Genomic DNA, 174,088 nt, shown 5'->3' on the forward strand with positions numbered 1-174,088 from the left:
AAAACATGCCAGGATTGCGCTGGCCAATACCGGCGGTATTGTTCCTGTGGACAATCCGGACAGGATTCAGTCCGCGTCCGCAACACGCTGGGGCAGATATGACATCTCCAAGATGGACCGCTTAGAGAGCGGCGAGTTTAAGACAATCCACGCCGGCTTTGACCCGGCTGCTGCCAATGCAGACCCCAATGTCATCATGCCTGTGGATGTTATGAAAGAATTCCTGAATGAAGGCAAATATGGTTCTCTCCACGACTATTTCTATTCAACCGTAGGAACCGGAACCACACAGGGAGAAGCCAGAAGAATGGCTAAGGAAATCATACCGCTTCTAAAGGAGGACCATGTGGATGCCGTTATCATGGTCTCCACCTGAGGGACCTGTACTCGTTGCGGGTCAACGATGGTAAAAGAATTTGAGCGCGCAGGATTCCCTGTTGTACTTATGTGTAACCTTCTTCCGGTTGCCCAGACGGTTGGCGTAAACCGTATGGTTCCAACCATATCCATTCCATATCCTCTTGGAAATCCGTCAACCTCCAAGGAGGAACAGCATCTGCTCCGCCGCTCCAGAGTGGAAGCAGCACTGGATGCGCTGGCTACGGATATTAAAAAGCAGACCATTTTCAAAGTAGGAATCTAGGATACAGGCCGGTACGAAATAGGGTTCTGTATGCCATGAGTGATGAGTGGCTTTGTGTGCCGCCTGACAGGGGGGCCTGTCAGGCGGCAATTTGTTTGCTTGAAGCTTTTGTCTGGCTGTCCAGAATCATTTTGCCGGCTGTCCGCATGCTTTTAGGAGAAGGAGAGGGCCTATATGAAAGACAAAAATCAGGTATTCGTGGTTTCATTAGCGATAACCATTATCATGGCAATATGGGCGGTTGCCTTTAATGCCAATTTTACAGTTGTATCAAATGCTGCATATTCATTTCTGACCAATAACTTTGGCTGGCTTTATCTCATGGCCATGACCGCATTTGTTATTTTCTCCATTGCCATTGCGTTCAGCAAATGGGGAAAGATTAAACTTGGACCAGATGATTCCAAGCCTGAATATTCCACCATATCCTGGTTTGCCATGTTGTTTGGCGCCGGTATGGGTGTGGGACTGGTATTCTGGGGAATCTCTGAACCGCTGGCACATTTTTCAAATCCCATTCCGGGAATAGAGGCTGGTACGGAAGCAGCCGCAAATTTTGCCATACGGTCCAGCTACATGCACTGGGGGCTGCATCCGTGGGCTAACTATTGTATCATCGGACTGGGTCTTGCCTATTTCCAGTTCCGCAAGGGAAAACCAGGACTTATCAGCTCCATTTTTGAACCCCTTATCGGTGAAAAGGGAATCAACGGATGGGTCGGAAAGACCATCGACGTACTGGCAGTGTTCGCCACGGTAGCAGGCGTTGTTACCTCCCTTGGACTGGGCGTTATGCAGATTAATGCAGGCCTTAATTACCTGTTCGGCATTCCTACGACCCTGGTGATTCAAATCATTATCATAGCGGTAATAAGCGTTATCTATATATGGTCTGCTGTTGACGGCATCAGCCGCGGCATCAAGATTATTTCCGACGCTAACTTATATATAGCCATTGGCCTGATTATTGTTACATTCCTGGTAGGGCCAAAGCTTGAGATTCTTAACAACCTGACAAACGGGCTGGGACAGTATCTGCAGAACTTCTTTGGAGACAGCCTTATGATTAACAATTACGGCGACAATACCTGGGTGGGAGCATGGAGAGTGTTCTACTGGGCATGGTGGATTGCATGGGCTCCATTTGTGGGTTCCTTCATTGCACGTATCTCCAAGGGCAGGACCATTCGGGAATTCATCGCAGGCGTGGTGCTGGCACCGGCCCTGGGTTCCATTCTCTGGTTTGCCATTATGGGAAGCCTGGGACTGCATCTGGGTATGGACGGCACACTTTCCGTTGCACAGATTGCGGATATCGCAAGCAAGCCAGAGACAGGACTGTTCATTGTTATGGGCAAGTACCCTCTGGGAATGATTCTGTGCGTGGTATCTCTAGTGCTGTTATGTACATTTTTCATTACCTCGGCAAACTCCGGTACCTTTGTGCTTGCCATGTTCTCATCCAAGGGTGACCTGAATCCGAAGAATGGAAGAAAGGTGCTGTGGGGCGTGGTGCAGTCTCTTCTGGCTGTAGGCCTTCTGATTGCAGGAGGTTTGAAACCCCTTCAGACTATTTCCCTTGCAGCGGCATTCCCCTTTATATTCATCATGCTGTTTGCAGGGGCTGCCCTTGTAAAGGCCCTGATGAAAGAAAAATAGTCAGAAAACAGTTATGTGTTAGGAAAAACAGATAAGGAATATGCGGGTGCAGAGCCCGAAGAGTAAAATTGGATGTCCTGAAAGCAGCCTTATAATAAAAGGCAGGCTTTCAGGGCATTTTTGTTTTCGGGGGTGAAGGACTTCAGAAGCATTGGTAGAATATTAAATAAGGAAGGAATTGACATTTTGGTTAGTGGATGCTAATCTTATCATATAAACAGATAAATGGGTACAATGGTAATAATGCAGATGAGTAAAAGGGAGATGAAATTATGTCAACAGCCATTATATGTACAGTCCTGATTGTCATTGCAATCATCGGAATCAAGAGCTACACCAAAAAACTTACCTCCGGGTGCTGCGGCTCTTCTTCCCAGCCATCGGTGAAAAAAATCAAGGTAAAGGATAAGGATAAATCCCACTATCCTTATACCCGGATTCTCAAGGTGGACGGTATGTCCTGCGGCAATTGCGCCAGCCATGTGGAAAATGCCCTCAACAGCCTGGAGGGAGTATGGGCCCAGGCGGACCTGGAAAAAGGCGAGGCCCTGGTGCGGATGAAGCAGGAATATGAAAACAATGAGCTTAAACAGGCTGTTAAGGACGCGGGATATGTGGTCTATAAAATAGAAGAAAGTCCTGTGTGTTCAAACAGGTAAATGAAGAAGGTAAGGGCCAGCAGGTCGGCGCTGCCTCCGGGGCTTATGTTGGATTTTATAAATTCCGCATCCAGTGATTCGATATAAGGAATCGGGTCTGCGTCTGCAAATGCCGGGTCGTTTAGCTTGCCGCGAAGGGCGGCCTGTATTTCCTTCATGGCCTCATAGGAGGAACGGTTGACAATATTGGTGTCCTCAGAATAGGCCATGATGTACAACAGGGTCATGGCTCCAGCATCGTTGAGGGAGAGTCCCCTGCCCACATGGTGCTTCAGTACGGGAAGCGCTACCTTAAGTACGGTATGGTAACCGGACAGGGCCTCGCCCCTTGCGCCTTTCATACCGTACAGGGCGTATAGCCGTTCTCCGTTTGTACGGGCGTTTTCAGCAGTCACATGATTAAAATCCTCAAGCACGTCCGCCACCAGCTTCTGGTTTATCTCCAGAAGGGCATCCGGGGAGTATGGAATATGGTTGGCATACATGTATCCCAGGGAGCCGTTCATGATGGCCAGGGAAAATATAAGTCCCTTATGTGTGTTTACCTGGTTGGTGGCCCGGAACATGGTTTCCTCGGCCTGGATTCCCAGGGAACGGAGTCTGGAAAAGATGCGGGAAAATGGTTCGTGTCCGTTTTCAATGCCGCACAGGGCAAATTTTTCAAAGTAGTGATTCAGAGAAACAGCGCTGGCCTCAAAGGTAAAGATGTCCATATCCTTATGGGCTCCCGTATTGTTCCGGTCCACCAGCCCTGGCTTGGGAGTGACACTGACTTCATATAAAAGAGCCTGCATGGACAGGGAGGACAGCCTCTTGGCATGCTGTTCAGCAAAATAGCTGCTCATAATCCTGCATTCCTGTTCCAGAAGCTCCTTTACGGAGTGGGTTCTGGCACGGCTGCACACAAATGCATCCTGGTTGCAGATAAGACATTTCCGGCCGGAAAAACCCAGGTCTGTCCTGGATATTTTCATACCGTCTGTCCGAATCACATCAATGTCAAACAGCCTGCCAAAAGCAACAGAGTCTTCTAACAAACAGAGGATTTCTTTCACAAACCGTACATCCCCGTCTACCACCCAGAAATACTCATGCCCTGTATGGGATGTGACGGTATGGGTTGCAAGGATGGGGATTTTCCATGCATGGCACTGGGTTTCTATGAGACGGATGCCCTCATGAAAGGTCCGCAGAGCCAGGGGAAAAACCTTGACGGGTCCTACTATGTTCAGGGTAAAGGAGATTACAGGCAGGTGATATTGGGACAGAAGCATTCTCTGGATATCCTGCCGGTGTTCCCTGGCGTCCAGCATGTCTTCAAGTGAAACCTCCCTGCCTGTGACCAGGGTTGAAAGATTGATGTTCATGTGCAGCCTCCTGTGATTGGTATGTCGGTTTGATACCATTGTATCCGGTAATAGGAAAAAACACAAGGCAGGGAGGACGGTTGTTTCCCGGGACGTTTTTCAGGCTGTTTTCCGGGCAGCGGCTTTCATGGTGGTTGTCTTAACATCCGGGGAAGTGTATAATGGGGGAAATAATGACAATGAAGGATATAATGGCATTGAGGGATATAATGGCAATGAGGAAAATAACGACAGGGAGGGGAAACATCCATGGCTTCAGAAGCGTTTAAAACACCGGAGGACCAGAAGAAAGCACTGCGTCATGAAATAAAAGAGGCGGTTGCAGCACTGGATGAGGGTTATACAAGGGAGGCGGACACCAGGATATTCCGGTATGTGACCGGTCTGCCGGAATTTGAGCAGGCGGGAACCCTGTTCTGCTTTGTGGGAACCAGCGGGGAGATAGATACAGCCCCCATATTGGAGGAGGCTTTAAGACTGGGGAAACGGGTGGGTGTTCCACGGTGCATTGCCAGAGGCGTCATGGAGGTGGGGGAAATCAGAAGCCTTCAGGATTTGGAGCCGGGAAAGTACGGCATCCTGGAACCGGGGGTCCATGCCCCGGTCATACAGCCGGAGGAAATCAGCCTGGCTATTGTGCCGTGCATGTCATGCAGCCATGACGGCAGGCGTCTGGGGTACGGCGGCGGTTACTATGACCGCTATCTGGACAGGACCCGGGCCGCGAAGGCTGTCATATGCAGGGAACGGGTCATGCGCCACGATATACCGGTGGAGCCCCACGACCAGATAATGGATATGGTGATATCGGAAGATGGAGTCAGGCGCCTGGGGTCAGATGCCTGCCGGACCCTGACAGAGTCATAGGCGTATCTGCCGGATGCCGGAAAACATGACATGCAGATGTCATGTTATAGATGGTATAATCCTGGAATGACAGTTGTGTGATACAGCGGTATACCGCACCGGGCAGGCAGAGGCGCGGGCGTGATGAAAAGGAGGTACGGCAATGACGTGGATGGAGGTGTACCCGGCTCACAGGCAGCCGGATATGGAGCAAATCGGAGAGTATATAGCCAATCCCTGCTGGCAGCAGCTTTTGGACTGGCTGGAGGAAACCTTTCATCTCTCCCCCAGGATTGAATACAGCAGATGTTCCATGCAGGGCGGATGGAATGTAAAGTATAAGAAGGGGTCCAGGGCGGTTTGTACATTGTATCCGGAAGAAGGGTATTTTATCTGCATGGTTTCCATTGGGGCAAAGGAAGCCCCGGAGGCGGAGCTGGCGCTGAATGGCTGTACTGCGTATGTCCGTCAGTTGTATCATGATACCACTCCGTTTAATGGGGGAAGGTGGCTGATGATTGAGGTAAGGGACAGGGATGTGCTGGAGGATGTGAAGGAACTGATTGGAATCCGGATGAGGAAGAAGCGGGCTGTTTAAAAATCATCTGCAGCAGCAACGGCTGCAACAGCAGGAAGAGGAGGGACATAAATCCCCCCTCTTCCTTATTTTTGTCTTGACAATCCGTTCATTGCAACGTATGATGAATATATTAATTGGATTAATTCATTAAAATCAATTAATGAATAGGGAGAGTGTATGAACAGAAGCATAAGGGGTTTTAATCAGGAGAATATACAGGACATGAACCGGACGCTGCTCCTTAACCTTCTCAGGAAGGAAGGAATTTGTGCAAGAGCCCATCTGGCCAATCTGTCCCAGTTAAAACAGGCAACAGTGACTAACATTGTCAGCGATTTTATTGACTGGGGACTGGTGAAGGAGGTCGGCTTTTTAGTTGGGAATAAGGGACGCAGGTCCATAGGCATTTCCATTAATAACGATGATTTTGGGGTTTTGGCCATAAGGCTGGCCAGAAAAAATTATACGGTAGGAATTTTCAACCTGTCCGGGAATCTGCTGGATAAGAAGCGGGTGGAGCTGGATGTGAACCAGCCTCCAAGGATAACCTTTGAGGCCATAATCGATGCAGCCGGAAAGCTCATCAGGTCGTCTGAACCAAGGAAAATCATAGCCATAGGCATGGCCATACCAGGCCCTTACAGTGAGAAAAGAGGGCGTATTGAACTGATGACAGGCGTCCTTGGATGGAATGAGATTCCGATTCAGGAAAAGCTTCGGGACATTTTCAGAATACCGGTATTTCTGGAGCAGGATGCAAATGCAGGCGCCCTGGCCCAGTACTGGCATAATGATGAGGACTATAAAAACGGAGTTGTGGTATATATTGCAGTCGGCCAGGGCGTGGGCGCCGGTATCATCAACAACGGTGAACTGCTCAAGGGCTGCATCGGCGTTGCAGGGGAGGTGGGGCACACCTCGGTCTGCTACAATGGTCCCAGATGCGCATGCGGCAACTACGGGTGTCTGGAGAATTACTGCTCTTCCATTGCCTTTACCAAGGAGGTTAACCGCGTACTAAAGCCTGAGACGGAATATAATTTCCGACAGGTGTCCCAGCTCTTAAAGGACGGCAGCCAGGAGGTTATGGAGATTTTCCTGGATGCCTGTGATAAACTTTCCGTTGGAATCGTAAATATTATCAACAGTTTCAATCCATCGGTCATTGTAATAGGAGATGAGATGTCCCATATCCTTCCGTCGGTTATGCTGGAAAGGGTTAAAAGCAGGGTAAAGGAGAGGGTGCTGCCGGAGATTTATGCCAACATGGATATAACCATGAGTGTGGTGAGCAATGATTCCATGGCTCATGGGGCGGCCATTGTGGCGATAAATGATATTTTCAATCATCCCTTAACCTATTTTGAGAGCAGAGAAAAGAACGATTGAGACAGGTATAAGAAGGCAATACAAAAGAAAGTCATATTTACAAGGCTGTGGTTTGTCAAAGTGCACAAACCACAGCCTTGTTTTTGTGCAAAATATCAAATAATGAAAATGAAATACTGCATTTTTAAAAACTTATTGACAAAACATTCAATTTGTTGTAATATAAAGTCAACTTATTAATTAATCCAATTAATGAATATATTCAAAAAATGATTATCTTGGAGGAGGAAAAGTCATGAAGAAAACATTAGCAGTTGTTCTTGCAGCCATGATGGCAGCCAGCCTGACAGCATGCGGAGGTTCTGCAGCCAAGGATACCACGGCTGCCGCCGCAGAAGCTCCGGCAGCAGAAAGCACAGCAGAAAAAACCAGTGAGGACGCAGGGGCGGCCGAAACGGAAAAAACAGCAGAAAAGGCAGAGAAAAAGCAATATAAATTTGGCTTTACGGAGATGAGCGCCGGTTCTTTCTTTGATGCCTGTTACGGCGGTGTTGAGGAAGTGGTCAAGGCCAACGGGGACGAGGTTGTCCATGTGGAAGGAAAAGCCGACAGTGCTTACCAGCTGGGCGTAATCGAAGATTTTATTTCGCAGGGATGCGACCTGGTGTTCTACAACCCGTCAGATGCAGCGGCATCGGCAGCAGCAGTGAAGGCCCTTAATGATGCGGGTATTCCCATTGTAAACTTCGACTCAGCTGTCAGCGACCTTTCCAAGGTGAACTGCTTTGTGGTAAGCGACAGCTATTCCTGCGGTCAGATTGCAGGCGAGGAATTGGTTAAGAATCATCCTGAAGGCGGAAAAGTGGCTGTATTGGATTTCCCTGCATCGGCAGCAGCAGCGGACAGGGCCAAGGGATTTGTGGACACAGTGACAGCCGACGGTTTATTCGAGGTAGTGGCCCAGATGGATGCAGGGGCAAAGCCTGAGAAAGGCCTGACCGTGATGCAGGATTTACTGCAGGCCCACAGTGACCTGACGGCCGTGTTCTGTATTAATGACGAGTGTGCCCAGGGCGCCTATTCTGCCATCACAACAGCAGGCGACAAGATTGAGATTTATAGTGTCAATGCAGGACCTGAGGCAAAGGCAGCCATGACAAAAGACGGCGTGGACGGCATTTGGAAGTGTACTGCTGCCCAGAGCCCAATCGGCATAGGACAAAAGAGTGCAGAGGTTGCGTATCAGATTTTAAATGGCGAATCTTATGAGTCTGAGATTAAGATTCCATCCTTTGCTGTAACACCTGAGAATATTGAGCAGTATAACAAGACGGACTGGCAGTAAGCAGGAGGAGGCATTAGATGCTGTATTGGCAGGAACGTGACAGTACAGCATCGGCCCGGAGCGTTCTGAGGAGCGCTTCGGGCCGGCCTCCCTTTATTTTATAGTACGAAGAGAGCGGGGTGCCAATGGTGAGCGCGGTTTTGGAAATGAAACACATAGCAAAGAGTTTTTCCGGCAACAAGGTGCTGCTGGACGTGGACCTGACGGTAGAGGAAGGGGAGGTCCATGCTCTTCTGGGAGAGAACGGTGCCGGAAAGTCAACTCTCATGAAAATTCTTGGCGGAATTTACACCAAGGATGCCGGCAGTATTTTCATAAATGGCAGGGAAGTCCAGATACACAGCGTGGCAGATGCCCGTGATAATGGCATCAGTATCATCCACCAGGAGCTGATGCTGGCCAGACATATGACCATAGCGGAAAATATATTCATGGGCAGGGAACAGAAAAAAGCCGGAGGGTTTGTGGACCTGGCCAGGCAGGAAACTGAGACTCAGAGATTCCTGGACCAGTACGGCATAAAGTTAAAGGCTGATACAAGGCTGGACCGTCTGACCATTGCCCAGCAGCAGATGGTGGAAATCATACGGGCCGTGTCCTTCGGTTCAAGGATAATCGTGATGGATGAGCCCACTTCCTCGCTGTCAGACGCAGAGGTGGATATTCTCTACGGTATGATTGGCATATTAAAGGAACAAAAGGTATCTATCATATACATATCCCACAGGCTGAATGAACTCTATGACATTGCTGACAGGACCACGGTGCTCCGGGACGGGGAACATGTGGGAACAGTCAGGATGAAGGATACGGAGAGGTCTGAGCTTATCGCCATGATGGTGGGACGGGATTTGGCCAGCTATTATACGAAGAATGACAATGCAGAGGATGAGGTGGTCCTGGAGGTAAAGGATTTGTCTGACGGCAAACGGGTGAAAAAGGTAAGCTTTGACCTGCACAAGGGCGAAATCCTGGGAGTGTCCGGCCTGGTGGGGGCGGGAAGAAGCGAGACAGTGGAATGCCTCTTCGGAATCAGAAGAAAGGTCCGGGGGACCGTCCGGTTTAAAGGCAGGGAAGTGGATTTCAGGAATCCCAGGGAGGCCATGGCCAATGGATTCGGACTGGTTCCGGAGAGCAGGAAGGAACAGGGGTTATTCCTGCAGTCCGGTGTCAGGTTTAACACCACCATCAACGTTATTCCCAGATTCCTCAAGCATTTTATCTGGAACAGGCAGGCGGAAGACGACATCGTTGAAGGCAAAATAAATGACATGCACATTCGGGTCACTGGGCCGGAACAGGTAGTGGGTAAGCTCAGCGGCGGTAACCAGCAAAAGGTTTTAATCGGAAGATGGCTGTGCTCCACCAAGTCCGTGCTTATACTGGATGAACCTACCAGAGGTGTTGACGTAAAGACAAAATCTGAGATATATGCACTTATCGACCAGCTGGCTGCCGGCGGAATGTCAATTATCATGGTATCCTCGGAGCTCCCGGAGATTATCAATATGAGCGACAGGGTACTGGTCATGTGCAACGGATACAGTACAGGCATACTAAACAGGGATGAACTGACTCAGGAGCGGATTATGACTCTGGCTACCACAGAAATAGGCGCTTAAGTTCGAAACAGGAGGATAAAATGGAAGCAAAGAAAAATGACAGCATTTTGCCTGGCTTTGGCAGGAATGTGGTTTCAACAGTTAAATATAACGGCGGAATTATTATTGGCCTTTTCATCATTTGTCTGTTGCTCAGTGTTATGACGGACTCATTTTGTACGGTGAGGAACCTTTCCAATATCATGCGGCAGATATCCATCAATGTGATTCTGGCATGCGGAATGACCATGGTAATTATACTGGGCGGAATCGACCTTTCGGTTGGGTCGGTCATAGCAGTATCCGGGTGCCTTTGCTGCGGACTGATTACCAATGTGGGCATTCCATCCATCATAGCCATCCCTGTTTCCATCTGCGCAGGGACCCTGGTGGGCGTGTTTAACGGATTTGTTATATCCAGAACCACCATTCCTCCCTTTATTGTGACCCTGGCCATGATGAACATAGGAAGGGGGTTTGCCCGTATATATACCAAGGCAACCACAATATTAGTGGATGACCCATTGTTTACTTTTATTGGAAGTGGTAAAATTCTGGGAGGGGTGCCTATCCAGTTTGTGTATATGCTGGTAGTAATTGTCATTTCAGGTCTTATACTCAACCGGACAAAATTCGGAAGGAATATCTATGCAGTAGGGGATAACCGGCAGGCAGCCTCCTATTCAGGCATTAATTCCAGAAGAGTAACCATGATGGTATTTGTGATTATGGGAATCTTTGCGTCCTGTGCGGGAATCCTGAGTTCCGCCCGTACTTTTTCCGCACAGTTCAATGTGGGAGAAGGCTCGGAGATGGATGCCATATCAGCCGTTGTATTGGGAGGCACCAGCATGAGCGGAGGCGTTGGCCGCCTTAGCGGGACCATTATCGGCTGTATTGTAATCGGAGTATTGAACAACGGTATGAATATCCTGGGAATCGATTCCTCCTGGCAGTATGTGGTAAAAGGTGTGGTGGTCCTCATAGCTGTATTTATTGACTATATCAAGAAGATGAAAGATTAATGTTTCACCGGAAAGGATGAAGTATGTCAGTTATTCTGGGAATTGATTTGGGGACATCAAGTATAAAGGCAATGCTCCTGGACAGCGGCAGGGGTGTAATATCAGTGGAGAGCAGCCCTTATGAGGTATCCATACCATTGGAGGGATATGCGGAGCAGAATCCGGAGACATGGTGGCTGGAGACAAAGCGGGTCCTGGGACGTCTGAGGGATAAAAACAGACAGGAATTCAATGAGATTCAGGCAGTGGGTTTTTCAGGCCAGATGCATGGAATCGTTGTGGTGGACCGTAACGGGCAGCCCCTCCGCCCTGCCATCCTCTGGCTGGACCAGCGTTCCAGGAAAGAGCTGGAGTCCATTAATCATGTGCTGGGCTTCAGGGAGATGGGAGAGGTATTCAGGAACAGGGCATTTACCGGTTTTGCGTTCCCCTCCCTTATGTGGCTGAAGGAGCATGAGCCGGATGTGCTTTTAAAAGCCGGGGCAGTGCTGATGCCAAAGGATTATATCCGTTTCAGGATGACCGGCAGGCTTGCTTCGGATGTGACGGATGCTTCGGCCACTGCTTTGTTTGATACAGCTAACAGAAACTGGGCCTTTGGCATCATTGAGAAATTCGGACTTCCCAGGGAGATATTTCCGGCCTGCGGGGAGTCCATGGAGGTGGCCGGGACAGTCACCGGGCATTGCCATGAGGAATGCGGGCTTAAGGAAGGCATTCCGGTTGTATACGGCAGCGGGGACCAGATGGCGCAGAGCATTGGCAATGGCGTGTTCAGGGAAGGGGAGGTCATTTCCAACATAGGTACCGGCGGTCAGATTTCAGCCTATATAAAGGAACCAAAGTATGACAGGGAGCTGAGGACCCATACCTTTTGCCATGCTCTGGATAAGGCATATACCATATACGGGGCCACCCTGTGCAGCGGTATGTCCTTAAACTGGCTGAAGAATAAAATCCTGGATATAGAGGACTTCAACCGCATGAGCTATATGGCCCGGGAGATAGAACCAGGCTGCAAGGGCCTGATATTCCTCCCGTACCTGTCCGGGGAAAGGACTCCGCATATGAATCCCAGCGCAAAAGGAATGTTCTTTGGGCTGAGCTTATGCCAGGACAGACGCTATCTGACCCGGGCCGTCATGGAGGGAGTAACCTTTAGTCTCAGGGATTCGCTGACTATTTTTGAGGAACTGGGAATTCAGTGCGAAACAGTCATTGCCTCGGGCGGAGGCTCCCACAGCGATGTGTGGCTGCAGATTCAGGCGGATGTATTCAACAAAAAAGTAAAAGTATGCGAGGTGGACGAGCAGGCCTGCCTGGGCGCATGTATTCTGGCAGGCACGGGATGCGGGATATTCGGCAGTGTGGAGGAGGCGGCCCGCAGGTTTGTCAGTTTCCGTGAAAAGGTATATGCGCCAATTCCGGAACATGTGGATATTTATGAAAAACAGTACAGGATATTCCGGGAACTGTATATAGCCAATAAGCGGTTCATGATTTGATACATGCGGGTTCGGGAAGCATAAGGAGAATACATATGGGAAGAGAAAAGATATTACTGGACACGGATATCGGCACGGAGGTGGATGATGCCATTACTCTGGCATATCTTCTGGCCAATCCGGATGCGGAAATCATGGGAATCACCACGGTTACCGGAGAAGCGGCGGAGCGGGCAAGGCTGGCAAGCGTATTGTGCCGCATAGCAGGGAGGGCGGATATACCCATTTATCCGGGATGTGAAACGCCTGTTTTTGTTCCCCAGATTGAGCTGTATGCGCCTCAGAAAAAGGTACTCAGCAGATGGGAGCATCAAAAAGAGTTTCCGGCCAACCGGGCGGTTGCATTCATGCAGGATGTAATACGGAGAAATCCAGGGGAGATTACGCTGGTATGCATTGCACCCCTCACCAATGTGGGATTGCTTTTTGCAATGGACCCTGAAGCTGCACTGCTGCTTAAGCGTATTGTGCTTATGTGCGGCTCGCCTACGTATACCAGATACGACAATACAGGAGAAACAATGAGCGCAATGGAAAAAAGCGATGTCATTGTTTTGGGAAGCAAGGGCGTAATTGAAAATAATGCGCTGATTGACCCCCATGCGACAAAAATTGTCTATGGGGCGGATGTCCGGGAACATATTACATGCGGTTTAAATGTAACCAGTCAGCTGATAATGAAACCTGAGGAGGCGGAAGGGCTGTTCCGCCACCCCCTTCTGGAACCTGTATTGGATATAGCCAGGGAGTGGTTTAAGGACGAAGAGAGGGTGACATTCCACGACCCATTGGCAGCCGTTTCGCTGTTTCACGATGATGTGTGCGTGTTTGAGCAGGGAGACTTGTCCATAGAGACAGACAGTCCTTTGCTCTCCGGATTTACGTACTGGAAGAAAAATGCCGGCGGGCGCCATAAGGTGGCCATGAAGGTTGATAAAGAGATGTTTTTTAAACATTTGTTTGAGGTATTTTAAAGAGGAGGTAATGGGATGAAATACGGTATTTATTTTGCTTATTGGACAAGAGAATGGTTTGCTGACTATAAGAAGTACATGGATAAGGTATCTGCATTGGGGTTTGATGTGCTGGAAATCTCCTGCGCAGCGCTCAGGGATGTATACACAACCAGGGAGCAGCTGATTGAACTGCGGGAATATGCCAGGGAAAAGGGGCTGATTCTCACGGCCGGCTACGGACCTACCAAAGCGGAAAACCTGTGTTCTGAAGATCCTGAGGCAGTGAGGCGCGCCATGACATTTTTTAAGGACCTGCTTCCAAAGCTGCAGCTGATGGATATCCATATTCTGGGAGGCGGACTGTACTCCTACTGGCCGGTGGATTTTACCATCAATAATGACAAGCAGGGAGACCGGGCAAGGGCTGTCAGAAATCTGAAGGAACTGGCTAAGACAGCAGAGGAATGTGATGTGGTTCTCGGCATGGAGGTGCTGAACCGCTACGAGGGTTATATTCTCAATACATGTGAAGAGGCGGTTGACTTCGTGGATGAGATTGGAAGCAGCCATGTAAAGATTATGCTGGATACCTTCCATATGAATATCGAAGAGACCAATATGGCCGATGCAATCCGCAGAGCAGGAGACAGGCTGGGACATCTTCATCTGGGAGAACAGAACCGTCTGGTGCCGGGGAAAGGCAGCCTGCCATGGGCGGAGATAGGACAGGCGCTCCGGGATATAAATTATCAGGGAGCTGCTGTTATGGAGCCGTTTGTTATGCAGGGAGGAACCATTGGCTCTGAGATAAAGGTATGGAGAGATATGGTACCGGACCTTTCAGAGGAAGCACTGGACAGGGATGCAAAGGGTGCGCTGGAATTTTGCAGACATGTATTCGGCATTTAGTACTGTACCGGGACGGGGCTGAATGAACGGGTAAACCATTTGGTGAAAGAAGGCGGACAAACATGAAGTTAAGAAAATACCGCAGTTTTGACTGCCCGGAAATGGCCCGGCTGTTTTACGATACAATCCACTCAGTAAACAGTCGGGACTACACGCAAGCACAGTTAAACGCCTGGGCAGACGGAAATGTGGACATAGAGGCCTGGAACCGGTCGTTTACGGAGCATGAGACCATTGTGGCTGTGGACGGAGAGAGAATCGTGGGTTTCGGCGATATGGACGGAAACGGCTACCTGGACCGTCTGTATGTGCACCGGGATTACCAGGGGCAGGGAGTGGCCACCGCCATATGTGATTGTCTGGAACAGTGGGAGAAGGACCAATGGATGCAAAACCAGAAGCATATGGCTGGCGGCGGGGAACCGTTTCCTTCCCCGCTGCGGTTCACAGTCCACGCCTCCATCACGGCCCGTCCCTTTTTTGAGAAAAGGGGATATAAGGCAGTGAGGGAGCAGCAGGCGGAGCGGAAGGGACAGAAACTTGTAAACTATGTGATGGTAAAGACTGTGGAGAACAGCTATGATTGAATTGCCGCAGCCTGTTTCCTGTGGAGATACTCCTTCAGAAGTTCTGTAAAGAGAGTCATGTTTTCCAGCGATATTCTGGAAGGAGAATTGTGTTTCAGCATATAGAGCGTGCGCCGGGGCGGCGCAGGTGACAGAGGCAGTATCCGTATGGGATACTGCCTTTTTAATCCGATGGCAGTGGTGGAGGGCATGATGGTCCAATAATCCTCTGCCTCCAGAAAATCATTGAGAATGGAAATACTGGTGGCTGTCACAAGGGGACGGCTGCCGGGCCTGATATACCGGTCATGCCACAGCTTGAACTGGGGGCCCCATCCAATGTTGCTGTTGGCGGGAGAACCGGTCAGCAGCTCTCTGTGGGGCGGAAGTGAGGAAGGGTGAACCGGTGATGCAGGGGAAATATCCGGAGGCACCAGCCCGGAGCTTTCTGGAATGACCAGCACCATGTCATCCTCTGACAGAGGCGCTGCATTTACATGAGGGGTGCTGATGTCATAGAGGGCAAATCCCACGTCGGCCTGTTTGCTGCTGACAAGGGAATAAATCATATCCGCGGGATAACACTTAATATCCAGTGAAAAGCCGTGGAGGGAAATAAGTTCCCTGTAAAATGGCGTCAGGTTGTAGTCCAGGAAGCTGTCTACCGTGGCAATGGTCAGGCAGGGGGAATCGCTCATGCCTCCTATCTGGTCCGCTTCATTCCAAAGGGCCAGCATCTGGGCTGCAACATGGGAAAAGGCCAGCCCCCTGGATGTGGGAAGGGCGGACCTGACTCCCTTTCTGCGTTCAAAAAGCGGGTAGCCAAGCTCCTCCTCCATGGCCCTCAGCCTGGACCCGGCTGTAGAGGGAGAGAGATAGAGCTGCTCCGCTGCCTTTATAAGGTTATTTTCTTCCAATATGGTCATAAAAAGCTGCAAATCATCCCGGTTCAAAGCAAAATATCCCCCTTTATCAGATATCCAGCATGGAAATGTACTGCGCATGTTCCAGAATGAAATTTTTCCGGGGCTCCACTTCATCGCCCATAAGGATGGAGAAGGTCTGGCAGGTTTCATCGTACATATCCATGTCATCAATGGTGACACGCAGGAGCGTACGCCTGGAAGGGTCCATGGTGGTTTCCCATAGCTGTCCGGCATCCATTTCACCCAGGCCTTTGTAGCGCTGTATTTTGCAGGTGCCGTCCCGCTGGATGTCGTTTAAGGTCTGCGCCAGCTCGCTGTCACTATAAGCATACCAGAGTTTCTTTCCTTTTTCTACCCGGTAAAGAGGGGGCCTGGCCAAAAATACGTGTCCCTCCTCAATAAGCTTTGGCATGAAACGGAAGAGGAATGTCAGCAAAAGGGTGGTGATATGGGCTCCGTCCACATCTGCATCCGTCATAAGGATGATTTTGCTGTACCGCAGGTTTTCAAGGGAGAAGGTGTCCAGCACGCCTGTGCCGAAGGCGGAAATCATGGCCTTGATTTCTGCATTGGTACTGATTCTGTCCAGGGATGCCTTCTCCACGTTGAGTATCTTGCCCCGGAGAGGGAGCACTGCCTGGTTTTCGCGGCATCTGGCCAGCTTGGCGGAACCGCCGGCTGAGTCGCCTTCCACAATGAACAGCTCGCATTCACCGGGATTTTTGCTGGAACAGTCCGCCAGCTTGCCGGGAAGGGAGAGTCCGGACAATGCGGTTTTACGGCGGGCCATCTCCCTGGCAGTCCTGGCAGCGGTTCTGGCCTTCCTGGCTAAAAGCGCCTTGTCACAGATGGCTTTGGCCGCTGCGGGATTCTGTTCCAGGAACAGGGTGAGGCGCGTATACACCATTTGCTCCACCACCGGGCGTACATGGCTGCTTCCCAGCTTTTGTTTTGTCTGGCCTTCAAACTGGGCGTCCTGAAGGCGGACGCTTAGGACAGCGGTCAGCCCCTCGGAGAGCTCATCACGGCTCAGGGAAGAATCCGTGTCTTTCAGAAGCTTTGCATTCCTGGCATAGTCATTGACCGCCCTGGACAGTGCCTGGCGGAATCCTGTTACGTGGGTGCCGCCTTCGGGTGTGGAAATGTTATTGGCAAAGCTTAAGAGCTGTTCCCCGTAAGAGGAATTGTGTACCAGGGCAAATTCTGCCTGCACGCTGTCTGTCTCATGATGGCCGGAAATGATTCCCGTATAAAGGGGGTCATCATCCTGGCTCAGCCAGGATACAAAGTCCTTAAGTCCGTTCTGGAAGCAGAAGGTGCAGGACCAGGGGGATTTTGGATTTGATGCCCCGCTGCCGGAATCCGGCCGCAAATCATACAGGGATATTTCCAGGCCCTGGGTCAGGAAGGCAGTTTCGCGCAGCCTTTCCTCCAGAACATCCCTGTCCCAGGCAATGGATGGGAAAATATCCTGGTCCGGCATAAATGTCACCGTGGTGCCATGACTCCGGGGACTGCACGGGCCCAGTTGTTTTACCGGGGTTACGGGTATGCCCTGTTCATAAGACTGGGAGTATGAGAAACCATCCTGGTCCACCTGTACATGCAGCTGGGAAGAAAGCGCATTGACCACAGAAGCACCGACACCGTGAAGGCCGCCTGATACCTTATAGCTGCTGTCATCAAATTTTCCGCCGGCATGGAGAACCGTGAATACCACCTGGATGGCGGAAAGACCGGTTTTGGTCTGGATTCCTGCCGGAATACCCCGTCCATTGTCACGGACGGTTACGGAACCGTCCGCGTTCAGGTACACCTGGATGGAGGTACAGTGGCCTGCCAGGGCCTCATCAACGGCATTGTCCACGATTTCGTAAACCATGTGGTGAAGCCCCTGGGAAGAGGTGCTGCCGATGTACATGCTGGGGCGTTTGCGCACTGCCTCCAGCCCCTCCAGTATCTGTATCTGGGCAGCGCCATAGTCTTCTGTTACCGGGGAAAGGGATGATGTCTGATTCATAAGGCAATTCTCCTGAACTTAATTAGAGTATCAGTAACATTCTGCCATTATATCAGAAAGAGACGGGGAAACATTGGTTGATTTCCTGGGATTATATGGCGGGAAAACCGGCATTGCCTGCATCCACCGCAAACTGCATACGCTGTACTGGCTAGGTAAGCTGAAACTGCATATTGAAAAAATCTTGAATAACTTTCTGGAATCTGCTATGATATAAATATAAAAGGGAACAACCGCCCATAAGTGGTTTGACCTGTGAAGGAAGTAGAAAACACCACCCTGACACCTGCCAAAGTTTAAGGGTGGTTTTTCTATGCGCTACTAATGACTAATCTGGGCATCTATTTTCATAGCGGCAGAAGCCGCCCCATTATTTATCCTTCGCCGCCTCCAGCCATTCCATGGCCATCCCATACTGTTCCCTGGTAAAGGTTATCTTCCCCTTGCACAATGAAAAAAATCCCTCCTCCTTCAGCTGCCGTATGGTCCGGTTCAGGGTCTTTACGTTGACGCCGATTTCTTCCTGCAGCATCTGGCGGGTGCGCAGCACGGTGATGGTCTTTGGGGGCCGGGATGACTCCATGCCGCTCTGGCGGCCGTACTTCACCATATAATCCAGCAGAAGATAAGAGGGCGGGTAAAACAGCTTGGCCCCGTTGTTATAAGAAGAACGGTAGAGCTTGAATGCGGTGTGGCGGGCAGTCAGGTGCAGTATGTTCATGTCGGAGGCCAGCCAGCGCTCGGCGTCCTTGCGGCTTATGTAGGCCACAACGTTGTCGGTTACGGCCTCTATGGTTACGGAGGTGCGGCTCATTCCGGCCAGAATCGTGACCTCACCGATGAAATCAATGGCCTTGTTGCTCTCAATCATATAGACATTTCCATTTTCAAATTCATTGATGACGCGGTTTTCACCCTTTGCCACAATTCCAAAATACTCCAATTCCATATTTTTCTGGTGGATAATGGAGCCTGCTGCATGGGTCCTTACGGTACAGCGGCTCCGGATATCCTCCGGCATATTCTTTGTATATTCTTTCAGAGCGGGCACGGCCGCTTCCAGTTCTGTCAGTGTCATTTGTATTCTCCGCTTCAATCAGTCTTATTTTATCAATTGTAAGTATATCATCTTACATTTCTTAAAATCAATGGATTTTCTTGTTAAAAGTGCTCATTTGTCCTTTTTTAATCATAAGATTTTGTCTAAAATATTCAATACAAGGTGATTGTAACAGCCGGCTGGGGTAAAAATAAATGAAAATAAAGCCGGCTGGAAAGGAGGGGCTCTTATGAGCGGCAAGAAAGAAACATATGTGTATGGTTCCCTTAGGGAACGGTTTGCGCTGGAATGGAAGATTTACGCCCTGGCATTTGGATTTATCCTCATAGCGGATAATATCGGGCAGATTAAGATTCCGGTGGGGAAAGGAATGTTTATCCTGTTCCCGATTTTCTATGCAATTATTCTGGGGGTATTAAGCGGGCCGCAGGTACTTAAAATCGTGGATAACAGACACGTAAAGGCGGCTTCAAAACTGGTGGTGGTGGGTATATGCCCCTTTATCGCCAAACTGGGGATTACGGCAGGTGCGAACATCGACACCATTCTTCAGTCCGGTCCGGTTCTTCTGCTCCATGGGTTTGGGAATCTCCTGGGGCCGCTCCTGGCACTGCCCGTTGCAATCCTTCTGGGCATGAAGCGGGAAGCCATCGGCTCCTGTCATTCCATCAACAGGGAGTACCACATGGCATTGATTAACAACATCTACGGCCCTGATTCGGCAGAGGCGAGAGGAAGCCTTTCCATCTACATCGTGGGCGGTATGGTGGGCACCATCTACTTTGGGCTTATGGCCTCGGTGGTGGGAATGACGGGGTGGTTCCATCCGCAGGCATTGGGACTGGGGTCCGGCGTGGGCGCCGGCATTATGATGGCCAGCTCAAGCGCCAGCCTGTGCGCCATTTACCCGGAATGGACCGATACCATTTCAGCCATGGCCAGTGTGGGTGAAACCATTGCCGGAATCACAGGTATGTATATCACCATGTTTATAGCAATACCAATGACAGACAAATTATATACGATTCTGGAACCAAAGCTGGGACGTTTTGCCCTAAAGAACAAAGAGGGCAGGGATATTAAGGAGGAGACGGTATGAGATACATAGAATGGCTTGTATTGTTTGTATTGGCGGCATGCGGAACGGGCCTTGCCAATCTGATTGGCTACGGGGTAGGAATCACGGATTCCCTTCCCGGACTGGCGGTACTGATTGCAATATCCATGGTGGCGGTGTTCCTTACAAAGGTGCTCCCCCTGAAGCTTCCCATTGTGGCTTACTGCTCCATCATAGGACTGCTGTCCGCGTCCCCCATTTCACCGGTCAGGGACTTTGTGATTCAGGCAGCCTCCAACATCAATTTTACAGCTCCTTTTACCATGGTTGGAGCATTTGCCGGCCTGGCCATCAGCGACCAGTTAAAGACATTTATCAGCCAGGGCTGGAAGATACTGATAGTGGGTATTTTCGTCATGACAGGTACGTTTCTTGGCTCCTGCCTCTGGGACCAGATGCTTCTTAGCCTGGCAGGCGTTATCTGACAGCATGAAGAGACGGCGGGTTTTGATACCCGGCAGGCCGTCCAATTGAAAAGGAGAAGATAAGATGCAGACATGTGATTTGTTAATAAAAGACGGTTCCCTGTTGATAAAGCATGACCAATTGGAGGAGCATGTGGATATGGCGGTTTCAGGGGGAAGGATACTGGAAACCGGCAGGGAGCTGTGGAAAAAGTATCAGGCCGCCGAGACAATCAGCGGAAAAGGCAAGCTGTTCATGCCGGGTCTGATTGACAGCCATATGCATACAGGACAGCAGCTGTTAAAGGGGCTGGTGCTGGATGCAAAGCCCATTATCTGGACCAGAATCATGCTGCCCTTTGAGAGTACGCTGACCCCGGATAAGATGCGTCTCTGCGCCCAGGCAGCTGCCCTGGAGATGATAAAATGCGGTACCGCGGGATTCGTTGACGCAGGCAGCTACCATATGGAGACAGCGGCGTCCGTCTATGAGGAAAGCGGCCTTCGCGGGGCCCTGTCCTACTCCACCATGGATGAGGAGGGACTTCCCCAGTCCATTGCCATGGATGCAGAGGAGGCGGTAAAACGCACGGATTCCCTCTACGACAGGTTTCATGGAAAGGGAAACCTTAAGGTCTACTATTCCCTCCGCGCACTGAATTCCTGTTCCGGCCGGCTGGTAGAGCTGGAAGCAGAGAGGGCCAGGGAGCGGGGAACCATGCTTCAGGCCCATATGAACGAGTACATGGGCGAAATCAACGGTATTGTGGACCGTGAGGGAATGCGCCCCTATGAATATCTGGAAAAAATGCATGTGCTGGGAAGCAACTTCCTGGGGGCACACAGCCTGATACTTTCTGAGCAGGAAAAATCCCTGGTAATGGAGCGGGGCGTAAAGACCTGCCACTGTCCTTTCAGCAACTGCGGCAAGGCAGTGCCGGATACACCCCAGCTTCTGGAAATGGGAATCCCGGTGGGCCTGGGCTCGGACGGAGCAGCCCACGGTGGCTTAAGCCTTTGGAATGAGATGAAGATATTCCGCTCTGTCATGAATATATACCACGGTGTTCCCAATGGAAATCCCAAGGTGATGCCGGCTGAGACAATCCTTAAAATTGTTCTGGAAGGCGGGGCGGCAGCTCTGAATGAGGAAGGAAACCTGGGCCGTCTGGAGGCCGGATACAAGGCTGATATCATCAGCATCAATATGGACCAGCCCCATCTGTGCCCAACCGGAAACAAGCTTCACACACTGTTTGAATGTGTAAATGCCGGTGATGTGGAGGATATGATTGTAGGCGGCCGGATTCTCATGAAGGACAGGGAGGTCCTGTCACTGGATGAGGAGCGGATTATGTACGAGTCCAGGAAGTATATGGAAGACAATGCAGTCACATTATAAATGATTATATAAAGATATTTCAAGGAGGAAAACTGGTTCATGGTATTCTGGATGATTGTTATGGCAGCGAACCTGGTAGTTGGCGCGTTTGTAGGACTTACGGGGGTGGCGGGTTTCCTGCTTCCCATTGTGTATACAGGTCCCCTGGGAATGGGTGTGACGGAGGGGCTGGCCCTGAGCTTTGCGGCATTCATTGTGTCAGGAGCGCTGGGCTCTGTGAATTATAACAAGGCGGGAAACCTGGATGTCCCATTCGGCATCCGTCTCAGCCTGGGGAGCCTTGCAGGCGCTGTCCTGGGAGTGAAGTTAAACCTCATCATTCCGGAATCCACTGTAAAGATTATCCTGTATGTGGTGGTCCTCCTGTCCGGTATTTCCATTCTGCTTCGCAAGGATAAGAGCCAGGAGGCAGGGAATAAGGGATATGTTATCTCAGAGCATCTGGCAGCCACCCTGATTCTTGGATTTGCAACCGGTGCAGTGTGCTCCCTGTCAGGAGCAGGAGGGCCGGTGCTGGTCATGCCCCTTTTGGTGGTCCTGGGTATCGGTATCAGGACCGCGGTGGGGGTGGCCCTCTTTAACTCGGTGTTTATCGGCATACCTGCCTGCATCGGATACATGATGCAGTGTTCCATAACCGACATCCTGCCTGTGATGGGGGCGGCCCTTGTGTTCCACGGCATAGGAGTTGTATTCGGAAGCAGGAATGCGGTTAAGATTAATCAGATTCTTCTGAAAAAAGGCATTGCTGTATTTTCTATATTGATAGCTATATGGAAGCTGGCCCTCTAAAGAGGCAGGAAAATGGAAAAGAGGACGGATTTGTGATGAATAATATAGTAGGAAAAGGCGTTGCCCGTGTTGACGCCTATGGAAAGGTCACAGGAGAGGCAAAGTATACATCGGATTTGGAACCCAGGGACTGCCTGTGCGCCAGGGTGGTCCATTCCACCATTGCCAATGGACTGGTTAAGAGGTTTGACCTTGAGGACGCCCTTAAGGTGCCGGGAGTCGTTAAGATAGTCACCTGTTTTGATGTGCCGGATTACCAGTTTCCCACAGCAGGCCATCCGTGGAGCGTGGAGGCTGCCCACCAGGATATCGGGGACAGAAAGCTTCTGAACCAGCGGGTCAGGCTCTATGGGGATGATATTGCGGCGGTTATTGCCATAGATGATGTGGCCTGCCAGCAGGCGGTCCGTCTCATCAAAGTGGAATACGAGGAATACAGGCCAATGGTCACAGTGGAGCAGGCCATGGCAGAGGATGCCACGCCCCTGCACCCTGACCTGAGAAAGGATAATGTAATTGTCCATTCCCACCTCACCATGGGACCAAAGGATTTTACCTTTGAGGAAGGACTCCGGGCGGCGGAGGAAACGTACGGAAAGGAGAATCTGGTGGTCCTGGACCGGGAGTACCACACTCCGCGCATTTCCCACTGCCACATTGAACTGCCCGTATCCTGGGCATACCAGGAGCCGGGCGGCAAGGTAACAGTCACATCCTCCACCCAGATTCCCCATATTGTCCGCAGGGTTATTTCCCAGGCCCTGGGTATGCCCATTGGAAAGATAAGGGTTATCAAGCCCTATATCGGCGGCGGCTTCGGCAATAAGCAGGATGTGCTTTATGAGCCCTTAAATGCCTATCTGACCACCGTGGTGGGAGGACGTCCGGTCCGCCTGGAAATCAGCAGGGAGGAAACCATCTACGGGACCAGGACCCGCCATGCCATTGACGGAAAGTGCAGGGCCCTTGCCACAAAGGACGGGAGGATGCTTGCCAGGAAGCTGGAGGCCTATGCCAATAACGGCGGCTATGCTTCCCATGGCCACGCCATTTGTGCCAACTGCGGCAATGTTTTCAAGGATATTTACCAGGACCTGCTGGGAGCGGAAATTGACTGCTACACGGTATGGACTTCCACTGCCACCGCCGGGGCCATGAGGGGATACGGCATTCCGCAGGCAGCCTTTTTATCGGAATGCCTGACCGATGATGTGTGCCGGGCTATCGGCGCAGACCCTCTGGACTTCCGCATGAAGAACTGCATGGGAGAAGGATTCGTGGACCCGGCCAATGGCATTACCTTCCATTCCTACGGGCTTAAGAAGTGTATGGAGGAAGGAGCGAAGTACATTGGCTGGGAGGAGAAGCGCAGGGCTTATGCCAACCAGACAGGTCCCGTGAGACGGGGAGTGGGAATGGCAATCTTCTGTTATAAGACAGGCGTATACCCCATTTCCCTGGAGACTGCCTCCGCAAGGATGATACTGAACCAGGACGGTTCCATGCAGCTGCAGCTGGGGGCCACGGAAATAGGGCAGGGCGCAGACACTGTGTTCAGCCAGATGGCGGCAGAGACAACGGGAATCTCCTTTGAGAAGGTATATATTGTATCCACCCAGGATACGGATACAGCGCCCTTTGACACAGGCGCATATGCATCCCGCCAGACCTATGTGACCGGCATGGCTGTTAAAAAGTGTGCCCGGCAGCTGAAGGCCCGGATTCTGGATTATGCCAGCTTTATGCTGGAGGGCCGCCCTGCAAAAGAACTGGATGTGGTCCGCGACCATATAGTGGAAAAAGCCACGGGAAAAGAGCTTCTGGACATGGAGACTCTGGCGCTTACCGCCTTTTACTCCCTGGAGCGCTCTGAGCATATTACAGCAGAGGTTACAAACCAGTGCAGGGACAACTCATTTTCATCCGGCTGCTGCTTTGTGGAGGTGGAAGTGGATATGCCCTTGGGACAGGTGACGGTAAAGGACATTGTGAATGTCCATGATTCCGGTATGCTGATTAATCCTAAATTGGCGGAAGCGCAGGTACACGGCGGCATGTCCATGGGCCTGGGATACGGCCTGTCGGAGGAATTCCTATATAATGACGCAGGCAGGCCCCTGAACGACAACCTGCTGGATTATAAGATTCCCACAGCCATGGATACGCCGGACCTGCATGTGAAGTTCATCCAGCTGGAGGACCCAACCGGCCCTTATGGAAATAAGTCCCTGGGCGAACCGCCGGCCATCCCGGTGGCGCCTGCCCTGCGCAATGCAGTGCTCCATGCCACGGGAGCTGCCATGGATACCATTCCCATGACGCCTCAGAGGCTCATAGAGGCATTTCAGGCAAAGGGCCTGATATAGAGCTGGCTTGGACAGCGGCTGATATAGTACGGCAGGTAAGGATAAAGGAGAGTCATCATGTTTGATATCAAGTCATTTTACGAAGCAAATTCAGTGGAGGATGCCATTGCTGCCCTCACTGCGGACCCCCAGTCCCAGGTTATCAGCGGCGGAACGGATGTGCTCATACGGGTCAGAGAGGGAAAGGATGCGGGCAGGAGTCTGGTATCCATCCACAATATACCGGAATTAAAGGGCGTCAGCCTGGAGGAGGACGGGACCATCATCATCCGGCCGGCAACCTCCTTTTCACATCTGACCAATGACCCCATTATAAAGAAGCACCTGAACATGCTGGGAGAGGCGGTAGACCAGGTGGGCGGTCCGCAGGTAAGGAATACGGCCACCATTGGAGGGAATATCTGCAACGGAGCCACCTCTGCGGACTCTGCCTCCACCATGTGCGCCCTCAATGCCATGGTGGTGTTAAAGGGGCCCAAGGGGGTACGGGAGCTGCCGGTGACGGAATTTTATACAGGTCCCGGACGTACGGTCAGGAAACAGAATGAAATCTGCACTGCATTTAAGATAACCAGGGAAAATTATGAGGGATGGGAAGGTCATTATATTAAATACGGCAAGCGCAAAGCCATGGAAATCGCAACCCTTGGATGTGCGGTAAGGGTGAAGCTGTCCCCTGACAAAACAGTTCTGGAGGATGTGCGGCTGGCTTACGGCGTGGCGGCCCCCACTCCGGTGCGCTGCCATGAGGCGGAGGAGGCCCTTCGGGGTAAACAGGTGTCAGATGCATCCATCTATGACCTGTTTGCTGAAAAGGCCCTGGCCCAGGTAAATCCGCGTACATCCTGGAGGGCCAGCAGGGAGTTCCGTCTTCAGCTTATAGGAGAGCTGGCCAGGCGCGCCCTTAAGACATCCATCACACTGGCAGGAGGTAAGACAGATGCTTAAAGTAATCAGGCTTAAGATTAATGGAAAAGAACAGGAGACAGCTGTGGACGACAGGGAATCCCTTCTGGATACCCTTCGCCGCCTTGGCTTTACATCCGTAAAAAAGGGATGTGAGGTAGGTGAATGCGGGGCATGCACGGTCCTTGTAAACGGGGAAGCCATTGATTCCTGTATTTATTTGTCCATGTGGGCGGACGGCAAGAGCATTATGACCGTGGAAGGCCTGAAGGGGCCGGACGGCGAACTGAGTCCCATCCAGAAAGCCTTCATAGAGGAGGCAGCCGTGCAGTGCGGATTCTGTACTCCCGGACTTATCATGTCCGCGGTGGAGATTGTGGGTACGGGCAGGAAGTACAACCGGGAGGAACTGAAAAAGCTGATATCCGGACACCTCTGCCGCTGTACCGGCTATGAGAATATTCTCAATGCCATGGAGCGCATTGTGGAGGAGACTTACAGGGTAGTGGGAGAGTAGGATGCAGAAAGCGGTTGACGGATAGTGTATAGATTTATCAAACTGTCATGAAAAAACTAAAAATTTATACAATATATACGAAATAAACTATTAAAATCAAAATAAATTCAAAAAAGTATTGACAAATGACCTCCTTTTGAGTATACTAAAACTATCAAAAAGAACGAAATACAAAGAAGGAGGTACAGACCACCAGAAAGTGTTTTTTAGTTTTCATATAATCAGATGATTATATAGAAAACAAAGAATAAGTAATCTGCCTGATGAAATGTTCATAAAGGAAACTGATACAATACGAATCCGGTTATATTTTCAAATACCAAGTAGATTATCAAGGAACGGGAACATTTATAATGATATGACGAGAAAGTATCATTAAAATGTACTTGATAATGAAAGGTGAAAATAAACAGAACGTATATGTAAAGGAAATCCAAAAGAACAGAGTAAAGAGAGCAGAAAAACAAAAAGCAGGTATCGGGGAAGAGAAATATGAACCGGTACCTGTTTTTTGTCTGTATGGACATTACATATATTCCATCAGCCGGCCGGATGGTTCTCAATGGATGAGAACCATCCGGTTTTCTGCGTTGTGCAGCATAAAAAGCTAAAAAGTAAGAAACAGGAAAAACATATAGGAGATATAGACAGAAACAATCAGTTGATTTTGGCAAAATCTAACGATTCTATAGGCAAACATAAAATTGGGATTTACAAATATAATAAAACATGCTACATTTTAGATAACTTGTTAAACAAGTTAAGAAACATATATATACTAAAATAAAACAGGTATAAAAGTGGAGGGGAACATGATGAAGAAAAGAATCAGACAGTGGGCAGCATTATGTGTGGCAGCGGGAATTGCAGGCAGTACAGTGATGGGGTGCGGTTCATCTGCTGAAACGTCAGACGCAGGAAAGAAACAGACTTCCCAGGAGGCCAAAGCAGCAGATGGCGCTGGAAATGCTTCCGGAGGAGGCGCCCACATAGGAATCATTTTCACGGAAGCGGGACTGGGCGGAAACTCATTTAACGACCTGGCCCTGGAAGGTGTAAAGAAGGCTGCCGCGGATTACGGAATCACCTACGACGAAGTGGAGCCAAAGTCTGTGTCAGATGAGGAAATCATCCAGGATGAGATGGCTGCATCCGGGGATTACGATTTAATCATCTGTGTGGGAGCGGAGCAGGTGGACGCCCTGACCAATGTGGCCTCCACATATCCGGAGCAGCGGTTTGCCCTGTTAGACGCCACGTCCGACCTCTCCAATGTGGCCTCCTATTCCTGTAAGGAGCAGGAGGGAGCATTTCTTGCAGGCGCCCTGGCAGCCCTGGCAAAACAGGAAAAGACAGACGGCAAGGTGGGGGACGGAAAGACCATCGGATTCATCGGCGGCGTGGATAATCCCCTTATCAACCGCTTCGCAGCAGGCTACAAGGCAGGAGCCGAGTATGTTGAACCGGAGATGAAGGTACTTGTGGATTATGCAGGCGGCTTCAATGACCCCACCACCGCCAAGACCATTGCCAATACCTTTGTGGAGAAGGGGGCCGACGTTATCTTCCACGCAGCCGGCGCTTCGGGAATGGGCATGTTCCAGGCTGCTGAGGAAAAAGGATTTGTTGCCATGGGCGTGAATTTAAACCAGAACAGCATTGCACCGGACTACATCATGGCAAGCATGCTTAAGAAGCTGGATTCCTGTGCATACCATGCAATTACCAGTATTGTGGAGGATACCTACACAGGAGAGAACCAGATGCTGGGACTCAGCGACGGAGGCGTGGACGTGACGGTGGAGGGCAGCAATATCAAGGTCTCAGACGATATCCTGGCGCAGCTTGATGAGCTGAAGCAGAAAGTCATATCAGGAGAGATTCAGGTTCCCTCTGAGCTTAACTAATCTGGACCGGGCTAATCTGAGCTGAATGAATATAGGAGGAAGATATGGACGCAATCAGAATGATTGGAATCGTCAAATGTTTTGGGCCGGTACGGGCCAATGACGGGATTGACCTCATTGTGGGGCAGCAGGAAATCCACTGTCTCCTGGGAGAGAACGGAACTGGAAAGAGCACACTGATGAACATTCTCTTCGGCCTGTACCATCCGGATGCAGGAGAGATATTCATCAATGAGAAAAAGGCAGCCATAGCCAATCCAAATGATGCCTATGCCCTGGGAATCGGAATGGTCCACCAGCACTTCATGCTGGTGAACCAGCTGACGGTCCTTGAGAACATCATTTTGGGAAAGGAGTCCGGCGGCTTGTTCCTCAACCGGAAGGAAAGCCGGAAAAAGGTGGAGGAACTGGTGGAACGGTTCGGATTCAGGATTGACCTTGAGGAGAAGGTGGTGAACCTGTCCGTGGGCATGAAGCAGCGGGTGGAAATACTTAAGACTCTGTACCGGGGAGCTGACATCATCATACTGGATGAACCAACCGCAGTTCTTACGCCCCAGGAGGTGGATGAGCTGTTCAAGATACTGCGCCAGTTAAGGGCAAACGGCAAGACCATCATATTCATCACCCATAAGCTGAACGAGACCATGTCCCTGTCTGACCGGATTACTGTTATCAGGAAGGGAAAGGTGGTGTTCCGGTGCGACACCGGCTCCACCAGCGAAAAAGAACTGGCCACCCAGATGGTGGGCAGGCAGGTGGAGAGCATTGTGGCAAAGAGAGGGCAGCAGACCGGTGAGGCCGTGCTGGAGCTGAAAGGCGTGCGGCTTCACGAGAGAGCAGGGGAAACCGTCAGTCTGAAGGTCCGGGCCGGAGAAATCCTGGGCATTGCCGGGGTGGATGGAAACGGGCAGCAGGAGCTGGAGGAAATGATTGTGGGAAACCGCAGGGTAAAGGAAGGCGAGATTCTTATCAATGGAATTCCGGTCAGGAACATGGCTGTCAAGGACAGGAAGGCCATGGGCCTGGGATACATCCCGTCGGACCGTCACAAGAATGCAATGATACCCAGCTTTTCCATTACAGAGAATTTTCTTCTGGGTTATCAGGAAACGCCTGAGTATTGCAGGAAGGGATTTATTGATTATGAGAAACTGAGGCAGGATGCCAGGAAACAGGTGGAGGAGTTTGAAATCAAGGTAGCGGGCGTGGACCAGGAGATTGGACAGCTTTCAGGCGGCAACCAGCAGAAGGTAATCCTGGGAAGGGAAATCAGCCATGACCCCAGTCTTGTGCTGGTGGCCCAGCCTGTAAGGGGACTGGATATCGGAGCCATTGAGCGGGTACATAAGACACTGCTGCAGTTGAAGGAGCAGGGGAAGGCAATCCTGCTTATATCGGCAGAGCTTTCAGAGGTCATGAACCTGAGCGACCGCATTGCCGTCTTCTACGAGGGAGAGGTCAGCGCCCAGTTTGACAACGGGGAATATACAAAAGAAGAAATCGGACTGTTCATGGCAGGAAAAAAACAGGAGGTGCGGGCTCATGAAATGGAACAGCAGTAAAAAAGCCCAGGCAGACGGAAACGCCCAGGCAGGCAAAACGGCCGGGGCAGATGAAAAAAGCCGCAGCAGCAGACACACGGCGGAAATAGGCAAATCCCTGGCATCCATAGGGCTTGCGCTTCTTATAGGAGCCCTTTTCATCCTCCTGGCAGGTGAATCGCCTGTTAAAGCCTATGGTTCCCTGATTCAAGGGGCACTGGGAACACCGCAGTCCCTGGCCAATACAATCAGCAAGAGCATTCCCCTGGCCTTCACGGGCCTGGCCGTGGCAATGGGGTCCAGGTGCGGCATGTTAAACATCGGAGCAGAGGGACAGCTCCATGCGGGCGCCATGGCCAGCGTCATCACGGCCCTTTGCTTCCGTTCCCTTCCCGCGCCCCTGCTGCTTGTAATCAGTATTCTGGCAGGAATCGCGGCAGGCATGATTGTGGGCAGTGTGCCCGGCATTTTTAAGGCCAGGTTCAGCACCAATGAAGTAATCGTGGCCATTATGCTCAACTATATCTGCACACTTTTTACATCCTGGCTGGTAAACGGGCCCTTTAAGACAGAGGGCTCCACGGCCCAGACAGAGCTTATAGCCGAAGGAATCTGGTTCGGCAAGCTGCTGCCCAGGACCCAGCTCACCTATGCCCTGTTCCTGCTGCTCTTTGTGGCGGCAGCCATGTACATATTCCTGTGGAAGACTTCGGTAGGGTATCAGCTGAGGGCGGTGGGAGCCAATCCCTTTGCCTCCGGAACAGCCGGCATCCGTGTCAATATGTTCCTCATTATGTCCATGACCATCAGCGGCGGAATCGCTGCCCTTGCAGGCATCACAGAGGTGTTTGGGAAATACCACCGCTTTATAGAGGGATTTTCCCCGTCCTTTGGCTTTACGGGAATCGCCGTGGCCATATTGGGAAGGAACCATCCGGCGGGCGTGCTTTTGACTGCGCTGCTTTTTGGAATCATGGATATGGGGTCGCTGCGTATGAGCCGTGAAACCATGGTAAGCACCAACATGGTGACGGTGATACAGAGCCTGGTGATACTTCTGGTAGCAGCTCCGGAACTGATTAAGTGGAGCAGAAAGAGAGGATGACATATGGACATGATTAATAATTTTATCGGACTAACCCTGCAGCTTTCAGTACCCATCATACTGGGCGCCCTGTGCGGCACCATTGCCGAGCGCGGAGGCATCATACTCCTGGGCGTGGAGGGAATCATGCTGATAGGCGCATTTGCCGGGGCAGCCGGGTCCTACGCCGCAGGCTCAGCCATGGCAGGGGTGCTTCTGTCCGTGGTCCTGGGCGGTATGATTGGCTGGTTCTATGCCCTCTTCTGCCTGAAATGGAAGGCTCACCAGTCCGTGGTGGGCGTGGGCATCAATCTCTTTGCCAGCGGCATCACGGCCGTGATGCTGAAGGCAATCTGGCAGACGGAAGGAATGTCGGAATCCGTTCCATCCATTTCCAATCTGACCATACCCGGCCTTTCCGGTATTCCGGTTATTGGAGCCCTGTTTAAGGACCAGTCCCCCTATCTCTATGCCATGTTCCTGATTGTGGCCGGGGTGTGGATTGTGTTTTATAAGACCAAGTTCGGCCTCAGGTACCGGGCCATCGGGGACCAGCCCTATGCGGTACAGACAGCCGGTGTGCAGGTGAACCGCTACCGTTACATTGCCATGATAGCGGCGGGAAGCATCGCCGGGCTGGCCGGTTCCTACCTGTCCATATCCCAGAACAACCTGTTTGTGTCGGATATGACGGCCGGAAGGGGATTTATGGGACTGGCGGCCAATATCTTCGGCGGCTGGCAGCCTCTGGGGTCCATGGGAGCCGGAATGATATTTGCAGTGGCCCAGGCCGCCAGGTTCTATCTGACGGACGCATCCATCCCATCCCAGTTTGTCCAGATGCTCCCCTATGGGGTGACGCTGCTGGTACTGCTGTTTGTGGGAAAGCGGGTGAAAGGTCCGGAGGCACTTGGCAAATTGGTGGATTAGTTCTATACTAATCTATAGTGAGCTATAGTGAGAGCAGCCCGCCGGGCGCACGAAAGGAGCAAGCAGACCTGTGAAGGACAATGTGATAAATGAGAAGAATGTAAAAATACCGTTGTATGTGACTGCCTATGAGACCATCAGCCAATGGCTGAAAGAGGGAAAGTACAAGGCTGGGGATAAGCTGCCCGGAGAGAACATCCTGGCAGAACAGCTTGCAGTCAGCAGAGGCACATTGCGGCAGGCCATGCTGCTTCTTCAGGAAGATGGTTTAATCATAAATCATCAGGGAAAGGGCAATATTGTGCTTTCCAACCAGGATATGAGCAAAAGCGGGCTGGAGAAGGTGGGAAACCCCATTGTGGATTTCTGCAGCCGGCCCATTGATAAAGTAGTGACCACCATAGGGTTTCAGCCGGCAACACAAAAGCACCAGCAGGTGCTTAAGCTGCGGCCCTCCAGTGTGGTGGCAGTTATTGACATAACCTATTACTGCGGCGATACGCCGGCTGGATTTGCCATGGTGTATATGCCCCATGAGGTGCTGGACAACAGCGATGTGGACCTGGAGAATACGGATACAGTATACCAGTACTATACCGGACTGCTGTCCGAGGGCGGCCTTTACAGCGATACTAAAATCCGCCTGGGGCAGGCCAGGGAGCGCCTGGCCAATATACTGAACATGCAGGAGGGGGACCCGATTCTGATACTGGAAGAGGTGCTGTACTCCGAGTATGATACGCCGGTGCTGTCACAGAAGCTGTTCTTTGGTTCCGAGCAGCATGAGCTGAGCATACGCAGGAAGAATGACAGGAATATAATAAAGAAAACGGAGTAATCAAATATGAAAACCTTCCATAATGAAGCGGGACCAGGGCAGATTGGCAAGGCTGTCCTGATGCCGGGTGACCCTTTGCGCGCAAAATACATTGCAGAGACCTATCTGACCGATGTATTCTGCTACAACCGGGTAAGGGGCATGAACGGATATACGGGTTATTATAAAGGCAGTAAGATATCGGTCCAGGGCAGCGGAATGGGTATTCCCTCCATGGGTATCTATGCGTACGAGCTTTACCACAATTATGATGTGGATACAATCATCCGGGTGGGGACTGCCGGCGCGGTTCACCGCGATGTGGAGGTGGGAGAACTGGTGCTGGCCATGGGATGCTGCACCAACTCGAATTTTCCGTCCCAGTACCATCTTCCGGGAACCTTTGCGCCCATAGCGGATTTCGGGCTTCTGGAAGCAGCAGCAGCCCAGGCCAGGAGCAGCCGTACGCCCTTCCGGGTAGGCAATGTATACAGCTCGGATGTGTTCTATGAGGACAGCCTGGGAGAAAAGGGGCAGTGGGAAAAAATGGGAGTGCTGGTCCAGGAGATGGAGACATTGTCCCTTTATTGTACGGCTGCCAGGGCAGGCAGAAGAGCCCTTGGCATGCTGACCGTGGGAAGCAGCATCCACCATGACAGGGCCCTTACCAATGAGGAAAGGGAGCAGAGCCTGGACAGCATGATACGGTGCGCCCTGGAACTGGCGGCAGAGTGCGCCGGGGAAGGGGGAACAGCCGGGAGGGCAGAGGATGAATGCCCGGCGCAGGAGCAGGGATGTTCTGCATGATGCATTGGAAAAGGAGAGACAGATGAAGGTTTTACTGGATGTGGATACAGGGGTGGATGATTCCATCGCCCTTCTGTACGCGCTTTTTAATCCTGAAATAGACATAGTGGGCATATCAACGGTGTGCGGCAATGTGGAAGCGTGGCTGGCAGCGGAGAATACCATGAAGATACTGGACCTGGCAGGCGCGCCTGACATACCGGTGGCAGTGGGGGAGGAGAAGCCCTCATGCCGGGAGTGGGACGGCCGGGTTGCCTTTATACACGGCGCCAACGGGCTGGGGAATGTGGAACTGCCTCCCAGCCGCCGCAGGACAAGGGATGTGGACGTGAGCCGGTTCCACATGGAGCTGGCAGAACAGTATGAGGGAGAGCTGGTGGTCATCCCCCTTGGGCCGCTGACCAACATAGCCCGTACGCTCAGGGAATATCCCGGATTTGCCAAAAAGGTAAAAAGACTTGTAATGATGGGCGGAACCCTGAACATGGGCGGAAATGTATCTCCTGTGTCAGAGGCCAATGTGGCCTGCGATCCCCGGGCCTGCGATGAAGTGTTTGTCTCAGGCATGGATATTACGGCAGTGGGGCTGGATGTCACCATGAGGACCAGGCTTAAGATGGAGCATCTGGACTGGCTGGCCGGCTGCTGCAGGCCCGCCTGCCGTCCGGCAGTGGATTATATGAGGCAGGCCATGGTCCATTATCTTAAGGGGAACCAAACCCAGAATTACTGTATGGGTGACTGTCCTCTCCATGACCCTCTGGCCGTGATGTGCGCTGTGGTGCCCAGTCTGGTCCGGACCGAGAGCAGGAAGGCCAGGGTGGAGTGCGGCGGCACCTACTGCCGCGGCATGATTGTGACGGACCTGAGGGAACATCCTTTCCAGGCAGAGTATGTGCGCTTTGCAGTGGAAGTGGACAGCGGAAGGGCTGTCAGGGAGCTTATGTCCGTGTTTTGGGAGTCACAGAGTCTGTGATACCGCTGTATAACGGTTGGAAAAGTCATAGTATGAATACCCCTGTCTTTGGAGATTCTCCGGGGACAGGGGTATTCTTTTTGTGATTCTGCCAGCCTTAATACTATTTTTATACCGGACCGCCAGCTCTTATATAGAATCTTTATTACCATATGTGATACCATACCCCTATCTTGAAAAGAGGAGGAAAATAATCCATGCTGTTGCTGTTAGGTATCATAGGAATAACCGCAGTTGTCATACTGGCTTACCTGGTAATCATTCTATTGAGAGGTGACAAACAATGATGAATGTAGCATTGCAGATGATTGTTTACTGTGTCATACTGGTAGTATTGGCAATACCCCTTGGGGCCTACATGGGAAAGGTGATGAACGGGGAGAGGGTGTTCCTTTCAAGGCTTCTGCTTCCCGTGGAAAACCTGATATACAGGGTTCTGAGGATTGATAAAGAGGAGGAGATGGACTGGAAAAAGTATTCCGTGTGCACGGCCGTGTTCAGTGTGCTGAGCCTGGCGGTGCTCTGGTCCATCCTCTGTTTCCAGAACCTGCTTCCCCTTAATCCACAGGGAATGGACGGAATGAGCTGGCATCTGGGCTTTAATACGGCATCCAGCTTTGCCACCAACACAAACTGGCAGGCATATTCAGGAGAGTCAAGTTTGAGTTATTTCAGCCAGATGATTGGACTGAATTTCCAGAACTTCGTGTCTGCTGCGGTGGGAATTGTGGTATTGTTCGCATTAATCCGCGGATTCGTCCGCGTGAAGGAGAGGGGACTGGGAAACTTCTACGCCGACATGACAAGGACGGTTCTTTACATACTGCTGCCGTTGTCTGTGGTGGTATCTCTTGCCATCGCCTCCCAGGGCGTTCCGCAGACCTTCAGGCAGTATGACGAAGTTCAGCTGGTGGAACCGCTGGTCGTGGAACAGGAGGACGGAACTGCCGCAGAGGTCACAAAGGGAGTCGTTCCTCTGGGGCCGGCTGCCAGCCAGATTGCCATTAAGCAGCTGGGAACCAACGGCGGCGGTTTCTGGGGCAACAACTCGGCGCATCCATTTGAGAATCCCACTCCGTTATCCAACTTATTTGAAATGATTTCCCTGCTTCTCATACCGGCGGGCCTGTGCTTTACCTTTGGAAGGAATGTGAAGGACAGGAGACAGGGCATTGCGGTGTTCCTGGCCATGTTCATCATGCTGGCGGCAGCGCTGGCCATCGTGGGCTGCAGTGAGCAGGCCGGTACTCCGCAGATGGCCCAGGACGGCGCAGTCTATATGGGGACTGAGGGGCAGGCAGGCGGTAATATGGAAGGCAAGGAAACCAGATTCGGCATAGCCACATCCGGTACATGGGCCGTATTTACCACGGCTGCTTCCAATGGCTCGGTCAATTCCATGCACGACAGCTACACTCCTTTTGGCGGCCTTGTGCCCATGCTGCTGATGCAGCTGGGAGAGGTGGTATTCGGCGGTACGGGCTGCGGGCTCTACGGCATGATTGGGTTCGCCATCCTTACTGTGTTTATAGCGGGACTGATGGTGGGGCGTACGCCGGAGTACCTGTGCAAAAAGATAGAACCCTTTGAGATGAAAATGGCTGTTTTGGTCTGCCTGGCAACCCCTGTGGCTATCCTGGTGGGCAGCGGTATCGCCGCACTGCTTCCTTCCACCCATGACAGCCTGAATAATCCGGGAGCCCACGGACTTTCAGAAGTCCTGTACGCCTATTCATCCGCAGGCGGCAACAATGGCTCCGCATTTGCAGGATTTAACGCAAATACGCCATTCCTGAATGTGAGCATCGGACTGGTTATGCTGTTTGTAAGGTTCCTGCCCATGTTTGCCACACTGGCCATTGCAGGCAGTCTGGCGGCAAAGAAAAAGGTAGCGGTCAGCTCCGGCACCCTTCCCACCCATAATGCCATGTTCATCTTCCTTTTGATTTTCGTGGTACTGCTGGTAGGGGCTCTCAGCTTTTTCCCGGCCCTGTCCCTTGGACCGGTGGCTGAGTTTTTCCAGATGATAGCATAGGGAGGTCAATGAGACATGAATGAACCAAAAAAGAATATATTTTCCAATCAAGAGATTATGAGCAGGGCCCTTAAGGATTCCTTCATTAAACTGAATCCGGGGACCCAGATAAAGAATCCGGTCATGTTCATGGTTTTTGTATCCGCAATACTGACCTTTGTGATGTTTCTGTTTTCCCTGGCAGGCGTCAGGGACGCGCAGCCGGGCTACATACTGGCCATATCCGTTATCCTCTGGTTTACGGTTCTGTTCGGCAACTTTGCAGAGGCCATAGCGGAGGGCAGGGGAAAGGCCCAGGCAGATGCCCTGCGCGCAGGCAGAAAGGATACCATGGCGTCCAGGATTCCATCGGCTGACCGCAAGAGCGAGGTCACAAGAGTGAAATCCACTGAATTAAAAAAAGGCGACCTTGTTTACATTGAGGCGGGGGAGCAGATACCGGCAGACGGCGATGTGGTGGAGGGCGCTGCGTCAGTGGATGAGAGCGCCATTACCGGCGAGTCCGCCCCTGTAATCCGGGAAAGCGGCGGCGACAGAAGCGCTGTCACCGGAGGCACCACGGTCATATCCGACTGGATGGTGGTGAGGGTCAGCAGCAATCCGGGCGAGGGCTTTATGGATAAGATGATTGCAATGGTGGAAGGGGCTTCCCGAAAAAAGACGCCAAACGAGCTGGCACTGCAGATTTTCCTGGTAGCATTGTCCATTATATTTGTCCTCGTGACCATGTCGCTGTACTCCTACTCCGTGTTCTCCTCCGTGGAAGCAGGGACAGCCAACCCCACATCCGTCACCAACCTGGTGGCCCTCTTAATCTGTCTGGCACCCACCACCATTGGCGCCCTCCTGTCCGCCATTGGCATTGCGGGAATGAGCAGGCTGAACCAGGCCAATGTGCTGGCCATGAGCGGCAGGGCCATTGAGGCAGCCGGGGATGTGGATACCCTTTTGCTGGATAAGACAGGTACCATAACACTGGGAAACCGCCAGGCAGACGCGTTTATTCCGGTGGACGGCAACAAGGAAATGGAGCTGGCTGATGCGGCCCAGCTGTCATCCCTGGCGGACGAAACGCCTGAGGGGCGCAGCATCGTGGTCCTGGCAAAGGAGCGTTTCGGCATACGCGGAAGAAATATGGAGGAGCTTCAGGCAACCTTCGTGCCCTTCACTGCCAAGACAAGGATGAGCGGCATTGACTACAAGGGAAATGAGATTAGAAAGGGCGCGGCAGACGCCATTAAAGCTTATGTGGCCCAGCGTGGAGGCACGTTCAGCAGGGAATGCGGGGACATCGTAAAGAGGATTGCAAACCAGGGCGGAACGCCTCTGGTAGTGGCAAAGAACGGCCGTGTCATGGGTGTGGTGGAGCTTAAGGACATTGTGAAGCAGGGCGTGAAGGAAAAGTTTGCGGATTTAAGGAAAATGGGAATCAGGACCATTATGATTACGGGCGATAATCCGCTGACAGCCGCCTCCATTGCAGCGGAGGCCGGTGTGGACGATTTCCTGGCAGAGGCAACCCCGGAGGCAAAGTTAGATATGATACGGGATTACCAGGCCAGAGGCCATCTGGTAGCCATGACAGGAGACGGTACCAATGATGCGCCGGCCCTGGCCCAGGCAGATGTGGCGGTGGCCATGAATACAGGCACACAGGCAGCCAAGGAAGCCGGCAACATGGTGGACCTGGATTCCTCGCCCACCAAGCTGATTGAGATAGTGAAAATAGGCAAGCAGCTTCTCATGACAAGAGGGTCCCTGACCACCTTCAGCATTGCCAATGACGTTGCCAAGTATTTTGCAATTATTCCGGCACTTTTCATGGGACTCTATCCCGGTCTGTCGGCTCTCAACATCATGGGACTTCACAGCGCAAACAGCGCCGTGTTTTCAGCCATCCTATACAACGCCCTGATTATCGTGGCCCTGATTCCCCTGGCGTTAAAGGGGGTCAGATACAGGGAGGTTTCCGCGGCCAGAATGCTTTCCGGGAATCTGCTGGTCTATGGTCTGGGAGGAATCATTATCCCGTTCATAGCAATCAAGGCAATCGACGTGCTGATTACAGCCACAGGGCTGGTGGCGTAATGTGTGAAGGAAACCGGGACAGGCGGCACAATCAGTCAAAGTGAGGAGAATGTTCATGAATACAGTAAAAGCAGTATTACCAAAAATGGTTGGTTTTTTCCTGGTCATGTTAATCATAACCAGCGTGATTTACCCGGCAGCCATCACGGCTGCCGCCAATGTGGCATTTGGCTATGAGGCCAATGGTTCGGTCATTGTGGGCAGGGACGGCACAAAATACGGAAGCGCCCTGCTGGCCCAGGAGTTTACCGGAAACCAGTATCTGTGGGGCAGAATCATGAATGTGGATACAGGAACATTTACAGATGAACATGGAGAGCCTCTGGCATATGCCGGGGCCTCCAATAAAACACCGGCAGGCAGCGAGCTTGAAGCCATGATAGCTGACCGGGTGGAGAAAATCAGGGCAGCCCATCCGGAAAAGGGGGAGGAGCCCATTCCTGTGGACCTTGTAACCTGTTCGGGAAGCGGGCTGGACCCGGAAATCTCTCCGGCGGCAGCTGCTTACCAGGCGGAACGGATTGCCAGGGAACGGAATATGACAACGGAGGATGTGGAGGCAGTCATAAACAGATATACCACGGGCAGGTTCATGGGAATCCTGGGAGAGCCAAGGGTAAATGTGCTGAAGGTGAATCTGGCGCTGGATGGGTTGATTTGAAAATGATTGGAACCAGGACTGCATTGTATACAGGGTTGCCGCATTTTGCGGCAGCTCTACCGTTGTTTTCAGGACCGGGATATATGGAAAGGAGGAATGGCTTATGGGCGGGGAAAGGGACGAGAGGCCGGACCCGGAGCAGCTTTTAAAACAGAATTTCCCCAGGGACAATGACAATGGAAGGGGAAAGCTGAAGATATTTTTCGGCTATGCGGCCGGAGTGGGGAAAACATACGCCATGCTGGAGGCTGCCCGCCAGGAAATGGCAGCGGGCCGGGATGTGGTGGCCGGATACATAGAGCCCCACGACAGGCCGGAGACAATGGAGCTCCTGGCCGGAATGGAGCTGCTGACCCCGATGTCGGTAAAATATAAGGGAATCACCCTGAAGGAATTTGACCTGGATGCCGCCCTTATGAGGAATCCGGACCTGGTGCTGGTGGATGAGCTGGCCCACACCAATGCCCAGGGCTGCCGCCATAGGAAGCGCTACCAGGACGTGATTGAGTTGCTGGATGGGGGAATCAATGTGTACACCACGGTTAATGTGCAGCATCTGGAGAGCCTTCATGACATCGTTGCTTCTATCACCCATGTGCGGGTCAATGAGCGCATTCCGGATGATATATTTGATGATGCCAGCCAGGTGGAACTGGTGGACATTGCCCCGGAGGAATTGAGGCAGCGGCTGGAGGACGGCAAGATTTACCATAAGGACCAGGCGGATAAGGCGTGTGTCCGTTTTTTCACAGCGGAAAACCTGTCCGCCCTTCGTGAGATTGCCTTAAGGCGCACCGCGGACCGGGTCAACCGGGAGGTGGTCAGGGAACGGGATGCGGCGGGCAAGGACTATTATACGGGTGAGCACGTGCTGGTCTGCCTGTCCCCATCCCCCACCAATGCAAGGGTAATCAGGACAGCAGCCAGGATGGCGGGGGCGTTCCACGCGGATTTCACGGCTGTTCTGGTGGAGACAGCGGACATGAAAAGGAACCATGCAAAAATCAGCAGGAGCATGGAGGCCAATATTAATCTGGCCAAGCAGTTCAGGGCCAATGTAATTACCCTTTACGGGGATGACATTGTACAGCAGATTGCAGGCTATGCCAGAAGGAACGGCATTTCCAAGATAGTCATAGGCAGGACCGTGAGGCAACACAGTGTCCTGCACGTAAAGCCCACCATCATTGACCGTCTCATCAAGGCAGTCCCCAATATGGATGTTTATGTGATACCGGACGCAGGAGCCAGGGAGAGCAGGAAGGGCAGGAAACCGGAAAACAGAAGAAAATACGGCATGGATATCCTGAAGACAGCCCTTATCATGGCCGGATGCACCCTGCTTTCCCTGGCACTGGACCATTACAGCCTGGGCATTATCAATGTGGCCATGATTTATATGCTGGGGACCATGCTGGCAGCCTATGTTACCAGGGCCGGGCTATACGGTTTTCTGGCCTCCGTGGCCTCGGTGCTTCTGTTTAACTTCTTTTTTACGGCTCCCCGCTATACCTTCCAGGCGGACGGCAGGATTTATCCCTTTACCTTTGCAGCCATGCTGGCCTGCGCTCTGGTTACCAGCTCCATGGCAGCCAGGCTGAAGCGGGAGGCAGAGAAAAGCGAGGCAGAGTCAGGGTATATGCAGATACTGTTCAATATCAACCGGAATCTGAGAAAGGGAGGCACCGGGGAAGAGATACTGGATATATGCGGAAGGCTGGTGCAGAGCCTTTTAAAACGCAACATTGTTATCTATGACATGCTGGATGGGAAAATGGACCGGATGAAGATATATCCTGCCTCGGAGGCAGAGGATGCATCCCGGCTTACGGCCCTGTTTAAGAGCCCTGACGAGATGGCTGTGGCGGCCTGGGTCTATAAGAACCGTCATAAGGCCGGGGCTTCTACGGATACACTGCCGGGGGCCAGGGCCAGGTACACGCCGGTATATAAGGACGATACGGTTTATGCGGTCATAGGCGTGGAGATGAAGGGAGGGGATATCATTAAGCCCAATGACAAGAATGTCCTGAATATCATTGCCGAGGAGACATCCTACCGTTTAAAGGATATGGGAGGAAGGGCGGTGACATAAGCCCCCCTTAACCATGTATTTGCAAATAATTTATACAATTGCCCCAACCATGGATGGAATCTTTACGGCAGCAGGCAGTATCCTTTAAGCAGGAAGAGAGGGAACTGTCATGATGGCTAAAATAATAGTCAGGTTAAAAAGTCCGGTGGGACAGAAAATAGATGATGCGTGTGAACGTTTTCCGCTGATTTCCAGCGTGGTTCTGCAGCTGGCGGCGGCCATATTCATGGTGGGGGTGGTAACCTCCGTGGGACTCATAGGCGGGACTGTCATATGGCTCTTTTATAAGGCATTTGGAGTCATGTAGGAAAAATGAACGGATATCATGACTGGGAGCAGCCCTGCAGGTTTGGTTTGACACAGCCCCCATTCATGGTATAGTATTTAGTATAAAGAGGGGGATGAAGATATCTTTATAGAATCTTTATGCCCTCTTTATACATTTTCTCTAGTTTCTTTATATGGTTCTCTTTTACAATAGAATTGGGAACATATAGATGGAAGGAGGAGATAGTATGTTATTCCATAAGAACAATCGTATTGTAATCGCAGGCTGCGGGCCTTTAGGGGCAGCGCTGGCAAAGTCATTATATCATAAAGGCCACAGAGTCGTTGTGCTGGATAAGGACAGGGAGAGTTTCCGTTATCTGCCGGAGGAGTTTAGGGGGTATGAGATGGAAGGGGACCCAACGGACCCCCAGGTGCTGAAGGCGGCGGGGATTGAGGATGCCGGCCTGTTCATCGCATCTACCCAGGATGACAATACCAACCTCCTGCTGGCCCAGATTGCCAGCTGTATTTTCCATGTGGGCCAGGTATATGCCCGTCTGGATGACACAGGAAGGCATCAGCTGGTCACGGACCTGCCTGTCAAACCCATCAGTCTCTATGATTTGTCGGCAGATGACTACGGACGCCTGGCAGAGACTGTAAGTCAGGAGGTGGCTGTGTGAGCATGAAGATAGCAGTGGCGCGGGGAGGGGAGTATGCGGATTTCCTTATCAGCCTGCTGATGGATAAAAAGTATAAGGTAACTGTGATAGACCCGGATGAGGCGTTTTGCGAACATCTCTCTGCTTCCTACAATGTGAATGCAGTGCTGGGAGACCCGTGCAGCCAGTTTATCCTGGAGGAAGCGGGCATCCGCAATTACGATGTAATCATGGCCCTGGGCCGGGAGGACACGGATAATTTTGAGATATGCCAGATGGGCAGGAAGGTGCTGGGAATCAAACGCTCCGTGTGCCTGGTGCACAACCCCAGGAACGCGGCTCTGTTTGAGGAGCTGGGAGTGGACCGGGCGGTAAACCTGCCCATGATACTTGCACAGGCCATTTAGAGTGTGCTGCTGGTCCGTGTGCAGACAGCACAGAGACAGGAAGAGGGAGCGTAAGAGGATTTATGTCATATAGTTGGGACTGGGTGCTGGATTTTGTAAAGGCCTGCGCAAAGATGGCTGTCATATGGGTGATATCCACCATACTGGCCATTGTTCTGGACAGCTGCGGAATCAGGGCGGAGAACCTGCTTTTGGTATATTTGCTGGGAGTGCTCATCAGCATACTGGCCACCAGCAGCCTGGCATGGGCCCTGTGCGCTGCCATTGTTTTTACATTTACATTCAATTATCTGTTTACGGAGCCAAAGCTTACGTTCCATATGGATGATGTGAACTACGTGGTGTCGTCCATTATCTTTGTGGCAGCGGCTTCCATTGTGGCCACCCTGGTGGTGAAGCTGCAGAAACAGATGCAGATTGCCAACAAGAAGAGAGAGATTACAGCCAGGATGAATGAGATAGGAAGCGGATTCCTGAACCTGTCCGGCTACCAGCAGATTAAGGAGTACAGCGAGGAAAGCCTGTCTAATCTGACGGGGAAGCCGGTGAGCGTCCTTTTGAAGGAGGACGAGAAGGAAGAATTTTCTGATTATATGGCTGAGTGGTGCTGCCGCCAGTCCATTCCGTGCGGCCATGGTGAATGCCAGTTTCCGGATGACAATGGACTGTACGTCCCCATCCGCAACCGGGAAAAGACCTACGGCGTGATTATATTTGACTGTGAGGGCTGGACCCTGAGCGAGGAAGAAAAAATATATGTGGATACGGTCATTTCCCAGCTTACGCTGGTCATTGAGCGGGAACTGCTCAGCCGTGAGAAGGAAAACACCAGGATTCAGGTGGAGCGGGAACGGTTAAAGAGCACTCTTTTAAGAAGTATTTCCCACGACCTGCGCACGCCCCTTACGGGAATCACTGGCAGCGCCGGCTTCCTTTTGGATAATCTGGGAATCATGGATGAGGCCACCATTAAAAGCATGCTGAAGGATATATGCTCGGACTCCGAATGGCTCAGCACCATGGTGGAAAACCTGCTGAACCTGACGCGAATCCAGGAGGGACGTCTGGATATCAATAAGAAGAAGGAAGTGGTGGATGACCTTGTGTCCTCCGCCGTGCGGCTGGTGTCCAACCGGGTGGGAAACCACACCCTGAGGATGGAGACGCCGGAGGACATCTTGCTGGTAGCGGTGGACGGAAGACTGTTTATCCAGGTTCTGGTCAATCTCCTGGACAATGCGTTCCGCCATTCCGGGGCCAATACCACAGTGACCCTCAGCGTGAGGCAGGATGGAAATTGTCTTAAGTTTGTGGTGGCGGATAATGGGATAGGACTTCCGGACGGTAAGATAGATAAGATTTTTGATAATTTTTTTACCACGGCCTATGAAAACGGCGATAAGCAGCGGGGCGTGGGACTGGGGCTTACCATATGCAAGGCCATGGTGGAGGCCCAGGGCGGGACCATCCGGGCTTACAACAGCCCCAAGGGGGGCGCTGTATTCGAGGTATCAATGCCAATGGAGGACAAGAAGGATGAATGAGACAACAATCCTTGTCATTGAGGATGACAAGAGCATACAGAATTTTATGAAAATATCCCTGAAAACAAGGGGATACTCCTATATACTGGCTGATAACGGACTGTCCGGCATATCCCTCTTTTATGCGGACCATCCGGACCTGATACTTCTGGATTTGGGATTGCCGGATATTGACGGCATGGAGGTGCTGCGGCAAATCCGGCAGAAGTCCGATGTGCCTGTTATCGTGGTTTCCGCCAGAGGGCAGGAACGGGAGAAAATCAATGCCCTGGACCAGGGAGCGGACGACTATGTGACCAAGCCCTTCAGTGCGGAGGAGCTGCTGGCCAGAATCCGCGTGGGGCTGCGCCATAAGAGTTCCTCGGTAAACCGCCAGGAACAGGAATTCTGTCTGGATTATTTCCGGCTGGATTTTGAAAAGCGCAAACTGTACGTCCATGACCAGGAGGTGCATCTGACTCCCCTGGAATACAAGATGGTGGTCCTTCTGGTAAACAACAGCGGCAAGGTGCTGACCCACCACTATATCCAGCAGGAGGTGTGGGGATATGACACAACGGACGATTACCAGTCGCTGCGGGTGTTTATGGCCAATATACGGAGAAAGATTGAGGATAACACAGCCAATCCCAGGTTCATACTCACAGAGGTGGGCGTGGGGTACCGGTTTGTGGATGAATAGGAGGGCCCGAATGGGACGAATCGGGCCGGGCATGGCGGAATACTGTTTCCGTACATGTTCCGGGATATACCGGGAAGCAGGCATCGGAAGAGGCAGGCGTCCCGGTATATTTTTTGGAATATTTTTTCTGGAAGTAAAATAGTCTTGAAAAAATCCCCTAAACTGATTAAACTGATACCATGAGATTATTATATGAAAAGACGCTGGACGGGGTCTGCCTCCAGCGTTGTTATGGTTTGGACAAGATTCTGGAGATTCCGGACACCGCGGGAGGACTGCCGGTGACAGAGCTGGCAGGGTACATTTTTTCGGATACGGTCCGCAGGCGGGAACCGCCGCCCGGTGAGTACCGGGGAGAGCCGGAGCTTTGCGGCAGCCAGGTAGAGGAAATCAGCCTGCCGGATACCGTCAGGAAGGTGGGGGCTTATGGCTTCTACAACTGCTGCGGGCTCAGGAAGCTATCCTGCAGCAGTGCGGTGGAGGACTGGGGAGCCGGGGTATTTACAGGCTGTACGGGCCTGGAATACCTGGATATCCGCATTGCAGAGGACCGGAAGTCCTGCTTTAAGGACATTCTGTCGGAGCTTCACCAGACCCTGATTGTGAATTACAGGGACAGTTCCGGGACGCTTCTGGCAAAGCTTATATTTCCGGAATTTTTTGAGGAGTCGGTGGAAAATACGCCGGCCCGCATCATTATGAGGGAGATGCACGGCTGCGGCCACATGTACCGGTACTGTTTTGAGGGAGGGGATTTCCGCTTCGATGAGTATGACAGGCTGTTTCCCCATGTAAAGGTCCAGGAAAAGCCGGAGCTGTCCGTGCGCCTGGCCCTGTACCGCCTGTACTGGCCCTATGGTTTAAGGGAACATGCAGAGAATGAGTACTGGGAGTATGTGAGGCTTCATGCCGGGGAAGGCGCAGAGGGACTGATTCAGCGCGGGGAGCGGGATATTCTGGGCTTCATGGCCCGGTCGTCCCGGCTGGGAGACGCTGAGATGAAGAAAATGGTAGACGCGGCTGCCAGGGCCGGGGACGCCCAGTCCTCCGCCCTTTTGCTGGATGCGAGGCACGGCGGCAGTCCGGGCCGGGGCCCAGGGCGCAGGCGCACATTTGAGTTATAGACAGAGGAAGGGTCATAATATAAGTCAGCAAAGCATCAGATTATATAAATAAAGTATACCAGGAGGATAATAATGGCTAAGAAGACAAAAGGACAGGAATTACAGGAACAGCTATCATGGGCGTTCCCTCATATTGGAAAGGATAAACCGGAGCAGACGGAAAAGGCGTTTAAATACTGCGAGGGTTATAAGGCGTTTCTGGATGCAGGAAAGACAGAGCGGGAGTGTGTAAAGGAAGCGGTAAAAATGCTTAAGAAGGCTGGCTATAAGCCCTTTGACTCCGGTGAATCCTATGAGCCGGGAGACAAGGTGTATTATGTGAACCGCGGCAAGTCTCTGATTGCCACCACATTTGGCAAAAAACCTCTGGACCAGGGGCTGAGAATCAACGGAGCCCATATTGATTCCCCCAGACTGGATTTAAAGCCCAATCCCCTTTATGAAAAGGAGGATATTGCGTTTTTTAAGACCCATTATTACGGCGGCATCCGCAAATACCAGTGGGGAACCATTCCGCTGGCTATGCACGGCGTGGTGGTGAAGAAAAACGGAGAGATTCAAGAGGTTTCCATAGGAGAGGATGAGAAGGAGCCTGTGTTCTGCGTAACGGACCTGCTTCCCCATCTGGCCGCCAAGCAGAACGAGCGCCCGTTAAAAGACGGGCTTAAGGGCGAGGAGCTGAATATTGTGGTTGGCTCTCTGCCGTTCCAGGATGAGGAGGTAAAGGAGCCCGTGAAGCTGATGGCCTTAAGCCTTCTGAATGAGAAATACGGCATCACGGAAAAGGACTTTTTCCGGGCTGAGATTGAAATGGTTCCCGCTGTAAAGGCCAGGGACGTTGGGTTCGATACCAGCATGATAGGCGCTTACGGCCAGGACGACAGGGTATGCGCGTACACGGCCCTGACAGCTGAGATAGATGCAAAGAAGCCGGCCCATACGACAGTGACCATTCTGGCTGACAAGGAGGAAATCGGCTCCACCGGCAACACGGGCCTGAATTCGGATTTTGTGCTTCATTACATAGAGGATTTGGCGGAACAGGCAGGCGTCAGCCCAAGGGAGGTGCTGCGCAAATCCCTGTGCCTTTCCTCGGATGTGAACGCTGCGTTTGACCCCGGTTTCCCGGATGTGTACGAAGGCCGCAATACCAGCTATATCAACAAAGGCTGTGTGCTGACCAAGTATACGGGGGCCAGGGGAAAATCCGGTTCCAACGACGCCAGCGCCGAGACCATGGCAAAGGTTATTGCCATTATGGAGGAGGAGGGCGTGTACTGGCAGGCCGGTGAGCTGGGAGCCGTGGATGTGGGCGGCGGCGGAACCATTGCCCAGTTCGTGGCCCATATGGATGTGGATACCGTGGATTTGGGAGTGCCCATCCTGTCCATGCATTCTCCGTTTGAGCTGGCTTCCAAACTGGATGTCTATAATACGTATAAGGCCTTTAGGGCGTTCTATAAATAGCCTTCATAAAGCGGTACTTAAATTTTCATGAAATTGGTGGAAAGTCTTTTTTTTCACGGACAGGTATGATATAACTATGTACAGCGCACGCTTTTTGGGGATGACTGGAAAAATAAGGATAATTTGACGCCCTGCGTGTGAAATCAGGATAGAAAAGGGATATGTAAAATGAAAAAATTAGCACTCATATGTTTATGCGGACTGGTTGCAGCCTCCATCATGACAGGCTGCGGGGCCGGCCAGACAGAAGGAAAGGAAAACCTGGGCACAGTCGAGCTGGCAGAGTATAAGGGCGTGAAAGTCAATGTACCGGCTGTCATGGTAACCGATGCAGAGGTGGAGTCAAGAATCAACCAGGTGCTCAGCCAGAATCCGAACATTGTGGAAGTGGACAGGCCGGCGGCGGAAGGCGACATTGTCAATATTGATTATGTGGGAAAACAGGACGGAGTGGAATTTGCAGGCGGCACCGGCCAGGGACAGGACCTGACTCTTGGCTCCGGCAGGATGATTGCCGGATTTGAGGACGGACTGGTTGGCACAAAGAAGGGCGATAAGAAGGAACTGAACCTGACATTCCCGGAGGATTACAGTGAGAAAGCCCTGGCAGGCCAGGCTGTTGTATTTGAGGTTACTGTGAATTCAGTGAAGGAAAAGCAGTCAGCTGTACTGGATGATGCATTTGTACAGAGTGTATCTGATTTTAAGACCGTGGACGAGTACAGGGCCAGCATTAAGGAAGACCTCTTAAAGCAGAAGCAGCAGTCCGCAGACCTTCAGATTCAGCAGTTTGTACTTAAGAACGTGGTTGAAAATTCCAAGTTCAAGCTGAACAAGAATACTCTTTCCAGACGCTATAATGACCGTATTAAGCAGTATGAAGAGCAGGCCAAGATGTATGGAACCAACCTGGCCGGTATGGCTAAGGCCAACGGCATGGATGTGCCGGGATTACAGGAAGCTGTCTATGCATCCGTGAAAGACGATGTGAAAAACCAGCTGGTCATCCTTAAGGTTGCCGAGCTGGAGGGCATCACCCTGGAGGATGCGGACCGTCAGGCGTTTGCTGAGATGAACGGACAGACCCTGGAGTCAGCTGTGGAATATTTCGGCCAGGAGACCCTGGATGAGATGGCCCTGAACCAGAAGGTTATGAAGTTCATGGCAGACAACGCGGTCAATGAAGCCCAGGATACATCTGCGCCCGCAGAGGAGACAGCTGCCGCAGAGGAAACCACTGCCGCAGAGGAGACAACGGCTCCGGAAGAAACAACAGCTGCAGAGACATCTGCCGCACAGTAAAGAAGGATTGCCAAAAGAAGAAGGAGGACTCGTACATGCAGATTTTAAAGGACAGGATACGCAGGGATGGCAAGATAAAAGCCGGAAACGTTCTGAAGGTGGACAGTTTCTTGAACCATCAGATGGATATTAAGCTTTTTGGAGAGATTGGAAAAGAATTTAAGCGCAGGTTTGCTGATGTGGAGGTCACGAAGATTCTTACCATCGAGGCCTCCGGAATCGGAATTGCATGTATTGTGGCCCAGTATTTTGATGTACCGGTTGTATTTGCCAAGAAGACCCAGACCAAGAATATTGCAGGTGAAGTTTATACCACCAAGGTGGAGTCCTACACCCACGGCAGGGTCTATGACATCATCGTGTCAAGGGAGTTTCTGGGAGCCGGCGACAAGGTGCTGCTTATCGATGACTTCCTTGCCAATGGAAAGGCCCTGGAAGGCCTGGCTGCCCTGGTACGGGATTCCGGCGCAGAGCTGGTGGGAGCGGGCATTGTGATTGAGAAGGGATTCCAGGTAGGCGGAGATTTGCTCCGTTCAGAGGGTATCCGGCTGGAGTCACTGGCAATCGTGGAAAGCATGGATGAGGAGAAACAGACCATTGTGTTCAGAGATGATGAATAAAAGAACAAAGGCTTTATTTTACGATATTGACGGAACCCTCCTGTCTGAGAAGACGCGGAGGGTTCCTGAGAGTGCGGTACAGGCGCTGAAGGAGGCACGGAGACAGGGACATCTGGTGTTTATCAATACGGGCCGCGTATATGCCCACCTGGGCGATATTAAGGACCTGGTGGAGGCGGATGGTTATCTGTGCGGCTGCGGGACCTATATACTTGCAGAGGGCCGGGTGATGTACAGCTACCACATTCCCCATGAGAGAGGGCTGGAAATCAAGAGGCATATTGATGAATGCGGACTGGACGGAGCCCTTGAGGCATGGGATGGAATTCATGTCCACAGGTCCCTGTCGCCCATTCCAAGGGTGGAGGAGCTGAAGAACGCTCTCAGGAAATCGGACTGTCTGTCCGAATATGACTGGGAAGACGATGGTTATGACTTTGATAAATTCTATCTTCTTTCAGGTGAAAACAGCAGGCCCAAGGAACTGTTTGGACGGCTCAGGGATATGGAAATCATAGACCGCGGCGGCGGGGAATATGAATGTGTGCCCAGAGGACATTCCAAGGCAACGGCCATTGATTTGGTATTAAAACATTACGGCATCTCCCTGGATGACGCGTATGTGTTCGGTGACAGCGGCAATGACCTTGCCATGTTCCGCTACGCCCGGAACTGTATCCTGATGGGAAAGCATGACGAAGTGCTGGAGCCCTACGCAACGTTTGAGACAAAGGATGTGGATGAGGACGGAATCGCGTATGCCATGAAGGAACTGGGCATAATATAACACAGCAAGACTTGATACGGAAAGAGCAGACTGCATGAAGAGAAAGACCTGGATGATAAGTGCCCTGATGTATGCCATGGTATTCATGGCATGCTTCGGGGTACTGCACGTTTTAAAGACATTAATGGAGCCTTCGGGGCCTGTACCGGTTGAGAGCAGGGAACGCGCAGAGGTGTCTGAGAGCACCGGAGGAGGGGGAAACGGAGAGGAACAGGGGGAACAGGCTGGAACGGCAGTTGCTACGGATTCCCAGGCCCGGGAACCCCAGGATGAGGTAATCAGGCAGGAGGGCTATAAAGAGTGGAAGAGGACATTCCCCGGCATGTGGACTCCGCCGGAGGCGCCGGAGGAACCCTACATACCGCCCAGGCTAATCCTGGCAACAGACTTACACTACCAAAGTGCCTCGGCGGGAGACGGCGGGGAAGCCTTCCGGCTGTTTGTGGAGCGGAGTGACGGAAAGGTGGTGCAGTATCTGCCCGAGCTTCTGGAAGCATTTCTGGATGAGGTCATCCGGGAGCAGCCGTCCGCCCTGGTTCTCAGCGGGGACATTACCATGAACGGGGAGCGCATAAACCATGAGGAACTGGCGGCAAGGCTTAAGAGGGTCCAGGATGCCGGCATACAGGTCCTGGTGATTCCGGGAAACCATGATATCAATAACCATAATGCCGCGGTTTACTACGGCGCCCAGAAGGAGCCTGCTCCCTATATTGACGGACCTGAATTTTACGAGATTTACCATGAATACGGTTATGACCAGGCGCTGAGCCGGGACAGCGGTTCGCTGAGCTACGTCTATGCCCTGGATGACAGGAACTGGCTCCTGATGCTGGACTCCTGCCAGTATGAGCCGGATAACAAGGTGGAGGGAAGGCTGAAGGACAGCACCATGGCATGGGCCGATGAACAGCTGGACAGAGCAGAGGAGGAGGGCGTGTTTGTGATACCCATTGCCCATCATAACCTGCTGGCCCAGAGCAGGATGTATACCACCCAGTGTGCCATGGACAACAACGCGGAGGTGATTTCCCTCCTCCAAAAGCACCGGCTTCCCCTGTTTTTCAGCGGACATCTGCATGTGCAGCGTATCCGCAAGCATAAGAGCGAACCAGGAGTGCCGGATGGGGATTACGGCATACAGGAAATAGTGACGGACGCCCTCAGCATACCTCCCTGCCAGTACGGAGAGGTGTTATGGGAGGAGGACGGAAGCATTTCGTATGCAACCAGGTCCGTGGATGTATCGGCATGGGCCGGGAAAAACGGAAGCGCTAATCCGGACCTGCTGGATTTTGAGGACTGGTCCTACCGGTACATACAGAAGCTCATTAGCGACCAGATAAGGGGCGTTGTGAAGAACCTTGGTGCGGATGTGGAACATTCCATGGCAGCCACCTATGCGGGTGTGTACATTGATTACTATGCTGGGCGGGAGATTGACACCAGGGGTATAAAGAGCACTAAGGGATACCGGTTCTGGGAGAGGAACATGCCGGACAGCTACCTGATTCGGGAACTGGATGCCATGATTGCCGACTCGGACAGGGATAACAACTATTTCCTGCTTCCTGAGGAGGAAGGCTGGCTGACCGGGGATTAGGCGGCTGTAATGAATGGCCAAACATACTTATATTCACCTGGCGGTAAAGCGCCCGGGATGTTACAATAGACATATACCATAATATGTAAGGAGGGCCTGCTGTGAGTAAAGAGAAGTGGAAACGGAATATAAGGCGCTGGCCAGCACTGGCCCTGACATTGGTGATGACACTGTCCATTGCCGCCTGTGGCGCTGCCCGGGGAAGTCTGGCAGGTCAGGCAGCCGGCCGCCGCTCAGACAATCTCTATGGCCCGGCAGCTTCTTTTGGAGACGGCGGGAAGGTCCATGAAGGTGTTCCCTATTCCGAAAGGCCGTATGAGCACTATGACCCGGCTGTGATGGAACAGGCCATGGCTGATTTTGAACAGGCCTGCGCCGTGGACGGGCAGGACGAGGAGGTGCTGAGGCTCTATGATGCCATTGTGGATGAGTACGACCGTCTGGCTACCCTGACCTATATGGCCCAGCTGAAATACGACAGGGATGTATCGGATGAAGCTGCCGCTGCAGAGCAGGCATATACCACGGACATTTACTCAGAGATGGGGGATAAGGCCGCGGCCTGCCTTAAGAAGGGAATGAACTCCTCCTATAAGAAAATCCTGGCGGATAGGATGGGGATTGAAAATGCGCCTTACATCGAATATTACAGGGAAAATTCCGGTGAACTGACTGAGCTGAACCGGAAGGAGCAGGAGCTTCTAAGGGAGTATGACAAACTGGCTGCCGGTGACTTTACAGTGGAGCTTGAGGACGGACAATGGAGCTACAGCCGTCTGGAACGGGAAACAGACCTGGACACCAGCCGGTACTCAGAGGTGGAGGATGCGCTGGTCAGGGAAAAGAACCGGGTGCTGGGCACCAAGTTCAGGGAGCTGGTTCAGGTGCGCCGCCAGATAGCCGGGCTTAAGGGCTATGATAACTATGCCCAGTATTCTTTTGAGGCTGTCTATGGAAGAGACTATACCCTGCAGGATGCGGAAGGGCTTTGTTCAGATGTGAAGACCAGTATTGTCCCGCTGAATAATGACATCTGGTATAAGGATGTGGCCCAGGAATCCTATGATTCCCTGGACCTTCTGGAAGAGAGCTCTGCGGAGGACATACTCAATGCAGTTGGCACGGCTATGGGGTCCGTGAGTCCTGAACTGGGTGATATTTTTCAGTACATGAAGGAAAATGAGCTGTATGACATCCAGTCCGGGGAAGACGGCCAGGACCGGGTGGACAATAATTATACCGTAGGGCTTCCAAGCTATGGTGACGCATTTATTTTCATTAACAGAACCCATACATTTACGGATTACCAGTCCCTGATTCATGAGTTCGGGCACTTCAGCGCCTATTATTATAATTCGGTGCCTGAATTGTTCCAGGGATACAGTGTGGATGTGTGCGAGGTCCAGTCCCAGGGGCTGGAAATGCTGGCCAACCAGTATGCAGCGGATATGCTGGGGCAGGGGGTGGAGGCTTTTGAGTTTGAGTCCGTTACGGATATGCTGTATGTGACAATCATGTCCTGTATGCTGCAGGAATTTGAGGAAGCTGTTTACAGGGAGCCGGACATGAGTCTGGAGGACATGAACCGCACCTTTAAGGAGATACAGGACTCCTATCATGGATGGTATTATGATGTCTACGATGATGGTGTGTGCTATGACTGGGTGGATGTGTCTCATCTGTTTTACAGTCCCCTGTACTATATGGGATATGGAACCTCGGCCCTGTCAGCCCTTGACCTGTGGTCCATGTCCCGGAGGGACTGGGATAGCGCTGTGGACACCTACATGGCACTGTTGAATGAAGGACTGGATGCCTCCTACCGCGATACCATGTACCGCTCGGGGCTGCGGGATGTGTTTGACAGCAGGGACCTGGAATCCCTGGCAGGGGACGTGCGCAGGCTCCAGGGACTGGAGCAGGACGGCCAGGGCGCCGATGCCCTGCCGCAGGGGGAGACGGGCCGGGAAGAGAGGAAGCCCGGGGAGAGCTCTGACAGCGGTTTAAGGGCGGTGGGTCTTCTGGTACTGGGAGGCATTTGTGTCATCCTTGTTGTTCAGGTCATGATTTTATGTACCGGGTTTGTAATTATCTGGCTGATTGTCAGGAAGAAGAAAGAAGAGTGAAGAGAATAACAGAGGACCGGAAGGCAGCCGCCTTCCGGTCAGTGATATTTATGGGTGTATTTACGGGAATATCTGCAGGTACATTTACAGGCATATGGACAGGCCCATAAAATTTTCCTACCAGATGTGAGGCCGGTCCTCCGGCCTGCGGTACATGCCGTCACCCTCCTTTACGCCAAAGGCAGCATAAAAGCCGTCGGTGGCGGACAGCACGGCGTTTACCCTGGTGATGCCCGGTGAATGGGTATCGTTGGTCATGATATAGGAAAGGTATTCATCCCTGTATTTGGTGGCCCATATGACACCGTAGGCGTGATACAGCTCCTTCAGGTCATAGCCCTTTTCCCGGGCTATTTCAGTGATGCAGGAAACGCCGCCCAGGTCAGCGATATTCTCCGTGACGCTCAGGGAGCCGTTTACTTTGATGCCGTTTACTTCCATGGTATCATAGTAGTCAATGACCTTTTGGGCCAGCTCCCTGAAACGCTGTTTATCCTGGGCGGTCCACCAATCCCGCAGGTTGCCCTTTTCATCATACTGGGAACCGCTTGTGTCAAAGGCATGGGTTATTTCATGGCCGATAACAGCTCCGATGCCTCCCAGATTAGTGACCGGCGCAGCCTCCGGGTCATAAAACGGGGCCTGAAGGATTCCGGCCGGAAATACGATTTCGTTGTTTCCGGGGTTGTAATAGGCGTTGACTGTCTGGGGAGTCATGCCCCATTCTTCCCGGTCCACCGGGTCATGCCGGGTCTTAAAGGCGTAATCCTGGGATGCCTTTAAAATATCCATGATATTGTCAATGTAGACCCCGCCCTCATCCGGTGTTTTCAGAGCAAGGCTGTACTTGTCCTGGGGCCATTCGTCGGGATACCCCACCTTGACCGTGATGGCCCTCAGCTTCTTCCTTGCCTCCTGGCGGGTGGATTCGGTCATCCAATCCATATGGGCAAGGCGGTTGTCATATACATCTATGATTTGCCGGATGATGGAGGCCGCATCCTGTTTGGCCTCCTCGTTAAAATAGGCATCACAAAATACACGGCCGCACTGGAAACCCAGTTTTTCCTGGACTGTTTCAGACACTGTCCGCTCAAACCCCTTTTTCTTTTTAATGCCTCCTGCTGCGGTCTGGTACTCCTGGGCAGCGGCCAGAGAGGCGGTGTCTGTTATCATGGACAGGTCTGAATAGAGACAGGTTTTCACATATTCTTTCAGCAGGGGAAGATTTTCTTCCCTGAGATAGCTTCCAAGCTTTATGCAGGCATCCGGCTGGGACACAACTGTTTTTTCATCTTCCTGTATGCCGAATATACTGTCCAGCAGGCTGAAGGGAAGGGCGCCGGAATACAGGTCCGCCGCCTGGGCGGCTGTGTACACATTGTATGTTTTTTCCGCATCATAGACTTCTTCTATTTTAAGGGCGGAGGATGCCAGCTCCTTCATCATATCCGTTACCCGGGCAACGGTTTCCTTTGCCTCATCAGGGCTCAGGCCGTTGATTTCATGGAGCTTTGCCAGATATTTTTTGTATTCCTCCACCCGCTTCTGGTTGGATGCATCTTCGGAAAACCAGACTTCCCTCCTGAGACCGGAATCCGGCTGTGCAAGACAGAGAACCTTTACTGCGGAGTCCCCGCTGTCACCGCCATAATACCAGCCCATAAGACTGGACAGACCCGTATCCCTCTGGAACCGGAGGCATGCGTTCAGAAGCTCCGCCACAGAGCCCGCTGCATCCACTTCCTTTCGAAAGGCTCCGGCCGTCCGGCCGTATCCCTCCCTGTCCCTGGTTTCCCTGTCAAGGCCGGTCAGGTTCAGAGCGCGTATGTTGTACAGGTCGCTGCCTGTCTCCTGCCCTGCCTGCCCTGCTGTGGATGAGGCCTGGCTTATCAGGTCATTTACCTTTATATAATTGTCCTCCCGCGCTTTCCTGAACCAGCTCATATCAGCCTGTTCATCCGGTATTTCCCAGCTTTCCAGGGTGGTATGGTTTACCGCGTCATAGAAATTATCCGTATAGTCTGCCGGACCTTCAGAGATTTGGCCGCTGTCAGGCTGCTTCTGGTTTTCCTGCTGATGGCCGGCCGGGCCGGCCGTGATTTGGGCCGGGCTTTCCGTCTCTGTTTGTGTCTGTCCCGGGCCGGAGCATCCGGTGATGGTTACGGCGGATGCCAAAGTAAGGGCCGTTAAGGCTATGGCTGTGCGGCATTTTCCTCTTCTCTTCATAAATTCCTCCTTGCTTGTTTGCGTTTCATACACAGCATTTAATATACCCCGGTATGTGCAATGATATAAAATATCGTTTTCAACGTCTTCCGGCAGGAATGGCTGGGCCTGTGAATATGGGATTGACATTTTGCCGGGTTACGATTATAGTATAATACAGAATACGGGGGAAGCAAATCCTTCATAAGAAAAGGAGTGGTTGTTATGTTGGCAGAGCGTAATGGCAGAACAGAGGTAAAAACAGTATAACAGAACCATAGGACAGGAAGCGGCATACTATGTTTTTTTGATGCGCACGGCTTGTTGTCGTGTTTTTTTGTACCCTTTTTTAGGGAAAATGACAGACGTATAAGGCCGCGCTGTCAGCTTATGAAGGAGAATTTAATTTGGAAAAAGAAAAATGCATATTAATCAGCAGCAGCAGGAATTGGGTGGAGCAGGCGGCAAAGGACCAGCTTTTGGCGGTGAGCCGGCTTCCGGGCGTGGTGAAGGCAGTGGGACTTCCGGACCTGCACCCCGGACGGATACCTGTGGGAACCGCTGTCCTGACCAGGGGAATCTTATATCCCCATCTCCTGGGAAATGATATTGGCTGCGGTATGAGTCTCTTTGACACAGGGATAAAGGAAAAGAAGTTCAGACAGGAAAAATGGGTATCCAGACTGGAGGCCATCCGGGAGCTGGAGGACATTCCATTTCCCAATCCATATGGGGAGGAGTGCCCCATACGGGATTTAGGGACCCTGGGCGGAGGAAATCACTTTGCAGAGTTTCAATGTGTGGAGCGGATTTATGATAAAGACGCGGCAGGGGACCTGGGACTTTGCACAGGCCGGATTCTGCTGCTAATCCATTGCGGCTCCAGGGGATACGGCCAGGATATCCTGTCGCGTTTCTTTGAGCCCGCGGGGCTGGAGGATGGCTCTGTTCGGGCGGAGGAGTATATGGCAGAGCATGACCGGGCTTTCATGTGGGCAGAGCGGAACCGGATGTCAGTGGCGGAAAAGCTGCTGACATGGCTGGGAAGCTCCTCTGAGCCGGGTCTGCTTATGGACAGCTGCCACAATTATCTGGAAAGGACGGAGGCCGGTCTTCTGCACAGGAAGGGCAGTGTATCGGCCCGTAAGGGGGCTGTGGTGATTCCGGGGTCCAGGGGGAGCCTGGCTTATGTATGTATCCCAAGGGAGGACACGGCTGTGTCATTAGATTCCTTATCCCATGGCGCAGGAAGAAAATGGGCCAGGAGTATCTGTAAAAGCCGTATAGACCAAAAGTACGACCGGTATTCCATCCGCTGCACAGGACTTAAGAGCCGGGTGGTCTGCCACGATACCAATCTGCTGTTTGCGGAGGCGCCGGAGGCATATAAAAATGTGGAACAGGTTATGGGAGTATTGCAGGAGTACGGACTGATAGATATAGCAGCCACCCTGCGCCCCCTGATTACCTTTAAGGGATAGGAGGGTGCCCATGAGAGTACAGATTAGTTCCGGCCAGGGGCCGGCGGAATGCGAGCTGGCCCCTGCCATGCTCTATGAAGAACTGAGAAGGGAAGCAGGGGATGTGCGCCTTGTGAGCTGTGTGCCCGGTAAGAAACCAGGATGCATGGCCTCTGTGGTGTTTGAGACGGACCGGGATTTAAGGGGGCTGGCGGGCAGCATGTAAATAAGGTGGAGACAGGGGTTCGGGCCATACACATACCCACGGGCACGGCCGTGGTGTCAACCCAGGCCAGGAGCCAGCATATGAATAAACAGATTGCCATGAACCGGCTGTGCTGCATACTGGCGGAGATGAACGCCCGGAACCGGCAGAAGGAAAAAAGCCTTGCGCGGATGGAACACGCAAGGCTGGAACGGGGGAATCCGGTCCGTGTCTATGAGGGGATGCGGTTTGTGAGGCGGTTTGAACATAGCCGGAACAATTAATTCTCCGGGGTTCCCCCTGTATGGATTCCCATTCCTTCCCGGATTTGCACCAGGCCGTCCAGGGCTTCCCCGGAGAGATACGGAACTTCGCGGCCCGTGATATGGGCCAGGATAAGAGAGCGGAACAGGATGCCGGCCTGGTGTTCCAGGGCCTCCATGCGGTAAAGGGCCTGGTAAAGGTCCTTTCCCCAGCTCAGGGCGCCGTGGTTGGCCAGCAGGACAGCGTTGTAGCGGCTGATAAAAGGCGCGATGCTGTCTGGTACGCCGTAGGTTCCGGGCTTGGCGTAAGGTGCAATCAGGATGTTGCCTGTTACCAGCACGGCTTCTGCCACAACCGGCTTTTTCATCTCCATTCCCATGACGGAAAAGCTGGTGGCAGCTGCCGGGTGAGCGTGGACCACGCCTGTTATATCGGGATTTTCCTGATAGACCCGCAGATGCATCTTTACTTCTGAGGATGGCTTTCCTCCGTCCAGGACCGTTCCGTCCAGATTCATTTTTACCAGTGCATCCGGATGCATGAACCCTTTGGAAACACCTGTGGGCGTCACCAGGATAGTGTTGTCATTGATTCTGCAGCTGATATTGCCGTCATTGGCAGCCACATAGCCTCTGTCATAGATACGTTTTCCCACATCCAGGACAGCCCTTCGGGCCTCCTGTTCAGATAAATAGTTATTCATTGTCATTTCCTCCGGATACGGTCTAACATCTCAGGCCCAGTGTTGCCAGCGCCACGATGACCAGTGCGGTGGCAATGGGAATAATCACGGAGGTCACAAACATATCCAGGTATCCCTCTTTATGGGTAATGCCGCACAGGGACAGGGTGGTCACAGTGGCCCCGTTGTGGGGAAGTGAGTCCAGGCCGCCGGAAGAGATGGAGGCAATCCTGTGCAGTACCTGGGGCCCGATTCCTATGCGGGCGCCCTGTTCCAGGAATGTGGGGGCAAGGGCTTCCAGGGTGGCGCCCAGTCCGCCGGAGGCAGATGCCGTCATGCCGCATAGCAGATTCACTGCCAGAACCTCAGTAATCAGAGGATTGGCTGATATGGAGAGAATGAAGGCCTGTACAATGGCAAAGATGGCCAGTCCCTTGATTACAGAGCCAAAGCCCACAACGGCACAGGAGTTAATAAGCGGCATCAGGGAATTGCCGGCAGCTGATTTCAGGTTGTCCTTCAATGCCTTAAAGCGGGGCAGGCCGGTTATAACCAGGTAAATAATGGCCACAAGCAGGGCGATGAGGACAGACCAGTTGCCGGAAACAGCACTGATTTTCGTGTTGTACTGCTCCAGATAAGCTGTGTTCACCCGGGGGTATATGACTTTGGAGCATAATAGGTTAACCGCTACAATCAGGAGGAAGGCAATGACCGGGTGGACAATGCCGGGAAGGTCGGATTCCGATATCTCCTTTTTCTCATCGTTATGGTCCCCGTAGCCCTCTTTTGCCTGTTTCGCCTTTTTGGCCCTGTAGTTAAGCCAGACCATGCCAAGAGAGAACATCATGACGGCTGCGATAATGCCCAGAACAGGGGCTGCAAACGCATCTGTACCAAAGTAGGTCATGGGGATGGTATTCTGCACCTGCGGAGACCCGGGAAGGGCTGTCATGGTAAAGGTAAATGCCCCAAGGGCAATGGAGCCGGGAATCAGCCGCTTGGGAATGTCGGCTGCCCTGAAAAGGGAGATGGCTATGGGAAGGACCACGAAGGTCACTACAAAGAGGGAAACGCCTCCGTATGTAAGCACTGCGCAGCAAAGCACAACTGCCAGTATGGCCCTGTCCTTTCCAAGTTTGCTGGCGATAAGGTGGGAGATGGCGTCTGCATATCCGCTGACCTCCATTAATTTTGCAAAGACTGCCCCGAATAAATACAAGGGAAAATAATTCCTTGCGTAGTTCGCGAAACCTGTCATGTAAACTTCGGTATAATTTGCCATGAGATGGGAATCAAAGCCGGCAGAAAAAATTACAGCTACCATGGCAACAATTGGTGCGATGATTATTACACTGTGTCCCTTAAAGGCCAGGTATACCAGCAGGAACAGAGCAAGGAACAAGCCGGCAACGCTTATGGTTGTAGTCATAAATCCACCCTCCTAAACAAGATTCATTATAGCTGCGGCAACCGCGCTCTGGCAGTTGTCTGAATTGATATTGCCCTCCACATCAATGATTGTTATATGCTGGTCCAGCAATGGTTTTATGGTGCTTATAAACGCCTTATCCACCTCCGGGTCATACATGGGGCCGCCCCTGGCTGCTGCCTCGCAGAAGCCTTCATCCGGCAGTATAAGGGTTACCGGGGCAGTGGTCCTGTTCAGGCGTTCAGCCAGAATACGGGCCAGCCTTACCGCCTCGTCCCTGTAAATCTTAGTGTGGGCAATACTTGAATTGTGATAGACCTTCTTTCGCCGGTCAATGTCATCCGGCAGTCCCCGCCCGTCCTCATCAATGAAGAAGTCAAGCATATCCAGGGCGCCGGGTACAACAACCATGGGAATATGGTGCTCAATGGCTGCCTGCAGCCGGTTATTTGCCCCGGTGCAGTATCCGCCCAGGACCTCGCAGGTCAGCTCATGAAGCGTCATGTCTGCAATCAGGTCAAAAGCGCCTTCCGCAATCAGCTTTTCCATGCAGCGTCCCCCTACGCCGTTTGCATGGAAGCAGGTTTTCTCATAGGTGTCGTCAGGCAGCAGGCGCAGCGCGCCCTCCACGCCTTTGGATGTGATGCCCAGCATTGTGGCGGCAATCTTTTTCCGGGTGTCGGGGACCACCTGCTTCTGATAATGAAGCATGCCCAGGGCGGCGTGGCAGACATTGTGAATCACGGTTTTGGTGGTATAATTGAGTCCGGAAATATCGGCAACCGTGTGGACAACCATGATATCCTTGTCCCCCACATACTGTTCCATGGTCCGTTTGCCGCAGGCCAGCGAGGAGGCTACGATTTTAGGAACCCCAAAGGGCAGGGATTTCATGGCGGCAGCGGCCATCCGGGCATTCTGGCCGCCTCCGATGGAGATGACGGCATCAAACAGCCCTTCCTCATACAAAGCCGGCATGGCGGCTGTCAGTGCCCTGGACATGGTTTCGATGCTCTGGGCCTTATCCAGGGGCCCGAATTCTTCCCAGGTCATCCCGCAGCGGGCCAGGATATCGGCAGGCCCCACCGCAGCGCCTGCATCCACCAGGGTTTTGGTGCTGATGTCAATTATGATTCCGCGGCCGCCCCATGACTCAATTTCATGTTTGGCATATAAGGTTTCCGGCAGCTTGGTGTCAAGGGAGGCGATGAGGGCAATTCTGTTATGTTCCATGGGACCTCCTTTATCTGCCGTACACTCTGTTGGATTCCACGATTTCAATCATCTCAGGAGCGTGTGTGGGAAGGATGAACTCCTGGCTTTTCGCCCGTTTCTTCAGTTCCACAATGCTGTTCCATTCATCCACAATATCTAAGAAACGTCCTGGCGGTGTGATGTCATAATGCATTTCCGGTACAGGCTTCAGGTTGTCATAGGTGAAGATAAGGTCGCCGCAGCAGTGGTACTGTCCCTCGCTGGTATTGACAACAACAGTCTGGTGGCCCACGGAATGGCCAGGCGTGGGATATACGCTGATACCGTCGAAAATCTCAGCCTCCCCGTCATAAAGTTTAAAATTCCTGCCGTCAAACTGGGGTTTGAGTCCCAGCACAGGATACTCATAGGATTTATAGTAGAGGGGAATGGGATTAACGGCAAACTCATATTCGGTTCTCTGGACATGAAGGGAGGCATTTACAAAACGGTCCAGATAATAGACATGGTCCCAGTGGAGATGGGTAAAGATAATGTCTGTTATCCCGCTGCACCTGACACCCAGCCGTTCCAGCTGTTCATAAACAGCATGGCCTTCGGGCTGTACGGAACCGGGATGATGGTATTTTCCTGCAATCTCCGTGTCAGACATTCCTGTGTCAATCATGATGTTTCTCCCCCCGCCCTGCACCAGGAAAACGGTGACGGGAAGCTTTACAAAGCCCTCCACATCATAAAATTTGTGTACGCTGTGGTGATATAAATACTGTCCCTTGCTTGTATTGGTGAATCCTGTATTAATGGGTGTAATGGTATAGTTTGTCATAGCGGTTCTCCTTTATTTTCTGAGTTTTTTCTGCTCCCACGCAATCATGGCGGTTTCTTCAATCAGCTCTGCAATCTGCCCTGCCTTCACTGCGCTGGAGGATATGGCAACAATGCCGTGTCCCTTTAAGATAATGGCCGCTGTCTCCGGTTCTGAATCCAGCACCTTAAATACCTTGGGAAGCTCCTCCCGGGTTACGGCCTGTGTGGCAACGTCCACTATCCTGACCGGTTTTTTCAGCTTGAGCTGGGAATGGAGGGTGATTAACTCCAGCTGTCTGTCATTCAGTGATATAAGGATGGAATAGGGGCTGTGGGTATGGACAATGCCCCCTATTTTAGGGTATCTGGCATACAGACTGCCGTGAAGGGTGGACTCCCTGGTGGGTTTATACAGACCCTCCTGCAGGTCGCCCTGGAAGTCGGTTATGGTTATGTTTCCCTCGCTGCACTGCCCGTAGGAAAAACCGCTGGGCTTGACAATCATCAGGTCAGTGCCCGGAATCCTGACACTCAGGTTTCCGCCGGTTCCGGTTTGAATCCCGCTCTCATAGGTGCGGGAAGCGGCAGCTAGGAAATCATCTTTTGCTTTTAAAAATTCCCTGTACATCGTATCTCCTTTTCATATGGTTTCGCGCGCTTTTTATACCAAAAGCATATATATTTTTGTATAAAAAATCAATATAATAAAGATAAAAAGACCATAAGATATATAAGTTATACAAAATAAAACGAAATATTGGTATAAAATTTAAAAATTGGTATGAAAATTAGGGAAGGGGTGGTATAATATATACCAAAATACACCGATGCGGGATGGAGAACATACCGGGAGGGGAGGAAAAGATGGCAAGACAAAAACTGAGTGAGGTTATATTAGAGGATTTAAAGAAGAAAATATTGACTGGAGAGTACCGGACGAATCAGAAGCTGCCCACGGAGCGGGAGCTGGCAGAATATTATGATACCAGCCGTATTCCGGTGAGGGAAGCCTTAAGGCAGCTGGCAGATGCCGGGATTGTGAGGACATCAGCGGGTTCCGGGACAGTGGTGATATCCTCCGGCAGCACCCTGTCCGATACTTCCTATGGAACGCCCTTTATGGAAAATGTTACGGTATTAAAGGAGACTATAATTTTAAGAAGACTGATTGAGTCCCAGGCGGCCAGAGAGGCGGCCCTGAACCGGTCGGCGGATGACATAAAAGAGCTGCAGAATGCACTGTTTGACAGCATTAACCAGATACGCAAGCTGAAGGCAAAGGAGAACAATTCATTTTTTGAGGCAGACGCCTGGTTTCATAAGGCCATAGCAAAGGCATCCCACAACCGGTTTCTTGTGGAATGCCTGGACGCCATTCCCTATATCACCGCCAACCATCAGTTTCTTTCCCTTAAATACACGACTCCCAGGGATGAGGTGGTGTCATACCATACACAGATATATGAGAATATTCTGGATATGAATGGAGAGCGCGCCTATGAATCCATGTACAACCATCTGTACCGGGTGGAGACGCTGATGATGAACCATAAAGAGGAGGTGGGGGAGGATTTGTCCTAATCCTCCCTTAGCTGTTCCTTGTAATATGCCAGCATCAGGTCCACCATCCGCCCATAGCTGCGAACGCCGTCCTCCTGGCTGTGGGCCTTAAGATACCTGTCATTCATCTGTGTGGAGGCCTGGGCCACCGGGCCTTCAAAGCGCTCCCAGAACTGGTTGTTCCAATCCAGGTCCCGGACTGCCTGGGGTGACAGCTTTGTATAGAGGTCATAATAGCTGTCCGGGTCCACCCTGGCCAGAGCATTGCCGGCATAGACCCAGCCGGTCAGGTAGCCGCTGTAGCGGAAGTCCGGGGAATCGGAGCCGATACATGCCAGATATCCGATGAAGTTGGCCTCATCCTCACGCATAAAGCCTTTCAGATGGGACAGCTCATGGCAGATGGTATGCGGGATGTTATAGTAGGGCATTTCCCTGTTGTAGTTCGCCTCTATGGTAAAGGGAGAGTAAATGCCGCAGAGCTGCTGTACGGACAGCAGTCTGGAATTGATAAGGGGCTTGGGATAGGGATAATATCCAGCCAGCTGGGGATAGGAATCACCCAGCCGAATCATGGCCGCCCTGCCGTCCTTTCCCAGTCTGGAAAGCTCTCTGGCCGAAGGGGCGGGGGTAGCCTCTGTCTGCCCCGGATACAGGCCGTCCAGGTAATCCCCGGAATGGTCTGTTTCCGGCAGGGTGCGGTTGATTTGGTTTGTAAGATAACGGCACAGCGCCAGCAGCTCTTCTGTGGAGGATTTTTCCGGGGCAATTCCCGCCTCATAGGAAAAGGGGGTGCGGTAATAGTTGATTCCGCAGTTTACCGTGAAGATACATAACAGGGCGGAGCAGAGAAAAAAGGCACGGGAAAGCAGCACAAGAGGCTGTCTGATATGGAGAACCAGATAATAGAGGCAGAACAGGCAGAGGGAATACAGCCCGGCTTCGGACAGGGAAAATGGAAACAGGCTGCAGAACCGTCCAATGGTACCGGCCAGAATGGGGTACACGGTGACGGAATAAAACTGGGCAAAGCCGGGCACTGTCCGGGCACAAAGTCCCAGCAGACCGGAGACAGCGGCCAGAACCAGGCCGGCTGTGAAGGCCCGAAGGGGGCGGCATTCTGAAGCGGCATTTTTAGGGGCAGGGGGCCCCGGACTTTGTGCTTTCTCTGCGGTTTCGGAGGAAACCGCCGGTGAAAACCTGGCTGTAAGGTTATGGAAGAACTTCATATACATCACCTGCCTTTGGGGTATGGTTGTGTTCCTGCCTGGAGGGACGCTGCGGCTGGGGATAGTACGGCTTAGGAAAGCGCCGGGTTAAGCTTGTTCCCGGGAGGGATGGGCAGTGCCGCTGCGCAGTTCTGCCAGAATGGCGGCGGCTATGGGAAACAGGAAGATACCGGTCAGGCCCAGCAGTTTGCCGCCTGCAAATATGCACAGCAGGGTGGCTGCAGGGGAAAGGCCCATCTGAAGGCCGATGAGTTTCGGCTCCAGGGTCTGGCGGACCACTGCTATGAGCAGATACAGGCACACAAGACCCAGGGCCAGGCTTTTGGAACCGGTCATCCAGGCTATGAACGCCCAGGGAAGAAGCACGGTGCCCGTGCCCAGCACCGGCAGAATATCCACCAGCGAGGTGATGCAGGCCAGGGTGAAGCCTGCCGGAATGCCAAGGACCAGGAATCCGATATAAAGTTCCGTAAATGTCAGAAGCATCAAAAGCGCATAAGCCCTCAGAAGCCGGCAGGCAACATCCCTTACATGGAGGAATATCTGCAGGAGCATCTGCCGTCTGCCGTCCGGAATCTGGCACAGCAGGAAATCCAGTGTCTCCCTGTAGCTGCCTGTCAGGAAAAATGAGGCTATTACGGCGATGATGAAATCAAGGAACAGGGAGGGAATGCCGCTTATGGCAGAGGCGCCCCAGCCAAGCAGTGCGGAGGAGATGCCCATGGAGGCGTTCTCCATGAAATGCTCCAGGCTTTGCCCCAGGGCGGATATGTGGATGCTGTGGCCTGGGAAGCTGTTCTCCAGTAAGGAAAAGAAATGGGACAGGCCTGGCTCAATGGTCTGGCTGTAGATGCCGGGCAGTTTTTTTGCCTGCTCCTGGATGGAGGCCAGAACGTGGCTGCCGGACACGCACATGATTGTCAGGATGGAACCATAAAAAACCACCAGCACCGCGGCGGCGGCCGCTCCCTTTCCGCCCCTCATGCGTCTGTCCAGAAAGCACACTGCCGGTTCCAGCATGGCTGCAATGGCCATGGCTGCCATGAAGGGAATCAGTATGGGAAGGAGTTTTTTTAACCCTATATAGCAGAGCACACCTATGATTCCAAAGTAAATAAAACTGATGATGAACGTCCTGCGTTTTTGAATGTCCATGATATGTATCCTGTTGTTTGCTTAGTTCCATTATAGGCTCAGGAAACCGGTCAGTCAAGAAAGAATCCCCAGAAAATGGGGGACATGCACTGGAATATATTTCCGGGGCAGGGCCATGTTCCGGGGAAGGGCTTACAGGAGGAATAGAGATTGCCGGGAAGTGCCGAAAACGCGGGTGTCAGCCGGATATCCTTCCCGTCAGAGCTATGAGTACGCACAGAATGATGCCAAAAATAAAGATCAGCAGCCTCCCCATAAACAGGGCAGGAATAGGACCGGACCTTCTGCGCAGCATCAGACAGGCAGCGAGGCTTGGAAAGCGGGTCAGGGCCATGAGACAGGTGCACAGGACTGTGCGCCAGGTCCAGCCATGATTTGCCAGCATCTGTCCAAGCATGAATGGGGATGGGTGGGAAGGGATATTTCCTGTGCTTAGATACATCATCATCATGGTGGGAATTGTCATTCCATGGGAAAAAATCCCCAGGATAAAGGCGGCCAGTATGGTGCCGTCCAGGCCAAGGAGCCGGGCCGGATTGTCAAGAAGATGTATAATACCCTCTAACAGGCTCCTGCCGTACATGCCCGGGGACAGGAATACAGGATAAGAGGTTTCCGGTCCCCCGTATGCCATGCTGCCGAGAAACCAAATAAGTATACCGGCCGGGACAGCCGCGGTTATGGCCCTGTCAAGAATGGGAATGGTATGGTCCGCGGTACAGGAGAGGATGGTGGAACATATGCTGTATGGTTTATAATGACTGGCGGTATCACAGGATGTTTCATTAAAAAGTTCTGTCACCAGGTCTGACAGGTATGCGGCCCAGGGAAACCATCCGGTCCTGCCCAATAATCCCAGCAGGGGAAACAGCAGAAAAAGAGGGGCAAGCAGCAACAGTATGGTGCATGACACTGCGCGGAATGCACCATGGATGATGGGTCCGGTCAGCCAGGACGGTATTGCGGACCATTCAGCCCATGCGGCCAGAATGGTTTCTGCATCAAAAAATAGCGGCCAGAAACAGTCCATGAGCTGGACAGACAGACAGGCTGTAAATCCAAACAAGCACAAAAGCAGAAATGCTCCGCCTATTCTTCCGGCCCATTGTGTTCCCGGACTTATATTACATGGCCTTCCATAGGATGGTTCCTTTCCGGCTGCCATACACTCATGGGCAAGGCGGCAGGGGGAAAAGTCCAGGCAGTCATAGAGAAAGTCGTGTTTGCGATGAGGCTGAAGGGCATAGTGAAGGGCTGCTTTTAGGTCATCCATTTGTTCCCTTCCGTATCCGTGGAGGGGGACTACCGGAATCTGGAGTACATCGTGAAGCAGGGAGAAATCAATACGGATACCCTGCCGTCTGGCTTCTTCGCAGCGGCTGACGCACAGTACTACCGGAATGGAGGAATCCCTGACCGGGCCCAGACTCAGGATTTCTTTTAAAAGCCCAAGAAGTATTTCCAGATGAAGCGCATGGCCTGTTACCAGGATGGCATCCGGATTTCCGGAGCAGAGGTAGGTGGCAGTGCGGTTGGCTGCCTCTGACGGGGAACTGAGGGACGGGATGCCGGGAAGGTTCACCGCCTTATAGCAGCGGCTGTCATATAGAAAGTCACCGCAGGGGCAGGACATGTCCCGCGTACAGGAATGTTTAACGGAGCCTCTTTGGGCGGTGAGCTTTTTAAATAGGACCTCCTTGCCTGCCTGTTCATTACCGGTAAAAGCGATGATAAAATGTGGGTGTTCCATCCAGTCACTCCTGAAATATAAAATCTGCCTAGGGGCGGGCAGATTGGGTCTTAGGATAGCGTATGTGCCGTAAAACCTTTGGTGCATGGCAGCCAGGTCCCTATCTGCTGCTGGTTCATTATTGTGGCAACAGACTGCTTGACGGAGGAAAGGTTATCAACTATACTAAGTTTAAATGTGCAAAAAACAGAAACCTTCAGGGAATCAGCGGATATATGCCGGGGTTGGGGCAAGGTTTCCGGACATAAACTAAATTCAGGAGATGAAGCGATATGGGATATCAGGACGATTACGTTATGAGGACAATCAGCGATTTGGTGAGGGCCATTGCCAGGCTGGTTCTTGGTAAGAACGACATTGATTATGACCTTCCGGAGGATGAGGACAAGTACACGGACCTTGACCGGGTATACAGAAGGCTTAAGGACCTGGTGGATGAGGGGAACATCAATGATGCGGAGAACCTTCTTACCGATGAGCTGGATACGGACAGTCTGGATTGTCTGGAGATGGCCCTTACATTTTATATGTACCTTAACCAGCTGAATGATGAGGAACTCTACACCGCCAATTATTCACGGGAAGAAATCGTGGATGGAATCAACAGTGTGTGCGCAGAATATGGTATATCGGGATTTGAGCATTTTGTAGACACAACCATGGTATAATGTGCTGCCAGACGGATATGGAATCATATGCGTCTGGCTGCTTTTGCGAATATTTGGAAGAAAGAGGAAAACCATGGAGATAAAAAAGGAGTGCGAGCAGTATCTGGCGGAATATTACCAGGACCTGTTTTTTGGAAATGCAAACAAACGCTACCGGGCCATGACAGGCGCCGAACTCAGGAAACGCCTGATGCGGTTGACCGAGGCCAACCTGAAGCCGCTGGTGAAGTCCAATGAACTCAGTGATGTCCACGCCATGCTGTCAAAGGTATGCGCCTATCTCATGCGCAAGGAGGGGCATCTGACAGGGCCTGCCCTGGAGCAGTGGGAGTCCAGCTGCCGCCAGATGAATGAATTCTGCGAGGCTCTGGCAAGAAAGGACCTGGAATACGTCAACGGCCTGTCCCTTGAGGATTTGGAGCAGGTGCTTAGGATGCAGGGAATCCGCCGTTACCTTCTGACAAATTCACTGGAGAGGGCGTATCAGTTGTTTTATATTCCCAAAACCATTAAGCGGGGAATCCTGGAGTCCGTGAAACAGAAGCCGGAGCAGGAATATCCGGGAGCCAGGGAGATGAAGCGCAAATTCATTCTTCATGTGGGTCCCACCAACAGCGGAAAGACCCATGACGCCCTGGAACGGCTGAAGGAGTGCAGGCACGGTGCTTACTTCGGCCCCTTAAGGCTGCTGGCCCTGGAGGTCTATGACAAGCTCAATACAGAGGGCCTGTCCTGTTCCATGGTCACGGGCGAGGAGACATTGGAGGTGCCGGGAGCTGTCTGCCAGTCCTGCACCGTGGAGATGTTAAATGACCATGAATATTTCGATATTGTGGTGGTGGATGAATGCCAGATGATAGCCGACCCCTACCGCGGGCATAACTGGACCAGGGCAGTGCTGGGGCTCAGGGCAGAGGAAATCCACCTGTGCATGGCCCCGGAGGCAGAGGATATTGTGGTGCAGATGATTAAGCGGTGCGGCGACCAGTACAGGGTTGTGCGCCACAAGAGAAATACCCGCCTTACCATGGAGAAAAAGCCATATAATTTGAAGCGTGATTTAAAAAAGGGAGACGCCCTTATTGTGTTCTCCAAGAAATCAGTGCTGGCCCTGGCAGCCCATCTGGAGAACCAGGGCGTCCACTGCAGCGTTATATACGGAAGCCTGCCCCCTGCCACCCGCCGTGAGCAGGTGCGCAGGTTCCTGGCCAGGGAGACGGAGGTGGTGGTCAGCACCGACGCCATCGGCATGGGATTAAACCTGCCCATACGCAGAATCGTGTTCGTGGAAACGCGCAAGTTTGACGGGGTCAACAAGCGGACCCTGAACCCGGAGGAGATAAAGCAGATTGCGGGGCGGGCCGGAAGATACGGTCTTTATGACGAGGGATTCGTGGCTGCCATCGACGAGGCAGAGGTCATTGAGGACGGGCTCTCCAGGATGCCCATGCCTATTATGAAGGCATATGTGGGATTTCCGGAGCAGCTCCTTAACCTGCCTGCTGAGATTGATACCCTGGTTAAGATATGGGCCGGCATGGATACGCCTTCCATCTATGAGAAGATGGAGGTGGACGAGCTGCTGGCTCTGTATATGAGTTTTGAGCATGTACACCGGGATGATATGGGGGAATTCACCCGGCAGGAAATATATAAGCTCATTACCTGCTCCATTGACATAGACAATAAGATGGTTATGGACCTGTGGAAGGATTACTGCAGGGAGTACCGGGATGTGGCGGAACTGGAATTCCCTTACAGTCCCGGAGATGACCTGTATGATTTGGAGAGCTACTATAAGATGCTGGACCTTTATTTCCAGTTTTCCAGAAAGGTGGGTCTTCCTGTACAGGCTGAAAACCTGGCTGAGGAGAGGCGTAGGACAGAGGAGGAAATCAGCCGCATTTTAAAGACAGAATGTGCCAGCTACACCCGCAAATGTTCAGCCTGCGGCAAGGAGCTGTCATGGGATTACCCGTTCTCTGTCTGCGAACGGTGTTTTGAGAGGGGTAAGATAAGCCGGGGGCACGGCCGTCCAGGCCGGAGGCCCACGGCAGGAAACAGAGTGTGAAACAAGTGAACAACAAAGGAGGAAGACAATGGAAAATCAACGTATCATTCAAGTAGAGGACAAGGTACCCTTTAACCTGCTGGTGCCTCTCAGCATCCAGCACATGTTCGCCATGTTCGGCGCATCCATCCTGGTGCCGTTCATATTCGGCATAAACCCGGCTGTGGTGCTGTTTATGAACGGCGTGGGCACCCTGCTCTTTATCGGAGTGACAAAGGGGAAGGCACCTGCCTACCTGGGCTCCAGCTTTGCTTTTTTGGCCCCGGCAGGCGTGGTCATCAGTAATTTCGGTTATGAATATGCCCTGGGAGGGTTCGTGGCAGTGGGATTCTGCGGATGCATCCTGGCGTTCATTGTGTATAAATTCGGGACGGAGTGGATTGACGTGGTCCTCCCTCCGGCAGCCATGGGTCCGGTGGTGGCGCTCATCGGACTGGAACTCTCCGGTTCGGCGGCCAGCAATGCAGGGCTTCTGGACGAGGTGCTGGACCCCAGGAAGACAATCGTGTTTGTGCTTACCCTGGGAACCGCTGTATTCGGCTCCATTCTGTTCAGAAAGTTTTTCTCGGTCATTCCCATCCTCATAGCGGTTATTGTGGGCTATGCGTCGGCCCTGGCCTGCGGTATCGTGGATTTTGCCGAGGTGGCGGCGGCCCCCGTATTTGCCCTGCCCAATTTCAGCACACCTAAATTCAACCTGGAAGCCATCATGATTATCCTTCCTGTGCTTCTGGTCATTACTTCTGAGCACATAGGACATCAGGTGGTCACCAGCAAGATTGTGGGCAGGGACCTGTTGAAGGACCCCGGTCTTCACCGTTCCCTGTTCGGAGATAATTTCTCCACCATGATATCCGGTCTGATTGGCTCCGTGCCAACCACCACCTATGGGGAGAACATCGGCGTCATGGCAATCACCCGCGTATACAGCGTGCGCGTGATTGCGGGAGCAGCCGTGCTGTCCATTGTGTGCTCCTTTATCGGCAAGTTCTCCACCCTTATCAGCACCATACCGGGTCCTGTCATCGGTGGCATTTCCTTCCTGCTCTACGGTATGATTGGAACCTCGGGACTGCGCATCCTGGTGGATTCCAGGGTTGATTACGGAAATTCCAGAAATCTGGCCCTGACTTCCGTCATATTTGTCACGGGCTTGTCGGGAATCGCCGTGAAGTTCGGCAATGTGCAGCTCACCGGAATGGTGCTGGCCTGTGTGGTCGGCATGATTCTGAGTCTGGTATTCTATATTCTGGATTACTTTAAGCTGACCAATGACCAGTAGATGACCGGTGTGGTTCTGCAGATGTTTCAGGCTAAAAAATGTTTGACATCTGATGGAAAACTTGTATAATATCTAGTATGCTGAATCTTTGCCGGCAGCCAGGCTGCCGGGATATTCTGAGCTGTCGTATGCTTGGAATGAGGATTGCAATTAATAAACCGATGAGGCGGAAATCAAACCGTAGAGGGCGTTTACAGAGAGCAGGGGATGGTGGAATCCCTGTAACAGGCCGGCCGGCAAATGGACCGCTGAGGGAAAGGGGAAAGGCCGTCAGCTGACAGCTTACGCGCCGAGTATCTGGACCGCAGGCCTGCGTTAAGGGCAGAGCATGTACAGTACCGGATGTACGGTGCATGTTTGAGAGAGCAGTAAAAGTTAAGGTGGTACCGCAGGCATTTTGGGATTCAGGCCTGTCCTTTCTTGAAAGGACAGGCCTTTTTGCATATAATGGTATCAAATCACATCTCAGACAAAACGCAGTTGGGAAGGAGAATGGGAATGTCCAAATCATTTTTAATGGGTAATGAGGCTATCGGCCTGGGAGCGGTCCGGGCAGGCGTACAGGTGGTTTCCGGTTATCCGGGAACGCCGTCCACAGAGGTACTGGAAACGGTTGCCAAGCATAATCCCGGAGATATCTATGTAGAGTGGTCTGTCAATGAAAAGGCAGGTATGGAGGTGGCGGCCGCCGCAGCCTATACCGGAGCCAGGACCATGGTTACCATGAAGCAGGTGGGGCTCAACGTGGCCTCAGACCCTCTGATGAGCCTGGCTTACGTGGGGGTAAAGGGAGGCATGGTGGTTGTTGTGGCTGACGACCCGGGTCCCATATCGTCCCAGACAGAGCAGGACACACGCCGGTTCGGCCAGTTTTCCAAGCTGCCGGTATTTGACCCCAGTTCGCCGGAAGAGGCATATGAGATGATAAAGGATGCCTTTGAATATTCTGAGAAATACCATACTCCGGTTTTGTTCCGCCCCACCACAAGACTCTGCCACGGATGTGCCAGCGTGGAGCTTAAGGAGAGGATTAAGCTTCCGGCGCCTGAGGGATTTGTAAAGGACTCCGGCAAATGGGTTATTTTCCCCAGGCTGTCCCATGCAAACCACAGGATGATAGAGGCCCGGAATCCCATTATAGGGGAGGATTTTTCGGGTTACAGATTCAACCTGTTACATAGGGAAGAGGGGAATACGGTCAGAGGCATCATCACCCATGGCATCAGCTATGAGTTTGTCATGGAAGCCCTGAACGGATACAAGGGAGCAAGAGTGCTCAAGGTATCCACCCCCAATCCCATGCCGGAGCGTCTGCTTCTGGAGTTTGCAGAAGGGCTGGATGAGGTGATGGCCGTGGAGGAGCTGGACCCTGTACTGGAACAGGAGATGCTTCTTCTCAGCGGCAGACACCATCTGCCTCTGGAAGTCAAGGGCAAGCTCACCGGGGAGGTCCAGCCGGCCGGTGAGAATTCCGTGGAGTCTGTCAGAAAGGTTCTGGAGGAGTATCTGGGAGAACCGTATGTTCAGTACCTGAAGGAACTGGAGGGCTGCCCGGTCCGGCCGGATAACTCCCTGCCCGTACCGCCGCTTCCTGTCCGTCCGCCGGTCCTGTGCGCTGGATGTCCCCACCGGGCATCCTTCTACGCGGTAAAGCGGGCCATGGAGAAGCTGAACGAGGGCCTGGAGGAAGGCGGGGAGCCGGCAGAGGGAGTTTACTGCGGCGATATCGGGTGCTATACCCTGGGGAACGCAAAGCCTCTGGATATGGTGGACACCTGTCTGTGTATGGGGGCCGGGATTACCATGGCCCAGGGGATGCAGCGCGTGGAGCCTGATAAACGGTATTTTTCCTTTGTGGGGGATTCCACCTTTTTTGCCTCCGGCCTGACAGGCATTGTCAATGCGGTATACAATGAGGCCAGTCTGACCCTGTGTATTCTGGACAACTCCACCACGGCCATGACAGGACACCAGCCCCATCCGGGTACAGGCCATACAATGATGGGCAATGTAGTGGATAAGGTGGACATAACAAAGGTGCTGGAGGGCATTGGCGTGAAGCATATTGTCACCGTGGATGCCCTGGATTTAAATGCATGTGTGGACGCTGTGCTTAAGCTGTCCGCCATGAAGGGCGTGAAAGCAGTCATCTTCAAGTCTCCCTGCGCAGCCATCATAAAGAGCTCCCGCAAATGCAGGATTGTGGAGGACAGCTGCGTGAACTGCAGGACCTGCATTAATGAGATTGGATGTCCGGCGCTGGTGCTGGACGGGGATATGGTGCGCATCGACAGCGGCCTGTGTACCGGATGCGGCCTTTGCAGCCAGATTTGTTCTGTGAATGCCATTGAAACGGTTAAATAGTCCTGTTCCTGACAAAGGGGACCCGGAAGATGCTTGGAGAGCGAGGTAATTAAGATGACAAAAAATGTATTATTGTGCGGAGTGGGCGGCCAGGGCACTGTCCTTGCATCACGCCTCATAGCTCTGGCAGCCATGGAAAAGGGAATGGAAGCCAGGGGAGCTGAGACCATAGGCATGGCCCAGAGAGGCGGGAGCGTGGTGAGCCATGTGCGCATCGGCGGGGAGATATATTCTCCGCTGATACCACACTGCGGGGCTGATGTGCTCATTGGCTTTGAACCGGCGGAGGCTGTACGGTGTCTGCCGTACCTGAAAAAAGACGGCTGCGTGGTGGTATCCCCGGCCCCCATACGGCCGGTGACAGCCTCCCTGACCGGAGGAGCCTACACGGGCCGGGAGATGATGGAATATCTGGAGCGCGCTGCAGAGAATCTGGTGGTGGTGGATGCGGCATCCATCGGCAGGGAGTGCGGTTCCTCCAAGGTGATGAATGTGGCCCTGCTGGGAGCAGCCATTGCCAGCGGACTGATAGGCATTTCCCTGGAGGAGATGGAGGCAGCCATTGAAAAGAGGGTGCCAAAGAAGTTTAAGGACATGAATATGAAGGCCCTGAAGCTGGGCGCAGAAGCCAGCGCCATGAAAAGATAAACGGAGGATTAACCAGATGAAGATGAAAGAATCCCAGTTCCTTCTCATTAAGGAACAGCTCAAGAAACTGACGGCCAAGGAGTGCTTTTATAAACATAAGCTGGAAGGCGTCAATGTGAATCAGATACAGTCCCAGGAGGACTTTGAAAAGCTTCCTTTTACCTGGAAGGGTGATTTAAGGGAAGCATATCCGCTGGGACTGATGGCTGCTCCGGAGGAGGAAATTGTGCGCATCCATTCTTCCTCAGGTACCACGGGAACGCCGGTTATCATCCCTTATACCCAGAAGGATGTGGATGACTGGGCGCTGATGTTTGCGCGCTGCTATGAGATGGCGGGCATCACCAATCTGGACCGTATCCAGATTACGCCGGGATACGGACTGTGGACAGCCGGAATCGGTTTCCAGCTGGGAGCCGAGCGCCTGGGCGCCATGACCGTTCCCATGGGGCCGGGCAACACGGATAAACAGCTGCGCATGATGATGGATATGAAGTCCACGGTTCTGTGCGCCACTTCCTCCTACGCTCTTTTGCTGGCCGAGGAGATTGCCAAGAGAGGGATTGGGGAGCGCATCCATCTGAGGAAGGGCGTTATTGGTTCCGAGCGCTGGGGCGAGAAGATGAGGAACAGGATAGCGTCAGAGCTGGGAGTGGACCTGTTTGACATCTATGGCCTTACGGAAGTATACGGGCCGGGAATTGCCATTAACTGCGAGAAGCAGGGAGCCATGCACTACTGGGATGATTATATTTACATCGAGATAGTGGACCCAAAGACAGGCGAGGTGCTGCCTGACGGGGAGGTGGGGGAAATCGTCATCACCACCCTGAAAAAGGAGGGGGCACCCCTGATTCGCTACCGCACCCATGACCTGTCCAGAATCGTGCCGGGGGATTGTCCCTGCGGTTCCCCTTATCCGAGAATCGGAACCCTGATTGGACGCACCGACGATATGGTCAAGGTCAAGGGCGTAAACATATTCCCAAGCCAGATAGAGGAATTGTTAAGCTCCATAGAAGGTGCTTCCAGCGAATACCAGGTCATGGTGGACCATCTGATGGGCAAGGATGTGCTGACCCTTTTCGTGGAGACAAATCCCTCAATCAACAAATATGCACTGGAAATCGAAATCCAGAATCAGTTCAAGGGGCGGATTGGCCTGACTCCGGTGGTAAAGCTGGTGGAACTGGGCGAGCTTCCAAGAAGCGAAAAGAAGTCCACCCGCGTATTTGACAACCGGTATTAAGGCGGATTGTTTTTCAAATCCGTTCCAGAGGCCGCACCAGTACCTCCCTGGCATTCTGGGGTCTGAGGGCAATGACCGTGCCCTGTATCTGGTAGGCGGACATGCGGTCCCGGCGGCCCTTCATGACACAGGTTACCTGGGCCGCTGCGGTAAATCCCAGCTCTTCCAGCCGCAGGGACATGGGCGGTTCGCTGATGACCCAGACGATTTCCGCCCGTTCTCCCGGATTCAGTTCATGTAGGGGATAGACCATAGTGAATCACCGTTCAGGGTTGTTATGATATTATATGCAAAGTACGTATCTATGGGAATAAAACAGGGTTGTCACACTTTTGGCCCGGCCCCGTATAATAAAGTACAACCTAGATGAAAGGAGATTAACACTATGAATTATAATGATTGTAATGGTTGGAATGGATATGCAGGAACGTATGAGGGAACTTATTATGCAGGGGACGCAGGATTCGCCAGAACGGCAGCTGCCAGCGGGAACTGCGCCGCCGCAGCGACGGCAGCCGGGTCAGGCAGCGGCTCCGGCCGGAACTGCGATTTATACTGGCAGGGATATATGGCGGGATTCTATGCCAACAACAACTGCAATCAGTCTGCTGAGGCAAGGACGGCTGCCCAGGCGGCAGGCAGGACTGCTGCTGCTTCAAACTGCCGCTGCTCCTGTAATAATTGCTGCAATTGGAACAATTGCAATTCCTGCAATTCCTGCAGCCTGCGGTTATAATAATTAAAATAAATGCTGAAACAGCCAGGGCCTCCCTTGTGGAGGCCCTGGCCTGAATTGCCTGAAGCGTATCGTATTGCCCTAATCCAGCATAACCCTTACCGGCAAATCCACAGCCATGGTATCAGGGGTAATGAGACAGTCGTATGCCAGCACATGGACGCCGGCCTTATGAGCCTGTCTGAGCGCCTCCCCGAAGGCCGGATGGGTGATATCATTGGGGGTAAAACCCTGAACACCTTTCATCTGGATGACAAACAGGACATAGGCTTCATAACCCTCTTCACGGGCCCTTATAAGGCCTTTCAGGTGCTTGATGCCCCGTTCCGTGGGCGCATCAGGAAACATGGCCAGGCCATGTTCCTCCAGGGTTACGCCCTTGACTTCCATAAAGGCCGGTGATACAGCGTCTGTTTCCCGGTGCCTAAGGGAGAAGGCCAGGTCAAACCGGGAGTCTCCATGGGTGACTTCCCGCCGTATGTCAAAGGGTACATAAGAACCAGGAGGCAGGCAGGACGTTTCCGGGGGCCGGTTTTCCCCCAGTGCGGTAAGCCATTCCCAGGCAGCCTTGTTGGGGGCCTGGGAATCCATGTTGATGAGCAGTTCCCCTTTATACACGCCAATCAGGTCATACTCCGTCTTTCTGCCTGCAAGGGCGGCGCCCGGATGGAATTCCAGTATGACCGTGGCTCCCGCAAGCAGAAGCTCCCTGCACCGTCCGGTGTTTTTTACATGGCAGACAACCCTCCTGCCCCCTGTTTCCACATGGGCGATGAAGCGGTTGGGCCGGCTTATGAAGGTTCCCGTAACAATATGTTCATAGGTCATGATGATGTCCCTCCCGGGTGTATTGGGCCGTCTCTGGATACGGCGGCGGGTAAGGACCCGGCAGTATCAGGACAGGCTGTATCAGTATACCAGATAAAGGACGGAAAAGGAAGGTATCCGTGTTTACAGTTGCGTCTGACCGGGAAATATGTTAATATTTTGGTAACATTACGAATTGAGAAATGGTAAAGCGAGGAAAAAGAGTATGGGATTAACCTATCAGAGTACAAGAGGCGGTGAAAAGGAAGTGACGGCTTCCATGGCCATCTTACAGGGCCTTGCAAAGGACGGCGGCCTGTTTATGCCGTCCGGTATTCCGGAACTGGATGTACCCCTTGAGAAGCTGGCATCCATGACATACCAGGAAACGGCGTATGAGGTCATGAAGCTGTTTCTGACAGATTATACGCAGGAGGAGCTTAAGAGCTGTATTGCCAGGGCTTATGACAGCAAGTTTGATACAGAAGAGATTGCGCCCCTTGCAAAGGCTGACGGAGCATATTACCTTGAGCTGTATCACGGAAGCACCATTGCATTTAAGGACATGGCTCTGTCCATCCTGCCGCATCTCATGACCACAGCTGCTAAGAAAAACAATGTGGACCGGGAAATCGTGATTCTCACAGCCACATCCGGGGATACGGGCAAAGCGGCCATGGCCGGGTTTGCAGATGTGCCCGGTACCCGTATCATTGTATTCTATCCCAAGGACGGAGTCAGCAAGGTCCAGGAGCTGCAGATGCGTACCCAGAAAGGGGACAACACCTCTGTGGTGGCCATCCACGGCAATTTTGACGATGCCCAGACCGGCGTGAAAAAAATCTTTGGGGACAAGGCCCTGGAGGCAGAGCTTGCAGGGAAAGGTTTCCAGTTTTCCTCGGCAAACTCCATTAACATCGGCCGTCTGGTTCCGCAGATTGTATACTATGTATATGCTTATGCCAAACTGTTAGAGGCGGGAGAGATAGAAAAGGGCGAAAAAATCAATGTGGTGGTGCCCACCGGCAATTTCGGCAACATCCTTGCAGCCTATTTTGCCAAACGCATGGGACTTCCTGTGAAGACGCTGGTATGCGCTTCCAATGACAACAAAGTCCTCTACGACTTTTTCACCACGGGAACCTATGACAGGAGGAGGGAGTTCATACTCACCAATTCACCGTCCATGGATATCCTTATTTCCAGCAACCTGGAGCGCCTTATCTACCTGAGCGCAGGATGCGACGCCCTTGCGAATAAAAGCCTGATGCAGAGACTTTCTGAGGAAGGAAGATATGAGGTGACGCCTGAGATGCGGGCCTTTATGTCCGATTTTGCGGGAGGTTTTGCCACCCAGGAGCAGAATGCTGTCACCATCAGGAAGCTGTTTGATGACACGGGCTATCTCATCGACACCCACACAGGCGTTGCAGCCACTGTGTACGGAAATTACAGGAAAGAAAGCGGGGATGACACAAAGACCGTCATAGCATCCACGGCCAGCCCCTATAAATTCTCCCACAGCGTAATGGAAGCCATTGCAGGCAGAGAGGGACTGGAAGGCAGGGATGAGTTTGAAATTGTGGATGCCCTCAGCGCCCTGTCCGGCGTGGCTGTTCCCCAGGCAGTGGAGGAAATCCGCCATGCAGCCATCCGCCACAGCAGGGAATGCGGCGCGGATGATATGAAGGCCGAGGTAAAGGACATCCTGGGCATCAGCTGATTAAATGAAAAACATCTTCCTTTTTGTTCGCGTATGCGATATAATGGGTGAGATAGTTAATAAAATAACAAAGTTATAAGGAGGTATAATATGTTAGTTTCAGCAAAAGACATGCTTGAGAAAGCAAGGGAAGGCAAGTACGCAGTTGGCCAGTTCAACATCAACAACCTGGAGTGGACAAAGTCCGTACTGCTGACAGCAGAAGAACTGAAATCTCCGGTTATCCTGGGCGTATCCGAGGGCGCAGGAAAGTATATGACAGGATTTAAGACAGTTGCTGCCATGGTTGAAGCCATGATGGAAGAACTGAACATCACGGTTCCGGTTGCCCTGCATCTGGACCATGGTACTTACGATGGCTGCTATAAATGTATCAAAGCAGGATTTTCCTCCATCATGTTTGATGGTTCCCATTATCCGATTGAGGAGAACATCGAGAAGACAAAGGAGCTGGTTAAGGTAGCACATGCCATGGGCCTGTCTCTGGAGGCAGAGGTTGGCTCCATCGGCGGCGAGGAAGACGGCGTGGTAGGCTTAGGCGAGTGCGCTGACCCTCAGGAGTGTAAGGCTATCGCTGACCTGGGAATTGATTTCCTGGCAGCAGGTATCGGCAATATCCACGGTAAATATCCTGAGAACTGGCCAGGTCTGCGTTTCGACGTATTAGAGCAGGTAAAGGCAGCTGTAGGAGATATGCCCCTGGTTCTTCACGGCGGCACAGGTATCCCTGAGGATATGATTCAGAAGGCCATCAGCCTGGGCGTTGCCAAAATCAATGTAAACACAGAGTGCCAGCTGTCCTTTGCAGCAGCCACCAGGGAATACATTGAGGCAGGCAAGGACCAGAAGGGCAAGGGCTTTGACCCAAGAAAGCTTCTGGCTCCGGGCGCTGATGCAATCAGGGCAACGGTTAAGGAAAAGATGGAGCTGTTTGGTTCCGTTGGCAAGGCATAATATCCGGTATACCGGCTTATTTATAACTCACAGTGTTATATTCGACATCAGTTATTAATATAACTTAATAATCCTTATTAGAATAAAAATGTGTTTTTATTTAAAAACCACTTGCAATTTCAGTGGAAATGGTTTATTTTAATAAAGAACAAAGGTGTTCTCTCTCAAAGGGAGAGCACCTTTTTATTATATATCCGCGCGGACTTAATATAATTACGTGAAAAGAAGGATTTTGGAAAAGGAAGATAAAAAAGAGAGGATGGAAAATTCTATGAGCGATGTATTGAATGTATCGGAGATGTTCGGTAAAAATGTATTCAATGACGCGGTGATGAGGGACCGTCTGCCAAAGAGCGTGTACAGGAAGTTAAAGAAGACCATCGAAGACGGGGCGGAGCTGGACCCCAGTATTGCAGATGTGGTTGCCCACGCCATGAAGGACTGGGCAATTGAGAGAGGGGCCACACACTATACCCACTGGTTCCAGCCTCTGACAGGAGTGACTGCGGAGAAGCATGATTCCTTTATCTCTGCTCCCTCCGACGGAAAGGTAATCATGGAATTTTCCGGCAAGGAGCTGATTAAGGGCGAGCCGGACGCATCTTCCTTCCCATCCGGCGGTCTGCGCGCCACCTTTGAGGCCAGAGGATATACGGTGTGGGATTGTACTTCTCCGGCCTTTCTGCGGGAAGACGCCATTGGCGTGACTTTGTGCATTCCGACCTCCTTCTGTTCCTATAAGGGAGAGGCCCTGGATAAGAAGACGCCTCTGCTGCGCTCCATGCAGGCGGTTAACGAGCAGGCGTTAAGGATACTCCGTCTCTTTGGAAACACCACGGCCAGGCGGGTGGCTCCGTCTGTTGGCGCTGAGCAGGAATACTTTCTGGTGGACAGGGAGAAATATTTACAGCGCAAGGACCTGATTTACACAGGCCGCACCTTATTCGGCGCAATGCCTCCCAAGGGGCAGGAGCTGGAGGACCATTACTTTGGCGCCATCCGTGAGAGAATCGGCTCTTACATGAACGATGTAAATAAAGAGCTGTGGAAATTAGGAGTGCCTGCCAAGACACAGCACAACGAGGTGGCTCCGGCCCAGCATGAGCTTGCGCCCATCTACGAGGGCGTGAACCAGGCGGTTGACCATAACCAGATTGTTATGGAGACGCTTAAGAAGGTGGCCGGGCGCCACGGCATGGCCTGCCTTCTGCATGAGAAGCCGTTTGCAGGCGTCAATGGCTCCGGTAAGCACGACAACTGGTCCCTGACAGCGGATGACGGCACCAATCTCCTGAATCCGGGCGACACGCCTCATGAAAACATCCAGTTTCTCCTGGTACTGGCATGTATCATCAAGGCAGTGGATATCCATGCAGACCTGCTCAGGGAATCCGCCTCTGACGTGGGAAATGACCACAGACTGGGAGCCAACGAAGCTCCTCCTGCCATCATATCCATTTTCCTGGGAGAGCAGCTTGAGGATGTAATCGACCAGCTGTGCAGCACCGGCGAGGCGACCCACTCCAAGCAGGGCGGCACCTTAAAGACCGGCGTTGACATTCTTCCTGACCTGGATAAGGATGCCACGGACAGGAACCGTACATCACCCTTTGCCTTTACCGGCAATAAATTTGAGTTCCGCATGGTGGGGTCCTCGGACTCCATTGCTTCTCCCAATACCGTGCTGAACACCATTGTGGCGGAAGGCTTTAAGGAAGCAGCCGACATGCTGGAGAAGGCAGAGGACTTTGATATGGCTGTACATGATTTCATCAAGGAAACCCTGGCCGCGCATAAGAGAATCATTTTCAATGGAAATGGATATTCAGACGAGTGGGTGGCGGAGGCTGAGAGGAGAGGACTTCCAAACATCCGCTCCATGGTGGAGGCAATCCCGGCCCTGACAACAGATAAGGCAGTGAAGCTCTTCGAGGCGTTCGGGGTATTCACAAGGGCTGAGCTGGAGTCCAGGTCCGAGGTGGAATATGAGAACTATTCCAAGGCCATTAATATTGAGGCCAGAACCATGTATGACATGGCCAGCAAGTCCATTATCCCTGCAGTCATCAAGTATACCACGCAGCTGGCCGCATCCATCGGCGCTGTAAAGGGCGTATGCCAGGAAGCGGATGTGAGCACCCAGACAGAGCTGCTCTTGGAGACTTCCAGGCTGCTTGCAGAGACAAAGACAGCTCTTGCCCGTCTCTTAGAGGCAACGGAAAAGGCTTCCGCCGCTGAAGGCGGCAAGGTCCAGGCCATTGCATTCCACAGAGAGGTAGTGCCTGCCATGGAGGCTCTCCGGGCTCCGGTGGATAGGCTGGAGATGATTGTGGATAAGGAACTGTGGCCGATGCCCAGTTATGGGGATTTGATATTTGAGGTGTAAGTCCGGAAAAACAGATATCAGGGTATCATAAAAATGGATATCAGGGTATCAAGTGATATCACAGATAAACGGAAAAGAGTCTGCCGGTCAATGGGCAGGCTTTTTTCGTATTCCGGATAGTTTTGGCTGGATGATATTTTCATTTACCGTTTACTTGCATTTTTTAAATTGTGTGATATAATGTTCATATATTTTTATAAAAAGATAAATTTGAACATAAACAGGCGGGGAAGCGAGGATTTCACAATGGACAGACATGGACTTGTATGCAGGGCAGTACTGGAGCAGCCGGATATCACCCAGAGGGAGCTGGCCGGAAAGCTGGATGTCTCCCTGGGCACGGCCAATGGCTTAATTAAGGAATGCCTGGCAAAGGGATATATAGGGGAGGAAAACAGCCCAAAGGGCAAGGCCAGGTGGCGGCTTATGCCGGAGGGGCAGAAGCTGTTAGACCCATATAAGGTGGACGGCGCCCTTATTATAGCAGCCGGATTTGGCTCCCGCTTTGTACCCCTGACCTTTGAGACACCCAAAGGGCTTCTTGAGGTCTTTGGGGAGCGTATGATAGAGCGCCAGATTAAGCAGCTTCACGAAGCGGGCATCAGGAACATAACCATAGCCGTGGGATATCTGAAGGAGAAATTCGAATACCTTATTGATAAATACGACGTGGAGCTTCTGTACAATCCTGAATATACCAGCAAGAATACCCTGACCACCATTTACCGGGCCAGGAAGGTGCTGGAAGGACGCAACATGTACGTCCTGTCGTCGGACAACTGGATGCGGGAGAACATGTACCACGCCTATGAGTGCGGGGCCTGGTACAGCTCGGTTTTCCAGAAGGGAGAAACAAAGGAGTGGTGCCTTTGCTTCAACAAGAAGGGAAGGATAACGGATGTAAAGGTAGGAGGGCGGGACCAGTGGGTCATGTACGGTCCGGCTTATTTTTCGCGGGAATTTTCCAGGCAGTTCCTGCCTGTGCTGGAAGCCTACTATAAGACTCCGGGAACAGAACAGTTTTATTGGGAACAGGTCTATGTGGATATGCTGGAGGGGGAGGCCAGGCGGCGGCTGGAGGAGGAAAACAGCGGATTGCTGGAAGCAGCCCAGGCAGCCAGTGGTCTGGCGGCATCCGTATGGGATGAGATAGAAATGGATGTGAACCGCCAGCCGGATGACCAGGTATATGAGTTTGAGAACCTGGAGGAGCTGCGTCTGTTCGACCCACGCTATCAGAATCATTCTGACAATGCAGCCATGAGGCTGGTTGCAGAGGTGTTTAAGGTGCCGGAATCCCATATTAAGGACATACGCTGCCTGAAGGCAGGCATGACCAATAAGTCATTTCTTTTTAAGGTGGAGGACCGTCACTGTATCTGCCGCATACCCGGGCCGGGAACCGGGCTTCTGATTAACAGGAAACAGGAAAAAACCGTCTATGATGCCATAGCCCCGCTGAAAATCACGGAGCATGTATTGTACATGAACGAAAAGACAGGTTATAAAATAGCAGATTACTATGAAGGAGCCAGAAATGCGGATTCAGCTGACTGGTCGGATATGGAAAAATGCATGTCCATGGTGCGCTTCCTTCACCAGTCAGGCATTACAGTGGCCCATTCCTTTGATATCCGGGAGAGAATCAGCTTTTATGAAAAGCTGTGCAGGAGCCACGGGGCCCTTTTGTTTGAAGACTATGAGGAAGTGAAGGGGTGGATGGACTGGCTCATGGATACCCTTGACAAGATGGAACGCCCAAAATGCCTGTGTCATATTGACGCAAATGTGGATAACTTCCTTTTTTTTGAAGACGGCAGTGTAAAACTACTGGATTGGGAGTATGCAGGCATGTGTGACCCTGTGATGGATGTATCTATGTGCGCTATTTATTCCTATTACAATGAGGAGGACATGGAACGGCTTTTCAGGATGTATCTTCAGAGGGAGCCCTCTGGGGACGAGCTGTTTGCCCTTTATGCCAATGCCGCCCTGGGAGGATTCCTGTGGTGTCTGTGGGCTGTGTACAAAAGCATTCTGGGGGATGAGTTCGGGGAATACACCATCATCATGTACCGGTATGCAAAAAAATATTATAGGAAATTACGGAAATTGTAATAAATTTGTTACCAAATGAATATGGGATTGTGCTATAATCGGAGATATGTAAAAGGTTGGGGACAACTGTGTCCCTGACCGGATATACCAGGCGAGGAGGATGACAAATGGGATATAAAAAGTACTGGGCAGCAATCGCGGCAGCCGGTATGATTGGGGCCATGTCATTGGGGTCTGTATTTACCAGCTATGCAGCAGACGGATGGAGCAAATCCAATGATAATTGGACGTATATCTATAATGGACAGACACATACAGGATGGCTTCAGACCAGCGAGGGCTGGTATTATATGGATTTATCCACGGGATATATGTCTACAGGTTTTAAGCAGATTGACGGAAAATGGTATTTCTTCAGGCCAAACGGCCTTATGGCCATGGGATGGATTAATCCGGAGTACGGCAAGTGGTATTATCTGCTGAATGACGGCAGCATGGTAACGGGCTGGCTGAAGATTGGCAATGATTTCTACTTTATGCGGGGCAACGGAACCATGGCAACGGGCTGGCGTGAGATGGACGGCGCCTGGTATTATTTCCAGAGCAACGGAAAGTGCGTGGTTAATTCCTGGGCACAGATTAAGGACAACTGGTACCTCTTTGGCACGGACGGTAAGATGATGACTGGCTGGGCTAAAGTGGATAACGACTATTTCTACCTGAATACGGACGGCCGGATGCTGATTGGCTGGCTGAGCGACAGCGAAGGCAACAAATATTATATGGATACAAGCAACGGCAAGATGTCCACGGGCTGGAAGCAGATTGATAATTCCTGGCATTACTTCAACAGCAACGGACATATGATGACGGGATGGATTCAGCTGGACGGCAAGTACTACTATCTGAACCCTGCCAACGAGGGTAAGATGATTGCAGGCACAACGGCTACCATTAACGGCGTGCAGTATAACTTTGACGGCAGCGGCGTATGCCAGAATGCCAACGGCGTATCAGCCCAGACACCTGGAACTGTGAACAACAGCAGTACCGGCAGCTCCGGCAGCAGCGGCGGACCTGGTGTATCCGGTTCTTCCGGCTCCGGCATCAGCAGCGGTACTCCGGGCGGTACCGGAAACAGTACCAGCGGCCCTACCAGCAGCAATTCCAATAACAGCCCATCCGGCTCATCAACTGCGCTTGAACCTGGACGGACAGACGGACCAGGTTGATTTACAGCAGTTTAATAAGGGGGGATGTGACAGCGGATGGCTGGACATCCCTTCTTTTTTTGAAAAATACAAAGGTATGAGGAGAAGACTATGAAAAATACGACGCAGCTTATGAAACGCTGCCACGCGCTTGCCCTGGCAGGGCTTATCGGAGCAGGGATTATCATGCCCGCAGGTACATCCCTGGCCGTGGGACCGGGGGAAACCCAGTCCCCCACGGTCATATCTCCCGTGGGACCGGGACAGAGCTCCACCGGCAGTACGGGAACAGCCTCCGGGACAGGAAGCACCTCGGGCCAGGCTGCTGCTAATCCCAATGCATGGAAGAAGGTAAACGGCGTATACCAGATGCCGGACGGGTCCTCCATCAATAATGTACTGTTTCGCGGAATCGACGTATCCAGGTGGCAGGGGGATATTAACTGGGGCCAGGTGGCTGCGGATGACGTGTCTTTCGTCATGCTGGGCACCCGGTCAAAGGGGGCGGTGGACCCATATTTCCACAGGAATATCCAGCAGGCCAGCGCGGCAGGCGTCAAGGTGGGCGTCTATATCTATTCCCTGGCCATGACGCCGGAGATGGCAGTGGAGGAGGCGAATTTTGTCCTCAACCTGATTCACGATTACCCGGTCTCTTATCCGGTGGCGTTTGACATGGAGGATTCCACCCAGGGAACCCTGTCAAAGGATGAGCTGGCGGCCATTGCCAATGCATTCTGCGGGCGGATTTCAGAGGCAGGCTATTATCCGGTTATCTATGCAAATGACAACTGGCTTGCCAACAAGCTGGACATGAGCAAGATGAATTATCCTGTGTGGGTGGCGCGGTATTCTGCTAAACCGGCTTACCAGAATCCGGTAATGTGGCAGGCGACCAGTACAGGCGCTGTAAACGGCATAAGCGGAAATGTGGATATTGATTTCCAGTTCAGGGATTTCACCTCTGTGATTCCGGCTAATACATGGAGGACCATCAACGGCCAGACTTACTATTACCAGAACTACGTAAAGCAGAAAAATAACTGGATTCAGGATGACGGTACATGGTATTATATGAACGGGGACGGCCTGGTGTCCAGGGGCTGGCTCTCCCAGTCCGGCAAGTCCTATTATCTGGACGATACCACCGGTAAGATGGTAACCGGCTGGAAATCCGACAGCGGGAAGTGGTATTACTTCGGCAGTTCAGGCGCGCTTTCCAAGGGCTGGATTAATGATGGCGGAACCTGGTACTACAGCAACCAGGAGGGCGTGATGCAGACCGGGTGGCTGGATGACGGCGGCCGCAGATACTTCCTGGAAGGCAATGGCGCCATGGCCAGAGGATGGACCAGCCAGAATGGAAAGTGGTATTATCTGGACAGCTCAGGAGCGCTTTCCAGGGGCTGGATTAATGATAACGGAACCTGGTATTACAGCAGCCAGGAAGGTGTGATGCAGACCGGATGGCTGGATGATGGCGGGGAGCGGTATTATCTTAAGGGTTCCGGTGCCATGGCTACGGGCTGGCGCGAGATGGACGGGGCATGGTATTACTTTGAAGGCTCCGGGCGTATGGCCAAAGGCGTTATCGAGGTGGGCGGCCTTCACTACTATATGGACCCGTCCACAGGCCGTATGGCAACAGGCACTACGGTGGATATAGGAGGCGTTGCTTACAATGCCGATGGAAGCGGAGTGCTCAGCCAGGTTGTCCGGGAAACGGGCAATGAGGCAGGGGACGGCCAGAATGGGAATGTCCAGAACCAGGCGCCCCAGTCTTCACAGAACGGCGGGGTATCCACCCAGGCTCCGGGTTCAGGACAGGCTGTCACAGGCTCCTCCGGAGGACCGGGCGTGGTGGTAACACCCGTGGGACCGGGACAGTAGGAAGCAGGCTTTAAAGATGATATAACAATTACCATATAAAATAAGTCCGATATAACATATGTACAGCAGTGCGGCGCCGGGAGCAGTCCCGGCGCTGTTTCCTTCTTAATTATTCATTTTCAGGGACTGCGGCATGGAGTAAAAGGTAAAAGCATTTTTACATTGTCCCCGCACATATACTGGATAGATAAGGATGTGAAATAAGAGAGGGAAACAGGGTGAAGCTGATAAATAAGAAAAAACTCCTGGCGGCTGTATGCATAGCGGACCTTCTGCTGCTGGGCGGCCTTATCCATGCGGTAAGAGGGGGGACGCCGGCCCATGTGTCGGCTGACGAGGGCTCCTGGGTCAGGGAGGGAGGGGACACTCTGGACCGGGCCAAGGGACTGGAAGGAAAATGCGTGGCTCTGACCTTTGACGACGGACCCAATGGGGATTACACGGAAAAACTGCTGGACGGGCTGAAAGAAAGGAATGTGAGAGCCACCTTTTTCCTTATGGGGCAGAATATAGAGGGAAATGAGGAAATTGTAAAGCGCATGAAGGCGGAGGGACATCTGATTGGAAATCACAGCTACAGCCATATACAGCTCACAAAGGCTGGTTCGGATGCGGTCTGCCAGGCCGTGGACAGGACCAGCCGGATGATTGAGGGTATTATAGGAGAACGGCCCCAGTACATGCGGCCGCCCTATGGGGACTGGAATGAGGAGCTGGAGTGCAGGGTCGGCATGACCACCGTACTTTGGTCCGTGGATTCTCTGGACTGGAAACTGCGCAATACCAACCGCATTGTGAAACGCGTGGTGAAGGATGTGGAGGACGGGGATATCATACTGATGCATGATATTTTTCCCACTTCCGTGGAAGCTGCCCTGGAAATCGTTGACACGCTCACGAAGCGGGGCTATACTTTTGTTACGGTGGATGAACTGCTGATTGACTGAGGAGAAGACGGATATGGATTTATTTGATTATATGAGAGAAAAGGATATGGAGAAGGAGTCGCCCCTGGCGTCCAGGCTCCGTCCGAGAACCCTGGATGAGGTGGTGGGGCAGCAGCATATTGTGGGAAAGGATAAGCTGCTGTACCGGGCCATACAGGCGGATAAGCTGGGGTCCGTTATTTTTTACGGACCTCCTGGAACCGGTAAGACTACCCTGGCCAAGGTCATTGCCAATACCACAAGTGCGGATTTCAGGCAGATTAATGCAACGGTGGCAGGGAAAAAGGACATGGAGGAAGTGGTGAAGGAGGCCAAGGACAACATCGGCATGTATGGAAGGAAGACCATACTGTTTGTGGATGAGATTCACCGCTTTAATAAAGGACAGCAGGATTACCTTCTTCCCTTTGTGGAGGACGGGACGCTGATACTGATTGGCGCCACCACGGAGAACCCCTATTTTGAAGTAAACGGAGCCCTTCTATCCAGGTCCAGGATATTTGAACTCAAGCCCCTGGAAAAGGACGATGTAAAGGAGCTGATTCGCAGGGCGGTTTATGACAAGGAACGGGGCATGGGTATCTACGACGCAGACATTGACGAGGATGCAGCTGATTTTCTGGCAGACACAGCCAATGGGGATGCAAGGGCTGCCCTAAATGCCGTGGAGCTGGGGGTGCTGACCACTGCAAAGGGGCCGGACGGGCGTATTCACATTGATATGGCCGTGGCCCAGGAATGCATTCAGAAAAGGGCTGTCCGGTATGACAAGAACGGGGACAACCACTATGATACCATATCCGCATTCATCAAGAGCATGCGGGGGTCAGACCCGGACGCAGCCGTATATTATCTGGCGCGGATGCTGTATGCGGGAGAAGATATCAAGTTCATAGCCAGGAGGATTATGATATGCGCTGCAGAGGATGTGGGGAACGCAGACCCTCAGGCCCTTGTGGTGGCTGTAAACGCAGCCCTGGCAGCGGAGCGTATCGGACTTCCCGAGGCCAACATTATCCTTTCCCAGGCAGTGACCTATGTGGCCACTGCGCCCAAGAGCAATGCCGCCTGTATGGCGGTCCAGGAGGCCATGGAAGCAGTTAGGAATGAGCGGACCATGCCTGTGCCGGTCCACCTCCAGGATAAGCATTATAAGGGGGCGGCAAAGCTGGGCCATGGCGCAGGCTACCTGTATGCCCATGACTATCCCAAGCACTATGTGGAACAGCAGTATCTGCCCGGCGGAATGGAGGGAACGGTATTTTACAAACCTTCTGACAATGGATACGAGAAACAGATAAATGCGCACATGAAATGGCTTAAAAGCTGATTTTCTCAAATTTTAACTTTACAATTTCTGATATTCGTGTATATAATAGGGCTATACATAGATTAGCTGGCAGTTTTCTTAATACTGCCAGCAGTCTGTTAGTCCCTGAGCAATTCCCAAATCTGGAATAAACCCCGAATTTGAATGAACAGAAGATAATGTAAACATAGACAGAAGGTGTACACCGGCTTTTTTTGCGGGTGAAGAATTGATTTTAATAAGGAGAGATACTATGCGTGAAAAACTGCAGACCCTGCCTCTTTCAGAGTTAAAGGAAATGGCCAAGAGCCGTGGAATTAAGGGCATTAGTTCATTGAGAAAGGCAGAAATCATTGATTTGCTCTGCGATGAGGCGGAGAAAAACCCGGAGGTAAAGCCGGCAGAGATAAAACGGGAGGAGAGGACGGAAACAGCCCGCAGCCAGGAGACGCCCCGGGGTGCGGAAGGGTCCCGCAGCCAGGAACCATACCGTTCCCAGGACCAGTCCCATGCCCCTGAACGCAGCCAGTTAAGGAGCCAGGATTATCAGGAAAACCGCAATGACAGCAGAGGAACAGATAACCGACGCCCTATTTCAAGAGGGTATGACAACAAGTACGCACAGAACAGAACCCAGTCACCCAAACCCCATGGAAATAACAGCCAGAACAGCAGCATGAGCCAGAACAGCACCCCTTCGCAGAACGAGGGAGAGCGCTTTTCCAGGGCGGACCAGAGAAATGATGCAATTGGACTTTCCGGCCAGGATATGGCCGAGCTGGACAGCGGGATTGAGGCAAACGGCATACTGGAAGTTATGCCGGACGGATTCGGATTCATCCGCTGTGAAAATTTCCTTCCCGGTGAAAACGACGTCTACGTGGCTCCGTCCCAAATCCGCCGATTTAATCTGAAGACAGGGGATATTATAGTGGGAAACCGCAGGGTGAAGTCTGCAACAGAGAAGTTTGCAGCCCTGCTCTATATCAAGACCGTAAATGGATATTCGTTAAGCGCTACGGAGACAAGGCCCAACTTTGAGGACCTGACCCCTATTTTTCCCAACAGGCGCCTCCATATGGAAACGCCTGGCGAGAAGAATACAGTGGCCATGCGTGTCCTGGACCTTCTGGCTCCCATAGGCAAGGGCCAGCGTGGTATGATTGTATCACCGCCCAAAGCAGGTAAGACGACTCTGCTGAAGCAGGTTGCCAAGGCTGTCACCACCAATAATCCGGACATGCATCTGATGATTCTTCTGATAGATGAGCGCCCTGAGGAGGTTACGGACATAAGGGAGGCCATTGTGGGCCCCAATGTGGAAGTTATCTATTCTACCTTTGACGAGCTGCCGGACCGTCATAAGAGGGTATCCGAGATGGTAATTGAACGGGCCAAACGTCTGGTGGAGCACGGACGTGACGTCATTATTCTGCTGGACAGCATTACCAGGCTGGCTAGGGCATACAACCTGACCGTTGCACCCAGCGGCCGTACATTATCCGGCGGTCTGGACCCGGCGGCCCTGCATATGCCAAAGCGTTTCTTCGGTGCAGCCAGGAACATGCGCGAAGGCGGAAGCCTGACCGTTCTGGCCACGGCGCTGGTGGATACCGGAAGCCGTATGGATGATGTTGTGTATGAGGAATTTAAGGGCACCGGCAACATGGAGCTGGTGCTTGACAGGAAACTGTCTGAGAAACGAATCTTCCCGGCCATCGACATATTAAAGTCCGGTACCAGAAGGGATGACCTTCTGCTGACCAGGGAGGAAGCAGAGGCAGTGGATGTCATCCGCAAAGCCACCAATTCCCTGAAACCCGAGGATGCAGTGGAAAAGATACTTGACCTTTTCGCAAGGACCAGGAATAACAGGGAATTTGTGGAGAATGCCAAGCGGATTCGGTTTTACTAGGATTATCAGGCCATGTCCCTGCGTTCCTTTAGCAGGTCGCGGATTTCAGCCAGAAGCTCTTCCTGTGTGGGACCGGCCGGGGCAGGAGCCTCCTCCTTTGCCTCTTCTTCATGGCGCAGACGGCTGCTGATAACTGCAACTGTCTTAATCATGAAAAACATGCATACGCCGATAATGAGAAAATCCAATATATTTTGTAGGAAGCTGCCATAGAGAATGGCGGCTTCTTCCACTTCTGCCCCGTTTACCGTGGCCGCGGGATGGATGACGTATTTGAGTGTGTTGAAGCTGGCTCCGCCTGTCAGGGCGCCCAGTATGGGCATCAGAATGTCATTGACAAGAGAGGTCACAATCTTACTGAAAGCGCCGCCGATAATGACGCCCACAGCCATGTCGATGATGTTGCCCTTGAGGATGAATGCCTTGAATTCTTTCATTACGTTGTTAATATTGCTCATTGGTAAAGCCTCCAATCATTTGTAATAACTTAAGTTTACACGAAATGCCCGCAATCTTCAAGAGAGGGGAGCCGGTTAAAGGGGATTTCCCGGCTTTACATTGGCTGTAGCGGGTGCTAAAATAGACTGGACATAGAGCAGACGCCATTTAACAATCGAGGTATGAATCATGGAAACAAAAAGAATTACGATAGAAGACAGGAATCATATAAAGGATGAGGAGCTGAAGGAGGCGGCCGGCATACTGCGTTCAGGGGGCCTGGTGGCATTTCCCACGGAAACCGTATACGGCCTGGGCGGCAATGCCCTGGATGAGGATGCAGCAAGAAAAATCTATGCGGCAAAAGGAAGACCTTCCGATAATCCCCTCATTGCCCATGTATCATGCATGGAGGAAGTGGCCCCCCTTGTAAAGGAGATACCTGAGGCAGGGCGGAAGCTGATGGAGGCTTTCTGGCCAGGTCCTCTGACCATGATATTTCCCAAGAGCGACAGGGTGCCCTACGGAACAACCGGAGGACTGGATACAGTGGCAATCCGTATGCCGGACGACCCGGTGGCGAACCGGCTTATTGCCCTGGCCGGAGTGCCTGTGGCTGCGCCCAGCGCCAATACATCCGGCCGTCCAAGCCCCACTACGGCCGACCACGTATGGCAGGATATGAACGGCAGGATTGAGATGATTATTGACGGGGGACCGGTGGGAATCGGGGTGGAGTCCACCATCGTGGATGTATCATCTGCGGTGCCGGCCGTTCTCAGGCCGGGAGCCATTACCATGGAAATGCTGCAGGAGGTTCTGGGGGAAGTGAGCGTGGACCCGGCTATCCTGGGTCCTCTTTCCGCAGATGTAAGGCCAAAGGCACCGGGGATGAAGTATAAGCACTATGCTCCTAAGGCAGACCTTACACTGGTGGAGCCGGAAGGCCCGGCCCGGACGGCTGGCCCGGCCCGGATGGCTGATTCCGTGCGGACGGCTGATTCCGTGCGGATGGACGGTGCAGACCGGAATACGGCCGCCGACCAGGCAAATGGTTTAAATGAGAAGCAGCTCCAGGCCATGATTTGCAAGGTGCAGGAGCTTGCCCGTGAGAAGCTTGAGGCAGGATACAACGTGGGAGTTATCTGTACAGATGAGTCCAGGCATTGTTACACAGATGGAATCGTCCGCAGCATAGGCGCAAGAAAAAGCCAGGCATCTGTGGCTCATAATCTTTACGCCCTGCTCAGGGAATTTGATGATTTGGATGTGGATTACATATTTTCGGAGAGTTTCCCGCAGGACCATCTGGGGCAGGCCATAATGAACCGGCTGTCCAAGGCGGCAGGATATAAGATTGTAAAGGTATAATATAATACCGGGCAGGAGGAGACATGGAAAAACAGACCTTGGGGGAGGTTGCATCCCGGAAGCTTCTGGAGATGATACATAGGGACGGCTATGCGGCCGGGGACAAGCTTCCCACGGAAGCAGAACTGGTGGAACTTCTGGGGGTTGGCCGCAATACGGTGCGGGAAGCACTGAGAATCCTTATGTCCAGAAATATCGTTACCATACGCCAGGGTTCAGGCACTTTTATTTCAGATAAGAACGGGGTGTCCGATGACCCCCTGGGGTTTGCCATGATAGAAGACCGGAGAAAACTGACAGAGGACCTGATTCAGGTGCGTGTTATGCTGGAACCCCCCATTGCAGCCCTGGCAGCTCAGAATGCCACTGCGGAGGACATCCGTGAGCTGGAGGACATACTTCTGGGGCTGGAGGAACGGATGATACGGAGAAAAGACTATTCAGACAAGGATTCGCAGTTTCACGCCCAGATTGCAAATTGTTCCCACAATCTGGTCATGACCAATCTGGTGCCGGTAATTACAGACGGCGTCCGTGTCTTTGCTGGCGCTGTCCAGGAAACAGAGTATGAACAGACACTTAAATCCCACCGCAGGATATTTGAGGCCATCCGGGATAGGAAACCCGTGGAAGCACAGCAGGCCATGTACTTTCATCTGATGTATAATGATAACCGGTATAAGGGTGAAATGGGGGATGGGGAGCAGGAAAGATGAAGTAAGGAATTCAGGAGACTGGTTGTGTTCTTTGTTTTGTACAGAGAACACAGCCGGCCTTTTTTATTGCCGAATGATGGATTTAGATAAGCGGTGGATTATATTTAAAATGTTAGGATAATCCCTTTTGGATATATTCATCCTATAAATATTCCTGTTTTGAGCAATTACATATTGACTACACCTGGCAAATGTGGTAAAAATAAACTATATTCATGGGATGAATTTTGCCATTAATCCTTTAGGAGGAAAAGCAGGATGAAACAACTGTATGACGTAATTATTATTGGCGGCGGCGTGGTGGGCAGCGCCATTGCCAGGGAGATGTCCAGGTACCGTCTTAAAATAGGCGTATTGGAAAAGAACCTGGACGTGTGCTATGAGACCAGCGGCAGAAATTCCGGCGTGGTCCATGGCGGGTTTGCCTATGACACCGGCTCATTGAAAGCACGGCTCTGCGTGGAGGGCAATCAATTCATGGGACAACTGGCAGAGGAGCTGGATTTTAAGTTCATCCGCTGCGGCAAGGTGCTGGTGGGCAATACGGTGGAGGATATGGAAACCCTGAAGCGGACCATACGGCAGGGAGAAGAAAATGGTGCCTCAGGGCTGGAACTGATTGGAAAGGAGCGGCTTCATCAACTGGTACCGGCTGTGGTGGGGGAATTTGCCATGTTTTCCGCTGGCAGCGGAATCGTGGACCCATTTGGCTACACCATAGCTCTGGCTGAGAATGCCCATGCCAACGGGGTTTCCTATTATTTCGGCCATGAGGTGACAGATATACAGAGGGACAGCGAAGGCAGCTATATTATCACAACCCCAAAGGGGCAGTTTTACACTAGGTGGGTTGTGAACAGCGCAGGGCTGGGATGCGGAAAAATATCTGATATGCTGGGAATCCGCGGGTATAAGGTGATTGGCTCCAAGGGTGATTATATCATTCTGGACAAGCGCACAGGCCCCCTTCTTCCCATGCCTGTATATCCTGTTCCCAGTAATACATACATGGGAATCCATGTGACCAACACTACGGACGGCAATGTCATCATTGGTCCCAATGCAGAGCTGGTAACGGATTTTACATACTATGGAGTGCCCCGGGAAAATATGGATTACCTGGCCAGGAGCGCTTCCGGCCTGTGGCCCTGCATCCATAAAAAGGACTATATCCGCAATTATTCAGGGATTCTGCCCAAATGGGTGGACGAGGACGGGGTTATCCAGGACTTTAAGATAGAAATAAGGGATGACATTGCTCCGCACGCCATTAACCTGGTGGGCATTGAGTCGCCCGGACTCACGGCGGCAGTACCCATTGCCCGTCATGCAATCAGTCTTATGAAAGAAAGAGAGAAGCTGGCATTGAATCCGGAATTTAATCCTGTGCGCAAAGGAATTCCCCGTTTCGCAGAGATGACAAAGGAAGAGCAGGAACAGATGATCAGGCAGAATCCTGATTACGGCCAGGTGGTGTGCCGCTGCGAAAAGGTAACCAGGGCGGAAATCCTGGCAGCCATCCATAATCCATTGGGAGTGGATACCATGGCAGGAGTCAAATACAGGACGCGTTCCATGATGGGACGGTGCCAGGGCGGGTATTGCCAGATGCGTATTGCACAGATGCTGGAAGAGGAGCTGGGAAAAAAGGAAACAGAAGTAAGGTATGCCAGAAAAGATTCACAGATGTTTTTCGGCAAAGTACGGGAGGAGGCGTAGGGAATGGAGATAGATGTTATCGTTGTTGGAGGCGGACCTGCCGGACTGGCTGCAGCCGTCCGGTTATACAGGAAAGGAATCCGTAACATCTTGATTGTGGAGCGGGAAAAGCAGCTGGGGGGAATCCTCCGGCAGTGCATCCATGACGGTTTTGGGCTGACCCGTTTTAAAACCACGCTGAGCGGACCGGAATACGCCCAGAGGTTCATTGATGAGGTGGAGGAATTAGGGATTCCCTATATCACCGATGCAACTGTGCTGGAGGTGGCGGAAAATAAGACTGTGACAGCTGCCACACGTCAGGGGCTCAAGGTTTGGAAGGCAAAATCCGTCATTCTCACCATGGGATGCAGGGAACGCACCAGAGGCGCTTTGGGAATCCCGGGTGAGCGGCCTGCCGGTGTATTTACGGCAGGGGTTGCCCAGGCTTATATTAATCTGTACAATGTGATGCCTGCAAAGGAGGTGGTAATCCTGGGGTCCGGAGACATCGGCATGATTATGGCCCGAAGGCTAACTTTAGAAGGCGCCCATGTCCAGGCCGTGTTTGAGATTCAGCCCTATCCCAGCGGCCTGCCACGTAATGTGGAGCAATGTCTGAACGATTACGCAGTTCCGCTGTACCTGAGCCATACGGTTACGGCTGTCCACGGGGACAACCGTCTGACAGGCGTCACGGTGTCCCGGGTGGACGAGCATTTAAGACCTATTCCGGGAACTGAAAGGGAGTATAAGTGCGATACACTGATACTTTCCGTGGGCCTGATTCCGGAAAACGAATTATCGCTGGACGCCGGCATAACCCTGGATGACAGGACAAAAGGCGCTGTGGTGGATGAGCATTTCCAGACAGATGTGGAGGGGATTTTTGCTGCCGGAAACGTGCTTCATGTCCATGATTTAGTGGATTTCGTTTCCATGGAAGCAGAGAGTCTGGCAGATTCTGCGGCAGAGTATGTGCAGAAGGGGAGCCTGCCCCCCTGCCCTATTGAGATAGGTACGGACAGCCATATTAACCATACGGTTCCGCAGCGGGTGAGCGGCACCAGGGACTTTAAGCTGTCCCTGCGGGTAAACAGCCCTTTGAAGGAATGCCGTATTGAGGTAAGACAGGACGGAGCAGTGGTGGCATCAAAGAAAATGAAGAAGGCGATACCGGCTGAAATGATTGAACTGACTGTTAAGGCAGATAAACTGATGTCCCGGAACCGGCTGGAGGTGAGTGTTGAATGTTGAGAGAATATACATGCATTATCTGTCCCAACGGATGTGATATAAGGGCGCAGATTGAAGAACAGGAAGACGGAACCAGGCAGATTTGCTCTGTGGAAGGCGCTGCATGTCCAAAGGGAAGGGCATATGTGGAGCAGGAGGTGACGGACCCGCAGAGGAACATTGCCACATCCGTATTGGTAAGAGGAGGCATCCTTCCGCTGGCCAGTGTGAGGCTGACAAATCCCATTCCACGGGACCGTATTTTTGATGCAATGCAGGAGATAAAGAAATGTACGCTGACTGCCCCTGTGAAAGCGGGGACCGTTGTCATCTCCCGTTTGCTGGGATATGACACGGATGTGATTGTGACTAAGTCAGTGCCTGAGACTGGATGCAGGTAAGGTTAGCGCTGAGGCTGTAAAAGTAAACCGCCCCGCGGCAGCTGAGGCACCGCCATATTCACCTAACTTTGTTGATTAAATAAGCGCGGAATGTTATAATCCATTCACAGACAGAGGAAAAAAGATAAAGGAGGAAAAAGATGACAGGAAAACGCGCTGATTATATAACATGGGACGAATATTTCATGGGGGTGGCCCTGCTGTCGGGCAGACGTTCCAAGGACCCCAGTACCCAGGTGGGAGCCTGTATTGTCAGCCAGGACAATAAGATTCTGTCCATGGGCTACAATGGTTTTCCAAAGGGGTGTTCGGACGACGAATTTCCCTGGGGCAAGGAAAACGAGAAAGAGGACCCTTATAATTCCAAATATTTCTACTCCACACACAGTGAGTTAAATGCTATCCTTAATTACAGAGGCGGAAGCCTGGAGGGAAGCAAGCTCTACGTAACCCTGTTCCCCTGCAATGAGTGCGCCAAGGCCATTATCCAGGCCGGAATCAAGACCATTGTATTCAGGGAGGATAAATATGCGGACACGCCAGCGGTAAAGGCGTCCAAGCGCATGCTGAACGCAGCAGGCGTGCGCTATTATCAATACCAGTCAACAGGCCATAAAATTGAGCTAGAGGTATAGTCCCATGAAAATACTGCTGGCGGCTGTCAATGCTAAATATATACATTCCAATCTGGGGATTTACAGCCTGAAGGCCTATGCAGACCAGGCTTTTGGAGCAGGAGGAGAGGGCTTTGCCGCCCCGTCTGTTGAATTGGCTGAATATACCATCAACCATCAATTGGATTTGATTCTCCAGGATATATACAGAAGGGAACCGGACGTAATCGCCTTTTCCTGCTATATCTGGAATATAGAATATATCCGATATCTGGCTGCGGACTTAGGAAAAATACTGCCGGATGTCCCCATATGGCTGGGAGGGCCGGAGGTATCCTTTGACGCAGAAGGGGTGCTTCGCAGTATGCCGGAGGTAACCGGCATCATGAAGGGGGAGGGAGAGGAAACCTTTGCACAGCTGACCGGATATTATGTGGATAAGTGGGCCGGAAAAGAGGGCGGCAGTGGAAAACGCCGGGTAAACGGACAAGCCGGCCTGGAGAATATACCAGGACTTGCCTTCCGTCTTCCAGAGGGTTCGCTGGCAGACACCGGCATCCGTCCGGCCATGGATATGAGCCGGATTCCCTTTCCTTATAAGCATATGGACATAAAGGAATTGGAGCACCGCATTATTTACTATGAGAGCAGCCGGGGCTGTCCCTTTTCCTGCAGCTACTGTCTGTCCTCCATTGATAAAAGCGTACGGTTCAGAAGCCTGGAGCTGGTGTTTGATGAGCTGTCCTGTTTTCTGGAGGCCAGGGTGCCCCAGGTAAAATTTGTGGACAGGACCTTTAACTGCAATAAAAAACATGCCATGGCCATATGGCAGTTTATCCGCAGGCAGGATAACGGGGTGACTAATTTCCATTTTGAGATTGCAGCTGACCTTCTGGATGAGGAGGAAATAGAACTTCTGGGACAGATGCGCCCCGGCCTGGTACAGTTGGAGATTGGCGTCCAGTCCGCGAATCCGGCCACACTTAAGACCATACGCCGCAAGACTGATATCGGCGGGATACGCCGTATTACCGGTACAATCAACAGGGGACATAATGTCCACCAGCATCTGGACCTGATTGCAGGTCTGCCCCATGAGAACCTGGAATGTTTCCGGCATTCATTCAACCAGGTATATTCCATGGAGCCGGAACAGCTCCAGCTGGGATTTTTGAAGGTGCTGAAGGGCTCTTATATGGAAGAAATGGCATCCTCCTATGAGCTGAGATACTCCTCCAGGCCGCCCTATGAGGTCCTTTCCACCAGATGGCTGTCTTACCGCGACATTCTGGAACTGAAGGGCGTGGAGGACATGGTGGAGGTGTATTATAACAGCAGACAGTTTGTCCATACCCTGACTGCGCTTGCGGCAAGATACGGCTCACCCTATGAGATGTTTCTGGATATGGCTGCATTTTACCGTGAAAACCGTCTTGCCGGCATCAGTCACAGCCGGATAGCCAGATACGAGATACTTTACAGTATCATAGCCAGGCATGAGGCAGCGCAGAGGGATGCTTCTGTTATGGAAATGTTCAGGGACCTCCTTATGTATGACCTGTATCTCAGGGAAAATGTGAAAAGCCGTCCCTCCTTTGCACGCGACCAGAGTCCCTATAAACAGGCTGTCCGGGCGTTTTTCCAGAGGGAGGAGGAATCGCCCCGGTACCTTACGGATTATGAAGGGTATGATTCCAGGCAGATGAGTAAAATGGCCCATATTGAGGCCATGGGCGACGGAAGCCTGGTGCTGTTTGATTACAGGCACAGGGACCCGCTGACCTATAATGCAAGGGCAGACAGGGTACAGTGACAGAGATTTAGATGTTGTAAATACAACGAAAATGTTGCCATGAAAGGATTGGATATATGCAGCAAGACACCATTACAGATAAACCAGGGAACGGAAAAAAAGCTGGCAGGGAGACAAAAGCAGAACAGGCAGCCCGCATTGAACGTATTCTGGCTGCACTGGACCGGGAATACGGTACGGAATACCGGTGTTACCTGAATCATGAGACTCCCTGGCAGCTGCTGATTGCGGTCATCATGAGCGCACAGTGCACAGATGCCAGGGTGAATATCGTCACAGCTGATTTATTCCGGAAATACGATACCCTGGAGAAGTTTGCCGCGGCGGATTTAAAGGAACTGGAGCAGGATATCCATTCCATTGGGTTTTATCACATGAAAGCGAAGAATATCATCGCCTGCTGCCGGGACCTGGTGGAACGGTTTGGGGGAGAGGTGCCCGGGACCATAGAGGAACTGACCTCCCTGGCCGGCGTTGGACGCAAGACAGCCAATGTCATACGGGGGAACATATACAATGAACCAAGTATTGTGGTGGACACCCACGTGAAGCGCATATCCAGGAAGCTGGGCCTTACAAAAGAGCAGGAGCCGGAAAAGATTGAATACGACCTGATGAAGGTGCTGCCAAAGGACCACTGGATTCTGTGGAATATACATATCATAACCCTGGGCCGCACCATCTGCATTGCGAGACGCCCTAAATGCCGGGATTGTTTCCTGCGGGAGGAATGTCCGGGCAGGGAAGACTAGAGCAATCCCCTTACCTCCGGCTTTGGAACTCCGAAGGCGACTTTCCATAATATCGTTTGAATGCGGCGCTGAAATAGGCCGCATTTTCATATCCCACCCTGGATGAAATCTCATACATTTTCATATTGGTATTTTCCAGCAGTCCCCTGGCCTTTTCCATCCGTATCTTTATCAGATAATCTGTAAATGTGATGCCTGTTTCGCTCTTAAACACCGTGCTGAAATAGGAGGTGCTTAAACAGACCGCCCCGGCCACCTCCTCAATGGAAAAGGAGGAGGACATGTAGTGGTTCTGGATGTACAGGAGGGCCTGGTCTATGAGCCTTCCGTAACGGCTTTTATTGATGCGGATGCTGTCGCATATTTTGAACAGGTTCAGCTTCAGATTTTCAATGTTGGATTCCAGGGTGCCTCCGGCGGCCACCTTCTTAAATTCCTCAATGGGATTGCGGAATATGTCCTGAAGATTGATTCCGGATTCACCTAGTTCCTTCATCAGATGGGTATAGAAGCTTCCCAGGGAAAATGTCATATACAGATAGCTTTCGCTTCCCTTCTGATAGAGCCACGTCTTTAACTTCTCCAGCTCCTGGGTAATCCCTTCTTTATTCTGCTCCTTGATGAAAGTAATGAGCCGGGTATCCGGGATGGGGTATCCATGGCTGTCCTCCGGCCCCTTGCAGATATAGGACTCCACTTCCTCGTAAAAGATATCTGCGTTGGAGCCCTTGATAAAATGCAGCTTGCATGCCTCATGGCAGGTTTTCACGCTTTTGTGGAGCCTGTGGATTCCCTGGACAATGCTGCCCGAAGCAATGCTCACATCACAATAGCTTCCTTCGTAGGGAAACTGTCTGCGTATGGAGTCCACCAGGATTCTGCGCTGTACGCTCAACTCCATTCCGGACCGGGCGGTGAGACAGACGCTGTAGCTGTACTGATGGGATTCCAGCAAATAAAGGCTGTCCTTAAGCAGAATCTGGTTCAGGGCTGAAAACCTGCGCTCTGAGGCGTACCGGATGTCGTCGGACAGCTTGCTTAGGCTGTGCTCGTCCAGCTCCACCTGTATGTAACAGCACCACGAACCAGGCTCCAAATCCAGTTCAGTCCACACGCTGTCCCCCTCTGCTGCCGCTGTTTCCTGGACCGCCATGTTGCGCAGCAGCTGGGTGGCCATCAGGCGCTTGTCGTGGTGGAACTGCTGGCAGTGGGAGACTGCATTGGACAGAATCCGGTTCATGGCCTCCAGGTCAATGGGTTTCAGTATGTAATCCAGGGCCCGCAGATGCATGGCTGTCCTGGCATATTCAAAGTCATCATAGGCGCTGATAATGAGAATCACGATATTGGGGTTTAAGTCCTTTGCCAGCCCGGACAGCTCCAGTCCATCAATATATGGCATACGGATGTCGGTGATAAGGATGTCGGGGGGATTAGCCTTCATCTGGTTCCAGGCATCCTGCCCGTCGGCAGCAGTACCGGAGAGACAGATACCCAGCCCCTCCCAGTCAATCTGACGGGACAGGCCTTCCAGTATGATTTCATTGTCATCACAGAGCATTGCCTGGAACATATGTATCATCTCCTTTCAGTTTTGGAATCCTTACAGTTACCTCGGTGCCAAAATCCTGCTCCGACGTGATGGTAATGCCGTAGCTGCTTCCAAAGAGGATATGGACCCGCTCATTGACATTGTAGAGCCCGTACCCTGAGTCCCTCCGGTCCGGGTGGGCAGTTGTGTCCAGCTGCCTCAGCAGGCCATCCAGGGTAACACGGTCCATGCCCCTGCTGATATCCTGTACGGACAGCACAAGGCTGTCCTCGTCCTCGTAAATGCGGACCTGTATAAAGACCTTCTGCCCCGGCATGGGCACTGCGTGGGCAATGGCATTTTCAGCCAGAGGCTGTAAGAGCAGCTTAAGGGTACGGTAGGAATACAGAACAGGGTCGCATTCAATGGCATATTCGAATTTCTTGCTGTAAATCATATTGGTGATGAACAGGTAGCTGCTTATGTGCCGCAGCTCTTCTTCTATGGTGATGATTTCATTTCCCTTGCTGAGGGAAATCTTAAACAGCGTGGACAGCTCGTTGAGCATTTTTTCCGCGTCCCTGTTTTTGTCCATCCTCAGCAGCCACATGACGGAATCCAGGGAATTGTAGAGAAAATGGGGCTGTATCTGGGCCTGGAGGGCCTTTAGCTCTGAATTCTTAAGCTTTTTCTGCTCCTCGTAAATCTGGTTGATAAGCTTCTGAATCCGTTCCAGCATCTGGTTGAAATTTTTGCCCAGCCGTCCGAATTCATCGGAGGAGTGATAGGTGTAGCGGACAGAGAAATCCCCGTTTTCCACATCCTCCATCATTCGGTAGAGAATCTGCACTGGCTTGTATACGGACTGGGATATGAGCATGGCCGCATACAGGGAGGAAAAGGCAATAATCAGAAGAAGCAGCATGACAATATGGGTGATGTCCTTGCTGTTCTGGGTCAGGAATCCCCGGTCTATGATGCCTGCAATCCGCCAGTTGGAATTCATCAGGGTACGGCTCACCACCAGGTACCCGCTGTCAGGCACAACCATGGATTTTCCCACGGCAGAGCCGGTGGATTCCAGAATATGGGATACCAGGCTGGGAGAGATATCAATGGGATAGTGAAGGTCGTTGCCTGCATTGGAGCGGAACAGGATGCCGCCCTCCTGGTCAATGATGCAGATGACCCCGTTGTTGAGGCTGTGCTTGATTTTCTCAGTAATGGCGTCCTCCTTGATGTCGGCCGCCACAATACCGTTAACCATACCGGAAGCCTTGTCCACCACCGGCTGACCCACGGTAATAAAGTTGTCACTGATGGAGCTGCGGACAATGAAGCTGCCTTCGTGGGAAGGGAACCAGGTGGCCTCCTCGCTGCCTGCTATGGTTTTGTACCAGGTAGTTTCCCTCTGGTCCTCTGATTTGAAGGAGTAGTAGTTGGATTTGTAACGCCCCCCGTTCTGGCCGAATACATACACCCCGAAGATATCCTTGCGGTAGGTGGAGATGGAGGCCAGTTCCATGCTGCCCGCCAGGTCATTGGAATACTGGTCGCGGATGGAGTCAAAATCCATGCGCAGGTATTTCTGCATCTTGATGTCGCCGGTCAGCATGCCGCAGAGACTCCAGGCATCGCCCAGCAGACTGTCAATATCATCACAGACCAGGTCAATGGTTTCGATGGAGGACTTTTCCGTCATGTTAATGATGAAATTGGTATAGAGATGATAGGCGGCAATCCCCACCAGGAGCACAGGGATGCAGGACAGTGTTACAAAGGAAATCAGCAGTTTCCTGCGGAATGAAAGCTGTCGGAAGAATTTTTTCATGAATCCCGTTTCCTTTCCGGTATTACATAGCAACCGTTCTAAGGGCTGCTATTAATAAGCGGTGAGCGCATACTCGGCCGCATTCTCAGCCGTGATGATTTGATAGGGAATCATAACCATGGGAAAGGGCTTGCAGTCACGTTCCATCTGCTGAATCAGGAAGGCTGCGATGAATCCCCAGCGGGGGTTGCTCTCCACCGTGCCCAGATATTCCCCGGCAATGATGGCCTTGCACACATCCTGGATGCCGTTGATGGACACAATGGCGATTTCCCCAGGCGGCAGCCCGGCCACCTTGATGGCCTGGAGGGCTCCCAGACCGTCCTCATCGCTGTGGGCAAAGACAGCGTCTATGGTCTGGCCCCGGTTGGCGGCTTTGATAAGGGCGTTTTCCATTGCTTTTTGGGCTGTTACACGGTCAAAATTACCGTATTCCACATCAATGATTTCCATGTTGGGATACTGCATAAGGGCCTGATGGAATCCCTTTGAACGTGCCTGGGCTCCGGGCGAGCTTTCGGTGCCGTAGATTTCCACGATGCGGCAGGGCTGATTCCCGAATTTATCCGCCAGAAGACCGGCGCAAATCTGCCCCTCCTTCAGATAGTCCGCGGAAATAAGGGACACATAGTAGCTCTGGTCAATGGTTTCGGCTGACTGGTCTATGAGGATGACGGGAATGCCTGCATCCTTGGCGTCCTGGAGCACCGGGGTCAGGGCCGACAGGTCCGCAGGCACGATAACCAGATAGTCCACTCCTTCCCGAATCAGGCTGCGTATATCCTCCAGCTGCCACTGGACGGAATAGTCCTCAGGCTCGTGGTAGATAAAGTCCATCCCATTGGGAATCAGGGCCTCGCGGAAACTGTTGATTTGGGCGGTTCTCCATGGATTGTCGGTTTCTATCTGGGAAAATCCCACATGGAGGCCGGAGCTGTCAGCCGGCTCCGGCTCCCAGTTTACAGCCTGGTTGGAGGTGTCATACAGGGTTATTCCCAGGATAATGCATAGGGAGCAGATGATAAGGAGACACCAGTGTTTTTTAAGCAGTGACTTGGACCGCGTCTTAAAATGCAGCATAAACCGTGACATAGGCATCAGTACTCCGCCCACATGGTAACCGGTGAACTGTCAATGCCTTCAATTATCAAAGGGATGGCGGCTGCCTTTCTCAGAAAACCGGACGGGAGCCCTTCCATATTCACATCCTCAATGATACAGATGTAGTGGTTGTGGTACATGCCGAGCATGGTCTGATGGGCCAGGTCGCCGTCCTCTGTATCGCTGTAGGAGGCCAGTGATACAAAGTCCAGGGCCACTGCCTTCAGATGGCTCATGCGGTCCTGAAGGTATGCGGCCAGCTGGCTGCTGACAGCGGGACCGTTGTGTTCATAGACCTCAGGCTTTTCACTGCGGTATTTCCAGAAGCCGGTGCGGATTAAAAGCAAATCAGCGTCTTTTATGTCCTCACTGTGGGAAATCAGGTCCTCAGGCATGACCTTTTCTCCCGGTTCCTTTGGTATGTCCAGAAGCAGGGGCCTGTGAAAGAAAAAATGCTCAAAGGGAACCTGGTCCAGGGAAATGCCCTTTCCGTAAAAATGCATGGGTCCGTCCAGATGGGTTCCGTAGTGGTTGAACAGATGGATGGTACAGGTGTTGGCCGTGTCGCCTCCGGCAATGGAGGTATGCGGTTCCAGGCTGAATGTGGGGTTGCCGGGCCAGGTGGGCTGCCCCTGTTTTATGGGATACGATAACAACTGATACATAAAATCCCTCCTTACGATAAAGATATCATCCGAATGCAACAGTTCAGTCATGTACGGCTGGACTGATATCATTAAATCACGATTTACAGGGAGCGTCAATAAGATAGGATGAAATCAAAACATATTCCAATCAAATCATATATACATAAAAATATGGTCATAGTATACTAATGACATCCGAAAAACAGTGCTGTTAAAGTGCAATATACACAAACATACAGGTAGGGGGAGTTAGATGGATGTAATTGATATTCATGCCCACATATACGAACGGGTGGCGGGAATCACCCAGGGACAGCCCATGTCCTCCGCTAATCTGGGGCGGGTTTTTATAGGAAATGAGGAAGTGCAGTTTTTGCCTCCCTCCTTTGAACAGACCCGCAGTACGGCGGAAATGCTCATCGCCTACATGGACTGGTGCGGCATTGAGAAAGCAGTTCTCATGCCCAATCCCTATTACGGATACCACAACCGGTATTTTGCGGAGAGCGTCAAACAGTATCCGGACCGGTTGAGAGGCGTGGCGCTGGTTGACATAATGAAAGGACAGAAGGCTGCCAGCGAACTGGCATCCATCTATGACCAGGGAATTCTGTTTGGTTTTAAGGTGGAGGTGGACAGCACCTTCCAGTGCGCTCCGGGAACCCGCCTTTCGGATTCCGGGCTGGCCCCTGTGTGGGACTGCTGCAACCAATACCGGCAGCCGGTGTTCATCCACATGTTCCGCACAGAGGATATTGGGGACGTGGGTTTCCTGGCCTCAGCCTATCCCAATATCAGCTTTGTCCTGTGCCATATGGGGGCGGATGCCTGTTTTAAGAAGGGGATGCCTGAATCCAATTACAGGGAAGTGCTTAACCTGGTAAAGAACCATTCCAATGTTTACATCGACACCTCCACCGTACCCGTGTATTTTGATGAGGAATACCCCTGGCCCTCTTCCGTGGAAATCATAGAGGCCTGTTACCGCCATGTGGGACCGGAGAAAATGATGTGGGCTTCGGATTATCCGGGCATGCTGAACCATGGGACCATGAGGCAGCTGATTCATCTGGTGGAGAAGCACTGCAGCCATATACCGGAGTCCCACCGGCAGATGATTATGGCGGACAACGCCAGACGTTTGTTCTTTGACAGCCAGAAGTAACTCCCGTATAACGGGTATTATGTTAGAAAGAAAAAAAGGAGAAGATGAATTATGAGAAAAATGTTTACAGTAGGTTTGGCAGCAGTAATGGCAATGGGCCTGTGCGCCTGCGGTTCGCAGAAAGCAGCGGAGACAACGGCAGCGCCTGCAGCGGCAGAGACCACAGCAGCAGCGGCCCAGGAGGAAAAGAAAGAAGAGAAGGAAGAGGCCACACAGGCCCAGGCTTCGTCTGAGGCAGCCGGCGGGGAAGGATATGTGGTGGCCCTGTGCAACTATTCCATCGGCAACTCATGGAGGGCCCAGATGGAGCAGGAGTTTGTGGCTGAGGCGGAAAAGCTGAAGGCAGAGGGAGTGGTAAGCGAATACTACATCACCAATTCCAATGAGGATATCAACAAGCAGATTAGCGACATGCAGGATTTGATTACAAAGAAGGTGGACGCCATTGTCATCACGGCTGCTTCCCCCACGGCCCTGGCACCTGTGGTAGAAGAGGCAACCGAGGCTGGAATCAAGGTTGTTTCCTTTGACAACGTGGTAGAGACAGACGAGCAGGTTGCCACGGTAGGTATAGATGAGAAGGAATTCGGCCGTATCGGTGCAGAGTGGCTGGTGGACAAGCTGGAAGGCAAGGGCAAGATTGTGGTTCTGAACGGTATCGCGGGAACAGCCACCGACTCCCTGCGCTGGGGCGGTGCTGAGGAAGTGTTCAAACAGTATCCCGATATTGAGATTCTGGGCTCCGCTAACGCATCCTGGGACTATGCACAGGGCAAGGCTGCCATGGAATCCATGCTGTCCGCTTATCCGGAAATCGACGGCGTATGGTCACAGGGCGGCGCCATGACACAGGGGGCAATTGATGCATTCATAGCAGCTGGCCGTGACCTGGTTCCCATGACAAGCGAGGGCAACAATGGCGCTATCCGCGCATGGATTGAGAACAAGGATAAGGGGCTGTCCTGTATAGCGCCATCCAATCCCACCTATACCAGCGCCGAGGCTCTGCGCGTTGTCATCAAAGCCTTAAACGGCGAGGAAATCCCGGAGAACGTGGTCATGGATATTGAGACTGTAACAGAAGAAAACGTAGACCAGTATTACCGTGCGGATATGCCAGACAGCTTCTGGGTACTTACAGAGCTGGACGATGCGACTCTTCAGAAGCTTTACAAGTAGTCAGGCGCAGTAACTGGGGATTATGGACAGGCCGATGGAAATCGGCCTGTTTTCCACATAAGGACCATGTCTGTTCCGGAGAGAGAAGGAGGTTAACAGTGGCTGAAGAGATTTTAAAAATGGTCAATATAACAAAACGGTTTGCCGGAATAACGGCCCTGGACCGTGTACAGTTTTCCTGCAACAAGGGGGAAGTCCATGTGCTGGCCGGGGAAAACGGGGCCGGAAAGAGCACCATACTTAAGATTCTGGCAGGAATCCATGAGGCGGATGAAGGGGAAATATATTTCCACGGCAAAAAGGTGGTTATCCGCAATCCTGAGCAGTCCCAGAAACTGGGAATCGCCATGGTGTTCCAGGAGCTGACCCTGGTGGGGGAAATGACGGTCTGGGAGAATATCTACCTGAACCAGGAGCCGGTTACCTGTCTGGGGAGAATCAACAGAAAGGAAATCAAAAAGCGCATTCAGGAGGCCATGGACCGCTATGGAATCCATATTGACCCGGATGCCGTGGTAGAAAGCCTGCCGGTAGCTGAACAGCAGATGGCGGAAATCCTTAAGATTCTGGTCAGGGACCCGGAGCTGATTATCCTGGACGAGCCCACATCCGCATTGGCCAAGAAGGAGGTAAAGCAGCTGTATCAGATTATCCACAACCTGATTGCAGACGGAAAGACCATTATCTTTATTTCCCACCGCCTGGAGGAGCTGTTTGAGCTGGGCGACCGGATTACCGTATTCAAGGACGGATGCTACATAGGGACCAGAAACATGGACGAGATAAATGAGGATGATTTGATACGGATGATGGTAGGGCGTTCCCTGAACAATGTATTTCCGCCGCCCGTATGTGAAGTGGATGAAAGCCAGGTTATCTTTGAGGTAAAGAACCTGGCGGATGCAGGCCATAAGCTGAACCGGGTCAGCTTTCAGGTACATAGGGGGGAGATACTGGGGGTGGCCGGACTGCAGGGACACGGACAGACAGAGCTGCTTAATTCCATCAGCGGACTCTATCCCCTGTCTGAGGGGGAAATGATTGTAAATGGCAAACAGGTAAACATAAGAAACGCAGGCCAGGCCATTGCAAACGGAATCGCCCTGGTGCCCTCGGACCGGAAGAACCAGGGACTGATGCTGGAACTTTCCAACCGTCACAACCTGTCCGTATCCAGCATGAAAAAACGAATGAAGGGCTGCTTCATTGACAAAAAGGCGGAGCAGGCATTCAGCGAATCCATGACAGCAAAGCTCTCCATTAAAATGGGAGGTCTGGACCTGCCTGTATCCAGCCTGTCAGGGGGGAACCAGCAAAAGGTGGTCCTTGGCAAGGAGCTGGCAACAGAGCCCAAGGTCATCCTCTTTGACGAGCCCACCCGCGGCATTGATGTGGAGGCAAAACGGGAATTCTATCAAATCATGCATGACCTGGCGGCCCAGGGAGTGGCCGTTGTCATGAATTCCAGCGACATGATGGAGGTAATCGGCATGAGCAGCCGGGTGATTGTCATGTACGAGGGCAGGATATCCGGTATCCTGGAAAAAGCGGAGCTGACAGAAGAACGAATCATGCAGCTTGGCATGGGACTTGAAAAGAACAGAAAGGAAGGTGAGGAAGCGTGAAAGGCGGACTGAATAAGAATTTCTGGCATAAACATGGGCATACAGTCATCATATATGTGTTCCTGGCAGCGCTCATGGTTTTTGTAAGCGCATTTAATAAGGACTTTTTCACCCTGGGGAATTTTAAGAACCTTCTGCGCTCCTCCTTTCCTCTGCTGATGGCTGCCCTGGGGCAGACACTGATTATACTCACAGGGGGCATTGACCTGTCACTGGGAGGAATCGTGGCGCTGTGCAATGTGGTCTGCGTTCTGGCCATGAACCCGGATTCTGCCTGGGGTTTTATCCCTGCCCTTGGGGCGGCGGCAGCAGTGGGGCTGGCCTGCGGGGCTGTAAACGGGGCTCTCGTCACAAAAGGACGCCTGGCGCCCATCATTGTAACCATAGCAACCACAGCTGTGTTTGACGGCATGGCGCTGCTGCTTATGCCCAATCCGGGAGGCAGTGTGCACAAGGCCTTTGCCAGGTTCCTGACCAGAGGATTCTCCGGAGCCGTACCCTTTCTGCTGTTCCTTGTCATTCTCTGCCTGGTGCGCAGTCTCGCCAACACCACTCCCTACGGTAAGGCCCTGAGGGCCATTGGAGGCAGTGAAAATGCAGCCTATTCCACAGGTATCCGGGTGGGAAGAATAAAATTCCGGGCCTATTGTCTGGCCGGGCTCCTGTGCGCCATGGCAGGAATCTTCCTGAGTGCACAGATGAATTCAGCCGATGCCACCATAGGAAAAAATTATGCCATGAATGCCATCACTGCCACGGTGGTGGGCGGAACAGCCATGACAGGCGCAGTGGGGGACCCCCTGGGAACCATAGCAGGCGTGTTCATCATTTCCATTATCAACAATATGCTGAACCTGTTTGGCGTTTCTTCATTTTACCAGTTCATATGCCAGGGTCTGATACTGATTGCAGCCCTGTCGCTGAGCGCGCTGCATAAGAAGCGTTAGAGCAGCATGCGGGACTCATTTTAAGTATAGAAAGGTAAGGTGAAAGAAAGTGGGAGAAGAAAAGAGCAGACAGGCATCCAATATACAGTTCATCAAGAAAAATGCAGGCAGTTCCCAGGTCATGGTTTATGTTATACTGGTGGTATTACTGCTGGCAGCCCAGATTCTGTCCCCGGGTTATCTAAAGCCCACGCATGTGGCAGGAATCCTGAGACTGGCGTCCTTTATGGGCATTGCTGCAATCGGACAGAACCTGACCATACTGACAGGCGGAATCGATTTATCCATTGCCAATACCATCACCTTTGCAAATGTGATTGCAGCCCAAATCATGATGGGGCGGGATGAAAACCTGCTCGCTGCGCTGCTGTCAGTGATTGCCATGGGCGTGGTGGTGGGATTTATCAACGGGGTGGGAATCCACTGGCTTAAGATACCGCCCTTTATCATGACGCTGGGCGTGGGTACGGTCATCCAGGGGGTATTCCTCATATACACAAAAGGTGCCCCAAAAGGAAATGCGTCCCCTCTTCTGAAGGCCATCTGCGGGCAGAGCTTCATAGGCATCCTGTCCGGTATAGTGGTCATATGGGCTGTCATGGCAGCCGTAACCATAGTGCTGCTGCGGAAAACGCCCTATGGAAGGAAGATATATTCCGTGGGTACCAATGAGCAGGCAGCCAGGTTTTCAGGAATCCATACCGGGCGGGTGACGTTTTCCGTGTACCTGATATCAGCCGTCATAGCGGCTGTCTCCGGTTTCTTTCTTGTGGGTTACACGGGAACCAGCTTCCTGGACGTGGGAACCAGTTATAACACAAAGACCATAGCGGCCGTTATCATCGGAGGAACAGCCATTACCGGAGGAAAGGGCGGATACATCGGCACCATAGCAGGCGCGGTCATTATGACCATACTGGATGATTTCCTGACCATTGTCAATATTCCGGAAGCAGGACGCCAGATTATGCAGGGCGTCATCATCGTACTGCTGGTACTTATATACAGCAGGGAAAAGCATAAGAAGTAGGGGGTGTTCATATATGCTGAAACACATAGCTGAATTCAGCGCACAGACAGAGTCGGGGGAGCTTACCCCCGAACAGGCGGAGGATGTGCTGGACCGTATGCTGGAAGGACTTCCAAAAGCCGGGCGGATTCTCCTGGTTCCGCCGGATATCACCCGCTGCTATTCCTATGGCGGCGTCATTACCTCCTATCTGTATCGCAGGCTCCGCGGGGAGGCCGATGTCCGCATCATGCCTGCCGTGGGAACCCACAGGGCCATGAGCCGGGAAGAACAGATACGGTTTTTCGGGGAGGATATACCGGAGGACGTTTTTTGTTACCACGACTGGAGGAAGGACGCGGTATATATCGGCACAGTGCCCGGCGATTACTGCAGCAGGGTGTCCGGAGGCAGGTACCGGCGGGATATCGGGGTGGAGGTAAACCACTGCGTGGTGGACGGCAGCTTTGACCTGATACTGTCCATTGGCCAGGTGGTGCCCCATGAGGTCATCGGCATGTCCAACTACACCAAGAACATACTGGTGGGCCTGGGAGGACGGCCCATGATTAACGGCACCCATATGCTGGGCGCGCTCTGCAATCTGGAAACCATCATGGGAAATACGGATACGCCGGTGAGGGCAATTTTTGATTATGGTGAAGAGCATTTCCTTGAGAATGTACCGTTGGCATATATTCTGACCGTTGCGTCGGAACAGGAGGGGAGGACCGCCCTTCACGGCCTCTTTACCGGTGCCTCCAGGCAGGTATATGAACATGCGGCGGCTTTGGCAGGAAGACGCTGTATCAGACAGGTGGAACGCCGGGCAAAAAAGGTGGTGGCTTATCTGGAGCCGGAAGAATTTTCCACCACCTGGGTGGGAAACAAGGCCATTTACCGCACCCGGATGATGATTGAGGACGGCGGTGAACTGCTGGTCATTGCACCGGGGATAAAGGGCTTTGGCGAGAACCCGGAGGTGGATGGGCTCATACGCCGTTACGGGTATAAGGGTACGCCTTATACCATGGAGCTGATGGAAAATGGAGCGTTCCCCGACTCCGCCATGGTGCCGGCCCATATGATACACAGCTCCTCAGAAGGCAGATTCCGGATTACCTATGCAGTGAATCCGGACAATGTGACCGGAGAGGAGATAGGGCAGGTTGGATATGGATTCATGGATGTGAAGGAGGCGCTTAAGCGGTATCCGGTTTCAGAGATGGAAGACGGATGGCAGACAATGGAGGATGGGGAAGAGGTTTATGTGGTGAAGGCGCCGGCTTTAGGGTTGTGGAGGGTTATGGCGTAAGGGGGTTCGTCCGCAAAGCGGGACAGGACAGGCAGCCGGGACAGGGACTGGTTACGGACAAGTCTCTGTCCCGGCTGCCTGTCCTGTCCCGCTTTGCGGGCTGTGTCCTCCGGCCATAAGGGGAGAAATTAATCTTATGTTGCTTTATTCTATTATTTCCAGTTCCATTTCCGCTGTAAGTGTAGTAGAATGGGTCATAAATATGAGGATTGATTTGAAATATGGTTTATTTGGCCTGCGGTGTTTACTCAGGTGGATGAAGATTTTCAGAAGCATGGAGATAGTTGGAAATACGATGACTTTTAGAAAGAGGAAGATATGACGAATTCATACATAGCCCTGGACCTGGAGACTACGGGGCTGGAGGCCAGGGTGGAGAAGATTACGGAGATTGCTGCTTTGAAGGTGGTGGAGGGCTGTGTGGAGGAACGGTTTGTTTCTCTGGTGAACCCAATGCGGCAGCTGGGTGAGAGGATTACTGAGCTGACCGGGATTACGGACCATATGGTGAAGGATGCACCTGTGATTGAGGATGTGATTGGGGATGTGGTGCGGTTTTGCGGGGATTTGCCTTTGCTGGGGCATAATATATTATTTGATTATGGTTTCCTGAAACGGGCTGCAGTGAACAGCGGGCTGGAGTTTGACCGGGAGGGGATAGATACCCTTGGTATCTGCCGGCTGTTTATGCCGGCTGCTTTGAAACGGAATCTGACCTGCGCCTGCTCCTTTTACGGGGTTTCACAGTCCGCGGCCCACCGGGCCCTGGCGGATGCGGAGGCGGCCCATGGGCTGTATCAGGCGATGATGGCCCGCCATGGCATGGAGCATCCGGAGGCTTTTGCGGCGAAACCCTTGATTTATAAGGCAAAAAGAGAGCAGCCGGCCACAAAAAGGCAAAAAGAATACTTGCACGATTTGTTAAAATGTCATAGAATAGACGTAACTGTGCAGATAGACGCCATGAACCGCAGCGAGGTGTCGCGGATGATTGACAATATTATCTCCCAGTACGGACGGATGACAAGAAGAATATCCGGGGAACAGGAAGACTAAAGAAGAGATTCTGAGGCATATTATTAAAAGAGGTGAATGTACAATGCTTAATATGAGAGATCCAAGGACCAAGAAAATCATTTCCACCATCATTGTTGTTGTATTAGTGTTGGCGATGATTGTGCCTATGGCCTTAAGCGCACTTATGTATTAATTGCATTACAGTTTGAAAGAGGAGAATTTATGAGAAATCGTATCGGAAATGCCGGCCTGACAGCGGCCATCAGTATGGCGCTGCTTGCGGCATTTCCAGTGATTGCCTGGGCGGCGCCTGTGCTGCCGGCCGGGATAACCGCAGGCAGCCAGAGCCTGGCCGGAATGACGGCCGAGGAGGCGAAGGCAGCGGTCCAGGAATATGTGGACGGCCTGGCGGCCCAGTCAGTGACCCTTAGTGTGGATGGACAGGATGTGGCTACCACGGCGGGGGAGCTGGGCTTTCACTGGATTAACACAGACGCAGTTGATGAGGCGGCCAGCCAGTATGCCGGCGGCAGCCTGATTAAACAGTACATGATTGAAAAAGAGTTGGCGGCAGCGCCCGTGGAGATTGAACTGGAGACAGAAGTGGATTCTGCGAAGGTAAAGGCTTTTGTGGATACCCAGTGCCAGGGAATCACGGCGGAGCCCCAGAATGCATCTATAACCAGAGAAAATGGACAGTTTGTCATTACAGACTCAGTACCCGGACGGGTGGTTGACGTGGCGGGGACAGAGGCAGCCCTTAACCAGGCGCTGGAGGGCGGACTGGACCAGCCCATAGAGGTAACGGCCCAGGTAACAGAGGAACAGCCGGCCATTACCAGCGATGCCCTGGCCACCATACAGGATGTGCTGGGCACCTATACAACTGATTTCAGCAGCAGCGGCGCAGCCCGCTCCACCAACCTGGCAGTAGGCGCGGCTAAGATTAACGGCCATGTGCTCATGCCAGGGGATGTCCTGTCCGGCTATGAATGCCTGCAGCCTTTTACCACAGCCAATGGGTATAAGACAGCGGCGGCTTATGAGAACGGCCAGGTCGTGGACAGCATCGGCGGGGGCGTGTGCCAGCTGGCTACCACACTGTATAACGCTTCCCTGGAAGCAGAGGTGGAGATTGTCCAGAGACAGAACCACTCCATGATTGTCACGTATGTGAAACCATCCAGGGACGCGGCCATTGCAGGCACATACAAGGATATTAAGATAAAGAACAATTACAGCACCCCTATTTACGTGGAAGGGTATACCTCCGGCAGGAAGCTTACCTTCACCATATACGGCAAGGAGACCAGACCCGCTAACCGGAAGGTGGAATACGTGTCTGAAACCCTGGGAAGCACCAGTCCGGGCGAGCCCCAGCTCATTGTGGACAATGCCCTGGCTCCGGGAGCAAGGGTCAAGGTCCAGTCCTCCCATACAGGACTCCGGTCCAGATTATGGAAGGTAGTGACCGTGGACGGCGTGGAGCAGGAGAGGACCCTGCTGAACAAGGACACCTACAATGCATCCAAGGCCATTTACCGGGTAGGCCCCGACCTGCCGGTAGCATTGCCCATTGTGCCGGATGTGACGGCGCCTGTGGATACGGCTCCGGCGGAGACAGCACCGGTAACCGGTGTGGATGGAGGCCCGGGTGTGACGCAGCCGGATCCTGAACCGGCTCCGGCTCCCCAAGCAAGTCCGGCTCCGGCAGCGGACCCTGCACCGGCGGCAAACCCTGCGCCGGCTGACGGCGGACCCACGGTCACTCCTGTGGAGGGACCGTAATGCGGACGGCCGGACAGGGACCAGGCGGATTCGAAAAGCGCGGCGGCTTCATGATGCCGGGGCAGGATTTGGTGATGGCTGGTTATACCGGATTTGCAGGGACCGTAAAGATAGGGGAAGAAAAGCGGGATATTCTGACGGCGCGCTTTTCACCTGTGTTCTTAAGGTGCCTGGAAGAAGCGGAGCCATACTCCGTGGAACAATGGATAAAAGGTGGGCAGAAGGAGGAGCCCTGCTCCTTCACTGCTTACGAGTATGCAGGAGAGGGCGGCGTATTAGCTGCCCTTTGGAATTTATCAGGGATATTTAACGCGGGAATCGATGTGGACCTCAGGTGTATGCCCATGCGGCAGGTCACGGTGGAGGTGTGCGAGCTGTTTGAACTGAATCCCTACCGGCTGTACAGCGGAAACTGTGCCATTCTGGCTGCGGACAGAGGCGGACAGCTGGTGAGAAGGCTCAAGGCAGAGGGGATTCCTGCAGACGTCATCGGAAGTGTGGCGGAGGGAAATGTAAGACAGATACGCCATGGCCAGGAGGGAGCTGGATTTCTGGAACGGCCCCAGCCCGATGAACTGGCAAAGATACTATAAAACAGGTTAAGAAGCCATGCAGACATGGAAGGATGGAGGATGATATATCATGAGAGAAAAGATACTTGCGGTTATTGAGAAAAACAGCAGAATTGACCTTAAGGACCTGGCCGTACTGTTGGGAGAGAGCGAAATAGCGGTGGCCAACGAGATAGCGGAGATGGAGAAGGAGCACATTATCTGCGGATACCACACACTGATTAACTGGGATAATACCAGCGAGGAAAAGGTAGTGGCTTTAATCGAGGTAAAGGTGACGCCTCAGAGGGGCATGGGCTTTGACAAGATAGCGGAGCGCATTTACCAGTACAGCGAGGTGGATTCCGTGTACCTTATGAGCGGCGCCTACGACTTCACCGTGTTAATCGAAGGCAGGACCATGCGCCAGATTGCCCAGTTCGTATCCGACAAGCTGGGTCCCATGGAATCTGTTTTGAGCACTGCAACCCATTTCGTATTGAAAAAATACAAAGACCACGGCACCATTATCAGTGAACAGGTGCAGGATGAAAGGATGCTGATTACCCCATGAGAAACCCATTATCCGATAAAATTGTAAAGATACCGCCGTCCGGTATCCGTAAATTCTTTGATATTGTAAGCGAGATGAAGGACGCCATCTCCCTGGGCGTGGGCGAGCCTGATTTTGAGACGCCCTGGCACATCCGCGAGGAGGGCATTTATTCCCTGGAAAAGGGCCGTACCTTCTACACCTCCAATGCCGGCTTAAAGCCTTTAAAGGTGGAGATATGCGAATATTTAAAGCGCAGATGCGGGGTTACATATGACCCGGACCAGGAGATACTGGTGACGGTAGGCGGAAGCGAGGCCATTGACATTGCCATGCGCGCCATGTTAAATGAAGGGGATGAGGTATTGATTCCCCAGCCCAGCTATGTGTCCTATATGCCGTGTGTCACCCTGGCGGACGGCGTGCCTGTGACCATTGAGCTGGAGGAAAAGGACCATTTCAAGCTGACCCCGGAAAAGCTTTTGGAGAAGATTACAGACAGGACCAAGATTCTCGTTCTCCCCTTCCCCAACAACCCCACGGGTGCTATCATGGAAAAAGAGGAACTGGAAGAAATTGCAAAAATAGTCCTGGAAAAGGACTTGTTCGTGATATCCGATGAAATTTATTCCGAACTGACATACAACGGGAAACGCCATGTGACCATTGCCTCCTTCCCGGGCATGAAGGAACGGACCGTGCTCATCAATGGCTTCTCCAAGGCCTATGCCATGACGGGCTGGCGTCTGGGATATGCCGCTGCTCCCCATATTATCCTGGAGCAGATGCTTAAGATTCACCAGTACGCAATCATGTGCGCTCCTACCACCAGCCAGTATGCTGCTGTCTCCGCCATGAAGAACGGGGACCCGGATGTGTCCATGATGCGGGAATCCTACAATCAGCGCAGGCGTTTCCTTCTCCATGCCTATGAGGAGATGGGGCTTACCTGTTTTGAGCCAATGGGAGCATTTTATACCTTCCCCAATATCAGCCGTTTTGGCATGACTTCAGAAGAATTCGCCACCCGGTTCCTGGAAGAGGAAAAGGTAGCCGTGGTGCCGGGCACTGCATTTGGTGACTGCGGAGAGGGATTTGTCAGGGTTTCCTACGCCTACTCCCTGGATAACCTGAAAGAGGCCCTGGGGCGCATGGCAAGGTTTGTAAAGAGACTGGACGGCAGGGAATAGCGGAAAGAGGCAGCATACCATGATGAATATTGTACTTTTAGAACCGGAGATGCCCTCCAATACCGGCAATATCGGCCGCACCTGCGTGGCCACCAAGACCAGGCTCCATCTCATCGAGCCCCTGGGTTTTAAGCTCAACGAAAAGGCGTTAAAGAGGGCCGGACTGGACTACTGGGACAAGCTGGACGTGACTGTGTACAGCGATTACGGGGACTTCCTGGAGCGCAATCCCCAGGCCCGGGGCAGCATGTATTTTGCCACCACCAAAGCCCACAGGGTGTATTCCGACGTGTCCTACGGTCCGGACTGTTATCTCATGTTCGGCAAGGAAAGCGCCGGCATCCCGGAGGAGATACTGGTGGACAATGAGGACCGCTGCATCCGGATTCCCATGTGGGGCGATATACGCTCCCTGAATCTGTCCAATTCAGCAGCCATTGTGCTGTATGAGGCGTTGAGACAGAATGGGTTTGAGAAGCTGGAGCTGAACGGCCGTCTTCACCATCTGCACTGGAAGGATGAATAGGCATCGATGGTTATTAGATTAGTGATAATACAAGAGTACCCCTGGAGCGGATGAGAATTCGCTGCTCCAAGGGTACTTTTTAGATTTGTTTGGGAAGTGCTGCTGTTCCAGGCACAAGACATATGGTCATATCTTTTAATAACAAGAAGATATATGCTGATTAACTCTCTTTTTCATAGACATGCTCAGCACGAATTTTATCTGTTAAAGCTTCATCAATAGAGTAATGCCGGTCCTTTTTCCGGATTACTACCCCATAACAATCCCTTGCGCGTTCAATTGAAATCAGTTCTTCACGCACATCTTTCAGGACTTTCTGAGGGTCGCGCGTGAAGGGATCTCCCCAACCGCCTGCGCCGGGAGTTATGATGGTCACGATTGTATCCGTATCCACAGGAAGCGTCATTTTTGAGTAAGCCAATTCTCTGACAACCTTATCAGGAGTCTGAAGAATGCAGTGTGATGTACCTCCTCCCATTCCGCCATAGACGCCCCAAGGATGCTTCGCCATACGGTCCGTACTTAAGGTGAGAGTGGTTTTGGTGCTTAGAACCTGTATACATCTGCGCATTCCAAGCCCGCCACGGAAACGTCCGGCACCGTCCGTGTCCGGCTCGAGAGAGTTGGAACGGACCATAAGAGGATAGGTCATCTCAATGACTTCGGCAGGTGCATTGCGCGTGTTAGTCATATGTGTCTGCACTGCATCCATTCCATCCAGTGTCTTCATTGCGCCCTGACCTCCGGCATATGTCTCAATGTAGTTATAGAGGTTGCCACGGCTATCCGTGCCTCCAATATTAAAGAGGCTGGTGACGCCATTGGATGCTGCGGCCGAACGCTCGGGAGCCGCTTTATAGAGAGCGCCCATTAGGACATCCACAACTTTTGGTGCAGTTATGATGGTTGAATTTGCAATCGCTGCTGGGGCCTTACAGTTTATTACGCTGCCATAGGGGGCTTTCACTGTAATCGGACGATATGTACCAATATTGGGTGGCAGACCTGGGTCCACTAAAACTTTGACTACATAATAACATGCAGACCTGGTGCAAGCAATATTACTATTGAATGAATCATCCACCTGTGGGTCAGTTCCTTCAAAATCAAAAAGGATTCCGTTATTGTCAATGATGGTTTTGACCTTAATTTTTACAAGGGGTGGGGTACGTTCCGTACCTTCAATGTAATCTTCATAGGTATATATACCGTGAGGTAAAGCTTTCAAACCTTCGCGCATACGCTTTTCGGAATAATCAAATTGCGCTTCAATATAGTTCTGTAGACTTGCCACCCCATATTGTCCGCACATTTCCTTCAGCCGCTTGGCCCCCACGTTATTGCAAGCCATCTGAGCATGAAGATCTCCCCGTACTTCCGTACTTGTACGCACATTTTGCACAATGAATGAGAGAAGTTCCTCATCTACAATCCCCTTTTTAACAATTTTAAGAGGTGGAATCTGTAAGCCTTCCTGATATATTTCTCTAAGGCCTGACGCCATGCTGCCGGGAGCATATCCGCCAAGGTCAGAATGATGGGCCATGTTGGCTGCTATGAATTCTATTGTTCCATTGACGAATACAGGAGTTAATAATAAGATATCGTTTAAGTGGCCTGGACCTACAGGATAAGGTACGTTAAATATTATATGGTCTCCCTCGTCTAAATCATCAAGGGACATCTGTTGGAATACATAGTCCAAAGCTGAGGGCATTATGCCAAGGTGTATCGGACAGCCCAGCTCTGTCTGTGAGATAACCTCAAGATTCTTTGTATATATAGCGCAAGAACAGTCTCGGCGGTCCTTGATATTAGTAGAATAGGCGGTACGAATCAATGCCAGGTTCATTTCATCGGTTATTGAATACAGCGCATTCATGATAACCTGCAGGGTAATCATATCAACATTTTTGCGGTTCATTTGTGTACTCCTTCCGTTGTTCAATGATTAAATTACGGTATTTATCTACGATGGCATCATAGCCTTCAAAAAGGACTGTGGTGGAATCTGCCTGCTCTACAATGGCCGGGGAGAAAATTTTGTTGCCATGGCGCAATTTCCGGCGGTCATATATATTTATTTCTTTATATGTACCATCCATATATACCCGTCGCATTCCTTTTATAGCAGCACTACAGTCCTCGCCTACATAAGGTTCTTCTGCAAGTTTAGGTTTACTAAGCAAACCGATGGCAGTTAAACGGATATTGACAATCTCCACAAATTCATCTTCCATTGCATAGCCATATTTATCCTTGTGAGTATTGCTGTAATCACGACAAATTGTGCGCAGGTCCTCAGCGGAGTACTGGTCGATATTAGGTATAGACAATTCCAGTTCATAGCCCTGTCCCTTATAGCGCAGGTCAGCGGAGCGATGGAATATGATATCATTTTCATGAACATGTTCTTCCACAAGTTGCATAAGCGCCCCTTGTTCCATTTGGGCATATTCTTTACTGAGTGCGGCAGAGTCCAGATTCCACAGATTATGAAGAAAGGTCTTTGAATAATCATGACGGAAGTCTGCCATTAGAAGACCCAGCGCGCAGTTAACACCAGGTGCTTCAGGCACAATTAGTTTCTGTATATTCATCTGTTTTGCCAGAGCTACTGCATGGACAGGGCCTGCACCTCCGAAGCAAACTAACGCAAACTTTCGGGCGTCATGGCCTCGTTCAACAGACACCATGCGGATTCCACGCACCATGGTGGCGTTTACGACCTTGAGGATTCCTTCAGCAGCCTCCTCAACGGTTAAATCCATTGGTTTTGCAATATGTTCATAGATTGCTTTTTTTGCGCCCTCTATATCCAGTCCCATATCACCGTTGGCAAAGAATTCGGGGTTTAGATAACCAAGCACTGCGTTGGCGTCGCTTACAGTCGGCCTTGTACCACCGCGCATATAGCAGACAGGTCCAGGGTCTGCACCGGCGCTCTCAGGGCCAACCTGCAGCGCACCGCCTGCGTCAACCCATGCTATGCTGCCGCCGCCAGCTCCCAGAGTCTTAATATCAATCATTGGAACCTTTATGATATGACCATCTATATCGCTTTCCACAGTATAAGAGGGTTTGCCGCCGCTGGCAAGGGAAACATCAAAGCTGGTGCCTCCCATGTCTACCGTGATGATATCTTCAATGTCAATCATCTTTGCTGTTACGAGACCACCAAGCAAACCGGCCGCCGGACCGGAAAGAACTGTCTGGACGCTTTTTTTGCTGGCTTCCTGGCTGGTAGCTACGCCGCCGTTGGATTGCATGATATGTAAATCTGACTGAATGCCCATTTTTTTGATTTCTTTTTGTATTTTTCCAAGATATTGTTCAATTATGGGCATTACATAAGCATTGATGACTGTAGTGCTGCTTCTCTCATACTCCTTATACTCAGGAAGGGTTTCGCAGGAAAGACAGACGCGTAGTTCGGGAGCAGTTTCTTTCAATATATCCCGAATACGGAGTTCATGGGAAGGATTCGCATAAGAATGGAGTAAACAGACTGCCACAATTCCAATGCCCTCATCCACCAGGATTTTAGCTATTTTGCGAACTTCATCCTCATCAAGGGGGACCTGTACCTCGCCGGTATAGAGCATACGCTCATCTACTTCGAAACGATACTCCCGCGCAATAAAGGAATCAGGGCGACGTGAAAAGTAATCATATAATTTTGGGCGGGACTGCCTTGCAATATGCAGAACATCACGGAATCCCTTTGTGGTAATAAGCGCAGTTGGTACACCCTTGCGCTCGATTAGTGCATTTGTGGCGACCGTTGTTCCATGTATAAGAAAGTCTACCTGACTCAGGTCCACATCATACATATCAACAATCTTATTAATCCCATTGATAACGGCCTTATTAGGTGCTTGCGGTACAGACGGGGTTTTGGTGAGGTTGATGGTGCCTTTCGCCTCATCAATCACCACCACATCTGTAAATGTACCGCCTACGTCAATGCCAAGTCTTACCATGTTTACCTTTACTCCTTTCAAATTAATATTAGTTGGAATTTTATTTTATGTTACATTGTGCCGGGCAGCCAGGTGGCAAGCTCCGGGAACAGGTAAAGAACGAAGACATATATTAACATTATAAAGAAATATGGCAAAGAGCCTCTTATTACCTGACCAAGGGTAAAACCATCCGGACTTTCAGGATTGGGATAGTTCTGAGCGATTCCGTGAATTACAAACAGATTCATGCCGATTGGAGGCGTTAGGCAGGCCACCTGAGCCATAACTACAAAAAATACTGCAAACCACAGCGGGTCAAACCCAAATGCAATAATAGCCGGGTAGAGAACGGGCATTGTCAGATAGAGCATGCAGGCAGACTCCATCAAACATCCAAGTACCAGATAAATCCCAATACAGATTAGGAAAAACCCAAATTTCGTGAGGTTTAGTGAAAGCAACCATTCGGTAACGGAGCGGTTGATACCAGTATTGACCAGAAGATAATTGTATACCTGGGCGCTGACAATGATGAGCATCAGAACAGCTGTGGTTTTACCTGCACTAATCATAGAATCACGCAGCATTTTCCATGAAAAAGAACGATTGATAATTGCAAAGAAACAGGCCACAGCCGTTCCCACGGCTGCTACCTCCGTCGGAGTGGCAATACCACCGTAGAGACAGCCAAATATGGTAACCATCAGCAGAATCATAGGCAGGATGTCGGGAATTGCCCGCAGTTTCTCTTTGCCGGTAGCTGCTTCAGGCGCAGGGGTTAGCCCTTTTTTTATAGTGCACCGGATACCAATGTAGAAAATGAATATTAAGGCAAGAAGAAAGCCGGGCACTACACCTGCCATAAACAGTTTGGTTACGGAGCCATTTGTCAGTGTACCGTAGATAATGAGGGGTATACTGGGAGGGATGAGAAGACCAAGGGTGCCGCCGGATGCAAGAGAACCAAAAAGCATTTCTGAGTTATACCTGCGCTTTGTCATTTCCGGTATCGATACCGACCCGATTGCCGCAGCTGTAGCTATTGCAGATCCGCTTATAGCAGCAAAAAATGCGGTGGCAGCGATATTAGACTGCAGAAGTCCTCCTGGCAGTTTTCCAATGAGTTTGGCCAGGCCGCGGTAAAATTTTGCGCTGATGTCAGCGCGAAGTACAATCTCGCCCATGAGTACAAAGAGGGGGATTGCCGTCATCGTATAGCTGATTGAGTTGTTCCAGACAATGGAACCAATAGCTGTCATGGCTGCTGCAGAGGTAGGTTTACCAAAGATAAGAAGTCCGATAACACCTGCCGTACCAAGAGCGAAAGCTACCCACTCACCGATGAAGAAAAGAGCGAATAATATGACCATAGTGAGGATAAATGTTACTGCCCAAGACATTATTTTTTATCCTCCTTTACTATGCTTAATTGCTCGATTATCTCTTTTTCTGTTGCAGACTTCTCTTCCTTCAGCAAAATCTTGCCGGTCGTTTTCAAAAAGTCCCGTCCGGTGAGAACGGTCAGACACAGGAAAAGAATTAAACTCCCAAGAGGTATAAACAGTTGCGGAATCCACAGCGGTGTCTTAATGAAGCTTACAGAACGTGCACTGTTGACAAGAGATTTGTACATATAGTCAAAGGTGTACTTGAATAGAATTACGGTATAACACAGCACTACCAAATCAATGAAAATATCCAGGAAACATCTGAGTTTCAGAGGGAATCTGTTATATAGGATATCGATACGGACGATTGCGCCCTCCTGAAGGGCATAGGCTGAAGCAAGGAAAAAGCCGCCTGCCATAAGATAGCCGGAAATCTCATCCGAAACCATGGTAGAGCTGTTGAAAAATGTACGAAGCACCACTTCTGTGAATACCAGCAGAAACATCAGTACCAGCATGAATCCGCCGATATAGGCGCCGGCGTATGTTATTTTACGAACAAGCTTTTCATAGGAGTACCAAAGTTGCATTTTAAAATCACTCCTTTCGATAGTTGCAGGAGTTGTGAAGCCTGCTAGTTTGTATTGACTTTATTGATGGCCTCCAGGGCGGCTTCAAGCGCTAATTTTACATCGCCGCTGATAGAAGTTTTATAGGATTCAATGACAGCCGCTGCGGCTTGTTTACTTTTCTGCATTTCTTCTTCCGTAGGCTTAATCATCAGCACATCGCCTTCTTTCTCGGCACGTTCAAGATATTCGGCATCTACCTTCGGCATTATTTCACGGCAGCGGGTTTCCAGGTCGGTAAAGCATTCCATCATGGTTGCCCGCAGGTCCTCGGGAAGGGAGTTAAGGGCATCCTCGCTGGCTAAAATGTACTGAATGCCAGGCCCGTAGTTTGCCAAATAACACCAGTCCAGAGGTTCATGGAGATGGGAGTCAACTATGCCCATGGCGGAGGTAATAAGAGTGTCAAATATTCCGCGGTTAAGCGCATCCGGTACTTCTGCCCAGGTAAGAGCAATGGGAGTTCCTTTGAACTGCAGTACAAAATCGCTCTGGGTGCTGGCAAGTGTCCTTACTTTATGGCCTGCAAGGTCCTCAAACCCGCTCATTGGCGTACCTGTTCCCCAGATATACTGGCCGGGATACATAAAGAAACCCACCTCGGTAACACCGTATGTTTCGTGGAGATATTTGCCCATATACGGGCGTATAGCAGTGTCGCAGGCAATTGCCTCATCCAAATTGGTTACAAGATAGGGCAGCATGGGAATTTCTGTAAACTCACACTGGCCGCCCGCATAGCCGCCGTTGATGCTGCACAACTGTACGCCTCCGTCAGCCATGACCTGGATAATTTCATTGCCGGAGAAGGGAAGTTCGCCCTGGCTCTGGACCGTTATTTTGACGCGGCCACCGGTTTTTTCGAGAACATCTTCAGCCCATACCTTTTCCAGCTTTGGTATAGTAGACTCGCTGGTCATGTAATCAAACATAATCCATTCATAAATCTGACCATCATCAGTAGTTTTCGCTTCGTCTGTTTTTTCTTCGCTCTGCTTTTCGCTGGTCTTTGTGTTGGCGCCGCCTGAGCTGGAGCAACCGGCTAGGGCTAATATCACTAACAATAGAGATGCAGACAGTACAGAATGTCTTATTCGCATTTTTTAACCTCCTTATCATAATCATACATTTTGGGTTTGTTTTTAATACAATACAGAATTTATATCCAAGTGCGTGAAGCAGAGAATCCATTAAGGGATAAAATTGTTATATGTCCCTGCTGTTATGGTTGTATCTCTGCTTCACTATACACAAATTACTGTATGCAGCTTTCAAAACAAATTTTGCTTATTTTGGTATATTAAATGTCAGTATTTGCATTGTTCCTCTTCAGTATCTCAACCGTGCCGTTCCCTCCATCTACGCGGATATAGTCTCCCGTCTTGATTATGGTGAGGGGATTTATGTTTGTAAAATCGCATACGCAAGGTGTTTCAGTACTGGTAACTGCACCGCCTATGCGGCTGTCCATGTGCAGCACCACCCATGCGGCTGGAGCAAAACCGGACAACTTAGCAGATTTGAAATGTGCTGAAAATCCGTTTGAACCTTTACCCCCGGGAAGCACCAGAATACAATCCTTGATGCATATGCCTGCATGGGGATTACCTGGCTCATAAATAACACCATCCTTATCTCCGATACCACCGCTGTTACCTGATATGCCTTTGGGACAGACGATAGCAGTTCCTTGGGCAACACCTGGAAAAGCTCCACGGCCCTGTAAAATTGTGTTTTTCGTATATTTCCCCCTTACTTGAGTCAGACATTCCACTTGCCGCATAAAGCAGAATTAATACAATCGTCAATGGTTCCATAAAATATCTTTGCTTTTGTCTGGTTCCGCAGATTATGTGCCTGTTTAGCGCTGTTGACAAGGATAGATTTAGCATGACCATGGCTTTGAGCTCGCATAACCAGGGGACAAGTGCTGTTAAGAAGATGACCGCCACTGCGCTCAATGAATTCCTGATAACCATTTAGTTTTGCCAGAGCTTGAACTGAGTAGTCTGTCCATATCCAGAGCTCGAGATTTTCGGATATTTTTTTCCCATTCAAACGATTTGCGATATAAGCTACTTCTTCCAGGCTCAGATGGGGGCAGCCAATTGTGACTAAGTCAATGGAACTGCCATTGTCATCACACAGCATCTTTACCGATCGGTCGAATTCTTCCTGTGTAAGATTCACGGAAATCACTGGTTTATGCCCGCCTAAGGCGTCTTCCTGGTTTCTGGCTTCTGGAGTCAGCCCGTCAATATGGCAAATCTCTGCTGGACTGGGAACGGCGAGAGAGGCAAAGCATTGCTTTAGTTTAGTCATATTTGGCCTGTGGTAGTTTCCTGTGAGGAAAGGGCGGCCGCCAGGAGAAAGAAGGCGTCCCACTGTGTAGCCAATTACGTCCCAGTCAAAGGTGGTTTCGGACGGACAGCTTATATTAAATATATCGGTGGCATAACGCATTTCTTTGCAATGCATACCCCACAACGGAGTATATCCGGTTATAGCTGCACAGATTGCGGTTTCCACACCGTCACTGTTTCCATATGCCCCCATGATAGAGTTGCTGACAACGGCATTACTGGATTCATTGGTCACAAAATGTTCGCCGTGCAGCGGTAACCATCCACTGTAATAGGGAGTACATGTGTTGACTGTAGTTACGCCATATTTCCTCATATATGCAAGAATCCAGTTGTTTAATTCAAATTTGTCATGGGGCATATGAGTTACAACGTTATCGAAAAGATCAAAGGGCACGGAATCACTGATAGTAATGCAATCATGGCAGAATTGTTCTATTGGCAGTGTCTTATCGCTGTTCAAGATAAAACGGCTGAAATCTGATAGATAACTATCCTTGGTAAGATTTGGCTGCCAATGTTGGGCGCCAATACAGATTGTTGCTCGTTCTACCTTGCAGAGTTCCTCTGCACCAAGGACTTTGGCATAGTTTACAATCATCTCCATAGCCTTTTGTTTAAATTCGCCTTGTCTGCCATCTAGTATTTCTTGTTCTTGTTTTTTTAATTTTACCATGGCTATTTATCCTTACCATTAGAACTTAAAAACCAGGAGAAATTTTATTTTAGCCAATACTGTTTATCCCAGAAAGTCAAAATTTGTCCTATATTCTCCTTATTGGCACGCTCAAGAATCTTTTTCCCCCAGGCAACATCCTCTACAGCCATACCACTGGTAATGAAGATGATTTTATCATCCGGATTTACTCTGGCCGGTGCATTGCCAATTATGACATCTCCTACGCTTTTGATAGTGTCTCCGGATAGCTTGCCCTTATAAACTGCGTCAATAACCGGAGCAGAAGGGGCCCAGGACAGGATTTCATCGCGGATGCCTTCCCGTGGGTAATCCATTTCGTGAATGAATGCCTGATGCAGTTTCCAGTTATCTGCATAGATACTGCAATCATTAATCCAGTCTTCATTAATAAACTCGGCAGCTCCGGTCAGGCATAGTAATGCTCCCTTTTTGAGATGATTCGTATTAATGGCCGGCAGTTTTTCACCTGAAGCTGCAATATGTACGATGTCCATATCTTTTACTGCATCTTCCATAGTGTGTACAATGACTCCTTCAATACCGATTTCTTTTTCTGCATACTGCAGAAATTTTTCAGAAGCACTCTCAAATACATCATAAATGTAAACCCGTTTTAGTGTCTTGACAGCGGCAGAGATTCCCAAGAGAGCAGTCTTACCTACCATACCTGCGCCAATAATACCTAATGTTTCTGCGCCACTGCGCGCCAAGTATTTTGACGCTACGCCAGGAACCGCGCCAGTCCGCATCTGGCTTAACAGATTGCCCGACATGAATGCCAAGGGCTTTACATTATCGGGGTCATTGAGGATAACCGAATGGATGGATCTGGGCAGACCTATCTCGCGGTTGGCGATGTTGGAACCATACCACTTCTCTCCACATATGTGATAATCCCCTCCCAGATACGCAACCATGGCCATAAAACGACGGTCAGGACCGGCAACTGGCATCCGTGGCCCCCTTGGTTTTGGCGGAAACCAAATGAGATGCCCATGGTCGTTCTCACTGGGGCCGCCCATAAGGTAGTCGCCCTTTGCAATCAGAGCAAAGGAATCGCTTACTGCTTCCAGACACCCGTCCATGTCCATAACACCAGCTTTAATCATATCTGGCTCAGACAGAAACCTTAACCGTACACTTACATCCATAATAACTATCTCCTTTCTATATATGGGCGGTCCCGGTAATTCTGAGCTTCCCGAACCGCCATTTTTGGGTTCATTTTTAATGTTTACTAATTATTGGTCAGCATATACTATAAAGCAAATTAATAGGGGGGTGAAAAATGTATAAAATTAGGAAATGGGGAGGAGCTGTATGGTAAAATGAAAAGAAACATTTTGAAGTGTCTGTAACCTACTTTTATATTGATTTTATAGCAAATGAACACTATAATCAAATATAAATAATTGAAAGTTATTATAAATATAAATAAATATTTTTTTATATCAGAAAGAAGGGGGCTGGGTATAATGTTTCGTATATTCCATTATCTTGATGCAGTTTGTAAAGAGCAAAGCTTTTCTAAGGCTGCACAACGGCTTTATATTTCACAGCCTTCACTTAGCATCACGATTAGAAATTTTGAAAATGAAATCGGTATTCAGCTATTTGACCGCAGCAGCTTTCCTATCCAACTTACGGATGTTGGAGTGGTGTATATGGAAGGTGTTCAGAGAATATTAGCAATCGAACATGAACTGGAAGCTTATATTGATGATATTACTGAATTGAAATCAGGCAAACTTATTTTAGGTGCAGCTCATCTATTTGCAAGCTACCTTATACCAAGGTTTATTGCACAGTTTTCTGAGAAATATCCACAGCTTGAAATTCAATTGAAGGAGGCAGATATGTTCACTTTGCAAAACCTTCTTTTAAAGGGGGAAGTGGATATTATTATTGAAAGCGGTGAATTTGATGATGCTTTGTTTAAGGCTGTTCCACTATATAAGGAACAAACTCTTTTGGCGGTACCTTTAAGCGACCCAATTAATCTGTCTTTGGGGAGTTTTAGGCTAAGCGTTCAGGATGTTTTATCCAATCGACATATAGACGAAAGCGTGCCTTGTGTATCCTTTGTTGCATTCAGTAAGAGGCGCTTTCTGATATTGGAGAAGGGTCATGACATGCGCAATCGTCTGCTCCAGGCATGTAGGGAGAATGGTTTTGAACCGCAAATCTGCATGGTTATTAATCAGTTGATGACAGCGTATAATATGGTGGAACAGCAGATGGCTGTTTCATTTGTTTCGGATACAATTGTTAAATTGTGCGGTAAGAAGGAGAATGTCGCATTTTATAAGATTCCGCAATCTGTTAGGAATATTAACCTAATTTACAGCAAGAATCGGTATGCTACCAAAGCGATGCAGGAATTTATCAACTTTGTGACTACTATCAGTAAGTGTGGGATTGATTCCCTGCTAAAAAAAGAATAATAGTAACCATTCGATTGATAAGACGGATGGAGTAAAAGCAACCCTTTGTATAGAATGATGATTCCATCAAATATAGGCGGTTGCTTTTTTGTTGCACTACTATATTTATTTATTTAAATATTATTATTATTTTTATATATTTGACCGTATAGAATGTCGCCTATATAATCAAGTTAAAATAACGTACGTATTTTTCAGCACCTATGTAAACCTCTATAGTGTGACTTATAACATGGCATCTCAGTGAAGTAAATACGATATGGTTGTCAAAAGCGGCAAAAAAGGAGGCCAAGATGACGTGTCATTTTAAGATTTTGTTAAATGAAAAATGGTGTAAAGATTGTGGGATTTGTGCTGCATATTGCCCAAAGACGGTACTGGTAATAAACGAAATGAAGAAGCTTATTGTTGCGGGAGAGGAAAAATGTATTGGCTGTGGATTGTGTGAATTTAGGTGTCCGGACATGGCTATTACAGTTGAAAAGAGGGAGGTCAAATAAGAATGGGTAAGAATCAGCTTCTACAGGGGAATGAGGTATGTGCATTGGCTGCGATAAATAGTGGTGTCAAATTCTCAGCCGGATATCCCATAACACCCTCATCAGAAATCATTGAAGTATTGTCGGCTAAGTTACCGGATGCCGGTGGAAAATTTATCCAGATGGAGGATGAACTTGCCAGTATGGGAGCCATTGTCGGCGCTTCCGTTATGGGCGTTAAATCTATTACAGTAACAAGCGGTCCTGGTTTTGATCTTATGCAGGAAAATCTGGCATTTGCTGCTATGGCAGAGATTCCCTGTGTGGTGGTTGATGTTCAACGCAGCGGTCCCAGCACGGGAGGGGCTACTAATCCATCGCAGGGGGACTTGATGCAGGTAAAGTATGGGAGGTCAGCGGATACCTCGGTTATTGCTCTTTACCCTAATTCAGTGAAAGAAATCTATCAGATGACGATAGAGGCATTTAATATGTCAGAGACATACATGACTCCTGTAGTTCTGCTAATGGATGAGATAATCGGACATTTAAGAGAGAGTATCTGTATGGATGACTATTCGGATATTAAGCTCGTCACACGTAAACTTCCGGTATGTGATTCGAAAGATTACCATCCATATGCTACAGATGAAACCGGAATTGTAAAATTGATGCCATTTGGAAACAAAGAAGGTTTTCATTATGTAATAAATGGAATGCATCATACGGAAGACGGCATGCCAAACATCAGCCCGGTTAATACAAGGAAAACAATTTCGCGGATTAATGATAAGATTGACCGCTATGAAAGGGATATCTGGCGCTGGGAAGAAAAGAATGTAAAGGACGCAGAGATTTTGATTGTTGCATGCGGCGCGGCTTCACGTTCAGCAGCCGAAGCTGCCGATATCGCACGGAAAAAAGGGAAAGGTGTAGGCGTATTCAGACCTATAAGCATCTGGCCGTTTCCAATTGAACCATTCAGGATAGCAGCCAAGGGTGTAAAGAAGATAATTGTACCTGAAATGAACCGGGGGCAGTTGGTTCACATTATAAAAGAAAATACTCCTGAAACCATTGAAGTGGTGTCGATACAGCACTATGACGGTACCGCCATAATGCCTGAACATATTCTTAAAGCGCTGGAGGAAAACTAAATGAGTATGCATGATTATATAAAAGAGAAAGAATTTCCTTTGTTTATCTGTCCAGGGTGCACCCATGGAACTGTGACGAACGCGTTTCTTCATGTAGCAAGTCAGTTGAATCTGGATAAAAATAATACGGTTCTTGTTTCTGCAATCGGATGTGCCGGCCGCATTCCTGTTTTTCTTGATTTTAATGTGTTGCGGGTCACCCATGGCAGAGCCCTTGCCTTTGCTACAGGGGTAAAGTTGGCAAAACCGGAAGTGAAGGTGATTGTGTTCATGGGGGATGGAGATGCCGTAGCAATTGGTGGAAATCATTTTATACATGCGGCAAGGAGAAATATCGACCTTACTGCTGTGGTGTGCAGAAACGAGATTTATGGAATGACTGGAGGCCAGTATGCGCCCACCACGCCTATGGGCTGCAAAGCGGTGACAGCTCCTTATGGTATGTTGGAACCCACCTTTGATGTATGCGATTTGGCAGCAGGAGCCGGCGCCACCTATGTGGCGCGCTGTGATGCATATCATGTAATTCACCTTCAGAAGACATTGAAAAAAGCGATGGACCATAAAGGTTTTTCTATGGTTGAGGTGGTTACCAGTTGTCCGACTCAGTTTGGACGCAGAAATAAGATGCCTGACCCGGTTGATATGCTGAACGACATAAAAAATTCTTCAATCATGAAAGAAGAAGCCGAAAAGCTAAGTAAGGAAGAATTGGATGGAAAAAACGTAATCGGTGAATTTGTAAACATAGCCAGGCCGGAGTTGTGTGATTCATTTATGAAACTGGTGGAACGGCGCAAATCAAAATAAAGGGGTAGTCGAATATGGATAACAGTGAACGTATTTATGAAATATGTCTTGGCGGTATTGGTGGACAGGGCGTCATGCTTATGGCCAAGATAATGGGGGAAGCGTTGTCAAATGACGGATACAATGTCCTGCAGACACAGGCCCACGGAATTGAAGCAAGGGGTGGAATTTCATATGGAGAGGTTTTATATGGCCATGGTGAGATAAACAGACTTTGTGTTACAAAACCAGATATACTGCTTGCCCTCAGCGAATCTGCCTTATCTGCGTATGCCGGTAAGGTGCCGGAAAATGGATATATCTTTTATGATACTTATATGATAAAGGATGAATACAGGGATAACCTGCACAAGATTTATGGAGCGCCCTTTACTGAAATAGCAATCAAAGAGCTGGGGAGCGCCATATACGCCAATTTAATCGCCATGGGATTTATCAATGGGATTACAAAAATCATAAATCCTGTTATTCTGCAGGGGGCTTTGCAGGTATGTGTTAAATCAAACAAGAAAAATAACTGTAAGGCATTGCAGCGCGGCTATGAAGAAGTAAAAAAATATAATGCAGAATGAGGTTTCTGCGTGTGATTGAGGTGAAAATATGAAGTTGTTTGAATATCAGGGAAAATGTCTCTTTTCAAACTACGGATTGAGAGTACCTGAGGGCGAGGTTCTTTTTTCTGCGGATGAAATAGAAGAAAAGACAGAAGGTATCAAATTCCCGGCCATGGTTAAAGCCCAGATTCTCGCCGGAGGCAGAGGAAAAGCCGGAGGCGTAGTACGCGTAAATAATACAGAACAGCTAAATGACCAAGTGGCCGGAATGCTGGGCAGAGAGATAAAAGGCAAAACAGTGGACGCTGTTTTAATCGAACAGATGGTGGACTTTATCGACGAATATTATATTTCCATTACAATGGATGTACGGTCAAGGATGCCGATGATTATGTTCAGTGCCTGCGGAGGTGTGGATATAGAACAGGTCGCAGCGTCAAATCCTGAAAAGATAGTAAGAGTAATTATTGATCCACTAATCGGAGCCCAGTCATTCCATGTAGAGAAAATGTGTACAATATCCGGAATAACGGATAAGAACATTAAGAGATACCTTATGGATGTCGTTTCAAAGTTATATAAATTGTATATAGAATATGATGCCATGGTAGTTGAGATAAATCCTCTCATGATTCTTTCCGACCATACAATCATAGCTGCAGATGCAAAGGTTGAAATTGACGACAGCGCAGTTGCCAGACACAATGATATTAAGGAATGGAAAGCAATGCTTAAGATGGATCCTTTGGTAAAAGAAGGGTCGGAGGCCCACTTGTTGTATATCGATGTTGACTCTGAGGGAAATGTGGGTGTCATAAGTAACGGCTCCGGTATGGTTATGACTTGCGTAGACTGGATTGCACATGTGGGCGGAAAGGTGGCCTGTGGGCTTGATTTGGGGGGAGGAGCAACATCCGACCGTGTAGCTAAGGCCGTAGAATTAGTAGCTAAAAATAAGCGTGTCAAGACTATATTGATAAGTATATTTGGCGGAATAACCCGATGCAATGAGATATCGGAAGGAATACTAAGGGCAACTGCCGAAATGAAGCCGGCCATACCTATTGTAGTAAAACTTGACGGAACTAATAAGGAAGAAGGCATGGCGATTTTGACAAACGCCAATAACAAAGATGTCCGGATTGCAAAGGATATTAAAGAGGCTGCTTTAAAGGCAATGCTGCTGCAGTAGCATACAGACGAAACGGAGGTACAGGTAGTGAGCATTCTGGTTGATAAAAATACCCGTCTTATTGTTCAGGGAATAACCGGCAGGGAGGGTACCTTTCACGCGCGGCGGATGGTCGAATATGGCACAAATGTGGTTGCAGGCGTTACACCAGGTAAGGGAGGAACATTGATTGATGATATTCCGGTTTTTAACTCTGTCGAAGAGGCTGTCAGGGAAACCGGGGCCAACGCTTCTATTTTGTTTGTTCCTGCTCTGGGAACACTCAGCGGAATAACGGAGGCTATCTCAGCCGGGATTAAATTGGTGGTTACAATTGCCGAAGGCGTACCTGTAAAGGATATGCGTATGATATATCACCTCAACCGCATAATGCCGGATCTTACTGTGATAGGCCCCAATACATTCGGGCTTATCTCACCGGGGGAGTGTAAGGTGGGTTTTATGGATGGACGTATCTATACCAGAGGACCGGTAGGTCTAATGTCGAGAAGCGCCACCAATTCATATGAAACGGTCAACGAAATGACAAAGCAGGGAATCGGACAATCCACCTGCATTGGTGTAGGGGGAGATATCATCCCCGGTAGTTCATTTGCGAAATTGCTTCCGTTGTTTGAGAAAGATGATGAGACGAAGGCAGTTGTAATGATTGGGGAGATAGGTGGCTGCGATGAAGAAATGGCGGCGGAATACATTAAAAATCAGATGTCAAAGCCGGTTGTTGCATATATTGCAGGCCGCAACGCCCCTAAGGGAAAGGTAATGGGGCATGCAGGTGCCATAGTGGGAATGGATGGTGTAGGCAGTGCTCAGTCTAAGATAAAAGCTTTAACTGAAGCAGGGGTACATATTGCGGAAAGCCCGGGTGAGATTGTAGAAATAATCAAGGGATTGGTTTAATCTGAAATGAGGCTTTGTGGCTGCTTCTGAAAACTATTTGATTAATGGGTGATTTGAAATAGGGGCAGGGAGAGAATGTTATGAAGATAGAGGTTGGATTCGGTAGCGGAACGCAGTCACTGGAGATGGATAACAGTAATTTACTGGGAATACTGCTGCCAGACACAAGCATGGAAATGGAAAACGAGGAGGTGATAGTTAGAAACGCAATGGAGCATCCTATTGGCTCGCATAGACTTAGTAAAATTGTGTATTCGGGTCAAACAGTTGCGGTTGTCACAAGCGATATAACAAGGCCCGTACCCAGTAAATTGCTATTGCCCTTTGTTCTAAATGAACTAAACGCAGGCGGTGTTAGGGATGAAGATATAACTGTGGTTTTTGCACTGGGAATCCACAGAAAGCACACGGAAGAGGAACAGCGCAGATTGGTGGGTGACGATATATTTGATAGGGTCAGATGTATGGACGGCGATAAGGATGACTGCGTGGACTTGGGAGTTACAAGCCGTGGGACACCGGTAAATATTACCAGGATTGTAGCTGAAGCAGATGTCAGAGTTTGTCTCGGTAATATTGAGTTTCACTATTTTGCAGGTTATTCCGGGGGAGCAAAGGCCATAATGCCCGGTGTATCTGACAGAAATGCCATTCAGAAAAATCACAGGCTAATGGTAATGCCTGAAGCCTGCGCCGGACGAATAGAAGGAAATCCCATTCGCCAAGACATTGAGGAGGCAGCCGCTATCTGCGGTGTGGATTTCATATTGAATGTGATATTGGACGAGCATAAAAGAATTGTCGGCGCTGTGGCTGGAAATGTAACAGATGCCCACAGAAAAGGATGCTTAATACTGGACAGTATGTATAGCTGCAGGATGGACAAAAAAGCTGATATCGTAATTGTTTCCCAGGGCGGCACCCCGAAGGACATCAATTTGTATCAGACACAAAAGGCTTTGGATAACGCCAAAAATGCAGTGCGAGACGGTGGTATTATTATTCTGGTGGGTTCATGCAAGGAAGGATTTGGCGAGAAAGTATTTGAAGAATGGATGCTAACCAGCCCATCGCCGGAATATATGATTGAGCGTATAAGCCGGGACTTTCAGCTTGGGGGACACAAGGCGGCGTCTATTGCCATGGTACTGGTCCGTGCCAGAATCTATTTGGTTTCTGATATGGATAAAGATACTGTAAAGCGTATTTTTATGGAACCATTTATGTCAGTACAGGAAGCTTACAATGCCGCCCTGAAGGAAATGGGAAAAGATGCGCAGGTATTGGTAATACCATATGGTGGGTCTACACTGCCATGCCTAATGAATGACAATTGAAAAAGGAGACAGTTTATGGATTATGCAAAAGAAAGTCTTAGATTGCATGGGGAATGGAAAGGAAAAATAGAGGTTGTGGCTACTGTGCCTGTAGAGACTAAGGATGATTTGTCCTTGGCTTATACTCCCGGTGTAGCCCAGCCCTGCCTGGAGATACAGAAGAACATTGATAAGAGCTATGAACTGACCCGAAGGCATAATATATGCGCTGTCATAACCGATGGAACTGCAGTATTGGGACTGGGTGATATTGGTCCTGAAGCTGGTATGCCTGTTATGGAGGGTAAGTGCGTGTTATTTAAAACATTTGGTGATGTGGATGCTTTTCCACTTTGTGTGAAGACAAAGGATGTAGACGAATTCGTAAATACGGTTTACAATATTTCCGGCTCCTTCGGTGGTATCAACCTTGAGGACATCTCTGCTCCCCGATGCTTCGAGATAGAGCAAAAGCTCAAGGAAAAGTGTGATATTCCCATCTTCCATGATGATCAGCATGGCACTGCCGTTATTACGTTAGCTGGCCTTATAAATGCGCTTAAGATAGTGGGAAAGAAAAAAGAAAATGTTAAAATTGTGATTTCCGGTGCTGGTGCAGCAGCGGTATCTATTACAAAGCTTCTGCTCTCCGCGGGATTCGAAGATATCATAATGTGCGACCGAAAGGGGGCAATCTGTTCCGGACGGGAAGGCCTTAACTGGATTAAGGAAGAAATGGCAAAGAAGACTAATTTAAAATCAAGGAAAGGGTCCCTGGCTGAAATGTTGGTAAACGCCGATGTATTTATCGGTGTGTCTGCGCCGGGAGTGGTGACTACCGATATAGTTAAGACCATGGCAAAGGATGCTATTATCTTTGCATGTGCAAACCCCACTCCTGAAATTTTTCCGGATGATGCCAGGGCGGGCGGTGCGGCAGTAATTTCTACCGGGCGCAGCGATTTTCCCAATCAGATTAACAATGTTCTTGCTTTTCCAGGTATTTTCCGCGGTACGTTTGATGTTCGGGCAAGCGACATCAATGAAGAGATGAAAATGGCTGCTGCTATGGCGTTGGCTAATTTGATTACAGATGAGGAACTCTCTCCAGATTATATTATCCCCAAGGCGTTTGATAAACGTGTGGGGCCTGCTGTGGCAAAGGCTGTTGCAGAAGCTGCCCGCAGAACAGGTGTTGCCAGAAGTTGATGTTATATGAAAGGGTAATCCCATACACATGGTTTACCGAATGTGAAAAATATGTATGTCATGGTATACTGAAAAGGAACTGGAAAAATGGAGTTAGGTCACCAACTCCACTTTTTCACAGTTTCCTTTTTAGTATGCTGTTTACAATCGTTTTTTACAGCAGACTTATTGCCCGGCCCCGGACCTTCTCTCCGCCAGGTCCCTGGAAATCTGAGGATATATCTTATCAATATTGGTAAACATGATGATTACCAGGCCCACTGCAAACAGGGCAAAGGGAGCTGCCGTAAACAGGATTTTGATGGCTGATACGGTTTCGGCTGTCTGGGCAGCCAGCTTGCCGTTATAGTTTCCCCAGGCCAGCCCCCATCCGACGATAGCAGAGCCAAGCCCGGCCCCCACCTTCATGCCGAAGCTGGTGGCGGAATTGGTAAGGCCGTCAATGCGGACCCCGGTTTTCCATTCGCCGTAGTCAATCACATCCGCTACCAGGGCAAACAGGCCCGCTGTATGGGGGATGCCGCCGATTCCCAGCAGTACCAGGCCCGCAACAGCGGTGGTCAGGGAGGCAGGGGTCAGGGCCATGACGGCAACTCCTGCCATCTCCAGAATATAGCCCAGGACCAGACTCTTCCACTTGCCCATCATCCGGGTAATCTGGGGATAGAGAAGGTTTCCAATCATTTTGGGAAGGATGAAGCATAGGGTCAGGGTTCCCATGAGGCCGGCGTTGCCAAGGACATCCCTTGCATAGAAGATGCGCAGGCCGTTGTTGACTCCAAGAGCCGTATAATTTATGACAAAAATCAGGGTGACGAATACGAAATACTTATTCCTGAACAATAACCTGAAAGACTGCCCCACAGGAATCTTTTTTTCATTTTTTCCGGCTGCGCCTGTGATGGAGCGCTCTTTTGTAAAGAAGAAGGTTATGAGCAGCAGAACCACCGCAATGGCGCCAAAGGCCACAGCCATCCCATTCCATCCAAACCGTTCCACCAGATTCATGGTATTGTAGTTGATGACCAGCACAACGCCCATGGTGCAGAAGAAACGCAGGGAGCTCATAAGAACCCGGTCCTTTGGGTCAGGTGCTGTCAGGGACAGAAGCGTGTTGTAGGAAAGGTTGCAGGCTGTGTATATAACGGCAGCCATAAGGGTATATGTAACAGCTGCATATGCAATCTTTCCGCTGCCGCTCAGGGAGCCGGGTACGTTAAACAGAAGGACCAGACCCAGGCCCATGGGAACGGCGGACCAGAGGACCCATGGACGGGCTTTTCCCCAGCGGGTCCGGGTCCTGTCAATGACAGCCCCCATACCCAGGTCTGTTATCCCGTCAAGCAGCCTGGTCAGCAGCATGATGGTGCCTATGACGGCGGCGCTGATGCCCACGCTGTCCGTGTAATATAATGTAAGGAATGAACCAATGGTGGTCCATACAAAATTGCAGCCTCCGTCGCCAACGGCAAAGGCAAGTTTTTCCCATAAGGATGGTTTGTTTTCCATCTTTTTATCCCCCTATATTGTAATGGTAGTCATGAGCAGGTCTTCCGGCGCGCTGCTGGTGCCCATGTAAATCTCATATTCCATGTGCTCTGTCTCAAAGGCATCGGTCTCTTCATTAAACCATGCCAGTTCATCCACGGGACAGGAGATGATGACGGTTCTCTTTTCGCTTTGCTGGAGGCTGACCCGCTTAAATCCCTTTAATGTCCTGACAGGACGGTCCACCTTTGACTGTGAAAAGCCCACATACATCTGCAGGACCTCTGTTCCCTCCCTGTCCCCGGTGTTCTTCACATCGCAGCAGGCATATACCAGGCCGCCGGCTGTCCAGGCTTTTATATGGTCCGCTGAAAAGGTGGTATAGGACAATCCGAATCCGTAGGGAACAGCGGGACGTATGCCCTCCTTGTCCAGTTTCCGGTATCCATGGTAATAGTCATAATACTGGCTGGTCCCGTTCCAGTCCACGGCCGGAAGCTGGTCCTCCCGTTCCGGTATGACAAAGGGCAGCTTTCCGCTGGGATTTACATCCCCGTAAATGATTTCCCCCAGGGCTGTTCCGCCTTCCATGCCCGGGTAATATCCCATGAGAATGGATGATACAGAGTCCTTCCAGCTGTCCAGCATAATCATGTTGCCTCCAATAAGGACCACCACGGAGTTTTTATTGGCAGGACCGGCTGCCTCAATCAGTTTCCGGTCTGCGTCGTGAAGTCCCAGTCCGTTCCTCCTGTCACCGCCCACTGCCCCGGTGTATACATCCTTCTTGTCCTCAGCCACATACTCGCCTTCATCGTTAAAATCGTATCCCACCACAAAGATAACTGCGTCAGCCTCCTCTGCCAGGCGCCGGCTGTGCTCCAGATTGCTGCCCTCATAGCAGATGACCTCTGTTTTCGGGGATGCCGCGGCAATTCCCCGGACCGCTGTGACCACATAGGGAGGGTATACCTGGCTGGAGCCCCTGTCGCCTGTATTTTCCTTCTGGGCCAGCCGTCCCAGGACAACCACCTGCCTGGTGGATTTTTTGTCCAGGGGAAGCACATGGTTCTGGTTCTTAATCAGGGTGATTCCCTCCCTGGCAGATTCCAGGGCAAGCCTTGTGTGATTCCTGCATCCAATCACACTGGGCCTTACATGCTCCTTTTTATCTTCAAATGCCAATAGGGTGCGGACGATACGAAGGGCGGCATCGTCAATCCTGTCTTCATCCACCAGGCCTTCCTTGACCGCGTTTACCAGGTTCTGGCCGAAGTATTTGGTGACGCACATCTCCATGGTCTGTCCTCCGTTGGCAGCTTCCGCCGTATCCTTTACGCCCCAGACGAAATCGCTCATAATAAAGCCGTCAAAGCCCCACTCCTCCTTCAGGACCCGGTTCAGCAGATATCCGTTGTGGCCGCACATGGTACCCTTGTAAAGATTATAGGAACTCATGACTGCCCCGGCTCCCTGGTCAATGCATTTTTTAAAATGGGGAAGGAAGACCTCCCGCTCCGTCCTCTTGGTGCAGTCCACATTTACCTTGAAACGGGCGTTTTCCATCTGGTTGAAGGCAAAATGCTTGACACATGCAATGACGCCCTTTTTCTGTATGCCCCGCACAAGGGCAGCGCCCATCTCGCCCAGATGGAAGGAGTCTTCGCCGTATGTTTCCTGGCTTCTGCCCCAGCCCGGGTTGTAGGGAAGGTTGATGCACACGCCGGCGGACAGGTTTCCGCCGTAGGCCAGGACCTCCTCTGCCATGGCAGCGCCGATTTCTTCCTCCAAGTCAATGTCAAAGGCAGCGCCCCGCAGCATGGACACCGGAAAACAGGTGCTTTTGCCGTTGCCGCAGACAACGCCCCTTGGACCGTCGCAGAAAAGGACGGCGGGGATTCCCTTTTCCGGGATACCTCCTGCGGGATAGGGGAACTGATTATAGTGCTCTTTTGTTTTCTTCTTGATTGCTCCCCTTACTTCCTCGAACGTCATGGAACCGCTCATTAAGGAGACCTTTTCTTCCAGGGTTAAGGAATCCACGATGTGCCGGGCCCTGTCCGTGCAGGCCAGCCTTTCTTCCTTGCTGTAATCCATTATTCCTGTTCCTCCAGTATTTCCAATATTATTGTCTCAGCCTCATATTCTTCAAAGTCCAGATAGCCTTTCAGGACGCCGCTGTCCCTCTGTTCAATGCCTTTCTGCCGGTATTCCCTGGGAGTCAGTCCTGTGTTCTGGCGGAAAATCCGGTAAAATGTGTTTTCAGAGCCAAATCCGCATTCATCTATGATACAGTTCATGTTTTTCTCCGTGTGTTTGAGAAGCTTCTTGGCCTTATCCACCTTCAGCGTGTCAACCATATCCTTTACCGACATGCCCACATGGTTTTTAAGATAACGGTGCACGGTTTTGCTGCTCATACCGATTTCCCTGCACAGGTGCGTTAAGACGTCCCGGTCCTCCACATGTTCCCTGAGATAGTCGATGATATCCATCAGCAGGGTAATGTCATGGTCGGACTGTTCGGTCTGGATGCTCATGTCATACTCTGCGTATTCAAACAGGTCGGCAATCAGGGCATATACCTCGGCCCGCACACGGTAGTATGTTTTTTCGTCCTTTTTAAGGGAACCCAGCACGATTCCTGCTGCTCTCCTTACAAAATGCAGATACCCGCCTTTCACGGGCAGTTCATCGGTCACACTGTTTAAATAGAAGCGGTAGAAGACGGACTCACCCTTTTCGTTTTTAAACAATGCAGGGTCCAGCTGAAGGACCATGCAAAGGTTGTCACCCTGTTCGCACTGGATTTCATGAACCACCTTGGAATTGATTAATATGATATCGTTCTTTTTAAGAACCAGTACCCTGGAATTGACCCTGACCGTGATGCTTCCTTTCAGCACTGCAAGCAGTTCATATTCGTAGTGCCAGTGAAAGCTGCTGCTCTGGATGGATGCCACAAATGCATTGACCGGATATTTCGTTTCAAATTCCACTGTTTCAAAAATATATGAGCTCATGATTCATTCCTTTGTGTGCCTTGTAAATATTTACAGGATTATTATAGCGCTTTTTCAGAAGCGTTGTTGTCATTTTCGCGTTTCTTTACTGTCATATCAGGACATTCTGGCATGATGATGCCCGGATTGCGGATATGGTTTGTACATTATATACAAAGCGGGGAATAGGGCCGGTCCGCCATTTCTCCTGTCATAAACAACCAAATCTTTACATACCCTAGAAGTAGCTGAAACGGCAGCTTCCCGTTTCGACTAAATGTGATGGGATAAGAGTGTGGAGGGGTTGTGGATGAACGAGAAGTACGTGGAAGCCTTAGAACAGTATGATATGGAAGTAAGAGCCGTGAGAAAAGGCCGCGGCTCCTGGATTTGCGAGACAGACCAGGGCTGCAGGCTTTTAAAGGAATACCGTGGGACAGCCAGGCGTCTGGAGTTTGAGGACGAGGTCCTGGGACGGCTGGATACCAGGGGAAGCCTGAGGGCTGACCGGTACCTGAGAAACAGGGAAGGCGGCCTGATGACCGTGACCAGCGACGGCACCAGATACATATTAAAGGACTGGTTTTTGGACCGGGAATGCAATATAAAAGACGGATATGAAATACGCCAGGCCCTGTCCAGGCTGGCCATGCTGCACAGTCAGCTGCGAAAGATTGAGTTTAAGGAGGAGTGGAGCATGGGCTCCATTCTCTCCGGCCCTTTGGAAGAAGAGCTGGAGCGCCATAACCGGGAAATGCAGCGGGCCAGGAACTATATCAGGTCCAAACGCAAAAAATCGGAATTTGAGCTGTGCGTTATCGGCAGCTATCAAATGTTTTACGACCAGGCCCTGGAAGCAGTACAGGGCATACGGGAGCTGTGGCCCGGCGCTGCCGGACTTCCGGCAGAGGGCGGCGGACAGTACGAAAGCGGACAGTACGAAAGCGGGCAGTACGAAAGCGGGCAGTACGGTGCCGGGAAATGCCTGAAGCTGGGGCAATACCAGGAGGACCAGGATGCCCTGGAAGCAGCGGAGGTCCAGCCGCCTGTCAAACAGGACAGGAAGCCCCTGTACCTGTGCCATGGGGACCTGGACCAGCACCATGTGCTCATGGGAGGCGGCTATACGGCCATCATTGAGTACAACCGGATGCACTTGGGAATACAGATATCGGACCTGTACCGGTTCATGCGCAAGGTTATGGAGAAGCACGGGTGGAATCTGGACCTGGGCCTGTCCATGCTGGATTCCTATGAAAGGGTGCTGCCCATGGAGCCGAAGGAGAGGGTGTGTCTGTACTACCTGTTCCTTTATCCTGAAAAATACTGGAAACAGCTGAACTTTTACTACAACGCCAACAAGGCCTGGATACCGGCCCGCAACACAGATAAACTGCGGGGTCTGGAGGAACAGCAGCAGGCCAGGAACAGCTTCCTGAGACGCCTGAAAGCGGACTGCGAAGGCTGTGTCTGACGAAAAATAATAGAGGGTTGTACTTCCTTTTTCTGGTTTGATATAGTATAATCTTAATCAGAAAATACGCTGCGGACCGGCCTGTTACGGCAGCGCCACAGCGGGAATGCCGGCATGTCATGCAGGGAATATCACATTCAGGAGGGAGTATAAAATGAAAGATTACATGAAGATATACCAGGAATGGTTATCAAACCCCTATTTTGATGAGGACACAAAAGCAGAACTTCGCGCCATTGAAGGCGACGAGAATGAGATTAAAGAGCGTTTTTATATGGATCTGGAGTTCGGAACAGCAGGACTGCGCGGTGTCATCGGCGCCGGCATCAACCGGATGAATATCTATGTGGTGAGACGCGCCACCCAGGGCCTTGCCAACTACATTATCAAGCAGGGCGGAGCAGATAAGGGGGTGGCCATTGCATACGACTCCCGCCATATGTCGCCGGAATTTGCCATGGAGGCAGCCATGACCCTGGCAGCCAACGGCATCAAGGCATATAAGTTTGAGTCCCTGCGCCCCACTCCCGAGCTGTCCTTCGCAGTGCGCGAACTGGGATGCATTGCCGGCATCAACATTACGGCCAGCCATAATCCGCCTGAGTACAACGGATACAAGGTATACTGGGAGGACGGCGCCCAGTTCACGCCGCCTCATGACAAGGGCGTGACAGAGGAAGTTCTGGCCATAGAGGACCTGTCCACGGTAAAGACCACAGACCAGGCATCTGCTGCTGCGGCAGGCAAGTACGAGGTTATCGGCAAGGAAATCGACGATAAGTACATTGCCCAGGTCAAGGCCCAGGTGGTGAACCAGAAGGCCATTGATGAGATGCAGGACCAGATTAGCATTGTGTACACCCCGCTTCACGGCACAGGCAACATCCCGGCCAGAAGAGTGATGGAGGAACTGGGCTTTACCCATGTATATGTAGTACCTGAGCAGGAACTGCCGGACGGCGACTTCCCCACGGTGAGCTATCCCAACCCGGAAGCAGCGGAAGCATTTGCCCTTGGCCTTAAGCTGGCTCGGGAAAAGAATGCGGACCTGGTTCTGGCTACAGACCCGGATGCGGACCGGCTGGGCGTATATGTGAAGGATGCCGGGTCAGGGGAATACATTCCGCTGACAGGCAACATGTCCGGCTCTCTTTTGTGCGAATACGTGCTGAGCCAGAAAAAGGCGGCAGGCATGATTCCGGAGGACGGCCAGGTTATCAAATCCATTGTTTCCACCAACCTGATTGATGCAGTGGCAAAGGAATACGGCTGTGAGCTGATTGAAGTGCTGACCGGTTTCAAGTGGATTGGGCAGCAGGTATTAAAGAACGAGAAGACAGGCCATGGCACCTATCTCTTCGGTATGGAGGAGAGCTACGGATGCCTGATTGGCACTTATGCCCGTGACAAGGACGCTATTTCCGCTACAGCAGCCCTTTGCGAGGCAGCTGCTTACTACAAGCAGAAGGGCATGACCCTGTGGGATGCCATGGTTGCCATGTATGAGAAGTACGGCTATTACAAGGATGCTGTTAAGTCCATCGGCTTATCCGGTATTGAGGGCCTGGCTAAGATTCAGTCCATCATGGAGACGCTGAGAAACAACACGCCGGAAGAGGTAGGCGGCTACAAGGTAGTATCCGCCAGGGACTATAAGCTGGATACCATAAAGGATATGGCAACCCAGGAAGTAAAACCAACAGGCCTTCCGTCCTCCAATGTGCTGTATTATGATTTAAACGACGGTGCCTGGATTTGCGTAAGACCGTCCGGCACAGAGCCTAAGATTAAGTTCTACTACGGTATCAAGGGCAGCTCCATGGAGGATGCCGACGCCAGGTCTGAGGCGCTGGGCGCAGCTGTGATGGCCATGGTGGATAAGATGATGTAGGGCATCATTGCCTGTAAAGGCACCATGAACGTAGTGCGAGCGAAACGTGAAAGTATTGAGAAGGAACCAGAACCATGAAGGCATAACAAAATAGTTATGACAGAATCATAAAAAGGGCTGCCGCCCGGTGAACGCAGGCCATCCGCATGCAGATACAGCTGGATACAGCTGATATAGGTGCAGAAGCAGATGGGGACTGTGGAGCCGGCGGCAGTCTTTTTGCTTGATATATTATGTTCTCTGTACAGGACTATTAGGGTATATTCTGTTCCCCAAAAGCACAGAATGCTATTTCGTATGAGTTGTATGAGAATCATCCGGATGCTTCCTGTCCGCAATCTCGCGCAGTTCTTTCAGCGCTTCAGCAAACCGGGAGGAGGAAGCCGTTGGATTGCCCTTCAGTATGCCCCTGCGGTAGAAATCCATATGGGTTGACAGCATATGGCGTTTTTCGGAAATGGACGCAAGCCGCTGCGAAAGAGCGGACAGCTTGTCCCTGCGCTCCTGAACCGCTTTTTTGTTAAGCTCCTCACTCTGCACTGTCTGCGGCGAGTCTTCGCCGCGCTGGGCCAGGGTGCCCGAAACCCTGGCTGCTGCATCCTCCGTAAGCTCTGACAGCCGTTCCGCTGTGCGGGCCACCTTCTCAGCGGTATTCTCCACAAGTCCGCCCACCTTCACAGCGGTATTCTCCACAAGGCCGCCAACCTTCCCGGCCGTACCCTCCATAAATCCGCTCATTTTCTCCATGGTGTTTTCCACCAGCTCATTCAGCCGTTCCGCCGTGTCATCCTTTAATGCGGTTGCATGGCTGGCAGCTCCTGACTTCATCCGGTTCAGCCTGGCGGCCGCTTCCTCCCTGGCCTCTGCAACGCGCTCGCTTGTCTCAGCCTTCAGCAGGGCCATCTGTACCTGTATATCGTCCAGCTCGGCGCGCATGTCCGTCATGGCATCCAGTACCTTGGCCAAATCCAGGGCGGTCTTGACCGATTCAGCCGTATCCGCTGCGAACAGCAGGGATGTCAGCAGCACAAAGATTATGTTGACCATAACAGGAAGCCCCAGGACATAGTGCTCAATGGGGCGGTGCACCACCTCTGTAAGGAAAATGGTCAGAAAACCCCAGGCAATGGAGGAGCTGAGGCAGATATATCCTTTCACGTTGAATCTCTGGCTGCTGTAATCCCAGTATTTCATTTTAAACAGCTTTTCCATACCCCAGCCGGTAATATATTCCAAAATAGTGGCCGCAATAACGCCTGCCAGGTACACCAGGAACAGGTTATCCTTCACAGGGAGGGAAACCCACAGCATCATCACGGCGCCTGTTCCATACAGAGGGAGCAGCGGAAGGCGCAGGAAACCGCGGTTCACAAGGTGACCCGTTTTCGCGGAAACATAGGTGGATTCAAATATCCATCCGAAAAAGCAGTATATAAAAAAGAACGTAAGCCATTGATACCAGGTATATTCGTACATATAAACCATCCTTTGCGAGTTTCTTATATGATACTGTTTTTTTGGGAAAAAAGCAATCTACCATGTGACGATTTGGTCGATAAGCTCTCTCTGCTCATCCGAGGACCGGGTCAGATAGATTCTTGTTGTCTCAATGCTCTCATGGCCCATAAGGTCTGCCAGCAGTGAAATGTCGTTGAATTTAGTCAGAAAGTTTTTTGCAAAGCGGTGCCGGAAGGAGTGGGGGTAGACGGTATCCGGGGATATCCGGTACTTTATGGCCAGCACCTTCAGCTGACTGCTTATGCCTCTGGGGGTAATGGGGCTGCCGCGGCGGTTGGTAAATATAAAGCCGGTCTGTATCTGACGGCTGTCCAGCCAGGCCAGCATTTCCCCGCAGAGTTTTTCCGGAAAATAGATGCGGCGCACCTTTCCGCCCTTGGAGTATAAATCCATGCAGCCAATCTGCACATGCTCAGCCTTAATCTGAATCAGCTCGCTGACCCTGGCTCCCGTAGCACCCAGAAAGCGGACCACAAAATACCAGAACATGTTGTTATCCCGCTTCAGCCCGCGTTTGAGGCGCTCATAATCCCTTTTGGATATGACATTGTTGAGAAAGGGTTTTTGCTGATGCCTGACAGATGGCAGCTTATAAGGCTCCGGAAAATCAACGGAGGCAGCCAGCGGACATGGCCCGGCGTCATCCGCGGTCACGGCGGACTGGAGGGCGGCCACATACTGGTTGATTCCATATATGCGCGTGTTCACAGTGCTGGGTTTGTAGCGTTCCATAAGCCATGCTTTGTAGGACTGGAGATTCTCCACGGTAACATCACGGTACAGACTGTGAAAATGGCGGACAGAGGTGAGATAGGAGTCAATGGTATTGGCAGAGGAACCCCGCCTTTGCAGGAAATCATGGAAATACTCTAAGTTTACCTGATACTTATCAGGATTATACATAAGGGGTTCTGACCGGGGAGGGCCGCCGTAAACAACGCTTATACTGAGTTCTTTCATGACGCCTCCCTACCAGTCCACTACTTTGTTGACAATCCGGTATTGTTCACTGCTGCTGCGCCGGAGATAGATGCGGGTGGTTTCAATGCTCTCATGTCCCAGCAGGTCCGATAAGAGGGATATATCCCCGCATTTTTCTATAAAATTTTTGGCAAAGCGGTGACGGAAACTGTGGGGATATACCACCTCGGGATCCAGGCCGTACCGTGCTGCAAATACCTTGAACTGGGCCCGTATGCCTGATGGGGAGATGGGCGAGTGAAAGCGGTTGAGGAACAGGGGGCCGGTGCTCCGGTGGGTGGCTGCCAGCCATTCCTGCAGTTCGCCAATCAGCCTGCGGGGAATATAGACGCGCCGCATCTTATTGCCCTTGGAATAGATATCCTTGTGGCCGGTGTGGACATCCTCAATCTGAAAGGTAATCAGCTCGCTGATGCGCACCCCTGTGGCTGTTATGAGCCGCACGATGAAATAATAGGTATACTCCTCGCTCTCCGCCAGGCGCCGCTTCAGATATTCATAGTCAGCCTGGCTGATAATCTTATCCAGATATGTTTTCTGCTGAATCTTAATCATGGAAATGGGGGTGATGGAGGCCTGCCTGTATTCCATGTAGCAGTTCAGCGCCCGGATGCGCAGGTTCACGGTCTGGGGCCGGTAATGTTCCAGAAGATATACCTTATAAAGCTGGAGGTTGCGGGGGGTCAGCTGGGGATACAGATGATAAAACTGTTCTACCGCATAGCGGTATACGCAGATGGTATTTGGAGATTTGTTATGGGTCATGAGATATTTCTGAAACTGGTCCAATGCATGATTGGACGTTAACCTTGGTGTAGCTGTCATGATGTAATACCTCCTCTTGTGTGGTTAAATTTTCCAATAAATAATATAGTAATGGATATCTTCGGAAAATGTAAGAGGTGGGGGCACTGTATACAACACTATATAACACGCTATACTTTTTTCGGTAAAGTAGATTATAATGAGAGAAGCAGTAACAGTTCAGGCAGGGAAAAGCAATTAACAAGACCAGGGAGGGAATGACAGGATGAAGGTTTTAGTTGTCGACGATGAAAAAGATATTGTGAAGCTCATACGGCGCAGCTTTGAGATGGAAGGATATGATACCATAGGCGCCTACAATGGCACGGAAGCGATTCAAAAAGTAAAGTGCCAGGCCCCGGATATTGTGCTCCTTGATATTATGCTGCCGGATATGGATGGTTACGAGGTATTGCAGGCAGTACAGGAATACGATGAGACGCTGCCGGTTATCTTTATCACAGCCCAGGACAAGACATACAGCAAAATTCTGGGACTGGAGCTGGGGGCGGATGACTTTATCACCAAACCCCTCAATATTAAGGAGCTGGTGCTTAAGGTAAAGGTTTTGTGGAGGCGTATGAATTACATCCAGATGCGTCAGACGGATAACCAAAAGCCCCTTTGTTATGGAAACCTGGAGCTTCATCCGGGCATGAGGAAGGTGTTCATTGAAGGAGATACCAGGGAACTGACCTACAAAGAATTTGATACAGTATATTTTTTGGCCAGGCATTATGCCCATGTATTTACCAGGGAACAGCTTATCAATGAGATATGGGGGTTTGATTATGTTGGAAATACCAGGGCAGTGGATATACTTATCAAGCGGTTGAGGGCTAAGATAGAGCCCTATGGAAATTACATACATACAATTTACGGAGTAGGTTATAAGTTCGAGGTGCCGGACAGTGGAGAAAAAGAAGATAAAGAGTAAGCTGAAAGTGCGCATGGTGAAGATGAACCTGTGCATCATAATCCCTTTTATTGTTGTGTTTAACATAATATCACTGATTGCATTGTCCAGGCAGCTGAATGCGTCTGCAGTGGAGCGGCTCACAAGCCGCAGCTATACGGGACAGGTATATACCATGAAATATTTCCGGGCCTCCACTGAGGATGACCGGCAGGGGTATTTAAAAAAGATAGCCTCCCATTTTGCCGGTTATCTCTCGGAGATGGCGGATGTCAGGGTGCAAATCTATTCCCGGGAAGGACTGCTTTCTGACTCGGATGTAAGGGGAGCCAGGGTACCTGTAAGCGCGGATGTGGAAAAGGCATTCAGCCAGAAAGCATACAGTTTTCTGAAGGTGGATAACCAAAAGGTTTTATCCTTTTCAAGCCCTATATACGATACCCATACAGACACGGCCACAACAGTGGGGGTGATTCGCTACATATATCCCATGGTACAGGAATACAAGGATATGATGTCGATAGCGGCCATACTGCTGACCATGTCGGGGATTGCGGTGGTGGCGCTTTCATTTCTTCTGTGGTTTCTGTTTGGCAGGCTGGTTGCATCTGTCAATGAGCTTCGCCAGAAGGTTTCCTCTATCCAGAAGGGGAACCTGAACCAAAGGGTGGTCCTTAACAGCAATGATGAAATACAGGAGCTGGGAGAGGCGTTTAACCACATGTGCGAGAGGCTGAATGAGTACATAACACGTTTGGACGAGCAAAAAGAACAGCTTCATCAGTTTTTTAATAATACCACGCATCAGTTGAAAACGCCTCTGACCTCCATTATCGGGTATTCCCAGATGATTCAGCTGCGCAGTGATAACAATGAGGTTTGCGAGGACGCTTTTATTATAGAGGAGGCAGGAGAGACTCTGCTGCATTCCATTGAGATGATGCTGGAGGAATCCCATATCAAGGCGGATTGGGGACCTCTTCATATCAGCTCCTTTGGTCTGGAGGAAGTGGTAGAGGAATGCGCCAGGCTGCTGAGGCCAAGATTCCACAGGTGGAACATCCGGCTGGAAAACCAGTGCAGCAGCGGAACTGTACTGAGAACGGACAGACAGATGTGTAAAGAAGTAATCCTTACCATACTGGATAATGCCATAAACCACAGCGGCTGTAATGAGATTTATATATGGGAGGAACATACAGAAGGAAACACCAGCCTGCACATTAGGGACAATGGCTGCGGAATCAGCCGTGAGAACGCCAAACTTATATTCAAACCCTTTTACCAGGTTCAGGGAGGCGGAGGACGAGGAAACGGTCTGGGGCTGGCGGTGTGCGCCTCCATTATGGACCGGCTTAAGGGCAGTATCTGTCTGCGGGATGGGGAAGAATCAGGAGCGGAATTTGTGGTCACCTTTTCAAAGTTACATTTATGAAACAATTAGGGAATTATTATGAATAAATTACAGAATATACTAAAGTCACAACAAAAAAATGTGCAAAAAATGCAAAACAAAAGCGCTGCGCGGGCAGAGGTGGTGGCAATATGCTGCATAGCTGTGTCTGTATGCATGTTTTGGGTGTATATGCAGCTTCCATATGGCAAGGTTCATACCATTGAGGATGAGAATTATGTATATACCCTGATGAACCGGTCCGTGCCCATATCACTGGACCTGAGCGATGATTTGTGGGGGACAGTTAAAATTGAGTCCATTGAAGAAATCCTGGAGTATTATGAAATGCTGTACAAGCTTCCTGTTACAACAGAAGCAGGAAAAAAATCCGGTTCCCCGAGAAGGACCGTAAGCGGGGTCATCCATTTCCTGGAGAGTCCCAGTATTTACTTTACAGCGGATAGTTATATTGTGCGGGATGGAATCATGTACGGCAATGAGTTCACGGAGCATCAGGTTTCTTCCATGACAGACAGGATTTGCGACCATTTCTATACCACCGACAATCTGGGTGAACTTATAGGTTCCTACAACAGGGTGGTGCTGCGCAGGCAGTCGGAACGGTCCAACCTGACGGTAAATGAAAAAAGCCGGTTAAAAGAGATTGTCATGCAGGGCAAGAAACTGGAAGGAAGCAAAGACTTTTCCGAAATGGCCCGGAGCAAGGGAGAGGCGGTATGTCAGATTGAGATATATTCCTCCGATATCCAGAAGGATATTCCGCAGATTTACATTGTGGTGTTTGAGAATGGCTTCTGCCAGGTGTATGATGTGGACAACACAGTGGGAAGTATCATGTTCTTTGCGGCGGACACGCCGGCATTTTTGGCGGATTTTGCACAGAATCCACAGTAAAAGGAGAGGGTGGCTTATGAAACGGAATCTATTAGCAATTGCAGTATCAGCAGCAATGACGGCATCCCTGTTGGGAGGCTGCGGCGGCAGTAACCAGAAGGCAGCGGAAAGCACGGTAAAGCAGGAAGAGACAACAAAGGCTCCGGAGAGCGATGAGAAAACGGAAGAAGCAGAACCGGCAGAGGCCGGCCAGCTGGATTTGTCCGGTCAGGAAATCAGTATTCTGGGTTCTTACCATGAAGACATGGTAAAAAGACTGGCGGAAATGTTTGAAGAGAGGACCGGATGCAAGGTGTCATATCTGCGTATGCCTACCGGGGAAGCTGTTGCTAAGATGACGGCAGAAAAAGATAATCCATCTGTGAATGTATACTTGGGAGGAACTGTGGACGGTCATGAGAATCTGGTGCAGCAGGGACTTCTGGTACCTTATAAGTCCTCTACCGAGGCGGAAATTCCGTCTGAGTACCTGGACCCCAACGGTGTCTGGAAATCCCAGTACATTGAAACGCTTTCCATTGGCGTTAACACAGAGCGATGGGAGAAGGAATTCGCAGACAGCGGACTCGAGATGCCGACGACTCTGGAAGAGCTTATAAACCCTGCTTTTAAAGGGGAAATCATCACACCGGACCCGTCCTCTTCCGGAACAGGCTATACCTTTATTTCCTCTGTGCTGGAATACATGGGTGAGGAAAAGGGATGGGAATACCTGGAACAGTTTAACGAGCAGGTGGGACAGTATACCTCCAGCGGCTATACCCCGGCTGAAAAAACCGGCCTGGGAGAGTACCTTATCTGCGTGAACTTTCTTGCCGACCAATTGATAGTAAAGACATCAGGCTATCCTATGTCAAGTACGGTATACGAGGGAGCCGGATGGACAATGGTTCCGGTTTCCATGGTGGCAGGCTCTGAGGATAATCAGGCCGCCCAGGCCTTTGTGGATTTCTGTCTTACAAAGGATGCGCTGGATGCCCTGGTAGAGCTGGCCAACTGTGTGGCTGTAAGGGATGACTGTATTGCGCCGGAGGGCGGAAGCAAATTATCGGAACTGAATTTCAACCGGGAGTATGACCCGATTGCGGCGGCGTCTGTAAAGAGTGAGACGGTAGATAAATTTGCAGCTATGATGCCGTAACATAGAACACACCTGTGTACTTGTGTATGGGGGCGCTCCATATTTTCCAGACGGAAAAGGGAGCGCCCCCAAAATATACACCAAATTCAATGAAAGAGGTGATAATGAATGGAAAGTTCACAAAAGGTACGTGAAAAAAAGGGACTGCTGACAGATATGAAGGATATGATAGCAGACCCAGGACTGACACTTTTTGTATTACTTATTTTCCTTGTCTTTATTCTGTTTATTGTATATCCATTTTTAAAACTGGCATTACTGCCCGGGGCGGAGGACTGGACAAAGGCATTTACCTCATCCAAGGTAATGACTGCGTTCCGGCATACCATGGTTTCTTCTGTGCTGGCTACCACAACTGCCATTGTAATCGGGTTTATTTTCGCCTATGCCATGAATTATGCCAGGCTGCCCGGAAGCAGGGTGTTCCGCGTCATAGCACTTCTGCCCAATATGGCGCCGTCCGTTATGACGGGTCTTGCGTTCCTGCTGCTGTTTGGACGCCGGGGTGTCATAACATACAGGCTTCTGGGACTGACCACGGACCCATATGGATGGTTCGGTCTGTGGATTGTACAGAGCCTTGCCTTTTTTCCTTTGGCCTATATTACCATTTCCGGCGTGTTAAGGGCTATCAGCCCCAACGTGGAGCTGTCGGCACAGAACCTGGGAGCGTCGGGATTCAGGCTGTTCTGCACGGTGACGGTTCCCCTGGCAACTCCCGGAATAGCCAGCGCGTACCTGCTGGTATTCATCAATACACTGGCAGATTTCGGAAATCCGAAACTGATAGGAGGCAACTATAATACATTGGCTACATTGGCCTATACCACAGTGACCGGAAATTATGATATGCCTCTGGCAGCAGCCTTGAGCCTGTTTCTTGTGGTTCCCTCCCTGCTCATGTTTTTTATCCAGAAGTTTTATCTGGACCGGAAATCATACGTAACGGTAACCGGAAAGCCCACAGGAGGTCTTACAAGAGAGTTTGTATCAGTGCCGGTCAAAGTGTTCCTGTTCTCCGTATGCTCCTTTGTGTGCCTGATTATCTGTATCCTGATTGGCGGAGTGGTGGGATTCTCCTTTACGGAAACACTTGGCGTGGACAATACCTTTACATTCAGTCATTTTTACAGCAATGTACTGAATTCAAAGACCATGGCAAACAGCTGGAAATTGTCGGTTGTGGCTGCAATTGCGACTGCCTGTCTGGGCATACTTCTGGGTTATCTGGTTACCAGGAAACGGTTTCCGGGGCGTCAGACCGCTGATTTTCTTGCAATGCTTCCGGCATCCCTGCCGGGAACCTTTATCGGTATATCTCTGATTATTGTATTCAATAAGAAGCCGTTGATGCTGACGGGAACCGGAGCAATCATCGTTATCGGTATGGTAATCCGCCAGATACCGGTAGGGTACCGGAATGCTGTGGCCGGATTTAAACAGATTGACAAATCCATTGAGGAGGCAGCAGCTAATCTGGGCAGCTCCAGTGTAAAAACATTCAGGACCATTGTCATGCCCATGCTTAAGAATCCAATGTCCATCTGCCTTGTATACAGTTTTATGAAATGTATGAACACTCTGAGTACAGTCATATTCCTTGTATCCGCAAAGTGGAATGTGGCATCCAATACCATTCTGAATCTGGCTGACTGGGGGGCTTATGGAGATGCTGCAGCAACGGCCCTTGGCATGATGCTGATTATTCTGCTGACCTTTGGCATAGCGAAGCTTTTGCTTCGTGATAAAATCAACATATTTGACCTATAGAACAGAGAGGAGACGCATCATGAGTGAAAAGGATGTTTTATTACAAATGAAGGATATAGTAAAGGTGTTTGGGAAAAACGTGATTATTAATCATATTTCCCTGGATATAGAAAGAGGAAAGTTCATCACCTTCCTGGGCCCGTCCGGATGCGGAAAAACCACACTGTTAAGAATGATTGCCGGTTTTTACCATCTGGATGGGGGAAGCATCGTCTTAAACGGGCGGAGCATTGAGGGACTGCCTCCGCAGAAGAGGAACACTCCCATGGTGTTCCAGGAGTATGCGCTGTTCCCGCATATGACAGTGGAGGAAAATGTATCATACGGGCTTAAGAACCAGAAAATTCCCAAAGAGGAAATCAGCCGTAAGGTTAAAGAGGTGCTGGAACTGGTAAATCTTACAGGATTAGAGAAAAGATATCCAAACCAGATGTCCGGGGGACAGCAGCAAAGAGTGGCGATTGCAAGAGCTCTGGTAAACAGCGCTGACCTGCTGCTGCTGGATGAGCCGCTTTCCAATCTGGATGCGAAGTTAAGGGAGTCCGTGCGGGTGGAGCTCCGCCTGATTCAGAGAAAACTGGGAATTACAATGATATATGTTACCCACGACCAGCAGGAGGCGTTGTCCATGTCTGATAAGATACTGGTTCTGGAGCACGGCAATATCCAGCAGTATGGGGAACCCAGGGAGATTTATTTCAAGCCCAAAACCAAATTCGTGGCAGATTTCATAGGAGTGGCCAATTTCATTGAGGGAATGAATGAGGATACCGGCAATCACGCAGTGCTGACCTATTGCGGCCAGAAGATAGAGGCAGATGAAAATTGTGGGAAAAAACAGAATATCACGGTAAGCATCCGTCCTGAATCCATCCGCCTTGTGACAAAGCCTGAGAATGAGGGATGCATTTACATAAAGGGCAGGGTGAGGCATTCCATGTTCCTGGGGGAAAAGGTACGCTATTTTATTGTGGACCAGCAGGATAAGGAGTGGATTGCGGATGCGTTCGACACTGGGATGCAGGTCCATGAAGGGGACATATATATGGAAATACAACAGGGAAAGCCCCACCTGATATCAGAGTAAAAGCTTGTGGTGGCAGTTGGGAATAAAGGAGAGCAGATGAGCTGTGACATTTATTTTGTAAGGCATGGGGAGACATACTGGAATGTAGAACGGAGAATGCAGGGGCAGGTAAATATCCCGTTAAATGAGCGCGGGAGAGAACAGGCGCAGGCTGCCGCCTGTAAATTAAGGGACGTGCCGCTGGAGGTATGTTATACCAGTCCGCTGGACAGGGCCGGGGAGACGGCCCGAATTATACTGGGACAGAGGCGCATACCAATCATAGATGAACCGCTGCTGATAGAACAGGGGTATGGACTGTCGGAAGGCGCTTATCAGGACCATGGCTATCACGATTTGGCAGCGCCTATCTATGGATATGAGGATGCCCCGGAGACTTACAGGCCGGATATTGGAGCGGAGAGCTTTGAGGATATCATGAACCGGGCAGCCACGGTGGTGGAAAAGTTACTGGTCCCCATGGAAGAGAAGTACCGCAATGTGCTGATTGCGGCCCATGGAGCCATTATATGCGGCATTTTAAATACAATGCTTGGCAGGCCAATCAGACAGTTTTGGGATACAAAATTGGATAACTGCGGAATCGCGCAGGTGACCTTCCATGGGAGGACTGTGGATATGAATCTTTCGGAATGTATTGGCGTATCAAGGGGGAAGATGGATGGAACATTTAAAGGCATTGTCATTTGAATTAAGAAAAGATGCAGTCAATATAATTATGGAGGCAGGGACCGGACACATTGGCGGAGACATGAGCGTTATGGATATCCTGGTGGCATTATACTTTAAACATATGAATATCAGCCCGGATAACATGGACTCTCCTGAACGGGACCGCTTTGTGCTCAGCAAGGGCCATTCAATGGAGGCCTATTATGCAGTCCTTGCCGCCAAGGGGTTTCTGGATATAAAGGATGTAAGAGCTAATTTCTCGAAATTTGGTTCCAGGTATATCGGACATCCCAATAATAAACTGCCCGGAATTGAGATGAATTCCGGTTCCCTGGGTCACGGACTTCCGGTCTGCGTGGGCATGGCCCTGGCAGGCAGAATGGATGGGAGAAGCTACCGGGTGTACACGGTAATGGGTGACGGGGAACTTGCTGAGGGAAGCGTCTGGGAGGGCGCTATGGCAGCCGGACATTATGGACTGGATAACCTGTGTGCGGTGGTGGACAGAAACCATCTCCAGATTTCCGGGAATACAGAAGCAGTAATGAGGCAGGAGTGTCAGAAGGAGCGTTGGGAAAGCTTTGGATGGCATGCCATTCAGTCTGATGGAAATGACATTGACAGTCTGGACCGTGCATTCAGGGAGGCAAAGTCGGTGAAGGGGAAGCCGTCGGTTGTGATTGCAGACACGGTCAAAGGGTATGGTTCAGCGCTCATGGAGAATAAGGCTGAATGGCATCATAAGGTGCCAAGCCGTGAAGAATACGAACAAATTATAAAGGACCTGGAGGAGAGGAAGGAGGAGGCGCTGCATGAATAAAACAGCAAACAGACAGGTTATCTGTGAGGTGCTGATGGAGCAGGCAGAGACAGACAAGGACATTGTGGTATTGTGCAGCGATTCGCGTGGCAGTGCATCCCTGACAGATTTTGCCAGGAAATATCCCAATCAGTTTGTGGAAACCGGGATAGCGGAACAGAATCTGGTCAGCATAGCGGCAGGACTGGCAAAGTGTGGGAAACGGGTATTTGCAGCTTCTCCGGCAAGCTTTATTTCCGCCAGGAGTTATGAGCAGATTAAGGTGGATGTGGCATATTCGGACACAAATGTAACCTTGATTGGCATCAGCGGGGGAATCAGCTATGGCGCCCTGGGAATGAGCCACCATTCTGCACAGGATATAGCCGCTCTGTCGGCCATTCCCAATATGAGGGTTTATCTGCCCTGCGACAGGCATGAAACCCGGTGTCTGATGGAGGAGCTGGTGAAGGATGACAGACCGGCTTATCTGAGGGTGGGACGAAATCCGGTAGAGGATGTATATGAAGACGGAAGGGTCCCCTTTGTCATGGACCAGGCGGTTACTTTGATGGACGGAAACGATGTACTGCTTGTGGCCTGCGGTGAGATGGTGCGTCCTGCACTGGATGCGGCCCGTATGCTTCGCGGGGATGGGATAGAAGCAGCCGTGCTTGACATGTACTGCCTTAAGCCCATGGACAGAAAAACATTGGTGGAAAAGGCGTCAGGGGTAAAGGCGGTCATGACGGTTGAAGAACACTCGCCCTTCGGGGGACTGGGAGCCATGGTCAGTCAGGCAATAGGTGAGGAGTGTCCCAGAACAGTGGTGCACCTGGCTCTTCCTGATGAGCCGGTTATCTCAGGCACCTCCGGTCAGGTATTTGAATACTATGGCCTGGATGCAGAAGGAATCAGAAAAAGGGCTGTTGATTTAATGAAGCAGGTTGAATCATGCAGGCAAAATTAGAAATTAAAATTCCGAAAAAAAGAACCGGCATCCGCGAAATACGGTGCCGATTCTTTTTCTGCTTTTTTTCGCATGGCTCATTGCCTGCGTGGGAATGGTAGGTATATAAAAAAGAAAATGTTATAGGGGGGCCGGACGGATTGCTCCGTCCGGTATGAGTATGAAAAAGCTTTGTGATTTCAAGTAATCACTTGAAACAAAGGCCTCGTCCACCTCTCGGTGAACTTGTTATTATAATAAGCAATAATTGTGACGAAAATATGTCCTTGGCATGAAAAAAACATAAAGAAAATAAAAAAGAAAAAAACCCTTTGAAAACTTTACAATATTGTATATAATAGAAGCAATGCATAGGAGTAATGCAATGGAACCATTTATATTTTAAGCAATTGATGCGGTCTGCCCGGCGTTTTGTCCCGATGGGGGACAAGCATGGAAGCCATACGTGTGAAGGAAAGATTTACGTATACTTCCGGACCGGCTCAGTCAGCGAGGAGGAACTATCTATATGTTTTCAATGATGTCCAATGATATTGGAATTGACTTAGGAACTGCCAGCATCCTTGTATATATTAAGGGAAAAGGCGTTGTATTAAAAGAACCGTCCGTTGTGGCCATTGACCGCGATACCAACAAAATCATGGCCATCGGTGAGGAAGCCCGTCTTATGATTGGACGTACCCCGGGCAATATTGTTGCTGTCCGTCCTCTGCGTCAGGGTGTTATTTCAGATTATACCATTACAGAGAAGATGCTTAAATATTTTATCAGCAAGGCAGTGGGCAAGAAAACGCTGCGCAAGCCCAGAATCAGCGTATGTATCCCCAGCGGCGCTACGGAAGTTGAGAAAAAGGCAGTGGAGGATGCCACCTACCAGGCTGGCGCCAGGGAAGTGGCCATCATTGAGGAGCCGGTTGCGGCAGCCATCGGCGCCGGTATCGACATCGGCAAGGCCTGCGGCAACATGATTGTGGATATCGGAGGCGGTACGGCTGACATTGCAGTCATTTCCCTGGGAGGCCCTGTTGTCAGCACCTCCATCAAGATAGCAGGTGATGACTTTGACGAGGCCCTGGTGCGCTATATGAGGAAGAAACACAATCTTCTGATTGGCGAACGTACGGCTGAGGAGATAAAGATTAACATCGGAGCAGCATACCGCAGGCCGGAGGTCCTGACCATGGAGGTCAGGGGACGTAACCTGGTGACCGGTCTTCCGAAGACCATTGTGGTTACCTCGGACGAGACGCTGGAGGCGCTCAGAGAGCCGGCCCTGCAGATTGTGGATGCTGTTCATAATGTACTGGAGCGCACTCCTCCGGAGCTGGCAGCCGATATTTTCGACAGAGGTATTGTCATGACAGGAGGCGGTTCCCTGCTCAGCGGTCTGGACGCCCTGATTGAGGAAAAGACAGGCATTACAACCATGATTGCAGAGGACCCATTGACCGCGGTTGCCATTGGTACCGGCAAGTTCATTGAGTTTGCCCACGGCATGAGCATGGCCATGGAGGCATCCATGGGTGTAGGCGGCGGAAGAGAAGATTACTAAAAACAGGATTACTAAAAACAAGAGCGTGTTTGAACATTTATGTTTGCTGCCTGTACGCTGCACAGCTGCCGGGAAGCAATTAAAAAGCACGTCCCAGAACCCGGCACAGCGTGATGGACTGGAGCATTCCGGACACGCCCTGGCACCGGGTTCTTTTGAACTTTTGATAAAACGATGGCGACAATAACAGGATTTATAGAACGGATTAAGTTCCGCAACGAAGAAAACGGTTATACGGTAATGAGCGTCACGGACCAGAATGATGGGGAAGAAGTCATTATGGTAGGCAATCTGGCCTACGCCGCAGAGGGCGATATGATAGAGGCCAGCGGCCATATGACCCAGCACCCGGTATATGGGGAACAGCTCCAGATAGAAAGCTATGAGATGAAAACACCCCAGGACGAGCTGTCCATGGAACGCTACCTGGGCTCCGGCGCCATCAAAGGCATCGGGGCTGCTTTGGCTGCCAGAATCGTGCGTCATTTCAAGGCGGACACCTTTCGGGTCATGGAGGAGGAGCCGGAGCGCCTGTCCGAGGTAAAGGGCATCAGCGAGAAGATGGCCATGGCCATAGCTGAGCAGGTGGAGGATAAGAAGGACATGCGCCAGGCCATGATGTTCCTCCAGAACTACGGCATCACCATGAACCTGGCGGCCAAGATATACCAGGAGTACGGTCCCACCCTGTACGGAATCATCCGCGAGAACCCCTATCGTCTGGCGGACGACATTCCGGGAGTTGGCTTTAAGATGGCCGATGAAATTGCGGAGCGGGTAGGCATTTTCACGGATTCCGATTACCGCATCAAGGCCGGTATTCTGTACACCCTTCTCCAGGCCACTGCAGGGGGGCACACCTATCTGCCCCAGGCGGAACTGTTTGCACAGGCATCAGAGCTTTTAAAGGTGGAGCCCTCTGCCATGGAAAAGCATCTCATGGACATGCAGATAGACCGCAAGGTGGTGGTGAAGCCGTCTGACCAGGGAGCCCTGGTCTACTCCTCCCACTACTATTACCTGGAGCTCAATGCAGCCCGCATGCTCCATGACCTGAACATCAGGGGGGACATCCCCCAGGCGGAAATCAAGGCCAATCTCCTTAAAATCCAGCAGCAGGAATCCATCCACCTGGATGAACTCCAGGAAAAGGCGGTATATGAAGCGGTAAACAGCGGCCTGCTGGTCATCACCGGCGGCCCGGGTACCGGCAAGACGACCACCATCAATACCATTATCCGGTATTTTGAGATGGAGGGCATGGAAATCCTCCTGGCAGCGCCCACGGGCAGGGCAGCCAAACGGATGACAGAGGCAACTGGCTATGAGGCCAGGACCATCCACCGTATGCTGGAACTGGTGCCTGTGGGAATGCCCGGCAATGACGCGCCTGTCATTCCCGGCGCCACAAGGTCAGGCAAGGGCGCCCAGAGCATGGGAATGCATTTTGACAGAAATGAGGAAAATCCTCTGGATGCAGATGTCATTATCATAGATGAGATGTCCATGGTGGACATCAGCCTGATGCATTCCCTGCTGCGGGCAGTGAACGTGGGCACCCGTCTCATCCTGGTGGGGGATGTGGACCAGCTCCCCAGCGTTGGCCCCGGAAATGTGCTGCGGGATATCATTGAATCCGGCTGCTTCAATGTGGTGAAGCTGACCCACATCTTCCGCCAGGCCGCCCAGAGCGACATTGTGGTCAATGCCCATAAAATCAATGCAGGAGAACCGGTTGACCTGGCAAAGCGCAGCCAGGACTTTCTCTTCATCCGCAGGGACAATCCGGATGCAGTCATAAACGCGGCCATTACCCTGATTCAGAAAAAACTGCCGGACTATGTACATGCCAATGCCTTTGACATCCAGGTCATGACGCCCATGCGCAAAGGCGCCCTGGGCGTGGAGCGCCTGAACCAGATTATGCAGAATTACCTGAATCCGCCGGACAAGTCAAAGAAGGAAAAAGAAGCAGGCGGGACCATTTACCGGGTAGGCGACAAGGTTATGCAGATAAAGAATAACTACCAGATGGAATGGGAGGTCCGCAACAAATACGGTATTCCTGTGGACAAGGGAGCCGGCATCTTTAACGGCGATGTGGGAATCATCCGGGAAATCAATGATTTTGCGGAGATGCTTACCGTTGAGTTTGACGAAGGCAAGATGATTGAGTACAGCTTTAAGCAGCTGGAGGAACTGGAACTGGCCTATGCCATCACGATTCACAAGTCCCAGGGAAGCGAATACCCGGCAGTCATCATTCCCATGTACAACGGCCCCCGCATGCTTATGACCCGCAACCTCATATACACGGCCGTAACCCGTGCCCGGGCCTGCGTGTGCCTGGTGGGACAGCCGGATGCATTTTATACAATGGCCTCAAACTGCGTGGAGCAGAAGCGGTATTCCGGGCTTAGGAGCAGGATTGGGGAGATATACGCGCAGCCGGATTCGGCCGGCTGAGAAGGTACAGGAGTATTGGAAAGTGCAAGAGGATTTTGGAGGTGACGGAGATGCTGAAAAAGCTGTCTGAAGAAACAACGGCGGATGCGGGGACAAAGCATCCGGTTAATATGCTGACAAACATAATCCGCTATAGCTCTGAATTAATGACAGACATCCTGTTCCCCCGCCGCTGTCCGGTGTGCGGCGATATCGTCCTGCCCAAAGGAAGCCTCATATGTCCCGGCTGTATGGCAAAGCTGTCCTGGGTCCGCCGTCCTGTCTGTAAAAAATGCGGAAAGGAAGTGGCGGATGGGACCATAGAATACTGCTATGACTGTACCCGGCATAAGCGCACTTTTGACTATGGGCTGAGCCTGATTAATTACGATGACACGGCCAGCCGTTCCATGGCCCGGATTAAGTATAATAATAGAAGGGAATATCTGGATTTTTACAGTGAGGCAATGGTCAGGAAAATGGGAAAACGCATCCAATCCATGAACGGGGACGTCCTTGTCCCTGTGCCGGTCCACCCCTCCCGCCGCCGTGAACGGGGATTCAATCAGGCGGAAGAATTAGCTGTCCGGCTGTCCGGCCCTCTGGGAATACCGGTCAATACAGCCATCCTTAAAAGGGAACGAAAGACGGCTCCCCAGAAATCTTTGGATTCCAGCGGACGGTTAAAAAACCTGGAGCAGGCATTTTCGGCATCTGCCCTGCCGCCCGGTATAAAAAATATTATATTGGTGGACGATATCTACACCACAGGGAGTACCGTTGAGGCATGTACGCGGGTTCTCAGAAAAGCCGGCGCAGAAAACGTGTATTTTGTGACCATATTCATTGGCCATGGATAAAGAATATTTTTAAGTGAAAGCGGACCCGGGCGTCTGACCGGGTCCGGCTCCGGATAACAGCCCCGGATACAGACCTAACACCGCAGCAGACGGCCCGGACAACAGACCGCGGCACAGGTCCCGGCCCCCATAAATCCGCAAAAATCCCTTGACGTATCAATATTTCTATGGTATAGTAAACGGGCGAATGGAAGAGCTTAGGTCTTTTTTTTATGCTCAAAATTAAGTACCTGAGCGGCAAATGTGAACTACGATAATATAAGTGGAGGTGGAAGTCGTGCGCACAAAAATTACACTGGCATGTACAGAATGCAAACAACGCAACTACAACATGACTAAGGACAAGAAAACTCATCCGGACCGTATGGAAACAAAGAAGTACTGCAGATTCTGCAAGAAGCATACCATGCATAAGGAAACAAAGTAATCCTGCTCAGTAAAGGACGTGAAATTATGGAAGAGAATACAGTTAACGCTGTAGAAACCACAGAGAAAACGGCCAAGGCTGACAAGGTTGAGAAGAAGGCAGCTAAGAAGGACAAAAAGCCTAGCTTTTTTCATGGGCTGAAGAAAGAGTACAAGAAAATCGTCTTTGCTGACAAGGAAACCGTGGCAAAACAGACCGTGGCAGTGCTTTTCATGTCAATTGCCATTGGCGTGATAATTGCTGTCCTGGACTTCGTTATGAAGTTTGGTTTGAGCTTTATTCTTTAATTAAAGGCGAGGGTGATTGTATGTCAGAAGCACATTGGTATGTAGTCCATACCTACTCAGGATATGAGAACAAAGTCAAGGTCGACATTGAGAAAACAATTGAAAACAGGAACCTTCAGGACCAGATTTTGGAGGTGTCCGTCCCCATGCTCCCCGTAGTCGAGCTTAAGAACGGCGTGGAGAAAAAGGCGGACAAGAAGATGTTCCCGGGGTATGTGCTCATCAACATGGTCATGAACGATGATACATGGTATGTAGTGCGGAACACCCGCGGTGTCACGGGCTTTGTGGGTCCGGGCTCCAAACCGGTTCCTCTGACAGAAGAAGAGATGGCCAGCCTGGGATTCCATAGAGAAGAAGATGTCTTAGTCGACTTTGAAGTAGGAGATATGGTAGTTGTTATCTCCGGTGCATGGAAGGATACTGTAGGGGCCATCAAGGCCATCAACGACAGTAAGAAGACCATAACCATGCATGTTGAGATGTTCGGCCGTGAAACACCGGTTGAACTTGGATTTGCCGAAGTCAAGAAGATGTAGGCGTCCGTTTGTAACACAAGGAATCAGCTTCTGCAGGGCAGGGGCTGGTGGGAGGGACATTCCCGACAATACCACATAATTTTAGGAGGTGCCTAAGATGGCAAAGAAAGTAACAGGATATATTAAATTACAGATTCCAGCTGGCAAAGCAACACCAGCACCACCAGTTGGACCAGCACTTGGTCAGCACGGTGTCAATATCGTTCAGTTTACCAAGGAATTCAACGCAAGGACAGCAGACCAGGGCGATATGATTATCCCTGTTGTTATTACCGTATATGCGGACAGAAGCTTCAGCTTCATCACCAAGACCCCGCCAGCAGCCGTTCTGATTAAGAAGGCCTGCAACATTAAGAGCGGTTCCGGTGTTCCTAACAAGACAAAGGTAGCTGTGCTTAAGAAGGCTGACCTTCAGAAGATTGCAGAGACTAAGATGCCAGATTTAAATGCTGCCAGCTTAGAGGCTGCCATGAGCATGATTGCCGGCACTGCAAGAAGCATGGGCGTTACCATTGAGGAATAATTCCAAAGAATCATATCTGGGAATTATACCAAGGAATAATACAATTGGTGCATGAATCCGGAGACACCCGAGCAAGGTTTCCGGGTTGCTAAGGCATTTACCCGTTATATGAACGTGGGAGGGAGATTCCCCGTCAATACCACTAGGAGGTTATTAGAATGAAATCAGGTAAAAGATATGCAGAGGCTATGAAAAACGTAGACCGTGCTGCACTTTATGACATTGCTGATGCTATCACATTAGTGAAGAAAAATGCATCCGCAAAATTTGATGAGACTGTAGAGCTTCATATCAGAACAGGCTGTGACGGACGTCATGCTGACCAGCAGATTCGTGGCGCTGTTGTTCTTCCTCACGGAACAGGTAAGACTGTACGTATCTTAGTATTTGCAAAGGGACCAAAGGCCGACGAGGCTCAGGCGGCAGGTGCTGATTACGTAGGAGCAGAGGAACTGATTCCGAGGATTCAGAACGATGGCTGGCTGGATTTTGACGTTGTAGTAGCTACCCCTGACATGATGGGCGTTGTAGGCCGTCTGGGCCGTGTACTGGGACCCAAGGGCTTAATGCCAAACCCAAAGGCCGGAACCGTAACCATGGATGTTACCAAGGCTATCAACGATATCAAAGCTGGTAAGATTGAATACAGACTCGACAAGACAAACATTATTCACGTGCCAGTAGGAAAAGCTTCTTTCACAGAGGAGCAGTTAGCGGACAACTTCCAGACGCTTATTGATGCAATCATGAAGGCTAAGCCAAGCACCGTTAAGGGCGCATACCTTAAGAGCGTTGCCCTGACCTCTACCATGGGTCCCGGCGTTAAGCTGAACGTTGCAAAGCTTGTGAACTAATTGATTGCAATAATATAGTGCTATAAGCACAAATCCCCGTTCATTTGAAGGATAGAAGCCGGAAGGTTTAAACCTGAATGGGGCTTGACATCATTCATACAATATGATATGATACCACAGTATTGAATGCCCTGAGACAGCAGGTACCGTAAGGTGTAAGGCGAAAACGCCTGCCGAGGAACATACAAAACTCTGATTATTTATGATGAGATTTTGCGAACCTCTCTGTCTTTACGGCGGAGAGGTTTTTTTGTCCGGTCTTTGCAGCTTGTCTGCAGTTCTGGATTATGAATCGTTCCCGTGCTATGACGGTTTTCAATGCGAAAATATATAAGGAGGTAAACCATTCATGGCAAAAGTTGAATTAAAACAGCCAGTCGTAGATGAGATTAAGGCTATGCTGGAAGGCGCTGCCGGTGCAGTCATCGTTGACTACCGCGGTCTGACAGTGGAGCAGGATACTCAGCTGCGTAAGCAGTTAAGGGAAGCTGGGGTTGCTTACAAGGTATACAAGAATACCCTGATTAAGCGTGCAGCAGAAGGAACAGATTTTGCAGCACTTGCACCACAGCTGGAAGGACCTACCGCATTAGCAGTTTCTAAAGAAGATGCTACTGCTCCGGCACGCATCTTAGCAAACTTCGCTAAGACAGCTCCAAAGCTGGAACTGAAAGCATGTGTAGTTGAAGGAACCTACTATGACCAGGCAGGAACCCAGGTTATCGCAACCATTCCTTCCAGAGATGAACTTCTTGGCAAGCTGCTTGGAAGCATCCAGTCACCAATTACCAACCTGGCTCGTGTACTCAATCAGATTGCAGAGCAGCAGGGTGGAGCCGCAGAGGCATAATCTTGTTGACAGAAAAAGGCTTATCTGCCCGGCAGCCAATCGGTGCCGGACAATATTGAAAACAACTATTATTAAATATTAAACAGGAGGAACATAAAATGGCAAAGTTAACAACCGCTGAGTTTATCGAAGCTATCAAGGAATTATCTGTATTAGAACTGAACGAATTAGTAAAAGCATGTGAGGAAGAGTTTGGCGTATCCGCAGCAGCAGGTGTTGTAGTTGCAGCAGCAGGCGCTGGCGCAGCAGCAGCTGAGGAGAAGACTGAATTTGACGTAGAGCTGACCGAGGTTGGTCCTAACAAGGTTAAGGTTATCAAGGTTGTACGTGAAGTTACCGGCTTAGGCCTGAAGGAAGCTAAGGACGTAGTTGACGGAGCTCCTAAGGTAGTTAAGCAGGGCGCTTCCAAGGACGAGGCTGAGGATGTTAAGGCTAAATTAGAGGCTGAGGGCGCTAAGGTTACATTGAAGTAATTTTGGACCAGGGCTGATAGATTTATATAATCGGAGTTCATTGGAATTCAGTTGATAAAGCTGAGGATGACTTAGATGGAAAGACCGTTGCGCTGAGACGTGTGAGACATGTTGAGGCGGGCGGTTTTTTTGTGGTAAAGGCGGTGCGATGTATTACAAAAGGGCTATTCGCTGTTATAAGTGAATAGCCCTTCTTGGAATCCTCTAACCCCAAAACCCATGTTATATAAAAAGTAAATCCTAATAATACCAATACATAATTTACATAAGATTACTGAACATAAACCCCATCATCGTTAAGACGGTAACCATCAATACTGGTGGATTTCTTCATATCTCCATTTGTCCTGTCAAAATAATACCACTTACCGTCAATTTCTAACCAACCTTTTGCAGCAGCTCCGCTTTCGGTAAGATAATAGGAGCGATTATTATACTCAAACCAAGTATTGGCCAGCATTTTTCCATCCTGTCCAACATAATACCAGTTATTCGTAATCGGTATCCAGCTGTCAGTAACCATGGCTCCCTGCGCATTCACCCAATACCAGCTGTCATCATATTTTACCCATGACTGGATTGCCATTTCTCCATTATCCTTGAGCCAGAAAAGATTATTGTCCTCCTGTACCCACTGATTACGGATGGAATTGCCAGCCTCATCATAATAAAACCATTTACTTTGTACATTAAGCCATCCGGTATTTGCTAAACTGGTTACTGCAGATGCCATAGCTAATGTAGCGGCTGCCATAATTGTTGCAAGTGCTTTTGTGTGCTTTCTCATACGTACTTCTCCTTTTAATTCATAATTTTGTAAGAAAAAATATACTTTATATTTAATATAATAGTATGTTTTTGTAAGAAAGTCAATAATATTAGGAAGATATTTACAAAATAAATTACAAATGATTTCTTTGGGTGATGAAAATGTGCAATAAGAAACATTTGTATGGCTTAAAGGAATTGTATTCGTAGCAAATAAAAATAGAAGAATAAGCTGATTGAATACAAGAGAAGAAAAAATAAAATGTAAATACTTACAAAAAAGTGTGTAGTACTCTTGCAAAATTCTGGGCTATGTTGTATAGTAATCTAAGTAATAAAGTAAAGTTAATTGCACACAAAAATGTAAGCACTTACAAAACGTGGAGGTAAAGAGATGAGCAACGCAGTAAAAGAAACAGTTATACAATTTGGAGAAGGTGGATTTTTACGTGGATTCGTAGATTATTTTTTCCATAAGCTTCAGGAGAAAGGCTTATATGATGGCAAAATAGTCGTGGTACAACCTATCGAAAAAGGAATGTGTGATATGCTGGCAGACCAGAACTGTGAATACAATCTGTTCCTGCGGGGAATTGATAATGGGAAAGTAGTTAACGAGCATACTCATATAACTTCTATTTCCAGAGCATTAAATCCATATGTTGAGTATAATGAATATATTGCATTAGCAGAGAATCCGGATTTACGTGTTCTTGTGTCTAATACCACTGAGGCAGGAATCGAGTATCTGGGAGTGGAAAAGCTGACTGATATGCCTCCAAAATCATATCCAGCTAAACTCACCCAATTTTTGTATAGGAGGTACAAAGCTGGATTGAAGGGCCTTATACTTCTTCCGTGTGAACTGATTGATGACAATGGTGATAATTTGAAGAGGTGTGTTCTTCAGTATGCAGATTTGTGGAAACTTGAGGATGGTTTTATAAACTGGATTGAGAATGAGAATGACTTTTGCAGTACATTGGTAGATCGAATCGTGACAGGCTATCCTAGAGATGAGATTGAAGGACTGACGAAACAGATTGGATATGAAGATAAACTTATAGATACGGCAGAGATATTTCATCTGTGGGTTATCGGCGGCCACCATGAAGATGAACTTCCATTCCAGAAAGCGGGCTATAACATTGTCTGGACAGATGATGTACATCCATATAAAAAAAGGAAAGTGCGTATTCTGAACGGAGGCCATACCTCTATGGTATTGGGCGCATATCTGTATGGACTTGAGACTGTCGGTGAATGTATGAAGGATGAAATGGTATCTGCATTCTTGAGAAAGTGTATTTTTGAAGAAATAATTCCTACAATTGGTGATACAGAAGATAATCGTAAATTTGGAACAGCTGTGCTGGAGCGTTTTTCAAATCCATTTATTAAACATCAGCTGCTGAGTATAGCTCTGAATTCCGTAAGTAAGTTCCAGGTAAGAGTCCTTCCTACTATTTTAGAATATAAAGAAAAGTTTGGAAATTATCCAAGGGCCCTTACGTTTTCCATGGCAGCACTGATATCATTTTATCGTACAGATAAGGCGAATGACGGAGAAGAAATCATACGGTTTATGAAGCAGGCCTCTGTCAGTGAGATAATGAAGAGAGATGATTATTGGCATGCCAATCTTAGCGATATGATTCCTCTGGTGGAGGAGTCTTATGAGCTGATTCAGAGTAAAGGGATGGCTGAGGCATATAAAATTATTTTAGAGAAATAGTTTTAATTACTTTATGATTAAAGTTTAGCAGGTCAATTGGATGAATCAATTTTAAACGGGCATTATGCTTATAAGTAATTGAGAGCATTAATGCCCGTTGCCTGTTTAAACATTTTAGTATGATTAAATTATGACAGAATGTTCGAAATAGGCAGCGATACGAAGATGCATGTATAGATATAAATGCAATCCTTAGGGTACACAACACATCTGTAATAATTATGTAAGAAAATACACAGGTAAAAGTTATGGTATTTTTGCGGAATTTATAATATACTAAGTGCGTGTGATGGAGCTGGTTAACTTTAGAGGGAGTTGTCGATATTACATAATTTTAGTAGAATTTGCAAAAAATGCAAAAAAACTATTGATAATTTTCCTTATCCGAAGTATAATCAACTCGTAATGCAAAAAAGGAATTTCAAAAAGTATTTCAAAAAGAAAAAGGAGAGTGCATTAATTATGAGAAAGCAGACAAAGTTAGTTGCTGTATTATCAACAGCAGCACTGCTCGCTATTGGTGCATCCATGACTTCTTTCGCAGCTACAGGATGGGCTGAGGAAGACGGTACTTGGGTATATTACAACAGAGATGGCGAGAGAGCAACTGATCAGTGGAAAAAATCCGGTAATAACTGGTATTGGTTAGATAGCAATGGCGAGATGGCTATTGATCAGCTGATTGAGGATGGCGACAACTACTATTACGTAGACATCAACGGTGTTATGGCAGCAAACCAGTGGGTAGCCATTGACAACGAGGATGCAGGACAGGATGACGAGCCAGACCATTACTGGTACTATTTCCAGGCTAATGGTAAGGCTTTAAAGAATGGCGATAATGCCAAGGTAGCCCTGAAGACAATCAATGGCAAGAAGTATGCTTTTGATGACGAAGGCAAGATGCTTTTCGGATGGGTAGATGAGAACAGTGCAGAGCGTCTTGATAATACAGACGGCGATGCATTTAAGGAAGGCGATTACTACTTCGGCGGCGAAGACGATGGTGCAATGACTGTTGGCTGGCTGCAGATGGATATCACATATGATGATGCTGTTACAAACAGCACACTGGCATATGAAGTTGCTCCAGCATTCAACGATGATGAGGATCAGACACGTTGGTTCTACTTCAAGGCTAATGGTAAGAAAGTAAAGGCTGAAAGTGGCGATGTTCAGAAGAGCAAAACCATCAATGGTAAGAAGTATGAGTTCGATGAGAACGGCGCAATGACTGCAGAGTGGTCCTTAGACGTTAAGAGCGCATCCAACAGCCAGACTAACGGTGTTAATGACGACTTACTTGCAAGCCACAGTGAGGCAGGCAGTTCTGCATCTGTTAGTGTACCTGCTAAGTACTCACAGCAGTGGAGATACTTCCAGGATGTTGAGAATGGTGCCCGCGTAAGCAAGGGCTGGTTCAAGGTTGTTTCTGCTGAATACCTGAACTATGATAAGTACAATGATGACGAAGATGCTTGGTACTATGCAGATGGAAGTGGTAAGCTGTATGCTGGCGAATTCAAGACCATCAAGGGTAAAAAGTATGCGTTCCGTAATGACGGCCGTATGGTTGATGGCCTTAAGTTCATCAAGGATAATGGCGATGGCTTAGATGTTAAGGCAGATGATGATTCCGCTCATCCATTTGATACCGAGGATGACTTCAATACAAGCTCCATCTGGTACTCAAATAATGGTTACAGATGCTACTACTTTGGTGATGGCGATGATGGTTCTATGAGAACCAACAAGACCAGCATCACTATTGATGGCGATAAGTTCACATTCTTCTTCGAGAAGTCTGGCGCTCATAAGGGTGCTGGTAAGACCGGTGAGAAGGATGACAAGATGTATCAGTCTGGTAAGATGTTAGCTGCTGGTTCCGACGAGAAGTACCAGGTTGTCCAGGCTAGCCCAGCAACCGGTGCTGATGCAGCAAGCACTACCACATATAAGAAGTTAGATGATGTTCAGGCATTCCTTGCAGCTGTAGGAATGAGTGCATCTGATAGCAATACTTCTAAGACAGATGCGTTAAAGCAGTTTGGTGTAAATAAGAAGGCAGAAGATTTAGCAGAACTGTATATTATTGATTACACCAAGGGTAGCACAGCCGCTGCTAAGGATTTCAAGAACTTCTATCTGGTTAATACTTCAGGTAAGGTTATTGACAGCAAGTCCAAGAACAAAGACGGCAATGACTACTACTATGTAATTAACAAAGAAGGCGGACATGGCAAGATTGTTGCTATCTATGCTGAGAACTAATATTATTTAGTTAATACAGATAATTAAGGGGGAAGCGTTGTGGCTGATTAGGAAACTAAACTAGTCGCAACGCTTTCTTTTTATAATTTAATAGGAGGAACAACCGAATGATTAAAAGAAAACTAGCCATGATATGCCTTGCAGCGGCATTGTGCATCCAGAATACAACAGTGGCATTTGCCGACACAACGACAGGGATTGATACAACCACCATGGAAAGCTGTGGAGCCTATCTTTTCGAGTGGAGACCAGTGGATTGCGGTAATGGTCACTATTTTGCCATTTTGGTTGGAGGTAATTCTATTGCAGAGAGAAATGTTATTTTAAAGAGGGGATATGATTATGCATATACCTTTAATCCAATGGAGTATCATAGACCGTGGGGGGAAGTTCCCAACTTAGTCAATGTAGATGGATTATGGGCTATTCCTGAAAATCAGCCTTTGCTTCCGGAGGGTACACAGCCCACACTACAGATTGTTCTTTATACAAATAATGGAAAGTTGCCGACTAAAGAGCGATACATAGATGTGGTGAGCTTACCGGGCAATGTGTCTTCAGCAGATTTGCCTCCTGAGGTAAGAAAATATTTAATTAATATAGATGGATCTGACGCTGGTGCGTATACTGGTACGACTGTCTCAGGATGGGAAATAGGAGAAAATGGAAGATACCGTTATCGCAAACCAGATGGGACATTTGTCAGCAATGGCTGGTTAAATGTAGATGATGAGTTATACTATCTGGATGGAGAAGGATATATGTTGTCTGATACCATAACACCAGATGGATTCTACGTAAATGCTAGTGGTGCAAAACAAAAATATCTCCCTGGTTGGATGCAAAATGAACGCGGTTGGAAGTATGTCCTTAAAAATGGATATTATGCTGCTTCGACATGGGTAGAAGATCAGGATGGAAAGTGGTATTACTTTGATATCGGTGGCTATATGAGAACGGATTATGATACACCAGATGGTTTTCATGTGGGTGCAGATGGTGTCTGGGATGGAAATCCAACAACCCAAACCGTTGATACCATGAAGTTGGGGCCGGGTGCTCAGCCACAATCAGATGATACCACATCAGAAACCAGTACAGATAATACGGTATCTGATGAGTCAGTGAATTAAATATGATGGTATAAACTGCTCTGAGCCGGACTTTTATTAGTCCGGCTCATGGTATGAAACATAAGTGAATATGCGATAAATTAATTATTCGAGTGTATGAAAATTTTTCTGTAAATAGGTATTAGCCAAAGGTCTTCTATGATAAAATAAAAAATCATAGGAGGCCTTTTATTATGGCAAGAGAAAAGAAACCGGTACACCAGG

At 50.5% G+C, this 174,088-nt stretch carries 152 protein-coding genes and 1 other annotated feature (1 of these 153 running past the window's edge); of the genes, 117 read left to right on the plus strand and 35 right to left on the minus strand.

Annotated elements, in window-relative coordinates:
* From I2H39_RS20400 to I2H39_RS20410, 3 genes are all read left to right on the plus strand, one after another.
* Nucleotides 1-643 carry the 3' portion of a glycine/betaine/sarcosine/D-proline family reductase selenoprotein B gene (locus I2H39_RS20400; protein WP_195627397.1) on the plus strand. The gene continues 677 nt to the left of window position 1, outside the view, so the window shows 643 of its 1,320 coding nt (coding positions 678-1,320); the start codon falls outside the window, past its left edge; the stop codon is at nt 641-643.
* Between the two features lie 174 nt (nt 644-817).
* The gene (locus I2H39_RS20405; protein WP_195627398.1) at nt 818-2,302 is read left to right on the plus strand and encodes a BCCT family transporter; all 1,485 of its coding nucleotides are present in this window, start codon (nt 818-820) and stop codon (nt 2,300-2,302) included.
* Between the two features lie 272 nt (nt 2,303-2,574).
* Nucleotides 2,575-2,961: a heavy-metal-associated domain-containing protein gene (locus I2H39_RS20410; RefSeq protein ID WP_138306438.1), complete on the plus strand. Its 387-nt coding sequence runs from the start codon at nt 2,575-2,577 to the stop codon at nt 2,959-2,961.
* Here I2H39_RS20410 and citG read toward each other — a convergent pair.
* A complete protein-coding gene (gene citG / locus I2H39_RS20415) occupies nt 2,922-4,328 on the minus strand; it encodes a triphosphoribosyl-dephospho-CoA synthase CitG (protein ID WP_195627399.1) in 1,407 nt (468 codons plus the stop codon). The genes I2H39_RS20410 and citG overlap by 40 nt on opposite strands.
* 249 nt (nt 4,329-4,577) lie before the next feature.
* Here citG and I2H39_RS20420 point away from each other — a divergent pair, with 249 nt between their 5' ends.
* From I2H39_RS20420 to I2H39_RS20465, 10 genes are all read left to right on the plus strand, one after another.
* Nucleotides 4,578-5,195, plus strand: a complete 618-nt coding sequence (locus tag I2H39_RS20420; RefSeq protein ID WP_138306440.1) for a 5-formyltetrahydrofolate cyclo-ligase — start codon at nt 4,578-4,580, stop codon at nt 5,193-5,195.
* A gap of 142 nt (nt 5,196-5,337) precedes the next feature.
* Entirely contained in the window at nt 5,338-5,772 is a 435-nt protein-coding gene (locus tag I2H39_RS20425) for a DUF3788 domain-containing protein (protein ID WP_138306441.1), read from the plus strand.
* A 159-nt stretch (nt 5,773-5,931) separates the two neighbouring features.
* Nucleotides 5,932-7,143 carry an ROK family protein gene (locus I2H39_RS20430; protein ID WP_195627400.1) on the plus strand — a complete coding sequence of 404 codons (1,212 nt, stop codon included), beginning with the start codon at nt 5,932-5,934 and terminating at the stop codon, nt 7,141-7,143.
* A gap of 235 nt (nt 7,144-7,378) precedes the next feature.
* The gene (locus I2H39_RS20435) at nt 7,379-8,428 is read left to right on the plus strand and encodes a substrate-binding domain-containing protein (protein ID WP_138306443.1); all 1,050 of its coding nucleotides are present in this window, start codon (nt 7,379-7,381) and stop codon (nt 8,426-8,428) included.
* 146 nt (nt 8,429-8,574) lie between these two features.
* Nucleotides 8,575-10,050 carry a sugar ABC transporter ATP-binding protein gene (locus tag I2H39_RS20440; protein WP_330641094.1) on the plus strand — a complete coding sequence of 492 codons (1,476 nt, stop codon included), beginning with the start codon at nt 8,575-8,577 and terminating at the stop codon, nt 10,048-10,050.
* Nucleotides 10,051-10,070: 20 nt separating this feature from the next.
* Entirely contained in the window at nt 10,071-11,054 is a 984-nt protein-coding gene (locus I2H39_RS20445) for an ABC transporter permease (protein WP_138306444.1), read from the plus strand.
* 23 nt (nt 11,055-11,077) lie between these two features.
* On the plus strand, nt 11,078-12,559 hold the full coding sequence (gene xylB / locus I2H39_RS20450; RefSeq protein WP_195627401.1) for a xylulokinase: 1,482 nt from the start codon (nt 11,078-11,080) through the stop codon (nt 12,557-12,559).
* 35 nt (nt 12,560-12,594) lie between these two features.
* The gene (locus I2H39_RS20455; protein ID WP_138306446.1) at nt 12,595-13,533 is read left to right on the plus strand and encodes a nucleoside hydrolase; all 939 of its coding nucleotides are present in this window, start codon (nt 12,595-12,597) and stop codon (nt 13,531-13,533) included.
* Between the two features lie 15 nt (nt 13,534-13,548).
* The gene (locus I2H39_RS20460) at nt 13,549-14,424 is read left to right on the plus strand and encodes a sugar phosphate isomerase/epimerase family protein (RefSeq protein WP_195627402.1); all 876 of its coding nucleotides are present in this window, start codon (nt 13,549-13,551) and stop codon (nt 14,422-14,424) included.
* 62 nt (nt 14,425-14,486) lie between these two features.
* Complete coding sequence (locus I2H39_RS20465; protein WP_138306448.1) at nt 14,487-15,011, plus strand: GNAT family N-acetyltransferase; 525 nt, start codon at nt 14,487-14,489, stop codon at nt 15,009-15,011.
* Here the strand turns inward: I2H39_RS20465 and I2H39_RS20470 are convergent.
* From I2H39_RS20470 to I2H39_RS20480, 3 genes are all read right to left on the minus strand, one after another.
* Nucleotides 15,002-15,943, minus strand: coding sequence for a LysR family transcriptional regulator (locus tag I2H39_RS20470; RefSeq protein ID WP_138306449.1), 942 nt, complete (start codon nt 15,941-15,943; stop codon nt 15,002-15,004). The two genes, I2H39_RS20465 and I2H39_RS20470, sit on opposite strands and share 10 nt — an antisense overlap.
* Nucleotides 15,944-15,962: 19 nt before the next feature.
* The gene (gene gyrB / locus I2H39_RS20475) at nt 15,963-17,936 is read right to left on the minus strand and encodes a DNA topoisomerase (ATP-hydrolyzing) subunit B (protein ID WP_138306450.1); all 1,974 of its coding nucleotides are present in this window, start codon (nt 17,934-17,936) and stop codon (nt 15,963-15,965) included.
* Nucleotides 17,937-18,306: 370 nt separating this feature from the next.
* Complete coding sequence (locus I2H39_RS20480; RefSeq protein WP_195627403.1) at nt 18,307-19,014, minus strand: Crp/Fnr family transcriptional regulator; 708 nt, start codon at nt 19,012-19,014, stop codon at nt 18,307-18,309.
* 211 nt (nt 19,015-19,225) lie between these two features.
* Between I2H39_RS20480 and I2H39_RS20485 the strand changes: the two genes are divergently transcribed.
* The 31 genes from I2H39_RS20485 (at nt 19,226) to I2H39_RS20630 (ending at nt 54,038) form a co-directional block, all read left to right on the plus strand.
* A complete protein-coding gene (locus I2H39_RS20485) occupies nt 19,226-20,095 on the plus strand; it encodes a DUF3100 domain-containing protein (protein WP_138306453.1) in 870 nt (289 codons plus the stop codon).
* Nucleotides 20,092-20,538, plus strand: a complete 447-nt coding sequence (locus tag I2H39_RS20490) for a hypothetical protein (protein ID WP_138306454.1) — start codon at nt 20,092-20,094, stop codon at nt 20,536-20,538. Before I2H39_RS20485 ends, I2H39_RS20490 begins: the two co-directional genes overlap by 4 nt.
* A gap of 64 nt (nt 20,539-20,602) precedes the next feature.
* Entirely contained in the window at nt 20,603-21,919 is a 1,317-nt protein-coding gene (locus I2H39_RS20495) for an amidohydrolase family protein (protein WP_138306455.1), read from the plus strand.
* Between the two features lie 39 nt (nt 21,920-21,958).
* The gene (locus I2H39_RS20500) at nt 21,959-22,711 is read left to right on the plus strand and encodes a sulfite exporter TauE/SafE family protein (protein WP_138306456.1); all 753 of its coding nucleotides are present in this window, start codon (nt 21,959-21,961) and stop codon (nt 22,709-22,711) included.
* Between the two features lie 35 nt (nt 22,712-22,746).
* Nucleotides 22,747-25,077: a xanthine dehydrogenase subunit XdhA gene (gene xdhA / locus I2H39_RS20505; RefSeq protein ID WP_138306457.1), complete on the plus strand. Its 2,331-nt coding sequence runs from the start codon at nt 22,747-22,749 to the stop codon at nt 25,075-25,077.
* Between the two features lie 57 nt (nt 25,078-25,134).
* Entirely contained in the window at nt 25,135-26,025 is an 891-nt protein-coding gene (gene xdhB / locus I2H39_RS20510) for a xanthine dehydrogenase subunit XdhB (RefSeq protein WP_195627404.1), read from the plus strand.
* Nucleotides 26,018-26,500, plus strand: a complete 483-nt coding sequence (gene xdhC, locus I2H39_RS20515; protein ID WP_195627405.1) for a xanthine dehydrogenase subunit XdhC — start codon at nt 26,018-26,020, stop codon at nt 26,498-26,500. Before xdhB ends, xdhC begins: the two co-directional genes overlap by 8 nt.
* Nucleotides 26,501-27,312: 812 nt before the next feature.
* Nucleotides 27,313-28,407 carry a BMP family ABC transporter substrate-binding protein gene (locus tag I2H39_RS20520; protein ID WP_195627406.1) on the plus strand — a complete coding sequence of 365 codons (1,095 nt, stop codon included), beginning with the start codon at nt 27,313-27,315 and terminating at the stop codon, nt 28,405-28,407.
* A gap of 44 nt (nt 28,408-28,451) precedes the next feature.
* Entirely contained in the window at nt 28,452-29,972 is a 1,521-nt protein-coding gene (locus I2H39_RS20525) for an ABC transporter ATP-binding protein (RefSeq protein ID WP_138306462.1), read from the plus strand.
* A complete protein-coding gene (locus I2H39_RS20530; RefSeq protein WP_138306463.1) occupies nt 29,953-31,056 on the plus strand; it encodes an ABC transporter permease in 1,104 nt (367 codons plus the stop codon). Before I2H39_RS20525 ends, I2H39_RS20530 begins: the two co-directional genes overlap by 20 nt.
* 3 nt (nt 31,057-31,059) lie before the next feature.
* Nucleotides 31,060-31,965, plus strand: a complete 906-nt coding sequence (locus tag I2H39_RS20535) for an ABC transporter permease (protein ID WP_138306464.1) — start codon at nt 31,060-31,062, stop codon at nt 31,963-31,965.
* Nucleotides 31,966-32,035: 70 nt separating this feature from the next.
* Nucleotides 32,036-32,803: a GntR family transcriptional regulator gene (locus I2H39_RS20540; protein ID WP_138306465.1), complete on the plus strand. Its 768-nt coding sequence runs from the start codon at nt 32,036-32,038 to the stop codon at nt 32,801-32,803.
* A 6-nt stretch (nt 32,804-32,809) separates the two neighbouring features.
* Complete coding sequence (gene deoD / locus I2H39_RS20545) at nt 32,810-33,589, plus strand: purine-nucleoside phosphorylase (protein ID WP_227147010.1); 780 nt, start codon at nt 32,810-32,812, stop codon at nt 33,587-33,589.
* Nucleotides 33,590-33,611: 22 nt separating this feature from the next.
* Entirely contained in the window at nt 33,612-34,565 is a 954-nt protein-coding gene (locus I2H39_RS20550; protein ID WP_195627407.1) for a nucleoside hydrolase, read from the plus strand.
* 283 nt (nt 34,566-34,848) lie between these two features.
* Nucleotides 34,849-36,600: a potassium-transporting ATPase subunit KdpA gene (gene kdpA, locus I2H39_RS20555; RefSeq protein ID WP_195627408.1), complete on the plus strand. Its 1,752-nt coding sequence runs from the start codon at nt 34,849-34,851 to the stop codon at nt 36,598-36,600.
* A gap of 15 nt (nt 36,601-36,615) precedes the next feature.
* Nucleotides 36,616-38,688 carry a potassium-transporting ATPase subunit KdpB gene (kdpB, locus tag I2H39_RS20560; protein ID WP_195627409.1) on the plus strand — a complete coding sequence of 691 codons (2,073 nt, stop codon included), beginning with the start codon at nt 36,616-36,618 and terminating at the stop codon, nt 38,686-38,688.
* Nucleotides 38,689-38,743: 55 nt separating this feature from the next.
* The gene (kdpC, locus tag I2H39_RS20565) at nt 38,744-39,349 is read left to right on the plus strand and encodes a potassium-transporting ATPase subunit KdpC (protein ID WP_138306469.1); all 606 of its coding nucleotides are present in this window, start codon (nt 38,744-38,746) and stop codon (nt 39,347-39,349) included.
* Nucleotides 39,350-39,452: 103 nt separating this feature from the next.
* Nucleotides 39,453-41,444, plus strand: a complete 1,992-nt coding sequence (locus tag I2H39_RS20570) for a DUF4118 domain-containing protein (protein WP_195627410.1) — start codon at nt 39,453-39,455, stop codon at nt 41,442-41,444.
* 109 nt (nt 41,445-41,553) lie between these two features.
* Complete coding sequence (locus I2H39_RS20575; protein ID WP_138306471.1) at nt 41,554-41,751, plus strand: hypothetical protein; 198 nt, start codon at nt 41,554-41,556, stop codon at nt 41,749-41,751.
* A 208-nt stretch (nt 41,752-41,959) separates the two neighbouring features.
* Nucleotides 41,960-42,397, plus strand: coding sequence for an NAD-binding protein (locus tag I2H39_RS20580; protein ID WP_138306472.1), 438 nt, complete (start codon nt 41,960-41,962; stop codon nt 42,395-42,397).
* A gap of 2 nt (nt 42,398-42,399) precedes the next feature.
* Complete coding sequence (locus I2H39_RS20585) at nt 42,400-42,783, plus strand: NAD-binding protein (protein WP_138306593.1); 384 nt, start codon at nt 42,400-42,402, stop codon at nt 42,781-42,783.
* 62 nt (nt 42,784-42,845) lie between these two features.
* Nucleotides 42,846-44,327, plus strand: a complete 1,482-nt coding sequence (locus I2H39_RS20590) for an ATP-binding protein (protein ID WP_138306473.1) — start codon at nt 42,846-42,848, stop codon at nt 44,325-44,327.
* Nucleotides 44,320-45,009 carry a response regulator transcription factor gene (locus tag I2H39_RS20595; protein WP_138306474.1) on the plus strand — a complete coding sequence of 230 codons (690 nt, stop codon included), beginning with the start codon at nt 44,320-44,322 and terminating at the stop codon, nt 45,007-45,009. Before I2H39_RS20590 ends, I2H39_RS20595 begins: the two co-directional genes overlap by 8 nt.
* Before the next feature lie 10 nt (nt 45,010-45,019).
* Nucleotides 45,020-45,151: a hypothetical protein gene (locus I2H39_RS29520; protein WP_264469655.1), complete on the plus strand. Its 132-nt coding sequence runs from the start codon at nt 45,020-45,022 to the stop codon at nt 45,149-45,151.
* A 37-nt stretch (nt 45,152-45,188) separates the two neighbouring features.
* Nucleotides 45,189-46,133, plus strand: coding sequence for a leucine-rich repeat protein (locus I2H39_RS20600; protein ID WP_195627411.1), 945 nt, complete (start codon nt 45,189-45,191; stop codon nt 46,131-46,133).
* Between the two features lie 72 nt (nt 46,134-46,205).
* Nucleotides 46,206-47,600, plus strand: a complete 1,395-nt coding sequence (locus I2H39_RS20605; protein ID WP_195627412.1) for an aminopeptidase — start codon at nt 46,206-46,208, stop codon at nt 47,598-47,600.
* A 168-nt stretch (nt 47,601-47,768) separates the two neighbouring features.
* Nucleotides 47,769-48,902, plus strand: coding sequence for a trigger factor (tig, locus tag I2H39_RS20610; RefSeq protein ID WP_195627413.1), 1,134 nt, complete (start codon nt 47,769-47,771; stop codon nt 48,900-48,902).
* Between the two features lie 35 nt (nt 48,903-48,937).
* Nucleotides 48,938-49,522 (plus strand): xanthine phosphoribosyltransferase, encoded by a 585-nt coding sequence (locus I2H39_RS20615; protein ID WP_138306478.1) that lies wholly within the window; start codon nt 48,938-48,940, stop codon nt 49,520-49,522.
* Nucleotides 49,515-50,309 (plus strand): HAD-IIB family hydrolase, encoded by a 795-nt coding sequence (locus tag I2H39_RS20620; RefSeq protein WP_347563791.1) that lies wholly within the window; start codon nt 49,515-49,517, stop codon nt 50,307-50,309. The genes I2H39_RS20615 and I2H39_RS20620 overlap by 8 nt, the downstream gene beginning before the upstream one ends.
* A 34-nt stretch (nt 50,310-50,343) precedes the next feature.
* Nucleotides 50,344-51,912 carry a metallophosphoesterase gene (locus tag I2H39_RS20625; RefSeq protein ID WP_195627414.1) on the plus strand — a complete coding sequence of 523 codons (1,569 nt, stop codon included), beginning with the start codon at nt 50,344-50,346 and terminating at the stop codon, nt 51,910-51,912.
* Nucleotides 51,913-52,013: 101 nt separating this feature from the next.
* Nucleotides 52,014-54,038, plus strand: coding sequence for a M3 family metallopeptidase (locus tag I2H39_RS20630; protein ID WP_195627415.1), 2,025 nt, complete (start codon nt 52,014-52,016; stop codon nt 54,036-54,038).
* Between the two features lie 117 nt (nt 54,039-54,155).
* Here the strand turns inward: I2H39_RS20630 and I2H39_RS20635 are convergent, their stop codons facing one another.
* Complete coding sequence (locus I2H39_RS20635) at nt 54,156-56,267, minus strand: M13 family metallopeptidase (protein ID WP_195627416.1); 2,112 nt, start codon at nt 56,265-56,267, stop codon at nt 54,156-54,158.
* A gap of 386 nt (nt 56,268-56,653) precedes the next feature.
* Between I2H39_RS20635 and I2H39_RS20640 the strand changes: the two genes are divergently transcribed.
* Genes I2H39_RS20640 through I2H39_RS29680 form a run of 3 tightly spaced genes read left to right on the plus strand, consistent with a single transcriptional unit; the run spans nt 56,654 to nt 58,195 of the window.
* Nucleotides 56,654-57,727, plus strand: a complete 1,074-nt coding sequence (locus tag I2H39_RS20640) for an RNA ligase RtcB family protein (RefSeq protein ID WP_195627417.1) — start codon at nt 56,654-56,656, stop codon at nt 57,725-57,727.
* A 10-nt stretch (nt 57,728-57,737) separates the two neighbouring features.
* Nucleotides 57,738-57,932: a hypothetical protein gene (locus I2H39_RS29675; protein WP_330641090.1), complete on the plus strand. Its 195-nt coding sequence runs from the start codon at nt 57,738-57,740 to the stop codon at nt 57,930-57,932.
* 5 nt (nt 57,933-57,937) lie between these two features.
* Entirely contained in the window at nt 57,938-58,195 is a 258-nt protein-coding gene (locus I2H39_RS29680) for a peptide chain release factor-like protein (protein WP_330641089.1), read from the plus strand.
* Here I2H39_RS29680 and I2H39_RS20650 read toward each other — a convergent pair.
* Genes I2H39_RS20650 through I2H39_RS20670 form a run of 5 tightly spaced genes read right to left on the minus strand, consistent with a single transcriptional unit; the run spans nt 58,192 to nt 62,939 of the window.
* Nucleotides 58,192-58,878, minus strand: a complete 687-nt coding sequence (locus I2H39_RS20650; protein WP_138306483.1) for a class II aldolase/adducin family protein — start codon at nt 58,876-58,878, stop codon at nt 58,192-58,194. The two genes, I2H39_RS29680 and I2H39_RS20650, sit on opposite strands and share 4 nt — an antisense overlap.
* Nucleotides 58,879-58,900: 22 nt before the next feature.
* Nucleotides 58,901-60,289: a GntP family permease gene (locus I2H39_RS20655; protein WP_138306484.1), complete on the minus strand. Its 1,389-nt coding sequence runs from the start codon at nt 60,287-60,289 to the stop codon at nt 58,901-58,903.
* Between the two features lie 12 nt (nt 60,290-60,301).
* The gene (locus I2H39_RS20660) at nt 60,302-61,522 is read right to left on the minus strand and encodes a Tm-1-like ATP-binding domain-containing protein (RefSeq protein ID WP_195627418.1); all 1,221 of its coding nucleotides are present in this window, start codon (nt 61,520-61,522) and stop codon (nt 60,302-60,304) included.
* Nucleotides 61,523-61,532: 10 nt separating this feature from the next.
* Nucleotides 61,533-62,330, minus strand: coding sequence for an N-acyl homoserine lactonase family protein (locus I2H39_RS20665; RefSeq protein WP_138306486.1), 798 nt, complete (start codon nt 62,328-62,330; stop codon nt 61,533-61,535).
* A 12-nt stretch (nt 62,331-62,342) separates the two neighbouring features.
* The gene (locus I2H39_RS20670) at nt 62,343-62,939 is read right to left on the minus strand and encodes a class II aldolase/adducin family protein (protein ID WP_138306487.1); all 597 of its coding nucleotides are present in this window, start codon (nt 62,937-62,939) and stop codon (nt 62,343-62,345) included.
* A gap of 236 nt (nt 62,940-63,175) precedes the next feature.
* On the opposite strand from I2H39_RS20670, the gene I2H39_RS20675 reads away from it, so the two are divergent.
* Nucleotides 63,176-63,892 carry a FadR/GntR family transcriptional regulator gene (locus I2H39_RS20675; RefSeq protein WP_138306488.1) on the plus strand — a complete coding sequence of 239 codons (717 nt, stop codon included), beginning with the start codon at nt 63,176-63,178 and terminating at the stop codon, nt 63,890-63,892.
* Here I2H39_RS20675 and I2H39_RS20680 read toward each other — a convergent pair.
* From I2H39_RS20680 to I2H39_RS20690, 3 genes are all read right to left on the minus strand, one after another.
* Nucleotides 63,889-65,100: a DUF3810 domain-containing protein gene (locus I2H39_RS20680; protein ID WP_195627419.1), complete on the minus strand. Its 1,212-nt coding sequence runs from the start codon at nt 65,098-65,100 to the stop codon at nt 63,889-63,891. The genes I2H39_RS20675 and I2H39_RS20680 overlap by 4 nt on opposite strands.
* An 87-nt stretch (nt 65,101-65,187) precedes the next feature.
* Nucleotides 65,188-66,255, minus strand: a complete 1,068-nt coding sequence (gene ytvI, locus I2H39_RS20685) for a sporulation integral membrane protein YtvI (RefSeq protein WP_195627420.1) — start codon at nt 66,253-66,255, stop codon at nt 65,188-65,190.
* A gap of 178 nt (nt 66,256-66,433) precedes the next feature.
* A complete protein-coding gene (locus I2H39_RS20690; protein ID WP_195627421.1) occupies nt 66,434-68,005 on the minus strand; it encodes a FeoB small GTPase domain-containing protein in 1,572 nt (523 codons plus the stop codon).
* Between the two features lie 272 nt (nt 68,006-68,277).
* Here I2H39_RS20690 and I2H39_RS20695 point away from each other — a divergent pair, with 272 nt between their 5' ends.
* The 6 genes from I2H39_RS20695 to I2H39_RS20720 all read left to right on the plus strand — a co-directional run bounded on the left by I2H39_RS20695 (nt 68,278) and on the right by I2H39_RS20720 (nt 76,287).
* Complete coding sequence (locus tag I2H39_RS20695; protein ID WP_195627422.1) at nt 68,278-68,673, plus strand: DUF6483 family protein; 396 nt, start codon at nt 68,278-68,280, stop codon at nt 68,671-68,673.
* 73 nt (nt 68,674-68,746) lie between these two features.
* A complete protein-coding gene (locus I2H39_RS20700) occupies nt 68,747-70,744 on the plus strand; it encodes a helicase-related protein (RefSeq protein WP_195627423.1) in 1,998 nt (665 codons plus the stop codon).
* A 28-nt stretch (nt 70,745-70,772) separates the two neighbouring features.
* Nucleotides 70,773-72,026, plus strand: a complete 1,254-nt coding sequence (gene uraA / locus I2H39_RS20705) for a uracil permease (RefSeq protein WP_138306500.1) — start codon at nt 70,773-70,775, stop codon at nt 72,024-72,026.
* Nucleotides 72,027-72,524: 498 nt separating this feature from the next.
* Nucleotides 72,525-74,390 carry an indolepyruvate ferredoxin oxidoreductase subunit alpha gene (gene iorA / locus I2H39_RS20710; protein ID WP_138306501.1) on the plus strand — a complete coding sequence of 622 codons (1,866 nt, stop codon included), beginning with the start codon at nt 72,525-72,527 and terminating at the stop codon, nt 74,388-74,390.
* Nucleotides 74,391-74,444: 54 nt separating this feature from the next.
* Nucleotides 74,445-75,038, plus strand: a complete 594-nt coding sequence (locus I2H39_RS20715) for an indolepyruvate oxidoreductase subunit beta (RefSeq protein WP_138306502.1) — start codon at nt 74,445-74,447, stop codon at nt 75,036-75,038.
* A 16-nt stretch (nt 75,039-75,054) separates the two neighbouring features.
* Entirely contained in the window at nt 75,055-76,287 is a 1,233-nt protein-coding gene (locus I2H39_RS20720; RefSeq protein ID WP_138306503.1) for a phenylacetate--CoA ligase, read from the plus strand.
* Nucleotides 76,288-76,300: 13 nt separating this feature from the next.
* Here I2H39_RS20720 and I2H39_RS20725 read toward each other — a convergent pair whose 3' ends face one another.
* Nucleotides 76,301-76,540, minus strand: a complete 240-nt coding sequence (locus tag I2H39_RS20725; RefSeq protein WP_138306504.1) for a FeoA family protein — start codon at nt 76,538-76,540, stop codon at nt 76,301-76,303.
* 132 nt (nt 76,541-76,672) lie between these two features.
* On the opposite strand from I2H39_RS20725, the gene I2H39_RS20730 reads away from it, so the two are divergent.
* Entirely contained in the window at nt 76,673-77,023 is a 351-nt protein-coding gene (locus tag I2H39_RS20730; RefSeq protein WP_138306505.1) for a hypothetical protein, read from the plus strand.
* A gap of 81 nt (nt 77,024-77,104) precedes the next feature.
* Here the strand turns inward: I2H39_RS20730 and sfsA are convergent, their stop codons facing one another.
* Entirely contained in the window at nt 77,105-77,851 is a 747-nt protein-coding gene (gene sfsA / locus I2H39_RS20735) for a DNA/RNA nuclease SfsA (protein WP_138306506.1), read from the minus strand.
* A 205-nt stretch (nt 77,852-78,056) separates the two neighbouring features.
* Between sfsA and thrC the strand changes: the two genes are divergently transcribed.
* The 9 genes from thrC (at nt 78,057) to rho (ending at nt 92,223) form a co-directional block, all read left to right on the plus strand.
* Nucleotides 78,057-79,553, plus strand: a complete 1,497-nt coding sequence (gene thrC / locus I2H39_RS20740; RefSeq protein WP_138306507.1) for a threonine synthase — start codon at nt 78,057-78,059, stop codon at nt 79,551-79,553.
* Between the two features lie 90 nt (nt 79,554-79,643).
* Nucleotides 79,644-80,507, plus strand: a complete 864-nt coding sequence (fba, locus tag I2H39_RS20745) for a class II fructose-1,6-bisphosphate aldolase (RefSeq protein ID WP_138306508.1) — start codon at nt 79,644-79,646, stop codon at nt 80,505-80,507.
* 271 nt (nt 80,508-80,778) lie between these two features.
* Nucleotides 80,779-82,893, plus strand: a complete 2,115-nt coding sequence (locus I2H39_RS20750; protein ID WP_138306509.1) for a glutamine synthetase III — start codon at nt 80,779-80,781, stop codon at nt 82,891-82,893.
* A 246-nt stretch (nt 82,894-83,139) separates the two neighbouring features.
* Nucleotides 83,140-85,011 (plus strand): sugar phosphate nucleotidyltransferase, encoded by a 1,872-nt coding sequence (locus tag I2H39_RS20755; RefSeq protein ID WP_138306510.1) that lies wholly within the window; start codon nt 83,140-83,142, stop codon nt 85,009-85,011.
* Between the two features lie 107 nt (nt 85,012-85,118).
* Nucleotides 85,119-86,183, plus strand: coding sequence for an N-acetylmuramoyl-L-alanine amidase family protein (locus I2H39_RS20760; RefSeq protein WP_138306511.1), 1,065 nt, complete (start codon nt 85,119-85,121; stop codon nt 86,181-86,183).
* Nucleotides 86,184-86,273: 90 nt separating this feature from the next.
* Entirely contained in the window at nt 86,274-88,052 is a 1,779-nt protein-coding gene (locus tag I2H39_RS20765; protein WP_138306512.1) for a GH25 family lysozyme, read from the plus strand.
* A 218-nt stretch (nt 88,053-88,270) separates the two neighbouring features.
* Nucleotides 88,271-88,999, plus strand: a complete 729-nt coding sequence (locus I2H39_RS20770) for a polysaccharide deacetylase family protein (RefSeq protein WP_138306513.1) — start codon at nt 88,271-88,273, stop codon at nt 88,997-88,999.
* Nucleotides 89,000-89,012: 13 nt separating this feature from the next.
* Nucleotides 89,013-90,329 carry a replication-associated recombination protein A gene (locus I2H39_RS20775; protein ID WP_138306514.1) on the plus strand — a complete coding sequence of 439 codons (1,317 nt, stop codon included), beginning with the start codon at nt 89,013-89,015 and terminating at the stop codon, nt 90,327-90,329.
* Nucleotides 90,330-90,561: 232 nt separating this feature from the next.
* On the plus strand, nt 90,562-92,223 hold the full coding sequence (rho, locus tag I2H39_RS20780; RefSeq protein ID WP_138306515.1) for a transcription termination factor Rho: 1,662 nt from the start codon (nt 90,562-90,564) through the stop codon (nt 92,221-92,223).
* A gap of 5 nt (nt 92,224-92,228) precedes the next feature.
* Here rho and mscL read toward each other — a convergent pair whose 3' ends face one another.
* Entirely contained in the window at nt 92,229-92,681 is a 453-nt protein-coding gene (mscL, locus tag I2H39_RS20785) for a large-conductance mechanosensitive channel protein MscL (protein WP_138306516.1), read from the minus strand.
* Between the two features lie 169 nt (nt 92,682-92,850).
* Here mscL and I2H39_RS20790 point away from each other — a divergent pair, with 169 nt between their 5' ends.
* From I2H39_RS20790 to nth, 8 genes are all read left to right on the plus strand, one after another.
* Complete coding sequence (locus tag I2H39_RS20790; protein ID WP_138306517.1) at nt 92,851-94,032, plus strand: L-threonylcarbamoyladenylate synthase; 1,182 nt, start codon at nt 92,851-92,853, stop codon at nt 94,030-94,032.
* Nucleotides 94,033-94,055: 23 nt separating this feature from the next.
* Nucleotides 94,056-94,748 (plus strand): FadR/GntR family transcriptional regulator, encoded by a 693-nt coding sequence (locus tag I2H39_RS20795; protein WP_138306518.1) that lies wholly within the window; start codon nt 94,056-94,058, stop codon nt 94,746-94,748.
* A gap of 258 nt (nt 94,749-95,006) precedes the next feature.
* Nucleotides 95,007-96,467 (plus strand): NAD(P)/FAD-dependent oxidoreductase, encoded by a 1,461-nt coding sequence (locus I2H39_RS20800; RefSeq protein WP_195627424.1) that lies wholly within the window; start codon nt 95,007-95,009, stop codon nt 96,465-96,467.
* A gap of 3 nt (nt 96,468-96,470) precedes the next feature.
* Nucleotides 96,471-97,703 (plus strand): FAD-dependent oxidoreductase, encoded by a 1,233-nt coding sequence (locus I2H39_RS20805; protein ID WP_195627425.1) that lies wholly within the window; start codon nt 96,471-96,473, stop codon nt 97,701-97,703.
* Nucleotides 97,697-98,083, plus strand: coding sequence for a DUF1667 domain-containing protein (locus tag I2H39_RS20810; RefSeq protein WP_138306521.1), 387 nt, complete (start codon nt 97,697-97,699; stop codon nt 98,081-98,083). Before I2H39_RS20805 ends, I2H39_RS20810 begins: the two co-directional genes overlap by 7 nt.
* 140 nt (nt 98,084-98,223) lie before the next feature.
* Nucleotides 98,224-98,718, plus strand: a complete 495-nt coding sequence (locus I2H39_RS20815) for a dCMP deaminase family protein (RefSeq protein WP_138306522.1) — start codon at nt 98,224-98,226, stop codon at nt 98,716-98,718.
* A gap of 4 nt (nt 98,719-98,722) precedes the next feature.
* Nucleotides 98,723-100,510, plus strand: coding sequence for a DUF4080 domain-containing protein (locus I2H39_RS20820; RefSeq protein ID WP_195627426.1), 1,788 nt, complete (start codon nt 98,723-98,725; stop codon nt 100,508-100,510).
* Between the two features lie 56 nt (nt 100,511-100,566).
* Nucleotides 100,567-101,262, plus strand: a complete 696-nt coding sequence (gene nth, locus I2H39_RS20825; protein ID WP_138306524.1) for an endonuclease III — start codon at nt 100,567-100,569, stop codon at nt 101,260-101,262.
* 10 nt (nt 101,263-101,272) lie between these two features.
* Here the strand turns inward: nth and I2H39_RS20830 are convergent, their stop codons facing one another.
* The 4 genes from I2H39_RS20830 to I2H39_RS20845 are packed head-to-tail and all read right to left on the minus strand — an operon-like array spanning nt 101,273 to nt 106,390.
* Nucleotides 101,273-102,835, minus strand: coding sequence for a helix-turn-helix domain-containing protein (locus tag I2H39_RS20830; RefSeq protein WP_195627427.1), 1,563 nt, complete (start codon nt 102,833-102,835; stop codon nt 101,273-101,275).
* On the minus strand, nt 102,813-104,624 hold the full coding sequence (locus I2H39_RS20835; protein WP_138306526.1) for a sensor histidine kinase: 1,812 nt from the start codon (nt 104,622-104,624) through the stop codon (nt 102,813-102,815). Before I2H39_RS20835 ends, I2H39_RS20830 begins: the two co-directional genes overlap by 23 nt.
* 51 nt (nt 104,625-104,675) lie before the next feature.
* On the minus strand, nt 104,676-105,716 hold the full coding sequence (locus I2H39_RS20840; RefSeq protein WP_227147018.1) for an ABC transporter substrate-binding protein: 1,041 nt from the start codon (nt 105,714-105,716) through the stop codon (nt 104,676-104,678).
* 5 nt (nt 105,717-105,721) lie between these two features.
* Entirely contained in the window at nt 105,722-106,390 is a 669-nt protein-coding gene (locus I2H39_RS20845; RefSeq protein ID WP_138306528.1) for a cyclase family protein, read from the minus strand.
* Nucleotides 106,391-106,625: 235 nt separating this feature from the next.
* On the opposite strand from I2H39_RS20845, the gene I2H39_RS20850 reads away from it, so the two are divergent.
* The 12 genes from I2H39_RS20850 (at nt 106,626) to I2H39_RS20905 (ending at nt 119,237) form a co-directional block, all read left to right on the plus strand.
* Nucleotides 106,626-107,537 (plus strand): amidohydrolase family protein, encoded by a 912-nt coding sequence (locus I2H39_RS20850; RefSeq protein WP_195627429.1) that lies wholly within the window; start codon nt 106,626-106,628, stop codon nt 107,535-107,537.
* 51 nt (nt 107,538-107,588) lie between these two features.
* Complete coding sequence (locus tag I2H39_RS20855; RefSeq protein WP_138306530.1) at nt 107,589-108,716, plus strand: ABC transporter substrate-binding protein; 1,128 nt, start codon at nt 107,589-107,591, stop codon at nt 108,714-108,716.
* Nucleotides 108,717-108,814: 98 nt separating this feature from the next.
* On the plus strand, nt 108,815-110,341 hold the full coding sequence (locus I2H39_RS20860) for a sugar ABC transporter ATP-binding protein (protein ID WP_138306531.1): 1,527 nt from the start codon (nt 108,815-108,817) through the stop codon (nt 110,339-110,341).
* Complete coding sequence (locus I2H39_RS20865) at nt 110,338-111,288, plus strand: ABC transporter permease (protein WP_138306532.1); 951 nt, start codon at nt 110,338-110,340, stop codon at nt 111,286-111,288. The genes I2H39_RS20860 and I2H39_RS20865 overlap by 4 nt, the downstream gene beginning before the upstream one ends.
* 49 nt (nt 111,289-111,337) lie before the next feature.
* On the plus strand, nt 111,338-112,318 hold the full coding sequence (locus tag I2H39_RS20870) for an ABC transporter permease (RefSeq protein ID WP_195627430.1): 981 nt from the start codon (nt 111,338-111,340) through the stop codon (nt 112,316-112,318).
* A gap of 13 nt (nt 112,319-112,331) precedes the next feature.
* Nucleotides 112,332-113,612, plus strand: a complete 1,281-nt coding sequence (locus I2H39_RS20875; RefSeq protein ID WP_195627431.1) for a lactate racemase domain-containing protein — start codon at nt 112,332-112,334, stop codon at nt 113,610-113,612.
* 318 nt (nt 113,613-113,930) lie between these two features.
* Nucleotides 113,931-114,668 (plus strand): 3'-5' exonuclease, encoded by a 738-nt coding sequence (locus I2H39_RS20880; protein WP_138306535.1) that lies wholly within the window; start codon nt 113,931-113,933, stop codon nt 114,666-114,668.
* 183 nt (nt 114,669-114,851) lie between these two features.
* A complete protein-coding gene (locus I2H39_RS20885) occupies nt 114,852-116,417 on the plus strand; it encodes a VanW family protein (protein ID WP_195627432.1) in 1,566 nt (521 codons plus the stop codon).
* The gene (locus tag I2H39_RS20890) at nt 116,417-117,010 is read left to right on the plus strand and encodes an AIR synthase (RefSeq protein ID WP_195627433.1); all 594 of its coding nucleotides are present in this window, start codon (nt 116,417-116,419) and stop codon (nt 117,008-117,010) included. The genes I2H39_RS20885 and I2H39_RS20890 overlap by 1 nt, the downstream gene beginning before the upstream one ends.
* Before the next feature lie 49 nt (nt 117,011-117,059).
* The gene (locus tag I2H39_RS20895) at nt 117,060-117,542 is read left to right on the plus strand and encodes an Lrp/AsnC family transcriptional regulator (RefSeq protein ID WP_138306538.1); all 483 of its coding nucleotides are present in this window, start codon (nt 117,060-117,062) and stop codon (nt 117,540-117,542) included.
* Nucleotides 117,539-118,711: an aminotransferase class I/II-fold pyridoxal phosphate-dependent enzyme gene (locus tag I2H39_RS20900; RefSeq protein WP_195627434.1), complete on the plus strand. Its 1,173-nt coding sequence runs from the start codon at nt 117,539-117,541 to the stop codon at nt 118,709-118,711. The genes I2H39_RS20895 and I2H39_RS20900 overlap by 4 nt, the downstream gene beginning before the upstream one ends.
* Nucleotides 118,712-118,733: 22 nt before the next feature.
* Nucleotides 118,734-119,237 (plus strand): tRNA (cytidine(34)-2'-O)-methyltransferase, encoded by a 504-nt coding sequence (locus I2H39_RS20905; RefSeq protein WP_347563792.1) that lies wholly within the window; start codon nt 118,734-118,736, stop codon nt 119,235-119,237.
* Between the two features lie 160 nt (nt 119,238-119,397).
* Here I2H39_RS20905 and I2H39_RS20910 read toward each other — a convergent pair whose 3' ends face one another.
* The 8 genes from I2H39_RS20910 to I2H39_RS20945 all read right to left on the minus strand — a co-directional run bounded on the left by I2H39_RS20910 (nt 119,398) and on the right by I2H39_RS20945 (nt 129,433).
* Nucleotides 119,398-121,161: a hydantoinase B/oxoprolinase family protein gene (locus tag I2H39_RS20910; RefSeq protein ID WP_195627435.1), complete on the minus strand. Its 1,764-nt coding sequence runs from the start codon at nt 121,159-121,161 to the stop codon at nt 119,398-119,400.
* Complete coding sequence (locus I2H39_RS20915) at nt 121,142-123,220, minus strand: hydantoinase/oxoprolinase family protein (protein WP_195627436.1); 2,079 nt, start codon at nt 123,218-123,220, stop codon at nt 121,142-121,144. Before I2H39_RS20915 ends, I2H39_RS20910 begins: the two co-directional genes overlap by 20 nt.
* Nucleotides 123,221-123,270: 50 nt before the next feature.
* Nucleotides 123,271-124,602, minus strand: a complete 1,332-nt coding sequence (locus tag I2H39_RS20920; RefSeq protein WP_138306543.1) for a TRAP transporter large permease — start codon at nt 124,600-124,602, stop codon at nt 123,271-123,273.
* Complete coding sequence (locus tag I2H39_RS20925; protein WP_138306544.1) at nt 124,602-125,180, minus strand: TRAP transporter small permease; 579 nt, start codon at nt 125,178-125,180, stop codon at nt 124,602-124,604. The genes I2H39_RS20920 and I2H39_RS20925 overlap by 1 nt, the downstream gene beginning before the upstream one ends.
* Before the next feature lie 44 nt (nt 125,181-125,224).
* Nucleotides 125,225-126,319 carry a TRAP transporter substrate-binding protein DctP gene (dctP, locus tag I2H39_RS20930; RefSeq protein WP_138306545.1) on the minus strand — a complete coding sequence of 365 codons (1,095 nt, stop codon included), beginning with the start codon at nt 126,317-126,319 and terminating at the stop codon, nt 125,225-125,227.
* A gap of 200 nt (nt 126,320-126,519) precedes the next feature.
* On the minus strand, nt 126,520-126,993 hold the full coding sequence (locus I2H39_RS20935; protein ID WP_195469878.1) for a DUF126 domain-containing protein: 474 nt from the start codon (nt 126,991-126,993) through the stop codon (nt 126,520-126,522).
* Nucleotides 126,981-128,258, minus strand: coding sequence for an aconitase X (locus tag I2H39_RS20940; RefSeq protein ID WP_195627437.1), 1,278 nt, complete (start codon nt 128,256-128,258; stop codon nt 126,981-126,983). Before I2H39_RS20940 ends, I2H39_RS20935 begins: the two co-directional genes overlap by 13 nt.
* A 44-nt stretch (nt 128,259-128,302) precedes the next feature.
* Nucleotides 128,303-129,433 carry a tyramine oxidase subunit B gene (locus tag I2H39_RS20945; protein ID WP_138306548.1) on the minus strand — a complete coding sequence of 377 codons (1,131 nt, stop codon included), beginning with the start codon at nt 129,431-129,433 and terminating at the stop codon, nt 128,303-128,305.
* Between the two features lie 324 nt (nt 129,434-129,757).
* Between I2H39_RS20945 and I2H39_RS20950 the strand changes: the two genes are divergently transcribed.
* From I2H39_RS20950 to I2H39_RS20990, 9 genes are all read left to right on the plus strand, one after another.
* On the plus strand, nt 129,758-130,726 hold the full coding sequence (locus I2H39_RS20950; RefSeq protein ID WP_138306549.1) for a LysR family transcriptional regulator: 969 nt from the start codon (nt 129,758-129,760) through the stop codon (nt 130,724-130,726).
* A gap of 314 nt (nt 130,727-131,040) precedes the next feature.
* On the plus strand, nt 131,041-131,226 hold the full coding sequence (locus I2H39_RS20955) for a 4Fe-4S binding protein (protein WP_243277638.1): 186 nt from the start codon (nt 131,041-131,043) through the stop codon (nt 131,224-131,226).
* Between the two features lie 2 nt (nt 131,227-131,228).
* A complete protein-coding gene (locus I2H39_RS20960) occupies nt 131,229-132,362 on the plus strand; it encodes a 2-oxoacid:acceptor oxidoreductase subunit alpha (protein ID WP_138306551.1) in 1,134 nt (377 codons plus the stop codon).
* A complete protein-coding gene (locus I2H39_RS20965) occupies nt 132,363-133,172 on the plus strand; it encodes a thiamine pyrophosphate-dependent enzyme (RefSeq protein WP_195627438.1) in 810 nt (269 codons plus the stop codon).
* Nucleotides 133,173-133,186: 14 nt separating this feature from the next.
* A complete protein-coding gene (locus tag I2H39_RS20970) occupies nt 133,187-133,744 on the plus strand; it encodes a 2-oxoacid:acceptor oxidoreductase family protein (protein ID WP_138306553.1) in 558 nt (185 codons plus the stop codon).
* 28 nt (nt 133,745-133,772) lie between these two features.
* Nucleotides 133,773-134,918: an ADP-forming succinate--CoA ligase subunit beta gene (sucC, locus tag I2H39_RS20975; RefSeq protein WP_195627439.1), complete on the plus strand. Its 1,146-nt coding sequence runs from the start codon at nt 133,773-133,775 to the stop codon at nt 134,916-134,918.
* 27 nt (nt 134,919-134,945) lie between these two features.
* Nucleotides 134,946-135,818, plus strand: coding sequence for a succinate--CoA ligase subunit alpha (sucD, locus tag I2H39_RS20980; RefSeq protein WP_138306555.1), 873 nt, complete (start codon nt 134,946-134,948; stop codon nt 135,816-135,818).
* Between the two features lie 80 nt (nt 135,819-135,898).
* Nucleotides 135,899-137,155: a nickel-dependent lactate racemase gene (gene larA / locus I2H39_RS20985; protein WP_195627440.1), complete on the plus strand. Its 1,257-nt coding sequence runs from the start codon at nt 135,899-135,901 to the stop codon at nt 137,153-137,155.
* Nucleotides 137,156-137,170: 15 nt separating this feature from the next.
* Nucleotides 137,171-138,343 (plus strand): malic enzyme-like NAD(P)-binding protein, encoded by a 1,173-nt coding sequence (locus I2H39_RS20990; protein WP_195627441.1) that lies wholly within the window; start codon nt 137,171-137,173, stop codon nt 138,341-138,343.
* A 165-nt stretch (nt 138,344-138,508) separates the two neighbouring features.
* Here the strand turns inward: I2H39_RS20990 and I2H39_RS20995 are convergent, their stop codons facing one another.
* From I2H39_RS20995 to I2H39_RS29320, 3 genes are read right to left on the minus strand one after another with little or no spacing between them, the layout of a single operon-like run.
* Complete coding sequence (locus I2H39_RS20995; RefSeq protein WP_138306558.1) at nt 138,509-139,852, minus strand: glycoside-pentoside-hexuronide (GPH):cation symporter; 1,344 nt, start codon at nt 139,850-139,852, stop codon at nt 138,509-138,511.
* Between the two features lie 12 nt (nt 139,853-139,864).
* Nucleotides 139,865-141,928: a glycoside hydrolase family 3 C-terminal domain-containing protein gene (locus I2H39_RS21000; RefSeq protein ID WP_195627442.1), complete on the minus strand. Its 2,064-nt coding sequence runs from the start codon at nt 141,926-141,928 to the stop codon at nt 139,865-139,867.
* A complete protein-coding gene (locus I2H39_RS29320) occupies nt 141,928-142,830 on the minus strand; it encodes an AraC family transcriptional regulator (protein WP_347708598.1) in 903 nt (300 codons plus the stop codon). Before I2H39_RS29320 ends, I2H39_RS21000 begins: the two co-directional genes overlap by 1 nt.
* A gap of 313 nt (nt 142,831-143,143) precedes the next feature.
* On the opposite strand from I2H39_RS29320, the gene I2H39_RS21015 reads away from it, so the two are divergent.
* Nucleotides 143,144-144,307: a spore coat protein CotS gene (locus I2H39_RS21015; protein WP_195627443.1), complete on the plus strand. Its 1,164-nt coding sequence runs from the start codon at nt 143,144-143,146 to the stop codon at nt 144,305-144,307.
* 154 nt (nt 144,308-144,461) lie between these two features.
* A complete protein-coding gene (locus tag I2H39_RS21020; RefSeq protein WP_138306561.1) occupies nt 144,462-146,198 on the plus strand; it encodes a phospho-sugar mutase in 1,737 nt (578 codons plus the stop codon).
* Nucleotides 146,199-146,486: 288 nt separating this feature from the next.
* On the opposite strand, the gene I2H39_RS21025 is transcribed toward I2H39_RS21020, so the two are convergent.
* The 3 genes from I2H39_RS21025 to I2H39_RS21035 all read right to left on the minus strand — a co-directional run bounded on the left by I2H39_RS21025 (nt 146,487) and on the right by I2H39_RS21035 (nt 149,522).
* Nucleotides 146,487-147,674 carry a putative ABC transporter permease gene (locus I2H39_RS21025; protein ID WP_195627444.1) on the minus strand — a complete coding sequence of 396 codons (1,188 nt, stop codon included), beginning with the start codon at nt 147,672-147,674 and terminating at the stop codon, nt 146,487-146,489.
* Nucleotides 147,675-147,731: 57 nt separating this feature from the next.
* Nucleotides 147,732-148,619 (minus strand): tyrosine-type recombinase/integrase, encoded by an 888-nt coding sequence (locus I2H39_RS21030; RefSeq protein WP_195627451.1) that lies wholly within the window; start codon nt 148,617-148,619, stop codon nt 147,732-147,734.
* 66 nt (nt 148,620-148,685) lie between these two features.
* The gene (locus I2H39_RS21035; protein ID WP_195627445.1) at nt 148,686-149,522 is read right to left on the minus strand and encodes a tyrosine-type recombinase/integrase; all 837 of its coding nucleotides are present in this window, start codon (nt 149,520-149,522) and stop codon (nt 148,686-148,688) included.
* A gap of 205 nt (nt 149,523-149,727) precedes the next feature.
* Between I2H39_RS21035 and I2H39_RS21040 the strand changes: the two genes are divergently transcribed.
* From I2H39_RS21040 to rplL, 19 genes are all read left to right on the plus strand, one after another.
* Nucleotides 149,728-150,438, plus strand: a complete 711-nt coding sequence (locus I2H39_RS21040) for a response regulator transcription factor (protein WP_195627446.1) — start codon at nt 149,728-149,730, stop codon at nt 150,436-150,438.
* Nucleotides 150,413-151,852, plus strand: a complete 1,440-nt coding sequence (locus I2H39_RS29685; protein WP_138306566.1) for a HAMP domain-containing sensor histidine kinase — start codon at nt 150,413-150,415, stop codon at nt 151,850-151,852. Before I2H39_RS21040 ends, I2H39_RS29685 begins: the two co-directional genes overlap by 26 nt.
* 135 nt (nt 151,853-151,987) lie before the next feature.
* Nucleotides 151,988-152,728: a DUF3919 family protein gene (locus I2H39_RS21050; RefSeq protein ID WP_171042541.1), complete on the plus strand. Its 741-nt coding sequence runs from the start codon at nt 151,988-151,990 to the stop codon at nt 152,726-152,728.
* A 16-nt stretch (nt 152,729-152,744) separates the two neighbouring features.
* Nucleotides 152,745-153,869, plus strand: a complete 1,125-nt coding sequence (locus I2H39_RS21055; RefSeq protein ID WP_195627447.1) for an ABC transporter substrate-binding protein — start codon at nt 152,745-152,747, stop codon at nt 153,867-153,869.
* 108 nt (nt 153,870-153,977) lie between these two features.
* Nucleotides 153,978-155,639, plus strand: coding sequence for an iron ABC transporter permease (locus I2H39_RS21060; RefSeq protein WP_138306569.1), 1,662 nt, complete (start codon nt 153,978-153,980; stop codon nt 155,637-155,639).
* Nucleotides 155,640-155,658: 19 nt separating this feature from the next.
* Nucleotides 155,659-156,726, plus strand: a complete 1,068-nt coding sequence (locus I2H39_RS21065) for an ABC transporter ATP-binding protein (protein ID WP_138306570.1) — start codon at nt 155,659-155,661, stop codon at nt 156,724-156,726.
* A gap of 36 nt (nt 156,727-156,762) precedes the next feature.
* Entirely contained in the window at nt 156,763-157,416 is a 654-nt protein-coding gene (locus tag I2H39_RS21070; RefSeq protein ID WP_138306571.1) for a histidine phosphatase family protein, read from the plus strand.
* On the plus strand, nt 157,388-158,218 hold the full coding sequence (locus I2H39_RS21075; RefSeq protein ID WP_138306572.1) for a transketolase: 831 nt from the start codon (nt 157,388-157,390) through the stop codon (nt 158,216-158,218). The genes I2H39_RS21070 and I2H39_RS21075 overlap by 29 nt, the downstream gene beginning before the upstream one ends.
* The gene (locus I2H39_RS21080; protein WP_138306573.1) at nt 158,211-159,167 is read left to right on the plus strand and encodes a transketolase C-terminal domain-containing protein; all 957 of its coding nucleotides are present in this window, start codon (nt 158,211-158,213) and stop codon (nt 159,165-159,167) included. The genes I2H39_RS21075 and I2H39_RS21080 overlap by 8 nt, the downstream gene beginning before the upstream one ends.
* A gap of 517 nt (nt 159,168-159,684) precedes the next feature.
* Nucleotides 159,685-160,719, plus strand: coding sequence for a rod shape-determining protein MreB (gene mreB, locus I2H39_RS21085; RefSeq protein ID WP_347563793.1), 1,035 nt, complete (start codon nt 159,685-159,687; stop codon nt 160,717-160,719).
* A 174-nt stretch (nt 160,720-160,893) separates the two neighbouring features.
* Nucleotides 160,894-163,185, plus strand: a complete 2,292-nt coding sequence (locus I2H39_RS21090) for an AAA family ATPase (RefSeq protein ID WP_195627448.1) — start codon at nt 160,894-160,896, stop codon at nt 163,183-163,185.
* A gap of 110 nt (nt 163,186-163,295) precedes the next feature.
* The gene (locus I2H39_RS21095) at nt 163,296-164,024 is read left to right on the plus strand and encodes a ComF family protein (protein ID WP_138306595.1); all 729 of its coding nucleotides are present in this window, start codon (nt 163,296-163,298) and stop codon (nt 164,022-164,024) included.
* 277 nt (nt 164,025-164,301) lie between these two features.
* Entirely contained in the window at nt 164,302-164,451 is a 150-nt protein-coding gene (rpmG, locus tag I2H39_RS21100) for a 50S ribosomal protein L33 (RefSeq protein ID WP_007038517.1), read from the plus strand.
* A 26-nt stretch (nt 164,452-164,477) separates the two neighbouring features.
* Nucleotides 164,478-164,738, plus strand: coding sequence for a preprotein translocase subunit SecE (gene secE, locus I2H39_RS21105; protein WP_138306576.1), 261 nt, complete (start codon nt 164,478-164,480; stop codon nt 164,736-164,738).
* Between the two features lie 20 nt (nt 164,739-164,758).
* Entirely contained in the window at nt 164,759-165,277 is a 519-nt protein-coding gene (nusG, locus tag I2H39_RS21110) for a transcription termination/antitermination protein NusG (protein WP_002566636.1), read from the plus strand.
* 97 nt (nt 165,278-165,374) lie between these two features.
* Nucleotides 165,375-165,800, plus strand: a complete 426-nt coding sequence (rplK, locus tag I2H39_RS21115; protein ID WP_002587303.1) for a 50S ribosomal protein L11 — start codon at nt 165,375-165,377, stop codon at nt 165,798-165,800.
* 158 nt (nt 165,801-165,958) lie between these two features.
* Nucleotides 165,959-166,654, plus strand: coding sequence for a 50S ribosomal protein L1 (gene rplA / locus I2H39_RS21120; RefSeq protein WP_002566638.1), 696 nt, complete (start codon nt 165,959-165,961; stop codon nt 166,652-166,654).
* 112 nt (nt 166,655-166,766) lie between these two features.
* Nucleotides 166,767-166,914, plus strand: a sequence feature (ribosomal protein L10 leader region).
* A gap of 89 nt (nt 166,915-167,003) precedes the next feature.
* Complete coding sequence (rplJ, locus tag I2H39_RS21125) at nt 167,004-167,504, plus strand: 50S ribosomal protein L10 (protein ID WP_138306577.1); 501 nt, start codon at nt 167,004-167,006, stop codon at nt 167,502-167,504.
* A 98-nt stretch (nt 167,505-167,602) separates the two neighbouring features.
* The gene (gene rplL / locus I2H39_RS21130; RefSeq protein ID WP_002587304.1) at nt 167,603-167,977 is read left to right on the plus strand and encodes a 50S ribosomal protein L7/L12; all 375 of its coding nucleotides are present in this window, start codon (nt 167,603-167,605) and stop codon (nt 167,975-167,977) included.
* A gap of 271 nt (nt 167,978-168,248) precedes the next feature.
* Here the strand turns inward: rplL and I2H39_RS21135 are convergent, their stop codons facing one another.
* Nucleotides 168,249-168,764 (minus strand): hypothetical protein, encoded by a 516-nt coding sequence (locus I2H39_RS21135; RefSeq protein ID WP_138306578.1) that lies wholly within the window; start codon nt 168,762-168,764, stop codon nt 168,249-168,251.
* A gap of 375 nt (nt 168,765-169,139) precedes the next feature.
* Here I2H39_RS21135 and I2H39_RS21140 point away from each other — a divergent pair, with 375 nt between their 5' ends.
* The 3 genes from I2H39_RS21140 to I2H39_RS21150 all read left to right on the plus strand — a co-directional run bounded on the left by I2H39_RS21140 (nt 169,140) and on the right by I2H39_RS21150 (nt 173,884).
* Complete coding sequence (locus I2H39_RS21140) at nt 169,140-170,480, plus strand: tagaturonate reductase (RefSeq protein ID WP_195627449.1); 1,341 nt, start codon at nt 169,140-169,142, stop codon at nt 170,478-170,480.
* 462 nt (nt 170,481-170,942) lie between these two features.
* Entirely contained in the window at nt 170,943-172,751 is a 1,809-nt protein-coding gene (locus I2H39_RS21145) for an argininosuccinate lyase (protein ID WP_138306580.1), read from the plus strand.
* A 107-nt stretch (nt 172,752-172,858) separates the two neighbouring features.
* Nucleotides 172,859-173,884: a choline-binding protein gene (locus I2H39_RS21150; RefSeq protein WP_138306581.1), complete on the plus strand. Its 1,026-nt coding sequence runs from the start codon at nt 172,859-172,861 to the stop codon at nt 173,882-173,884.
* Nucleotides 173,885-174,088 lie beyond the last annotated feature (204 nt).

Origin of the sequence: Clostridium sp. 1001283B150225_161107_B6 (assembly GCF_015556325.1) — a bacterium.
Taxonomy (GTDB): domain Bacteria; phylum Bacillota; class Clostridia; order Lachnospirales; family Lachnospiraceae; genus Enterocloster.

Excerpts from the sequence above, each read along its gene's own strand:
- I2H39_RS20405 (WP_195627398.1), top strand. The coding sequence starts at position 818 with ATGAAAGACAAAAATCAGGTATTCGTGGTTTCATTAGCGATAACCATT.
- I2H39_RS20410 (WP_138306438.1), top strand. The coding sequence starts at position 2,575 with ATGTCAACAGCCATTATATGTACAGTCCTGATTGTCATTGCAATCATC.
- citG (WP_195627399.1), bottom strand. The coding sequence starts at position 4,328 with ATGAACATCAATCTTTCAACCCTGGTCACAGGCAGGGAGGTTTCACTT.
- I2H39_RS20420 (WP_138306440.1), top strand. The coding sequence starts at position 4,578 with ATGGCTTCAGAAGCGTTTAAAACACCGGAGGACCAGAAGAAAGCACTG.
- I2H39_RS20425 (WP_138306441.1), top strand. The coding sequence starts at position 5,338 with ATGACGTGGATGGAGGTGTACCCGGCTCACAGGCAGCCGGATATGGAG.
- I2H39_RS20430 (WP_195627400.1), top strand. The coding sequence starts at position 5,932 with ATGAACAGAAGCATAAGGGGTTTTAATCAGGAGAATATACAGGACATG.
- I2H39_RS20435 (WP_138306443.1), top strand. The coding sequence starts at position 7,379 with ATGAAGAAAACATTAGCAGTTGTTCTTGCAGCCATGATGGCAGCCAGC.
- I2H39_RS20440 (WP_330641094.1), top strand. The coding sequence starts at position 8,575 with ATGAAACACATAGCAAAGAGTTTTTCCGGCAACAAGGTGCTGCTGGAC.
- I2H39_RS20445 (WP_138306444.1), top strand. The coding sequence starts at position 10,071 with ATGGAAGCAAAGAAAAATGACAGCATTTTGCCTGGCTTTGGCAGGAAT.
- xylB (WP_195627401.1), top strand. The coding sequence starts at position 11,078 with ATGTCAGTTATTCTGGGAATTGATTTGGGGACATCAAGTATAAAGGCA.
- I2H39_RS20455 (WP_138306446.1), top strand. The coding sequence starts at position 12,595 with ATGGGAAGAGAAAAGATATTACTGGACACGGATATCGGCACGGAGGTG.
- I2H39_RS20460 (WP_195627402.1), top strand. The coding sequence starts at position 13,549 with ATGAAATACGGTATTTATTTTGCTTATTGGACAAGAGAATGGTTTGCT.
- I2H39_RS20465 (WP_138306448.1), top strand. The coding sequence starts at position 14,487 with ATGAAGTTAAGAAAATACCGCAGTTTTGACTGCCCGGAAATGGCCCGG.
- gyrB (WP_138306450.1), bottom strand. The coding sequence starts at position 17,936 with ATGAATCAGACATCATCCCTTTCCCCGGTAACAGAAGACTATGGCGCT.
- I2H39_RS20480 (WP_195627403.1), bottom strand. The coding sequence starts at position 19,014 with ATGACACTGACAGAACTGGAAGCGGCCGTGCCCGCTCTGAAAGAATAT.
- I2H39_RS20485 (WP_138306453.1), top strand. The coding sequence starts at position 19,226 with ATGAGCGGCAAGAAAGAAACATATGTGTATGGTTCCCTTAGGGAACGG.
- I2H39_RS20490 (WP_138306454.1), top strand. The coding sequence starts at position 20,092 with ATGAGATACATAGAATGGCTTGTATTGTTTGTATTGGCGGCATGCGGA.
- I2H39_RS20495 (WP_138306455.1), top strand. The coding sequence starts at position 20,603 with ATGCAGACATGTGATTTGTTAATAAAAGACGGTTCCCTGTTGATAAAG.
- I2H39_RS20500 (WP_138306456.1), top strand. The coding sequence starts at position 21,959 with ATGGTATTCTGGATGATTGTTATGGCAGCGAACCTGGTAGTTGGCGCG.
- xdhA (WP_138306457.1), top strand. The coding sequence starts at position 22,747 with ATGAATAATATAGTAGGAAAAGGCGTTGCCCGTGTTGACGCCTATGGA.
- xdhB (WP_195627404.1), top strand. The coding sequence starts at position 25,135 with ATGTTTGATATCAAGTCATTTTACGAAGCAAATTCAGTGGAGGATGCC.
- xdhC (WP_195627405.1), top strand. The coding sequence starts at position 26,018 with ATGCTTAAAGTAATCAGGCTTAAGATTAATGGAAAAGAACAGGAGACA.
- I2H39_RS20520 (WP_195627406.1), top strand. The coding sequence starts at position 27,313 with ATGATGAAGAAAAGAATCAGACAGTGGGCAGCATTATGTGTGGCAGCG.
- I2H39_RS20525 (WP_138306462.1), top strand. The coding sequence starts at position 28,452 with ATGGACGCAATCAGAATGATTGGAATCGTCAAATGTTTTGGGCCGGTA.
- I2H39_RS20530 (WP_138306463.1), top strand. The coding sequence starts at position 29,953 with ATGAAATGGAACAGCAGTAAAAAAGCCCAGGCAGACGGAAACGCCCAG.
- I2H39_RS20535 (WP_138306464.1), top strand. The coding sequence starts at position 31,060 with ATGGACATGATTAATAATTTTATCGGACTAACCCTGCAGCTTTCAGTA.
- deoD (WP_227147010.1), top strand. The coding sequence starts at position 32,810 with ATGAAAACCTTCCATAATGAAGCGGGACCAGGGCAGATTGGCAAGGCT.
- I2H39_RS20550 (WP_195627407.1), top strand. The coding sequence starts at position 33,612 with ATGAAGGTTTTACTGGATGTGGATACAGGGGTGGATGATTCCATCGCC.
- kdpA (WP_195627408.1), top strand. The coding sequence starts at position 34,849 with ATGATGAATGTAGCATTGCAGATGATTGTTTACTGTGTCATACTGGTA.
- kdpB (WP_195627409.1), top strand. The coding sequence starts at position 36,616 with ATGAATGAACCAAAAAAGAATATATTTTCCAATCAAGAGATTATGAGC.
- kdpC (WP_138306469.1), top strand. The coding sequence starts at position 38,744 with ATGAATACAGTAAAAGCAGTATTACCAAAAATGGTTGGTTTTTTCCTG.
- I2H39_RS20570 (WP_195627410.1), top strand. The coding sequence starts at position 39,453 with ATGGGCGGGGAAAGGGACGAGAGGCCGGACCCGGAGCAGCTTTTAAAA.
- I2H39_RS20575 (WP_138306471.1), top strand. The coding sequence starts at position 41,554 with ATGATGGCTAAAATAATAGTCAGGTTAAAAAGTCCGGTGGGACAGAAA.
- I2H39_RS20580 (WP_138306472.1), top strand. The coding sequence starts at position 41,960 with ATGTTATTCCATAAGAACAATCGTATTGTAATCGCAGGCTGCGGGCCT.
- I2H39_RS20585 (WP_138306593.1), top strand. The coding sequence starts at position 42,400 with ATGAAGATAGCAGTGGCGCGGGGAGGGGAGTATGCGGATTTCCTTATC.
- I2H39_RS20590 (WP_138306473.1), top strand. The coding sequence starts at position 42,846 with ATGTCATATAGTTGGGACTGGGTGCTGGATTTTGTAAAGGCCTGCGCA.
- I2H39_RS20595 (WP_138306474.1), top strand. The coding sequence starts at position 44,320 with ATGAATGAGACAACAATCCTTGTCATTGAGGATGACAAGAGCATACAG.
- I2H39_RS29520 (WP_264469655.1), top strand. The coding sequence starts at position 45,020 with ATGGGACGAATCGGGCCGGGCATGGCGGAATACTGTTTCCGTACATGT.
- I2H39_RS20600 (WP_195627411.1), top strand. The coding sequence starts at position 45,189 with ATGAGATTATTATATGAAAAGACGCTGGACGGGGTCTGCCTCCAGCGT.
- I2H39_RS20605 (WP_195627412.1), top strand. The coding sequence starts at position 46,206 with ATGGCTAAGAAGACAAAAGGACAGGAATTACAGGAACAGCTATCATGG.
- tig (WP_195627413.1), top strand. The coding sequence starts at position 47,769 with ATGAAAAAATTAGCACTCATATGTTTATGCGGACTGGTTGCAGCCTCC.
- I2H39_RS20615 (WP_138306478.1), top strand. The coding sequence starts at position 48,938 with ATGCAGATTTTAAAGGACAGGATACGCAGGGATGGCAAGATAAAAGCC.
- I2H39_RS20620 (WP_347563791.1), top strand. The coding sequence starts at position 49,515 with ATGAATAAAAGAACAAAGGCTTTATTTTACGATATTGACGGAACCCTC.
- I2H39_RS20625 (WP_195627414.1), top strand. The coding sequence starts at position 50,344 with ATGAAGAGAAAGACCTGGATGATAAGTGCCCTGATGTATGCCATGGTA.
- I2H39_RS20635 (WP_195627416.1), bottom strand. The coding sequence starts at position 56,267 with ATGAAGAGAAGAGGAAAATGCCGCACAGCCATAGCCTTAACGGCCCTT.
- I2H39_RS29675 (WP_330641090.1), top strand. The coding sequence starts at position 57,738 with ATGAGAGTACAGATTAGTTCCGGCCAGGGGCCGGCGGAATGCGAGCTG.
- I2H39_RS20650 (WP_138306483.1), bottom strand. The coding sequence starts at position 58,878 with ATGAATAACTATTTATCTGAACAGGAGGCCCGAAGGGCTGTCCTGGAT.
- I2H39_RS20655 (WP_138306484.1), bottom strand. The coding sequence starts at position 60,289 with ATGACTACAACCATAAGCGTTGCCGGCTTGTTCCTTGCTCTGTTCCTG.
- I2H39_RS20660 (WP_195627418.1), bottom strand. The coding sequence starts at position 61,522 with ATGGAACATAACAGAATTGCCCTCATCGCCTCCCTTGACACCAAGCTG.
- I2H39_RS20665 (WP_138306486.1), bottom strand. The coding sequence starts at position 62,330 with ATGACAAACTATACCATTACACCCATTAATACAGGATTCACCAATACA.
- I2H39_RS20670 (WP_138306487.1), bottom strand. The coding sequence starts at position 62,939 with ATGTACAGGGAATTTTTAAAAGCAAAAGATGATTTCCTAGCTGCCGCT.
- I2H39_RS20675 (WP_138306488.1), top strand. The coding sequence starts at position 63,176 with ATGGCAAGACAAAAACTGAGTGAGGTTATATTAGAGGATTTAAAGAAG.
- I2H39_RS20680 (WP_195627419.1), bottom strand. The coding sequence starts at position 65,100 with ATGAAGTTCTTCCATAACCTTACAGCCAGGTTTTCACCGGCGGTTTCC.
- ytvI (WP_195627420.1), bottom strand. The coding sequence starts at position 66,255 with ATGGACATTCAAAAACGCAGGACGTTCATCATCAGTTTTATTTACTTT.
- I2H39_RS20690 (WP_195627421.1), bottom strand. The coding sequence starts at position 68,005 with ATGGAACACCCACATTTTATCATCGCTTTTACCGGTAATGAACAGGCA.
- I2H39_RS20695 (WP_195627422.1), top strand. The coding sequence starts at position 68,278 with ATGGGATATCAGGACGATTACGTTATGAGGACAATCAGCGATTTGGTG.
- I2H39_RS20700 (WP_195627423.1), top strand. The coding sequence starts at position 68,747 with ATGGAGATAAAAAAGGAGTGCGAGCAGTATCTGGCGGAATATTACCAG.
- uraA (WP_138306500.1), top strand. The coding sequence starts at position 70,773 with ATGGAAAATCAACGTATCATTCAAGTAGAGGACAAGGTACCCTTTAAC.
- iorA (WP_138306501.1), top strand. The coding sequence starts at position 72,525 with ATGTCCAAATCATTTTTAATGGGTAATGAGGCTATCGGCCTGGGAGCG.
- I2H39_RS20715 (WP_138306502.1), top strand. The coding sequence starts at position 74,445 with ATGACAAAAAATGTATTATTGTGCGGAGTGGGCGGCCAGGGCACTGTC.
- I2H39_RS20720 (WP_138306503.1), top strand. The coding sequence starts at position 75,055 with ATGAAGATGAAAGAATCCCAGTTCCTTCTCATTAAGGAACAGCTCAAG.
- I2H39_RS20725 (WP_138306504.1), bottom strand. The coding sequence starts at position 76,540 with ATGGTCTATCCCCTACATGAACTGAATCCGGGAGAACGGGCGGAAATC.
- I2H39_RS20730 (WP_138306505.1), top strand. The coding sequence starts at position 76,673 with ATGAATTATAATGATTGTAATGGTTGGAATGGATATGCAGGAACGTAT.
- sfsA (WP_138306506.1), bottom strand. The coding sequence starts at position 77,851 with ATGACCTATGAACATATTGTTACGGGAACCTTCATAAGCCGGCCCAAC.
- thrC (WP_138306507.1), top strand. The coding sequence starts at position 78,057 with ATGGGATTAACCTATCAGAGTACAAGAGGCGGTGAAAAGGAAGTGACG.
- fba (WP_138306508.1), top strand. The coding sequence starts at position 79,644 with ATGTTAGTTTCAGCAAAAGACATGCTTGAGAAAGCAAGGGAAGGCAAG.
- I2H39_RS20750 (WP_138306509.1), top strand. The coding sequence starts at position 80,779 with ATGAGCGATGTATTGAATGTATCGGAGATGTTCGGTAAAAATGTATTC.
- I2H39_RS20755 (WP_138306510.1), top strand. The coding sequence starts at position 83,140 with ATGGACAGACATGGACTTGTATGCAGGGCAGTACTGGAGCAGCCGGAT.
- I2H39_RS20760 (WP_138306511.1), top strand. The coding sequence starts at position 85,119 with ATGGGATATAAAAAGTACTGGGCAGCAATCGCGGCAGCCGGTATGATT.
- I2H39_RS20765 (WP_138306512.1), top strand. The coding sequence starts at position 86,274 with ATGAAAAATACGACGCAGCTTATGAAACGCTGCCACGCGCTTGCCCTG.
- I2H39_RS20775 (WP_138306514.1), top strand. The coding sequence starts at position 89,013 with ATGGATTTATTTGATTATATGAGAGAAAAGGATATGGAGAAGGAGTCG.
- rho (WP_138306515.1), top strand. The coding sequence starts at position 90,562 with ATGCGTGAAAAACTGCAGACCCTGCCTCTTTCAGAGTTAAAGGAAATG.
- mscL (WP_138306516.1), bottom strand. The coding sequence starts at position 92,681 with ATGAGCAATATTAACAACGTAATGAAAGAATTCAAGGCATTCATCCTC.
- I2H39_RS20790 (WP_138306517.1), top strand. The coding sequence starts at position 92,851 with ATGGAAACAAAAAGAATTACGATAGAAGACAGGAATCATATAAAGGAT.
- I2H39_RS20795 (WP_138306518.1), top strand. The coding sequence starts at position 94,056 with ATGGAAAAACAGACCTTGGGGGAGGTTGCATCCCGGAAGCTTCTGGAG.
- I2H39_RS20800 (WP_195627424.1), top strand. The coding sequence starts at position 95,007 with ATGAAACAACTGTATGACGTAATTATTATTGGCGGCGGCGTGGTGGGC.
- I2H39_RS20805 (WP_195627425.1), top strand. The coding sequence starts at position 96,471 with ATGGAGATAGATGTTATCGTTGTTGGAGGCGGACCTGCCGGACTGGCT.
- I2H39_RS20810 (WP_138306521.1), top strand. The coding sequence starts at position 97,697 with ATGTTGAGAGAATATACATGCATTATCTGTCCCAACGGATGTGATATA.
- I2H39_RS20815 (WP_138306522.1), top strand. The coding sequence starts at position 98,224 with ATGACAGGAAAACGCGCTGATTATATAACATGGGACGAATATTTCATG.
- I2H39_RS20820 (WP_195627426.1), top strand. The coding sequence starts at position 98,723 with ATGAAAATACTGCTGGCGGCTGTCAATGCTAAATATATACATTCCAAT.
- nth (WP_138306524.1), top strand. The coding sequence starts at position 100,567 with ATGCAGCAAGACACCATTACAGATAAACCAGGGAACGGAAAAAAAGCT.
- I2H39_RS20830 (WP_195627427.1), bottom strand. The coding sequence starts at position 102,835 with ATGTTCCAGGCAATGCTCTGTGATGACAATGAAATCATACTGGAAGGC.
- I2H39_RS20835 (WP_138306526.1), bottom strand. The coding sequence starts at position 104,624 with ATGAAAAAATTCTTCCGACAGCTTTCATTCCGCAGGAAACTGCTGATT.
- I2H39_RS20840 (WP_227147018.1), bottom strand. The coding sequence starts at position 105,716 with ATGTCACGGTTTATGCTGCATTTTAAGACGCGGTCCAAGTCACTGCTT.
- I2H39_RS20845 (WP_138306528.1), bottom strand. The coding sequence starts at position 106,390 with ATGTATCAGTTGTTATCGTATCCCATAAAACAGGGGCAGCCCACCTGG.
- I2H39_RS20850 (WP_195627429.1), top strand. The coding sequence starts at position 106,626 with ATGGATGTAATTGATATTCATGCCCACATATACGAACGGGTGGCGGGA.
- I2H39_RS20855 (WP_138306530.1), top strand. The coding sequence starts at position 107,589 with ATGAGAAAAATGTTTACAGTAGGTTTGGCAGCAGTAATGGCAATGGGC.
- I2H39_RS20875 (WP_195627431.1), top strand. The coding sequence starts at position 112,332 with ATGCTGAAACACATAGCTGAATTCAGCGCACAGACAGAGTCGGGGGAG.
- I2H39_RS20880 (WP_138306535.1), top strand. The coding sequence starts at position 113,931 with ATGACGAATTCATACATAGCCCTGGACCTGGAGACTACGGGGCTGGAG.
- I2H39_RS20885 (WP_195627432.1), top strand. The coding sequence starts at position 114,852 with ATGAGAAATCGTATCGGAAATGCCGGCCTGACAGCGGCCATCAGTATG.
- I2H39_RS20890 (WP_195627433.1), top strand. The coding sequence starts at position 116,417 with ATGCGGACGGCCGGACAGGGACCAGGCGGATTCGAAAAGCGCGGCGGC.
- I2H39_RS20895 (WP_138306538.1), top strand. The coding sequence starts at position 117,060 with ATGAGAGAAAAGATACTTGCGGTTATTGAGAAAAACAGCAGAATTGAC.
- I2H39_RS20900 (WP_195627434.1), top strand. The coding sequence starts at position 117,539 with ATGAGAAACCCATTATCCGATAAAATTGTAAAGATACCGCCGTCCGGT.
- I2H39_RS20905 (WP_347563792.1), top strand. The coding sequence starts at position 118,734 with ATGAATATTGTACTTTTAGAACCGGAGATGCCCTCCAATACCGGCAAT.
- I2H39_RS20910 (WP_195627435.1), bottom strand. The coding sequence starts at position 121,161 with ATGAACCGCAAAAATGTTGATATGATTACCCTGCAGGTTATCATGAAT.
- I2H39_RS20915 (WP_195627436.1), bottom strand. The coding sequence starts at position 123,220 with ATGGTAAGACTTGGCATTGACGTAGGCGGTACATTTACAGATGTGGTG.
- I2H39_RS20920 (WP_138306543.1), bottom strand. The coding sequence starts at position 124,602 with ATGTCTTGGGCAGTAACATTTATCCTCACTATGGTCATATTATTCGCT.
- I2H39_RS20925 (WP_138306544.1), bottom strand. The coding sequence starts at position 125,180 with ATGCAACTTTGGTACTCCTATGAAAAGCTTGTTCGTAAAATAACATAC.
- dctP (WP_138306545.1), bottom strand. The coding sequence starts at position 126,319 with ATGCGAATAAGACATTCTGTACTGTCTGCATCTCTATTGTTAGTGATA.
- I2H39_RS20940 (WP_195627437.1), bottom strand. The coding sequence starts at position 128,258 with ATGGTAAAATTAAAAAAACAAGAACAAGAAATACTAGATGGCAGACAA.
- I2H39_RS20945 (WP_138306548.1), bottom strand. The coding sequence starts at position 129,433 with ATGGATGTAAGTGTACGGTTAAGGTTTCTGTCTGAGCCAGATATGATT.
- I2H39_RS20950 (WP_138306549.1), top strand. The coding sequence starts at position 129,758 with ATGTTTCGTATATTCCATTATCTTGATGCAGTTTGTAAAGAGCAAAGC.
- I2H39_RS20960 (WP_138306551.1), top strand. The coding sequence starts at position 131,229 with ATGGGTAAGAATCAGCTTCTACAGGGGAATGAGGTATGTGCATTGGCT.
- I2H39_RS20965 (WP_195627438.1), top strand. The coding sequence starts at position 132,363 with ATGAGTATGCATGATTATATAAAAGAGAAAGAATTTCCTTTGTTTATC.
- I2H39_RS20970 (WP_138306553.1), top strand. The coding sequence starts at position 133,187 with ATGGATAACAGTGAACGTATTTATGAAATATGTCTTGGCGGTATTGGT.
- sucC (WP_195627439.1), top strand. The coding sequence starts at position 133,773 with ATGAAGTTGTTTGAATATCAGGGAAAATGTCTCTTTTCAAACTACGGA.
- larA (WP_195627440.1), top strand. The coding sequence starts at position 135,899 with ATGAAGATAGAGGTTGGATTCGGTAGCGGAACGCAGTCACTGGAGATG.
- I2H39_RS20990 (WP_195627441.1), top strand. The coding sequence starts at position 137,171 with ATGGATTATGCAAAAGAAAGTCTTAGATTGCATGGGGAATGGAAAGGA.
- I2H39_RS20995 (WP_138306558.1), bottom strand. The coding sequence starts at position 139,852 with ATGGAAAACAAACCATCCTTATGGGAAAAACTTGCCTTTGCCGTTGGC.
- I2H39_RS21000 (WP_195627442.1), bottom strand. The coding sequence starts at position 141,928 with ATGGATTACAGCAAGGAAGAAAGGCTGGCCTGCACGGACAGGGCCCGG.
- I2H39_RS21015 (WP_195627443.1), top strand. The coding sequence starts at position 143,144 with ATGAACGAGAAGTACGTGGAAGCCTTAGAACAGTATGATATGGAAGTA.
- I2H39_RS21020 (WP_138306561.1), top strand. The coding sequence starts at position 144,462 with ATGAAAGATTACATGAAGATATACCAGGAATGGTTATCAAACCCCTAT.
- I2H39_RS21025 (WP_195627444.1), bottom strand. The coding sequence starts at position 147,674 with ATGTACGAATATACCTGGTATCAATGGCTTACGTTCTTTTTTATATAC.
- I2H39_RS21030 (WP_195627451.1), bottom strand. The coding sequence starts at position 148,619 with ATGTATAATCCTGATAAGTATCAGGTAAACTTAGAGTATTTCCATGAT.
- I2H39_RS21035 (WP_195627445.1), bottom strand. The coding sequence starts at position 149,522 with ATGACAGCTACACCAAGGTTAACGTCCAATCATGCATTGGACCAGTTT.
- I2H39_RS21040 (WP_195627446.1), top strand. The coding sequence starts at position 149,728 with ATGAAGGTTTTAGTTGTCGACGATGAAAAAGATATTGTGAAGCTCATA.
- I2H39_RS21050 (WP_171042541.1), top strand. The coding sequence starts at position 151,988 with ATGTTTTGGGTGTATATGCAGCTTCCATATGGCAAGGTTCATACCATT.
- I2H39_RS21055 (WP_195627447.1), top strand. The coding sequence starts at position 152,745 with ATGAAACGGAATCTATTAGCAATTGCAGTATCAGCAGCAATGACGGCA.
- I2H39_RS21060 (WP_138306569.1), top strand. The coding sequence starts at position 153,978 with ATGGAAAGTTCACAAAAGGTACGTGAAAAAAAGGGACTGCTGACAGAT.
- I2H39_RS21065 (WP_138306570.1), top strand. The coding sequence starts at position 155,659 with ATGAGTGAAAAGGATGTTTTATTACAAATGAAGGATATAGTAAAGGTG.
- I2H39_RS21070 (WP_138306571.1), top strand. The coding sequence starts at position 156,763 with ATGAGCTGTGACATTTATTTTGTAAGGCATGGGGAGACATACTGGAAT.
- I2H39_RS21075 (WP_138306572.1), top strand. The coding sequence starts at position 157,388 with ATGGAACATTTAAAGGCATTGTCATTTGAATTAAGAAAAGATGCAGTC.
- I2H39_RS21080 (WP_138306573.1), top strand. The coding sequence starts at position 158,211 with ATGAATAAAACAGCAAACAGACAGGTTATCTGTGAGGTGCTGATGGAG.
- mreB (WP_347563793.1), top strand. The coding sequence starts at position 159,685 with ATGATGTCCAATGATATTGGAATTGACTTAGGAACTGCCAGCATCCTT.
- I2H39_RS21090 (WP_195627448.1), top strand. The coding sequence starts at position 160,894 with ATGGCGACAATAACAGGATTTATAGAACGGATTAAGTTCCGCAACGAA.
- I2H39_RS21095 (WP_138306595.1), top strand. The coding sequence starts at position 163,296 with ATGCTGACAAACATAATCCGCTATAGCTCTGAATTAATGACAGACATC.
- secE (WP_138306576.1), top strand. The coding sequence starts at position 164,478 with ATGGAAGAGAATACAGTTAACGCTGTAGAAACCACAGAGAAAACGGCC.
- nusG (WP_002566636.1), top strand. The coding sequence starts at position 164,759 with ATGTCAGAAGCACATTGGTATGTAGTCCATACCTACTCAGGATATGAG.
- rplK (WP_002587303.1), top strand. The coding sequence starts at position 165,375 with ATGGCAAAGAAAGTAACAGGATATATTAAATTACAGATTCCAGCTGGC.
- rplA (WP_002566638.1), top strand. The coding sequence starts at position 165,959 with ATGAAATCAGGTAAAAGATATGCAGAGGCTATGAAAAACGTAGACCGT.
- rplJ (WP_138306577.1), top strand. The coding sequence starts at position 167,004 with ATGGCAAAAGTTGAATTAAAACAGCCAGTCGTAGATGAGATTAAGGCT.
- rplL (WP_002587304.1), top strand. The coding sequence starts at position 167,603 with ATGGCAAAGTTAACAACCGCTGAGTTTATCGAAGCTATCAAGGAATTA.
- I2H39_RS21135 (WP_138306578.1), bottom strand. The coding sequence starts at position 168,764 with ATGAGAAAGCACACAAAAGCACTTGCAACAATTATGGCAGCCGCTACA.
- I2H39_RS21140 (WP_195627449.1), top strand. The coding sequence starts at position 169,140 with ATGAGCAACGCAGTAAAAGAAACAGTTATACAATTTGGAGAAGGTGGA.
- I2H39_RS21145 (WP_138306580.1), top strand. The coding sequence starts at position 170,943 with ATGAGAAAGCAGACAAAGTTAGTTGCTGTATTATCAACAGCAGCACTG.
- I2H39_RS21150 (WP_138306581.1), top strand. The coding sequence starts at position 172,859 with ATGATTAAAAGAAAACTAGCCATGATATGCCTTGCAGCGGCATTGTGC.